Origin of the sequence: Mesorhizobium zhangyense, from assembly GCF_011045115.1 — a bacterium.
Classification (GTDB): domain Bacteria; phylum Pseudomonadota; class Alphaproteobacteria; order Rhizobiales; family Rhizobiaceae; genus Mesorhizobium_M; species Mesorhizobium_M zhangyense.
The window spans coordinates 560,364-727,010 of sequence record NZ_JAAKZG010000001.1; the positions used below are offsets into that span (position 1 = coordinate 560,364).

Genomic DNA, 166,647 nt, shown 5'->3' on the forward strand with positions numbered 1-166,647 from the left:
GTCACGCTTTGCGGCGTTGCCATTCCGCACGGCAAGCGGCTCTCCGGCCATTCCGACGCCGATGTCGGGCTTCATGCCCTGACCGACGCGCTGTTGGCGACCTGCGGCGCCGGCGATATAGGCACGCATTTCCCGCCTTCCGATCCGCAATGGAAGGGAGCCGCCTCCCACATTTTCGTGGAGCATGCAGCGAAGATCGTGCGCTCCAACGGCGGCCGGATCGCCAATGCCGACATCACCCTGATTTGCGAAGCGCCGCGCGTCGGCCCGCACCGCGAGGCGATGACAGAGGCCCTGTCGAAAATGCTCGGAATCACCAAAAATCGTATCTCCATAAAGGCGACCACCAATGAAAAGCTAGGGTTTGTCGGCCGCGAGGAAGGCATAGCGGCAATCGCGACCGCCAGCGTCGTTTATCCGGGGGAACTGCCCGAATGAGCGATCTTGAGCAACTGGCGATCGCCTTTCTCAAGGCATGCCGCGACCACGACATCATGGCCGCCACGGCGGAATCCTGCACCGGCGGTATGATCGCCGCAGCCCTGACCGACATAGCGGGATCGTCCTCTGTGGTCGATCGCGGCTTTGTCACCTACTCCAATGAAGCCAAGATGGAGATGCTCGGCGTTTCCGGCGCGACGCTCGACGCTTATGGCGCGGTTTCGCGCGAGACCGCATATGAGATGGCAGCGGGAGCGCTTAGCCGTTCCAGGGCAGGCATCGCCATGGCGGTTACGGGCGTCGCCGGACCGGACGGCGGTTCGCCGGAGAAGCCGGTCGGCCTCGTCTGGTTTGGTCTTGCGATAAAGGATTGGCCCATCATCACGGAAAGCCACGTCTTCGAGAACAACGGCCGCGATTTCATCCGCCGCGAAACGGTGCGGACCGCACTGGAAATGGGCCTTAGAGAACTGGGCTAGCCGCCTACAGCTGCAAAGCCATGCCTATCGAGGCGGGCGCCGTGGCCTCAAATCCGAACTTTTCATAGAGATGCCGCGCCGGGCCGTCAGCAATAAGGCTGACATAGGCAGTCTCGGGAGCCGTGGCGCGCAGGTGGCCGACCAGCGCCTCTATGATTTTCTTGCCGAGGCCCTTGCCCTGATGATCCGGATCAACGGCAATGTCGGTGATCTGATAGAAGCAGCCGCCATCTCCGATAATCCGCCCCATGCCAACCGTTTCGCCATTCCATATGAGGGTGACCGCATAAATCGTATTGGGCAAACCGAGAGCAGCGGCTTCAACCGTCTTTTCGCTCATTCCCGCGATGCTGCGGAGCCGTCTATAGGTTTTGATATCAGGCGTGCCGACAACCAACAGATAGTCGCCAGCTTCGGAATTGTTGTTATCCAACTGCTTTGACCGATTCTGGCTTGCCATAAATTACTTCCGCCCGCTTCTCGAACGCCTCGACGAACATGCGGAACGCACGGTCGAACATCGCACCCATCAGCGCTCCGAGAATGCGGCTCTTGAACTCGTAGTCTATGAAGAAATGAATGTCGGTGCCGGGGCCATTTTCGGGCGCGTCAAATCGCCAGATGTTGCTGAGGTAGCGGAACGGGCCGTCGAGATATTTGACGTCTATGGCATTCTCGTCCGGCTTCAGGTGAACCTGGCTGGTAAACGTCTCGCGGATCGCCTTGTAGCCGACTGTCATGTCGGCAACCAGCAGCGTGCGCCCATCGCGTTCCTTGCGTGAACGGACGCTCAGCGCTTCGCACAGCGGCAGGAATTGCGGATATTTTTCAACATCCGCAACCAGCGCAAACATCTGGTCGGGCGTGTGGCCGACGTGGCGGATGGTCTCGAATTTCGGCATTAAACAGCTTTGGCCGACTTCTTCAAATGGTCTTCACGCGCTGCCCGGAGCTTGGCGAAATCGTCGCCTGCATGGTGCGACGAGCGCGTCAGCGGGCTTGAGGCAACGAGGAGAAAACCCTTGGTCATGCCGACCGTCTCGTAGGATTTGAACTCGTCCGGCGTCACGAACTTCTTGACCGCGTGATGCTTCTTCGACGGCTGCAGATACTGGCCGATGGTCATGAAGTCGACATCGGCGCTACGCAGATCGTCCATGAGCTGAAGGACTTCGTTCCGCTCCTCGCCCAGCCCGACCATGATGCCGGACTTGGTGAAGATCGACGGATCGAGTTCCTTGACCCGCTGCAGCAAGCGGATCGAATGGAAATAGCGAGCGCCCGGGCGAACCGTCAGGTAGTTCGACGGCACCGTTTCGAGATTGTGATTGAAAACGTCCGGCTTGGCCGCGACCACGATCTCCAGCGCGCCTTCCTTGCGCAGGAAGTCCGGCGTCAGGATTTCAATGGTGGTCGCAGGCGTCGCCGCGCGGATGGCGAGGATAACGTCGGCGAAATGTTGCGCGCCGCCATCGTCGAGATCGTCGCGGTCGACCGAGGTGATGACGACATGGGTAAGGCCCATCTGCTTGACGGCCTTGGCCACGCTTTCCGGCTCGTTCGGATCGAGCGGCAGCGGACGTCCGGTTGCGACATTGCAGAAGGCGCAGGCGCGGGTGCAGATCTCGCCCATGATCATGAAAGTGGCGTGCTTCTTTTCCCAGCACTCACCGATATTGGGGCAGCCGGCCTCCTCGCACACCGTCACCAGCTTGTGCGAGCGGACGATCTCGCGCGTTTCTGCATAACCCTTGGAAACCGGCGCCTTGACGCGGATCCAGTCAGGCTTGCGCAGAACCTCCTGATCAGGCCGATGGGCCTTTTCGGGGTGCCGCACGCGCGGCGTGGTCGAAACGAGATCGAGGACGGTAACCATTTATCTTCCTAGCTCGCACGCTGCGTGCGGCCGAATATCCAGAGAATGACGATCGCGCCGACGATGGCGACGAGCAGATTGCCGAAAAAGCCGTAGTAATTGACGTTCAGCAGGCCGGCCAGCGTTCCACCGACGAAGGAGCCGGCAATGCCGACCAATATGTTGGTGAAAAAGCCGTGGTCGCGGTTCATCGTCTTTTCGGCAACATAGCCGGCAAGAAAGCCGATGATCAGCATGCCGAAGAAGCCGGTTCCCGGCATTCCCATAATTCCGTAGCCCTGTTCCATAACCGCCTCCTCGCAACCCTTGGTTCAACCCATATAAGTCAGAACAGCGCGCTGCAACAGACCCGCCAGAGACCGCCTGTTATGCGTTCAGCGCGCGGCCATAAGCGTCGAGCACGCTTTCCTTCATCATTTCCGACAGCGTCGGATGCGGGAAGATCGTATGCATCAGTTCTTCCTCTGTGGTTTCGAGGTTCATCGCAACGACGAAACCCTGGATCAGCTCGGTCACTTCCGCGCCGACCATATGCGCGCCGAGCAACTGTCCAGTCTTCTTGTCGAAGATGGTCTTCACCATGCCCTGGTCTTCGCCCAGCGCGATCGCCTTGCCGTTGGCGACGAAGGGGAAGCGGCCGACGCGGATGTCCTTGCCCTGCTCCTTGGCCTTGGCTTCGGTGAGACCGACCGAAGCAACCTGCGGGTTGCAATAGGTGCAGCCGGGGATCTTCAACTTGTCCATCGGGTGCACATTGGGCAGGCCGGCGATCTTTTCGACGCAGATCACCGCCTCGTGCTCGGCCTTATGCGCCAGCATTGGCGGGCCGGCGACGTCGCCGATGGCGTAGATGCCAGGCACATTGGTCTTGCCATAGCCATCAATGACTATGGTGCCGCGCTCAACCTTCACACCGAGCGCTTCCAGCCCGATGTTCTCGACATTGCCTTGCACGCCGACAGCCGAAATCAGCCGGTCGGCGGTGATCTTTTCGACCTTGCCGTCCTTCATCTCGACATGGGCGGTGACCGAGTTCGCACCCTTCTCAACCTTGGTCACTTTCGCCTCGAGGATGATCTTCATCCCCTGCTTCTCGAACTGCTTTTTCGCAAAAGTCGAGATTTCGGCATCCTCCACCGGCATCACCTGCGGCAGAAGCTCGACCACGGTCACCTCGACGCCCATGGTGCGGTAGAAGCTGGCGAATTCGATGCCGATCGCGCCCGAGCCCATCACCAGCAGCGACTTCGGCATTTCCGGCGGCACCATTGCCTCGAAATAGGTCCAGATCAGCTTACCGTCCGGCTCGATGCCGGGCAGCGCGCGTGGGCGGGCGCCGGTGGCGACGATGATGTGCTTGGCCGTATAGGTGCCCTCGCCCTTGGTATTCTTCGGCAAGGGCGCCTGCGGCTGCATCGGCTTCTTGGCGGTCTTGGAAACGACGATCTCGCCAGGCTTGGAAAGCTTCGCCTCGCCCCAGATCACGTCGACCTTGTTCTTCTTCATCAGGAAACCGACGCCGCCATTCATGCGCTCGGCAATGCCGCGCGAGCGGGCAACGACCGCCTTCAGGTCGGCCTCGATCTTGCCGTCGATCTTCAGGCCGTAATTTTTGGCGTGTTCTGCGAGATGCATGACCTCGGCCGAGCGCAGCAGCGCCTTGGTCGGGATGCAGCCCCAGTTAGAGCAGATGCCGGCTAAGTGTTCGCGCTCGACGATTGCTGTCTTCAAGCCAAGCTGGGCCGCGCGGATTGCCGCGATATAGCCGCCGGGGCCGGAGCCGATGATGATGACGTCATAGTTTTCGGCCATGTGTTTCCTGCCTTCTTCTATGCCACGTTTCGGGTGAGCAGCACCCATTCGTGTCTCTTGCTGTTTTCGGACAACGGCACCGCCTCGATGCGCTCGGCTTCGGCGAAGCCGTTCATGCGATATAGGTTCTGGGCCGTTTCATTGTGGCTTTCGGTGATCAGGCTGACCGGTCCACCGGCCATGTCGATTTCGCGTTCGAGCAAGGCGCGCCCGATACCCTTGCCGCGATGATGCTTGTAGACACCGAGGCTGTCGATGAACCGGTTGCCGACCACCTTGCGCTGCAACGCCAGCAGGGGCTCGATCACCGGATGCGGTGCGACGATTTCATGCACACTCTCGTCCAGATCGTAGGCGATAGATGTTCCGGCGACTTCACCGTCCCATTCGGCAAGGACGGCGCTGCGCCATGCGCCCGGCTCGTCTTCCCGCATCTTGGCGCGCCCGCGCTCCAGTGCCGTGTCTGTTGTTCCGTTGATGACAGCGCCATACCAGAGCCAGCTGGCAAAGCCGTGCGAAGCGACATCGACCAGAACCGCGAGTTCAGCGGCGTCGCGCCGTTCGGCGGGCCGAATGGCAAGACGCGCGCTCATTTAAGCTCCAGCATAACCCGCGCCACCGGCGCGATCGCCTCGCCGACCCTTCGCGTGTTTTCCGCGTCGAGATGCACGCCGTCGAGTGGCGTGGTTTCGGCAACGGAGCCGGCATCGAAAAAGCCGCAGCCAAGCTCGTCGGCGAGTGCCACATATTGCCCTGCAAGTTCGCGCGAAGCCTTGTCGCCACCGGCAAACATTTCGGCAAAGTCGGCATCTTCGGTGCGGCTGACTGATGGCGGCGAAACCAGCAGGATTTCCGGCGCTTCCGCTTCAAGCGGGTATGGATGGCCCTGCACGATCCTCACCAGCCGCGCCATGCCCTGCTTCGCCGCGATCGGATTGCCGTGGATCCAAGGCTTCATGTCATTGGAGCCGAGCATGATGATGATCAGGTCGAGCGGTGCATGGGTGCCGAGCAGGGTCGGCAGGATACGCGCGCCGTTGCGATCCTCGCCGGCCAGATGATCGTCGAACGCCGTCGTGCGGCCGTTCAGTCCTTCGGCGATGACCTTCACGCCGTCGCCGAGTGCCGCCTGCAGAACACTCGGCCAGCGATCCTCATAAGCATGACGCGAAGGACCCTCGGCATTGTAACCCCAGGTCAGTGAATCGCCGAAGCACAGGACGGTTTTCATGGACCTCAATTCTAATCTAGTGGCTCTGAGGGACGACCGCCCTGGCAATACGGGCATTTCCGTATATGGAGATCGCAGCCATTTGCACCGTAAACCTCATCACAATCGCCGCACTTTACTCGCCATATCCTTTGATTGCCGTGTGACGTTGATGGCAGACCAGTATCCTCGATCACTACTTGGTTTCGAGGGTTGCGGTCACCGGCTTTTGCCATCACACCAGCATTCCCATCGGGTTTTCGATGTGGCGCTTGAAGGCGGTCAGAAGTTCGGCCCCGAGCGCGCCATCGACGGCGCGGTGGTCGGTCGAGAGCGTCACCGACATGATGTTGGCGATCTTGATCTCGCCGTTCTTGACCACGGCCCGCTCCTCGCCTGCGCCGATCGCCAGGATGGTGGCGTGCGGCGGGTTGATGACGGCGGCAAAGTCCTTGATGCCGAACATGCCGAGATTGGAAACCGCCGTCGTGCCACCCTGGAACTCTTCCGGCTTCAGCTTGCGGTCGCGGGCGCGCTTGGCCAGGTCCTTCATCTCGTTGGAGATGACGGAGAGCGTCTTTTCGTCGGCCTTGCGCACGATCGGCGTGATCAGGCCGCCGGGGATCGACACTGCAACGCCGACATCGGCATGCTTGTGTTGGACCATGTTCTGCTCGGTCCACGACACATTCGCCGTCGGCACGTCGCGCAGGGCCAGCGCCATCGCCTTGATGATCAGGTCGTTGACCGACAGCTTGTAGGTCGGCACGTCGCCCTTCTCGGTCTTGCGCATGGGTGCGGCAGCGTTGAGCTGCGCGCGCAGCGCCAGCAGCGCGTCGAGTTCGCAATCGAGCGTCAGGTAGAAATGCGGGATCGTGGTCTTGGCCTCGACCAGACGCCGCGCGATGACTTTTCGCATGTTGTCATGCGGAACGAGTTCGTAGGTTCCCTCGGCGAACAGCTTGAGCACGGCATCGTCCGACATCGCCTTCGGCGCCGGTGCAGCCCCTGCGGGTGCAGGCGCCTTGGCTTCGGGTGTGGGTTTTGCACCGCCGCCAGCGATCGCTGCTTCCACATCCGCCTTGACCACGCGGCCATGCGGGCCGGTGCCGGCAATACCGGCGACATCGACACCGGCATCCTTGGCAATGCGGCGCGCAAGCGGCGAAGCGAAGGGTCGGTCTCCCGACGCCTCGCTCTTTGCAGCGGGCGCTGCTGCACCGTTGGTCGCGGGAACCGCCGCTTTTTGAGGTTCAGTCGCAGCGGCCTTGGGTGCCTCGGCCTTTGCCGCTTCCGGCTTTGCTTCTGCCTTCGGCGCCTCCGCCTTGGCCGGAGCGTCGCCGCCCTTGGCGGCAGCGCCAGCGTCCTCGCCTTCCGCCGCAAGCACGGCGATCAGCGCATTGACCTTCACGCCCTCGGTGCCAGCCGGAACGACCAGCTTGGCGACCGTGCCCTCATCGACGGCTTCGACTTCCATCGTTGCCTTGTCGGTCTCGATCTCGGCGATCACGTCGCCCGGCGAAACCTTATCGCCTTCCTTGACCAGCCACTTGGCGAGATTGCCCTCTTCCATCGTGGGCGAGAGGGCCGGCATGGTGATGTTGATCGGCATAGGCGTCCTCCCGCTTAGCGATACGTGACGGCTTTGACCGCCTCGACGACTTCGCCGACATTCGGCAGTGCCAGCTTCTCGAGATTGGCCGCATAAGGCATCGGCACATCCTTGCCGGCGATCGTGATCACCGGCGCGTCGAGGAAATCGAAGGCACGCTGCGAAACCTGGTTGGCGATGAAGTCGCCGACCGAGCTTTGCGGGTAGCCTTCTTCGACGACAACCAGACGGTTGGTCTTCTTGACCGAGGTGATGATCGTGTCGAGGTCGAGCGGGCGGATTGTCCTGAGATCGATGATCTCGGCATCGATACCCAAGCTGCGCAGTTCGGCTTCCGCCTTGACCGCATAGGTCATGCCGATGCCGAAGGAAACGATGGTCACATCCTTGCCGGTCTTGTGGATGCGCGCCTTGCCGATCGGGAGCACAAAATCATCGAGCTTCGGCACGTCGAAGGACTGGCCGTAGAGGATTTCGTTCTCGAGGAAGATGATCGGGTTCGGATCGCGGATCGCGGCCTTGAGCAGGCCCTTGGCGTCGGCTGCCGTATAAGGCATCACCACCTTCAGGCCCGGAATATGGCTGTACCAGGCGGCATAGTCCTGGCTGTGCTGGGCGGCGACGCGCGCTGCTGCACCGTTGGGCCCACGGAACACGATCGGCGCGCCCATCTGGCCGCCCGACATGTAAAGCGTCTTGGCGGCGGAGTTGATAATCTGGTCGATCGCCTGCATGGCGAAGTTGAAGGTCATGAACTCGACGATCGGCCTGAGGCCGGCCATTGCCGCACCGACGCCGACGCCGGCAAAGCCGTGCTCGGTGATCGGCGTATCGACGACGCGGCGCGCGCCGAATTCCTGCAGCAGACCTTGCGTGATCTTGTAGGCGCCTTGGTATTCGGCAACTTCCTCGCCCATGACGAAAACGTTCTCGTCGCGGCGCATTTCTTCCGCCATTGCATCGCGAAGCGCTTCGCGCACGGTGGTGGAAACCATCTCGGTGCCGGCCGGAATGTCCGGATCGGCAGCAACTTCAATCTTCGGCGCGGCGGCGACCGGCGCCGGCTTGGTCTCGGCGGGAGCCTCAGCAGGCATCGCTGCCTCCGCCTTCGCAGACACTTCCTCTTCACCGATGCCTTCGCCGAGCTTGTCGATGTCTTCGCCTTCGACCGCGAGGATAGCGATCGGCGTGTTCACTTTGACGCCTTCGGTGCCGGCAGGAACGAGGATCTTTCCGAGGATGCCTTCATCGACCGCTTCGACTTCCATCGTCGCCTTGTCGGTTTCGATCTCGGCAATGACATCGCCGGCGACGACCTTGTCCCCTTCGTTCTTGAGCCATTTCGAGAGATTGCCCTCTTCCATGGTCGGCGAGAGCGCGGGCATGAGAATTTCGATCGGCATGTCCAGCCCTCCCCTTAATGCGTGATGTCGGTGTAGAGCTCGGAAGCATCCGGCTCAGGATCGGTCTGCGCGAATTCGGCCGCATCGGCGACGATGTCGCGCACCTCCTTGTCGAGCGCTTTCAGGTCGTCCTCGCTTGCCCACTTCTTTTCGAGCACGCGCGCCTTCACCTGCTCGATCGGGTCATGCTCGGAGCGCATCTTCTGCACCTCCTCCTTCGACCGGTACTTTGCCGGATCGGACATGGAGTGGCCGCGATAGCGGTAGGTCTGCATCTCAAGGATGATCGGGCCCTTGCCGGAGCGGCACCATTCGGTCGCGAGATCAGCCGCAGCCTTGACCGCGCGCACATCCATGCCGTCGACCTGGATGCCGGGAATACGGAACGACGCGCCGCGCTGCGAGAAATCCGTCTCGGCCGAAGACCGGGAAACCGACGTGCCCATGGCGTAGCGGTTGTTTTCGATGATGTAGATCACCGGCAGCTTCCACAGCGAGGCCATGTTGAAGCTTTCATAGACCTGGCCCTGGTTGGCAGCGCCGTCGCCGAAATAGGTCAGCGAGACATTCTTGTTCTCGCGGTAACGGTTGGCGAAGGCCAGACCTGTCCCGAGCGACACCTGCGCACCGACGATGCCGTGCCCGCCGTAGAAATTCTTCTCCTTGGAGAACATGTGCATGGAGCCGCCCTTGCCCTTGGAGTAGCCCCCACGGCGACCGGTGAGCTCTGCCATCACACCGCGCGGCGACATATCCATGGCAAGCATGTGGGCGTGGTCGCGATAGGCGGTGATCATCTGATCGCCTTCGATCAACGCCATCTTGAGGCCGGTGACGACCGCCTCCTGACCGATATAGAGATGGCAGAAGCCGCCGATGAAGCCCATGCCGTAGAGCTGGCCGGCCTTCTCCTCGAAACGCCGCATCAGCAGCATGTCGCGGTAGGCGGCGAGTTCCTGCTCTTTATTGAAATCAACGGGCTTGGGCGCCACCGGCGCGGAATTCGACTTGCCGTCCGATTTCGATCGAACGGACGCCTTCTTGGCGGCAACAGCCATGCATCACTCCCTGGCAATGTCTCTTTTTGGACATTGAGAGGGATGTGCTTCCCCCTCGAATTGGAATGAGGCTAGCATGCAATTCAACGTTCGGCCATGCGGAAAAATGCATGGCTGGCATGCACGTAACCGACTAGAAACATTGAAGATATTGATGATTAACCGACTTACGGTTAATTCGTCTCGTCCGACGAGCGGATGATGGTTATCTCATCAGTATGGGACAGGTTCAACGCCTTGCGCGCCTGTTCGTCCAGCATATCCTTTTCGAGCGTGCCGTCATGCAGGAGCTGCACCCTGCGCTCAAGCTCGATGCGCTGCGATCTTACAGTATCCAGCTTGGCCTGCAACTCGACCGTCCGGTCCTGCAGCCGGTACTTGGAGTAGATGCCGAATTCGCCGTGATAGGCATGGAAGCCGAAATAGGACAGGAACAGCACCGCAAGGGCCGGCACGATGAGCCGGCCGGTTTTTCTTTCTTTGTGCTGACGTGTCCACATGGCGTAGATTCCTTCTGCCGCTATCTCGCGCCATCATGCTTAATGTCCGGTTACGAGGTCGAAAAAATCAGTTCCCCGGAACAGAAAAAGGCGAGGATCGCTCCCCGCCTTTCCGTGAAAACCAAGCAATGGAAACGAGCCAATCAGCCCTTCAGGATCGAGCGCCCTGCAAAGCGCGCCTGCGTGCCGAGCTCTTCCTCGATGCGGATGAGTTGGTTGTACTTCGCCGTACGGTCCGAGCGCGCCAGCGAGCCGGTCTTGATCTGCCCGCAATTGGTGGCGACGGCGAGATCGGCAATGGTCGAATCTTCCGTCTCGCCCGAGCGGTGCGACATGACTGCGGTGTAGGCAGCCTTATGCGCGGTCTCGACCGCATCAAGCGTCTCGGTCAGCGTGCCGATCTGGTTGACCTTGACCAGGATCGAGTTTGCGACACCCATGCGGATACCGTCACGCAGGCGGGCCGAGTTGGTGACGAACAGATCGTCGCCGACGAGTTGAACCTTCTTGCCGCAAAGATCGGTGAGGTACTTCCAGCCTTCCCAGTCGTCTTCGGCCATGCCGTCCTCGATCGAGATGATCGGATAGTCGCCGGCGAGCTTGGCCAGATATTTTGCCTGCGTCTTGGGATCTCGGCTCTTCTTCTCGCCTTCATAGACGTAAGCGCCGTCCTTGAAGAATTCTGTCGCGGCGCAGTCCAGTGCGAGGGCGACGTCCTCACCGGGCTTGAAGCCGGCCTTTTCGATCGACTCCATGATGAAGTCGAGTGCGGCCGGCGCGCTCTTCAGGTTCGGCGCGAAACCGCCCTCGTCGCCGACATTGGTGTTGTGGCCGGCATCCTTCAGGCGCTTCTTCAGCGTGTGGAAAATTTCCGAGCCCCAGCGCACGGCATCGCGGAAGGTCGGCGCGCCGACCGGCATGATCATGAATTCCTGGAAATCGATCGGGTTGTCGGCATGGGCGCCGCCATTGATGATGTTCATCATCGGCACCGGCAGGACGCGGGCGTTCGTACCGCCGACATAGCGGTAGAGCGGCAGGCTTGAAGATTCGGCAGCAGCCTTGGCGATGGCCAGCGACACGCCGAGGATGGCGTTGGCGCCGAGACGCGCCTTGTTCGGCGTGCCGTCGAGGTCGATCATGATCTGGTCGATGCCTGCCTGATGCTCGGCCTCCAGGCCGCCGACGGCCTCGAAGAGCTCGCCGTTCACGGCCTCCACGGCGCGCTCGACGCCCTTGCCGAGATAGCGCGCGCCACCGTCGCGCAGCTCGACTGCTTCATGCGCGCCCGTCGAGGCGCCCGAGGGAACCGCAGCGCGGCCCATCGAGCCGTCTTCCAGCACCACGTCCACTTCCACGGTCGGATTGCCGCGGCTGTCCAGAATTTCACGGCCGATGATGTCTACGATTGCGGTCATAGGGAGGGTTCCTCGGTGCTGGAGGGTTGGGTCGGGCCTCTCTTAGCGGAAGCCCGACAAAAGGCAATCAGAAGGCTGGCCTCAGGCCTTGGCGATCCGGTCGAACGCCATCAATCTTTCCAACAATGCCGGCAGGTCCTTGAGCGGTATCATGTTGGGGCCGTCCGACGAGGTTGAATTGTCCGGGTCCTGATGCGTCTCGATGAACACGCCCGCAACACCGACCGCGACCGCTGCACGGGCCAGCGTCTCGACAAAGCGGCGCTCGCCGCCCGATGTTGCGCCCTGCCCGCCCGGCTGCTGTACGGAGTGGGTTGCATCAAAGATCACCGGCGCGCCGATCTCGGCCATGATCGGCAGCGCGCGCATGTCGGAGACGAGCGTGTTGTAGCCGAAGGAAGCGCCGCGCTCGGTGACCAGCACATTGGCATTGCCCGAACCGGTGACCTTGGCCACCACGTTCTTCATGTCCCAGGGCGCGAGGAACTGCCCCTTCTTCACATTCACCACCTTGCCCGTATTGGCAGCGGCAATGAGAAGATCGGTCTGGCGTGACAGGAACGCAGGGATCTGCAGCACATCGACATGCGGCGCGACGATCCGGCATTGTTCTTCGGAGTGCACGTCGGTCAGCACCGGCAGGCCGAACTCCTTGCGCAAATCGTCGAACACCGGCAGCGCCGCGTCCAGCCCCGCCCCGCGCGTCGAGGACAGCGAAGTGCGATTGGCCTTGTCATAGCTCGTCTTGTAGACGAGGCCGATGCCGAGCTTCGTCGTCAGCTCCTTGAGTGCGCCAGCCATGTCGAAGGCATGCTGGCGCGATTCGAGCTGGCACGGCCCGGCAATCAAAGCGAGCGGTGCGTTGTTGCCGAAAACGGCATTGCCGACGGTGACGGTCGAATTCGGCGCGGTCATGAGAACTCCTCGAAAGCTAAAATGGCGCCCTGCCCGGCGGCTGGCGTTACGATCAGGCGGCTGCCGCGCCTGTGATAATCCACGGTGTCGGCGATGAACAGCGCTTCCGTCTTCGCCAGGTCTTTTACGCTGAAGACGATCGCGGCGAGCTGCAGGCTGGATGCGGGCGGGATATCGACACCGAAAGCGGCCTTGAGGCCGGCAGAGTCGGTGAGCGCGATGGTGGCGTTCGGCAATTCGAACTGAACGCTTTGACTGCTGGCGAGACCGGCTTCAGCTCCGGCTACGACGTTGAAAAAGCCACCATAAGCTGTCGGATCGGCGCTGACTGCCACGACGCCGACAATGCGCCTTGCACCATTGGCATGGGCCTGCAGCGCAGAGCGGTCGACCTTCGGCGCGTTGACCAGCTCACAGGTGAAGAAAAATGTATCCGGCATGTCTGCCTCGGCGGCGAAGGCAAGCCGGAACGAGGCGGTCTCGGCCTTGCCCGAAGCATCGACGAAAGGCCGCGAGAAATCGAGTCTCGGGCCCGCTGAAACGGCGGCGCGAACAAAAACCGCGTTGTCCGCATCGGCGTCTTCGGTGCCGAACACCAGCGCCGAAAATCCCTCTTCGCCGTTGCGTTCGCGAAACAGGCGGTCGCGTTCGACGAAGACATTTTGCGCCGTGATCGCTTCATCGACCTTACCGGCATCGCCGATCGCCAGCGGCTCCAGAAACGTGCCGTCCGAAAAATAGACGCAGGCGTTTTCGGTGCCGAAAGGATGGATGCCGACGGGTGCGACCGTAAAGCCAAGCGCAGCGAGCCGCTCACGCGCGACGCCGAGATCGGCTGTCGGCAGGACGAGATGGTCAAGCGGACGCGCTTTTGCGGAAATGCTCATCGCGCCGCCATGTGCCCGAAAACCGCCGGCGGTTCAAGCTTTGGGTTTGTTTTGCATTTCGCTCTTCCAGTTCCGGTCTTTGATGATTGGCGAAGGCAGCCCTGACGTCCGGAAACCGGAAACCCGAGCGAAGCGCAGGTTATCCGGGACCGATTGGTCTGAAACCGGAGCTCAGGTTATCCGGGACCTGTTCCGCATCATCGTCGGGCACGGACCGATCCTGAGGCTGTTGCAGTCTGCACCGCCGAAGCGCTTTTGCGTTTCGGCATGGATTCCCGACACTCTCCGCTCGTTCCTCGCTCACGAGGTCGAGAATGACGAATTGCATTTGGGCTTGTCGCTAATCCCAAGCGTTGGCGGTTTCGCGTTGACGGTTTGCGAAGGCGACCAATAACAAGCTCGTCATCCTCGGGTCGCAGCACGAGCGAAGCGAAGGGCGAGGGTCGCTCTTGCGACGGGGATCCATGCCGGAACATCGATGAAGCCGCTGCGGTGCAGAACTGCCGAACCTGAAGCTCGCGAATTGGGGGAAAGATTTCCACCCAATTTCCCGCCAATCCATTGTTTTCCCTCACCCCACACATTTTTTCACGCCCGATCTATCCACACCCCAAAACACCGCCTGCATAATCCCCCCATCGCTCCTACGGGACCGGGTCTGGAACCGGGATCAAGGGGGAGTGGCGGTGACCTCCCGCCCTGGTGTGGTAGCCAGGGACCCGAGGGCCCGACACAGGCCGGCGTCCTGCGGCCGCATGCCCTGGCTGGAAGCTGCAAGTGAAAACCTGTGGCGAAAAGATCAAGGGCAGATCGCGCAGGATGCGGAGAACCCGCGGCGTCTTGTCCATGGAATGTACATGGAGCGGGCGTTGTGACCGGCCGATTTCGGGACAGATACCGAGCGGGGCGCGGAAGCTGCGCCACGTACTACATATTAGGAAGGCACGGCCAAGCGCCCCGCTTCCCAAGTTCTTTGACAATGGTCAGACGGTGAAAACCGGGCGTGGCGATGATGAAGCGCGCCACAGTATTCTCCCCCCTTGAGGGGGAGATGGCTGCAAAGCAGCCAGAGGGGGTCGCTGCGGCAGCGCTCGGCACAAAAAGAACGTCGAGCACTGCCGCGGCGACCCCACCCGGCCCTACGGGCCACCCTCCCCTCAAGGGGGAGGGAGACGCCGACTCACCCAAATCCACAAGGCCAAATTCATGACCACCGAAGACAACAATCATCGTTCGCGTTGAATATCTTTCGCCCAAAAGCCGGCCAATGAATTGATTGCCGCTTCCCCTGCGGAAGGCCTAACCTGTCCAGTTAACGTCCGGGGGCGGGCGTTAACTGAGAGGGGAATTTCAACATGACCATAAAAGGCGCATCGCCCGATTTATACAATGAGGATCTTGCCCCGGCAAAGGTCCGAAACTGGGGACCGTTTTCGATCTTCAACGTCTGGACGTCGGACGTTCACAGCCTGTGGGGCTATTATCTCGCCGCCAGCCTGTTTCTGTTCTGCGGCGGCTTCGTCAACTTCATCATCGCCATCGGCATCGGCTCGCTGATCATCTACGTGCTGATGAACATGATCGGCTATGCCGGCATGAAGACCGGCGTGCCCTACCCGGTTCTGGCTCGTGCTTCCTTCGGCATATGGGGCGCCAACGTCCCTGCAATTGTGCGGGCTATCGTCGCCTGCTTCTGGTATGGCGCACAGACGGCAGCCGCTTCCGGCGCAATCGTGGCGCTGCTGATCCGCAACGAAAGCATGCTTTCCTTTCACCAGAACAGCCACATGCTCGGCCATTCAACGCTGGAGGTCATCTGCTTCGTCATCATCTGGGCGCTGCAACTGCTGATCATTCAACGCGGCATGGAGACGGTGCGCCGCTTCCAGGATTGGGCCGGACCGGCTGTGTGGGTCATGATGCTGATCCTCGCCATATATCTCTGCGTAAAGGCCGGCACTTTCGCCATCACCAGCGATATTCCGATGGATGTGCTTCTGGAAAAAACCAAGGACGCAGGCGTGCCCGGCGTTCCCGGTTCGTGGACATCACTGTTTGCAGTGGCGGCGATCTGGGTGACCTACTTCTCGGCACTCTATCTCAACTTCTGCGACTTCGCCCGCTATTCGCCGGACAAGGCTTCGTTGCGGAAGGGCAATATCTGGGGCCTGCCGATCAACCTGATCCTGTTCTCGCTGGTTGCCGGCGTCACCACCATCGCCGCCTATGACGTCTACGGCGAAGTGCTGCTGCATCCCGACCAGATTTCGGCCAAGTTCGACAGCTGGTTCCTCGCGATGCTCGCTGCGCTGACCTTTGCGGTAGCGACCCTCGGCATCAATGTGGTGGCAAACTTCGTCTCGCCGGCCTTCGACTTTTCCAACGTCTTCCCGCGTCAGATCGACTTCAAGAAGGGCGGCTATATCGCGGCGCTGATCGCACTGGTGCTCTACCCGTTCGCACCGTGGGAAGGCAACGCGGCGACCTTCGTCAACATCATCGGCGCGACGATGGGTCCGATCTTCGGCGTCATGATGGTCGACTATTACCTGATCCGTAAAAGCGAAGTCGACGTGGAGGCGCTTTACCGCGAGAATGGTGAATTCCGCTTCCAGAGCGGCTGGCACGTCAACGCCTTCATAGCGGCCGGCATCGGCGCGCTGTTCTCGTCGATCCTGCCGAACTTCACCAACTGGCTGCCGTCATGGTGGGGCGTCTATGGCTGGTTCTTCGGCGTGGCGATCGCCGGCGTGATCTATTACGTGCTGCGCTCGGCAGCAGTCAGCGCCGGCGCGAAGACGGCGAAGGCGTAAGTCGCCTTTCCTTCTCCCCTTGTGGGAGAAGGTGCCTGAACGAAGTGAAGGCGGATGAGGGGTGTTGGACGGAGCGCTAAGCTGGAACACCCCTCATCCGACCTCCCCTTCGCAAGCTCAGGGTCGGCCACCTTCTCCCACAAGGGGAGAAGGAAGAGCTGCAGTTAGACCAGCCGCGACTGCTCCACCGCCGCTTCGATGAAGCTCGCAAATAGCGGATGCGGCTCCAGCGGGCGGCTCTTCAGTTCAGGGTGATACTGGACGCCGATGAACCAGGGATGGTCGGGATATTCGACCGTCTCGGGCAGCACACCATCGGGCGACATGCCGGCGAAAACCAGGCCGCAATCCTCCAGCCGCTCCTTGTAGTCGACATTGACCTCATAGCGGTGGCGGTGGCGCTCCGAAATATCGGTGCTGCCGTAAATTTCGGCGATCTTCGACCCCTCGCCGAGTTTCGCCTCATAAGCGCCGAGCCGCATCGTGCCGCCTAGATCGCCCGTCTCGCGGCGCTTTTCCAGCATGTTGCCGCGCAGCCATTCGGTCATCAGGCCGACCACCGGTTCATCGGTAGGACCAAACTCCGTCGAGGAGGCATGTTCGACGCCGGCCAGCGAGCGCGCCGCCTCGATACAGGCCATCTGCATGCCGAAGCAGATGCCGAAATACGGGACCTTGCGCTCGCGAGCGAATTTCGCTGCAAGGATCTTGCCTTCGGAGCCACGCTCGCCGAAACCGCCCGGCACCAGAATGCCGTGGACCTTTTCGAGCCAGGGCGACGGGTCTTCCTTCTCGAAGATTTCCGATTCGATCCAGTCGAGTTTTACGCGAACATTGTTCGCGAGGCCGCCATGCGACAGCGCTTCGATCAGCGATTTGTAGGCGTCCTTGAGGCCGGTATATTTGCCGACGATGGCGATGGTGACCTCGCCTTCGGGATTGTGAATAAGGTTCGATACGTTTTCCCACGGGTCGAGGCGCGGCTTGGGCGCCGGGTCGATTCCGAAAGCGGCCAGCACTTCCGAATCGAGGCCTTCCTTGTGATAGGCCAGCGGCACATCGTAGATGTGGCCGACATCGAGCGCCTGGATGACGGCGGATTCGCGGACATTGCAGAACAGCGACAGTTTTCTGCGCTCTTCCTTGGGAATATCACGATCGGCACGCACCAGCAGGATGTCAGGCGCGATGCCGATGGAGCGCAGCTCCTTGACCGAATGCTGCGTCGGCTTGGTCTTCAGCTCGCCGGCGGTCGGGATGTAGGGCATCAACGTCAGATGGACGTAGACCGCATTGTTGCGCGGCAGGTCGTTGCCGAGCTGGCGGATGGCTTCCAGAAACGGCATCGCCTCAATGTCGCCGACGGTGCCGCCGATCTCGCACAGGACAAAATCATAGTCCTCATTGCCGCCGATAATGAAATTCTTGATCTCGTCGGTGACGTGCGGAATCACCTGCACGGTCGCGCCGAGATAGTCGCCGCGGCGTTCGCGTTCGATGATGTTCTTGTAAATGCGACCCGTCGTGATGTTGTCGCTCTGGTTGGCCGAGCGGCCGGTGAAGCGCTCGTAGTGGCCGAGATCGAGATCGGTCTCGGCGCCATCGTCGGTCACGAAGACTTCGCCGTGCTGGTAAGGCGACATCGTGCCGGGATCGACATTCAGGTAAGGGTCGAGTTTTCGGATGCGCACGCGATAGCCGCGTGCTTGCAAAAGGGCTCCAAGAGCCGCTGCTGCAATGCCTTTTCCGAGCGAGGAAACCACGCCGCCAGTGATGAATACATATCGCGCCATGGGAGTCATCGCTTAACGTTACAGGATTGATTCCGCCAGAAGAAAATACGCAACGCGTGCGTTTTCCCGGCTTGGTTTATATGGGTTCTTATCCGCCCAAACAAAAAGGGCCGGCTGGGCCGGCCCTTTTTGCCGTAAAATCAGAGTTTTACAGGACGACTACATCCGTACCCATCTTGACCCGGCGATAGAGGTCCATGACGTGGTCGTTGACCATGCGGAAGCAGCCGTTCGACGAATTGGTGCCGATGGTCTGCGGCTGGTTGGTGCCGTGGATGCGGATATGGGTGTCGCTCTTGCCCTGGTAGAGATAGATCGCACGTGCGCCGAGCGGGTTTTCGGGGCCGCCGGGCATACCGTCCTTGTACTGGCCGTATTTCTTCGGCTCGCGCTTCTGCATGTCGAGCGTCGGGATCCAGCGCGGCCATTCCTGCTTGTCGCCGACTTTCGCGGTGCCCTTGAACTCAAGCCCTTCGCGGCCGACCGCGATCGCATAGCGGCGGGCAGTGGAGGACGATTCCATGAGATAGAGATAGCGGGCACGGGTATCGATGACGATGGTGCCGCGCGGGTAGCCCGAGAACTCGACCGACTGCGGCTCGAAGTCCGACTTCACCTTGAATTTCTTGTTGGCCTGCTTCTGCTCCAGCACCGCGTCAAGCGCGCGGGTCTGCGGCAGCATGTTCGGCGAGGATGGGTCGCCGCCGAACAGAACGGAGAGGAAGCCGCCCTGCGGACGATCCTGTGCTTCGCTGCGCAATTCACCGTTGTTGCCGGTCATCGTGATCGCAGAGGGATCGGCGAGCGGCACTGCCGCAACGGTCTGCACTTTGCCTTTCGCGCCTGCAAGCTTCCGATCTTCCTTGGCCTTGACCTTGGCATCGGCGACCGCCTTCTGCTGCTTGGCCTTTTCCTTGGCGGTAAGCTTCTTTTTCTTGTCGTTCTTGTCGACTTTCTGATCTTTGGTATCCGCCTCGACGGCCTTGCTCTTGAGCGGGAAAAGGTAAGTCTTGGCCGGAGTGGTTTCGGCATAGGCCGGAGCGGACACGCCAATGGCGGCGCAGAGGCCCAGTAGAATAAGGCTGCGAATAAGCATGATTGCGATCCCGAAATAAATGCACGTCGGCACCGCATGGTTTATGCGATGCGAATGCCGACATTGCCGCTGCGGGATTTATAAGCAATTAACGCTGAAAATCACAAGGAGGGCTTGCTTCACGAAGCCGCGATTCTTAGCCGAAGAATCACCATTTGCGGCGAGTGTGTTCAAACAACAACAGGTTGCAGCCCGAAACGCGAAAAGCCCCTACTCCTAATGACTTAGCCCCGCCGGTAAGGGCGGGGCTAAGTCACGAAGTAGATCATAAGAAGATTACTGGTTCGGAACCTGAGGCGTTGCCGGCTGAGCCGGTGCCGTCGCCGGCGGCGTAGCCGCATCGCTGCCCGACGGAGGCGTGGTCACTGGGGCGGGCGTCGTGGCCGGCGGGGTGCTCGGAGCGCCGCCAAGCTGGTCGAGGACGCCACCACCGCTGCCGGTGCCGCCATTGTTGTTCGTGCCACCCTGCGTGGTCGGCACGCGGTCGAGAATGTCGATCGGGCGCTCGCCGTAACGGGCGATGATGGAAAGGATCAGCGACGTCGCGAAGAATGCCGCCGCCAGAATGGCCGTGGCGCGCGTCAGCGCGTTGGCGGCACCGCGTGCGGTCATGAAGCCCGAGCCGCCGCCAATGCCAAGGCCGCCGCCCTCGGAGCGCTGCAGAAGCACGACGCCGACAAGCGCGAGAACGACCATGAGATGGATGACGATGATTACGGTTTCCATGGATTTCCTGGCAAATTCTGGTTCGAGCGCCAAACGGCCCGTTATTTGGAGCGGCTCAATACAATGCTTTTGCAGCATTTCCAAGCCCGCGCCCGAATATGGGGCGCAAAGCGAGGTTTACAAACGCATTTTTCGGCAAAAGGTCACATCGCCTGGTAGGCTTCGGCTATGCCGAGGAAATCGGCAGCCTTCAGGCTGGCGCCGCCGACCAGTGCGCCATCGACATTGTCGATGGCGAGCAATTCGACCGCATTCGAAGGCTTCACCGACCCGCCGTAAAGTATGCGCATCTTGCCGGCGTCCGCGCCCAGCCGTTCAAGCAGGCGAGCGCGAATATGGGCATGGGCCTCGGCAACATCGGCCACCGTCGGCGTCAACCCGGTGCCGATGGCCCAGACAGGCTCGTAAGCGATCACAGCGTTGGCCGGCGTTGCGCTGGCAGGAACCGAACCCTCGATCTGCCGCGACAATATGTCGAGGGTAGCACCGCTTTCACGTTCCGCGCGCGTTTCGCCGATGCAGATGACGGCGACGAGCCCTGCCCGCCAGGCCGCTTCGGCCTTGGCGCGGACGGCCGCGTCGTCTTCGCCATGGTCGGTACGCCGTTCGGAATGGCCAACAATCACATGGCTAGCGCCTGCGTCCTTGAGCATTTCAGCCGAAACGTCGCCGGTATGGGCACCGCTTTCCTTGGCGTGACAATCCTCGCCGCCGATGCGCACCGGGGTACTGGCTGCGATTTCCGCGGCCCGAAAAACAAGCGTCGCAGGCACGCAGACCAGCGCTTCCGTGTCGGCATCGAGCCCATGCATGAAACCGTGGGTGATGGCGCGAAGTTCGTTCAGCGAGGCACTGGTTCCGTTCATCTTCCAGTTGCCTGCGACCAGCGGACGAATTCCTGGTGTCATTGCTCTTCCCATCTTTATTGTAACGGCGACCCGCGCCCTCCCTACCAAAATCAGGCCACAAAGCAATCGACAGTGAGGCTGAAGGACGCTATTGCCCTTCGTTCAGACACTAAACACGCCTAAATACGCCAAGACCGGAACCGATCATGCTCAATAGCTTGCGAAATGCCGCTGGAACCTGGGTTGCGAAGCTTCTGCTTCTTATGCTGGTTGTCAGCTTTGCCGTCTGGGGCATTTCCGGGGAAATGATGAGTGGCGGTGGCGGCAACAAGGTGCTGACCGCCGGCGGCACATCGGTCTCCGTCAACGAATACCGTCTTGCCTATGACCGGCAGATCAATGCGCTGTCGCAGCAGTTCGGCCAGCGCATCACCCGCGAACAGGCAACTGCATTCGGCATAGACAATCAGGTCCTGGCGCAGCTCGTTGCCGGTGCTGTGCTGGACGAACAGGCCCGCAAGATGGGCCTCGGCTTGTCGAAGGATCGGCTCGCGGCCCTTACCGCCGAGGATACGGCCTTCCAGGGACCGGACGGCCGCTTCAACCGCCAGCAATTCGACTATGTGCTGCGACAGGTCGGCATGCGTCCGGACGACTATTTCGCTTCGCGAGGCCAGGTGGCGATCCGCCAGCAGATCGTCGAGGCGGTGTCCGACGGCATGAAAGCACCGGATACGTTCCTGCGCGCTTACGCGCTCTACCAGGGCGAGGATCGCACCGTCGATTATCTGACGTTGCCCAAATCGCTGGTCGAGCCGATCGCCTCGCCGGCGCAGGATGTGCTGGCGAAATGGTTCGAGGAAAACAAGAAGACCTATGCGGCGCCCGAATACCGCAAGATTTCCTATGTGAAAATGGAACCGGCCGACATTGCCGACGAAGCGTCGGTGGGCGACGATCAAATTCGCGAGGACTATGAGAAGAACAAGGCGCGCTACACCACGCCGGAAACCCGGACCATCGAGCAACTGGTCTTCAAGACGCCCGAAGCGGCGAACGCAGCACTTGATTCGATCAAGGGCGGCGCAACCTTCGACAAGGTCGTGACAGCTGAGGGAAAGACGCAGGCCGACACGCTTCTCGGCACCGTCGCCAAGGACCGGATTGCCGACAAGGCCGTGGCGGATGCCGCCTTCGCGCTCGGCGCCAACGAGGTGAGCCCGGTCGTGCAGGGTGCATTCGGCCCCGTGCTTTTGCGCGTCACCGAAATCAAGCCTGCCGTGGAGAAGCCGCTCGCCGAACTGTCTGCCGTAATTCGCAAGAACCTGGCGCTGACGGAAGCCAGCCGCGTTCTGATCCAGACGCACGACGCTTATGAGGATGCCCGCGCTAATGGCGAATCGATGAAGGAAGCCGCCGACAAGCTGAAGCTCAAGGTCGTGACCATCGACGCTATCGACCGTGCTGCCCTGCGTCCGGATGGTTCGATCGTCAACACACTGCCCCAGTCGCGCGAACTGATTCAGGCCGTATTCCAGGCTGACGCCGGCATCGAGAACCCGCCCGTGACCATCGGCTCGAGCGGCTACGTCTTCTACGAGGCCGAAAGCGTCACCGCAGCCCGCGATCGCACGCTGGATGAGGTGCGCGAAAAGGCCGTTGCCGACTGGACGAAGCAGGAAACGGCGACACGGCTCGCCGCCAAGGGCGCGGAACTTCAAAAACGCATCAAGGACGGCACCTCACTGGACACGCTGGCAAGCGAACTGTCGCAGGAAAAGCAGACCAAGCGCGGATTGAAGCGCGAGGCGGACGACGCTGATTTCGGCAAGCCGGGCGTCGCTGCAGCCTTTGGCGTAGGCGAAAACGGCGTCGGCGTGTTCCCGGCTCCGGCCGGGGATGCACAGATCCTGTTCAGGGTTGCCGAGGTGTTCGAGCCTGCCGGCGCAGGCGCCGACACCGTGCCCGAGGATGCGCGCAAGCAGTTTGCAGCTGGCATGTCCGACGATCTTCTGGACCAGTTGGTGGCGCGGTTGCAGACGCAGTATACCGTCGAGATCAACCGAAACGCCGTCACCCAGGCACTCGCCTTCTGACGATGACCACGCTCAAACCGCATCTCGCCAAGGTCGCCACGGGAGCGGCCCTGACTTTCGAGGAGGCCAAGGAAGCCTTCGACATCATCATGTCGGGCGAAGCCACGCCCGGCCAGATCGGTGCTTTCCTGATGGCACTGCGCGTGCGCGGCGAGACCGTCGATGAAATCTCCGGCGCTGTTGCAACGATGCGCGCAAAGATGCTGCGGGTCGATGCGCCCGCTGGATCCGTCGACATCGTCGGCACCGGCGGGGACGGCTCGCACAGCGTCAATATCTCGACCGCCTCGGCCTTCGTCATCGCCGGTTGCGGCGTGCCAGTGGCCAAGCATGGCAATCGTGGCCTGTCCTCGCAGACGGGCGCGGCCGATGTGCTTATCGCGCTCGGCGTGAAGATCGACCTGACGCCCGAGGCGATCGGCGACTGCATTCGCGAAGCCGGCGTCGGCTTCATGTTCGCGCCGGCGCATCATCCCGCGATGCGCCATGTCGGACCGACGCGCGTCGAACTCGGCACCCGCACGATCTTCAATATCCTTGGCCCTCTCTCCAACCCGGCCGGCGTCACCCGCCAGATGGTCGGCGTGTTTTCACCCGAATGGGTGCAACCGGTTGCCGAGACGCTGAAGGCGCTTGGTGGCGAGCATGTCTGGGTGGTCCATGGCGACGGCTATGACGAGATAACCACGACCGGCGAAACGCATGTGTCCGAACTTGCCGGTGGCGCTTTGACGAGTTTCGTTTTGACGCCTGAGCAATTCGGTCTCAAGCGGCACAGCAAGGACGATCTGCGCGGCGGCGACGCGGCCTTCAACGCCAAGGCGCTGCGCGATATGCTGTCGGGTGCGCCCGGTGCTTACCGTGATACGGTGCTGATGAATGCCGGTGCAGGACTGGTGATTGCCGGAAAGGCCGCGACGCTTGCCGACGGCGTGAAAGCTGCCGCGGCGGCGATCGACAATGGCCGCGCGCTCGGCGTCCTCGACGCGCTGGTAAAAGTTTCGAACGGATAGAGCGATGGCCGATATTCTGACCCGGATCGAGGCCTACAAGCGCGACGAGATCGCCGCCGCCAAGGCCCGCACACCGCTGGCCGAACTCAGGGCCCGCGCCCGCGACGCCGATGCGCCGCGCGGTTTTCACGCCGCCTTGCAAGCAAAGCGCGATGCCGGCGACTTCGCGCTGATCGCCGAGATCAAGAAGGCGAGCCCTTCCAAGGGATTGATTCGTCCGGATTTCGATCCGCCGGCGCTGGCGCAGGCTTACGAAGAAGGAGGTGCAGCCTGCCTTTCGGTGCTGACCGACACGCCGTCGTTTCAGGGCGCACCTGAATTCCTGACCAAAGCGCGCGCTACCTGCAAACTGCCGGCCCTGCGCAAGGATTTCATGTTCGAACCCTATCAGGTCTATGAAGCGCGCGCCTGGGGCGCGGATGCCATTCTGATCATCATGGCGAGCCTGACCGACGACGATGCCAAGGCGCTGGAGGATGCAGCCTTCGAACTGGGCATGGACGTACTCATCGAGGTGCATGACGAGGCAGAGACGGAACGGGCACTGAAACTGTCCTCGCGGCTGATCGGCATCAACAACCGCAACCTGCGCACCTTCGAGACAAGTCTCGAAACCTCCGAGCGGCTTTCGTCGCTTGTGCCCGACGACCGCCTGCTGGTCGGCGAAAGTGGCATCTTCACCCATGAGGATTGCCGGCGGCTGGAGCACTTCGGCATCGGCACATTCCTGGTCGGCGAGAGCCTGATGCGGCAGCAGGACGTGGCGGCGGCAACGCGGACGCTGCTGACTGGTGCTCCCGCTCATGCGGCGAACGGCTAGGCCATGAGTGGCAAACCCGCCCTCACCCATCTCGGCATCGAAGGCCAAGCCCATATGGTCGACGTCGGCGAAAAGCCAGAAACCGAGCGCACGGCGATCGCCGAAGGTTTTGTCACCATGCTGCCCGAGACGCTGAAATTGATCCGCGAGGGCAATGCCAAGAAGGGCGACGTGCTCGGCACGGCGCGTATCGCTGGCATCATGGCGGCCAAGCGGGCGCATGAGCTCATCCCGCTCTGCCATCCGCTGCTGTTGACCAAGGTTTCGGTCGATATCGAGCCGGACGATTCCTTGCCCGGCCTGCGCGTGACCGCACTTGCCCGCGTCACCGGCAAGACCGGCGTCGAAATGGAAGCGTTGACTGCGGCTTCCGTCGCTTGCCTGACCATCTACGACATGGCCAAGGCCGTCGATCGTGGCATGGTCATTTCCGGCATCAGGCTGGTCGAAAAGACCGGCGGCAAATCCGGCGATTATCGGGCTGGTGCATAGATGGCGCTGCTGCCGGTCACCGATGCCCTGCAACGCCTGCTCGATGGCGCCGGTCCCGGCAACGGTGAGTCCGTGCCGTTGGCTGAGGCTGCAGGCCGTGTGCTGGCCGAACCTGTCCGAGCGCTGCGCACGCAGCCGCCGTTCGACGCATCCGCCATGGACGGATATGCGGTGCACAGTGCTGACGTCGCCAATGTCCCGGCAACGCTGAATGTCATCGGCGAAGCTCCGGCCGGGCGGCGCTTTGCCGGCAAAGTAGAGCCGCATCAGGCCGTGCGCATCTTTACCGGCGCGCCGATGCCGGACGGTGCCGACACCATCGTCATCCAGGAGAATACCAGAAAGCACGAAGGCGGAACCGTTGAGGTCACCGAAACGGTTGATGCCGGGCGGCACATTAGGCGCAAGGGTCTCGATTTTTCCACAGGCGACCTGCTGCTTGAAAAAGGCAGGGTTCTGGATGCCGGAGCGCTTTCACTGGCGGCGGCGGCCAATCACCCTCACCTTCCCGTCGTGAAAAAACCGCTGCTGGCGATCATCGCCACCGGCGACGAGCTTTTGCCGCCGGGCAGCGAACCAGGCCCCGACCAGATCATCGCCTCCAACAGCTATGGCGTGGCAGCGATCGCCGAATCGGTTGGCGCACGGGTGCTCGACCTCGGCATCGCGCCCGATCGCAAGGAGGCCATCTCGGCGCTGATCAAGCGCGCCGTGGAGGCCGGCGCTGACGTGATCGTGACGCTGGGCGGCGCATCGGTTGGCGACCACGATTTCATCCATGACGTGCTGACCGAGGAAGGCGTAACCCTCGATTTCTGGAAGATTGCAATGCGGCCCGGCAAGCCGCTGATGTTCGGCAGGCTTGGGCACACCCGCTGCATCGGCCTGCCCGGAAATCCGGTGGCGAGCCTCGTCTGCTCGCATCTGTTCCTGAAGCCGCTGCTGGCGCGGCTTGGCGGGCGACACCATGTGCCGGACATTCATGAGGCGTTCCTCGGCACGGCGATGCAGGCCAACGATCTGCGTCAGGACTATGTGCGCGCCGTTCTTCGAGACGACGACACCGGGCTTGTTGCGACGCCATTCGAGATCCAGGACTCCTCGATGCTGAGGACCTTCACCGAGGCCAATGCATTGATTATCCGCGAGCCTTTTGCGCCGGCGGCTGAGGCCGGCGCGCCGTGCACCGTCCTGAAAATTCGCTGACCTGAAGCTTCAGAGACTTTCGTTCCGCTCCTGTTCGGTTGAGAGTCTCCAAAGTCGGAGTGTTCGCGTATTGTTTCCACCACGTTAATATATTCATTAAAATTTAAACGGTTGCAGAACACAAATGGAACAGATAGTGTTTGTTCTGGTTTTGTTTTTGATTTGATTCTTCGGGGGTGGCCATGCTGACGCGCAAGCAACACGAGCTTCTAATGTTCATCCACGAGAGGATGAAAGAAGCCGGAATCCCCCCCTCCTTCGATGAAATGAAGGAAGCGTTGGATCTTGCGTCGAAATCCGGCATCCACAGGTTGATCACGGCTCTTGAAGAGCGCGGGTTCATTCGCCGACTACCGAATCGTGCTCGAGCGCTCGAAGTTCTGCGTTTGCCCGATTCCATGGCTCCTGGGCTGGCGCCGCAGCGCGCGAAATTCTCGCCGAGCGTCATCGAAGGAAGCCTCGGACGACGGCCGGAACCCGCGCGTGGCCCTGTGGCCGGTAATGACGATGTCGGGTCCGCTGTATCAATCCCGGTAATGGGCCGGATTGCCGCCGGTGTGCCGATCGAGGCCATCCAGCACAAGACGCATTCCATCTCCGTGCCACCGGAGATGATCATGGGCGGAGAGCACTACGCCCTTGAAGTCAAAGGCGATTCGATGATCGAGGCCGGCATTTTTGACGGCGACACGGTCATCATCCGAAATGCCAACACGGCAAATCCCGGCGAAATCGTCGTTGCGCTGGTGGATGAAGAGGAGGCCACGCTCAAGCGCTTCCGCCGCAAGGGCGCATCGATTGCGCTGGAGGCAGCCAACCCGGCCTATGAAACGCGGATTTTCGGACCCGACCGCGTGAAGGTCCAGGGCAAGCTGGTGGGATTGATCCGGCGCTACTGATGATGCGCGGCGCCGCCAGGTTACGGTTTGGCGCTTCGCGAATTTGAGTATCTAGACTTTTTGAACTGATTGTTCGCCGGCTTACTTTCTCTTCGCTGATATGGCGACAACCCGCGCGCCTCTCGAGAAAACGCTCGTTGTGTATGCCAGGGGCGATACGGTTGTGTCAGCGCAAAGCGGATTTCGGCGCCTCGCTCTGAACTGTCGCCATTCAGATAGATGGCGGCACTGCCGAGTTTGGCCAGTTCGCGTTTGGTGACGACAAGTGGCACCGGTTCCTCGCAGACATCCTCGGCTGTCGCGTCGTCGACCACGATAAGGCTCGCATAATCGCAGGCGCGTCGCGCGGAACGCCAATCGGCGGCGTGTGCGATAATCGCGCCGGATCGGTGCGTCGCCAGACAAAGACCATCGTGGCAGTCGAAACCAGCGGGGAGCAAGTTCGCCAGCTTTCCGGGGGATTGTTCGGACGAAATAGTCGTATCGCTTGATGCAAGACCGGCTGCTTCATTTTCCGCGGAATCATCGAAGGACGTGCCGTTCGACGAATTACGACGCCCTTCCCGGCTTGGCTTTTTCTTGCCGGCATCGTTAATCGTATCGACCGGCTTGATCAGATTTTCCGAGAGCAGCGCCCGCTTCCAGTTTTCGATGGTGAATTCGTTCGGCCGCGCGCGGTTGACTGCGAGATTTTCATCATCGACCGGTACAGCCACCAGTCTCGCATCTTCCGAGACGAGAATGTCGGGCGCCCGAACGTCTGCCAGAAGCAGCATTCCAGCGAGCGTGAAAGGCACCGCCAGCAGTCGCAGCCATGTGGATGCCATGGTCGCAATCACCAGCGCGACGGTGAGCAATACCAGGGATTGCCCCGAAACCAGCCCGACCGCATCGACGGGCGAGCGATCCGATATCCATTGCGAAATGACGATCATCGCCGTCAGCCCTTTGCCCATGACGTAGAAGAACGGACCATCCAGGCCGAGCGGCATCGCCAATGAGCCGGCGACAGCGAAAGGCATGACGAGGATCGATACTGCGGGCATGACGCCAAGATTGGCGAGAAGGCTAAGCGGTGAAACCCTTTGAAAGTGATAGGCGCCAAATGCGGTCGTCGCGAGACCAGCGATGATCGAGGTCATGGCGAGCGCGCCGACGGATCCGATCGTGCGCCTGGTCAAACCGGAAATCAGCGACACATTGCCCGGTGGAACAAAGGGTTTTGACCTTTGCGAACGCCTCTCCGCCCACAGGGCATAAGCGCCGACCAAGGCCGCGGTCGCAGCAAAGGACATCTGGAAGCTCGGGCCGATGACCTCGTGCGGCGAGATCACGATGACGACGATGGCCGAGATCGCCAGATTGCGCATGGTGAGAGCACCGCGGTCGAACAGCAGTGCCGTCAGCATGATCGCGAGCATGATGAAACTGCGTTGGGCAGCAACCTCGCCGCCGGAGATGAAGAGATAAGCCGCAATCGCCACAAGTGCCGCGGCGGCGGCGTATTTCTTGACCGGCCGGCGTGACGAAAGACCGGGAAACAACGCGAAGACCGCGCGCAATGAACCCATCATGGTTCCAGCGACAAGCGCCATATGCAGGCCTGAGATCGAGATGATGTGGTAGATCCCGGTGCGGCGCATCGATTCATTGATGTCTTCGGGAATGCCCGCGCGAATACCGACCACCAATGCGGCCGCGATCTCGCCCTCGGGGCCACCGATCTGGCTTCGGATGCGATCCGCAATGACGTTGCGGGCATTTTCGACCCAGATGGAGAAGCGAACACTGGCGGAAGGCTGAGCGGTCGTCTCTATCAGTTCGGGTCCGCGCAGAAAAAATCCGCTTGCGCCAATTCTGTCAAAATAGCTCTTGAAGGAAAAATCATAGCTGTCGGGCCGCACGGGGCCGGAAGGCGGCATCAGCTTGACCGAGCCCCTGATTTCCGATCCGACCATCAGTCCCGGCGGGATTTTCCGGGCCGAGACGCGAACGCGGTCCGGCGCGTAGCGCAGTGTCGGCCTTGCCGTTGCCATTACATCGATGGTCAATCGCACACGGCCATTGGCCATATGGTCGATCCCGGCGACACGCCCGGTCAGTTGCGTGGAGATTTCCGATCCAAGGATCTTGGTGCCAGCGCGCCATGTCTCGATCTTGGCAAGCCCCATGCCGACAACACAGATCAACGCCCCCATCGCTGCAAAACGCAGCGCCTGATAATGCGACGGCAGCAACAGCAGCAAAGCCGACAGCACAACGCTGCCGCCAAACATCGGCAGGAAATCCGGCTCGGCTCCGAGCCCGTAATAGATGATGGCGCCAAGCGCCAGAAACACCGGAACGAGAAGAAACGGCGTTCCGCGTTCGAGTTCCAGGACGATTGCCGTCGCGAAGGACCGCGTGGCTCGCGCACGCGACGGAACAGTCTGAAGCGTCTTGCGCCAGGCTGCCGGCAGCAGCGGCGGCGGAGATTTCCAAGGTACCGGCAGTAGCGTAGCCGGGTTGGCTGGCGGCGATCGCGAGGGAGGCGAAACCAGCGGCGCGTCCAGCGGATAGGCAAACTGCGCCCGCTCGCTCGTCTCGCCTGTGGATGTCTCTCGCGCCATCCAGGTTTCCCCAATTCGGGACCTGGCCGGCACGCGCGCACCTCGCGGCGATCCGGCTTGCCCCTGCCCCTTGCACCCCTGACCATCCATGCTACATGAACGCTACCGAATTGCCATGCGTGCCATCTTCGGCTCTCGCCGGCTCGTCCCTGCCTTCTGGAAGTCCAATGTCCGACACAGTCATTACCCGTTTCGCCCCCTCGCCCACCGGCTATCTGCATATCGGCGGCGCCCGCACGGCCCTGTTCAACTGGCTTTATGCACGCCACACCGGCGGCACGATGCTGCTGCGCATCGAGGATACCGATCGCGAGCGCTCGACCGATGCGGCGACCGCAGCCATCCTGGATGGCCTTTCCTGGCTCGGCCTGCACTGGGAAGGCGATCCAGTATCGCAGTTCGAGCGCGCGCCGCGTCACCGCGAAGTGGCCGAGGAACTGGTGCGCGCCGGCAAGGCCTATTACTGCTACGCCTCCCCCGAAGAGCTCACGGAAATGCGCGAAAAGGCCCGTGCCGAGGGCCGTCCGCCGCGTTACGACGGGCGCTGGCGCGACCGCGATCCTTCCGAGGCACCTGCCGGGGTGAAGGGCGCGATCCGCATCAAGGCGCCAACTGAGGGCGAGACGATCGTGCGCGACCGCGTGCAGGGCGATGTTCGCTTTCCCAACAAGGATCTCGACGATTTCATCATCCTGCGTTCGGATGGCAACCCGACCTACATGCACGCCGTCGTGGTCGACGATCACGATATGGGCGTCACCCATATCATCCGCGGCGACGACCACCTGACCAATGCGGCGCGCCAGACGGTCATCTACAATGCCATGGGCTGGGATGTGCCTGTCATGGCGCATATCCCGCTGATCCATGGCGCGGATGGCGCCAAGCTATCCAAGCGGCACGGCGCGCTCGGCGTCGAGGCCTATCGCGCCATGGGCTACCTGCCTGCGGCGCTGCGCAACTATCTCGTCCGTCTTGGCTGGAGCCATGGCGACGACGAGGTGATGTCGCTCGACGATATGATCCGCTGGTTCGACATCGACGACGTCAACAAGGGTGCGGCGCGCTTCGATTTCCAGAAGCTGGAGGCGCTGAACGGCCTTCATATGCGCAAGATGGATGACGCAGAACTGCTCGACATCTTCATTGCGACGCTGCCTTATCTCGAGAACGGCGCAACGATTTCCGAAGGGCTGAACGAAGACCGCAAGAAGCAGCTCCTGGCCGCCCTGCCCGGCCTGAAGGAGCGTGCAAAGACATTGATCGAACTCGCTGATGGCGCTGCGTTCCTGTTTGCCGCGCGCCCGCTTGCGATGGACGAGAAAGCTGCTGTTCTGCTCGGCGAAAAACCGCGCACCACCTTGCGTGGCGCGCTGGATGCTCTCAAAAATGTGAATGACTGGAACGCGGTGACAACCGAGGCCGCGATACGTGAATTTGCCGTCGCAAACGAGCTGAAACTTGGCGCTGCAGCGCAGCCGCTGCGTGCCGCCTTGACCGGCAAAAGCACCTCTCCCGGCGTATTTGACGTGCTTGCCGTGCTGGGCCGCGAAGAAAGCCTGGCACGCATTTCGGATCAAATCGATTAAGCCGTTCTGGCCTCATCGACGGGCATTGAAACCCGTCTGCTGCGGTGCAACATTAGCATCACTGCCGAACTTGGCACGCCTTGAGAAATGCGATAGCAAAAGCGCGCATTTCGATATGCCTCACATATTGCGTTGCAAGAAACCGCGTTTGACGCGGGAAAGAAACTGAAGGGAGTTTGCGATGACCGAATCGACAGCGAAACTGGAATTTGGCGGCAAAACCCACGAATTCAAGGTGCGAAGTGGCTCCGTCGGACCAGACGTGATCGACATCGGCGCGCTCTACAAGGATACCGGCGCCTTTACCTACGACCCCGGCTTCACCTCCACGGCGAGCTGTGAGTCGGAAATCACCTTCATCGATGGCGATGAGGGCATCCTGCTGCATCGCGGCTATCCTATCGACCAGTTGGCCGAACACGGCGACTTCCTCGAAGCCTGCTATCTGCTGCTTTATGGCGAACTGCCGACCAAGGCGCAGAAGGACGACTTCGATTACCGCGTCACGCGCCACACCATGGTGCATGAGCAGATGTCGCGCTTCTTCACCGGCTTCCGCCGTGACGCGCACCCGATGGCGGTGATGTGCGGTGTGGTCGGCGCGCTGTCGGCCTTCTATCACGACTCGACCGACATCTCGGACCCGCACCAGCGCATGGTGGCGTCGATCCGCCTTATCGCCAAGATGCCGACCATCGCGGCCATGGCCTACAAGTACCACATCGGCCAGCCCTTCATTTACCCGAAGAACGAGCTGAATTTCGCGGCGAACTTCCTGCATATGTGCTTTGCGGTGCCGTGCGAAGAATACAAGGTCAATCCCGTTCTGGCCCGCGCCATGGAACGCATCTTCATCCTGCATGCCGACCACGAGCAGAACGCCTCGACCTCGACCGTTCGTCTCGCCGGCTCGTCGGGCGCCAATCCCTTCGCCTGCATCGCTGCCGGCATTGCCTGCCTGTGGGGTCCGGCGCATGGCGGCGCCAATGAAGCAGCGCTCAACATGCTCAGCGAGATCGGCCATGTCGACCGTATCCCGGAATTCATCGCCCGCGCCAAGGACAAGAACGATCCGTTCCGCCTGATGGGTTTTGGTCACCGCGTCTACAAGAACTACGACCCGCGCGCCAAGATCATGCAGAAGACGACGCATGAGGTTCTGGGCGAACTCGGCATCAAGGACGATCCGATGCTGGATGTCGCCATGGAGCTCGAAAAGATCGCGCTGACCGACAGCTATTTCATCGAGAAGAAGCTCTATCCGAACATCGACTTCTACTCCGGCATCACGCTGAAGGCGCTCGGCTTCCCCACCACCATGTTCACGGTGCTGTTTGCCGTGGCGCGCACGGTTGGCTGGATCGCCCAGTGGAAGGAAATGATCGAGGATCCGCACCAGAAGATCGGCCGCCCGCGCCAGCTCTACACGGGCTCGCCGGAACGCGACTACGTGCCGATCGCCAAGCGCTGATCGTCCAGACATTCCGCATTAAAAAAGCGCCTTACGGGGCGCTTTTTATTTGGCTTTTTTTCTGGCGATCTCAGCGAGAACAACGTCTGCTGCAATCTCGCCGGACGGTCGCTCGGTTGCCATGCGTCTTGCCACCTCGGCAAAGCCGTCCTTCTGCCAGGTCCGGAATGCCGTGTCCGAAAACAGCGCCTCGATATGCCGGGCGAGATTTTGCGGCCGGACATACTGATCGTAGAATTCCGGCACGATGGGTCGATCGGCAATAAGATTGGGCAGAAGCGCCGACCAAACCGTGACCATGCTCAGTATCAAACGCGCGATAGCGTCGAGCTTGTAGCTCGAGACCATCGGCACGCCGGAAAGCGCAAGTTCCAGCGAAACCGTACCGGATGCGATCAGCGCCGCATCGGCTTCTGCAAATGCCCGCCATTTTCCGGCCGGATCGAGAATGATTTCGGGCTGCTGTTCCCAGCCAGAGACTGCAGTCTTCACCATATCCGCGGCATGCGGAACAGTTGGCAGCAGGAGCCGCAGACGATGCCCGCGCGCGCGCAATGCAGCTACGGTCTGGCCAAAAGGCTCGATGAGCCCCTTCACCTCGCCCCTGCGGGAGCCGGGCAGGAGAAGCAGCGTCTTTTCGCGATCGTCCGAAAGATCGCGCGGCTGCGCCTGTGCGCTGGCGGCGGCCTGAACGTTGGGGTCCTGCGTCAGCCGATGCCCGACATAGGTGCCAGGAGGACCGCTGAGCCGTTCAAGCTCGGCAGTTTCAAACGGCAGGATGCACAGCACATGATCGACATGCGGCCGCATCGCCTGCGCCCTGCCCGGCCGCCAGGCCCAAACGCTCGGACAGACGTAATGGACAATCGGGATGGTCGGATCGGCCGCACGGACCTTTTTGGTGACGCGCAAGGTGAAATCCGGGCTGTCGATGGTGATCAGGCAGTCCGGCTTTTCCGCAACGATCATCTGCGCGGTCTGGCCGATGCGCTTGTACAGACGCGGCAGGTCGCGAAGAATCGCCGTGACACCCATCAACGCGATATCACTGCCATCGAACAGCGGTGTCAGGCCCAAAGCCTGCAGGTGCCGGCCACCAATGCCGACCAGCTGGATTTCACGGCCGGTCGCCTTGCGCAAGGCGTGAATGATGTCCGCACCAAGGAGATCGCCCGACTCTTCACCGGCGACGATCGCTATCTTGAGCGGCGCTCCGGTCATTTGCCGACGCCCTTGGGCAGGCCGACGACGAACAGGCCAAGTGCATCGGCGCGCTCGATCATCTTTCCGTAGTCAAGCACCAGCGAGCCTCCTGCCTCCACGCCGATGCCGGCGAGACCGGCAGCATGCGCGCCTTCGACGGTCGCGGGGCCGATCGTCGGCAAGTCCGCGCGCATTTCCTGGTCCGGCTTGGCACATTTGACCAGAACACCGCGTTTCTTGCCGGCTATGCGGCCGTGGCCGCGCATGCCGGCAACGCGGGCAAGGAGCCCGTCTGTGCCCTCGATGCCTTCCAGCGCAATGACACGGCCGCCGATGGAAACAGCGCCCTGCCCGATATCCAGCGCGCCTATGGTGCGGGCCGCCGCAAGCGCTGCATCCAGATCGCGCCAGTCCGATTTCAAAGGAACCACGCCTGTCATCGGGCCTTCGATTGCGAGCAGGTCAGGCACGATCTCATGCGCACCGACAACCTTCATGCCATAGGCCTCCAGACCGCTGACCAGCGCTTTCAAAAGGCCGTTGTCGCCGCGCGCGAGCGCAGCAAGCGCCCTCGGCAAAATGGCAAGCAGCGCCAGACGCGGTTTGACCTTGCGCCACTCGGGCCGGCGCGCAATGCCGCCGGCCAGAACGACATGGGTAACGCCGTGGCGCTTCAGCGTCGGCACCAGCACTGCAAAATCTTCGAGCTGGAGATACTCGTGTTCGCAAGATGTCAGCGTCGAGGCCTGGTCCGCCTCACCCTCGATCAAGGCCACGAATGGCGCATGACCGGCAGCCGTAAGGCGCTCGGCAACATTGACCGGCAGTCTGCCGCTTCCCGCGACGATGCCGACCTTGTCACCGGCCGCAAGCTTTATCGGGATTTTCGGGTCAGTCCTCGTCGGCGTCGTCATCGACGGCACCCTTGAGCGGCGGCACGGCATAGTGACGCTTGCCGCGCGCGCTGAGAAAATCGACGATTTTCATCGCGGTCGGAGAATCAGCGAACTCGACGCGGGCAATCTCCAGATTTTCACTGAGTGGGCGCGCGCGATCGAAGATCGTCTTATAGGCACGCCGAAGGGTCATGATCTCTGCCTTGGACATGCCCGACCGCCTCAGCCCGACGACATTGAGGCCGCGCAGCTTGGCGCGATTGCCCATGGCAATCGCATAAGGAATGACATCGCCAACAAACATCGAGCCGCCGGCAAGAAACGCATTCTGGCCGATTCGCACGAATTGATGCACGGCACTCAACCCGCCGATACCGACATTGTCTCCGACCTCGCAATGGCCGCCGAGGGTAGCGCCGTTGGTGAGTGTGACGTTGTTGCCGACGGTGCAGTCGTGGGCGACGTGGGAATAGGCAAGGAAGGTGCCGTTGTCACCGACGATGGTTGCGCCGCGCGCATTGTCGGTGCCGACATGCATGGTCACGAATTCGCGGATGGTGCAGTTCTTGCCGATCGTCAGCGTGGTGCGGCCGCCCTTGTGGCTGGTGTTCTGCGGCGGTCCGCCAAGAACGGCCTGGGGCCATACCGTGCAACCGTCGCCTATGGTCGTTGCGCCGATGACCGTGACGTGGCCTACGAGCCTGACGTTTTCACCGATGACGACATCGCTTCCGATATAGCAGAGCGGGCCGATATTCGATCCCGCGCCAATGCGGGCGCCTTCTTCAATGACGGAGGACGGATGAATGAATGTTTCAGTCTGCATGTATTCTCGCTGGTCAGGCCACGGGCGGCGACATCATCGCGGAGATTTCCGCTTCCGCAGCCTTTGCGCCGTCAACCATCGCTTCGCAAGCGAAACGCCAGATATTGCCTCTTTTTTTCAGCTTTTTCACATGGATGTGAAGGCGGTCGCCCGGCACGACGGGGCGCCGGAACTTCGCATTGTCTATCGTCATAAAATAGACGAGCGAAGGCTTGTCCGTATTCTGGCTCTTGATGCAGATCGCACCGGCCGTTTGCGCCATTGCTTCAATGATCAGGACGCCGGGCATAACGGGTTGCTCGGGGAAATGCCCCTGAAAATGCGGCTCGTTGATGGTGACATTCTTGATTCCGATCGCCGAATTGTCCTCGTCGATCTCGATGATCCTGTCGACCAGCAGAAACGGATAACGATGAGGCAGAAGCTTCATCAATCCTAGAATATCCACGGCTTCGAGCGTGGTCGGGGCGTTGTCAGCCATTATGGTCTCACCCCTTCTTGGGTTTTGAAGACAATTTTCGAATCGCGGCAACGTCGCGCATGAATTCCATCATTGGCCTTGCCGGCAAGCCGGCCCAAACCTCGCCGGCCGGCACATCGTTCATGAAGCCGCTGGCGGCTGCGAGACGCGCGCCGCTGCCGATGGTGAGATGATCGGCCAGGCCAACGCGTCCGCCCATCATCACGTAGTCGCCAATGGTGACGGAACCGGAAATACCGCAATGCCCGGCAATGACGCAACCGCGTCCAATACGAACATTGTGCGCGATCTGGACAAGATTATCGATCTTGGTGCCTTCGCCGATGACGGTATCGGACATCGCGCCGCGGTCGACGGTCGTGTTGGCACCGATCTCGACATTGTCCTGGATGATGACGCGGCCGATTTGCGGAATACGCTCCGGGCCGCTCGCACCGCCGACGAAACCAAACCCTTCACGTCCGACGCTCGCGCCGCTGTGAATGACCACGCGATTGCCGACCAGAGCGCACTGCACGCTGACATTCGGCCCGATGAAACAATCCCGGCCGATCTGCACGGACCGCGCAATGACTGCGTTCGGCGCGATGATCGTGCCGCTACCGATGGCGACATCAGCGCCGATCACCGCACCGGGCTCGACAATCACGCCGGACTCCAGCCTGGCGCTGGGATCGATATGAGCGCGGGGTGAAATGCCGGTCTCGCCCGTCATGGGCGGCGGCGACGCCGCAGCGGGGAAAAGCAGCCGCCCGATCTGGGCAAAAGCGGCCTGCGGTCGTGGCGTAACGAGAACAGCGACGCCAGGAGGCGCCTGATCGGCGATATCGGGGGTGCAGAGAAGTATGGCGGCGTTGAGCGTTCTCAGCGGGCCGGCGTTCTTCCGTCCCTCGATGAAGACAAGCGCGTCCTTCCCGCCCTCGCTCGCTGGAGCGATGGTGGAGATGGACGTTTTGCCATAGCTGGAATCGACAAGCTCCGCGCCCGTCAGGCCGGCTATCTCAAGTGCCGTATAGCGGCGTGACGGCGCGAAGAAAACCGGATCGGACATGTGCACCTTCTCTTCCGGGCGCGATGGCCCGGAAGTGTCGGCCCGCTCGATCAGAAGCGGGACGAGATACCGAAGCTGAAGTTCTGGACGTCGTCGTTGTCTTGCTTGACGACTGGAACAGCGTAGTTGACGCGAAGCGGTCCGAACGGCGAAGCCCAGATAAGACCGGCGCCAACCGAAGCGCGCCACTCCATGTCCTTACCGGCCACAGTAACACCCGCAGCGTCGATTTTGCTGCCATAAAGCGTCGCAGCGTCAGCGAATACGGCACCGCGCAGACCGAAGCTTTCAGGAATGACCGGCACTGGGAACTGCGCTTCAAGAGAGGCGTTGAAATAGGTAGTGCCGCCGAGATGATCCCCTGTCCGCTCATCGTACGGGCCGAAACCGTCATATTCAAAGCCACGAATCATGCGCTCGCTGCCCTTGAAATGATCGAATATACGCAGGCCATCATCTCCGTAGCCCGCAATATGGCCACCGCCGACGCTAGCCAAGCCCACGATATCCATCTCTTCCGAAAGGGTCTGGTAATAGGAACCACGCCCCGTCAGCTTGACGAACTTGGCATCGCCACCAAGACCTGCAACCTCCGTCGTGAAGGTCGCATAGAGACCCGCGTGCGGGTTCTTCATATCGTCAATGGTGTTGTAGAGAATTGTTCCCGAAACCGAAGACTTGTTCCAAGGACTTTCCTCAATGCCTTCTTGAATGGCGTTGGAGATATCATCGCAATCATTCTTGGTCGGATCGTACTCGCCGTCCGTCAAGCAACGGTCACGATAGTTATATTTTTCCTGCGTGAAGTTGTACGCAAGCTGCGTCGACAGAGCTTCCGTGATCGGCAGACCGAAGCGAATTGTCGCGCCGTTCGCCTCGCTCTCATACTTGTCGTAGGTTCGCGTCTGCCGGAAGATATCGAAACCGGCAGCGATGCGACGACCGAGGAAGTAGGGCTCGGTGAACGAGACCATAAAGTCGCGCGACTTGCTGCCGCCACCGGCAGACACCTTGATGTACTGGCCGCGGCCAAGGAAGTTGCGCTCGGTGATGGAGCCTTCAACCGACGGGCCGGGCGTTTCGCCACCCGACGTATAGCCTGCGCCGATCGAGAACTCGCCGGTCGACTTTTCAACGACATCGACGACGAGGACCACCTGATCGGGCTCAGCGCCTGGCGCCGTCGAGATTTCGACGGTTTCGAAGTAGTTGAGCGCTTCCAGCCGCTTCTTCGCGCGCTGGATCAGAACCTGGTTGAAGGCATCGCCTTCGCTGACGTCGAATTCGCGACGAATGACATAGTCACGGGTGCGTGAATTGCCGCGGATTTCGATGCGCTCGACGTAGGTCTTCGCGCCCTGATCTACAGTGTAGACTACCGAGATCGTATGGTTTTCGAAGTTGCGGTCGCCGCGCGGCGTAACCTGAGCAAAGGCATAGCCCTTGCCCGCCACGTCTTCAGTCACGGCGATGATGGAATCTTCGACATTCTTGGCGCTGTAGACGGCGCCCTGCCTGGTCTTGAGCTGCGACTGGAGTTCGGCCGTATCGACCTCGGGGATAGAGCTTTCGACCGAAACGTCGCCGAAGGTGTATTTTTCGCCTTCCTCAACCGTGATGTTCACGGTGTAGGTGTTGGAGGCTTCATCCAGTTCGCCAGCGGCCGACACAACGCGGAAATCTGCATACCCGCGGTTGTAATAGAAGCGGCGCAGAGCTTCCTCGTCCGCCCTGAGACGCTGATCATCATAGACGTCGTCGCGCATCAGGAAGGACAGGATGGTCGACTTCTTGGTCGAGATAACATCGGCAAGGCGACGGCTGCTGAATGCGCTGTTGCCGATAAAGTTGATCGCCGCAATCTTGGTGCGGTCGCCTTCCTTGATATCGAAGACGACGTTGACGCGATTCTCGCCGAGATCCATGACCTGCGTGCCGACCACAACGTCGTTGCGGCCGATGCGGCGGTAGGATTCGCGAATCGCCTCGGCATCCGCCTCCATGGTCTGCGTCGAGAACGTGCCGCGCGGCTTCAACTGAACCGTACCAGAAAGCTGCGCGTCCTTGATCTTCTTGTTGCCCTGGAACAGGACCTGATTGACGACCTGCAGCTCGCTGACCTGCACCACCAGCGTGGAGCCGGCCTGATTGATGCGGACATCGGAGAAAAGGCCTGTCGCGAAGAGGCGCTTCACCGCCTCGTCGATATCGGCATTGGAAAATGCCTTGCCGGGACGGATCTGCACATAGTCGCGGATCGTCTGGGCTTCGACACGCTGATTGCCCCGCACGTCGATGCTGCTGATGACCGCCGCCGAAGCGACGGACACGGTGGCGAACTGCGCAACCACAGCCGCCGGCACTGCCAGCGACGCGGACAAAGCCACCGCAGACGCGGCGTTTAGAAAACTCGATGCTGCCTTCATAGGGCTATATAACCTTTTTCTCGAAGTCCCCACGGCGAGAAAACCGGACGTGCGGCTAATTTCCCATACCGTATTAACCGGATTTTCCCTACACGCAAGGCTTCTGGTTAATTTGCGTTTACTTAGCCATTCAGCGTGACATTCGCGTCACTCATATCGCCATTGATGGTAAACGCCGTCTCAATACCGCCCCTCATCGGGGCAAATTTCTTCATGATTTCAGCATCCAAAGAGATCGTTCCAGAATACGAACCCCATGAACCCCAGAACCAGCAGCATGCCGAGTCGGTAGAAGGCTTCCATCACCCGCTCCGACACCGGCCGTCGGATGACGGCCTCAACTCCATAGAAAAGCAGATGCCCGCCGTCCAGTGGCGGAATCGGCAAAAGATTGAGAAAACCGATTCCGACCGACAAAAGCGCCACGAGTTGCACCAGCCACTCGAAGCCGAGCTTCGCCGCCTTGCCGGCCATGTCGGCGATTTTCACCGGCCCGCCGAGCTGGCACTTGTCTTCACGCCCCACGACGAAGCGCTGAAAGAACTGACCGGTTCGCGCGATGATGTTGCCGGTCTCGTAGACCGCCTCCAGCAAGGCGCCTGGTGGGCTGTAGCTGATGACGCGCGGCTGCCCCACCTGCTCGTTGTTGACTACGCCGATAACGCCAACCTTGACGTTATTTCCCAGCGCGTCCTTCTGCTCCATGACTTCCGGCGTGGCATTGACGGTGACTTCCTTGCCATCGCGCAGCATCACGAACTCGATCGCGTCGCCGGTGCGCCCCGAAACCAGGCGCTGGACATCCGCAAAGGTTTCCACGCGCGTGCCGCCGACCCTGACGAAACGATCACCCGGCAGGATGCCCGCTCTTGCGGCCGGGCTGTCGGGACGCACCTCGGCGACCATCGGCTCGGCCACGAAGCGGCCGTAGACGGAAAACATCACGGTAAAGACGGCAATCGTCAGCAGAAAATTGAACGCCGGCCCTGCAAAAACGGTAAGGGCCCGCTTCCAGATCGGCTGGGTGTGAAAGGCTACCTTGCGCTCCTCGTCGGTGAGGTTGGCCGTCTCGGTAGAATCAGGCGCACTGGTGACATTCATGTCACCGACGAATTTGACGTAGCCGCCGAGCGGTATAGCCGACAGCTTCCAGCGCGTGCCGTGGCGATCGTTGAAGCCGAAGAGTTCCGGGCCGAAGCCGATAGAAAAGGCCTGCACGCCTATGCCGCACCAGCGCCCGACGAGGTAGTGGCCCATTTCGTGGACGAACACGACAACGGTCAGCACGAAGAGGAACGGTATGATGGTGCCGACGAGGAGACTGTTCACGCCGAACACCGCAGGAAGTATCTCGCTCAAACCATGCCCCCAACTGCCCTCAACAAGATTCGGCGAAGCCCGCGCCGTGAGTGTGTGATGTCAAACCGGGCGAATCCAAGGCATCATGCCGAGCGAAGATCGCAGCGCGGCTTTTTCGCCTCAGGCCGGAAACAGACTGCTGGCCGGATGATCCGCGCCACCGAGAAGTGCGCCGATGACGTACAGGGCAAAGGCAGCCACGACAAGCCCGTCGACCCGGTCCATCACGCCGCCATGACCGGGAATGAGGTTGCTCGAGTCCTTTACCCTATGGCGGCGCTTGACCCATGATTCGAAGAGGTCGCCGATCTGCGAGGCAACGGAAAGCAAAAACACCACGGGAACGAGCGTCAACAGGTTGCCGCCGGCAAAGAAAGCCACCGCAAGCCCCGCGATCATGCCGCAAACGGTTCCGCCGACGGCTCCGCTCCAGGTCTTTCCCGGAGAAATGGACGGCGCCAGCTTGGGTCCGCCGATAGCGCGGCCGACGAAGTATGCGAAGATATCGGTGGCCCAAACGGTTGCGAACAAAAACAGGATCGCCATCAGGCCGGATTTATCTGCATCGCGCAGGAAAGCGAGCGAAACACCCGATAGGGCTGCATAGGCAAGGCCGACCGTGGTCCAGGTACCCTGCCCCCGGATTAGCCCCGTCAGGGCAGAGGCGACGACAGCGCATGCCAGGACGGCAAACACTATCGCGGCCGGGAAACCGACCACGAGCACAATCAGTGCGGCAGCTAACAGGATCGCCGAAAGCGCCTGATACGCAGGATTGGCAGATGTGCGGGACATTGCGCACCACTCATAGAAGACTGCGGCGGCAATCGCTGCCGACAATATCCGAAACGGCAAGCCACCCAGCCACGCCAGGAGCAGCACTGCCGCAGCCATGACGATGCCGGAGATCACCCGTAACTGGAGATTGCTCATAGCGCCGCCGCTCAAGATGCGACGCCTCGCGCGTCCAGGCCGCCGAATCGGCGCTCACGCGCCGCATACTGGCGAAGCGCTTCAGCCAGGTGCTCCCGGGTGAAATCCGGCCAGTAGCAAGGCTCGAAAACAAATTCGCTGTAGGCAGCCTGCCAGAGCAGGAAATTGGAAAGGCGCATTTCGCCGCTCGTGCGGATGACGAGGTCTGGATCCGGAATGTCGTTTGTATCCAGAGCCTTGGCGACGGTTTCGGATGTGATTTCTGTGAGTCCGATCTTGCCAGCCAGTGCATCCGCCGCAATCTTGCGGGCCGCGCGGACGATTTCGTCGCGACCGCCGTAGTTGAAGGCGATGACCAGATTGATGGCGCGGTTGTTTGCCGTGAGCGATTCGGCCTCATCGAGCAGAGCTGCGATATCCGGCTGGAGATCGGCGCGCTCGCCAACGATGCGGACACGCACGCCATTCTGATGCAGTTCGGCAAGATCGCGTCGGATGAACAGCTTCAGAAGCCCCATCAGGTCGCTGACTTCCGATTTCGGGCGCGACCAGTTCTCGGAGGAAAAGGCGTAGACCGTCAGCCACGAGATGCCGAGATCGGCAGCATTGCGCACGGTGCGGCGCAACGCCTCGACCCCCGCCTTGTGCCCGGCAAGGCGTGGCAAGCCCCGCGCCTTGGCCCAGCGGCCATTTCCATCCATGATGATCGCGACGTGCGCGGGCGTTGTCATCGGTTCGCTTTCGGGCCGCCGGCTATGCCGTGCGTGCCTCAAACATGCATGATCTCGGCTTCTTTTCCTGACAGCAGGCTATCGACCATGCTGATCGTATCATCAGTCAGCTTCTGAACCTTGTCGGACTGGATGCGCGAGTCGTCTTCGCTGATATCCCCGTCCTTCTGGGCTTTCTTGAGATGATCCATGCCATCGCGGCGTACATGGCGCACAGCCACGCGGGCATTTTCGGCATAGTTATGCGCGATCTTGACCAGTTCCTTGCGGCGCTGCTCATTGAGTTCCGGCAGGGGAATGCGCAAGGTCGTGCCGTCCATGATCGGATTGAAACCAAGATTGGATTCACGAATGGCGCGGTCGACAGCGCCGACCATCGACTTGTCCCACACCGAAACCGAGATCATGCGCGGCTCCGGCACCGAAACAGTGGCGACCTGTGTGATAGGCATCGCAGTGCCGTAGGCCTGAACCTGGATCGGATCGAGAAGATTGCTCGACGCGCGGCCGGTCCTCAGCGAGGCCAGATCGTGCTTGAAGGCGTTGATCGCGCCGTCCATGCGCCGCTGGATGTCGTTGAAATCTGCCCCGTTGCTCATCTTTTCTTCTCCTTGACCTCTGGATTACAAGGTCAGTCCTTGCAGTTTATATGTCGTCGACGACCGTGCAGCGGCCACCGCCCTTGAGAATTTCGCCGAAACCGCCCTGCTCGTGTATCGAGTAGACGATTATCGGGATGTTGTTTTCGCGCGCAAGCGCAATTGCGGCCGTATCCATGATCGAAAGCCCGCGCTTGATGACTTCGTCATGGGTTATGCGATCGAAACGCGTCGCGGTAGAGTCTTTCTTGGGATCGGCCGAGTAGACACCGTCGACCTGGGTTCCCTTAAACAGCGCATCGGCGCCAATCTCGGCGGCGCGCAGGGCGGCTGCCGAATCAGTGGTGAAGAACGGGTTGCCGGTGCCGCCGGCGAAAATCACGACCTTGCCTTCGTTCATGTAGGCGGTCGCCTGGCGCTGCGAGAAGCTTTCGCAGAGCTCCGGCATGGCGATGGCCGAAAGCACCACCGCTTCGACGCCGAGCTTGACCAGGGAGGTGCGCAGCGCCAGCGAATTGATGACGGTCGCCAGCATGCCCATATGGTCGCCGGTGACGCGGTCGCCACCCTTCGAGGCAACAGCCACGCCGCGGAAGATATTGCCGCCGCCGATGACCACGGCCACCTCGACGCCAAGCGCCCTCGCCTCGGCAATGTCGGAGGCGATCCGGTCGACCACTGACACATCGATACCGAAATGCTGCTCGCCCATCAGCGCCTCGCCCGACGCTTTCAGCAAGACACGTCGATACAAGGGTTCTGCCGTCATATTTTCCTCATCATGTCTGGTGTGGTCGCGGCATTCCAAGCGAGACACGAGGTTCACGCTTCCTCCGGAAGGTGGCGATACACGAAGGGCACCGCGTTGTCACGCGATGCCCTGTTCATAACGCTATAGAAGAGTTTGAAGCGGCGTTACTTTTTCACCGCGGCAGCGACTTCGGCTGCGAAGTCGGTCTCTTCCTTCTCGATGCCTTCGCCGAGGGCGAAACGCAGGAAGCCGGTGACCTTGGCGGGAGCGCCGATTTCCTTCTCGGCAGCCTTCAGTGCGGCCTCGACCGTAACGTCGGGATTGAGCACGAAAGCCTGCTTCAGAAGAACGACTTCCTCGTAGAACTTGCGCATGCGGCCTTCGATCATCTTCTCGATGACATTATCCGGCTTGCCCGATTCGCGGGCCTGCTCGGTGAAGATCGCCTTTTCACGGGCAACCGCAGCCGGATCGACTTCCTCGGCGGTCAAAGCCAGCGGGTTGGTCGCAGCAACATGCATGGCAACCTGCTTGCCGAAGGCGCGCGCAGCGTCCGCATTGCCAGTCGTCTCGACGGCGACGAGCACGCCGAGCTTGCCGAGATTGTCGGCAACGGCATTGTGAACGTAGGTCGCGACAGCGCCCGACGAAACCGACAGCTTGGCCGAACGGCGGAACGAGAGGTTTTCACCGATCGTGCCGACGGCGTCTTTGATCGCGTCGACGACGGACTTGTCAGAGCCCGGATATTTGGCAGCAGCGACCGCTTCGGTCTCGCCGCCGACTTCGAGCGCGACCTTGGCCACGTTACGGACGATTGTCTGGAACCCTTCGGCGCGGGCGACGAAGTCGGTCTCCGAGTTCACCTCGACGACGACAGCGTTGGTCGCGTCGCCAGCAACGCCGATCAGGCCTTCAGCGGCGGTACGGCCAGCCTTCTTGTCGGCCTTGGCAATGCCCTTGGCGCGCAGCCAGTCAACGGCAGCTTCCATATCGCCATTGGTCTCGGCGAGAGCCGCCTTACAATCCATCATGCCCGCGCCGGTCATGTCGCGGAGCTGTTTAACCTGTGCAGCTGAAATGCTCATTTTTGCCTCTTTGTTCGAAATGCGCGGGCGCACCATCGAACAATCGATGATGCGCCTGACGCCAGCGCGACAATCCACGCCAAATTTCAGAAAAATGAAGGCCGGGGACCGGCCTTCGCGGTATTAAGCCTCGGGCGCGGAGCCTTCGGGGGCTGCAGCAGGCGTCTCGTCGAGAGCCGGCTCGACCGGAGCTTCGATCGCAGCGCCGACGTCGACACCGAGAGCGCCCTGCTGGCGAGCGATGCCGTCGATCGCAGCCTTGGCGATCAGGTCGCAATAAAGCTGGATGGCGCGTGCCGCGTCGTCATTGCCCGGGATCGGGAAATCGATCTTGTCCGGATCGCAGTTCGAATCGAGAACCGCAACAACCGGAATGCCGAGACGCTTGGCTTCCAGGATGGCGATCGCTTCCTTGTTGGTGTCGATCACGAACATCAGGTCAGGCGTCGAGCCCATGTCCTTGATGCCGCCGAGAGCCTTGTTCAGCTTCTCGCGTTCACGATCAAGGTTCAGGCGTTCCTTCTTGGTGAAGCCCTGAGCTTCGCCGGCCAGCATTTCGTCGAGCTTGCGCAGACGCTGGATCGAGTTCGAAATCGTCTTCCAGTTGGTCAGCATGCCGCCGAGCCAACGCGAGTTGACGTAGTACTGGGCCGAACGCTGCGCGGCATCGGCAACGATGTCCGAAGCCTGACGCTTGGTGCCGACGAACAGAACGCGGCCGCCCTTGGCGACGGTGTCGGACACCTGCTTGAGCGCCTGGTGGAGCAGCGGAACCGTCTGCGACAGATCGATAACGTGGATGTTGTTGCGAGCGCCGTAGATGTAGGGCGCCATCTTCGGGTTCCAGCGGTGGGTCTGGTGGCCGAAGTGAATGCCAGCTTCCAAAAGCTGGCGCATGCTGAAATCAGGCAGAGCCATTCTTAGTTTCCTTTCCGGTTAGCCTCCACGGACAAACTGACGATCTTCCGGCCTTGTCCGAAAAGTCTCATGACTTTTCGCGTTCGGGCCGTAAAACGCCACCGGAGGTTTCAGCCGGATTTCTCCCGGGCAGACACCAAAGTCCGTGTGTGGAATGAGCGCGCATATAGAGGTTGAATACTCGAAAAGCAAGCGCGCATGGTTTGCTGCGCGCTTCAGGCTACTTCGGCGATCGGGATAGCGCGAACCTGCGCCGGTATTTTCTTGCCCGCATGAACCTTCACGCGCCTGAAAACGGTGACGATTTCCTCACGGCTGCAGGCAACCGCTCCGAGCCTCAGAGCGCGGTCCCGTTCGAAGGCGGTGATGTCATAGTGAGGCGCGGTGGTTTTCGGCGGCCCCTGATAGGACGAGCGATGCAGGCCGAGCTGGGCTGCGAAGCGATGAAGCTCAGTCATGTCGTCCGCCATCAGGTGACACCAGCGGCGGCCCGCCCAATGCCAGATCGCATCGTCGACATAGACCGCCATCAGCCGAATACGCCTACTTGTCGCATTTCTGCGTGGGAGCCGGAAACAGCGACAGGTTGACCAGCTTGCCGGTCATCGAAAACTCGCCATAGTCCATCATCAGATCGCGGGTCAGGCCATTTTCGTGCAGCTTGAAGCTGATTCGATATTCCGGCACTTCCTCGCCGCCACCGGCTGCCTGATCATCAAAATAGGCGATCTCGACCGGCCAGTACTTGTCTTTGCCGAGCGTCTTGAGTGCTGGCAGTTCCGGGTCGCTCTTGTCCGCATCCGACTCTGTCTTCTTGCCGACGATGACGGTGGTCGTCATCACCTTGTCGGCATCCTCCGAACCGTCGAACAAATTGGTCTCGTAAAATGTCTCGCCGCTATTGGCCTTCTTGATCAGCTCTTCCAGGTGCTGGGTCGGAAACTGCGTGGCCGACAGTTCGAGATCGCTCTTTTCGGGTTTGTCGATGGCGACCTTGAGCCCGTCATCCTCGCGCGTGGCGGTGCCTTTCACTTCCTTGTCGAGATTCTGGTCGACGAACGACTTCGTGACGAAGCTGAAGGTCTTGCCTTCCGCGTCCTCGAAAGTCGTTGTCTGCTGATCGGTGACGCGGGAGTTGTCGCCTGAGTCGATCTGCGTGACGAAGCGGAACTTGACCGTATAGCCTTCACAGGGCGAACCGTTGAACTCGTAGACCATGCGGCCGGAAAGACTGGTTATGCCGGAGCGATCGGAGGCCTTGTCGAGGACGAGATCGTAAACCGCGCGATGCGGCGCCAGAGGTGTTGCGGCAAAGGCAGGCACGGCAAGCAGCGCCGACGGTGAAACAAGGGCAAGCAAGGCAAGGCGCAATGCGCGCATGAAGACGCTCCGATCGGCGCGGTCCGGATTGGCCGCTGGAAAGATGGTCACTTTAAAAAAAGTCGTGGCGGAAGCGAGGCAAAAATAGCAGTTTGCGCGCGACAACCGATTTCCACCATTAAGACATAGGGAAAGACGATGGGCGAAACAATCGAAAACCGGCTCAAGGATCTGGGCGTCTACCTGCCGCAGGCTGCAGCCCCTGCCGCAAACTACGTGCCCTTCATGCAGAGCGGCAAGTTCGTCTTCACTGCCGGCCAGTTGCCGCTGAAGGACGGCAAGCTCGTCGCTACCGGCCTGCTCGGCCGGGATCTCGATACGGCCGCCGGCAAGGAAGCGGCAAAGCTGTGCGCCATCAACATCCTGGCACAGGCCAAAGCGGCAGTCGGCGATCTCGACAAGATCAAGCGGCTGGTGAAGATCACCGTCTTCGTCGCTTCGTCTCCCGACTTCACCGAGCAGCATCTCGTCGCCAATGGCGCATCGGACTTCCTGGTCGCAGCGCTTGGCGATGCAGGCAAGCATGCGCGTTCCGCCGTCGGCGTGGCGGTACTGCCGCTGAATGCCGCCGTCGAGATCGAAGCCATCATCGAAGTCGCCTGATAGCGAGCAGAGCCATGACCGATATTTCCTGGCTGACGGCCCGGCCGATCGCCCATCGCGGTTACCATGACCAGAACAAGACAGTGTGGGAAAACACGCTGTCGGCCTTTGGCCGCGCCATCAACAAGGGCTTTGCCATCGAATGCGACGTGCATCTGTCGTCGGACGGTGTGCCGGTGATTTTTCACGATAACGGCCTGGAACGCCTGACCGGCACGGACGGCTTCATCTGGCAGCGAACGGCTGGCGAATTGGGAGTATTGCGGGTCGGCGGTACCGCCGATCACGTCCCCACCCTTAGGGAATTGCTCGACCTCGTCGATGGGCGCGTGCCGCTGGTCGTTGAACTGAAGGGCATTCCCGGACGTGATGACGGGCTGGTGAAGCGCGTGTGCGACATGCTGCATGGCTACAAAGGCAAAGCCGCAATCATGTCCTTCGACCACTGGCTGATCCGCCAGTTTCCGGCGCATGCGAAGAAAATCCCGACCGGCCTGACCGCCTATGGCACGAAGAACCACGAGGTCGAACCGCATTTCTCGATGCTCACCTACGGCATTTCCTTCACCTCCTACAGCGTGACGGAACTGCCCAACCGCTTTGTCGATTTCGTGCGGGAAAAGCTCGATATGCCGGTCATCACCTGGACCGTTCGGGACCAAGCGATGGTGGAGCACACCTTCGCGCATGCCGACCAGATGACCTTCGAAGGCTTCGACCCGGACGCCAATCTGACTTCGTGAGCCAAAATCCTCTTGCACTGCAAAAACGGCGACGTATCTAAAGCTTCATGGACAGCGAAAGCGACGGGCAGGGAAAGCAGGCGGATGGCCAATACGTCATCCGCACCGTCGACAGTATCAACGCTTTTTCCCGTGACGAATGGGACAGGTTTTCCGGCGCCTCGCGCTGCGTATCCGAAAGACCGTACAACCCGTTCGTTTCATTCGATTTCCTGAACATTCTCGAAGAATCAGGCTGTGTCTCGCGTCGCGCCGGCTGGCAGCCGCACCATCTGCGGCTCGAGGCGCCAGACGGCGCGGTTCTCGGCGCGGTCCCATGCTACGTGAAATCGCACAGCCAGGGCGAATATGTCTTCGATCATGGCTGGGCCGACGCGTACGAGCGCGCGGGCGGGCAATACTACCCCAAACTGCAGGCTTCGGTGCCGTTCACGCCGGCGACAGGACCGCGATTGCTTGCTGCGCAAGGAGTGAATGCCAATGCGGCAAGAGCCGCCCTCGCCTCTGGGCTGAAGCTGCTGACGGACCGACTTGGCGTTTCCTCTACTCATGTCACCTTCGCCGAGCAGGATGACATGACCGCGCTCGAAAGCGCCGGTTTTCTTGCCCGCACCGACCAGCAATTTCATTTTTTCAATGAAGGCTTCTCGAACTACGACGATTTTCTCGCCACCCTCGCCTCACGCAAGCGCAAGGCGATGAAGAAGGAACGCCGCGAGGCAGTTGCGAACGACATTTCGATCGACTGGCTGACCGGCAGCGATCTCACCGAGCGCGCCTGGGACGACTTTTTTGCCTTCTACATGGATACAGGCAGCCGAAAATGGGGCCGGCCCTATCTCAATCGGAAATTCTTCTCGCTGATCGGCGAGCGCATGCGCGACGACGTGCTGCTGGTGATGGCCAAGCGCAACGGCCGCTACATCGCTGGCGCCATTAACTTCATCGGCTCCGACACGCTATTCGGGCGCAACTGGGGTTGCATCGAGGACCATCCCTTTCTGCATTTCGAGGTCTGTTACCATCAGGCGATCGACTTCGCGATTGAGAAGGGCCTGAAGGTGGTTGAAGCCGGCGCGCAGGGCGAGCACAAGCTGGCGCGCGGCTATCGGCCGGTGACGACCCATTCGGCCCACTACATCTCCCACCCTGGCCTGAGGAACGCGGTTGCCGAATATCTGGAGCGCGAACGCCGCGAAGTCGAGCGCATGAGCGAATATCTCGAAGAGCATGGACCTTTCCGCAAGACCGACAACGATCCCGCGCCTTGAGGCAATTTTCCTGCACTCCGCATTGCCACCTTGATTGCAGGCCCTTCATCAAATGAATATGACCGCTCTAACCGGATCATGAGAGGCAGATGATGGCTTACGACGACAGCAACGTGTTCGCGAAAATCCTGCGTGGCGAACTGCCGTCGCATAAGCTTTACGAGGATGCGGATACATTCGCGCTGATGGACATCATGCCGCGCGGCGACGGCCATTGCCTGGTCATTCCCAAGAAAGCCTCGCGCAACATTTTTGATGTGGAGCCGGATAGCCTCGCGGCAGTCATGCGCACGGTGCAGAAATTGTCACGCGCTGTGATGAAGGCATTTTCGGCCGACGGCGTGACCGTCCAGCAGTTCAATGAAACGGCGGGCGGCCAGGTGGTGTTCCATCTCCACGTCCACATCCTGCCCCGCTTCGAAGGCGTGGCGCTGAAGCCGCATACGGGCTCAATGGAAAAGCCTGAGATTCTGGCTGCCAACGCCGAGAAGATACGCGCCGCCCTCGCTGACAGCTAAAGCAGGTAGAGCCCGGCCAGGAGAGCGACTTCGCCGGCGATGATGCCAACGAGCACACGCCTGCCGAGCAGCATGTAGGCGGCAAAGCCGATCGCGGCGGCACCGATGCGCAAGCCGACAGGCGTTCCCGCCAGCTCACCGCTTGGAAAGATGATCAGATTGCCGATGACCGCTGCCACAAGTGCCGTGGCGACGGTGCGCACCAGAACGAGAACATCCGAATCCTCTGAAATGCGCCCACCGAAATAGACGCCGAGGAAACGCCAGGCGTCGGTTGCCAGCCATCCGGCGACGAGGATGAACAGAAACGGCCACCACCAGGCATCTATCGACCCAAACGTCACCGGGCTGCCCTCTTCCGCGTCATATGGTGGAAGATATAGGCACCGCCGCCGCCGATGAGGCCGGCTAGAAGCAGGTCGAAGCCCGGCCAGATCAAGTGGAAGGCGGGTCCGAGTACCAAACCCAGAACCATCGCGACGTGCCCTGCCCGCTCGCGCGCCGAGCCCCATAGCGAGGTGAGAAAATACATCGGCGTAAGCAGGAAAAGGGCGGCCGCGACCGTCGGCGGCAGGCTGTCGGCCAGCAGGAAGACGACCGCTACCACGACCATGTTGACCAGGACCAGTGTTGGTCCCAGTCCGGCATAATAGCTGGTGCGCATCTCGCGCGGGATGCCGCCAAGCCGCTCCATCGCCAGCACCCAGGACGTTACGGCAACGAAATGAGACAGGAAATAAAGAAACCACTTCGGCGTGCGAGTGCCCTTTAATTCCGGCACCAGCGCCACGACCATCGGCATGAGGCGCACCGAAGACAGTGCCACGGCAAAGGCTGCCGCCGGCAGCGAAGCGCCCGATAGAATGCCGCCGATAAGAACGACGTTGGCCGGCAGCGCCCAGACGGTACCTGTCATGAAAACGGTCTGAACCAGCGTCAGTCCCGCTTCCTTTGCCAATCCGGCAAAGCCGATATGAGCGCTGGCGAGGAGCAGGCCGGGAACGGAGAATGCAGCGCGGACGCCGCGCAAATACCAGACCAAGCGCCCGGCAGTGTCGGCTTCGGCATCGAGGGAAATTGCGGTGGCTTCGTCGGACATCGCTTTGCCGCTTAGCACATGCGAAAAGCCGAGGCGACGTGAAATTCGTGGGCCAGAACATGCCAACCAACGCCGATCAAGATGGCAGGAGATTACAACAGACACGCCGGCGAAGCTTGAGCCGGCAGATGGCCTGCGCTACGCTGTAGGCGTCGAAAAAGGCGGATCGGTGTGGTTAGCCCGGTCGTTTCCTGCGGGAGACTCTGTCTGGCGCTTGCGCCAAGTCCCATGACGTAGCTCTGTCGCATGGTGTGTCAGCGCAAACGTTAGGGATATGAACAATGCAACAGCAAGTCTCCGTACTCACCCTTGGCATCGCCGATCTGGTGCGGTCACGGCGCTTCTATGTCGAAGGGTTCGGCTGGCAGCCGATTTTTCAGAACGAAGATATCGTCTTCTACCAGATGAACGGTTTCGTGCTCGGAACCTGGCTGGAAACCTCGCTTTCCGCGGATATGGGACGCAAGCTGGTCAAGCCTGGCGCCTTCGCCATGGGCCATAATGTTCCAACCAGAGATGCAGTCCAGCCGACAATGGATCGCCTGGTCAAAGCCGGCGGGCGCCTTCTGAAAGCCCCGACCGAGCCGCCGCATGGCGGCTTCACCGGCTACGTCACCGATCCGGACGATCATGCCTGGGAAATCGCGTGGAACCCGGCCTGGGCCATCAGCCCGTCCGGCATGGTCACCTTCGGTCTTTAGGTAAAACGAGATGCCGGTCGCGCTCAGGCGCGGCCGGCTTTTTCGCGAAATTCAAGGCTCTTTCCTGAAGAGAAAAACATTTGCATTGCCTGTTTTCTTTGCATAGCGTGAAGATGCCCGCTTTCAAAGCAGGGGGAGTTTTGAGACCGGGATATTCGCAGCATAGCGGACCGCCAAAGGCGGCATAATCAAAGGGAGAAAATTCAGGGAAGGCCGGGAGGTGTCGTCGCAACAACACCGAGGGGTACAATAACGGAACCGGCAGAACTGCAAACCAAGATAGAGGCGCTGGAGGCGTCTCTGAAGATGGCCACCGCCGTCAATGCGGAGATATTTTACTGGTGGTGCACCGCATTGATGATCGCCATCCATGCGGGTTTTCTCGCTTATGAAATGGGCGCATCCCGCGCCAAGAATGCACTCGCTTCGGGCGTCAAGAACCTCGTCGCCTTCGCATTCCTCGTACCGTTCTTCTATTTCGTCGGGTGGTTCATCTACAACGCTTTTCCGACCGGCTTCACCATATCGGAAGCAGGCGCAAACGCCCTGCCCTGGGTGCAGGCAATGGGGCCGAACCTCGGCGACAACGCTTCCGGCATCTTCTGGGCCGCGTTCACGCTCTTTGCGGCAACCACCGCATCTATCATGTCAGGTTCGGTCATCGAGCGTATCCGCATTTCCGGCTTTGCCATCCTCGCTATAGTGCTCGGCTCTATGGTGTGGGTTCTCGGCGCGTCGTGGGGATGGCATCCCAACGGCTGGCTGACCACGAGTTGGGGTCTTCACGACATCGGAGCCGCAGGCTGCGTCCACATGGTCGCCGGCTTCTTCACGCTCGGCGTGCTGATCAATCTCGGGCCGCGCATCGGCCGCTTCAATGCGGATGGCAGCGTCAACGAGATCAACGGACATAATATGCCGATGTCGCTGATCGGCCTGATGCTGATTGTCATGGGCTTCTTCGGCTTCCTCGGCGGCTGCATCATCTACACCGGCGACACCTGGATGACGATCTACAACACGCCGACCACGCTTTCGGCCTTCGCCTTCAACACGCTGATGGGCGTCGCCGGCGGCATGCTTGGCTGCTATCTCGTCACCCGCGATCCGTTCTGGATGATGTCGGGTGCACTGGTCGGCGTTATCTCGTCTGCGCCGGGCCTTGATGTCTACTATCCGCCGCTCGCCTTCATGATCAGCTTTGCCGGCGGCTGCGTCGTTCCGAAGCTTAACCAATTGCTGCTCACCAAATTCAAGATCGACGATGCAGTCGGCGCAGTCGCCGTTCACGGCTTCGGCGGTGTTTGGGGCCTGGTGGCTTGCGGCATTTTCGCTTCGGGATATCCGAACGTGGAAGGACCGGCGATCTCGTTCCTTGGTCAGGTCCAGAGCATGCTGGTGTTCGCCGTCCTCGGCTTCCTGCCGGGCTACGTGCTTTCCTATGTGCTCAAGATGTTCGGCCTGCTGCGCAGCAGCGAAGCCGCAGAACTAGCCGGTCTCGACCTCGCCGAGGTTCCGGTGAAAGCCTATCCTGAATCACGCATCCCCGCCTTCGGCGACGGCGCACTCAGCCCAGCCGAATAATGAACGCAATCAAAGATATAAGCGGAGAAGTTTCATCATGAACAGCGCACCGATCACCGCCTGGGAAGGCGCGGAGGCTTATTTCACCTTCGCCGACAAACCGGCCCTGCTGGCCATCTTCTGTCTCGCGGCCATTGCTGCCTGCGTCTACACCATCGTCAGCATGGTCAAGCACGAGAACGCCAGTTCCAGGAAACTGAACGGCAAATAAGACGGCTCTATCGTCCGCCAAAAAGAAACCCGCCGGCTTTTCGCCGGCGGGTTTTTCGTCTCTGGGTTCAGATGCCTTGGCCGGTCAGCCTTTGCGTGGAAGCTGCGGTACCAAGCTGCGCTTCGTACCGTCCTTGCCCTTCGGCGGGGACTTCGGCTTCGCCGTTGCCACAGGCTTCTTCGCAACCGCCTTCTTTGCGGCCGGCTTCTTTGCCGGAAGCTTCTTCGGTTCTTCCTTCTTCGGCTTGACCGGCAGTTCATCGGCAAGCGTTTCGAGCTTCAGGCCGGTCTCGCCGGTTTCCTTCTTCTCGACGGTCACACGGACGGTGCCGCCCTTCTTGAGCTTGCCGAACAGAACCTCATCGGCCAACGGCTTCTTGATGTGCTCCTGGATGACACGGCCGAGCGGCCGGGCACCCATGCGCTCGTCATAGCCCTTCTCGGCAAGCCAGGCGATCGCATCCGGCGACAGGTCGAAGGTCACGCCACGCTCCGAAAGCTGGGCTTCAAGCTGCATTACGAACTTCTCTACCACCTTGTGCACGACCGGAACCGGCAACGTACCGAACGGGATGATCGCGTCGAGACGGTTGCGGAATTCCGGCGTGAACAGCCGGTTGATCGCCTCGACATCGTCGCCTTCGCGCTTGGTCGAGCCGAAACCAATCGCCGCACGTTGCGCATCCGATGCGCCCGCATTGGTGGTCATGATCAGGATGACATTGCGGAAGTCGATCTGCTTGCCGTTGTGGTCGGTCAGCTTGCCGTGATCCATGACCTGCAACAGGATGTTGAACAGATCCGGATGCGCCTTTTCGACCTCATCGAGCAGCAGCACGCAATGCGGATGCTGGTCGACGCCGTCGGTCAGCAGACCGCCCTGGTCGAAGCCGACATAGCCGGGAGGCGCGCCGATCAGCCGCGAGACTGTGTGGCGCTCCATATATTCCGACATGTCGAAGCGGATCAGCTCGACGCCGAGCGACAGAGCCAACTGCCGCGCGACTTCGGTCTTGCCGACGCCGGTCGGGCCTGAGAACAGGTAGGAGCCGATCGGCTTTTCCGGTTCGCGCAGGCCGGCACGTGCCAGCTTGATCGCCGAAGACAGCGCAGTGATCGCCGTATCCTGGCCGTAGACGACACGCCGCAGCTCGGTCTCGAGACCGGCCAGAACCTGCTCGTCGTCGGCAGAAACGGTTTTCGGCGGAATGCGGGCCATCGTCGCGATGGTCGCTTCGATTTCCTTGATGCCGATCGTCTTCTTGCGCTTGCCTTCCGGCAGAAGCATCTGCGAGGCACCGGTCTCGTCGATCACGTCGATCGCCTTGTCCGGCAGCTTGCGGTCGTTGATGTAGCGTGCCGAGAGCTCCACCGCAGCCTTTATGGCTTCGTTGGTGAACTTTACCTTGTGGAAGTCCTCATAATAGGGCTTCAGGCCCTTCATGATCTCGATCGCGTCGTCGACCGTCGGCTCGTTCACGTCGATCTTCTGGAAGCGCCGCACCAGGGCACGGTCCTTCTCGAAGAACTGGCGGAATTCCTTGTAGGTGGTCGAGCCGATGCAGCGTATCGCGCCGGAAGACAGCGCCGGCTTGAGCAGGTTCGATGCATCCATCGCACCGCCCGAGGTGGCACCGGCGCCGATCACCGTATGGATCTCGTCGATGAACAGGACCGCGCCCGGATACTCTTCGAGCTCCTTGACGACCTGTTTCAGACGCTCCTCGAAATCGCCGCGATAGCGGGTGCCTGCAAGCAGGGTACCCATGTCGAGCGCAAAGATCGTGGCGTCGGCGAGCACCGAGGGAACGTCGCCCTCGACGATACGCTTGGCCAGCCCTTCGGCGATCGCCGTCTTGCCGACGCCGGGATCACCGACATAGAGCGGGTTGTTCTTCGAGCGGCGGCACAGCACCTGGATGGTGCGGTTGATCTCGGACTCACGGCCGATCAGCGGGTCGATCTTGCCGGCCCGCGCCTTCTTGTTGAGATCGACGCAGTAGGCGGTAAGCGCGTCCTGCTGCTTCTTCTTGCCGCCCTCCTCCTGGGCGTCGCCGCCGCCGGAGGAACCGCCGGACTGATCGTCCTCGGCACCGCGAGGCGTCCTGCTTTCGCTGGCGCCCGGCCGCTTGGCAATGCCATGCGAGATGTAGTTGACCGCGTCGTAGCGGGTCATCTGCTGTTCCTGCAGGAAGTAGGCAGCGTGGCTCTCGCGCTCGGCAAAGATAGCCACGAGCACGTTGGCGCCCGACACTTCATCACGGCCCGAAGACTGGACGTGGATAACCGCGCGCTGGATGACGCGCTGGAATCCTGCCGTCGGCTTGGAGTCCTCGTCGTAGCCGGTGACCAGATTGTCGAGTTCGGTATCGATATAGGTGAGCACCGTGTGCTTCAGATCGTCGAGATCGACGTTGCAGGCACGCATGACGGCGGCCGCTTCGGCGTCGTCGATCAGCGCCAGCAGCAGATGCTCAAGGGTTGCATATTCATGGTGGCGCTCATTGGCGAGTGTCAACGCCTGGTGCAGCGCCTTTTCCAGGCCTTGGGAGAAAGCCGGCATTCAGTACCTCATTTCTTCTCCATCACGCATTGCAGCGGATGTTGATTCTGACGGGCAAAATCCATGACCTGGGACACTTTGGTCTCGGCCACTTCAAATGTATAGACCCCGCATTCGCCGACGCCATGATTGTGAACATGCAGCATGATGCGGGTAGCGGCTTCGCGATCCTTCTGGAAAAACCGTTCCAAAATATGGATGACGAATTCCATCGGCGTGTAGTCGTCGTTGAGGATCAGAACCCGATAAAGGCTGGGCTTCTTTGTCTTGGTCTTCGTGCGCGTGATTACGGCTGTGCCGCGACCGGGGCCATTGCCCCCATCCTGGCCATTCTGCATATGCGCCACTCGCTTGGTAGTGGCATCCCCGCCGTTCGTCACTTGTACCATGCCTTTCGCGGGATCCTCACCCGAAACTCGAATGTAGGTAGTCGACACCAGATTTTAAGCCCTTCTTTCTTGGTGACAATATGCTTGCTCGTTTCAGGAGCGACGATTTCAGTCAATCGTGATCGGATAACGAACAAGAAGTACGAAAAAACCCGGCTGCGCAAGGCAACCGGGTTTATGGCAGAGCGGTAAGCTCCGCGAATGCATCAATCGCGAAAAATTACTTCGCCTTGGCAATGATCGATTCGAAGGGCTTGTAAGCCTCCTTTGCGAGGTCGGCATAGAGCTCCTGGAGCTTGGTAGCCTCGGCAACGAAACCTTCATAGGCCTGCTTGGCGTAGTCGGTCTGGATTTCGAGGGCCTTTTCCAACGAACCCGACGAGATCACTTTTTCAAACGCAGCAGAACCGCTCTCGAACGACTTCTTGGAGTACTCGCCCGCTTCAACGGCGATCGCCTGAGCGCTCTTTGAGACGGATGCAAAGCTCTTCAGGCTGTTGTCCATGAATTCCTTGCCGAATTTGCTCGTGTCTTCAAACGACTGCATCATCTGCGCATTCCCTTTCGTTGTCGGTTGGTCTGGCGCTTTTTTGTGCGATGCCGCTAATTTATTGTGCGATGCACAAAAAGTCAATCGGAGATGCCCCCAAGGCAGGCAATTCGCAGCAGCGGCGAAAGATAAATTTATCCTAAATCCAAAACAAAATGGTGAACGTTACGGTTACCATAAACGGATTGGTAACGCTGTGACCCTACTGTGACCGGAAAGTGAGGCAGGAGCCTTTGCCGCCTCGGGTGCAACAAAAATCCAAAGGGTGTAACAGTGCGTCAAGCGTTTGCAGGCATTGCTCTCCGAAAAGTATTCTCCGCAAAATCCGCAATCGCAGCCTTCCTCGCCATTACGATGTGCGTGGCGGCAGTTGGTTCGGCATCGGCGAATGCGAAATATGCTGCGATCGTCGTCGACGCCAATACCGGCAAGACGCTGTTCTCGGCGAATTCGGAATCGCGACGCTTTCCGGCATCGCTGACCAAGATGATGACGCTGTACCTGACCTTCGAAGCGCTCTCGCGCGGCAAGATCAACAAGGACACCCGCGTCCCCTTCTCCGCCCAGGCGTCCGCGCAGCCGCCGACGAAGATCGGCGTGAAAGCGGGCGGTTCGGTCACTGTCGAAACCGCGATCTACGCGCTCGTCACCAAGTCGGCCAATGACGCAGCCACAGCACTTGCCGAGCTTCTCGGCGGCTCGCAGGACAATTTCGCGCGCATCATGACCGCCAAGGCGCGCAGCCTAGGCATGAACAGCACCGTCTTCCGCAACGCCAACGGCCTGCCGAACTCGGCGCAGTTCACCACCGCCCGCGACATGGCCATGCTCGGCATCGCGCTGAAGGAGCACTACCCGCAGTATTACGGCTATTTCTCCACCCGCTCCTTCACGTATGGCCGGCAGCGCATGCCGAACCACAATCGTCTTCTCGGCCGCATCAAGGGCGTGGACGGCATCAAGACCGGCTATACCAATGCTTCCGGCTTCAATCTCGTCTCGTCGGTTTCCGACGGCAATCGCCGCATCGTCGCTGTTGTCATGGGCGGCGCCAGCGGTGCTGCCCGCGACAACCACATGGCCGACCTGATCAAGAAGTACCTGCCCCAGGCTTCCAACGGCGGCAAGGGCGGTCCTTTGATTGCCAGCGCCACCACCTCGCCGATCGGTGCGATCGCCAAGGTACTGCTGCCCAAGCATGACGCGCCGACCCCGGATACGCGCCCGGGGGCCGATATCGTGGTTGCTGCCGATGAAGCGCCTGCCGTCGTCAAGCGCAAGGTTGCACGCACGCCGGAAACGGTCGCTGCCCCTGTCATGCAGGCCTATGCCGATCCGGCGCCAAGGCCGCAGGCTGAGGTCGAAGAGGTTGCTGAACAGCGTACGGCTGCAGTCGATCAGGCAGTTGCCATCCAGCAGGAAGTCGATCCGGCCCATACCGCATCTATTGGCCCGTCAGGCTGGGCGATCCAGGTTGCTTCGTCGCCGAGCCGCGAAGAAGCCCAGGCATTCCTTTCCAAGGCCAGCCAGCAGGCTCCCAAGCTTCTTTCTGACGCTGCAGCCTTCACCGTGCAGTTCGAAAAAGGCGGCGTGACTTACCATCGCGCACGCTTCGGCGGCTTCGGCACCAAGACCGCCGCGTGGGACGCCTGCGCTGCACTGAAGAAGAAGAAAATCGCCTGCTACGCAATTCAGAACAACTGAAACACTCCGGGTTGTTTCGTGTCGAAGGAGACTAATGGTGATTGGTGAGCAAGACGTCCTTGGCTTCGTTGATCCGCGCCGCCAGGAAAGACGTGCCTCCGAGATCGGGGTGCAGGCGCTGCATCAGGCGGCGGTGCGCCTTGCGGATATCCGCCGCGGTGGCCCCCGTTTCAAGACCAAGGATCTTGTAGGCCTCCTCCTTAGTCATGGCGCCAGAACCTGGCGCAACACCATGCCCGTCGCTACCGTGCGCATCCGCGTCTTCGCGCCAGACGGGAAACCGGCCATCAAGATAAGTCTCTAGCAATTGACGGCTCTCCTGGTCACCGGAGAGGTCTGCGTAGAGCTCCTTGAGTTCTTTCAGTGACATGGCGCTGAGCATCTTCTGCTCGTGCCGGCCGGCAAGCACCATGCCTTCCAGCACACCGCTGTCGTGGTCAAGCTCCATCTCAAGTGCGGCTGTACGCACTGTCGAGCGCTTTCCCGGCGTCTTTTTCTTCGAAGCGCGAATACGGCCGGACGAATACCAGGCAAACGCTGCCGACAGCAGCATACCGCCAAAGCCCACACGACCGACAAGCAGAAAGACGACGCCCACAAGCCCGACGGCTATTGGCCCGGCGAGTGTCGCCGTTCTGGCAAGGCTGGCGGGTTCGGCGCGCAGAAAAATCGTGCCAACTACCAGCAGCAGCATCGCAAGGCTCAGAATTCCAAGCAGAAGCGTCATCCGGACCTGCCGCGCAGATGTTCGATCATAAGGCGGTCCTCCTCGCGCCCACGCGCTTCAAGGGCCTTCAAGCCACCCGTAGCGAAGACCGCGATCGCGGAAAGCAGTTTTGCCAGCATCGCCGGCGCATTGCGATCGAAGCGGAACCATGCACCTTTCGACAACCGCGCGATTTCCTTGAAGGCAGCTTCCGCGAGATCATCTCGCCCTTCCTGAAAGACGAACACAGGGACGCCGTGCAGGCCGAGATTGCCCGCCTTCACCGCAAGATCGTCCACATCCTCCTCCATCGCATCGCCGATATAGACGAGCGCGCCGATTTTGGAGCGCCCGACTTCGCTAAGTGCATGTGAAAGAACCTTGCCGATCTGGGTATGGCCGCCCTGACAGGAGATCCGCATCATCAAACGCTTCAGTGATGCCGTATCGGCCACGAATTGCGAGGAACGGCATTCGCCGAGCCCGCGAAAATATACGAGCTGGACATTGAGCGAGCCTGCATGCTGCACGGCGTCGAACATTTCAGCCTGCAGCGAGCAGGCGAGATCCCATGTCGGCTGCCGGCTCATCGTCGCATCCAACGCCAGAATGAGGCGGCCAGAACCCGATCCCTTCGCCTGGCCCAGCGCTCGTGCCTGCCGCACGAAAGCTTCGACGTCCCCTGCGCTCGAATGCTTTTCAGGCGGCGAGGCACGATTGGCGATGGATGCAGGCGGCTTCTTCTCACTCATGAGAGGAAGATGTGGCGGGATGGCGCTGCTTGCAAGCCGGGTTAGCGCATCATGGGTAAAAACGGCTTGATGCGCGGCTTCATCGCTCGAGAACAAAAACGGCGCTGGGGCGCATGTCGGTGTCCCGGCCTACCCCGAAATCAGGCACCCGACATTCGGCTAGTTGCCGCAGCCGAGAACGCGGCAGATATGCCCGCCCCGGATCGCCGATCAGGACATCGATGCCGGCATCGAGGCATCGATCGAGAAAGGCCATAACGCGCTCCGCGAGTTGGCTTTCGTAAAAGAGGTCGCCAACGGCCACGATATCCACCGAGGGCGGCGGGCCAAACGTGAGATCGCTTCCAATTGCCGTGATCGAGACACCATTTTCCTCTGCGTTGAGGCCGATTGCGACAACGCCGTTGCGGTCGATTTCAGCGGCGATCACCTCGCTTGCACCGGCTTTCATCGCCGCAATGCCAACCAGCCCGGAGCCTGCCCCAAGATCGAGCACCCGCCGGCCTGTCACCGTTTCCGATCGATCAAGGAAATACCGCGCCAACACCAATCCGCCCGCCCAGGGATAGGCCCAGTAAGGGGGTAAAGGGTCTGCATCCCCTTCAGCTTCGGTCAGGCGCCGCAACCCGCTGCCCGGATGCGCCGTGTAAAGCCTGATCTCCGGCACGAAAGGCACTGCGATGACATGCATGTGCGCGCGGATGAAGCTTGCTGGAGCGTGGTCAGCCGGTTTGGCGATTGCACCCGGCACTTCGGAATTATCGGCGGGTGAACTCAAAGCAGTCCGAGGTCGGCCAGTTCGCGGCGCAGTTTTGGCGGCATTTCCACCAGGCCGGAATTGCCGGAACCAAGATCGGCGGGAGCATCGGGCGCCTTCAGATAGCGCCAGCCCTGAAAAGCGCGGCGCGGCTGCCAGTCGGTGCGGATAACGGCAGGGTCAAGCACCAGGTGGCAGCGCGAAATGCCCTCTTCGTCGGTGAAAGGCCGGATATCGAGAAGCCGCTGCCGGCACTGGACGTTGCTCTTGATGACCCAATAGAGCGAACCGCCATCAATGAGCTCCGCGCCGCGCGTCGGCATCATGCGGGTCGTATGATACTGCTCGACCGGTTCGCCGTTGCGCCGGCGCTCGTCCAGCCGGAAGGCGATCCACTCTTCCAGATCCTCGACGCTGTCGCAGCCGACGCAGAGTTTTATGAGGTTCAGGGCCATGGCTAATGGTTTAGCGCCGGCATCGGCGTCGTCAATTCAAATCGCCGTTCTCCACAGCCCGGGTTAGAGACTGTTTCGAAACTCGCTTTGGCGAGTCATGTGGTGGTGGTTTCGAGAACCGTAGCGCAGCGGACATTCGGGTCCGTGAGCAACGGAAGCGCAGAAAACGCCATCAGACGGCCGCCAAAGTAGAGTTTCCAAACGGTCTCTCAGCACTCCACCACGTTGACGGCAAGGCCGCCCAGGCTGGTTTCCTTGTAGCGCTCGTTCATGTCCATGCCGGTCTGGCGCATGGTTTCGATGGCCGCGTCGAGCGGCACGAAATGCTTGCCGTCGCCCTTGATGGCCAGCGAGGCGGCCGTCACCGCCTTCACCGCTCCCAGCGCGTTGCGTTCGATGCACGGCACCTGCACGAGCCCACCGACGGGATCGCAGGTCATGCCGAGATGATGTTCAAGCGCGATCTCGGCGGCATTTTCCACCTGTTCCGGCGTGCCGCCCATGACGGCGCAAAGCCCGGCGGCGGCCATTGCCGAAGCCGAACCGACCTCGCCCTGGCACCCGACTTCCGCGCCTGAAATCGAGGCGTTGGTCTTGATGATGCCACCGACGGCGGCAGCCGTCAGCAGAAAATCGCGAATGCCAGCCTGATCGGCCTCGGGATGGAAATGCAGCCAGTAGCGCAGCACCGCAGGCAGCGTACCGGCAGCGCCATTGGTCGGCGCTGTAACGACGCGGCCGCCGGCAGCGTTCTCCTCGTTGACGGCCATGGCGTAGATCGACAGCCAATCATTGGCCAGAAGCGGGTTCGGGCGGTTCTGACGCCATTCTTCCTGCAATTTGTCATGAAGCTGGCGGGCACGGCGGCGCACCTTCAACCCGCCCGGCATGATGCCGTCCTGCGACAGGCCGCGCTCGATGCAGCTTTTCATGGCGCCCCAGATGGCATCCAGGCCGGAGTCGAGTTCGTCGCGCGACTGGCGCGTCTCCTCGTTGACGCGCTTCATCTCGGCAATCGACAACCCGCTCTTGCCCGCCATGGCCAGCATTTCGACGGCATTCTTGAACGGATACGGCACCTTCGGGCCGGTCGACGTGTCGCCGCGCGATTTCAGGCGCTGAAGCTCTTCCTCGGAAACCACGAAGCCGCCGCCGATCGAATAGTAGATGCGTTTCAGCAGCAGCCGGTCGTCGGCATCGTAGGCGTAAAAGGCCATGCCGTTGGCGTGGCCGAGCAGCGGCGTCTTCTTGTCCAGCACCAGATCGGTTGCCGGATCGAAGCGATAGGATGGATGGCCCGGGGGTGCTACGCGCTTCTCAGCCGTGATTTTCTCGATGATCGCATCGGAAAGGTCAGGGTCTACGGTCGTCGGTGTCTGGCCGACCAGCCCAAGGATGACGGCACGGTCGGTGCCATGGCCAACGCCGGTATAGGCAAGCGAACCGTGCAGGCTGGCGGCAACGCGATCGACCTTCGCGCCTGCCGGGCGCGGCCAGTCGTCGCTCAGCATTTCCGCCAGGAAGCGGGCTGCAGCCGTCATGGGGCCCATCGTGTGCGAACTGGACGGACCGATGCCGATCTTGAAGAGGTCGAATACCGACAGGAACACGAGCGGTTGGTCTCCACGGACTGCAAAGCGCGGGCTGCGCTTGTCTCATCTATATATGGATGTTTGGGCGCTTTTGTCAGGCGAAGCTTGGCGCTTCCCGACCTCTGTTGCTTCGCCAACGACACCCTCAAAACAAAAGAGACGCGGAAAACCGCGCCTCTTTGAGATTTTGATGCTGTCTGCCGGGGTCAGCTTGCGACCGCTGCCGCCGCTTCGGCCCCGCTGACCAGCCAGAAAAGTACGATGATGCCTGCAATGCCGATCACTGCCTTGGCCGTGAGGCCCCAGCAGGATTTCTGAACGCTGTCGTCCATGATGTCTTTTTCTATCCTGTAATTCTTGCGAGAACGGCTTGCTGCCGTTTCTTTTCCCACCCCGCAGTGGAATGGCTGGATACGCCGTTCCACCGGCCTTCGCAACTGCAAAAGAGGCAAAAGCAAGGCGGATTTCGCATATCTGCCATGCGCCGGCCATCCGCATTTTAATAAAATCAATGATTTATCCGGGTTTGCGCGTAAACGCTTTCGCAAGCTGTGCGGCGGGATTGTGTCGCAGCCCGTCCGCTTGATGAAGGGCTTTTCTCGGCATCACGTCGCCGTGATATGTTCGCGGCATGCTCGATTCTCTTCACCTGACGGCAGCCGATCTCGCCGCACTGGCCTTCTTCCTGGTTGCCTGGGTGGTGCATACGCTCGCCGCCGACGGCAAGCTGGTCAGTCGCGTTTCGCTGAGCCGAGCAATGAACGCCCAGCGTGAAGCCTGGATGCAGACGATGGCGCGGCGCGAATTGCGCATGATCGACACGAGCATCATGGTCGGGCTCCAGCAGGGAACCGCGTTTTTCGCCTCGAGCTCGCTGATTGCAGTCGGTGGCTGCTTCGCCTTGCTCGGCGCGTCAGATCATGTGCTGACGGTTCTGTCGGACTTGCCCTTTGCCAGTGCTCCGTCGCGGCCGATCTTCGAGATCAAGGTGCTCGGGCTGATCGTCATCCTGGCCTATTCGTTCTTCAAATTCGGCTGGTCTTACAGGCTGTTCAACTACTGCTCGATCCTGATCGGAGCGGTGCCCATGGTTAGGGATGGTCATGCCAACGAAATCGAGATGGAAACCGCGATCCGCCGCGCTGCGCGCATGAACATACTGGCCGGGAAGCACTTCAACGCTGGTCTGCGCGGCATCTTCTTCTCGATCGGCTATCTCGGCTGGTTCGTTGACCCGATCGTGTTCGCGCTGACGACGGTGATCCTGTTCGCCGTGCTTTTGCGCCGCCAGTTCTTTTCAGCGGCAAGAGAGGCCGTCATGGTCGAAGCGCAGGATTACGCCGGGCCGGGAAACGGTGAGTCGATCCGCCCCGAGAGCCAATAGGCGAAAAGCCCGATCCATTCGCGGATCGCCATCGTCGTATTCTGAAGGGAATCCTGCGGGTTGTCGCGGAACAAGCCGACGCCCTCCTCGCCCGACGTGCGATAATCCACCGGCCATGGCAGTACCGAGAAATCGGCCTTGCGAAACAGCGCCATGGAACGCGGCATGTGGAAGGCTGAGGTAACCAGAAGCCACGTCTCGCCCGGCGTGGGCGTCACCAGCCGCTTGGTGAAAACCGCATTTTCGTAGGTGTTGCGCGACTGGTTTTCGAGCACCATGCGTTCAGGCGCAACGCCGAGCGCCGACAGCAGCCGGGGCGCGGTATCGGCATCGCCCTCGCCTTCAAGAACCAATGTGCCGACGCCACCGGAGATCACGATCTTCGCATCCGGAAAACGTCGCGCAAGAACGGCTGCCTCGACAAAACGATCGCCGGCGCTGTTCATCTCGTAGCCGCCGCGCGCCAGATTGATCGCGCCTTCCAGCCCACCGCCCAGCACGACGATGCCGTCGACCTTTTCCGGCAGGCTTGGGCGCTGAAAGCGCTCTTCCAGCGGGTTCATCAGCATCGCGCCGAGCGATGTCCACGTCGCTAATCCGAGGATCAGGAACGCGCTGACGCAGCCGGTCGCGGCCAGCCGCCGCCAACCGAGAAACAGGCCGATCACGCCGGCCAGCAGCAGGAAGATCGCAAGGTTCAGCGGCTGGATGAAAAACCAGAAGACTTTGGAGACTACAAAGAACATCCCGTCACCTTTTCAAAAGGATGGCGGAACAATCTCTACCACCACTTCTCCGGTTCGAACCGTCCCGCCGCCTGCTCGATGACGTGGGCGGTCTGGAACAGCGTTTCCTCATCGAAGGGCCGGCCGATAAGCTGGAGACCGAGCGGCAGGCCATGCGCGTCGAGCCCGGCCGGAACCGCGATGCCCGGCAGGCCGGCCATGTTCACGGTGACGGTGAAGATGTCGTTGAGGTACATTTTCACCGGATCGCTGGCCATGTCCTGATCGGCGATGCCGAAGGCAGCCGACGGCGTCGCCGGCGTCAGGATGACATCGACGCCGGCGGCGAAGACGTCCTCAAAATCCTTCTTGATCAGCGTACGCACCTTCTGCGCCTGAAGATAATAGGCGTCGTAATAGCCGGCCGAGAGCACATAGGTGCCGATCATGATGCGGCGCTTGACCTCGCGGCCGAAGCCGGCGGCGCGCGTCTGCTCATACATGTCGGTGATGTCCTTGCCCGGCACGCGCAGGCCGTAGCGAACACCATCGTAGCGCGCCAAGTTGGACGAGGCTTCAGCGGGTGCCACAATGTAATAGGCCGGCAGCGCATATTTCGTGTGCGGCAGCGAGATGTCGACGATCTCGGCACCGGCATCCTTCAGCCAGGCAATGCCCTTCTGCCACAGCACCTCGATCTCTTCCGGCATGCCATCGACACGGTATTCCTTCGGAATGCCGACCTTCATGCCCTTGATCGGGCGGCCGATCGCAGCCTCATAGTCCGGCACCGGTAGATCGACCGAGGTCGTGTCTTTCGGATCGACCGAAGCCATGGATTTGAGCATGATTGCGGCATCGCGCACGTCGCGGGTGATCGGGCCGGCCTGATCGAGCGAGGAGGCAAAAGCTACGACGCCCCAGCGCGAGACACGGCCATAGGTCGGCTTGATGCCGACCGTGCCGGTGAACGCAGCCGGCTGGCGGATCGAGCCGCCGGTATCGGTCGCGGTCGCGCCGGCGCAGAGCCAGGATGATACCGCCGCAGCCGAACCACCCGACGAACCACCGGGAACGAGCTGCCTGTTCGAACCACCCGCGCGCCACGGATTGACGACCGCGCCGTAGTAGGAGGTCTCGTTGGACGAACCCATGGCGAACTCATCCATGTTGAGCTTGCCGAGCATCACCGCACCATCAGCCCAGAGATTGGCGGTCACGGTCGATTCGTAGCGCGGCTTGAAGCCGTCGAGCACATGGCTGCAAGCCTGCGTGTGCACGCCCTCGGTGCCGAACAGATCCTTGATGCCGAGCGGGATGCCCTCGAGTGCCCCACCCTCGCCGTTGGCAAGCTTGTAGTCCGATGCCTTGGCCATGTCGCGCGCCTTGTCATGCGTGACCGCGACATAGGCGTTGAAGGTCTGGTTGGCAGCGTCGATTGCGCCGAGATAGGCGTCGGTCAGTTCGACGGACGAGATGTCCTTCGAGCGAAGTTTCTCGCGGGCTTCGGAAATGGTCAGTTTGGTAAGGTCGCTCATCAGGCAAGGTTCTTTTCGTAAAAACGGGAAAAGCCGGAATCGGGATAGTCGAGAACCGCGCCGCAGACTTGGAACCCGCCACGCTCATAGACGCGCCAGGCCGGCTCGAAGCCCGGTGCTTCGCCCGTCTCCAGCACGAGCCGCGAAATTCCCTTTTCGCGCGCCAGCGATTCAATGCGCTGCAGAAGCTTTGTGCCGACACGTTGGCCGCGCACTTCCGGCAGCGTGAACATGCGCTTCACTTCACCGAGGCTTTCGCCATGATCCTTGAGGGAAGCCATGCCGACCTGTCGGCCGGCTTCGTTGCGCGCGACAAGTACCGTCACGGTCGGTTCGGCCATCTGCTCGACGGTCAACTGGAACTGAAACTCCCGCGGCGTAAGCGGGATCATGTGGGCGTTGAGATCCGCCACCATGGCGCGCACGTCGTCCTGCAACGGGGTCTCGATGGCAATCGTTACCGTCATCGTGGTGTTACTCCACGACCTTCGGGACGAGGAAAAAGTTCTCGTCAGTTGCCGGCGCGTTGGCGACGATATCGGCCGCCTTGTTGCCGTCGGTGACGATGTCTTCGCGCTTGCGCATTGCCATCGGCGTCACCGAGGTCATCGGCTCGACGCCGGAAACATCGACTTCGTTCAATTGCTCGACAAAGCCGAGGATGGCATTCAACTCGCCGGTCATGCGCTCGGCGTCTTCCTCGGTGACGGCGATGCGGGCAAGATGGGCGACGCGCTTGACGGTGGCTTTATCGACGGACATCAAAAACTCTCCGGAAATCCGGGCTGCTAATCATGTTCGGGCTATAGCGGCGCCAAGCGCGGTGCGCAACAAGCATGTCCGCGCGATTGCCTTCGGGCGGCTAAATGTCCCTGCTTTCGCCGACCTTCGGCACGATGACATCGACGCCCGAGCCTTCCATGCCATCGACGAATTTCTCCGCCGTCTGGTCCAGCATCGGGAATGTCGCGTAGTGGCAAGGTATGACCGTCTCGAACTTGAAGAAGCGCTGGCAGGCCAAGGCCGCGACCGCGCCGCCCATGGTGTAGCGGTCGCCGACGGGTACCAGTCCGATCTTCGGCTCGTGCAGTTCGTTGATCAGCGCCATGTCGGAGAAAATATCGGTATCGCCCATATGGTAGAGTGTGCGGTCGTCGGGGAAATGCAGAACAAGGCCGCCGGGATTGCCGAGATAGACGTTCGATCCGCCCTCGCCGCCGAAGGACGAGGAATGCAGCGCCTGGACGAAGGTCGTCGTGAAGCCGCCACAATCAACGGTGCCGCCGAGATTGCCCGGATTGATCTTGTCGCCGCTGGCACCCTTGCCGACGAGATACATGCAGATCTCGAAATTGGCGACGAGCTGCGCGCCTGTCTTCTTCAGGATTTCGACCGAATCGCCGACATGGTCATTGTGGCCATGCGTGAGGAGCAAATGGGTTATACCTTCGGCTGGCCCTTCCCATCCCTTGCCCCATGACGGATTCTGGCTGAGGAACGGATCGATCAGGATCTTTGCGCCGCCTGCTTCGACGCGGAATGCGGATTGGCCATACCAGGTGATTTTCATGAAGGTCGTCTCCTCGATTTTCTCTTGCCGGGAAGATAGAAGGCAGCGCATTCATGTCAAAAGGAAAGCGGCGAGCCATTGAACATTGTCGTGATCGAAGACCTGCCGACCCTATTGGCCAATGGCAGGACGCTTGCCGGGCTTGATCTCGGCGACAAGACGATCGGCGTTGCCGTATCCGATCGCGGCCTGTCGTTTGCCCACCCGCGCCCCGTCATCATCCGAAAGAAGTTTTCCGTGGATGCGGCGAGCCTCATCGACCTGCTGACGAAGGAAAACACCGGCGCGGTGGTGATCGGCCTGCCGATCAACATGGACGGCAGCGAAGGACCTCGCGCCCAGGCTTCGCGCGCTTTCGTGCGCAACATCGCGCGCATGACCGACCTGCCCTTCGCCTTCTGGGACGAGCGGCTGTCGACGGTCGCCGCCGAGCGCAGCCTGATCGAAATGGACATGTCGCGGGCAAAACGGAAGACGAAGATCGATTCCGCTGCCGCCGCCTTCATTCTGCAAGGCGTTCTGGATCGGCTTTACGCGCTCGGTGAAGAGGCCTCGCCAAGATAACGTTCGCGTTGCGTTTTCAGCCATGCGCCAATCTGGCGGCGACGACGAAACGCATAGATGGCTAGCACGATGAGCGTGTCGATGATGCAGGCCTTGGCGACCATGCCGGGGATGATGGTCGGATCGATGCCGAGCGTGTCGCCATAGAGCTGAAAGACAAGATCGTGCACCTGCCTGGTCAGCATGACATAGCCGAAATTGATGTTGTAGAATGACAGGCCGAACCAGCCCCAGAACAGCACCAGCGGCAAAGCCCAAAGCGCAAGAACATAACGCATCAGGCGTTCCCTCGCGGGTCGTGCCGGCCGGAAATGCGCGACAGCATGGCTCCGTGGGCTGCTCCCATCGCCATCGACCGCGCCACTTCTTGGGCATCGTCCTCTTCGGGTGAAGCCGTCAGCAATGCTGCCCAGCGCTCGGCCTGTATAGCGAGATAGGACGTGGTTATCGCCGCAAGAACCGCCGCGACTACTGGAAAGATGCCGGCATCCGCGCGCATAACCCCCAGAACCAGCATCAAGGACAGGACGCCTGCAGCGGCAGCGAAGGCCACGCGGGTCACTTCGTCCGGGTCACCCTGATCCGAAGGTTCGCAGAGGAACAGCGTCAGAAATGCCCAGAGGAACAGGGCTGCCACGAGTGCAAAAGTCACCGAGAGAAAGACGCTGGACGGCGAACCGACAGTGACTGCGTTTTCATCCGGCAAGGCTATTCCGAGGATATCGAGCGCATTCGAAGCACCACCGGCACTTCCGAAGACGCAGGCCATCGCCAGCAGCGCGAAGGCTGCTGCCCAATGGAAGGTCAAGAAGGAGCCGAGAAGATGGCGCATGGGAATCCTTTTGGTCTCCTTCCACAGTGGAGCCGGAGCATTTTCACCGCAACGGAAACCATTTGTTAAGGTTAACGGACGGAGGCGCGCTGTTGATAACGGCAAGACATAGGCTCTATAGAACCGTCCATCGTTCGCCGCCCCGCCCTCGCCTTCAACCTTGAAGCGTCCATGCTCCCGATCTTCGAAAGCATCCTGCCGATTTTCCTGCTCATCATCGGCGGTAATCTCCTGCGTCGCATGCCGCTGATCGATTCGTCGGCGTGGCTTGGCCTGGATCAGATCGGCTTCTGGTTCCTTTATCCTGCGCTGCTGTTCGTCACGATCTACAATGCCGATTTCAGCGGACTTCAGCTCGACGCGATGATGGCCGCGTTGCTGGTGGCATTGGTTGCGATGATCGCCATCACCCTTGCGCTGTGGCCTCTCCTGAAACCCAGCGGCCTTGTCCGCAAAAGCGAATTCTCCTCGATCTTCCAGACGTCGGTGCGCTGGAACAGCTTCATCGCACTGGCGATCGCCCAGAAGATATTCCCGCCTGCCGGAATGGCGGTGGTGGCCCTTGTCATGGCGGTCATCATCATACCGATAAACCTGACCACGGTTTTCACCGTCACGCGGTTTGCCGACCATTCCATAAACTGGGCGCGCATTGGCCGCGGCATCGTGACCAATCCGATGATTCTCGGTTCGCTCGCCGGTATCCTGTTCAGGCAATTGCCGTTCGAACTTTACGGGCCGCTCAACCAGGCGCTCGGCCTGATCGCAAATGCGGCGCTCGGAATGGGACTTCTCGCGGTGGGGGCTGCGTTGCGCGTCAGCGACCTGTGGCAACCGCGTCTCGGCCTTGTCCTGCCATTGGTGCTCAAACTGGTGGTCTTCCCGATATTGCTTGTCGGCGCGGGTCTTGCCTTCGGCGTCAGTGGGTTGCAACTCAGCTACCTGGCGCTTTGCGCGGCGGTGCCATCTGCCATGAACGGCTATCTGCTGGCGCGGCAACTTGGCGGCGATGCAGAACTCTACGCCGCCGTCACCACGCTGCAGACGATTGTCTCGTTCGTCACCATACCAGCCGTGCTGGCAGTTACGGCTCAGTTGGCAGGATAGAGCGTATCAACGATCATGCGCGCATCGTGGCGCGCGTCGAGCATGCCGTAGGTTCCGCGCCATTGGCCGGCCAGCCGCGTTTCGATGAAGGCGTCGGCAATGCGCCCTGCCCCCAACCGCTTCAGTTCGGCGGCGGCGGCCGACAGCGCGAGTTGTTCGGTCAGTATGCGCGCCGAACCTTCGTCTGAAGATGCGACCTGCATGGCGGCACGCAAAACGCCGATGGTGCCGGGCCCGCCGGCGCCCAGGTCACGCTCGATGCCGGCAAGCACTTCATCGAAAAGGCCCGGCGCGCGACCAAGCACACGCAGCACATCGAGCGCCATGACATTGCCCGAGCCTTCCCAGATCGCATTGACCGGAACCTCGCGGTAGTAGCGCGCCAGCGGCGCTTCCTCGACATAACCGTTGCCGCCGAGGCACTCCATCGCCTCGTAAAGCAATGCCGGTGCGATCTTGCAGACCCAGTATTTGACCACAGGCGTCATGGCCCTCGCGAATGCCGCCTCGCCACGATCGCTCGCGGCCTCGTCAAACGACCGCGCCAACCGAAACGACAGCGCCGTGGCGCCGGCAGCGTCCAGCGCCATGTCGGCCAGAACGCGCTGCATCAGCGGTTGTTCGATGAGACTGGAGCCGAACACCTGGCGGTGGCGGGCATGATGGACGGCTTCCGCCAGCCCCGCGCGCATGATGCCCGACGATGCGACGGCACAGTCGAGGCGGGTCAGCGTGACCATGTCCATGATGGTCTTCACCCCCTCGCCCGGCTCGCCGACCATCTCGCCGATGGAGTTGACGAACTCGACTTCCGAGGAAGCGTTGGAGCGGTTGCCCAGCTTGTCCTTCAGGCGCTGGAAACGAAACCCATTGCCGGTTCCATCGCCCAGGATACGCGGCACGAGGAAGCATGACAGGCCCTCGCGCACTTGCCCAAGCACCAGAAAAGCATCTGACATCGGTGCCGACATGAACCATTTATGGCCGGTGAGCCGATAAAAACCGCTGCCGACACGTTCGGCCTTGGTGGTGTTGGCGCGCACATCCGTACCGCCCTGCTTCTCGGTCATGCCCATGCCGAGCGTCAGCCCGGTCTTTTCGACCGGCGGCTTCTGCGCCTGATCGTATTTGCGCGTGGTGACGCGGGGCGCCCATTCGCGAAACAGTTTCGGGCTGGCCATCAACGCGGCCAGCGAGGCATTGGTCATCGTGATCGGGCAGAGATGCCCGGACTCCAGCTCGGACGTCAGATAGAATCGCGCGGCGCGAATCTGATGGCGCTTGCCGGTTTCGTTGGCGCCGTTTTCCCACACCGAGGAGTGCAAGCCGACGGCAACCGAACGGCGCAGCAGCGCGTGATAGGCGGGATGGAACTCGACCAGATCGATGCGCCGGCCCTGCCGGTCATGCGTCTTGAGCTTTGGCGTTTCAGTGTTGGCGAGGCGCGCAAGATCCTGCGCTTCGGAGCTCAAAACGAAACGGCCGAGACCATCCAGATCCTTGCGGACCGGCTCCGAAAAATGCTCGGCAAGCTGTACCAGCAACGGATCGCCCCGCCAGGCATTGCTTCCGGTCAATGGCGGGGGCTGGTTCGTTACCTCGTCGGTCACGCGCTTTCCTTAACTGGTTCTTCGGCGCGCCATGCGAATCCGAAGCGGGGTGGACGGTTTTATAACGCAAGGATTGGTAGCCGCGCGATTAAAATCCCGGGAGAAATCGCGCCAACCCACAACGACAGCTTGCGATGGCTTTTGCGCGCGCATATAGCACGGCCTTGAGATGACAGAAGCTTCGTCCCTGCCCCTTTATCCGCACCGCCACCTGCTCGGCATACGGGATCTATCTCCCGTCGACATAGAGCTTTTGCTCGATCGCGCCGACGCCGCAGTGGCGATTTCCCGACGACATGAAAAGAAGACATCGACGCTGCGCGGCCGCACGCAGATCAATCTCTTCTATGAAGCGTCGACGCGAACGCAGTCGTCCTTCGAACTGGCCGGCAAACGCCTCGGCGCCGATGTCATGAATATGTCGGTGGCAAGCTCTTCGGTGAAGAAGGGCGAAACGCTGATCGACACGGCAATGACGCTGAACGCGATGCGGCCCGATATCCTCATCATCCGCCATGCTTCGGCCGGTGCTGCCGCCCTTCTGGCGCAGAAGGTCGGCTGCTCCGTAGTCAACGCCGGCGACGGCGCGCATGAGCACCCGACACAGGCACTGCTCGATGCGCTGACGATCCGCCGCGCCAAGGGCAACCTCTCCCGGCTGACGGTGGCGATCTGCGGCGACATTCTTCATTCACGCGTGGCCCGCTCCAATATTCTCCTTCTGAATGCGCTTGGTGCCCGGGTGCGCGTCGTTGCCCCGTCCACGCTGCTGCCATCGGGCATCGCGCAGATGGGCGTCGAAGTCTGCGCGACCATGGCCGAGGGACTGAAGGACGCCGACGTGGTGATGATGCTGCGCCTGCAGCGCGAGCGCATGGAAGGCGCCTTCGTGCCGTCGGTGCGCGAATATTTCCGCTATTTCGGGCTCGACGCGGAAAAGCTGAAGGCGGCAAAACCCGACGCGCTGGTGATGCACCCCGGCCCGATGAATCGCGGCGTCGAAATCGCATCCGAAATCGCCGACGGCCCGCAAAGCGTGATCCAGGAACAGGTGGAGATGGGCGTCGCCGTGCGCATGGCCGTGATGGAAGCCTTGCTCGATCCTCGTCGCAACCGCGAGGGGGTATCGGCATGAGCGTCACCGTTTTCCAACGCGCCCGCATCGTCGACCCGTCGCGCGGACTGGACGAGGTCGGAACCGTCATCGTCAACGGCAAAAAGATTGTCGCGGCGGGCGCAGCAGCGCTGAACCAGGGTGCGCCGGAAGGCGCGGCGATCATCGATTGCGCCGGCAAGGCGATCATTCCCGGGTTGGTCGATGGGCGCGTCTTTATCGGCGAGCCCGGTGGCGAACATCGCGAGACGATCGCGTCGGCAAGCGTGGCCGCCGCGGCAGGCGGCGTGACTTCGGTCATCATGATGCCCGACACCGACCCGGTGATCGACAATGTCGCGCTGGTCGAGTTCGTGCTGCGGACGGCGCGAGACACGGCCTCGGTCAATGTCTTTCCGGCCGCTGCCATCACCAAGGGCCTTGAAGGCCGCGAGATGACCGAATTCGGCCTGCTGCGCGAAGCCGGCGCGGTCGCCTTCACCGATGGCCGGCACACAATTTCCAACGCGCTGACGATGCGCCGCGCGCTGACCTATGCCCGCGATTTCGGCGCAACGATCGTCCATGAGACGCAGGACAAGGACTTGGCCGGTTCGGGCGTGATGAACGAAGGGCTGTACGCAAGCTGGCTCGGCCTTTCCGGCATTCCGCGCGAGGCCGAGGCGATCCCGCTGGAGCGCGACCTGATGCTGGCTCGGCTCACGCGCGGCAACTACCACGCCGCCAAGATTTCCACGGCGATGTCGGCCAATGCAATTGCCCGCGCCAAGGCCGATGGCGCCAAGGTTACCGCCGGCGTCTCGATCAACCACCTGTCGCTCAACGAGAACGATGTCGGCGAGTACCGTACCTTCTTCCGCCTGTCGCCGCCGCTGCGCACTGAAGACGACCGGCTGGCGATGATCGAAGCGCTGAGAGACGGCACCATCGACATCGTCGTCTCCTCGCACGATCCGCAGGACGTCGACACCAAGCGCCTGCCTTTCGCCGACGCCGCCGACGGCGCGATCGGGCTGGAAACGCTGCTGGGTGCCGCACTTCGCCTCTATCACAATGAGTATCTGTCGCTGCTGCGCGTGATCGAGGTGCTTTCGACTGCGCCGGCAAAACTGTTCGGCCTGCCCGGCGGCACGCTGAAACCGGGAGCGGCGGCCGATCTGGTTCTGGTCGATCTCGAGGAGCCTTGGATCGTGCGCGAGGATGCCATCCGTTCTCGCTCGAAAAACACCTGCTTCGAAGGCGCGCGCCTGCAAGGCAGGGTCTTGCAAACAATGGTTTCGGGCCGCACAGTGTTTGCGGGTTAAAGCCGGAACACCAATACGCATGCGTTCCGGTTTGGAGGGGAAACAATGGCTGATCTGTCGGCGTGGCAGCTACCGCTGCCCTTTCTCATTGTGGCACTCGTCTTCGGCTATCTGCTCGGCTCGATTCCCTTCGGCCTTTTGATCACGCGCGCTGCCGGACTTGGCGACGTTCGCAAGATCGGTTCCGGCAATATCGGCGCGACCAATGTTCTGCGCACCGGCAACAAGAAGCTCGCGGCTCTCACCCTCGTTCTCGATGCGCTCAAGGGCACGGCCGCAGTTCTCATCGCCGGGCTTTATGCGCCGGAAGCGGCATTGGTCGCCGGCTTCGGCGCTTTTCTCGGCCACCTCTTTCCGGTCTGGCTCGGTTTCAAGGGCGGCAAGGGCGTGGCGACCTATCTCGGCGTCCTCATCGGCCTCGCCTGGAAAGGCGCTCTGGTCTTTGCTGTCGTCTGGCTGCTGATCGCCTTCGTCACGCGCTATTCGTCGCTGGCGGCCCTCATCGCGGCGGTCGCGGTGCCTATCGCTCTTTATTTCTTCGGTGCTCACGCCGTGGCGGCATTGTTCACGATCATGAGCCTGATCGTAGTGATAAAACATCGGGCGAATATCTCCCGGCTGCTGGTCGGAACCGAATCACGCATCGGAGCCAAGGGATGAATGTCGCAGCCGGTCCCCGCCTCAGCGACCGGCAACGGCTCAACTGGCTACGGCTCATCCGCACACCCAATGTCGGCCCGGCAACCTTTCGCGACCTGATCAATCGTTTCGGCTCGGCAGAGACGGCGATCGAAATGCTGCCGGAACTGATGATGTCAGGCGGCGCAAACCGTGTCGCGCGCATCCCTTCCATCGCGCAGGCCGAAGCGGAAATGGAGACGGCGCGAAAGCACGGTGCGCGTTTCGTCGGCATCGGCGAGGCCGACTATCCGCCTGTGCTGCGCCGCATGGACAACCCGCCGCCTCTGCTCGCGGTCAAGGGCACCGGTGCGGTGTTCGGCCTGACGCCGATCGCAATCGTCGGCGCGCGCAATGCCTCGCTGGCGGGAATAAAAATGGCGCGGATGCTGGCCGACGGGCTTGGCCGTGAAAATTACTCGATCATCTCCGGCCTTGCCCGCGGCATCGATACGGCGGCGCATCAAGGCGGCCTCGCCACAGGTACGGTCGGCGTTCTAGCCGGCGGGCTGGATCGTCCCTACCCGCCCGAAAATATCGGGCTTTGCGAGGAGATCGCGCAAAATGGCGGCGCAGTGGTTTCCGAAATGCCATTCGGCTGGGAGCCGCGCGCGCAGGATTTTCCACGCCGCAACCGCATCGTCGCCGGCATGGCGCTCGGACTGATCGTCGTGGAAGCGGCGAAGCGCTCCGGTTCATTGATCAGCGCGCGGTTGGCGGGAGAAATGGGCCGGCTGGTCTTTGCTGTGCCGGGCTCGCCGCTCGATCCTCGTGCAGCAGGCACCAACGGCCTTCTCAAGGATGGCACGACCCTCGTGACTGAGGTCAACGACATCACTTCGGCGATTGCGCCTCTGATTGGGGCACCCCTGCCCCTGCCACCCGCATTCGAGGAACCGCCGGACTTTTCAGCAACGCCGCCGCCGCTAGACGACGACCGCGCCCGCGTCATCGAAGCACTGGGGCCAGTGCCGGTCGGAGTGGATGAAATCATACGCCATAACGGGCTTCACCCGGCGCAGGTGTTCATGATCCTGCTGGAGCTCGACCTCGCGGGCCGGTTGGAGCGTCACTCAGGTGGCTCGGTGTCTCTTGTCCTGCTGGACCCGTGACGGACGTTCGCCGCGTATGATGTCGCTGGTTTCGACATAGGCCATCTCGATCAGGTAGGCGAGCATATCGCAGCGTTCCGACTCGGCCATGGTACGAAGCTGGCCGAGCATCGATTGCATGTAATCCAGCGTATCGGTGCGTCGTGTTGTAAAGACATGACCCATCGGCAATACTCCTGGTATCCCACGAAGCGTAGTTCGTGGAGCTTGAATGTTTGCGACTTACAAAACTCTTGGAACGATACAACCCCTGGTAACATCAAATATATTACAGCTATCTTAAATTGCAACCCATGCGATACATCTTGCAGGAGTTGTACAACTCGCAATAAGGCCGATTTTGCCACCCGCCCCTTGACCGGACGGCAAACGGCAGCCATGTGACGAGCCAATTGAAAATATCTGTCGTGCGCCGCAGCTTGATTTGGGCGCCACTCTGGAAATACGAGCCCTCATGGACGTTGTCGTCGTCGAATCGCCGGCTAAAGCGAAAACAATCAACAAATACCTCGGTCGGAACTACAAGGTTCTGGCATCCTATGGCCATGTCCGCGATCTTCCGGCCAAGGACGGATCGGTAAAGCCCGATGAAGATTTCGCCATGTCGTGGGCGGTCGATGGCCCTTCGGCCAAGCGGCTGACCGAGATCGCCAACGCGGTGAAAGCCGCCGACGGCCTGATTCTCGCAACCGATCCGGATCGCGAAGGTGAAGCGATCTCCTGGCATGTTCTGGAAGTGCTGAAGCAGAAGCGCGCGCTGAAGGATAAGCCGGTTAGCCGCGTGGTCTTCAACGCCATCACCAAGCAGTCGGTGCTGGAGGCGATGGCCAATCCACGCCAGATCGACGTGCCGCTGGTCGATGCCTATCTGGCGCGCCGTGCACTCGACTATCTCGTCGGTTTCACCCTTTCACCGGTTCTGTGGCGCAAGTTGCCCGGGGCTCGCTCGGCTGGCCGCGTGCAGTCGGTGGCGCTTCGCCTGGTCAGCGACCGCGAAGCCGAGATCGAGCGCTTCATCCGTGAGGAATACTGGCAGATCGCCGCCATGCTCGGCACGCCGCGCAACGACAAGTTCGAAGCGCGGCTGACTGCCTTCGACGGCAAGAAGCTGCAGAAGCTCGATATTTCGTCACAGGCGCAGGCCGAAGACATCAAGACGATGCTGGAAGGCGCGAGCTTCAAGGCGCTGACGGTCGAAGCCAAGCCGACCAAACGCAATCCCGGCCCACCCTTCACGACATCGACGCTCCAGCAGGCGGCATCGTCGCGCCTCGGCTTTTCGGCGGTGCGCACCATGCAGGTTGCGCAGCGTCTCTATGAAGGCATGGACATCGGCGGCGAGACGGCCGGCCTGATCACCTATATGCGAACGGACGGCGTGCAGATGGCACCCGAGGCGGTGACGCAGGCACGTGAGGCCATCGTCAAGGAATTCGGCGGCAAATACCTGCCCGAAAACCCGCGCAATTATACGGCCAAGGCCAAGAACGCACAGGAAGCGCACGAAGCGATCCGCCCGACCGATTTCATGCGCACGCCGAACTCGGTCCGGCAATATCTCGATGCCGACCAGTTCAGGCTCTACGACATGATCTGGAAGCGCGCGATCGCCAGCCAGATGCAGCCGGCAGAGATCGAACGCACGACGGCCGAGATCGAGGCGACCAACGGTACCCGCATCGCTGCCTTGCGCGCAGTCGGCTCGGTGATCCGCTTCGACGGCTTCATCGCCGCCTATACGGACCAGAAGGACGAGGATTCGGAAGACGAGGAAAACAAGCGTCTTCCGGAAATCCGCGCCGGTGAAGCGCTAGACCGCGACGCCATCCTCGCCACGCAGCATTCAACCGAACCGCCGCCGCGCTATTCGGAAGCCTCGCTGATCAAGAAGATGGAAGAGCTCGGCATCGGCCGCCCCTCCACCTACACGGCGATCCTGAAGACGCTCGAAGACCGCGAATATGTCACCATCGACAAGCGCAGGCTGATCCCGCAATCCAAGGGACGGCTGCTGTCGGCCTTCCTGGAAAGTTTCTTCGAAAAATATGTCGAGTACGATTTCACGGCGGCGCTCGAGGAAAAGCTCGACGAGATTTCCGACGGCAAGCTCGCCTGGAAGGACGTGCTGCGCGACTTCTGGAAGGATTTTTCAGCCTCCGTCGATGACATCAAGGAACTGCGCGTCACCGACGTGCTCGACGCGCTGAACGAGGAACTTGCGCCGCTGGTGTTCCCGGCGCGCGAAGATGGCTCCAATCCGCGCATCTGCCCGAAATGCGGCACCGGCAACCTGTCGCTGAAACTCGGCAAATACGGCGCCTTCGTCGGCTGCTCGAACTATCCCGAATGCGGTTTCACGCGCCAGCTTGGCGACGCCGTCAATGGCGATGGCGAATCTGCCGGCGGTGAAGACGGCAACAAGGTGCTGGGCACCGATCCTTACACGTCGGAAGAGATCACCCTGCGCAGCGGTCGCTTCGGCCCCTACATCCAGCGCGGCGAAGGCAAGGAAGCAAAACGCTCCAGCCTGCCTAAGGGCTGGACGCCGGCAAGCATCGACCATGAAAAGGCGCTGGCGCTGCTGGCCCTGCCGCGCGATGTCGGCAAGCATCCGGAAAGCGGCAAGATGATCTCGGCCGGGCTTGGGCGCTACGGTCCCTTCGTGCTTCACGACGGCACCTATGCCAATCTCGAAAGCATCGAGGACGTGTTCTCAATCGGCCTCAACCGCGCCGTTTCGGTGATCGCCGAAAAACAGTTGAAGGGCAAAGGCGGCCGCAATGGCGGTACACCTGCCGCGCTCAAGGAACTCGGCGAGCATCCCGACGGCGGCGCGATCACCGTGCGCGATGGCAAATACGGGCCTTACGTCAACTACGGCAAGGTCAACGCGACGCTGCCGAAGGGCAAAGACCCGATGACAGTGACGGTCGAGGACGCCTTGGCATTGATAGCCGAGAAGGAAGCCAAGGGCGGCGGCAAGAAGCCGGCCCGGGCAAAGGCCGCTGCCACCAAGAAGGCCCCCGCAAAAAAAGCACCAGCTAAGAAGCCGGCAGCGAAAACAAAGGACTAGCACGCTTTGGCAAGGAAAATCTCCGGACGCAAAGGCGCGATCGGCAAGGACGGATCAACCGGTCCGTCCGTATCCGGAGACAAATCGAAGGATTTTCGTCCGACGCGCGACGACATCCTGCGTTACATCGCCAACAATCCGGACAAGAGCGGCAAGCGCGAAATCGCCAAGGCGTTTTCGCTCAAGGGCGAAGACCGCATCTGGTTGAAGGACATACTGCGTGACCTTCAGGACGAGGGTGCGCTGGAGAAGGACCGCAAGCGGCTTGTACGGCCGGGCGCCCTGCCCCATGTCGCCGTCCTCGACATTTTCGCGCGCGATGCCGATGGCGGCCTGCTCGGACGCCCGACCGATCAGCCGGAAGACGCGCTGCCAACGGTGGTGTCTATCAAGATGTCACGTGGCAGCGGTCCGACCGCCGGCATCGGCGACCGCGTGCTGGCAAAGACTTTCCCCACCCATGCCGAAACCGGCCCGGCCTACACCGCTCGGGTGATGAAGATTTTCGAGAAGCGCAAGGACGCTGTTCTCGGCGTCTTCCGCGTGCTTCAGGACGGCAGTTTCCGCATCGAGCCAGTAGAGCGCCGGCAGCCGGAATTGACGGTCGAGAAGGAATACCAGAACGGCGCCCAGAATGGCGATCTGGTTGAAGTCGAGCCGCAGCGCGCCACGCGCTACGGGCTGCCGCGTGCCAAGGTTCTGAATGTCGTCGGTTCGCTGACCAGCGAAAAGGCGGTCTCGATGATCGCCATCCACGCGCACGACATTCCGCACATCTTCCCGTCTGAAGTGCTGGCAGAAGCCGAAGCCGTGAAGCCGGCAACGCTTTCAGGCCGCGAGGACTGGCGCGAAGTGCCGCTGATCACCATCGATCCGGCCGACGCCAAGGATCATGACGACGCGGTATTCGCCGAACCCGACACGGACGAAAGCAACCCCGGCGGTGTCATCGCCATCGTCGCCATCGCCGATGTTGCGGCCTATATCCGCTCCGGCACGGCACTCGACCGCGAAGCCTTGAAGCGCGGCAACTCGGTCTATTTTCCCGACCGCGTCGTGCCTATGCTGCCCGAGCGCATCTCCAACGATCTTTGCTCGCTGAAGGAGAAGGTCGACAGGCCTGCGCTTGCCGTGCGCATGGTGTTTTCCGCCGAAGGACGCAAGATCCGCCACTCCTTCCATCGCATCATGATGCGATCGGCGGCGCGCCTTGCCTACTCACAGGCACAGGCGGCAATCGACGGCGTGCCGGACGACACGACTGGTCCGATCCTTGAGCCAATCCTGAAGCCGCTTTGGGCCGCCTATGGCGTGTTGAAGCGCGGCCGCGATTCGCGCCAGCCCCTGGAACTGGACCTGCCCGAGCGCAAAATCCTGTTGAAGCCTGACGGCACGGTCGACCGGGTCATCGTGCCGGACCGGCTAGATGCGCACAAGCTGATCGAAGAATTCATGATCCAGGCCAATGTCGCGGCCGCCGAGACCCTGGAAGCGAAGAAGCAGAGCCTGGTCTACCGCACCCATGACGCGCCCTCGCTGGTGAAGCAGGAATCGCTGCGCGAATTCCTGGCCACGCTCGGCCTGTCGCTGGCGCGCGGTGCGCAGATGAAACCGGCGCAATTCAACCAGATACTCAATCAGGTGAGAGGCGCCGAGAACGAGGCGCTGGTCAACGAGGTGGTGCTTCGTTCCCAGAGTCAGGCCCTGTATTCGCCTGAAAACCTTGGCCATTTCGGCCTCAACCTGCGGCGCTACGCGCATTTCACCTCGCCGATTCGCCGCTACGCCGACCTCATCGTGCACCGTGCGCTGATCGGCTCGCTGGGGCTCGGCGCCGACGGTATTTCGCGCGGCGAAGAAGAACGGCTCGAGGATATTTCGGCACTGATCTCGGCAACCGAACGCCGCGCCATGGCGGCCGAGCGTGACACCGTTGACCGTCTGATCGCCGGTTATCTTTCCGGCCAGATCAACGAAACATTCGACGCCCGTATCTCCGGCGTCACCAAGGCGGGGCTATTTGTCCAATTGCCGCAGTTCGGCGCAGATGGTTTCATACCGGTGTCATCTTTGGACGGTGACTACTATATCTACGACGAGGCTGCCCGAGCGCTTTTTGGAGATCGTACCGGCAAAGGCTACCAACTGGCGGACAGGGTCGAGGTTCGTCTCATCGAGGTAGCACCCCTGGCGGGCGCCATGCGCTTTGAAATGCTGACCGACCCGAAACCTTTGCCGGGGTCCAAAAGGTCCTTCCACAAGGCCAAGGCGCAAAGACCGCGGGGCCGCGCATCACAACCATCGCGCGGACCGGCCCGCAACAGGAGACGTTGATGGAACAGCAGGTTTTCGGTGGGGCGCACCAGATAGATCGTCCGGCGCGTCCGCTGTGGACGGCGATCAAGCGCGGACTTCTGTGCCGCTGCCCGCATTGCGGGGAAGGCAAGCTGTTCGAATCATTCCTTAAGCCGGTGGACAGATGCGCACATTGCGGCGAGGAAATGTTCCATCACCGCGCCGACGACCTGCCCGCCTATCTCGTCGTCGTCATTGTCGGCCACATCATCGTCGGCGCCTTCATGGGCGTGGAGGCCACCAGCACGCTTTCAACCTGGCAGCATCTGGCCATCTGGGTTCCTTTGACGATCATCATGGCGCTTGCCTTGCTGCGGCCGGTCAAGGGCGCTGTCGTCGGACTGCAATGGGCGCTCTATATGCACGGGTTCGGTGAGGAAGAAGACTATATCGAATCTCACCCCGAGGCCTGAAATTCGACTTCTGGAGCAATGCTCAGTCCTTTGGAATAATTCCGTCTGGCCGCAGATTGTCCTAAAGGGGATTTCATGGACGGAATGACGAAAGCACAAGTGGACAAAGCCGAAGGTCGAGATTTCGCGCTCGGTGCAGGGCCGAAAAGGCCGCGCGATGCCGCGACCCTGATGCTGCTCGACCGAAAGGGCGACGACATACTAGTGCTTATGGGGCGGCGGCATTCCAGCCACGCCTTCATGCCGGGAAAATTCGTCTTTCCAGGCGGCCGCACAGACCCGTCCGACAGCCGTATACCGGTGACCGACAGCCTGTTTCCCGAGGAGGAAGCAAAGCTGATCGGTACGGTTGCCAGAGGCAGCGCAGCGCGCGCCCGTGCCATCGCGCTTTCAGCCATCCGCGAAACATATGAAGAAGCGGGGCTGCTGATCGGTCAAAAGGGGCCATTTGCCACCGGCAAGGCTGACTGGCAGGGTTTTGTCGAGCATGGCGTGCAGCCCTCGCTCAAGCCGCTGCGTTTCATCGCGCGCGCCATCACGCCGCCCGGACGGGTACGTCGTTTCGACACGCGCTTCCTCTCCGCCTGGCGAAGCGATGTCGCGGTGGAACTGCCCGACGGCGGACCGACCAATGAGCTGGAAGAACTCATGTGGCTGCCCCTGCCCGAGGCGCGGCAAGCCGATATTCCGGCCATCACCAAGACAATCCTTGAAGAACTCGAACAGCGACTGGCGCAGGATCCCTTGCTTCGCCCCGGCGGGCCCGTGCCCTTCTATCGCATGATCCGCAAACGCTTCGTCCGCGAAATTCTCTGACAAATTCTGGGCTCCCGCATAAAATGACCGCCAGTTCCCCATCGCCGGAAGACGACGTGCCAATGCGCTGGCTGTCGATTTCGGCAGCCGTTGCCTCGATCAGCGTTGTCGGCATAGCCATCGGTCTCGGCATGCCGCTTCTCAGCATCATACTGGAGACGCGCGGCCACTCGGCATCCATGATCGGGTTGAATACGGCAATTGCCGGCGTGGCTTCGATCGCGGCCGCTCCCATGGCGACACCGCTTGCGGTGCGTTTCGGCGTCGTCTGGACGATGCTCGCAATGATCTTTCTCGGCGCGCTGGCCTTCGTTGGCTTCTATTTCGCGCCGGCGTTCTGGATGTGGTTTCCGTTGCGCGTGGTCCTGCATCTCGCCCTCACCATTCTGTTCATCCTGTCCGAGTTCTGGATCAGTACCTCAGCTCCGCCGCATCGGCGCGGACTGGTTCTCGGCATCTACGCGACAGTGCTGTCGCTGGGTTTTGCCGCCGGCCCCTGGCTCTTCGCCCAGATGGGCAGTTCCGGGTTCCTGCCTTTCGGCACGGTGTTCGTGCTTGTCACCATCGCCGCAATCCCCGTGCTTGCGGCCTGGCGAGAAAGCCCGGCGATCGTCGTCGAAGGCGGTTCGGGTGGGTTCATCCGCTACATCTGGCTGGTACCGACGGCGACCGCTGCCGTGCTGGTCTTCGGCGCGGTGGAAACCGGTGGCTTCGCGCTGTTTCCGGTCTATGGCAACCGTATAGGCTACTCGGAAGGCGATGCGGCCCTGCTCCTGACCATGATCGGTCTCGGCAACGTCCTGATGCAGATACCGCTCGGCATGATTTCCGACCGCATCGGCGACCGCCGCTATCTGCTGCTGATCTGTGCGGCGGTGGGGCTGGCCGGCATGATCCTGTTGCCCCATGTGCAGATGAACTGGCATCTGGTGGCAGGTTTGCTGTTTCTCTGGGGTGGAGTGGTCGCGGCACTTTACACGATCGGCCTCGCACATCTCGGCTCACAGCTTTCCGGCCATGAACTGGCAAACGCGAACGCCGCTTTCGTGCTTTGCTACGGCCTCGGCATGGTGGCCGGGCCGCAAGTGATCGGCATCGGCATGGATATGTTCGGCACAAGGGGTTTCGGCTGGTCGCTCGGTCTTTTCTTCGCCGCTTACATCGTTCTAGCCGTCACTCGTCTCATGGCCGGCAGCCGTCGGGCTTGACTTTCCGTGCACGTTCTTTATGTGTCGCGCCAAGTTTCCCGCGTCCGGGCTTTGTTGCCGTGGTCAGGCGGCCCGAACTCCAGAAAATTAACGGACGAAAATCATGGCAAAAGCCGCAAACATCAAGATCAAGCTCCTGTCGACCGCCGATACCGGCTTTTTCTACGTGACGAGCAAGAACAGCCGCACGAAGACGGAAAAGCTGTCCTTCCGCAAATACGATCCGGTCGCCAAGAAGCACGTCGAATTCAAGGAAACGAAGATCAAGTAATCTTCGATTTTCCTGCCGGAAACACGCCGCCTTCGGGCGGCGTTTTCATTTTCGGGAAGTGAAAAGAAAAACGGGCCTCTCGGCCCGTTTTTTCATGCTTCATGTGAGAATTAGGGGGCCGGTCGGCGTTCTGACAGCGGTACGAGGAGGCCACTATGTGCCAGTGCCAACCGGCCGACCCCATGGACCCAGGAGATGCGGCGGACCTGAGCATCATGGGGCGTCGGCAGGACAATCCGGCATCTCCTCGCGCCGGCGTCCGTCTTTCGCTGGAACACTCGCGCAAGACCGATTGAAAATCAATACTTTCTTAACCAATGCCGCCGAATCACTTGGATTAAGGTAAACACCCCTTCTTCTGATTCGCCGCACAACCGCTTCGGGAGCTTATGCAGCTTTTGCGACTACCCGGTTGCGCCCGCCCGTCTTGGCCTCATAGAGCGCGACATCGGCCCGTTTCATCAGATCTTCGACCGTATCGGTGCCGCGCCTGAGCGAAGACACACCAACGCTGATGGTCACATTCAGCGTCTGGCCATCCTTGCCGACAGCGAATGGCGTCTGGGCGATTTCGGAGCGGATGCGCTCGGCGACCTTTTCGGCGATCACCCCATCGGTGTCGGGCATGACGACCACGAACTCCTCGCCGCCGTAGCGGCAGGCGAGATCGATGCCGCGCACATTCTTGCGCAGCCGGCGTGCGAATTCGCGCAGCACATCGTCGCCGCCGTCGTGACCGTAGGTGTCGTTGACCGACTTGAACCGGTCGAGATCGGTTATCATCACCGAGATCGGCCTGCGGCGCGCGACGGCGCGGTCGAACAGCGTCTGCAGATGGCTGTCGAGATAGCGGCGGTTGTGCAGGCCGGTCAGTCCGTCCGTCACCGCCATCTCTATGGTCTCGGTGACGCTGGCGCGCAGATGATCGGTGTAGCGCTTGCGCTTGACCTGCGTTCGCAGGCGGGCCGTCAGTTCCTGCTGGTCTATCGGGCGGATGAGATAGTCGTTCACGCCAAGTTCGAGCCCACGGATGATACGTTCCTCCTCGCCTTCGTCCGCCAGCAGAATGATCGGCGCAAAGCGCGTGCGGTCGATCGAACGCAGTTGGGAGCAAAGCCGCAGCGGATCGAAATCGGCAAAGCCGGTCGAGACGATGATGCACTCGTAGGGCAGTTCGGCGGCCTGGAAAAACCCGGTATGCGGATCGGTCACAACGTCGAGATCGGCCGCCTGGCGCAGCATTTTCTGGATGCGCTCAAAAGAGGACGGGCGCTCATCGACGAGAAGCACTTTCGGCGTGACGTCCTCGGATGGCTGCCGGCGGCTCAGGAGTTCTTCGATGCCGATGTTGCGCGTGGTCGAGGCACGAAGGCGCAACTCGTCGGTGAGCATCTTCAGGCGCACGAGGCTTTTTACCCGCGTCATCAACTGAAGATCATTCACCGGCTTGGTCAGGAAATCGTCGGCTCCCACCTCCAGCCCGCGAATACGGTCAGAAACCTGATCCAACGCGGTGACCATCACCACCGGAATATGCGAAGTCGCGGGATCGCTCTTCAGCCGCCGACAGACCTCGAACCCGTCCATATACGGCATCATCACGTCGAGCAGGACGACATCGACCTTGTCGTTCTGGCAGGTTTCAATGGCGTCCGCACCATTGGTCGCGGTCAGAACGTCGAAATATTCGGCGAGCAGCCGCACTTCGAGCAGCTTCACGTTGGCTGGAATGTCGTCAACGACGAGAATACGCGCAGTCATGATGCTTCCTGCCGATGCGAGGGCGACGGAGCAGGCATCATGCGTCACCCAGATATGATTTGATTGTTTCGATGAAGCGCGGAACAGAGATCGGCTTCGAAATGTAGGCTTCGCAGCCCCCCTGGCGAATGCGCTCCTCATCGCCCTTCATGGCAAACGCAGTGACGGCGATGACCGGTATGACGTGAAGTTCGTCGTCTTCCTTCAACCACTTGGTCACTTCGAGGCCGGAAACCTCCGGCAGTTGGATGTCCATCAGGATCAGATCAGGCTTATGCGCACGAGCAAGATCAAGCGCCTCCAGGCCGTTGCGCGTACGCACGGTCTCATAGCCGCTTGCTTCGATCAGGTCGCGGAAGAGCTTCATGTTGAGCTCATTGTCCTCGACGATCATAACCTTCTTAGCCATAGATTTCCCGTCCCGACTGCCGATCGCGCCAGCCTATACCGCTTGACGCGCCTTGCCGATGGCACCAAACCCGCGACAACATTAGCGCAAGATCATTGACGAAACGGAAATCGATCCGTCGCGGCAAATTCAAACGTCAATCCTTATACCATTTTTGATGCGACCGCCCGAAGACTTGCCCGAGCCGATCGTAGCGGCTACTTCCGACAAACGTTTTCGCATCGATGGCATGAAGGTGACGATGGCCGACAAATTTTCAACGAGCAAGGACGCCGAGGCGATCGCCATCGAGGCTCTCGTCTTCGTCGCATCGGACCCTGAACTCTTGCCGCGCTTTCTCGCCTTGACCGGCATCGAAGCCTCCGCGATTCGCGAGGCGGCGCGCGAACCGGGTTTCCTGGCGGGCGTGCTGCAATTCATCCTCGCCCACGAACCGACGCTGATGCAGTTTTCGGAAAGCTCGGGCATCCCACCGGCCAATATCGGAGCGGCACTGAGGCGTCTGCCGCTCGGCGACGACAACCACCAGTCGTCGATATGAGCGACGATCCCGAGACCGCACGCCAGATCGCCGAACTGGCAAAAGACGAGCGCCCGCTTCTGGTACTCGACGTCGATGAGGTGGTTCTGGAATTCGTTCAGCCATTCATCGGCTTTCTCAGGTCGCACGGTCTCGACCTGAAAACCGATTCGTTTCGCCTGCACGGCAATGTCTTCGACCGCGATAGGAATGAGGCTCTCGACGATGCACGCGTTTCGACGCTGATCGAAGATTTCTTCTTCGTCCAGGCAGACTGGCAAATCGCGCCGGCAGGTGCGGTCGAGACCGTGGCGTCGATCGCCGAGAAGGCGGAGATCGTCATGCTGACGGCGATGCCGCATCAGCACCGGGCGACCCGGCGCATGCTTCTGGATCGGCTCGGCTTCCCCTACCCGCTGGTGACCACCGAAACGGCGAAAGGCCCTGCGATCCGGCAGTTGCGCGGCGAACACCCTCGTCCGGTCGCCTTCGTCGATGACATTGCCCGCAATCTCGTTTCGGTTCGGGAGGCCGTGGCCGACGCTCATCTCTTTCACCTCATGGCGCACAAGGGCCTGCGTGCACTCATGCCGCCTTTGCCGGACGGCATCACCGTCGTAGACGACTGGCATGACGCCGCGCCAAAAATCGCTGCTGCACTGGGTATTTAGGCTCAGAACCTACACCACGAAACGCATCAGCGGCCGACCCTGCTTGCGCTCGATCATTGGCGAAAACCCTGCCTTTTCGAATACCCGAGTCGAGCCGACGAAAAGGCCGAGCGAGCGCGAATCCTTCGATTGGTTCATCGGGCAGGCCTCGACGAACCGCGCGCCGTTCTTGCGTGCGAATTCGACCCCCGCGCCGACAAGCCTGTGGGTCAGCCCCTTGCCACGCGCCTTGCTGCGGATGAAAAAGCAGGAGATCGCCCAGACGGTGGGATCGGCGGCTTCATCAGGCTCGAGCGGAGCGGAGCCCCTGCCCGCATTGTTCCATTCGGGCACGTCCGCCCTCGGTCCTATCTGCATCCAGCCCATCGCGATATCGTCCTCGATCGCCAGCAGGCCCGGCGGCGGACCCGATTCGATGCGCGCCTTGATGAATTCCTTGTTGTGCACCCGGTCGTTTTCCCGGCGCAGCGCGGGCGGCAACCGAAAATGCGTGCACCAGCAGCCATAGCAGGCACCTTGCTTGCCAAACAGATCCTCGAAAGCCGGCCATAAATCGGCTGTCAGCGGCTCGATTGTCAGTTTCATCATACATCCTTGCGACCGCAGCCTTGCGAGCTGCGGCCTGCTGCCATAAGATTGCGATGTTCCTCTTATGTTCGCAGTCATGAGCACCTCTGTCAACGATCCAAGCCACGGTTTTTGCCGAGATTGTCTCGCCGTGCAGCGCGGGCCGGCGATGCGTTGCACCAAATGCGGAAGCCCGCGCCTGATGCGGCATCCGGAGCTTTATGCGCTTCACATTGCCCATATCGATTGTGACGCCTTCTACGCTGCCGTGGAAAAGCGCGACAATCCGGAATTGAAGGACAAGCCGGTGATCATCGGCGGCGGCAAGCGCGGCGTCGTCTCGACCGCCTGCTACATCGCGCGCATCAATGGCGTGCGCTCGGCGATGCCGATGTTCAAGGCGCTGGAAGCCTGCCCCCAAGCTGTCGTCATCTCCCCGAACATGGAAAAATATGTCCGCGTTGGCCGCGAGGTTCGCTCCATGATGCAGGCGCTAACGCCGCTGGTCGAACCGATCTCCATAGACGAAGCTTTTCTCGATCTTGCCGGCACCGAGCGCCTTCATGGCCTCCCGCCGGCGTTGGTGCTGGCGCGGTTTGCGCAGAGCGTCGAAAAGGAAATCGGCATCACCGTTTCGGCCGGACTTTCCTATTGCAAGTTCCTCGCCAAGGTCGCCTCCGACTTCCGCAAGCCGCGCGGCTTTTCGATCATCGGCGAGGCGGAAGCCGTCACGTTTCTCGCCGAGCAGCCGGTAACGCTGATCTGGGGCGTGGGAAAAGCCTTTGCCGCGACGCTGGAAAGCGACGGCATCCGCACCATCGGCCAGATCCAGCGCATGGAGCGCGGCGACCTGATGCGGCGCTACGGCACGATGGGCGACCGGCTCTATCGCCTGTCGCGCGGACAGGACACGCGCCGCGTCGAGCCCGACCATGACGCGAAAAGCGTCTCGGCGGAAACCACCTTCGACACAGATCTCGCCTCCTCCGCCGATCTGGTGCCGATCTTGCGGGCATTGTCTGAAAAAGTGTCCACGCGGCTGAAAAAATCCGGCATTGCCGGGCGTACTGTGGTGCTGAAACTGAAGACGCAGGATTTCAAGATCCGCACGCGCAACCGCCAGCTCGGCGATCCGACGCAGCTCGCAGATCGCATTTTCCAGACCGGCATGCAGCTTCTGGCGAAGGAAACCGACGGCACGAAATACCGGTTGCTCGGCATCGGCGTCAGCGATCTTACCGGCGTCGAAAAGGCCGACCCGCCGGACCTGATCGACGTGCAGTCTCGCAAGCGCGCGCTCGCCGAGGGCGCAATGGACGCCCTGCGCGACAAGTTCGGGAAGACGGCGGTTGAGACCGGCTACACCTTCGGCAAGGGCCGCAATGCGCATCCGCGCGAGGATGTGGAAGACTGAATTACAGCGCACCATTAGCGTTGCGCGATAAAAATCCTCTCCTCCTGTCGGATATCACCTTCCTTGTTCGTCCTTCGGGTGCATTCCCAGGGACAACGGAGGATTTGTCATGAGCATCAACACCGACAGGAAAGAAATCCGCGCTGTCATGGACGCCATCCGTCGGGCGCATCATGATAAGAATGCAGCGCAAGTTATCGCCCAATACGATCCTGAAGCGCTGATTTTTGATCTTGCGCCACCGCTGGATCATCAACCCGACATCGATGGTCTTTCAGCGTGGTTCGATACCTGGCAGGGGCCGGTCGAGATCGCAGCACATGATTTTGAGATTACGATCGACGGCGACATCGCCTTTTGCCATGGCTTCTACCGCACGAGCGCCACGACCAAGGAAGGTGGCGAGCTGGCTGTCTTCTGGTCACGTGCGACGGTCTGCCTCAAGCGGGCCAACGGCGTCTGGAAGATCGCGCATGAGCACACGTCCGTGCCATTCTACATGGATGGGAGTTTTCGCGCAGCAATCGACCTCGAGCCGAAGTCCAAGGAGGACGCGGCATGACCACAAGCAAACCCGGTAAGATCGGCATCGAGAACGTGAACCATCCAGGCAAAGTCGAGTTTGTCGATGCTGCCATGTATGAAGCCATGAAGCACGCTTTGCTAAAGACACTGCCAGACACCACGCCGGGACTAACGGTAGCGGAGGTTCAGAAGCGCGTGGTCGATCATCTGCCGCAGGATCTATTTCCGGGTGGCGCCAAATCGGGTTGGTGGATGAAGGCTGTACAGCTCGATCTGGAGGCAAAGCGCATCATCACGCGCGAGAAGGTCACGCCGCTTCGGCTGCATAAGGCTTGATGCTGCCGGCGCAATTGAATCCAAGCTAACGGGATGCTATATCTGACTATCTAACTGGTCATGAGAAAGCCAATGAGCACTGTTAATCTCGCCGACGCGAAGGCACATCTCAGCGAACTGATCGGCCGCGTCGCTGAAGGCGACACGGTCCGCATCACCCGGCGCGGCAAGCCGATTGCCCAACTGAGCTCTGTCAAGAAAACGCTGCAACCAATTGATTTGGGTGCGCTGAAACGTATCACTGACCCAATGCCTGCGCAAAAGCAGTCTGCAGGCGATTTCATGCGCGAAATGCGCGATGGCGACCGGTATTGATGCTTTATGTCGACACTTCAGTGCTGGTCGCCGCACTGACCAAAGAAGCCAGAACCGATGAGATTCAAAGCTGGCTGAGCCAGCAGGATCCGAACGAGCTTGCTATCAGTGACTGGGTCATAACGGAATTCTCGTCAGCCCTGTCAATCAAGCTTCGCACCGATCAATTGTTGGCCGAGCATCGCGCAACAGCCCTAGCCGCTTTCGTCCAGCTGGTTTCCAATTCTTTCAACATGCTTCCGGTATCCGGAGCGCAGTTTCGCGCTGCGGCGCGCTTCGCGGATCAATACATGCTCGGATTGAGAGCCGGCGACGCATTGCATCTCGCCGTGGCGGCCGACAATGGTGCAACCGTGGTTACGCTCGACAAACGATTGGCCGAAGCTGGCCTCCCGCTCGGCGTGAAAACCAAGCTTCTTTAAGTCTTAAGCCAGAAACGCCGGCGCTAAACCAGTTCCACCTCGACCACACCGGGTACGGCACGCATGGCTGAGGCTATCTGCGGCGAGATGCGGTAGCGGTTGGGCAGTTCGACCTCGACTTCGCCCTGCGCGCCATCCTTTATCAGCACGAAGCTCACCTGCCCCTCGCCCTTGACGTTGAGCTGGTTGGCAAGCGTGCCGAGCGGCGATGCGTCGCGCAGATAGACGCGCAGCGCCTTCTGGACGCGGCTTGCCTCGTCTTCCAGCGAATGCACCGTCTGGATGCGCAGATTTATGCCTTCCGGGCGGTCTTCAGCCGCGACCGTGATGACGACGGAACGGCCTGCCTCCAGCAAGTCGCGATATTGCGCCAAACCTTCCGAAAACAGCACTGCTTCATACTGACCGGTGGTGTCGGAGAAAGCGACGACGCCCATCTTGTTGCCGGTGCGGGTCTTGCGCTCCTGCTTGGAGGTGACGGTGCCTGCCAGCCGACCGGCAGCCGCGCCGCGCTTTACGGCAGCGGAAAAATCGGCCCAGTTCTGCGCGCGCATCTTTTCCAGAACCGCTTTGTACTCGTCCAGCGGATGCGCTGAGAGATAGAAGCCGACGACCTGGAATTCGCGGTGCAGCTTGTCTGCCGGCAGCCAGATATCGGCCGCAGGCAGATGTAGCGTCTGCGCCTGGCCACCCATGGCACTGCCAAAGATGTCGGACTGGCCCGAAGCGGCATTTTCCTGCGCGCGCTGCGCCATACCCATCATGCGCTCGACGCCCGCCATAAGGGCCGCGCGGTCATGACCGAAGCAATCGAAGGCGCCGGCCATGATCAGGCTTTCGAAGACGCGCTTGCCCACGATCTTCGGATCGATGCGCTCGCAGAAATCGGCAAGGCTGGCGAACGGCTTTTCCTTGCGCTTGGCGACGATGTGCTCGACCGCAGCGTCGCCAACGCCCTTGAGGGCTGCCAGCGCGTAGAAAATGCGGTTTTCGGCGACCTCGAAGTCGCGGAACGAACTCATCACCGAGGGCGCGACGACATCGATACCAAGCCGCAGCGCATCCTGGCGGAAGTCGGCGAGTTTGTCGGTGTTGGACATATCCAGCGTCATCGACGCTGCCAGGAACTCGACCGGATAATGCGCCTTCAGATAGGCGGTCTGGTAGGAAACCACCGCGTAGGCGGCGGCGTGCGACTTGTTGAAGCCGTAGTCGGCGAATTTCGCCAGAAGGTCGAAGATGAAATCGGCCTGCGGCTTGCTCACGCCTTTTTCCACCGCGCCGGTGACGAAGCGCTCGCGCTGCTTGTCCATCTCGGCGCGGATCTTCTTGCCCATGGCGCGGCGCAGAAGGTCTGCTTCGCCGAGCGAGTAGCCGGCCAGTTCCTGGGCGATCTGCATCACCTGTTCCTGGTAGACGATGACGCCCTGCGTCTCCTTGACCAGATGATCGATCTTGGGATGGATCGAAGCGACCTCTTCCTCGCCATGCTTGCGCGCATTGTAGGTCGGGATGTTCTCCATCGGGCCCGGCCGGTAGAGCGCGACCAGCGCGATGATGTCCTCGATGCGGTCGGGTTTCATGCCGATCAGCGCCTTGCGCATGCCGGCACTTTCAACCTGGAACACGCCGACGACCTCGCCGCGCGACAGCATCGCGTAGGTCTTCTCGTCATCGAGCGGAATGCGCGCCAGATCGACCTCGATGCCGCGCCGGCGAATGAGCCGCACCGCGGTCTCCAGCACCGTCAGCGTCTTCAGGCCGAGGAAGTCGAACTTCACCAGCCCGGCTTCCTCGACCATCTTCATGTTGAACTGGGTGACCGGCATGTCGGAGCGCGGATCGCGGTACATCGGCACCAGTTCCGACAGCGGACGGTCGCCAATGACGATGCCGGCAGCGTGCGTCGAGGCGTGGCGATAAAGCCCTTCCAGCTTCTGCGCCATGTCGAGCAGTGTCTGGACGATCGGCTCTTTCTCGGTCTCCTCGGCAAAACGCGGCTCGTTGGCGATAGCGTCGGCAAGTTTCACCGGATTTGCCGGGTTCTGCGGCACCATCTTGCAGAGCCGGTCGACCTGTCCGTAGGGCATCTGCAGAACACGCCCGACGTCGCGCAGCACGGCGCGCGCCTGCAGCGTTCCAAAGGTGATGATCTGGCCGACCTGATCGCGGCCATAACGCTGCTGAACGTAGCGGATCACCTCTTCGCGCCGGTCCTGGCAGAAGTCGATGTCGAAGTCGGGCATCGAGACGCGATCGGGATTGAGGAAGCGCTCGAACAGCAGCGAGAAGCGCAGCGGATCGATGTCGGTGATGGTTAGTGCATAGGCGACGAGCGAGCCCGCGCCCGAGCCACGGCCCGGGCCGACCGGAATGCCTTGCGCCTTCGCCCATTTGATGAAGTCCGCGACGATCAGGAAGTAGCCGGGGAACTTCATGCGCTCAATAATGCCGAGCTCAAACTCTAGCCGCTCGCTGTATTGCTCGACGGTGAAACCTTCGGTCAGCCCGGCAGTCTCGAAGCGCTGCTGCAGGCCTTCGCGGGCCTGACGGCGCAATTCGTCGGCCTCGGCCTTGAGCGCTTCCGTGGGATCGGCTTCGTCGCCGCCGGTAAAGCGCGGCAGGATCGGATTGCGCTTCTTCGGGTAGTAGGAACAGCGCTGCGCGATCTCGATCGTGTTGTCGAGCGCTTCAGGAATGTCTGCAAAAAGTGCCGACATCTCCTTCTGACTCTTCAGATAATTGTCGGGAGACAAGCGGCGGCGATCATCGGAAGCAACGACCGAGCCTTCGGCGATGGCAATCAGCGCGTCATGGGCTTCATAGTCGTCACGGGTTTGGAAAAACGCCTCATTGGTGGCGACCAGCGGCAGGCGATTGCGATAGGCAAGATCGATGGTTGCGGCTTCGAGGTTCCGGTCATAGCCGCCGAGACGCTGCAGTTCGACATAGAGCCTATCGCCGAACAACGCCTTCAGGGCCAGCAGTCTTGTCTCGGCCAGTTCGGCATGGCCGGATTTCAGCGCAGCGCCGACCGGCCCCAGCGGCCCGCCGGTCAGGCAGATCAAACCCGGCGAGAACTCCTCCAGCCATTCCGTGGTGACCTGCACCGCCTCGCCCGGCGGCGTTTCGAGATAGGAGCGGCTGACGAGGCGAACGAGATTGGCATAGCCCTCCTCCGTCGCAGCAATCAGCACGATCGGATGCAGATCTGCCCCGTGGCGACGATTGCCGCTGCGCGACGAGTCGTTGACCTCACCGGTAAAGGACAGGCTCGTCTGGCAGCCTACCAGCGGCTGCACGCCTTCCTTGGTGGTCTTCTGCGCGAATTCGAGCGCACCGAACAGGTTGTTGGTGTCGGTGATGGCGATGGCCGGCGCGCTGTCCTTGACGGCGTGGCCGACAATCTTGCCAACCTGCAACGCGCCTTCCAGCAGCGAATAGGCGGAATGCACGCGCAGGTGGATGAAGTTTCGCAAAGGCACTGTAGCCTTTGCCAGCGCATTTTGCGCACTGCGCAGGATGGGGTCGCGCGGGGGCCGGTCGCTCGCCATATCTTACGCCTTTGCTACTCGGGAATCTGTTCGGTCAATGTATTGCTCGAGCCTAGCTGATTCCACCCCGACACCGAACCACGAACAGCTTATTCGCACCGGCAAAGACTGGTGGTCTCAGGCAGGCTCCAGCAATGCGCCGATCAGCTGACGCAATTCCGCGGGTCGCTTGGCGATCCGCGCAGCACCTGCCTCCTCCAGTTCCTTGCGATCACCGTATCCCCAAAGCACGCCGACGGTCTCGATGCCATTCAGCTTGGCGCCGACCACATCGTGCGAACGGTCGCCGATCATGACGGTTCGTGCAGGATCAATCGGCTCCACCGCAAGAATATGGGCGATTAGATCGCCCTTCACGGAATTTCGCCCGTCCAGCTCGGAGCCGTGCACGACGTTGAAATAGCGGCGGAGGTCGAAGTGATCGATGATCTCGCCGGCATAGGTCTTCAGCTTGGAGGTCGCGACCGACAGGAAATAGCCATCGGCGACAAGCTCGGCCAGCACTTCGGGAATGCCTTCTATCAGGACGTTCTCGAACTTGCCGACATCCGAATAACGCTCCCGATAGAGCCGCACGCCCTCGTCGATCAAATCCGGATCTTCGGTCTCGAGCAGGATGCCGAACGCGGATTTGATCGGCGGGCCAATGCACCAGCGCAGGTCATCCGCAGCAGGCGCGACGCGGCCGAGCTTTTCAACCGCGTATTGCAGCGACTTCGTGATGCCGACAAACGGGTCCGTCAGCGTGCCGTCGAGATCGAAGAGGACGGCCTGCCGCCGCGCGGACACATCCATTTCAAGCAAACTCCATGATCACGGCATCGACGGCGAGGCTGTCGCCGGCCTTGGCGTTGATTTTCTCGACCGTCAGGTCGCGCTCGGCGCGCAGCACGTTTTCCATCTTCATCGCCTCTACCACGGCCAGCGTCTCACCGGCCTTGACTTCCTGGCCCTCGGCCACGGCGATCGAGACCACCAGTCCGGGCATCGGGCATAGCAGCAGGTTGGAGGTGTCGGGCGCGATCTTGACCGGCATCAGGCGTTCGAGTTCCGCCGTGCGCGGCAGCATGGCGCGGGCCGTCACCGACATGCCTTTCCAGGCAATGCGGATGCCGTTGGGCACCGGCCTGATCTGCGCTGCGACACGGCGTCCGCCGACCGTTCCCTGCCAGACCGCCTCGCCCGGCCGCCAGTCGGAAATGACGGTCATCGGCTTGCCGCCGGCAACCAACAGGTCGACTTCGATGGGAATCGAAACCATCCCCTCGCCGATCGACACCGGAATATAGTCGTCACCAAGCCGCACAACCCAATCCGGCTTCAGCACGCCCGAATGCGGGGCCAGCCGCCCGGTCAGGCGATCGAGCCGGTCACGCCGTAACAGTTCGACCACCGTGGCAATCGCTGCAAGAACCGACTTTTCCGCCTCGTTCGGCGTGATCGGTGCAAAACCGTCGGGATATTCCTCGGCGATGAAACCCGTCGAAAGCCGCCCCTCGCGCCAGCGCGGATGCTGCATCAGGGCCGCCAGAAACGGAATGTTGTGTTCGATGCCGTCGACCACGAACATGTCCAGCGCCTCGGACATCGCATCGATCGCTTCCAGCCGCGTCGGCGCCCAGGTGCAGAGCTTTGCGATCATCGGATCGTAGAACATCGAGATTTCCGAACCTTCGGTCACGCCGGTATCGTTGCGGATGACGATGTCGCCGAACTTTCCTTCCTCGGGTGGCCGGTAGCTGGTCAACCGGCCGATGGAGGGCAGGAAATTACGATAGGGGTCTTCGGCATAGAGCCGGCTTTCGACGGCCCAGCCGTTCAGCTTCACGTCGGCCTGGCTGATCGCCAGCTTTTCGCCGGCGGCGACGCGGATCATCTGCTCGACCAGATCGATACCGGTGATGAGTTCGGTCACAGGGTGCTCGACCTGCAAACGTGTATTCATTTCAAGGAAGTAGAAGTTTTTCTGGCTGTCGACAATGAACTCGACAGTGCCGGCGCTCTGGTAATCCACCGCCTTGGCAAGCGCGACCGACTGCTCGCCCATCGCCTTCCGTGTCTTCTCGTCGAGGAATGGCGACGGGGCTTCTTCCGCGACTTTCTGGTTGCGGCGCTGGATCGAGCATTCGCGCTCGCCGAGATAGATGGCGTTGCCGTGACCGTCGGCCAGAACCTGGATTTCGATGTGGCGGGGGTCGACGACGAATTTTTCGATGAAGACGCGATCATCACCGAAAGAGCTCTTCGCTTCTGAGCGGGCGCGGTCGAAACCATCGCGCACCTCGGCCTCGGACCACGCAATGCGCATGCCCTTGCCGCCACCGCCGGCCGACGCCTTGATCATCACGGGATAACCGATTTCGCCGGCGATCTTTTCGGCATGATCGACATCCTCGATGACACCGAGATAGCCCGGCACGGTCGAAACCTTCGCCGCATTGGCGAATTTCTTCGATTCGATCTTATCGCCCATGGCCTTGATCGCCTTGGGCTTGGGGCCGATGAAGACGATGCCTTCGTTTTCCAGCGCCTCGCAGAAGGAAGCCCGCTCCGACAGGAAGCCATAGCCCGGATGCACGGCTTCCGCGCCGGTCTGCTTGCAGGCCTCGATGATCTTTTCGGCCACCAGATAGCTTTGCGCCGCCGCCGCCGGGCCGATGTGCACCGCCTCATCCGCCATCTCGACATGAACCGCATCGCGGTCGGCGTCCGAATAGACGGCAACCGTTGCGATACCCATCCTGCGGGCCGTCTTGATGACGCGGCAGGCAATTTCGCCGCGATTGGCGATCAGGATTTTCTTGAACATGAAGATGCGTCCCTCTGGTGGCTGGTCCGTTTTATGGACTATCCCGCAGCGTCTCAAGTGCCGGAATTACAAACCGACCTTGCGCGAGAAATTGCCACCCTCAGAAATGCTTGTCGCGCTCGAAAGGCCCAAAACGCACGCCGGATGTGACGAGATAGGCGGCCGTCCAGCCCATGATGAGAAGGCCCGTTATCCCCTCCATTGCGGAGAGCAACCGCCATTCCTTCAAGGGCGTCACGTCGTTGAAACCGATGGTGGCGAATGTCGATGCCGAGAAATAGAAGGCCGTCTCGAAATCCGGGAGCGCGCCGACCGCCAGCATGCCGACGGCCCAGATCGCCAATTCGACGCAGACCAGAACATACAGCCCCAGCGCCAGCGCGCCCATCGCAAGAGCCTTTTCGCCCTGCTTGCCGTAGATGAGAGGATGCGACAGCAGAAACGAGACGACATGGGTAAGAGCAATCAGCCCCGCCGCATGGACCAGGAAAGTGAGCACATCGAAGACCGTGGCGAGGAGAAGATTCTCGATCATGTGCGAACTAAAGGCGCACATGGTGGCCCGGCTATGGCAAAACGCGGACATTTCGCCTAGTCAGTCTGACAAGCACCGACCCAACCGTTAAGACAGATCTACGCAAAAGGAATTGCCTATGAAAACCCGCGCCGCAGTCGCCGTTGGAGCCGGAAAGCCGCTTGAAATCATGGAAGTCGACCTTGAAGGTCCGCGCGAGGGCGAGGTCCTGGTCGAGATCAAGGCGACCGGCATCTGCCACACCGACGAGTTCACTCTGTCGGGCGCCGACCCGGAAGGCATTTTTCCGGCGATTCTCGGCCATGAGGGCGCCGGTGTCGTCGTCGATGTCGGCAAGGGCGTTACGTCGCTGAAGAAGGGCGACCACGTCATCCCGCTCTACACGCCCGAATGCCGCCAGTGCCCGTCCTGCCTGTCGCGCAAGACCAATCTGTGCACCGCTATCCGCTCGACGCAGGGCCAGGGCCTCATGCCGGACGGTTCCAGCCGCTTCTCCCTCGGCAAGGACAAGATCTTTCACTATATGGGCTGCTCGACCTTCTCGAACTTCACGGTCCTGCCCGAGATTGCGCTGGCCAAGGTCAACCCGGACGCGCCTTTCGACAAGATCTGCTACATCGGCTGTGGCGTCACCACCGGCATCGGTGCGGTCATCAACACGGCCAAGGTCGAGATCGGGGCGACAGCGGTCGTGTTCGGCCTCGGCGGCATCGGCCTCAACGTGCTTCAGGGCCTGAGAATGGCCGGTGCCGACATGATCATCGGCGTCGACATCAACAATGACCGCAAGGCGTGGGGCGAAAAGTTCGGCATGACGCATTTCGTCAATCCGAAGGAGATCGATGGCGATATCGTGCCTTACCTCGTCAATATGACCAAGCGCGGCGCCGACCAGATCGGCGGGGCGGACTACACTTTCGACTGCACCGGCAATGTGAAAGTCATGCGCCAAGCCCTTGAATCGGCTCACCGCGGCTGGGGCGAAAGCATCGTCATCGGCGTTGCGGGCGCCGGCCAGGAAATCTCGACGCGGCCGTTCCAGCTGGTCACCGGCCGCACCTGGAAGGGCACAGCCTTCGGCGGCGCGCGCGGCCGCACGGACGTGCCGAAGATCGTCGACTGGTATATGGAAGGCAAAATCCAGATCGACCCGATGATCACCCACACCATGCCGCTCGAAGACATCAACAAAGGTTTTGACCTGATGCATCGCGGCGAGAGCATCAGAAGCGTGGTGATCTACTGAGCCAGGAAAACCACATGCCGGACCCGATCATCTATGTCGACGCCGATGCCTGCCCGGTAAAGGCGGAGGCCGAGAAGGTCGCGGACCGGCTCGGGCTGGTCGTGGTTTTCGTCTCGAATGGCGGCTTGCGCCCTTCCCGCGATCCGATGATCCGCCACGTCGTCGTTTCAAAGAGCGCCGACGCGGCGGACGACTGGATCGTCGAAAATGCAAAACCCAACGACATCGTCGTGACGGCCGACATTCCGTTGGCGGCGCGCACCGTAGCGCTGGGCGCGCATGTTCTGGGCATGACCGGAAAGCCCTTCACCCATGAGACGATCGGCATGGCGGTTGCCATGCGCGACCTGAAGCAACATCTGCGCGAGACGGGCGAGAGCAAGGGCTATAATGCCGGCTTCACGCCGCAGGATCGCTCGCGCTTTCTCGGCGCGCTCGACCAGACGGCACGGAAGGCAAAGGCATCTGCCGAAAGTGCCGCCAAGGACGTGGCCGGATGAACCTACTGAGCGTACGCCATTTTCCGTTCTATGCCGGCGTAGTCCTGGGGCTGGCGGCATTCGCGTTGGCGTTGCTGTTACAGCAGCCGCTTGCCTATGCAATCGGCGCGAATGTGTTTTTTGTCGTCTATATCAGCCTCGTTCTGAGGCAGATGCCAACGTTCGGTGCCGACTATCTCAGCCGGCGCGCGCAGGATGCCGACGAGCCTATCGGCATCATCTTTCTGGCCACAGCCGTGATCATTTGCGTGGCGGTGGGCTCGCTGTTCCTGCTGATGAACGCTAAGGACGCGCCGCATCCGATCGGGCTCGCATTCTCGATGCTGTCGCTGCCGCTGGGCTGGTTCACCATCCACACCATGGCCGCACTGCACTACGCGCATCTTTACTGGAAAGGCGACAACACCTCCGACAAGCGCAGCCGCAAGCCGGTGGGTGGACTGATTTTTCCAGGCACCGAGCGGCCGGTCGGCTGGGATTTTCTCTATTATTCAGTCGTCATCGGCATGACGGCGCAAACCGCCGACACCAACATCAACACCACCACCATGCGCATTGCGACGATGGTTCACTCGGTCCTGTCGTTCTTTTTCAACACGGTGATCGTGGCGGCAGCGGTCAATCTCGTGGTTTCGCTGGCGGGTTGATGGCCGCGGTTGTGACGAATGGCGAAGAATGATATCATTGTGATATCAAATCTGGAGAACACGATTGGGCAATATGCTCATAAGGAATATCCCCGATGACGTTCTGTTGCGCTTGAAGGAGCAAGCCAGGAGCGCGGGAAAGTCGACTGAGCAGCTTGCCCGCGAGGCACTGGCGGACAAGGCCAGACCAAGCCGGGAAGAGATCATCCGCAGGATGGATGCGATCCGCACAAGTTCCAAGCACGTTTCCGGCCAGCAGATCATCGATGAAATCCGCCGGGATCGTGACAACAACCTTGGCAGGCACCCCGGGCTAGACGATGATAATTGATGCCAGTGTCGCCAGTCACTGGTTCGTAGACACCGAGTTCAGCAAGGCTGCCGATCCGTTCCGGGCCTTGCCTGGCTTGGTCGCTCCGACCTTTCTCCTGGTCGAGACTGCTCATGTTCTCTACAAGCGCGCCCGGGCCGGTGAGATCGCACCTGAAAAATGCGGCGAAAGTATCGAACTGCTCCGGGATTCCATGTCGGAATTAATCTCCGACGCCGAACTTCTTCCGCATGCGCTAGCCCTAGCTTTGAAAATACAGCACCCGGTCTACGACTGCCTCTATCTCGCGCTCGCCACTCAGCGTCAGCAACCCATCGTCACCGCCGACAGACGCCTTGCAGCACTTGCCGGTACCCACAGCATCCCGACCGAATTGATCGAGCCCATTTCATGAAAACCATCTCTACCGCGAAATCCCATGACGGCGTCCAAGGCGTCTATTCCCATGCCTCTGAAGCTTGCGCTGGCGACATGACCTTCGCGGTGTTCGTGCCGCCGCAGGCCAAGCACGGCCCCTGCCCGGTCGTCTGGTATCTGTCGGGGCTGACCTGCACGCATCAGAACGTCATGGACAAGGGCGAATACCGCCGGCTAGCCGCCGAACTCGGCCTGATCATCGTCTGCCCGGACACCAGTCCGCGCGGCGAGAATGTGCCCGACGAAAAGGACAACTGGCAGTTCGGCTGCGGTGCCGGCTTCTATCTCGACGCCACGCAGGAGCCATTCGCGAAGAACTACCGGATGTATTCCTACATTGCCGAGGAACTGCCCGCGCTGATCGCCAGGGAATTCCCAGCGGACATGAAGCGGCAGGCGATCTTCGGCCATTCCATGGGCGGCCATGGCGCGCTGACCATTGCCTTGAAACATCCCGACCGCTTCAAAAGCTGCTCTGCCTTCGCCCCGATTGTTCACCCGATGGTTGCCGGCTGGTCGAAACCTGCTCTCGAAAAATATCTCGGCGCCGATGAAACGTCATGGCGCGCTTATGATGCTGTCGCCTTGATCGAGGGCGGAAAGAGTTTTCCGGAATTCCTTGTCGACCAGGGCAAGGCAGACACGTTCCTCGACGACGGTCTGCGCCCATGGCTTCTGGATGACGCCTGCAAGGCAGCCGGCATTCCGCTGACCCTGCGCATGCAGGAGGGTTACGACCACTCCTATTTCTTCATCTCGACCTTCATGAATGACCATCTTCGCTGGCACGCCGAAAGACTTGCGAAGTAACGTTCCTGTCGCGCTAATGTCATTCGCGCGCTGAAACCTGTGAATGTCTCTTCCCGTTTCTTGGCAGTAGTATCTGCCAATTGCAGCGCGGCAATCATCGCGCTGTGGGGAGGATCAGGACATGGACAATGCGGCAGCCGGCGAGATGCAATCCGGCATCAAGCCTGCGAAGGACGACAGGCTCGTCTATCGGCAATCCGCCTGGACGCGGCTGACGCATTGGGTATGGGCGCTCGCGCTTTTCTTCCTGCTGCTGACCGGGTTGCAAATATTCAACGCGCATCCGTCGCTTTATATCGGCAAGCAGTCTGGCTTCAGCTTCGACAATTCGGTGCTGAGTTTCAGCGCCGAAAACACGCCCGACGGACCGAAAGGTTACACCGATATCTTCGGCCACCGCTTCGATACCACCGGTGTTCTGGGCCTCTCCGGCGGACCCGACGACCTGCACGCCCGCGCCTTTCCAGCATGGGCGACGATTCCGTCCCATCAGGATCTGGCGACAGGCCGCGTCATCCATTTCTTCTTTGCCTGGCTGCTTTCCGGCACCCTGCTCATCTGGCTGATCGCAAGCCTAATCAATGGCCACCTGCGCCGCGATCTTGCCCCGCGTGTCGCTGATTTGAAGCGCCTGCCCGGCGACATCGCGGACCATGCCAAGCTGAAATTTCATCACAGCCGCAACTACAACACGTTGCAGAAGCTCGCCTATGGCGGCGTGCTGTTCGTGCTTCTGCCGCTGATGATCCTGACCGGTCTTGCCATGTCGCCGAGCATGAACGCTGCTGTCCCGTTTCTGGCAGACCTATTCGGCGGCAGGCAGACGGCGCGAACCATCCATTTTACGATCATGCTGCTGCTGGTAGCGTTCTTCATCATTCACATGCTGATGATCCTTGCCGCCGGCCCACTCAACGAGCTGCGTTCGATGATAACCGGGTGGTACCGCACGGACCCGCCCACGTCCGGCAACGAGCCCTCGGCACGGAGCGCACGGTCATGAAACGGTTTCAGATAAGCCGCCGCGGCTTTCTTACCTCCGCGGCACTTGGAGCCTCCGGTCTCGCCCTCTCCGGCTGTGACGCCTTCGATTCGCTGTCTTCGACGGACAGCCGAGTTCGGGGCGTTCTGGAAGGTGCAAACGACCTCACCTACAGGGTTCAGCGTCTGCTGGCCGGTCGCGACTCGCTTGCGCAGGAATTCACCGAAGCCGATATCCGGCAGCCGCAGCGCCCCAACGGCGTGACAGCCCCGGATGACGCCGACTACCGCGCGTTCCAGAGCAATGACTTCACTGAATGGCGGCTTGAAGTTTCCGGTCTGGTCGAAAAGCCGTTGTCGCTATCGCGCGAACAGCTGATCGCTATGCCGGCGCGTACCCAGATCACCCGCCACGATTGCGTCGAAGGCTGGAGCTGCATCGCCAAATGGACCGGCACGCCGCTGTCGCTGGTGCTGGACGAAGCCAAGGTAAAGCCGCAGGCCCGCTATGCCGTTTTCCACTGCATGGACACGATCGAGAACGGGCTTTCGGGCAGGATAAAATACTACGGATCGATCGACCTGATCGATGCCCGCCATCCCCAGACGATTCTTGCCTACGGCCTCAACGGCAAGCCGTTGCCGGTCGAGAATGGCGCTCCTCTCAGGGTGCGTGTCGAGCGTCAGCTTGGCTACAAGATGCCGAAATATATTCGGAAGATAGAACTGGTCGATAGCTTCACCCAGATGGGCGACGGCAAGGGCGGCTATTGGGAAGATCGAGGCTACGATTGGTACGGTGGTATCTGAAATACGACGTGATCCCCCGACCAACAGTCGAACTTTCAGTCTAAGAATTACCCTTAAATACAAGACTTTACACGATATTGATGCAAAGCGCCTTGCTATGCGGTCACCCGTCCGCCATGTTTAGGGCACCTGTTTCCGTGTCGGAAACAGGACAATCCGCACATCACAGGAGGTGCATCGGGTGTCCGACACCACGAATATTTACGAACAAACGCCGGATCTCGATACGATCGGCGGCCGACTGTCCCGAGCCCGTGAGGCCAGCGGCATGAGCGTCAAGCAACTGGCATGGCGGCTCGGCGTCAAAATGTCGACGATAACCGCCTGGGAAAGCGACCGCTCGCAGCCCGGCGCGCACCGCCTGAACATGGTATCGGGCATTCTCAATGTCAGCCTGTCATGGGTCCTGCATGGCGTCGGCACCGGTCCCATCGAGCCGGAAGACGACAGCGACATGATCGAAACTGTTGGTGCCCAGCTGGATCGCCTCAAGCTTCTGCATGCCGAAACCGGCAGCCTGATCGTCCGCCTTCAGAACGACATGGATCGTCTCGCCGCCGCGAGTTGACGGACTTTTTCGTCCGCGTTTTGTCGCCGCCCCGAAAATCAGCTTCATGGCCGCACGGCATTCCTGCCGGCGATAACAAAGCTGTGCGTATGTCGCATGGGGCGTGACAATGCGTCGGTCATGAGCTAGCTATGCTGCGTCGAGGATCCGGTGTTTTCCGGATTCTACCTGTTTGCGGGAGAGAGCAGCGCATGCTGCCGCCGAAGGGGAAATCGCCCGAAATCTCTCAGGCAAAAGAACCGTAGATGGGAAAGACACTCTGGAAAGTCGGGACTAAACCTCCCGCGCCGAAGGTGTAAGCGTCGCCGACAGAGTTCCGGTTGCGCGAGTCTCTCAGGCTTCAGACAGAGGGGCACGGAATGGCCGCCGTAGCGGCCGCTTGCGTGCGACTCTGGAGATGTCATGACGGGCACCGACGCCAAGAAACTACCCCTCGAAGACCTGCATAGTGCAGCCGGAGCGCGATTTGGCGCGTTTGCCGGTTGGTCAATGCCGCTGACCTATCCGGCCGGCGTCATGGCCGAGCATCTTCACACCCGCGATCATGCGGGGCTGTTCGACATCTCGCATATGCAGCTGTTCGAAGTTGCCGGCCCGGGCGCTGCCGCGCTACTTGCCAAGGCATGTCCGCTCGATGCTGCCGCTCTTGCCGAGCGGCAATCGAAATACACCTTCTTTCTCAACGAACAGGCCGGCATCATCGACGATCTGATCGTCACGCGGCTTGAAGCCGAGCGCTTCATGGTCGTCGCCAATGCCGGCAACGCGACCGTCGACGAGGCGCATTTGCGCGCGCTGGCCAAGGATTTCGACTGCACCGTTACGGCGCTTGATCGCGTCTTCCTCGCCATTCAGGGCCCCGAGGCCGAAGCAGCTCTGAAACAGGCCAGTATCGAAACCGGCGACCTCTTGTTCATGCACGGTTTCGAGCCGAAAAAAGACTGGTTCATGAGCCGGTCGGGCTATACCGGCGAGGACGGTTTCGAGATCGGCCTGCCGGAGACCGATGCGCGCAAGCTGCTCGAAACCTTGCTTGCCGACGAGCGCGTCAAATGGATCGGCCTCGCCGCCCGCGACAGCCTACGGCTTGAAGCGGGTCTTTGCCTTCACGGCCAAGACATCACACCCGACATAGACCCGGCGAGTGCTGCCCTGATGTGGGCGATCTCCAAGGATTTGCGCACCAACGGACAGTTCATCGGCTCTGACGCGCTGCGCGCCATCCTCGCAAAAGGCCCCACCGAAAAGCGCGTCGGCCTGAAACCACAGGGCCGCCAGCCGGTTCGCGCCGGCGCATCGCTTTTCGACGAAGCCGGAAATCCCGCCGGTCGCGTCACCTCGGGCGGCTTCGGCCCATCCGCCGGCTCGCCGGTCGCCATGGGTTATGTCTCCGCGCCGCTCGCAAGCAGCGGATCGAAAATCTTCGCCGATGTCCGGGGCACGAAAATTCCTGTCGACATTTCTTCTCTTCCCTTCACGCCGCATCGCTACCGCAAAGGATAATCTTCTCATGGCAACGACCTATTTTACCGACGATCACGAGTGGCTCCGTGTCGAGGGCGGGATCGCCACCGTCGGCATCACCGACTATGCGCAGGAGCAGCTTGGCGATCTGGTTTTCGTCGAACTGCCCGAAGCCGGGCGCAAGCTTGCCAAGGGCGACGTTGCCGTAGTCGTCGAATCCGTCAAGGCGGCATCCGACGTCTACGCTCCCATCGACGGCGAGATCGTAGAGTCCAACGGTGCGTTGGCTTCCGATCCTGCATTAGTGAATTCGGCCGCAACCGGCGATGGCTGGCTGTGGAAGATGAAGCTTTCCGACGAAAGCCAGCTTGCGGGCCTGCTCGACGAAGCCGGCTACAAAGCGCTCATAGGTTAAGGCACAGGTGATACGATGACTGCCGCTCCCTACCCTTTCGCTACCCGCCATATCGGCCCGAGCACCACGGACGCTCGCGCCATGCTCGCCGTGCTTGGCGTACCTTCCATCGAGACGCTGATTTCGCAGGCCGTGCCGAAATCGATCCGGCTTGAGCGCCCGCTCGATCTGCCGGCGCCCGCCAGCGAGGCCGAGGCGCTTGTCGAGCTTGCCGAGAGAATGTCGAAAAACGTCGTACTGAAGAGCTTCATCGGCGCCGGCTATCATGGCTGCCGCGTGCCGCCGGTGATCCAGCGCAACCTCTTCGAAAACCCCGCCTGGTATACGGCCTACACGCCCTACCAGTCCGAAATCAGCCAGGGCCGGCTTGAGCTTCTGTTCCATTTCCAGACGCTGGTGACAGAATTGACCGGCCTGCCGGTCGCCTCCGCCTCGCTGCTGGATGAGTCGACAGCGGTGGCGGAAGCCGTTGGCATCGCCTATCGCCATCACCGCGAGAAGCGTCATCGCGTGGCTTTCGCTGGCGCACCTCACCCGCAGACGCTCGATGTCGTCACGACCCGCGCCGAACCGCTCGGTATCGAGGTGGACGGCGAGACGATCGATGAGGATACCGCCGCCCTCGTCGTTTCCTGGCCCGATACGTTCGGCGTCTATGGCAACCACGCCGATGCGATCGCCAGGGCGAAGGCTGCCGGCGCAATCGTCATCTTCATCGCCGATCCTTTGGCGCTGAGCATTTCAGAAACGCCGGCCAGTCTCGGCGCAGACATTGCCGTCGGGCCGATGCAGCGCTTCGGCGTACCGATGGGCTTTGGCGGGCCGCACGCTGCTTATTGCGCCGTCTCCGACAAGCTCACGCGCCTCATGCCAGGCCGCCTCGTCGGCCAGTCGGTCGACGCCAACGGTCGCCCCGGCTACCGGCTCGCCTTGCAAACGCGCGAGCAGCATATCCGCCGCGACAAGGCGACCTCCAACATCTGCACGGCGCAGGCGCTACTCGCCAACATGGCCGCCTCCTTCGCCATCTGGCACGGGCCACTGGGGCTTCAGTCGATTGCCAACCAGATCAATGCTTTTGCCGAGCGGCTTGCGCTCGGACTGAAGGCCGTAGGCATTGAAATCGACGGTGATCGCCGCTTCGATACCGTCACCATCACCGCCAAAGGCAAGGCTAAGGAAATCGCCGCAACTGCCGAGAAGGATGGCCGTCTGCTGCGCGTGATCGACAATGACCGCGTCGGCGTGAGTTTCGATCAGGCATCTACCGAAGAAGACCTTGAAGCCATTGCCGCGCTGTTCGGTGCAAAGCCATCACCGGCAGGCAAGGCCAAGGCACCGGCCAATCCCCGCGGCAAGGGCTTTCTCACCCAACCGGTTTTCCACGAAAACCGCTCCGAGACCGACATGATGCGCTTCCTGCGCCGGCTGGCCGACAAGGATCTGGCGCTCGACCGCGCAATGATCCCGCTCGGCTCGTGCACGATGAAGCTCAACGCAGCTGCCGAGATGATGCCGGTGAGCTGGCCGTCGGTTGCCAATCTGCATCCCTTCGCGCCGGCCGGGCATTCGCTCGGCTATCGCGAGATGATCGACGATCTGGAGAAGTGGCTGAGCGAAATCACCGGCTTCGACGCCGTGTCGCTGCAGCCGAACGCCGGCAGCCAGGGTGAATATGCCGGCCTGCTGGCGATCCGCCACTACCACCAGTCGCGCGGCGATCATCACCGCAACATCTGCCTCATCCCCTCGTCTGCGCATGGCACCAACCCGGCCAGCGCCTCCATGGCCGGCATGGGCGTCGTCGTCGTGCGCTGCACCGAAGACGGCAATGTCGACATGGACGACCTCAAAGCCAAGGCGGCTGAGCACGCAGGCAACCTTGCAGCCCTTATGATCACCTATCCCTCGACACATGGCGTGTTCGAGGAAGGCATCCGCGATATCTGCGCGCTCATCCACGAGCATGGCGGGCAGGTCTATCTCGACGGCGCCAATCTCAATGCGCTGGTCGGCCTGGCACAGCCGGGCGAAATCGGCGCCGATGTCTGCCACATGAACCTGCACAAGACCTTCTGCATTCCGCATGGCGGCGGCGGCCCCGGCGTCGGTCCGATCGGCGTCAAGGCGCATCTGAAGCCTTACCTGCCGGGCCACGTCACGGAAGGCTCCGAACATGCGGTTTCGGCGGCACCCTTCGGCAGTGCGTCGATCCTGCCGATCACCTGGATGTATATCCGCATGATGGGCGCGTCGGGCCTGAAGCAGGCAACCGAAACGGCGATCCTCAGCGCGAACTACATCGCAGCCCGGCTGAAGGCGCATTACCCGGTGCTCTATCAGGGACGCAATGGACGTGTCGCGCATGAGTGCATCCTTGACACGCGCGTGCTGAAGGAAAGCGCCGGCATCGGCGTCGAGGACGTCGCCAAGCGCCTGATCGACTATGGCTTCCACGCGCCGACCATGTCTTGGCCGGTCGCCGGCACGCTGATGGTCGAGCCGACGGAGTCCGAACCCAAGCGCGAAGTCGATCGTTTCTGCGATGCGATGATCGCCATCGCTGGGGAAGCGGAACGCGTGGCCAAGGGCGAATGGCCGCGCGAGGACAATCCTCTGGTCAACGCCCCGCACACGGCTGCCGAAACGCTCGTCGGCGACTGGACGCATCCCTATTCGCGGTTAGAGGCGGCCTTCCCGGCCGGTGACGCGGAAACGGCTGCGAAATACTGGCCGCCGGTCTCACGCATCGACAATGTCGGCGGCGACCGCAATCTGGTCTGCTCCTGCCCGCCGATGGCGGAATATCTTGGAGCGGCAGAGTAGCGCCTCAGCCGGCTCAATTTATCGATGACAACAAGCAGGGCTGGCGTTTGCCGGCCCTGCTTTCGATTCGTTAACTATCCCCTTGAGGTTTTGGTTATCAAAAGCCTATAGAAGCAGGCATATTTCCCTGAACGGAACGGGAACCTCTGTCGCGCCGGCTGAAAAGCGTGGCAGTATGGCGGCTAAGACGAATCACTGGAAATCCGCGCCTTATGGACGACAGCAACGACCTCTTCGGAAATCTCGACAAGCAGACGCCGCTTGCCTCGTCGCGCCCGGCCGATCCGCTGGTGCAGGCAGCCGCCAAGCGCGCACCTCAGCCGGCCAAGGATGGTAGCGAGGGATACAGCGCGGCCGACATCGAGGTTCTGGAAGGGCTGGAGCCCGTGCGCCGGCGTCCGGGCATGTATATCGGCGGCACCGACGAAAAGGCGCTGCACCATCTCTTTGCCGAAGTCATCGACAACTCGATGGACGAAGCAGTTGCCGGCCATGCGACCTTCATCGATGTCGAGCTTTCGGCTGACGGCTTTCTCACCGTCACCGACAATGGCCGTGGCATTCCGATCGATCCGCATCCGAAATTCAAGCGGCCGGCGCTCGAAGTCATCATGACCACGCTGCATTCCGGCGGCAAGTTCGACTCCAAGGTCTACGAGACTTCAGGCGGTCTGCACGGTGTCGGCGTTTCGGTGGTGAATGCGCTGTCCGACCATCTCGAGGTCGAGGTCGCGCGCGGCCGCCAGCTCTATCGCCAGCGCTTTTCGCGCGGCAAGCCGATCGGCGATCTGGAAGCCCTTGGCGAAGTGCACAACCGGCGCGGCACGAAAATCCGGTTCCATCCGGATGCCGATATTTTCGGCAAGGGCGCGGCCTTCGAGCCGGCTCGGCTCTACCGCATGGCCCGCTCAAAGGCCTATCTTTTCGGTGGCGTCGAAATCCGCTGGACCTGCGATCCGCTGCTCATCAAGGACAAGGACCCTACCCCCGCCAAGTCCGTCCTGCATTTTCCCGGTGGCCTGAAGGACTATCTCAAGGCCTCGCTCGGCGACGATTTCCAGGTGACGCGTGAAATCTTTGCCGGAAAAAGCGATCGCCAGGGTGGCCACGGCTCCATGGAATGGGCCGTCACCTGGTATGGCGGCGACGGTTTCCTGAATTCCTACTGCAACACCATCCCGACAGGCGAAGGCGGCACCCACGAGACTGGATTCCGCAATGTGCTGACGCGCGGTCTTCGTGCCTATGCCGAACTAACGGGCAACAAGCGCGCAGCAATCGTCACCAGCGAAGACGTGATGATATCGGCAGCCGGCATGCTCTCGGTGTTCATCCGCGAGCCGGAATTCGTCGGCCAGACCAAGGACAGGCTGGCGACGATCGAGGCGCAGCGACTCGTCGAAACCGCCGTTCGCGATCCCTTCGACCACTGGCTGGCCGACAATCCGCAGGAAGCCTCGAAACTTCTGGAATGGGTGATTGCGCGGGCCGACGAGCGTGTCCGCCGCCGCCAGGAAAAGGAAGTGTCGCGCAAGAGCGCGGTGCGCAAGCTTCGCCTACCCGGCAAATTGGCCGATTGCACGCAGAACGCTGCAGCGGGTGCCGAGCTGTTCATCGTCGAGGGCGACTCGGCCGGAGGCTCGGCCAAGCAGGCGCGCGACCGCGCCATGCAGGCCATTCTGCCGCTGCGCGGAAAAATCCTGAACGTCGCCAGCGCCGGCCATGACAAGCTGACGGCCAACCAGCAGATTTCCGACCTAATCCAGGCGCTCGGTTGCGGCACGCGCTCCAAATACCGCGACGAAGATTTGCGTTACGACCGCGTCATCATCATGACCGACGCCGACGTCGACGGCGCTCATATCGCCTCGCTGCTCATCACCTTCTTCTATCAGGAAATGCCGCAGCTCATTAATGGCGGCCATCTCTATCTGGCCGTGCCGCCGCTCTACCGCATCAGCCAGGGCGGCAAGGTCGCCTATGCGCGCGACGATGCCCACAAGGACGAGCTTCTGAAAACGGAGTTCACCGGGCGCGGCAAGATCGAACTCGGCCGATTCAAGGGCCTCGGTGAGATGATGGCAAGCCAGCTCAAGGAAACGACGATGGATCCGAAGAAGCGCACGCTTCTGCGCGTTGATATCGTGGAGGACGAGGCGGCGACGAAATTGTCCGTCGATGCGCTGATGGGCACCAAGCCGGAAGCGCGCTTCCGTTTCATCCAGGAACGCGCCGAATACGCGCAGGAACTGGATATCTGACCGGCGAGTGTCGGGAACCGTCATGACCCGACCTCGCCTCAAGGACTATCTGCCCAATCCCGAGAATTTCACCCGCCCCGCGCGAGCGGACTGGGTTTTCGCCATCCGTACCACCGTGACCGGTCTGGTTGCGCTCTCGATTGCCTTTGCGCTGCAGCTGGAACAGCCACAATGGGCGATGATGACGGTGTTCATCGTTTCCCAGCCGGTCGCCGGCATGGTGCTGGCCAAGGGATTTTATCGCCTGCTCGGTACGCTGGCTGGAGCGCTTGCCGCCGTCGCCATCACGACGCTAACCGGATCGAGCCCCTGGCTTTTCGTGACGGTCCTGGCGCTGTGGATCGGGCTCTGCACATTTACGTCTTCGCTCCTGCGCAATCCCGAGGCATATGGCGCAGTCCTTGCCGGCTACACCGCCGTCATCATCGGCATGCCGTCGTTCGGGCATGGACACCTTGTCGTCGATCTTGCGATCGCCCGCAGCATGGAAATCATCCTCGGCATTGTCTGCGCCGGTCTTGCCAGCCGCCTGTTTCTGCCGCAACTGGCACGTGACGCAATCGTAGCGCGGCTGAAGCGCAGCATCCTGGACCTCTCCGCCTACGCCAACGGCGCTTTTGCCAGCGGCGACAAGACGAAGCTCGACGCTCTGCATCGCAAGCTGATTGCCGACATACAGGCGCTCGCCGAAATGCGCGCCTATGCGCGGCTGGAGGCACCAAGCCTTGCCGCCCACGGCCATCCGGTGCGCCGAACGATCGGCCATCTTCTGTCCGCCCTGTCGGCCACGCGCATGCTGCATGGCCATGCGGCACCGCTGAATGCCGCCCTGATGCCGGTCCGCAATGAGCTTAAAACCTTGCTCGGCGATTTGACGGCTTCGGGCTCGACCGCGCTTGCCGATACGCGCCCGTGGATTGCGCGCCTCGACACCATCGCGGCGCAGGCACGGCATATGCCGGAAGCTTCCTCCGGCGAAGGAAGCGACAAGGTTGGTGCTGCCGCTCGATTGACGATTGCCGGCGAATTCGCCGATTCGCTGAAGGAGACGCTGCGCGGGCTGGACGCGCTGCGCAGTCCCGCATCGGGCCGCACGCGGGATCGGCGGCAGCCTGCCCTTGTCGTGCACCGCGACCGCTGGGCTGCACTCAGAAACGCCATCCGCGCCGGTGCGGCGACGATGCTGGTCATCGCCTTCTGGATGACGACGCGCTGGTCGGATGCCGCCGGTGTCGCCATTCTGGTTGCCGTCGTTTCGAGCCTCTTCGCAACGCGTCCAGCTCCGGTTGAAAGCGCACTGGAGTTCTTCAAGGGAACGCTTCTGGCCGCGCCCTTTGCTTTTCTGGTCGGGCAGGTTGCGCTACCTGCCTTGCCGGGTTTCGGCTGGTTCGTGCTATTCGCCGCACCGATCCTGATCGCGGCGGCACTCGGCATGGCGAACCGGCGGCATATCGGCATTTCGACCGCTTTCGCCATCAATTTCCTCGCCTTCCTCAACCCGCACCAGACCATGGTCTATGCGCCGCAGGCGTTCTTCAACAGCACCGCGTCGATTCTCGTCGGCATATTGCTCGCCATGGGCGTATTCGCCGTCGTGTTACCGGCAAGACCTCAGGACACCGCCGCACGGCTGGTCAAGGCGATGCGCGACGATCTTGCGCGGCTCTGTCTGCACGAGCGCCTGCCGAGGCGCTCGGCCTTCGAGAGCCTCGCCTATGATCGGATCAACCAGATTCTGCCATTGGTTCAACGGCTTGGTCAGGCCGGCGAAACCGTTCTCGAAGGCAGTCTTGCCGCCATGACGGTCGGGCTGGAAATTCTGCGCCTGCGCAAACTGCAGCTGGCAGACGGGATTTCGAACGAGGTGTCGGAGCTGATAACCAAGTTCCTGCGGCAGTTCGCACGCGATGTGTTTCTGCCATTGCCCGGAAGACAGTCTTTCGCATCATGGATCGAAAGTGCCCGCCAAGCCGCGGCCGAAATGGCAGCCGGCAACAGCAACGCCGAAACCTTGCAGGCCACTGCATCGCTGCGCGTCATTGCCGCCGCGATCGAGGATTATCCGCAGTTTTTCCGCAAGGTAGCCGAATAAGGATCGATCGTTCAGGCGGCCGCGATAGCCAGGGCATGCCCGCGGGCATTGTCTCGCAAGGCTTCGATGTGGATAGCCTTCAGCAGGCCGGCGAGATCGCCCGGCGCGGCCGGCCCGCCCAATTCCTTCAGCATCAACCAGCTCACTTCCTGAACGCCGGCCACGCGCTTGCCATTGGCAACTTCGCGCCAGATCTTCAGCGCCCGCAGGATGACCTTATGCGTCGATGCCGCCAGGCCCGCCTTGCGAAACAGCGCGGACAGCGCGACATCGTGGCCGCCGGCCAGCAGCGCCCTTATCCGGGTTTCCGCCTGCTCCGTCAGCGCGACGATCGCGGCACCGAAGAAGTCGACCTTGCCATGGGCAATGGTGCGGATGAGGAAACTCGCGGTGAGATCGCCGCGCAGGCGCAGATGCTCGATCAGGGCGGCGAATTCGTGGGCTTGCGTGTTCTCGATCAGCGTCAGGGATGCCTTGACGCAGGCGTCGCGCATGACGCGCTCGGCCCGAGCCGAGCCCATGAGTGCGGCAACAAGCGGCGAGCGCTTCAACGCCTCCCCCACCTTGACCAGCAGCACGTGGCGGCATTCGGAAGGCAGGCGCGGATCGGCGATCAGCGCCTCGCGAACCAGCGCAAGATCGCCGTGGCGTTCAGCCATGCGGCGGAAGCTGAGCGAGGCGATATCCGCACCGCTGTTGGCGAGCAGCATTGCGCAGGCGTCAGGCTCGCCGACTTCGGCGATAGCGGCCGATAAGGCCATCGAGACAAAAGGACGGTCGGCGATGAGTTTCTGTGTCGCCTTCTGACCCGAGGCGACGCGGTCGATGAGGTCGCTGTCGGTCAGCAAGGGCGAGCGGGCGAGAACCAGGCCCGCGACTTCAGGTTGGTCGTTAGCCAGCGCGCTGATGACCTGCAAAGGCGCATGATGGCTCATTGACAGGGCCTCGGCCATCGCCAGCCGAACCTTGGCCGACGGATCGTCGAGCAGAAGCGTCAGTGCCGCCTCCGCGGCGCATCGGTCCTCGAACGGCAGTTCCTTTTGCACATAAGCCCGCGCCAATGCGCTGACCGCAGCTGCCCGCTCGGCGACCCGCGCCGTATCGATCCATTTCAGGAAATGCCCGACAATCATTCACGCCACTCGATTTTCCCACCGGAAGATTCTTCCAGCCCCGAAAATGACGTTAAGGAGAAATGGTTTACGAACGGTTCACCATATCCGTTAACCTGCTTGCCGGGCATGCAGGCAGCGACTATCAAACGGGTGCAAAATGGAGGGACGATCATGGCCGGACTATATCTCAATGAATTCGTAGTCGGTCAGGTCATCCGCCACGCGCTGACCAAATCCGTCACCGAGAGCGACAACATGCTCTTCTCCGTGATGACGCTGAACCCGCAGCCGCTGCATATCGACTTCGACTTCGCCGCCAAGAGCGAATGGGGCAAGCCACTGGTGAACTCCCTGTTCACACTCGGCCTGATGATCGGCATTTCCGTTCACGACACGACGCTCGGCACCACCGCCGGCAATCTCGGCATGACGGAAACCGTGTTTCCGCATCCGGTTTTTCATGGCGATACAATCCGGGTAGAGACGGAGATTCTCTCCGTGCGCGAATCGAAATCGAAGCCGGATCGCGGCATCGTCGAGTTCCAGCACCGCGCCTTCAACCAGAACGGCGCGCTGGTGGCCAAATGCACCCGCCAGGCGATGATGCTGAAGAAGGCTGCCGCCTGATGCGCTCGCTGCTGTTCGTTCCCGGCGATTCGGAAAAGAAGCTCGAGAAGGGATTTTCGTCTGAAGCCGACGTCGTCATTGTCGATCTCGAGGATTCCGTCTCGGCGCAGAACAAGATTGCGGCACGCAAGATAGCGGCTGACTTCATTCGCGATCGGCAAGGCCAGGATGGTCCGGCTGTCTATGTCCGCGTGAACGATCTTTCGACCGGGCTGACCGACGACGACCTCGCAGCCCTCGTCCCAGTAAAACCCGCAGGCATCATGCTGCCGAAGTCCAACAACGGCGCCGATGTCCAGCTACTGGCCGTCAAGCTGCGTGTCTTTGAGGCGGAAAACAACCTGCCAGATGGCGGCATCGCCATTCTGCCCATCATCACCGAGACGGCAGCCGGCGTTCTGGCGGCGGCGAGCTATGCCGGCGCAAACGCACGCCTTGCCGGCCTGACCTGGGGCGCGGAGGATCTTTCCGCCGCTGTCGGCGCCCGCGCCACGCGCGACGAGCATGGCCGCTACACCGATGTCTTTCGCCTCGCCCGCGCCATGACGATCCTTGCGGCTTCCTCAGCTGATGTCGCGGCAATCGACACCGTGTTTCCGAATTTCCGCGACATGGACGCCTTCCGTACCGAATGCATCGAGGCCGAGCGCGACGGTTTTACCGGCAAGATGGCGATCCACCCGGCGCAGGTGCCGGTTATCAACGAAGCCTTCACCCCCTCGCCCGAGGCGGTGGCGCATTCGCGAGTTGTGGTCGAGGCATTCCAGGCCGCGGGCAATCCCGGCGTCGTCGCCATCGATGGACAGATGTACGACATGCCCCATCTGCGCCGCGCCGAGCGGTTGCTGGCGCGTGCGCAAGCGGCCAAGATTGTGGTCTAATCTTTCTCCCAGCGCGGGCGGCGCATGACGAAAGTTTCGGTGATGGCCGAATAATCCATATAGCCAAGCCGGCTAACATTTCCCGCCTTGACCATGTCGAACAGGCCGTCGGTCAGGAACGCATCGTCGATGAAAACGCTGACCACCTCGCCAGCGACCACCACCGCGCCCGAATCGCTGCCATCGAGCATTTTGGGACGAAAAATCTCCGTCACCTTGCATTCGAGCGCGGCAGGAACGCCGGCAACACGCGGTGGTTTTACCATTCGCGACGGCGCCATCTCCAGCCCGGCATAGTCGAACTCGCTGGTGCCGCGCGGCGCATTCACGCTGGTCCGGTTCATCTTCTCGGCAAGATCGCGCCCGACCAGATTGGCAACGAATTCGCCGGTTTCCACGGCAAACGTGGCACTGTCCTTCTCCCCGTCGGATGAAAACCAGACGAGAGCCGAGGAGAAGGCATTGAAGAAGGAATAGGGCGCGAGATTGAGCGAGCCGTCGCGTCCGATCGACGAGATCCAGCCGATCGGACGCGGTGCAACGATCGCCTTGAACGGATCATGCGGCAGGCCGTGACCCTTGGACGGTTCGTAGAACAAGGCCTTCAGCCCTCCCAGGGACCGGAATAGTCGCCGTAGAGCGCGGTCACGTCGGGTCGTGGCCGTTCCGGCACAGTGCCGTCGAACGATCCGATGTGAATGAAGCCAACGACGCGCTCATGCGGAGCAAGGCCCAGAATGCGCCGCCCTTCCTCGGTGTCCGAATACCAGTTGGTGATCCAGTTGGTCTTGTAGCCGAGCGCATTGGCGGCAATGACGAGGTTCATGGCGGCCGCGCCGCCGGACAGGAACATCTCCCATTGCGGGATCTTCATGTTTTCCTTCGGACTCGATACGACACCGATGACCAGCGGCGCACGCGAGAATCGCGCCAGCTCCTGGTTGCGGCGGCCTTCCGTCAGCGGTCCTTCGCGCTTCTCAGCCAAAGCCGCCAGCTCTTCACCGATGCGATGGCGCGCCTCGCCGCGATAGACGATGAATCGCCACGGCTCCAGCCGGCCATGGTCGGGAACGCGCGACGCTATGCGGATCATCGTCTCGATCTCGGTGTCACCGGGCGCCGGTTCGCGCAATTCGGGTATGGGGGCCGAACCCCTGCTCAACATGAAATCGATGATCGGTGAGGCCACGGCGTCATTCTCCTGATGTTGCTGGCTGAAGCGACCGGAGTGCAGACGGCGGCTTGGGCTGAATATGCCTTGAAATTGCCACCGCATTGGGCTTCAAAGCAAGCCATGCTCGCCGGATTCCTCCGACCTTTCGCATTCATCTTTGGTGCCTCAGTGTTCACACTGGCATCCGGGCTTGCCATGGCGCAGCAGACGGACCCGCTGAAGGGCGTTACGCTTCCCGACCTGTCGAGCTACGCCTCCCCGCATAGCGGCCGATCACTGGCGCAAGGCGAAGGCGGCCAACTCACACTCGCCGCCAAACTGACCGAGGCAAGCGACGACATCGGCCGCGGGCTGATCTGGCGCGTGTTCCGGCCGGAACCCGGCCCGGATGGCAAGCTGCCGCTGGTCGCGTCGGCTCAGGGCGGCACCAGCATGTTCCAGCTGGAGCCCGGCAGCTATCTCGTTCATGCGTCGTTCGGCCGCGCCGGGGCGACCAAGCGCATCACCGTCGGGCGCGAAGCCAAGCATGAAAGCCTCGTGCTCGATGCAGGCGGCCTGAAGCTGGATGCCGTCCTTGCCGGCGGCGTGCGCATCCCGCCGGAGAAGCTGCGATTCTCCATCTACGAAGCTGAACCGGGGGCTGACGGCGACCGCGCGCTTATCATCCCCGATGTCAGCCCCAATTCCATCGTTCGGCTCAACGCCGGCGTCTATCACGTCGTTTCCACCTACGGCTCGGTCAACGCCGTGATTCGTTCCGACATCCGCGTTGAGGCCGGCAAGCTGACAGATGCGACCGTCGAGCACCGCGCCGCCGAGCTGACATTGAAACTGGTGCGGGACGAAGGCGGTGAAGCAATCGCCGACACGTCATGGTCTGTGCTGACAGGATCAGGCGATCCCGTGCGCGAAAGCGTCGGCGCGTTCGCCTCGATGGTGCTTGCCGAAGGCGAATACACCATCGTCGCCAAGAATCGCGACCGCATCTACCAGCGCGATTTCACCGTCGTCGGCGGGCACAATCAGGACGTCGAGGTTCTGGCCAATGACGCCAATGCGGCCGACCCGAATGACGGGGCGGACTGAACCACCGGTTCCCGCCAAACAGTCAAATCTTCGGAATCATGAAAAAGGCGGGGCAATACATGCCCCGCCTTTTTTCCTATCGTTCAAAAAGCCTTAGCTCTCCAACAGCGCCCGCTTGCGATCCGGCGTTATCGCCTCGTCGCTGAGCGCTGCCACCGCCTCGTCCAGCGTCATCGATGTCTGGTCGCGAGAGCCGAGACGGCGGACATTTACCGTCGCCTCTTCCGCCTCTCGCCTGCCGCAGACGAGAATGACCGGAACCTTGGCCAGCGAATGTTCGCGGACCTTGTAGTTGATCTTCTCATTGCGCAGGTCGGCTTCGGCCGACAGGCCGGCAGCCTTCAGTTTCTTGACCACCGACTGCGCATATTCGTCGGCGTCCGAAGTGATTGTCGCGACGACCACCTGCAGCGGCGCGAACCAGAGCGGGAAATGGCCCGAATAGTTCTCGATCAGGATACCGAGGAAGCGTTCCATCGAGCCGCAGATGGCGCGGTGGATCATCACTGGCTGCTTCTTCTCCGAGTCCGAGCCGATGTAGAAGGCGCCAAAACGCTCCGGCAGGTTGAAATCGACCTGCGTGGTGCCGCATTGCCACTCGCGGCCGATGGCGTCCTTCAGCACATATTCGAACTTCGGACCGTAGAATGCGCCCTCGCCCGGATTGATCGACGTCTTGATGCGATTGCCCGAGCGCGCCCTGATCGTCTCCAGCACATTGCCCATGATTTCCTCGGCATGATCCCATGCCTCATCGGAACCGACGCGCTTGTCAGGGCGCGTCGACAGCTTCACGCTGATCTCGTCGAAGCCGAAATCGGCATAGGTCGTCAGGATCAGATCATTGATGCGCAGGCACTCGTCGGCAAGCTGCTCTTCGGTGCAGAAGATATGCGCATCGTCCTGCGTGAAGCCGCGCACGCGCATTAGACCATGCAGCGCGCCGGAAGGCTCGTAGCGGTGCACATTGCCGAATTCGGCAAGCTTTACCGGAAGATCGCGATAGGACTTCAGGCCGTGCTTGAATATCTGGACGTGGCCCGGGCAGTTCATCGGCTTCAACGCGAAAACGCGATCGTCGTCGGTGTCATCGCCGGCAACCGTGACCTTGAACATGGCATCGCGATACCAGCCCCAGTGACCCGACGTTTCCCACAGCGACTTGTCGAGTACCTGCGGCGCGTTGACTTCCTGGTAGCCCTGCGTGTCGAGCCGGCGGCGCATATAGCTGACGAGGTTCTGGAACATCTTCCAGCCCTTGGCGTGCCAGAAGACGACGCCCGGCCCCTCTTCCTGGAAATGGAAGAGGTCCATTTCGCGGCCAAGGCGGCGATGATCGCGCTTCTCGGCCTCTTCCAGCATGTGGAGATACTGGTCGAGCTGCGCCTGGTCGACCCAGGCCGTGCCGTAAATGCGCGTCAGCATCGGATTGTTCGAATCGCCACGCCAGTAGGCGCCGGCAACCTTCATCAGCTTGAAGGCCGAGCCGATCTGCCCGGTCGAAGCCATATGCGGGCCACGGCAGAGGTCGAACCAGTCGCCCTGCGCATAGATCTTCAGATCGTCGCCCTCGGGAATGGCGTCGATCAGCTCGAGCTTGTAGGCCTCGCCCTTGTCGGAAAACACCTGCTTGGCCTTTTCGCGCGTCCACACCTGCTTGGTGAACGGCTTGTTGCGGCCGATGATCTCGCGCATCTTCTTTTCAATGACGGGGAAATCCTCGGGCGTGAAGGGCTCGTTGCGGGCGAAATCGTAATAGAAACCGTTTTCGATCACAGGGCCGATGGTGACCTGCGTTCCCGGCCAGATTTCCTGCACGGCTTCGGCCAGCACATGCGCCGTATCGTGGCGGATCAATTCGAGCGCGCGCGGATCGTCGCGCAGCACGATCTCGACCTTGCCCGACTTGCCGAGCGGATCGGAAAGATCACGCAGCGTGCCGTCCACGGCATAGGCCACGGCCTTCTTGGCGAGCGACTTCGAGATCGATTCGGCGAGTGCCGCACCGGTCATCGACGCGTCGTATTCGCGTACGGAGCCATCGGGAAATGTGAGGGAAACGTTCGACATCATATTCTCCTATCCAGTCCCGCAAACGAGCGCGGGTGGTTAAATTGCCGGATGCGTCCGGCAGCGACGGCCTTTTAGGGGGAGATTGCCGCGCCGTAAAGGCGAGAGCGTTCAGCTTTGCGTGTCTTGCGGCATTTTTCCGATGCGCCAGTAACGCCACGGCGTGAACCAGCGATACCGCGCGGTCAACCGTTCGGGTACCCGGTCGATGCCGTGCGTGCCCCATGGGCCGCAGCGCATCACCCGAAAAAACCCCATCCAGCCGCCGGCCCACAAGCCGTGACGGGCGATGGCCTCGTGGGCGTATTCGGAGCAAGTCGGCAAATGCCGGCAGGAATTGCCGACGAAACCCGAAAGCGTGAGTTGATAGAACCGGACCAGGGACGTGCCGAAAACCCGGCCCGGCGTCTTGCGCCAGGGGCCGGGCCAGTTTCTGCCGCGCGCGACCGGCCGGGCCGCGTGCGTATGCTGGTGATCGTGGCTCATCCGCCTATTTCAACGCTCCGTCAGCGTCGTAGATGTCGTTTCCAGCGCTGTTTTGCAACTACATGCGCGTCGCATGCAATTCAGATGAGACTGTCGTTGCGCGCAGGCCGCGCGGGCCGCTCCGGGTAGCGCAGTTCGACCGGGTGCTCCTCGCGGCTCGGTCGATCGTGCCGGGAACGCAGCGGCATGGTCTGAAAAGTCAGGATGCGGATGACGTCGCCGAAGATGTTTGTAAGGTTCATGGCCGTAGCCTCCTTGTTACACAAGGATTAGACCGCGCCTGTACTTCGTCCTCAAACGAGTATAATTTCGCGCTTGGATAACTTGGGGTTATGCAAGATGAAACGCGGGCGGCTTCCGCTGACAGCCTTACGGAGCTTCGAAGTGGCCGGCCGTTTGCTGAGCTTCAGCAAGGCGGCGGATGAGCTTTTCGTATCGCAGGCCGCGATCAGCCGGCAGATTCGCGAACTCCAGCACTTCACCGGCTACGCGCTGTTCGAGCGTCATCACCGCCGCGTCTCGCTGACCGAGAATGGCATGCGCCTGCTGGAACAACTGACGACGAGCTTCGACGACATCGACCGGCGCCTGACCGAACTGCGCGAAGCGCTACCGCATGAGACGGTGGCCGTCAGCGTCGAGCCGTCCTTCGCGGGCACATGGCTGGTCCCTCGACTCAATATTTTCAGCCGGTTACGCCCTGATATTGATGTCTCGCTGAGCGTCGACCCGCGCCTGATCGAATTCCGCAGCCACGAAGCGCAAATCGCCATCCGTTTCAGCGCGACCGAAACATCCTGGCCCCGCACCGAATCCACGCGCCTGCTCGACATTTCGGTAGCGCCGGTGCTGTCTCCCGAACTTCTTGCGTCGGGCCCGCCTTTACTGACACCCGGCGACCTCCGTCATCACAGCCTGCTGCACGATGAGAACCGCAACGGCTGGTCACGCTGGTTCGAAGAAGCGGGCATTCACGACATGGCACCGCAGCGCGGCCCGATTTTCACCGATTCTGCGCTCGCGACCCAGGCCGCCGTGCTGGGACACGGCATCGCGCTCGGCGATATCGCGCTGATCAGCCGGGACCTGCAGGCGAAGAGACTGGTGATGCCCTTCCCGATCGAGGTGCCCTATGGCGCCTACTGGCTCGTCGCGCCCGACTTCAAGGAGTTGAGCGAGGCAACTCAGGCTTTCGCGAATTGGATTCAGGAGGAACTAAAAGCCGAGCAGGCGACGAAGTTTATTTAAGCCGCGTCGGCGTGTTTCTTCTCGATCTGGCCGATGGCGTCGACAACCGCATCGAAGGTCAGCATGGTCGAGGCGTGGCGGGCCTTGTAGTCGCGCACCGGCTCGAGATATTTGAGTTCGTCGAAACGCCCCTCAGGCGGCGCGCCGTTTTCCTTCAGCATCTTGCGCATGGTCTCGCGCACTTGGCGCAGTTCCTCGGCAGTGGCGCCGACGACATGGCGCGCCATGATCGAAGACGATGCCTGGCCGAGCGCGCAGGCCTTCACGTCGTGGGCGAAGTCGGTGACGACGCCGTTTTTCATCTTGAGGTCGATGGTGACGGTCGAGCCGCAGAGCTTGGAATGGGCGGTCGCGGTGGCGTCTGGATGATCGAGCCGGCCGATGCGGGCGATATTTCCGGCAAAGCCGAGAATTTTCGCATTGTAGACATCGTCAATCATGGTTTTCCAATCCGTCGCCGTTCCGCAGACAGCCTTTGCCGTTTGTACATCTTCCAATCGCCCGGCAAGCCCTTATATAATGCTGGTGTTCCGCTAACGGCAAGGCGACCAACAATGCTGAACCGACGGAACTCAAGTCACGCCGCTTTCGGGCCGGAATTTCCGAACTCCCGCAAAAAGGCTGTGGTCCGTTCAACTCGTCCCTCCTGTGAGAGGGGCTACGGGAGACATCCTTCATGGACGCCGTGATCAAGAAATTGATGCCGAAATCAGAATATCTCGACAAGCCGGAGACCAACAGGCCGTCTCAGGCCGAGGTCGAGGCCGCCGTGCTCACGCTTCTGCGCTGGACCGGCGACAATCCCGACCGCGAGGGTTTGCGCGACACGCCCAAGCGCGTCGCCAAGGCTTTCCGCGAGATGTTCAACGGCTATGATATGTGCCCGGCGGAAGAGCTTGGCCGCACTTTCGAGGAAGTGGCCGGCTACGACGATCTCGTCCTGATTAAGGACATCCAGTTCCATTCGCATTGCGAGCACCACATGGTGCCGATCATCGGCAAGGCCCATGTCGGCTATCTGCCGGATGGCAAGGTCGTCGGCCTATCCAAGATCGCACGCGTCGTCGATATCTTCGCGCATCGCCTGCAAACGCAGGAAGCGATGACAGCGCAGATTGCCGGCGTCATCCAGGAGGTGCTAAACCCGCGCGGCGTTGCCGTCATGATCGAAGCCGAGCATATGTGCATGGCCATGCGCGGCATTCGCAAGCAGGGTTCCACCACCCTCACCTCAACCTTCACCGGCGCTTTCAAGGACAGTCCCGAAGAGCAGGTCCGGTTTGTGACAATGGTGCGGAACGGCGCTTCCTCCTGATCAAGATCAGGTGATTGCCGGGTCCGCGAACAAGGAGCCGGCAATGGCCCCCATCGCATTTGACGTTTCATCGGACAAGAAAACGCTCGAGGAAGGCAAATCCTTCGCGCCGCGCTTCGACGCCAACGGTCTCGTAACGGCCGTTGTGACGGATGCCCGCGACGGCATGCTGCTCATGGTCGCGCATATGAATGCCGAAGCCCTGTCGCTGACGCTGGAGACCGGTATCGCGCATTACTGGTCGCGGTCACGCAATGCGCTCTGGAAGAAGGGCGAGACCTCCGGAAACATGCAGCACGTCGCCGAGATCCGTACCGATTGTGATCAGGATGCTGTCTGGCTTCGCGTAAATGTGTTGGGCCACGATGCAACCTGTCACACCGGCCGGCGTTCGTGTTTTTACAGGACGGTGGCTGCAAAAGACGGAGTTGCCATCCTAAGTGATGATGGCAGCAGGCCGCTTTTCGACGTTAAAAAGACATATCCAGACGCCAAGTGAACCACTTAAACTTGAACCGTCACATAGATTCACCTTTTCGATACGGCCCATGCCTATCATCGGGGTGGGACATGGGAGATTTCGATGCTCGAGTGGGCGTCACTACGCAATAGAGCCGACGTGCGGGAAGCCAACGGCCCCGCTTCGTCCGGCGGCATACAGGAACCGCAGCCCCAGAAAAAATCCGGCATCTCGCTGGCACTCGGTGGTGGAGCCGCGCGTGGCTGGGCGCATATCGGTGTGCTGCGGGCACTTGATGAAGCCGGCATAGAAATCGACATGATCGCCGGCACCTCGATCGGCGCGCTGGTCGGGGGCTGTTATCTCGCCGGCAAGCTCGACGAACTGGAAGATTTCGCCCGCAGCCTGACAAGGCGCCGCTTCTTCGGCCTGCTCGATCTTCATCTCGGCGGCAGTGGCCTTTTCGGTGGCATGAAGCTGACCGCGCGGATGCAGGAGCACATGTCCGGCCTGCGCTTCGAGGATCTGCCAAAACCTTTCGTCTGCGTCGCCGCGGAAATCAGCACCGGCCATGAAATCTGGCTGTCGAACGGCTCGCTCATCACGGCCATGCGTGCTTCCTACGCGCTGCCGGCCGTTTTCGAACCGGTCGTCGCCAACAAGCGCATCCTCGTCGATGGCGCGCTGGTCAATCCGGTTCCGGTTTCCGTCTGCCGCGCCTACGAGCAGCCGCTCGTCGTTGCGGTCAATCTGCACTACGATCTTTATGGCCGCGCCGCCGTGATCAAGCATAACGCCGGCGAACTGGTGATCGAAAAGGACGCGCCCGCCGCAGGCCGCAAGGACACGCAAGCGCGCGCAAAGGAAACCCGCCTCGGCATCACCGGTGTCATGGTCGAGGCCTTCAACATCATCCAGGACCGCATCTCACGCGCGCGTTTGGCGGGCGACCCGCCGGATATGTCGATCCAACCTAAACTCGGCCATATCGGCCTGTCGGAATTCCACCGCGCCGACGAAGCGATCCGCCTCGGCTACGAGGCAACGAAGGCGCATATCACCGAGCTTGAGCGGCTGCAGGCGGTTCTTGTCTAATCAGGCCGGTGCTGCATCTATGATGCGGAATTGCGCGGTCCTGTTGCCGTTCCAGTAGTTCGAAGACAAAGACCCAGCGACATGCACCGTCGCGCCGCGGCTCTTGAACAAGAAATCTCCCAAAGCCGTATCGAGGGCGCGAAAGGCGATCGCCTGGATGCGCCCGCCGCCATCCGAGCGAAGATCGACCCTGATGTGGGAAGAACCGACCAGCCGGGCATCGACGATCTTGTGGCGCGGCAGCACGAAGACCGGCGCGACATGGCCGGCACCGAACGGGCCGGCCTTTTCCAGCGTGTCGAGCAGCGTGGTCGTGGCGCCGTCCGCGGCCAGTGCCGCATCGATTGGCAGGCTTTCCTCGCCTTGCAGGCGAAACACATCGGCTGCCGCGCGTTCCTCGAAAAAGGCACGCAGCGCGCCGAGCTTTTCGCGCTCGACGGTGATGCCAGCCGCCATGGCGTGACCGCCGCCCTTGACGATCAGCCCGCGATCGGCTGCCTCGCGCACAAGTTTTCCGAGATCGAAACCCGAGACAGAGCGTCCTGAGCCAGTGCCCAATCCATTGGGGTTGAAGGCAATGGCGAAGGCGGGGCGACGCGCATGGTCTTTCAATCGCGAGGCGAGCAGCCCGACGATGCCGGGATGCCATTTCGGGCCAGCCGTCACGATCACAGCGGGACCGGTGCCGCCGGCGAGTTCGGCGTCGGCCTCGGCGCGGGCCTCGGAAAGCATCTCCTGCTCCATTGCCTGCCGTTCCTGGTTCAGCCGGTCCAGCGTTTCGGCGATCGTTCCCGCCTCGACCGGATCGTCCGTCGCCAGAAGCCGGCTGCCGAGTGCCGCGTCTCCGATGCGCCCGCCGGCATTGATACGCGGGCCGATGAGGAAGGCCAGATGAAAGGTGCTGATCGGTTCGCCAATGCGTGACACGCGCGCAAGCGCTGAGATGCCGACGTTCTTCTGCTGCCGGATAGCGAGCAGCCCCTTGACCACGAAAGCACGATTGACACCGGTCAGCGGCACCACATCGCAGACAGTCGCCAGCGCCACCAGGTCGAGCATCGACAGCAGATCAGGCGGAGGAGTGTCGAGATTCCTGCTGCGCAAAACCTTTGCCGTCTGAACAAGCGCAAGAAACACCACGCCGGCTGCGCAGAGATGTCCCTGCCCGGAAAGATCGTCGTCGCGGTTCGGATTGACGATGGCGCGCGCCACCGGCAACGGCCCGCCGACCTGATGGTGGTCGAGGACCACGACATCGGCACCGACCTCGCGCGCAGCATCGATTGAGGCTGCACTGTTGGTGCCGCAATCCACCGTGACGATCAGCCGTGCGCCACGCGACACGAGTTCGCGCATCGCCTCAGGATTCGGGCCATAACCCTCGTAAATCCTGTCGGGAATATAGATTTCGGCCTCGATGCCGTAATGGGCAAGAAACCGCTTCAGAAGCGCCGACGTCGCGGCTCCGTCGACATCATAGTCGCCGAAGATCGCGACCTTCTCGCGCCGCACGACGGCGTCGGCGATGCGTTCGGCCGCTGCTTCCATGTCGGTCAGCGAAGCTGGATCAGGCAGAAGATCGCGGATCGTCGGGTCGAGAAAACGCTCGGTATCCTCGGCAAGAACCCCGCGACCGGCGAGCACGCGCGCCACAATGTCGGGCACGCCGTGGCCCTGCGCGATGGCAAGGGCTGTCATCTCCTGGCGTTCGCTCAGCCGATGTTCCCAGGCAAGCCCGGTCGCGGAGCGCTTTACGCCCAGAAAATACCGCTTTTCGGCTGTCATGCGCCGCCCAGTTCTTCACCCATGGCCGCACGATAGGCGTTCATGGGTGAATGCCCAAGGGCAGCACGGCAATGTCGGGCCACAGTCCTCAGAATTTATCGAGGTCCTGATGGCGTGCCTTGATCTCACGCACGGTCTTCGACGAGGAACGCAGCACGATCGTGTCGGTGGTGATCGAGTTGCGGCCGAATTTCACGCCGGCAAGCATATTGCCGTCGGTGACGCCGGTGGCAGCGAAAAGCACGTCGCCGCGTGCCATTTCTTCGATGCGATAGACCTTATCGGGGTCCGAAATGCCCATCTTGGCAGCGCGCGCCACCTTTTCCGGCGTGTCGAGCATCAGACGGCCCTGCATCTGGCCGCCGGTGCAGCGCAATGCCGCCGCAGCCAGTACGCCTTCCGGCGCACCGCCGGTGCCGAGATAGATGTCGATGCCGGTCTCGTCCGGGTCTGTGGTGTGGATGACGCCGGCAACGTCGCCGTCGCCGATCAGGCGGATGGCCGCACCGGTGTTGCGCACGGCTTCGATCAGCTTGGCATGGCGCGGGCGGTCGAGAATGCAGGCGGTGACTTCCGAAACCGGGACGCCCTTGGCCTTGGCCACGCTCCTGATGTTTTCCTCGGGAGTCGCATCAATGTCGATGACGCCATCGGGATAGCCGGGTCCGACGGCGATCTTGTCCATATAGACGTCTGGCGCGAACAGCAGGCTGCCCTTCTCGGCGATGGCGATGACTGCCAGCGCATTGGGCAGGTTCTTGGCGCAGATGGTCGTGCCTTCCAGCGGGTCGAGCGCGATATCGACCTCCGGGCCGTCGCCGGAGCCGACTTCCTCGCCGATATAGAGCATGGGGGCTTCGTCGCGCTCTCCCTCGCCGATGACGACGGTGCCCTTGATGGCAAGCCGGTTCAACTCCGCACGCATGGCATCGACCGCGACCTGGTCGGCGGCCATCTCGTCGCCCCTGCCCCGAAGCCGTGCTGCCGCCACTGCGGCGCGCTCCGTTACGCGAACGAGTTCCATGGTGAGGATCCGGTCGAGACCGGCGACAACGCTTTTCGCCATAGTTTGAGTATTCCCGTGTTCTTGATCTTGAAACGCCCGGGACCGGGCAGCCGGCCCCTTGTGTCAAAGTGAAATGACAAGGGCAAGACCTGTTGGCACCGTTCTTGCCGAACGGGGAAACATCAATCGATTAAGGTTGGCTCGCGCAACGTAGAGCCTGTCTGATAACTCGCTCTGAGTCGAATGGCGTGGTTTTCGGGGTCGCCACAGGCGACGAGCGGAGCGTACTTAAAGTACGTGAGCCCGCGTCCGAATTGACGCGCGGCGCTCTGGAAAAGCGCAGAAAACTGCGTCAGTCGGCCGGCAGAGTAGAGTTAGCGGGCGGGCTCTCAGCCGGCCCGCTCTATGCGGATCACCTGCGGCTTGTCGGTCAGATGACCATCCTTGGTGATGCCGTCGACAGCCTTGCGCACGGCGGCCTCCGTCGTCTCGTGGGTGACGAGGATGACCGTCTTGGTTGCGTCTTCTTCGGTGCCGACCGCGTGCTGGACGATCGATTCCAGCGAAATGTCGTTGTCGGCCATGCGCTTGGCGACGGCGGCGAACACGCCGACGCGGTCATGCACGGTGAGGCGAATGAAATAGCCGCCCTCATGCGCACGCATCTTGGCGCGCTTGTAGGGTTTCAATTCCTTGGCCGGGCGGCCGAAGACAGGGCCATGCTGGAAGCCGGGACGGCTCTTGGCGATATCGGCGATATCGCCGATCACGGCCGATGCCGTGGCGTTGCCGCCCGCACCCGGGCCGGACAGCAGAAGCTCGCCCAATATGTCAGTCTCGACGGCAACGGCATTGGTCACGCCATGAACCTGCGCGATCACCGAAGCAGTCGGCACCATGGTCGGGTGGACGCGCTGCTCGATACCGCTTTCCGTCTGCTGGGCAACGCCGAGCAGCTTGATGCGATAGCCGAGTTCGCCCGCCGCGCGGATATCGGCCTGCGAAATGTTGCTGATGCCTTCCATGTAGATGTCGTCGGCGGAAATCTTACAGCCGAAGGCAAGGCTGGTCAGAATCGACAGCTTGTGCGCGGTGTCGTTGCCCTCGATGTCGAAGGTCGGGTCGGCTTCGGCATAGCCGAGGCGCTGTGCATCCTTCAGGCAGTCTTCGAAGGACAGGCCTTCGGCCTCCATGCGCGTCAGGATGTAGTTGCAGGTGCCGTTGAGGATGCCGAAGACGCGCGTCACGCTGTTGCCGGCCATCGCCTCGCGCATCGTCTTGATGATCGGGATGCCGCCGGCGACCGCCGCCTCGTAGTTGAGCAGAACGCCCTTCTTCTCGGCGATCTCGGCCAATGAGACGCCATGCTTGGCAAGCAGCGCCTTGTTGGCTGTCACGACGTGCTTTCCAGCTTCAAGCGCTACCTTGACACAAGCGCGCGCCGGCCCCTCGTCACCGCCGATCAGTTCGACGAAGACGTCGATATCGGCGCTCTTGGCCAAGTCTACCGGATCGTCGAACCATTTGGCGGCCGCGACATCGACACCGCGGTTGCGCGCACGATCACGCGCGGAAACTGCGGTCACCACCAGCTGGCGGCCGCATTGGCGAGTGAGTTCGGAAGCCTTCTCCGACAGAACACGCACGACCGAGGCACCGACTGTGCCGAGCCCGGCTATTCCAATACGCAAAGCTTCGGCCATGATAGCGGCGCCCCTCTTCTCGGTCATTCAGGATGGTTGGCAGCGACGGCTCAGCGATGCGCCGTCAGCGGCACCACATTGTTGGGCTGCTTGGCGGTGGTCGCCAGAAAGCGCTTGATGTTACGGGCGGCCTGACGAATGCGATGCTCGTTTTCGACCAGTGCAAGACGCACATAATCGTCGCCATGCTCGCCGAAGCCGACGCCGGGCGCTACCGCCACGTCGGCATGCTCGATGAGCAGCTTGGAGAACTCGAGCGAACCGAGTTGCTTGAACTGCTCCGGGATCGGCGCCCAGGCAAACATCGTCGCAGCCGGCGCCGGAATTTCCCAGCCGGCGCGGCCAAAGGCATCAACCATGACGTCGCGGCGCTTGTGATAGACCTCGCGCACCTCGGCGATGTCGGCACCGTCGCCATTGAGCGCGGAGGTTGCCGCGACCTGGATCGGCGTGAAGGCGCCATAGTCGAGATAGGATTTGACGCGCGTCAGTGCCGAGATCAGCCGCTCATTGCCGACGGCAAAGCCCATGCGCCAGCCGGGCATCGAGAATGTCTTCGACATCGACGTGAACTCGACGGTGACGTCCATCGCACCCGGTACCTGCAGCACCGAAGGCGGCGGATTGCCGTCGAAGTAGATTTCGGAATAGGCCAGATCCGACAGGATGATGATGTCGTTCTTCTTCGCGAAGGCCACCACGTCCTTGTAGAAGTCGAGGGTAGCGACATGGGCCGTCGGGTTCGACGGGTAGTTGAGGATCAACGCCAGCGGCTTCGGGATCGAATGGCGCACGCCGCGCTCAAGCGCCGGGATGAAGCTGTCGTCCGGCTTGGCCTGCAGCGAGCGGATGACGCCGCCCGACATGATGAAGCCGAAGGCATGGATCGGATAGGTCGGATCCGGGCAGAGCACGACATCGCCAGGTGCTGTAATCGCCTGCGCCATGTTGGCGAAGCCTTCCTTGGAGCCCAGCGTGGCAACGACCTGGGTGTCCGGATTCAGCTTCACGCCGAAACGGCGGGCATAATAGTTGGCCTGGGCGCGGCGCAGGCCAGGAATGCCGCGCGAGGAAGAATAGCGGTGGGTGCGCGGATCGCGCACCACTTCGCACAGCTTGTCGACGATGGCCGTCGGCGTGGGCAGGTCGGGATTGCCCATGCCGAGATCGATGATGTCGGCGCCGCGCGACCGGGCGCTGGCCTTCAGCCGGTTGACCTGCTCGAAGACATAAGGCGGAAGCCGGCGAATCTTGTGAAACTCTTCCATGACAAATCCAAGCAAATGGCCATCAAATCGTGACGCGCGTATATACCCAATCACAGGGCGGGTCGAGGTATCAGTTACCTTCGATCTCGGCCAGTGTTTCGGCTGCGTGCGTGGCGGCTATCTTCTTCAGCCGAGGCTGGTCGTTGGGCACGCTGCCGGTGCCGGCGGCCGCCTGCGAGCCTTGCGCCGACTTCAGCTCGGAAAACTTCGCCGTCTTCTGGTCCGGCGTGAACTGCTGGTTCGCGGCCTTGGGCGGAATGTTCAGGTTTGGAAACGTGCCGGTATTGTTGGCCTGACCGGAGGAAAGGCCCGAAGGCTTTGCCGTCGAGACCGGGACGCCGTCGTTCACGCTGGTGCAGGCCGAAAGCTGCGATGCCGCCAGCGCGATGCCGGCGCCCGCAAGCGCCACCCGCAACCCGGAAAAAAAGCCGCCGCGATCAAGCTCTGTCATATTATTTCCTCTGCGACCCTATTACACGATGAAGGGCCGTTGTTGGACCTCTTTCGACGTCCCATGATAACATGTCAAGAATACGCATAGGGAGGATGTGCCCGAACCATGTCGAAGACAGCCGATTCTGGCAAGACAGACGCCAATCCGACACCCTCCGTCGAGCAATATCTCGTCAAGGACCCGGAACGCTTCGCGCTGAATCTCGCCCGGATGGTCGAGCAGGCGGGCAAGGCTGCCTCGGCATGGGCCGAGCCGCGCGAAAAAGGCGAGGTTCGCGACAGCGTGGCCGAGCCGATGGCCGACATGGTCAAGACCTTCTCCAAGCTCACCGAATACTGGCTTTCCGACCCGTCACGCGCGCTTGAAGCGCAGACGCGGCTGTTTTCGGGTTACATGAACGTCTGGTCAAACGCGATCCAGCGCGCTGGCGCTGGCGCCGGTGAACGCGCAGAGGAAGGCATCAAGCCGGAAAAGGGCGACAAGCGCTTCCAGGACCCGGAATGGGCCAAGAACGCGTTCTTCGACTTCCTCAAGCAGACCTATCTCGTCACATCGCGCTGGGCGAACGATCTTGTCGAGCACGCCGACGGGCTGGACGAGCACACCCGCCACAAGGCCAGCTTCTACGTAAAGCAGGTTTCCAACGCGATCTCGCCGTCGAACTTCATCCTCACCAATCCGGAGCTTTTCCGCGAGACGGTGATGAGCAATGGCGAAAATCTCGTCCGCGGCATGAAGATGCTGGCCGAGGACATCGTCGCCGGCAAGGGCGACCTGAAGCTCCGGCAGGCCGACTATTCGCAGTTCGAGATCGGCCGCAACATGGCGATGACGCCGGGCAAGGTTGTCGGGCGCAGCGATGTCGCCGAGATCATCCAATATGAACCGGCAACCGAAAAGGTGCTGAAACGGCCGCTGCTGATCTGCCCGCCATGGATCAACAAATTCTACATACTCGACCTCAACCCGCAGAAATCCTTCATCCGCTGGGCCGTCGAGCAGGGCCATACTGTCTTCGTCATCTCCTGGATCAACCCGGACGAACGCCACGGCCTTAAGGGCTGGGAAGCCTATATTCGCGAAGGCCTGCAATATGGGCTCGATACGATTGAAGCCGCCACCGGCGAAAAAGAGGTCAATGCGATCGGCTACTGCGTCGGCGGAACCCTGCTGGCAGCGGCACTCGCTTTGCTCGCCCAGGAGGGTGACAACCGAATCCAGTCGGTCACCTTCTTCACCACCCAGGTCGATTTCACTTTTGCCGGCGATCTCAAGGTGTTTGTCGACGAAGACCAGATCGCCGCGCTCGAGCGCTCGATGAACGGCAAGGGCTATCTCGACGGCACGAAGATGGCGACGGCCTTCAACATGCTGCGCTCCGGCGACCTGATCTGGCCCTATGTCGTCAACAATTACATGCGCGGCAAGGATCCCCTGCCCTTCGACCTGCTCTACTGGAACGCCGATTCGACCCGCATGGCGGCAGCCAATCATTCGTTCTATTTGCGCAACTGCTATCTGGAAAACAACCTGTCGCAGGGCCGCACGGAACTCGCCGGCCGCACCATCTCGCTGGGCGACATAACGATTCCCGTCTACAATCTCGCGTCGCGCGAAGATCATATCGCACCCGCACTTTCTGTCTTTCTCGGCTGTCAATATTTCGGCGGGCCGGTTGACTATGTGATGGCCGGATCGGGCCATATCGCCGGCGTCGTCAACCCGCCTGCCGCCAACAAATACCAATACTGGACGGGCGGAAAGCCGGCCGGAAAATTCGACCAGTGGATCGAGAAAGCCATGGAAAACCAGGGTTCCTGGTGGCCGCATTGGCAAAACTGGGTCACCGAGAAAAACCCTGCACAGGTGCCGGCAAGAATACCCGGCGAACACACTAAGACTCTCGGCGACGCGCCGGGCAGCTATGTGAAGGTGCGTGTGTAACACACTGTAATGTGCGGTGAGTTGACCTCTTGGTCAAAGCGAGCGAAATGGTGGCCCGGCAAACTTGCTCCTGCCATTTTCGAATTTGATTCCGCATCGGCGGACAATTCGCCAGATCGCAAGGTTCAGGCATGCCGTCGGAGGCAGAATCGTTTCGGTTTTGATTTTTTGAGTGCCGCCGCCTGAAAAGGCGCGGCTGAGAAGGCAGAAGGGGACGGGCTTGACTGTAGCAAGGTCGCGCTTTGCGAAAGGGGGGAGCCGTGCCGTTGTGGCAGCGCTGTTCTCCGTTCTGCTGGCGTCCTGCACATCGACCACCGACCCTACCCTCGAACTCGGCTCTCCCGGTTTCAACGCACCAGGAACCGCACCTGCTCAGGCAGCCGAGGCCGCCACGGGTGGTTCGAGCCTTCAGACCAGTTCCGTTACCACCTCCCAGCAGACAGATGCCGGCAGCCCGGCCGTGACGACAGTCATGGAAGAAGGCGACACGGCATTGCCTGCCGAAGTCGCCTATCTGCCCGCCGCAAAGCCCGCCACCGAAAATCCTGCGCTGCAGTCGCAAGCTGCGGTGAACGCCGAGGCATCGACGCAGACCGCCGCTGCGGCCACTGCTGATTCTGCGCCGGCATCAGCGCCTGCCGAATCGGCTGCACAGCCAAAGGCGGTCCAGGCTCCCGCGCCGACGGGCCGCAACGGCGAAGGTCCCGTAGCGGCGAAACCGGTGCAAGTGGCAAGTGCCGCCACCGAAATGAACAATCCGGTCTATGTGACAGCCGGCGAAGCACCTCAGGCCGAACAGGCCGCGCCCAAGAAAAAAGGCTTCCTTGCTTCGTTCTTCGGTGCATCATCCGCTTCCGCGACATCCAAGCCAGTAATTGCGCAGCCGAAACCGGCTGCTCCTGCAATCAAGGAAGCAGCTGCTGCGGCCGTCCCGGCGCCGGTAGCAGAAGAAAAAGCCAAGCCGATCATTCAGCTGGCTTCCGCTGACTCTGCCGCAAAGCCGCTTGCCCTCGCCTCGCTCAGCGGAGGAAATTCTGCCTCCGACAGCGGCGAAAACGCCCTACCCGGCGTGCGCCAGACCGCCCTTTTCGAAATCAAGCGCAAATCGGGCCTCGACGACGACAGCGATGTCGATCTGCACGAGGAAGACGACGAACCGATCCAGGTAGCGTCTGCCGCTGGTTTGGCGCGCCTTGCCCCCAACGGCCTTCTCAAGCAGACTGAGAACGTCGATGTTGCCTGCCTGAAGCCTTCGCTGGTCCGTGTCCTGAAGGTGGTCGAACAGCACTACGGCAAGAAGATGATCGTCACCTCGGGCTACCGCAGCCCGAGCCGCAACCGCCAGGCACGCGGCGCCAAGAATTCGCTGCATATGTATTGCGCGGCCGCCGACATTCAGATCCCCGGCGTCGGCAAATGGGAACTGGCAAATTACGTCCGCTCCATGCCCGGCCGCGGTGGCGTCGGCACCTATTGCCACACGGAATCGGTGCATATCGACGTCGGCCCGGAGCGCGACTGGAACTGGCGTTGCCGCCGCCGCAGGTGAGATAAAAAAAGTTTGTAAAACGGGCTTTTGACGGGTTGCCCATAGCAAACAAGCTGACTATAACCCGCTTCGTCTTCCGCGCCCATCGTCTAGCGGTTAGGACACCGCCCTTTCACGGCGGTAACAGGGGTTCGATTCCCCTTGGGCGTACCACCTCTTTTCCTTGAACAATTTAAGAATCTGTTCACCGGCTAGCCCGGCATGGGAAAAAGACGTTTGCCTTGCAAATCCCTGCAGACCGGTTCCATGCATCGAAACCATTTTCGCGCATGTGACGTTGGGTAACCTTGCGGCAAACATAAATTAGTTCGCAGTTGCAAAACGTTCCCGTTTGCGCGAGACTTCAACTTCTCAGATGTACGTGGGTCTCATTGAAGCCGCAAATGGCATGAGGCAGTTCATCCGGCCTGGGTTCTTGGCACGCGAGATGTTTCGCGCTTTGCAGGGGCTCACCATGTGGATTGCACTCACCGATTTTGACGGCAAGCAGATCTTTTTCAACACCACTCATCTGGTTTCCATGAAAGAGCATGGCCCGGGCACGATCATCACCCATGTCGTCGGCCAGACGGTGGTCAGCGAAAGCCCCGAAACCATTCGCAAGGTTCTCGGTCTCACGCAGACAACGGCAATGACGAATCCGCTGCACCGCTATGGTGTGGAAGGACGAGCCTGACGACGCGCGAATCAGGCTGCAATCATCGCTTCATCCAACTGCTCGCGCCGAGTTACACCGTCTCGGCGCGCAGCCAGGATATGAGGCTCTCTGTATCGTCGGCCTGCACCGCTGAAGCCACCCTGCGGCCCACAGCGGCGCCGAATTTGTAGCCGTGACCTGAGCATGCCGAAACCACCAGGCATTTCCCGAGCGCGCGCGCCAGGAAGCGTTCATCGGCGGTGAAGGTGTAGGCGCAGGTCACCACTTCCTTGACCGCATATTCTTCAATGCGGGCCATCGGCGGCGAGAACAGATTGCGTATAGCCTCCCCTTCGCCCTTCACTGGCTGCCTGTTCCAGTTGGCGTCGCTGGTCTTCACCTTGTGCAGGCCCGAGCCGAATTTCAGCCCGGCGCCACCCGAGGGTGGAATGATGTAGCCGTCGGTCTTGCCGCCGACATCCAGAATCACCGGCGCTGCCTCCCAGGCGGCCTTCAGGTCAGCCGGAGGATCGAGATAAACGACCGCGGTGCGATAGGTCGTGAGTTCGAAGCCGAGTTCCGGGAACAGCTTCAAAACCCAGGCGCCTGCGGTGACGATGACGCGTTCGCCTTGCATCGTCTCGCCTGATTCGAGTGTGGCCGTTCCTGTCTCCTGATCGATTTCGACGACCTTGCTGTTCTCATAAACATTCGCGCCATTCGCCTTCAACCAGCGGACGAGACCAGCGGCGATCTTGCGGCAATGAAGCGCTCCGCCTTCCGGGGAAAAGAAGGCGTAGTTGAAGCTCCCCGCTTCAAGGAAAGGCCAGCGGGTAACGGCATCCGCCGGCTCGACCGTTTCGAATGGATAGCCACCGGCCTCCAGCCCTTCGCGATATTCGTCGGCCTCGTCCCCTGGTTCGCGCGAGACGCAGATGAAGCCGCGCGGATCGTAATGTGTTTCGCCGATATCCGCCCAGAGTTCGTCCCAGGCCTCATAGGCTTCGGTTATCAGCCGCCCGTAACCGGTCGATGCACCATAAGCACGGCGGATGATGCGGTGATGATCGCCGGAGGCAGCAAGCGGGTTGGGAATCGATCCCTGCTCGACAAGGCTGACCTGGTGTCCTGCCTTGGTGAGCGCCCAAGCGGTGGAAAGACCGGCGATGCCCGCGCCAACGACGATGATGTTCATACGGAAAATCCCAGCAAAGCTCGGCCAGGAGGGTTGGCCAAGTGCGACTACCATACGGCAGGACGCAAGGCTGGCAAGTTGCCAATCCGCCACTTCGACTGCTCAATGATGGCATAGCCGGTGAGGCATGCGTGCCAAGCCGCAGCCCTGCGAATCGTTTCGCCAGGGCTGCGCATTGGTGTTCAAAGCAGGGCAATCACCCGGGTCGGACCTCCGGTCGCACCCTTGACTTTGGGTATCCCCAGGAAGAGCTGAGCCCCGCTTTCGGGGATTGCATCGAGATTGGCAACCGCCTCCACGCCCCATCGACCGCTTCCCAGCCACTCGTAATGGACAGGGAACGCTCCCCCGGAATTCAGACCGGTGTCGAGCGAAAGCGTGTCTACGCCAATTCCCTTCACGTTCCTTTCCGCGATCAGCATCTGCACAGTCTCGATGTGGAATCCCGGCGTATGGTTCTTGCCTTCGGCATCCCGCCCGGCAAATTTCGCGTCGCCAACCAGTTTATGCCAGCCCGAATTCATTATCACGCAGCATCCGTCCGGCAGCCGGCCGTTCCTGGCTTCCCATGCCTTGATGTCGTCGGGCGTCAGTGCGGTGTCTGCATTCTCGGCAGCACGGGCGGAAATGTTGATGACCGCAGCCGGGACGATCAGATCGGAAATCGGAATCATGTCCGCGCTCATCCCATCGGCCGAGAAATGGATGGGCGCATCCATATGCGTGCCGGAATGCTCCACAAGCGTCCAGCGGTTCAGGTTCACCTTGTCCTTGGCGAAATTCACGATGTTCTCGACCGTGAACCATTTTTCACCGCTGAATGTCGGGAATCCTTCGAACAGCGCATGCGAAAGATCCACAGTCTCGCTGAAACTGGTCGGCGCGGCCAGCGCGGCCTTCCCGACCGGCAGAGCAGCCGCGGCAGCGGCACCAAGCCCCAGTGTAAAGCCCGCCTTCAGCAGGCCGCGGCGGGTCGCATTCTCACATATCGAATGAAAACACCCTGGAGGGCACATATCCGGTCTCCTTCCCTTAATTTGGTCGCCGCAACCTCCCGTTACGGCAACGTCAGGATGTACGAACCAGTTCGTTTAATCAATCAAAGAAACTGTTGCTGGTGACAGATACGTGGTTTCGCTTATATCGGCTTATGCATTCGATTAGCCCACCGCCCTTCCTGACCCTTGCCCCCGACCATCGCCGCCTGCGGCTCGACCCGCACGAGCAGCGTTTCGTCCAGAATCCTTATGAGGCCTACGCCTGGCTGCACGGCACGTCGAACGTGTTCTTCTGGGAAGAGTTCGGCTTCTGGTGCTTTGGCGGTTACGACGATGTCAACCGGCTGCTGCGCGACCGCCGCTTCGGCCGCCAGAATCCGGCTGGCATTCCCGATAGCCGCGGGACCGATCGGGACCGCACCCATCTCAGGGCTTTCGACGCGATCGAGGCCAATTCCATGCTGGAGCTCGAGCCGCCGGTTCACACCCGCCTGCGGACGCTGGTCAACCGCGCCTTTGTCTCGCGGCAGGTCGAGCGGCTGCGCCCGCGCGTCGAGGCGCTCGCCAACGAGCTGGTCGACCGTTTCGAACCGGCGGGCGAAGCCGATCTTCTGCCGGCGTTCGCAGCGCCCCTGCCCATCACCATCATCGCCGAAATGCTCGGCGTGCCGGTGGAAATGGGGCCGCAGCTGCTCGACTGGTCGCACGACATGGTGGCAATGTACATGCATGGCCGCACCCACGAGACCGAGGAAAGGGCCAACGCATCGTCGGGCGCTTTTTCCGATTTCTTGCGCAGCTACGTAGCGGAGCGCCGCAAGAATCCGGGCGACGACCTGCTCAGCCTGCTGATCTCGGCGCAGGAGGACGGCCAGAAACTGAGCGAGGACGAGCTGGTTTCCTCGGCGATCCTGCTGCTCAACGCCGGCCATGAGGCGACTGTCCATCAGACAGGCAATGCCGTGCGCACCATCCTTGCGCAGGGCGGCGACCCCCGCCGCTTTTTTGGCACACCGGAAGCGACCGCAGCGACGGTGGAAGAATGCCTGCGCTTCGACGCGCCTCTGCATATGTTCACGCGCTATGCCTATGGTGAGATCGAGCTCGCCGACGGCGTGACGGTCAAGCCCGGCGAGCAGATCGGGCTGCTGCTCGGCATGGCCAATCATGATCCGGCATCATTTGCCGAACCAGAGAAATTCATGCCGGGCCGCAGCGACCAGAAAAACGTCTCCTTCGGCGCCGGCATCCATTTCTGCATCGGTGCACCGCTGGCGCGGCTGGAGTTGCAGAGCTCGTTGAAGGTGCTGTTCGATCGGTTGCCCGGCCTGGCGCCCGCTGAAGAGCCACGCTTCCGCGACACTTATCATTTTCATGGATTGGAAAGGCTGCCGGGCAAATGGTCAGGACATGCTGGTCGATAGTCCATACATAATCCTGCTCATTCTCTATCTGCCGCTGATGCTGGCTATTTTTTGCGCCGCATCGGCGCAATGGCCGATAACCTTTGTCGCCCTCGCGCTGAATGGACTCCTGATCTGCCTTGTGCTGTCAGGCTCCTTTTCGGCTTCAGACGACCGATTTGGGCTGGGCCAATTCATCGTAAATGCCCTTATCCTCGCCCTTGTAGCGATTGTCCTAGCAGGATTGGCAATCCTGCTAGTGCGTCCACCGAGAACCCCCGCTCCCGAAAGAGATGGAATAATCGCGGTTCTCTCCGTTGTGCCGGCATTGCTCTTGCTGTTGTTCGGGCTTGGTATTTTCAGCCGATGGCGCGGTGACATCGTCTTTGCCTTGCTGGTGGCAGGCGCGCTGTTCTTTGCACAGCAGGCGATACAGCGCCGGCGCAAGGCACAGGGCCCTTTATCGGACGATCTCTATGGCCTCGCCTGTTTTGTCCTGACCGGGACTGTCGGCGCATCCATCGTCTTCGCCTGCTTCACCGCAATAGCCGTACACTGGCAGGCAGCAAAGACTGCCGCTTCCCAACCCTACTGCATCCAGTCCGGATCGCGGGCAGCCGCCAGCATGCTCGACCTGTCATTGATCACCTTCCGTGAGCCCCATTATAGCCGCTGGCCAAGGTTCCTGAGAAATCACGGGCTGCTGGTCATAGGCACAGGCACCGGACAACGTGTCATGCACTGGTCCTACCGCAAGCTTACATTTCAACCACCGCTTATGGCCAACGAAGGCTCGAACCTTTCCAGCAGACCAACGATCGTCTGCGTACCAAGTTGACGCTTGTGGAGGCTGGCTGAAACGAAAACGCCGGATACCTTTGTTGGGATATCTGGCGCAATCATATCGGCATTCCTTGAACCGCCTGAAAATCAAAGCCGGATCACATAATCCTTGCGTGTCGTTTCAAGCACTTCCCAGCTTCCCCTAAAGCCGGGGCGCAGGACAAAACGGTCACCCGCCTTGACCGTACGCGCCTCACCACCGTCCTCGGTGATCACGGAAACGCCGGAGAGGATGTGACAGAACTCCCACTCGTCATATTCGATGCGCCACTTGCCGGGCGTCGATTCCCAGATGCCGGCATAGAGGCCGCCTTCGGCCTCCTCGGCATTCCAGGTGCGGAATATGGGATCGCCCGAGATGACGCGCCCTTCCGCGGGCGCGCCTTCCTCCGGCTCGATGCCGGTCGTGTCGATCGTCAGGAATTTTTCGGACAAGCCCTTACTCCGTTACGCCTTCGCCAGGCCTTGCTCGAGATCGGCGATGATATCGGCGACATCCTCGATGCCGACCGACAACCGCACCACGTCAGGTCCCGCACCGGCGGCGATCTTCTGCTCGTCGGAAAGCTGGCGATGCGTCGTCGAGGCCGGGTGGATGACCAGCGATTTGGTGTCGCCGATATTGGCGAGATGCGAGAACAACTCCAGCCCCTCGACCAATTTCACGCCCGCGGCGTAGCCACCCTTGAGCCCGAAGGTGAAGACGGAACCGGCGCCCAGCGGCGAGTATTTCTGCTGCAGCTTGTGGTTCTTGTCGTTCGGCAGGCCGGGATAGGACACCCAGGCGATCTTGTCGTGCTTCGACAGCCATTCGGCGACCTTGAGCGCATTGTCGGAATGGCGCTGCATGCGTAGTGGCAATGTTTCCAGCCCGGTCAGGATCAGGAATGCATTGAACGGCGAAATCGACGGGCCGAAATCGCGCAGGCCTAATACGCGCGCGGCAATGGCGAAGGCGAAATTCCCGAATGTCTCGTGCAGCACCACGCCGCCATATTCCGGGCGCGGCTCCGACAGCATCGGATAGTTGCCGGATTTCGACCAGTCGAAGGTGCCGCCATCAACAATCGCGCCGCCCATGGAATTGCCGTGGCCGCCGATGAATTTCGTCAGCGAGTGCACAACAATGTCGGCGCCATGCTCGATCGGCCGAAGCAGATAGGGGCTGGCCATGGTGTTGTCGACGATCAGCGGCAGGCCGTGCTTGCGGGCAATGTTGCCGATCGCCTCGATATCGACGAATTCGCCGCCCGGATTGGCCAGGCTCTCTATGAAGATGCCGCGCGTCTTGTCGTCGATCTGGCTCTCAAAAGTCGAGACGTTGTCAGTGTCGGCCCAGCGCACTTCCCAGCCGAAATTCTTGAAGGCGTGACCGAACTGGTTGATCGAACCGCCATAAAGCTTTCTGGCGGCGATGAAATTCTCGCCCGGGCGCAGGATGGTGTGGAACACCAGCAATTGCGCGGCGTGGCCGGAAGCGGTGGCAAGGGCTGCCGTTCCGCCTTCGAGGGCCGCCACGCGCTCCTCCAGTACGGCCTGCGTCGGGTTCATGATGCGGGTGTAAATGTTGCCGAACGCCTTCAGGCCAAACAGCGAGGCGGCATGATCGACATCATCGAAGACATAGGCCGTCGTCTGGTAGATCGGCGTGGCGCGCGCGCCCGTTGCCGGGTCGGGCTTGGCGCCGGCATGAACTGCGAGCGTGTTGAAACCGGGAATCCGCTGGGACATTTTTTCCTCCGAAAAGCTCTTCTGAAAATTCGTTGCTATTCTTGGCGGAGCGCTGCCGCGAATGCAAAGAACAAAATGCTTCTGCCTTATGCACTTTGAGCTTACGCCGCGTGAAAATGCCGGCGCGACGGAATGATTTTGCGAAAACTACTTCTGCCGAACGCCAAAGCTCTGGAAACCGGAGCGCATGATCGGCTTTTTCGACGACAGAACGCCCGAATTGACACCGTTCCAGCCGATCTCGCCGGCAAGGCGGGCATATTCGATTTTGGGGCAGCGGTTCATGACCACCTTGAGGCCGGCTGCCTCGGCGCGCGCGGCTGCCTCATCGTTTCGGACGGTCAACTGCATCCAGATCACCTTCGGCAATGGATCGAGCGCCAGCGCCTCGTCAACGATTGCCGGCACGGCATTGGAAGCCCGGAAGATATCGACCATGTCTATCCCGTGCGGAATGTCGGCGAGCTTCGCATAAGTCATCTGGCCAAGGATCTCCTTGCCCGCCTGCCCCGGATTGACCGGGAACACGGTGAACCCCTTGGCGATGAGATATTTCATGACGAAATAACTCGGCCGCACATCGTTCGCCGATGCACCGACGACGGCGATCGTCTTCACCGAATTCAGAATGCCGGAGATGTAGGAATTGTCGTAGGAATCGTGGTTCATGATGCCTGTGGCTACTTAAAATCAAACGTCTTTTTCAAAATGCCGAACAAATGCGAGGCAGCCTCTTCATCAAGTTGGATTGTCTGACTCACCTTGCCTGGGATGTCCCGGGTAGCCCGTCCAAATGTTGAAATCTGCAACAGTTTGCGCCCATCGTAATCTTGAACATAATATTTAGCTTCGATCGCATCATGCAGCTGCATTCTCTGCATTTCGGCTTTCTCAAAGGAAGTTATTCTGGCCATCATTCACCCGTCCATTTCGGATCGCGCTTTGCGATGAAGGCGCCGATGCCTTCCTCGGCGTCGCGGGCCAGCATGTTTTCGACCATCACGCGCGATGCGTATTCGTAGGCATCGGTAAGACCCATTTCGGCTTGCGCATAAAAAGCTTCCTTGCCGATCTTCAGCGTCAAAGGCGATTTTGAAGCAATGGTTTGTGCGTATTTGTTCACGATCTGATTCAGGTATTCGCGCGGCACGACGCGGTTGACCAGGCCAAACTCGCGCGCTGTCGTCGCGTCGATCGTCTCGCCGGTCAGCAGCATTTCCATCGCCTGCTTGCGCGAGACGTTGCGCGACAGCGCCACCATCGGGGTCGAGCAGAACAGGCCGATATTGACGCCCGGCGTGCAGAACGTCGCCTCGTTCGAGGCAATGGCGAGGTCGCAGCTTGCGACAAGCTGGCAGCCGGCAGCGGTGGCCAGCCCGTCCACCTCGGCAATCACCGGCTTAGGGTGGCGCACGATCGTCTGCATCAGCTGGGCGCAGGCAGCCATGCTGCGCTCGAAGAAGGCCCTGCCCCGGTCGGCGTCGGCGCGATGCAGCGTCATTTCCTTGAGGTCGTGACCGGCGCAGAACAGCTTGCCGCTTGCTGCCAGGATGATCACGCGCACCGCCTTGTCGTCGCGGGCACGGTCGAATTCGGCCTGAAGTGCCGCCATCGTCGCGATCGACAGCGCATTGGCCGGCGGATTGGCCAGCGTCAGGCGCAGCACGCCTTCCTTCAGCACCGAACTTACCGGCCCTTCCGGCGCGGGTTTTATGGCGACGATCTCAGCCAATATTCATCTCCTTCGTCTCGCCCAAAGAACTAACACGCTGCCGGTTGAAGAACAGGGGGCAAACGTGTTTTCTGGCGACGCTTTCGGGCAGATATAAGCAGCCGGAAGCATCGACGGTAGAACCAGACCCCGCGACAGGAGCAGATCAGATGCCGGCCCAAGCCAAACTCGAACCGAAGATGACGGCCGGCGAAATCAACGATCTGCTGAAGTCCATCTACCCACAACTGAACGGCGATCTGACGGCCTTTGAGGCGGTCGACGTATTTCCCGGAGGTTGCACGGTGAGGCTGAATGCCGACGAGCGTCACCTGCGCCCCGGCGGCACCGTGTCCGGCCCTTCGCTGTTCACGCTGGCCGATATCGGTGGCTATGTCTGCGTGCTTTCCCATGCCGGACCTGACGCGCTGTCGGTGACTACCAATCTCAACATCAACTTTATGCGCAAGGCCGAAGCCGGCCCGATCGACGGCCATTGCCGCATCCTGAAGCTCGGAAAAAGCCTGATGGTCTACGACATAGATATCGTCGCCGGACCGGACGGGCACACGGTCGCGCATGCCACCGGCACCTATTCGATACCGCCGAAGCGTTGAAATCTATGTGGTAAAATAATACCTTATATCTAGTGAATTGTTTTTATTGAATTTTCTCGGAAGGCAGCCGTTTCTCGTGACTTGACCTTGGGTATGCTCGCAGCCTATAAGCCGTCATCGAAACAGCGGCCACATTGGCCGTCGTTTTGTTTTTGAAGCGGCGCGCAGGCGGCGTTTCAATCCAAGCAACAAGAAACGCCTTCTCCGGAAGGTCCGAACCGAAAGCATATGACCATGACAACCTTTTCGCAGAAGCCTGCGGACGTGGTGAAGAAGTGGGTGCTGATCGACGCCGAGGGTCTCGTCGTTGGTCGTCTCGCATCCATTGTCGCCAACATCCTCCGCGGCAAGAACAAGCCCACCTTCACCCCCCATGTCGACGATGGCGACAATGTCATCATCATCAACGCCGACAAGGTCGCATTCACCGGCAAGAAGTTCACCGACAAGGTGTACTACTGGCACACCGGCCACCCGGGCGGCATCAAGGAGCGCACCGCGCGCCAGCTGCTCGAAGGCCGTTTCCCGGAACGCGTCCTTGAAAAGGCCGTCGAACGCATGATCCCGCGCGGTCCGCTTGGTCGCCGCCAGATGAAGAATCTGCGCGTCTATGCCGGCGCCGAACATCCGCATGTCGCCCAGCAGCCTGTCACGCTCGACGTCGGCGCGCTGAACGCCAAGAACAAGAAGGCTTCGTAATCATGGCTGAGCTCAACTCGCTCGCAGAACTCGGCACCGCTGCCGTTACCGCACAGCCGGCTGCCCCGGTCTATGTCCAGAAGCTGGACAAGCAGGGCCGCGCCTACGCCACCGGCAAGCGCAAGGACGCGATCGCTCGCGTCTGGGTCAAGCCGGGTTCCGGCAAGATCGTCGTCAACGGCAAGGAATTCGCGGCTTATTTCGCCCGTCCGGTGCTGCAGATGATCCTCAACCAGCCGATCGTCGCGGCAGCTCGCGTCGGCCAGTTCGACATCATCGCGACCGTCGTCGGCGGTGGTCTCTCCGGCCAGGCCGGTGCCGTTCGTCACGGCATCTCCAAGGCGCTGACCTACTATGAGCCGGGCCTTCGCGGCGTGCTCAAGAAGGGCGGCTTCCTGACCCGCGACAGCCGTACCGTCGAGCGCAAGAAGTACGGCAAGGCCAAAGCCCGTCGTTCGTTCCAGTTCTCGAAGCGCTGATCCGCTTTCGAATTTCAGGTGCTGCTTGCAGCACCGAGAAAAAAGGCCCCGTTCTGCGGGGCCTTTTTTGTTGATCGAACGGCTTGGATGGCACCATAAATAGGTGTCAGAACAGGGGGACGCCGTGATCAAGTCGACCAATCAAGCCGATGAATTACTGAAGGAATTCGGACGAGCGGTATTTGATCGTTTTGATCATGTGCTGGCGAGCCTCCGCCCTATGCTGGGCGAGCGAGATTTTCCTTCAGATCAAGCATTTCGTTCTCTGCTGGCCTTGGCTGCCGAAAATGATCGGCCCATGCTGATTGCTCAATATGGTCTTGAGCATTTCATGCACGAACTCATGGCGACATTAGAAGATAGTGAAATCTTCCACCTTGTCGCCAAGACACCAGATGGGCACTTTATCGACCTAAAGCAGTTTTCAGAGTCAGGGCTTCATGCCGAGCAAATCTACTGGCAGGAAGAATTCAGCACACATGAAAGCATCTCTCAAAAGATCGTATGAACTGTCGGCGCACTGGCAATCACGGACCTGTCGACAATCTCCCTCTCGACTGTCTCCGGCCCAAAACACGCAGCGAACGAAGCATCCATGATCGCCAATTTGACCGCCTGGGCGGTCATGTAATCCTGCAGAAAGCCCTGCGACACCCACATTACCGAATGGTTCTTCTGGCCATGCCATCCGAGGCTGCCCGCAGTCTCGGCTTCGCGGAGCTTTCGCGCCAGATGGGCCCGCGACAGGGTCAACCACATGCCCAGATTCGTGACCGAGGTTATGTCCGTCGAAATACGCTCGGCCTTGATGTCGGCTTTTCGCATCCCGGTTATCAGCCTTTCTATGACGATGCCGCCCTCGTTGAGCCATAAGAACAAAGAAAAGGTGTGCTTGGGCTCTCTCACGGCGCGGGACTTAAGCAGCCCGTCGGAAATAAGCGGCAGAAGCCGACGCGCTCCGTCAGGGGCAGCCTGAAATGTCGCGAGCCGGTTTTTGCCGTCGAGACTGTCGAGCGTGGTGAGGCCAATCGCCAGCCAGACGCCTATCGCGTCGACACTCAAAGCCGTCGGATGAAACGTCAGCGTCCGCTTGTCTTCGATATCGGAGCCATAGCTGGCAAAGCCGTAGTTCAGCATCTCCTTGACGAATGCGCTGGCGGTATTCTTGCTGGCCACCGAATGATAATCGATCACCTCGAAGAAGCGGGCAGTGCTTGTGCCCTTCGGGCTGCCGCTGGGGTTACTTCGAAAGTAAAGGGAAACTGCAACCATCGCCATCAGCCAGCGCTGATGGGTCGCAAAGACTGCCGCCAGCCGCGGATGTTCTTCGGAGACTTGTAAAAAGGCCCGCGACTGCCTTTGAATCGCAGGAAACAGCGCGGGATGGCTGACAATTTCATCTGCATTCATAGAAGGAAATCCTCAAACCCGCCGTCTACCAGAGCGTGTTCTCTTAGAACTGTCCAGTTGCTTTTCGAAGATGACGGAATATCGAGAATGTTTGGCTAATATTCGACGTCTTCCAAGAGCAACGCCAATGCGATGACTTTCGAGCCGGCTCGTACGACTGTCGTGCTCGACGTCAATTCGTCAGATCATAGGGCGTGCGATAGCCATTGGCTGTCAGCCAATCGATCGCCGCTTCTGGCTCGTCCGTCTGGATGATCGTCGCGCCCTGCTCCGCCCAGAAACCATAGGTTTCCTCCGGCAGGCTCGCGAATGTCGCGAGCTCATCGCCGCGACCGCCGGCCAGCAGGCCGCTTTCCCGGTTCACGATCGGATAGGTGTTGACCCAGAGATGCCAGTCGCCTCGAGCCGCAACCGCTCGGGCACGCGAACCGAACAGCGGCCCGCCATCGGCTATCATGCCTTGGCCTTGGCTGCGCCAGACCACCATTTCGACCGCATCCGCCGAAAAAGCCTTCGTGGCTGTCTCGATGAAGCGAGCGTCCCTGACGGCATCGTCGGCAATGATCGGCATGAAATGAACGCCCTCGCCCACCCTCGCCATGACTGCCTTCATCTCGGCGATCTTGTCGGCGTTCCAGAGGTTCTGCTTGATCACCACCTGCCGCTCGATACCGAGATCGCGAGCGACTGAGACCATTTCCGGCAGAGCGTCAACACCGAGCTTATTGTCGATATTGACCATGATCCGGCCCTTGGCTGCGGCAAGCATGTCGCGCAGCGTCGGGACCCCTTCATCGGTCACTTCGCCGGTGCCTTCAACGATCAGCCGGCAGCCCTTCAAGTCGGAGAGTGTATGCTTGACCAGTTCGCCCTTGCAGGTGGTGGTGCGGTCGAGCCAGCTGTCATGCAGCACGACGAGTTCACCGTCCTGCGTCTTCTGGACATCGAACTCGACCATCTCGACGCCGAGGTCGATCGAGTGGCGGATCGAGGCAATTGAGTTTTCGGGGCGGGTGATTTTCCCGCCGGCCTTCCAGCCGGCGCGATGCGCGACGATCATGACATGGTCGCGCCACTGGTTGGCATGCTCGAAGCGATCGATGATCTGGTCGATCCGCGCGTTCTGGGCCGACACGGACGTCGAGCCTTGCATCAGGAAAGCGGCCACAGCCGCACCCAGCCACATCATCCGCATGAGAATCGTTTCCTCGCCGGTTTGATGTGGCGAGGACATAAAGACAGCGCGTGACAGCGCGGTGAACGCCGCCGGCTACATTTTCGCAACCCGCCGGACCGGCAGCCCACGCCGGAGAACGAAAAAAAAGTCGACAAACGGGAAAGATGAGCCGATGAAGGCGCTCTGCGAAACGAATCCCGTCGCTGGAAAATGAGAAAGCGCGACCAGGAGAGCGCAGAAACCCCGCCAGGAACGAGCATTTCGAACCATTCGGCGGCGGTCGCCAAAGGCCGCATTCGCGGCACGATCAATGAAGGAGCACCCATCGAGGAATGCCGTCTGCGTCAAGATGGTCCGCCTCCTGTCCCGGTGATATAGAGCCGGGGCGAATTCATTTCCCCACCGAAGCCGTGCAATTTCCGCGCCGCTTCATCAGCCCGTCACAAGACAAGTTTTAGGAAATCGTGATGCCTGCAAAATCCATTGACCATGCTTTCACGGCCAACAAGAACACCGGTCGCTCGGGCGATCCGACCTATGCCGGTGCACTGTCTTTCATGCGCCGCCGCTACACCAAGAACGTAAAGGGCGCCGATGCCGTCGTCTGGGGCATTCCGTTCGATGCCGCCGTTACCAACCGTTCCGGCGCACGCTTTGGCCCGCAGGCGATCCGCCGCGCTTCGGCGATCTTCGACTGTGATCCCCAATATCCGTTTCATCTCGACCTGTTCGAGAATCTTGGCGTCGTCGACTATGGCGACTGCCTGCTCGACACCGGCAACCACCAGAAAACGCCGGGCGCGATCGAGCGCGAAGCGGCGAAGATCCTGAAATCCGGCGCGTTCCTGCTGTCGCTGGGCGGCGATCACTTCGTCACCTGGCCTCTGCTGAAGGCGCATGCGGCCATTCACGGCCCGCTGGCCATGGTGCAGTTCGACGCCCATCAGGACACCTGGGACGATGACGGCAAGCGCATCGACCACGGCTCGTTCGTGGCCCGCGCCGTACGCGAGGGCATCATCGACCCGGACCGCTCGATCCAGATCGGTATCCGCACCCACGCGCCCGACGATTTCGGCATCAAGATCATCTACGGCTATGAAGTCGAAGACATGCGCGCCTCCGACATCGCCTATGCGATTGCCGAGCGCACCGGCGGCAAGAAGACCTATGTCACCTTCGACATCGATTGCCTCGACCCGGCCTATGCGCCCGGCACAGGCACGCCGGTGGCCGGCGGACCTTCGACCGCCAAGATATTTTCGGTGCTGCGCCAGATGACGCAGATCGACATTGTCGGTGCGGATGTCGTAGAGGTTGCACCGGCCTACGACCATGCCGATATTACCGCGATTGCCGGCGCTACGGTGGCAATGCAGTATCTCGGCCTGCTGGCCGAGCGAAAGGCTCGCGAAAACGCCTTGAAGGCGAGCTAACCAAATTGAGGAGATGAATCCGGTTTCGGCTTCATCTCCTTGGAATTGCAAAGTTTAATGGACTACAGGACATGAAACCGAAAATCTTTATCGACGGTGAACACGGCACGACGGGGCTTCAGATCCGCACGCGCCTTGCCGAACGATCCGATCTCGATGTCCTATCGATCCCGGAAGCCGAGCGGCGCAACAAGGATATGCGCGCCGATTTCCTGAAGTCGGCCGACCTTGCCATTCTCTGCCTGCCGGATGACGCCTCGCGCGAAGCGGTCGCGATCCTGGAAGGCAAGAACTCGACGCGCATCATCGACACGTCGACCGCGCATCGTGTGCATCCCGACTGGGCCTACGGCTTTGCCGAAATGGACGGTGCGCAGCGCGCGCTGATTGCCAAGGCGCGGCTCGTCGCCAATCCCGGCTGCTATCCCACCGGCGCGATCTCGCTGATCCGCCCGCTGGTGGCTGCCGGCATCCTGCCGGCGGATTATCCCGTCAGCGTGAATGCCGTCTCGGGCTACACCGGCGGCGGCAAGCAGATGATCGCGCAGATGGAAGATCCGGCAAACCCGGAGCACATCGCCTCGCCGCATTTCCTCTACGGCCTGACCCTGGCACACAAGCACGTTCCCGAGATGAAGCAGCACGGCCTGCTCGACCGCAAGCCGATCTTTGCGCCCTCCGTCGGCCGCTTCGCACAGGGCATGATCGTTCAGGTGCCGCTGCATCTGGCCGACCTCAACGGTGCGGTGACGCTCGGTGGGATCCATGCGGCGCTTGCAGCGCATTATGCCGGTCAGGACGTCGTTGAGGTCGTGCCGCTTGCCGAAAGCGCCAAGCTCGCCCGCCTCGATCCGACAGAGCTCAACGACACCGACCTGATGAAGCTTTATGTCTTTGGCACCGACGGCCAGGGTCAGGTCAATCTGGTGGCGCTGCTCGACAATCTCGGCAAGGGAGCCTCGGGTGCTGCCGTCCAGAACATGGATTTGATGCTCGGGCTGAAGCACTGAATGGATCGGCCCGTCTTTCCAGGTCGCTGGAAAGTCAGCGACCCGATCCTCATTGCCGAAACATTTTCGAGCCGCATCTGGAAAGTGCGCCAGGAAAACGGCGATCCGGCAATCGTCAAGGCGCTCAAGCCGTTCGATGACGTCGCCGACGAACTGCGCGGCGCGCATTATCTGTCGTGGCGAGACGGTGCCGGAGCGGTTCGGCTGCTTGGCTTCGAGGGGCATGACATGCTGCTTGAATATGCCGGCGACCGGCTGCTCACCGACGAGTTGAACGAGCATGGCGACAGGCACGCGACCGATATTGCGGTCGAGGTGATGGCTGAACTGTTTTCGGCATCCGACACCCCTCCTCCGGCTGAACTGCAGCCGCTCAGGGAGCGCTTCGCCAGCCTGTTCACGAAGGCCAAGGCCGATCGCGACGCTGGAAAGGACAGCCCTTATCCTGAAGCGGCGGAGATCGCCGAGCGCCTGCTGTCGAACCCACATGAGTTGCGTGTGCTGCATGGCGACCTGCATCACGACAATATCCTGCACGGAAAGCGCGGCTGGCTGGTGATCGACCCGAAGGGTATTCTCGGCGATCCGGGCTTCGATGCGGCGAACTTCTTCTACAACCCGCTCCATCGCCACGATCTCTCGCTGGACCCGGAGCGCATCGCCTATATGGCCGAGGTTTTCGCCCGCGTGCTTGGACAGAATCCGCGCGCGATCCTCGACCACGCCATCGCATGGGGCTGCCTGTCCTCGTCCTGGCACGCCGAGGACGAGAACGAAGCCGAAGAGACGAGCGAGCTTGCCGTCGTAGCGGCGGTTCGGGCGGTGCGGGCTAGCTTCTGACGGCGATTTCGGTCGGCAAGGGATAAGCACCCTTGGTGCCGCGCCAATGCGCGGTCGCAAAAATCAGCACGATCATGGCAAAGCCCTGATGCAGCAGCGCCCAGTGGATATGGGCCTGCGCCAGCAGAGTGCCGACGCCGATCGCCGCCTGCCCCAGGATGAGCGCCACCAGCACCCAGGCACGGCGGGCATGCGTCGTGCCCGGAAGCGCCCGCATCGTCGCAAAGGCATGCCAGATGGCCACGACCAGCACCGAATAGGCGAACATGCGGTGCACGAACTGCACGGTCTTGGGGTTCTCGAACAGGTTGCGCCAGGCAGGATCTATGATGAACAGGTCGCCCGGAATGACCGCGCCATCCATCAACGGCCATGTGTTGTAGGTCAGGCCGGCATGCAGGCCGGCTACAAGGCCGCCGAGGTAGATCTGGATCAGCACCAGCAGCACCATGATGCCGGCGAAGCGCTGGACGCCGCGATTTGCCGGCGCTTCCGAATAGGTCGCAACCCCGCGCGCAATATAGGCGGTCGCCATGATGATGATGCAGGCCAGCGTCAGATGTGTCGCCAGCCGGTACTGGCTGACCGATACCCGCTCGGAAAGCCCGGAGGCGACCATCCACCAGCCGATCGCGCCCTGCAGGCCGCCCAGCGCCAGAAGCCCGACGAGACGCGGCTTCAGCCCGCGCTCGAGACGGCCCGACAGCCAGAAGAAGGCTAGAGGAATGGCGACAAGGAAGCCGACGCCGCGGGCGAGCAGGCGGTGCGCCCATTCCCACCAGAATATCCCCTTGAACTCGTCCAGGCTCATGCCCTTGTTGATCTGCTCATATTGCGGGATCTGCTGGTATTTTTCGAATTCTTCCTGCCATTCGGCCTGGTTGAGCGGCGGGATGACGCCGTGGATCGGCTTCCATTCGGTGATCGACAGGCCGGAGCCGGTCATGCGCGTGGCGCCGCCGACCATAACCAGCGCAAACAGCACGACGAGCACGACATAGAGCCAACCACGCACGAAGGCGCGGTTGCGCTGTTCCTTGTCATGCGAGGCAAGCGGTGCAGCGTTGGCGATTGCGGCCATGGCTCTCAATTCCAAACCGTTAGAAACGCGGCGATTGGTGGACCATCGGGACAGCTCTTACAAGGCTATCATGCACGCGACACGCCGTCGCGCCAGCTCTCGGCTTGCGCAGCGACCTGAGAAGTTTTAGGACGGCGGCGAAGGAAGAACCATGCCCATTCGCCTGAAAAAACTGATCGGAACCGTGCTGCTGATCGTGCTGGTCATCGTCTATGCGCTGGTCGCAACGACGGTCGCGGTGGCGCAGCTGTCGGAATCCGGCCCGCTGGTGCATCTGGCCTTCTTCCTGTTCACCGGCATTCTCTGGGTGGTGCCGGCGATGGGCATCATCAAATGGCTCATTATCGAGCCGAGGCCGAAGCCCTGATCACCAAGATCTAAACTGTAACCAGCATCTTGCCGGCATTCGCCAAAGGCGTCGTGATGCCTGAAAGCATCGTGCGGATGTAGGAAACACGCTGGTAGCGGCCGTTGATCGAGATGCGCGGCAGCGCATGCAGATGTCCGGCGTGATCGGCCCGCAGCACGCCATGACGCGTCGTGACTGCGGAGGCATAGCCGGCAGCCCTGGCAAGAGCGACTTCCCGTTCACCGACAGCGCTCGGATAGCCATAGGGATACGCCATGTGGCGCGGTTTCTCGCCAAGCTCGGATTCGAGGATGCGCCCGGCATCGATGATCTCGCGCCGGGCCGTCTTCTCGTTCAGCCGCTTCAGGCTGTAATGATGCACCGTATGCGCGCCGATCGTCACCAGCGGGTGGGCGGCCGCCGCCCTTACCTCGTCCCAGTTCATCAGCGTCTTGCGACTTGGCGCGGCCGGATCGACCCCGCATGAACGCGCCAATTCGTGCAAGGCAGTGCGCTGGTCCTCCTCGCGCACGTCAATGGTCAGATACTCCTGCAGCCGCGCATTGGCTTCCGCCCGCTTGGCCGGCGTCGAGCAATCGATCATCACGCGGCCCTCGGCCGTGTTCAAAAACAGCATGTCACGGGCGTTGACGATGTCGTCGATCGCCTCCCACCACAAATCCACAGTGCCGTCGATCAAGGCCGGCGCGATGTAGATGGTGATCGGCACGCCGTGCCTTTCGAGCACGGGCAGCGCTTCGGTGAGATTGTCGCGGTAGCCGTCATCTGCGGTGAGCGTGGCGAACTGGCCGCCCTTGCCGCCACGCCGCACGCGCTCCAGCGCCTCGTCCATCGTCACGAATTCGGTGCCGCCTGCCTTCATGTCGGTTATCAGCGCGTCGAGAAAGGACGGCGCGATGTTGAGGTGGCGATTGGCGCCGTCGGGTCTTTCGAGATTGGCGGTGACCCGATGCAGCATCAGGACCGCGCCGATGCCACCGACCAGCGGACGGGCGAGCGGCGCCAGGCCGGAATATCCGACCGCGTTCAGCACCAGCCTGCGCAACGTATCGCCCCCGTCGATCATTAATTCACCTTTTGGCGCTACAATCCGTTGAAACAGCGCCTTCCTACGGCAAGACAGGCGACCAGCATTAGCCGCGAAGGATTGAGGTATGGTTGACGCCACAGCGTCATTTGGAATCGAACCGTCCACGCAAGAGTATCCTTCAGCTCGGCTGGAGGCTTACTCCACGCATACGGAGATTTCGACGGCCACGCCGGAAGCACTTTCCTCCTATGCGCGGCTCTGTGCAAACGGCGTCTTCGCGCCTGCCCAGAGCGCGCTCTGGGTCGAGACCTGGGTCAGGCAGATACGCCTCGACAGCCTGATCGCCACGATCACCAGCAATGGACAGGCGGTTTTCGCGCTGGCGCTGGAAGTCGTCAAGGTCGGGCCGTTTCGCGTCGCCCGCTTCATGGGAGGCACGCATGCCAACGGCAATTTCGCGCCTGCCCTGCCGAAATGGCTCCAGTCGGCCAGCGAGGCGGACATCATCGGCCTGATGCAGGCTATCGGCAAAGCGCGTCCGGATATCGACGCCCTCATGCTCCAGCGCGTCGCCACCGATCTCGACGGCACTGCCAATCCCCTGCTCGCCCTTCCTAATGCCCCTACCCCGAACATCGCGCTCAGCGTCGATCTCGACGGCGGGTTCGACGCCGTTCTGGAGCGCACGAGCGCCAAGCGAAAGCGCAAGAAACATCGGGCGCAGACGCGGAAATTCGAGGCAGCCGGCGGCTACCGGCGTCTCATAGCGCAAACCGGCGATGAAACGCAGCGCCTGTTCGACGCATTCCTGGCGATGAAGGTCGAGCGCTTCCGCAAGATGGGTATCGCCAATGTTTTCGAAGAGCCTGAACTACAGGCATTTTTCCATGCCCTGTTTGCAGGGAGCGTAAATGCCGACCAGCCAATCTTCACGCTGGAAGCGCTCGAAGTCGGCGGCGTGTTGCGCGCGGTCACCGGCACCAGTCAGTGCGGCAAACGCCTCATCTGCGAGTTCGGCGCGATCTCCGACGACGAGCTGGCTGCAAGCAGCCCCGGCGAGTTCCTGTTCTATGACAATATAAACGTCGCCTGCGCCGACGGTTTCGATATCTACGATTTCAGCGTCGGCGACGAGCCGTACAAGCGGCTCTGGTGCGATATCGAAACGCGCCATGTCGACATCGTGCTGCCACTCACGGCCAAGGGGCGGATGTTCGCAGCCGGCACGCGAGCGACCGCGCGCCTCAAGGCGTTTGTAAAGAACAGCCCGTTTATCTGGAAGATCGCGAAGGCACTGCGCAAACGGGCTGCGGGTGGATCGGCGACGCCGGCGGAAGATTGATCCTAGGGAAACGAAGGGAACGCGGCGCTTACGCCACGTTCCTTCCAGGCACCGGCGACGTCGGCAGTTCATAGCCGGCGGGCGTAACCAGGATAAAACCGTGGTAACCGCCCTCGCGGAGGTTGTCGGCTGCCGACAGCACGTCCTCGTCCGGTTCCAGCATGCTGATGAAGATTTCCGTGCCCTCGCCGACAAGCCGGCGGATGCCGTCGGCATCGATCGGGCCGCATTCGACCACGACGATATCATAGGCGGTGGTCAGCGATTCCAGGATGATCGGCAGGCGGTCGGCGGCGCGCATGGCGCGAACCGGATCGGCGGTGCCGACCGGAATGACGTGGCAATCGGAATAATGGTCGGCGTGGATGACGTCGGTGAACTGCGCCTGCGCCGACAGGAGATTGGTTATGCCGGGATAGTGGCCACTGTCGAGCATCGGACGTGAAGCGGCACCCGAGGCGGTAAGATCGAGAAGCAGCACCCGCAATCCGGCATCCGAGACCTCGCGGGCAACCATGACCGACGTCGCCGCCGCCTCGTCACCCTCGGGCGACACGAAAATCGCTCGCATGGCGCCGCCGGCAATCAGCTTTTCGGCAGCACGCTCGATGCCGATCTCACCCAGCATGCGCTCAGGCCTGGACAGTTCGCCGTGATCGTCCTCGGCCTCCGGCTCCGCTTTGGAAGAAATGATTGGCGCGGCTTGATCATATTCCTTCACGGCAGGCTCCTCACTCACGTCGGCTTGAACGACGGGCATCGCCACCTGCTCGACCGGATCGAAATGCGCGCCGGGCGCCGGGCGCATTGCACGGCCGGAGAACAATTCCTGCAAAAGCGTCACCACAGCCATGATCAGCAGCGAGGCGACAAAGGCGGCGCCTACGATCGGCACGATCTTCGGGAAGTATGGCTCCGCCGGAACGACTGCGCGGGAGAAGATGCGGGCATCGGCCGGCAGATAGTTGCGGTCCTTGCGCGATGCGGCCTCGCGATAGCGGGTCATGTAGGATTCGAGCAGTTGCCGCTGCGAAGTCGCCTCCCGCTCCAAAGCGCGCAGTTCGACCTCCTGCTCGCCGGAGCGCGCGGAAGCGGCCTTCAAAGTGTTGAGATCGGCGACGATCTGGCTCTCGCGCATCTGCGCGGTCTGCGCCTCCGTCACGATGCTTTTCAGCACGTTCTGGGCTTCGATGCGGATTTGACGGTCGAGGTCTGCAAGCTGCGAATTAAGCGCGCGAACACGCGGGTGATTCCCCAGCAATGTCGTCGACAGGTCGGCGATATCGGCCTTGAGCTGCACCTGTCGTTCGCGCAGTCGCTGAATAAGCGGCGACGACAGGACGCCCGGCAACGCATCGACCGAACCGCCGCCTTGCAGCACCTTGCGCATGCTTTCGGCGTTGGCCTCGGATGCCGCACGGCTGGCGCGCACCCGCGACAATTCGGAAGACAATTCAGAAAGCTGCTGCGTCGACAGGACCGCGTTGTTCTGCCCGATCAGCAGATCCGACTTGCCGCGATAATCGGCAACACGCGACTCGGCTTCCTTGACGCGCTTGCTGAGGTCGGCGATCTCGGGCGCCAGCCAGTCGGTGGCGTCGGAATTCGACAGGAGCTTGGCATCCCGGCTCACCGACAGATAGGCGTCGGCAACCGCGTTCGGCACTTCGGCTGCGAGCCGCGGATCTTCGGACGAGAACTCGATGACGATAACGCGTGACTTTTCAACGCGGTAAACCTTCAGCTTCTCGCGGAATGCCTTCAGCACGCGCTCATCGGCAGGAATTTCGTGCGGATCGCTTTTAAGTCCGGCAATCACCAGCAAACGCGTCGCAAGCGACATATTGGCGGCAGGATCGAACTCGGGCAGCTTCGAGAGGCCGAGCTTCTGCGATACCTGCTTCAGGATATCAGTCGACGAGATCACCTCGACCTGGCTGGTCACCCCCTCCTCGTCGAGGATCGGACGGTCAGCCTCCGCATTGCCGGTTTCCGGCCGGGTAAACACGGATTCGCGGGTTTCGATCAGGATGCGGGTTTCGGCTTTGTAATGCGGCGTCGCCATCCAGGCGAGGACGAAGGCAATTCCGGTAACGACGAGCGCGACCAGCAGGATGCGCAGCCAGTTCCTCGCAAGCGAGGCGAAGAGCGTTCCAAGGTCGACATCGATATCGTTGGCAGTTGATTGAGCGCCTGACATGCATCCTGCTCCAGTATCGGATGCTTCTTATGGTAAACATCTATGGTAACCCATCGGTTAAGATGCTGGAAAGAATCTGTTTTCCTTGATTGACAGAGCGTTAATAAGCCGACCCTAATGCAACTATACGTAGTTGGATCAGCCCAAAAGAGCCACGGGCTTTACCGGGCGTTAACCCTAACAAGACGATAACGGCAACATCGAAGTCGCTGAACTTGAGTCCAGCGCGCAGCCAAAGGTGTCCGTCCGGTCATGAAAAGCTTTCGTCCCGCCTTTCACGCACTGCTCGTCGCGGCATTGCTTGCCGGCTGCTCCAGCTACCGCCCTGCACCGGCAGCCTTTCATGAAGCGCTTGACCAACCCTACCGGCTCGGAGCCGGCGACCGCATTCGCGTGACGGTGTTCGAACAGGAAGGCCTCACCAATACCTACAGCGTTGATCAGTCTGGCTACATCGCCTTCCCTCTCGTCGGCGCGGTGCCGGCGCGCGGCAACACCGCCCAGCAGATCGAGGCAACGCTTGCCGCCAAGCTTCGGCAAGGTTTTCTGCGCGATCCTGACGTCTCCGTCGAAATCGATCGCTACCGTCCGATCTTCGTCATGGGCGAAGTGGGCGCTGCCGGCCAGTATTCCTACGTTCCGGGACTGACGGTACAAAAGGCGATTGCCATTGCAGGCGGCTTCTCGGCACGCGCCAACCAGGCGAATGTCGATATCACCCGTGACATCAACGGCAAGGTGATGACCGGCAGGGTCGTCACATCCGATCCTCTGCTGCCCGGCGACACAATCTACGTTCGCGAACGTCTTTTTTAATCCCTCGTCCGTAAGATTGGTTTCAACTTACGGAAGAGATCATGAACCAGCATGCAAATGGCAGCGAGAGGAGCGTGGGCGAAAGGCTTCGCATCGTTCACTGTTTCCGTTCGCCGGTCGGCGGCATCTTCCGCCACGTCCGCGATCTTGCTGAAGCTCAGGTCGCAGCCGGCCACCAGGTCGGCATCGTATGCGACTCCACCACCGGCGGCGACTACGAGGAACGCCTCTTTTCCGACATGAAGGACATGCTGGCGCTCGGCATATGGCGCACGCCGATGCAGCGCCATATCGGCCCCGGCGACATGGCTGCGGCCTTGCGCACATACAGGATTATCAAGGAATTGCAGCCGGACGTCCTGCACGGACATGGCGCCAAGGGTGGCGTCTATGCCCGCATGTTCGGCTCGCTGTTGCGGGTTTCAAGGTCTCGCGTTGCCCGCCTCTATTCGCCGCATGGCGGCAGCCTGCACTACGACGAAACGACGACGACGGGGAAAATGTTCTTCGGGCTCGAGCGCCTGATGGAGCGTTTCACCGATCACCTGCTGTTCGTCTCGGATTATGAGCAGCGGACCTTCCGCCGCAAGATCGGCACGCCGCGCCCGCCGCACGGGCTTGTCTACAATGGTCTTCGCGCCGCCGAATTCGAACCCGTCCCACCTGCCGCAGACGCCGCCGACTTCCTCTATATCGGCATGATGCGTGACCTGAAGGGTCCTGACCTCTTCATCGATGCGCTCGCCGCCACCGAGGCAAAACTCGGACGCAAGGTCACCGCCGTGATGGTCGGTGACGGCGAGGATCTGCCCCGTTACCATGCGCAGGTGAAACGTCTCGAACTGGCCGACCGGGTGCGCTTCCTGCCGCCCATGCCGGCGCGAAAAGCCTTTTCACTCGCGCGGCTTATCGTCGTTCCCTCGCGCGCCGAGGCAATGCCTTACATCGTGCTCGAGGCGCTTGGTGCAGGCATGCCGATGATCGCGACTGCCGTTGGCGGAATCCCCGAAATCTTCGGCATCGGCTCGCCGGCGCTTGTGCACCCGCTGGCCAGCCAGTTGACCGCGAAGATGAGCGAGGCGCTTCTCGATCCCGACGCCTACCGCGCCTTCATGCCGACGCCGGCCGAGTTGAAAGCCAGGTTCGGCGCCGACGTCATGGCCGCGCAGATCGAAAAAACCTACTTCTCGGCACTGGGCCGCAAGACTTCCGAACCGAAAGACGGTTTGAAGCGACCGATAGTCTCAAGGGTTTCTTAGCCCCTGACTGTTAGATATGATCCGTAATCTGCGGGTCTTGACCATGAACGAGATTGAACCTCCACACCGCTTTTCGATCAATGCGGTCCGGAAAGTTGACGCTGGCTCCCCAGGCCAGCCCGTCAAGCTCAACAAGGTCGCGCTCCAGGTCGCCTCGCAATATCGCCGCGATACGATGTCGCCGATCATGGTCAGCGGCGTCATGCGCCTCGTCGAATTCATGCTTCTGTTCCTGCCCGGCTTCGCGCTCTTTGCGTTCCATGTCGGGCTGACCACGCATCTCTTCTGGCACTATCCGGTCATCATCGGCGCGGCGTCGCTGCTGATGGTGATCCTGCTCGAATTCAACGATCTGTACCAGATCTCCGCGCTGATGCGGCCGCTCTCCAGTTTCGGGCGCATTGTGCTGATGTGGTCGGCCACCTTCGCGCTGCTGGCGCTTGCCGGCTTCTTTCTCAAGATTTCGGAAGGGTTTTCGCGCCTCCTGTTCGGCTCCTGGTTCCTCATCGGACTGGCGCTAATCTTCGGCCTGCGGCTGTTCCTGTCGCGCGTGATCAGACAATGGGCGCGCAACGGCCGGATGGAACGCCGCGCCGTTATCGTCGGCGGCGGCAAATCCGCAGAAGCCCTCATTCGCTCGGTCGAGCAGCAACCCTACAACGATATCCGCATCTGCGGCATTTTCGATGATCGCGACGACAAGCGCTCGCCGCCGATCGTCGCCGGTTATCCCAAGCTCGGCAATGTCAGCGAACTGATCGAATTCGCCCGCATCGCCCGCATCGACATGCTGATCGTCTCATTGCCGATCACCGCCGAGGCGCGCGTGTTGCAGCTTTTGAAGAAGCTCTGGGTGCTCCCGGTGGATATCCGGCTGTCGGCGCATTCCAACCAGCTTCAGTTCCGGCCGCGGTCCTATTCCTTCATCGGCTCGGTGCCGATGCTCGACATATTCGACAAGCCCATCAACGATTGGGATTCAGTGGCGAAGCGCGCCTTCGACATCATCTTCAGCCTGTTCGGCATCATCGTCTTCTCGCCGGTGATGCTGGCAACGGCAATCGCCATCAAGCTCGACAGCAAGGGGCCGGTGCTGTTCAAGCAGAAGCGCCACGGCTTCAACAACGAGATCGTCGAAGTCTACAAATTTCGCTCGATGTACACGGACATGTCGGATCCTTCCGCGAAGAAGAGCGTCACCAAGAACGATCCGCGCGTTACACGCGTCGGGCGCATCATCCGCAAGACCTCGATCGACGAGCTGCCACAATTCTTCAATTCGCTGTTCGGCAGCCTGTCGCTGATCGGCCCTCGCCCGCATGCCATCGCCGCCCAATCGCACAACCTTCTCTACAACGAAGTCGTGGACGGTTATTTCGCCCGCCATCGCGTGAAGCCCGGCGTAACCGGCTGGGCGCAGATAAACGGCTGGCGCGGCGAGATGGATACCGACGAGAAGATCAGGATGCGCACCGAATATGACCTGTTCTACATAGAGAACTGGTCGCTCTGGCTGGACCTGAAAATCCTCTGCCTGACGCCTGTGCGGCTGCTCAACACGGAAAACGCCTATTGAGCGCGATCACCCATGAACTGCCGCGGGCTGCGGTCAACGCCAAGCTGATCGCGCTGATCTCCTCGGGCGCAGTCGGCCTTGGCGTGCTTCTGTCAGGCTTCGTCATCAACGAACCGGCGCCGTACGAGCTCTATATGGCCGGACTGATCGCCATTTGGGCGCTATTCGGCCTCCGCCTGTCACGCTCCGTCGTGCCGCTGCTGGTGCTGCTGATCACCTTCAATATCGGCGGCATGATCTCGATGAGCCAGATGTCGGACCTGATGAACACGCCGCTCTATCTGGCCGTGTCGCTGTTCCTGGCGTTCACCGCCGTGTTCTTCGCCGCCGTCACGGAGATGCAGCCCGGTCTCTACCGGGTCATCTTCCTGGCCTATGTCACGGCAGCCGTGGTCACCTCGCTTCTCGGCATTCTCGGCTATTTCCACGCCTTCCCCGGCGCCGACATGTTCACCAAATATGAGCGCGCCGCCGGCGCCTTCGAAGACCCCAATGTCTTCGGGCCCTTCCTCGCCTTGCCCGGCATCTACCTGCTTCACCGTCTGCTGACTGGCAGTCCTGCGAAAATGTTCATCTACGCGGTGCCACTGCTGATCATCGTCGGCGGTATCTTCTTCTCGTTCTCGCGCGGCGCCTGGGGCCTTTTCGGAGCGTCCGCAATCCTGCTCACCGGCGCGCTGTTCCTGCAAAGCTCGAGCGGCCGCTTTCGCCTGCGAATCGTCGTCATGAGCGTTGCGGCATTTCTGTTCCTGGCGCTGGCCTTGCTGATCGCGCTGCAGATACCAAGTGTTGCCGAACTGTTCACCGCACGCGCCCAACTCGCCCAGGATTATGACAGCGCCCGCCTCGGCCGCTTTGCCCGCTACGGCATCGGTTTCATGCTGGCGCTGGAAAAGCCCTTCGGCATCGGCCCGCTGGTCTTCGGCCAGATCTATGGTGAGGACACCCACGACATCTGGCTGAAAGCGCTGATGGATTATGGCTGGCTCGGCTTCGTCTCCTGGCTGACCATGATCTGCTGGACGCTCACCAGCGGCTTCCGCATCCTGTTCCGCGACCGGCCATGGCAACCCTACGTCCTATGCGCCTATGTCGTGCTCATCGGCCATATCGCGCTCGGCACCTTCATCGACACCGACCACTGGCGGCACTTTTATCTCCTGCTCGGGCTGATCTGGGGTGGAATAGGACTGGAATATCGCCATCAGCACGCCATTCGCGCAGATGCACAACGAACTCGATCACGGCCACGAATTTCGGTTGACCGACAAAGGCATATGCAGATAGACAGCAACCGGTCCGGAGTGTAGCGCAGCCCGGTAGCGCACTTGACTGGGGGTCAAGGGGTCGTCGGTTCGAATCCGGCCACTCCGACCAATTAAATCAAATAGTTAGCCTAATCCCCCAGATTGGCTACAAAAATTATAGCCTCCCTGTAGCCAGCATAAAGTACCCGCGCGCCGCGGTTGCCGGCCATGTCATTAGCCTGCATAATCCGGTCTCAATCTGGTGCGGGGGCAAAAATTGCCAATTGACGGTCTTTACTCACTGGCTGCCGTCGGCATTGCAGGTATGTCAGCAATCGTTCTCAAGCTCGACCAGGGCCGAATCGAGGGCAACGACTCTGCGGGTGCGCGGTATATCGGGACTTACGAGGCTGATGGCACCGGATACAGGCTAACACTTGAGATCACCTCGCCACCCAACTCGTTCGGTGTTTTTGGAAGTTCGGCGAGTGAGACCTTTCGCACAAATAGCGATAGCATTATCGTACCGGCGTCGCTGTTTCTGGAAAGAGTGCCCTACACGCTCCCTAGCTATGGAATCACGGTCATAGCGACGCGAATTCCTGACACATATGCGAATCTAGCAGGCAAGGACGGCATTCGAACGTTGATTGGCATGCTCGAGCGCGCCGAGGCTGCTTGGAAAAATGCGGCTCGGCCGATGTGACTGTTCTCGTAGAGGCGGGTGTTCTGTTAGCCCGTAAAGCTGGACGGCGTGACCTTATGCGCTATCTTTGGTCTGACAACCGATGGGAGACGCACAGATGCCGACCTACGCGATTGTAATTGTTGGTGCAGGAGTGCTCGCCTTCATCGCAGGTTGCATCTTGATCTGGATGGAGCGCCGAAAGTTGAAGGACTTCTCCGGCCGGGAAGCAGTTCCCAGCGGACCGGATGTCGGCGGTTTCGACGGCGGTGGTCTTTAGGATCACACCGACAACTAGAAGCGCATTCTTGGCAGGCGGAGCGGACGCGGCAGAACTGCCTGAGAACCCTGTCCGGCAAGCCGAACCGTCGCCGCCGCGCCCGCGCGGGCCATTAGGGCATGTAACATCACAATGACAATGACGAATTGTTTACGTTGGAAACGCCTCTCCAGATCTTGACCATCTGGTCAAGATCCAGAACTATCCCCACGCGGCAGCCTGGGGGCAGCCGCAAGGCTGACGCGCCAAGACCTTGGGGGTTGAGGCGTGTCAGCCATCACTTAATTGACGGCCGACACCGAATCTCGGCAATTTCTCCATGCGGTGAACATCAGGCGCCGCGCTGGCCGGTGTGGAAAGCAATGGACTTCCGTCTCACCGGCCACACGTCTTTCATATTTAACCGTTCTGAACGGACGTGCCTTCAGGATTAGGTTGTTCGTGCTGCGATATAATCTCGCAGGAATTTCTCTGCATTATCAGGAAACCGGTGAAAGCCGATTTGTTTGATCATTTCATGCCACGTCTCAACATCCGGCGCGTCTTCATAAAGTTCCTCGGCGGCCTTGATGACGCCGGGCGGTACAATTTGAGCCGTATCTGCAAGGTGCCTTAATAGCTTTGCTGCATCGAGATTCCGATCATCATTCGGAAATGCTTCCGCCTTGCTCTCACGCCATTCCGCCTGTTCGGTAAACAGTTCGGCCAAATCACTATTATCCATTACATTTCTCCTCTCGCCGGCACGCAGCCGAACGTTTCAACAATGCCTGTCGATGGACAAGCTTCTATGTTCACCCAATGGGTGCATTTTGAGCTGAAAGGCCGCTAGTAGGTTTTCGAAGCGGCGAGGCCCACTGAAGGGCTGAGCTGTCCCTTTCGGGATGCGCTGCCAATAGAGGTGAATTAATATTGCAAAGTCAAGTACCCTTCGCGCTTACCACTTCACCCTACTCCGCCAGCCTCCAATTCACCTCCGCATACGATGCCGCTGCAACGATGCGGCAATGCGCGACCTTGAGCATCTCTGAAAGCTTGGTGGCCGCAGCGATGGAGGTCGCCAGTTGGTCCGCTAGATCTAACAGTCCGTCCGCGCCATCGATGGTCTCGAACGTTTTGGCTAACTCGTCGCGGCTACGATGAAGAAGTCCATATGCGCGGGCTGCTAGGCGGAATTGGTCGCTACCGGCGACTTGGACGGAAGGAGCGTACTGCTCTGGGGTGGGATGCGCCCCGAAATCGAAACTTGCACAAAACTCGGCGGTGAGTGGGAGGTGGGTGGTCATTTGTGTGCCTTTCTTAACCCGTATGGTTATGAAAATAACCCTAGTGGTTAATTTAGCGCTGTCAACCATAAAATAACCCTACCGGTTATTTTGTTTGCCCTAGAAGGTCTTTTACAATACCCTACGGCAATGATCACATCTGCACAGATACGCGCCGCCAGAGCACTCATAAACTGGAAACAGACTGACCTGTCAAAAGCTGCAGGTGTGTCGGAAATGAGTGTTAAGAACATTGAGCGAGGCACTACAGATCCTCGCGTAAGCACGCTGGAAGCCATCCGCACCGCCCTCGAGGCGGCCGGCGTCAGCTTTTTGGCAGACGGCGAAACGACACCAGGCGGTCCAGGAGTGCGCCTTCGCTAGAGCACGAGAGGGCATATGCCCGAATGCATGTTTCGACATGACAAAAATGCCAATTTGCATAGTGTTTTCAGGGGGTTGCTGTAGATCAACATCTGTGGAATCTATGCCGCGACTGCTAACATCGCGAGTTGTCATGGATACAGAATCGTCCCGCCTCGAACCTCGTCTCATGAAGCGCCCAGAAGCAGCCGCCTATCTAGGAGTAAGCATTGCGACGTTCTCCGGCTGGGTTGCGGCTGGGCATCTGCCGAAGCCTGTATTCGGCTCAACGCGATGGGACCGGCGTGCCATCGACGCTACTCTTGATAAGCTGGCCGGCTTGGGGCTGCCTACGGCATCGGTCGACGAGGATCCATATGAGAAGTGGCTGAACGGATCGGAAACTGCTCTGCAAAAGTGGGTGAGAGAAAATCCTGTTCCACCTCCGCCGAAGTTCCAATTGAATCTCCGACAGAAGACTGCGTTAAAAAAGTTGGGCAGACGAGATCCCCAAGCCCAGACCATCGACGCCATGGATGGAGTTGGTGAAGCCACGATGAACGAACTAGTGGCTTATAAGCTCGTGAAATTGACGGGTTACGACAAGAAAATGAGACCGTTATTCCTGCTCACCAAATTGGGCGGCGAACAATATGATCTCTATGAGGCCACGATGGCTTGGAACCTGTAAGGGTTCGCTTAGATGCCCCTCACGCTCTTCAAGCGCGGCGGATATTGGTACCTTCGGGGTTCCGTTCGGGGAATCCAATACTATGCGTCCACCAAGACCGCGGACCGCGATGCTGCTGACGACATAAGGATACTTACTGAAGGGCGTCTGTTCCAGGAAAGCGTGTTCGGCAAGAAAGCTGTCAAAACT

At 61.0% G+C, this 166,647-nt stretch carries 170 protein-coding genes, 2 tRNA genes and 1 riboswitch (1 of these 173 cut by a window edge); of the genes, 84 read left to right on the plus strand and 88 right to left on the minus strand.

Annotated elements, in window-relative coordinates; all coding sequences use genetic code 11:
- On the plus strand, positions 1-438 hold the end of the coding sequence (locus G6N74_RS02765) for a bifunctional 2-C-methyl-D-erythritol 4-phosphate cytidylyltransferase/2-C-methyl-D-erythritol 2,4-cyclodiphosphate synthase (protein WP_165114006.1). 786 nt of this gene lie to the left of the window's left edge; 438 of the gene's 1,224 nt are visible here — the last part of the coding sequence; its start codon lies beyond the left edge, outside the window; its stop codon occupies positions 436-438.
- Entirely contained in the window at positions 435-920 is a 486-nt protein-coding gene (locus G6N74_RS02770; protein ID WP_165114008.1) for a CinA family protein, read from the plus strand. The genes G6N74_RS02765 and G6N74_RS02770 overlap by 4 nt, the downstream gene beginning before the upstream one ends.
- Positions 921-924: 4 nt before the next feature.
- Here the strand turns inward: G6N74_RS02770 and G6N74_RS02775 are convergent, their stop codons facing one another.
- From G6N74_RS02775 to G6N74_RS02840, 14 genes are all read right to left on the minus strand, one after another.
- On the minus strand, positions 925-1,380 hold the full coding sequence (locus tag G6N74_RS02775; protein WP_165114010.1) for a GNAT family N-acetyltransferase: 456 nt from the start codon (positions 1,378-1,380) through the stop codon (positions 925-927).
- Positions 1,346-1,822, minus strand: coding sequence for a type II toxin-antitoxin system RatA family toxin (locus G6N74_RS02780; protein WP_165114012.1), 477 nt, complete (start codon positions 1,820-1,822; stop codon positions 1,346-1,348). The genes G6N74_RS02775 and G6N74_RS02780 overlap by 35 nt, the downstream gene beginning before the upstream one ends.
- The gene (gene lipA, locus G6N74_RS02785) at positions 1,822-2,796 is read right to left on the minus strand and encodes a lipoyl synthase (RefSeq protein WP_165114014.1); all 975 of its coding nucleotides are present in this window, start codon (positions 2,794-2,796) and stop codon (positions 1,822-1,824) included. Before lipA ends, G6N74_RS02780 begins: the two co-directional genes overlap by 1 nt.
- Positions 2,797-2,804: 8 nt before the next feature.
- Positions 2,805-3,083, minus strand: coding sequence for a GlsB/YeaQ/YmgE family stress response membrane protein (locus tag G6N74_RS02790; RefSeq protein ID WP_165114017.1), 279 nt, complete (start codon positions 3,081-3,083; stop codon positions 2,805-2,807).
- A 79-nt stretch (positions 3,084-3,162) separates the two neighbouring features.
- Entirely contained in the window at positions 3,163-4,608 is a 1,446-nt protein-coding gene (lpdA, locus tag G6N74_RS02795; protein WP_165114020.1) for a dihydrolipoyl dehydrogenase, read from the minus strand.
- Positions 4,609-4,625: 17 nt separating this feature from the next.
- A complete protein-coding gene (locus tag G6N74_RS02800; protein WP_165114023.1) occupies positions 4,626-5,201 on the minus strand; it encodes a GNAT family N-acetyltransferase in 576 nt (191 codons plus the stop codon).
- The gene (locus G6N74_RS02805) at positions 5,198-5,839 is read right to left on the minus strand and encodes an SGNH/GDSL hydrolase family protein (protein ID WP_165114026.1); all 642 of its coding nucleotides are present in this window, start codon (positions 5,837-5,839) and stop codon (positions 5,198-5,200) included. Before G6N74_RS02805 ends, G6N74_RS02800 begins: the two co-directional genes overlap by 4 nt.
- A 214-nt stretch (positions 5,840-6,053) precedes the next feature.
- Complete coding sequence (locus tag G6N74_RS02810) at positions 6,054-7,430, minus strand: pyruvate dehydrogenase complex dihydrolipoamide acetyltransferase (protein ID WP_165114029.1); 1,377 nt, start codon at positions 7,428-7,430, stop codon at positions 6,054-6,056.
- Between the two features lie 14 nt (positions 7,431-7,444).
- Complete coding sequence (locus G6N74_RS02815; protein WP_165114031.1) at positions 7,445-8,833, minus strand: pyruvate dehydrogenase complex E1 component subunit beta; 1,389 nt, start codon at positions 8,831-8,833, stop codon at positions 7,445-7,447.
- A 14-nt stretch (positions 8,834-8,847) separates the two neighbouring features.
- Positions 8,848-9,891: a pyruvate dehydrogenase (acetyl-transferring) E1 component subunit alpha gene (gene pdhA / locus G6N74_RS02820; RefSeq protein ID WP_165114033.1), complete on the minus strand. Its 1,044-nt coding sequence runs from the start codon at positions 9,889-9,891 to the stop codon at positions 8,848-8,850.
- A gap of 173 nt (positions 9,892-10,064) precedes the next feature.
- On the minus strand, positions 10,065-10,391 hold the full coding sequence (locus G6N74_RS02825; protein ID WP_165114036.1) for an FtsB family cell division protein: 327 nt from the start codon (positions 10,389-10,391) through the stop codon (positions 10,065-10,067).
- A gap of 143 nt (positions 10,392-10,534) precedes the next feature.
- The gene (eno, locus tag G6N74_RS02830) at positions 10,535-11,809 is read right to left on the minus strand and encodes a phosphopyruvate hydratase (protein WP_165114039.1); all 1,275 of its coding nucleotides are present in this window, start codon (positions 11,807-11,809) and stop codon (positions 10,535-10,537) included.
- An 81-nt stretch (positions 11,810-11,890) separates the two neighbouring features.
- Positions 11,891-12,724 (minus strand): 3-deoxy-8-phosphooctulonate synthase, encoded by an 834-nt coding sequence (gene kdsA / locus G6N74_RS02835; RefSeq protein ID WP_165114041.1) that lies wholly within the window; start codon positions 12,722-12,724, stop codon positions 11,891-11,893.
- Positions 12,721-13,611 carry a VOC family protein gene (locus G6N74_RS02840; protein WP_165114043.1) on the minus strand — a complete coding sequence of 297 codons (891 nt, stop codon included), beginning with the start codon at positions 13,609-13,611 and terminating at the stop codon, positions 12,721-12,723. The genes kdsA and G6N74_RS02840 overlap by 4 nt, the downstream gene beginning before the upstream one ends.
- A 1,355-nt stretch (positions 13,612-14,966) precedes the next feature.
- Between G6N74_RS02840 and G6N74_RS02845 the strand changes: the two genes are divergently transcribed.
- Positions 14,967-16,424 (plus strand): NCS1 family nucleobase:cation symporter-1, encoded by a 1,458-nt coding sequence (locus tag G6N74_RS02845; protein ID WP_165114045.1) that lies wholly within the window; start codon positions 14,967-14,969, stop codon positions 16,422-16,424.
- Positions 16,425-16,588: 164 nt separating this feature from the next.
- Here G6N74_RS02845 and pyrG read toward each other — a convergent pair whose 3' ends face one another.
- The 4 genes from pyrG to tpiA form a co-directional block, all read right to left on the minus strand.
- On the minus strand, positions 16,589-18,226 hold the full coding sequence (gene pyrG / locus G6N74_RS02850) for a CTP synthase (RefSeq protein ID WP_281353932.1): 1,638 nt from the start codon (positions 18,224-18,226) through the stop codon (positions 16,589-16,591).
- Between the two features lie 139 nt (positions 18,227-18,365).
- Positions 18,366-19,313: a L,D-transpeptidase gene (locus G6N74_RS02855; RefSeq protein WP_165114049.1), complete on the minus strand. Its 948-nt coding sequence runs from the start codon at positions 19,311-19,313 to the stop codon at positions 18,366-18,368.
- Between the two features lie 276 nt (positions 19,314-19,589).
- Positions 19,590-20,039: a preprotein translocase subunit SecG gene (gene secG / locus G6N74_RS02860; protein WP_165114051.1), complete on the minus strand. Its 450-nt coding sequence runs from the start codon at positions 20,037-20,039 to the stop codon at positions 19,590-19,592.
- A gap of 143 nt (positions 20,040-20,182) precedes the next feature.
- Positions 20,183-20,947, minus strand: a complete 765-nt coding sequence (gene tpiA, locus G6N74_RS02865) for a triose-phosphate isomerase (protein ID WP_165114053.1) — start codon at positions 20,945-20,947, stop codon at positions 20,183-20,185.
- A gap of 146 nt (positions 20,948-21,093) precedes the next feature.
- Between tpiA and G6N74_RS02870 the strand changes: the two genes are divergently transcribed.
- From G6N74_RS02870 to lexA, 6 genes are all read left to right on the plus strand, one after another.
- On the plus strand, positions 21,094-22,983 hold the full coding sequence (locus tag G6N74_RS02870; RefSeq protein ID WP_165114055.1) for a peptidylprolyl isomerase: 1,890 nt from the start codon (positions 21,094-21,096) through the stop codon (positions 22,981-22,983).
- A 2-nt stretch (positions 22,984-22,985) separates the two neighbouring features.
- Entirely contained in the window at positions 22,986-23,996 is a 1,011-nt protein-coding gene (gene trpD / locus G6N74_RS02875; protein ID WP_165114058.1) for an anthranilate phosphoribosyltransferase, read from the plus strand.
- Between the two features lie 4 nt (positions 23,997-24,000).
- Positions 24,001-24,816, plus strand: coding sequence for an indole-3-glycerol phosphate synthase TrpC (gene trpC, locus G6N74_RS02880; protein WP_165114060.1), 816 nt, complete (start codon positions 24,001-24,003; stop codon positions 24,814-24,816).
- Positions 24,817-24,819: 3 nt separating this feature from the next.
- The gene (gene moaC, locus G6N74_RS02885) at positions 24,820-25,308 is read left to right on the plus strand and encodes a cyclic pyranopterin monophosphate synthase MoaC (RefSeq protein ID WP_165114063.1); all 489 of its coding nucleotides are present in this window, start codon (positions 24,820-24,822) and stop codon (positions 25,306-25,308) included.
- Positions 25,309-26,514 (plus strand): molybdopterin molybdotransferase MoeA, encoded by a 1,206-nt coding sequence (locus G6N74_RS02890; protein WP_165114065.1) that lies wholly within the window; start codon positions 25,309-25,311, stop codon positions 26,512-26,514.
- Positions 26,515-26,696: 182 nt separating this feature from the next.
- Entirely contained in the window at positions 26,697-27,413 is a 717-nt protein-coding gene (lexA, locus tag G6N74_RS02895) for a transcriptional repressor LexA (RefSeq protein WP_165114068.1), read from the plus strand.
- Between the two features lie 20 nt (positions 27,414-27,433).
- Here lexA and G6N74_RS02900 read toward each other — a convergent pair whose 3' ends face one another.
- On the minus strand, positions 27,434-30,022 hold the full coding sequence (locus G6N74_RS02900) for a ComEC/Rec2 family competence protein (RefSeq protein WP_246245612.1): 2,589 nt from the start codon (positions 30,020-30,022) through the stop codon (positions 27,434-27,436).
- Positions 30,023-30,189: 167 nt separating this feature from the next.
- On the opposite strand from G6N74_RS02900, the gene gltX reads away from it, so the two are divergent.
- Positions 30,190-31,611: a glutamate--tRNA ligase gene (gltX, locus tag G6N74_RS02905; RefSeq protein ID WP_165114070.1), complete on the plus strand. Its 1,422-nt coding sequence runs from the start codon at positions 30,190-30,192 to the stop codon at positions 31,609-31,611.
- A 181-nt stretch (positions 31,612-31,792) separates the two neighbouring features.
- Positions 31,793-33,082, plus strand: coding sequence for a citrate synthase (gltA, locus tag G6N74_RS02910; RefSeq protein WP_165114073.1), 1,290 nt, complete (start codon positions 31,793-31,795; stop codon positions 33,080-33,082).
- A gap of 45 nt (positions 33,083-33,127) precedes the next feature.
- Here gltA and lpxB read toward each other — a convergent pair whose 3' ends face one another.
- From lpxB to G6N74_RS02985, 15 genes are all read right to left on the minus strand, one after another.
- Positions 33,128-34,303, minus strand: coding sequence for a lipid-A-disaccharide synthase (gene lpxB, locus G6N74_RS02915; protein ID WP_165114076.1), 1,176 nt, complete (start codon positions 34,301-34,303; stop codon positions 33,128-33,130).
- Positions 34,300-35,199 (minus strand): LpxI family protein, encoded by a 900-nt coding sequence (locus tag G6N74_RS02920; protein ID WP_165114080.1) that lies wholly within the window; start codon positions 35,197-35,199, stop codon positions 34,300-34,302. Before G6N74_RS02920 ends, lpxB begins: the two co-directional genes overlap by 4 nt.
- The gene (gene lpxA / locus G6N74_RS02925) at positions 35,177-36,007 is read right to left on the minus strand and encodes an acyl-ACP--UDP-N-acetylglucosamine O-acyltransferase (RefSeq protein WP_165114083.1); all 831 of its coding nucleotides are present in this window, start codon (positions 36,005-36,007) and stop codon (positions 35,177-35,179) included. Before lpxA ends, G6N74_RS02920 begins: the two co-directional genes overlap by 23 nt.
- 13 nt (positions 36,008-36,020) lie before the next feature.
- Complete coding sequence (fabZ, locus tag G6N74_RS02930) at positions 36,021-36,488, minus strand: 3-hydroxyacyl-ACP dehydratase FabZ (RefSeq protein WP_091916815.1); 468 nt, start codon at positions 36,486-36,488, stop codon at positions 36,021-36,023.
- A 7-nt stretch (positions 36,489-36,495) separates the two neighbouring features.
- On the minus strand, positions 36,496-37,539 hold the full coding sequence (lpxD, locus tag G6N74_RS02935; protein WP_165114086.1) for a UDP-3-O-(3-hydroxymyristoyl)glucosamine N-acyltransferase: 1,044 nt from the start codon (positions 37,537-37,539) through the stop codon (positions 36,496-36,498).
- A gap of 50 nt (positions 37,540-37,589) precedes the next feature.
- The gene (gene bamA / locus G6N74_RS02940) at positions 37,590-39,965 is read right to left on the minus strand and encodes an outer membrane protein assembly factor BamA (protein ID WP_165114089.1); all 2,376 of its coding nucleotides are present in this window, start codon (positions 39,963-39,965) and stop codon (positions 37,590-37,592) included.
- Between the two features lie 219 nt (positions 39,966-40,184).
- Positions 40,185-41,324, minus strand: a complete 1,140-nt coding sequence (gene rseP, locus G6N74_RS02945) for an RIP metalloprotease RseP (RefSeq protein ID WP_165114091.1) — start codon at positions 41,322-41,324, stop codon at positions 40,185-40,187.
- Between the two features lie 120 nt (positions 41,325-41,444).
- Positions 41,445-42,257, minus strand: coding sequence for a phosphatidate cytidylyltransferase (locus G6N74_RS02950; RefSeq protein WP_165114094.1), 813 nt, complete (start codon positions 42,255-42,257; stop codon positions 41,445-41,447).
- 11 nt (positions 42,258-42,268) lie between these two features.
- Complete coding sequence (locus G6N74_RS02955; RefSeq protein ID WP_165114097.1) at positions 42,269-42,988, minus strand: isoprenyl transferase; 720 nt, start codon at positions 42,986-42,988, stop codon at positions 42,269-42,271.
- A gap of 38 nt (positions 42,989-43,026) precedes the next feature.
- Complete coding sequence (gene frr, locus G6N74_RS02960; RefSeq protein ID WP_165114099.1) at positions 43,027-43,587, minus strand: ribosome recycling factor; 561 nt, start codon at positions 43,585-43,587, stop codon at positions 43,027-43,029.
- 46 nt (positions 43,588-43,633) lie between these two features.
- Positions 43,634-44,356 carry a UMP kinase gene (gene pyrH, locus G6N74_RS02965; protein WP_165114102.1) on the minus strand — a complete coding sequence of 241 codons (723 nt, stop codon included), beginning with the start codon at positions 44,354-44,356 and terminating at the stop codon, positions 43,634-43,636.
- Positions 44,357-44,502: 146 nt separating this feature from the next.
- Positions 44,503-45,426, minus strand: a complete 924-nt coding sequence (gene tsf / locus G6N74_RS02970; protein WP_165114105.1) for a translation elongation factor Ts — start codon at positions 45,424-45,426, stop codon at positions 44,503-44,505.
- A 123-nt stretch (positions 45,427-45,549) separates the two neighbouring features.
- Positions 45,550-46,344, minus strand: a complete 795-nt coding sequence (rpsB, locus tag G6N74_RS02975) for a 30S ribosomal protein S2 (RefSeq protein ID WP_091916797.1) — start codon at positions 46,342-46,344, stop codon at positions 45,550-45,552.
- Between the two features lie 215 nt (positions 46,345-46,559).
- Complete coding sequence (locus G6N74_RS02980; RefSeq protein WP_165114108.1) at positions 46,560-46,874, minus strand: DUF4031 domain-containing protein; 315 nt, start codon at positions 46,872-46,874, stop codon at positions 46,560-46,562.
- Positions 46,875-46,887: 13 nt separating this feature from the next.
- Complete coding sequence (locus tag G6N74_RS02985) at positions 46,888-47,724, minus strand: cell envelope integrity EipB family protein (protein WP_165114111.1); 837 nt, start codon at positions 47,722-47,724, stop codon at positions 46,888-46,890.
- Between the two features lie 138 nt (positions 47,725-47,862).
- Between G6N74_RS02985 and G6N74_RS02990 the strand changes: the two genes are divergently transcribed.
- The 4 genes from G6N74_RS02990 to G6N74_RS03005 all read left to right on the plus strand — a co-directional run bounded on the left by G6N74_RS02990 (position 47,863) and on the right by G6N74_RS03005 (position 50,859).
- The gene (locus G6N74_RS02990) at positions 47,863-48,327 is read left to right on the plus strand and encodes a RidA family protein (protein ID WP_165114114.1); all 465 of its coding nucleotides are present in this window, start codon (positions 47,863-47,865) and stop codon (positions 48,325-48,327) included.
- A complete protein-coding gene (locus G6N74_RS02995) occupies positions 48,327-49,070 on the plus strand; it encodes a glycerophosphodiester phosphodiesterase (RefSeq protein WP_312857827.1) in 744 nt (247 codons plus the stop codon). The genes G6N74_RS02990 and G6N74_RS02995 overlap by 1 nt, the downstream gene beginning before the upstream one ends.
- 47 nt (positions 49,071-49,117) lie before the next feature.
- On the plus strand, positions 49,118-50,341 hold the full coding sequence (locus tag G6N74_RS03000; protein WP_165114120.1) for a GNAT family N-acetyltransferase: 1,224 nt from the start codon (positions 49,118-49,120) through the stop codon (positions 50,339-50,341).
- An 89-nt stretch (positions 50,342-50,430) separates the two neighbouring features.
- The gene (locus G6N74_RS03005) at positions 50,431-50,859 is read left to right on the plus strand and encodes an HIT family protein (protein ID WP_165114122.1); all 429 of its coding nucleotides are present in this window, start codon (positions 50,431-50,433) and stop codon (positions 50,857-50,859) included.
- Here the strand turns inward: G6N74_RS03005 and G6N74_RS03010 are convergent.
- Together G6N74_RS03010 and G6N74_RS03015 are read right to left on the minus strand one after the other, a co-directional pair.
- A complete protein-coding gene (locus G6N74_RS03010) occupies positions 50,856-51,203 on the minus strand; it encodes an AzlD domain-containing protein (RefSeq protein ID WP_165114125.1) in 348 nt (115 codons plus the stop codon). The genes G6N74_RS03005 and G6N74_RS03010 overlap by 4 nt on opposite strands.
- Entirely contained in the window at positions 51,200-51,958 is a 759-nt protein-coding gene (locus G6N74_RS03015) for an AzlC family ABC transporter permease (protein ID WP_165114128.1), read from the minus strand. The genes G6N74_RS03010 and G6N74_RS03015 overlap by 4 nt, the downstream gene beginning before the upstream one ends.
- Before the next feature lie 281 nt (positions 51,959-52,239).
- Here G6N74_RS03015 and G6N74_RS03020 point away from each other — a divergent pair, with 281 nt between their 5' ends.
- From G6N74_RS03020 to G6N74_RS03030, 3 genes are all read left to right on the plus strand, one after another.
- Positions 52,240-52,659 (plus strand): VOC family protein, encoded by a 420-nt coding sequence (locus G6N74_RS03020; protein WP_165114130.1) that lies wholly within the window; start codon positions 52,240-52,242, stop codon positions 52,657-52,659.
- 306 nt (positions 52,660-52,965) lie between these two features.
- Positions 52,966-54,243 carry an ammonium transporter gene (locus G6N74_RS03025; RefSeq protein ID WP_165114133.1) on the plus strand — a complete coding sequence of 426 codons (1,278 nt, stop codon included), beginning with the start codon at positions 52,966-52,968 and terminating at the stop codon, positions 54,241-54,243.
- A 37-nt stretch (positions 54,244-54,280) separates the two neighbouring features.
- On the plus strand, positions 54,281-54,454 hold the full coding sequence (locus tag G6N74_RS03030; RefSeq protein WP_165114135.1) for a hypothetical protein: 174 nt from the start codon (positions 54,281-54,283) through the stop codon (positions 54,452-54,454).
- An 84-nt stretch (positions 54,455-54,538) separates the two neighbouring features.
- On the opposite strand, the gene clpA is transcribed toward G6N74_RS03030, so the two are convergent.
- The 3 genes from clpA to G6N74_RS03045 all read right to left on the minus strand — a co-directional run bounded on the left by clpA (position 54,539) and on the right by G6N74_RS03045 (position 57,955).
- A complete protein-coding gene (gene clpA, locus G6N74_RS03035; RefSeq protein ID WP_165114137.1) occupies positions 54,539-57,016 on the minus strand; it encodes an ATP-dependent Clp protease ATP-binding subunit ClpA in 2,478 nt (825 codons plus the stop codon).
- An 8-nt stretch (positions 57,017-57,024) separates the two neighbouring features.
- Positions 57,025-57,354: an ATP-dependent Clp protease adapter ClpS gene (gene clpS, locus G6N74_RS03040; RefSeq protein WP_091916871.1), complete on the minus strand. Its 330-nt coding sequence runs from the start codon at positions 57,352-57,354 to the stop codon at positions 57,025-57,027.
- A gap of 271 nt (positions 57,355-57,625) precedes the next feature.
- On the minus strand, positions 57,626-57,955 hold the full coding sequence (locus G6N74_RS03045; protein ID WP_165114140.1) for a phasin family protein: 330 nt from the start codon (positions 57,953-57,955) through the stop codon (positions 57,626-57,628).
- A 273-nt stretch (positions 57,956-58,228) separates the two neighbouring features.
- Between G6N74_RS03045 and G6N74_RS03050 the strand changes: the two genes are divergently transcribed.
- A complete protein-coding gene (locus G6N74_RS03050) occupies positions 58,229-59,659 on the plus strand; it encodes a D-alanyl-D-alanine carboxypeptidase (protein WP_165114142.1) in 1,431 nt (476 codons plus the stop codon).
- 31 nt (positions 59,660-59,690) lie between these two features.
- Here the strand turns inward: G6N74_RS03050 and G6N74_RS03055 are convergent, their stop codons facing one another.
- From G6N74_RS03055 to G6N74_RS31140, 6 genes are all read right to left on the minus strand, one after another.
- Positions 59,691-60,386 (minus strand): DnaJ domain-containing protein, encoded by a 696-nt coding sequence (locus tag G6N74_RS03055; protein WP_165114144.1) that lies wholly within the window; start codon positions 60,384-60,386, stop codon positions 59,691-59,693.
- Entirely contained in the window at positions 60,383-61,117 is a 735-nt protein-coding gene (locus tag G6N74_RS03060; RefSeq protein WP_165114147.1) for a vWA domain-containing protein, read from the minus strand. Before G6N74_RS03060 ends, G6N74_RS03055 begins: the two co-directional genes overlap by 4 nt.
- A gap of 79 nt (positions 61,118-61,196) precedes the next feature.
- Positions 61,197-61,808: a class I SAM-dependent methyltransferase gene (locus G6N74_RS03065; RefSeq protein ID WP_165114438.1), complete on the minus strand. Its 612-nt coding sequence runs from the start codon at positions 61,806-61,808 to the stop codon at positions 61,197-61,199.
- An 83-nt stretch (positions 61,809-61,891) separates the two neighbouring features.
- The gene (locus G6N74_RS03070) at positions 61,892-62,329 is read right to left on the minus strand and encodes a DUF1489 family protein (RefSeq protein ID WP_165114149.1); all 438 of its coding nucleotides are present in this window, start codon (positions 62,327-62,329) and stop codon (positions 61,892-61,894) included.
- A 209-nt stretch (positions 62,330-62,538) separates the two neighbouring features.
- On the minus strand, positions 62,539-63,939 hold the full coding sequence (locus G6N74_RS03075; RefSeq protein WP_165114151.1) for an L-serine ammonia-lyase: 1,401 nt from the start codon (positions 63,937-63,939) through the stop codon (positions 62,539-62,541).
- A gap of 188 nt (positions 63,940-64,127) precedes the next feature.
- Complete coding sequence (locus tag G6N74_RS31140) at positions 64,128-64,253, minus strand: hypothetical protein (protein WP_281353934.1); 126 nt, start codon at positions 64,251-64,253, stop codon at positions 64,128-64,130.
- A 299-nt stretch (positions 64,254-64,552) separates the two neighbouring features.
- Between G6N74_RS31140 and G6N74_RS03080 the strand changes: the two genes are divergently transcribed.
- The gene (locus G6N74_RS03080; RefSeq protein ID WP_165114153.1) at positions 64,553-65,305 is read left to right on the plus strand and encodes a DUF599 domain-containing protein; all 753 of its coding nucleotides are present in this window, start codon (positions 64,553-64,555) and stop codon (positions 65,303-65,305) included.
- On the opposite strand, the gene G6N74_RS03085 is transcribed toward G6N74_RS03080, so the two are convergent.
- From G6N74_RS03085 to G6N74_RS03105, 5 genes are all read right to left on the minus strand, one after another.
- Positions 65,257-66,051, minus strand: a complete 795-nt coding sequence (locus tag G6N74_RS03085) for a YdcF family protein (protein WP_165114155.1) — start codon at positions 66,049-66,051, stop codon at positions 65,257-65,259. The two genes, G6N74_RS03080 and G6N74_RS03085, sit on opposite strands and share 49 nt — an antisense overlap.
- Positions 66,052-66,086: 35 nt before the next feature.
- Positions 66,087-67,568 (minus strand): Asp-tRNA(Asn)/Glu-tRNA(Gln) amidotransferase subunit GatA, encoded by a 1,482-nt coding sequence (gene gatA / locus G6N74_RS03090; protein WP_165114157.1) that lies wholly within the window; start codon positions 67,566-67,568, stop codon positions 66,087-66,089.
- The gene (locus G6N74_RS03095) at positions 67,568-68,035 is read right to left on the minus strand and encodes a GNAT family N-acetyltransferase (RefSeq protein WP_165114159.1); all 468 of its coding nucleotides are present in this window, start codon (positions 68,033-68,035) and stop codon (positions 67,568-67,570) included. The genes gatA and G6N74_RS03095 overlap by 1 nt, the downstream gene beginning before the upstream one ends.
- 7 nt (positions 68,036-68,042) lie before the next feature.
- Positions 68,043-68,330: an Asp-tRNA(Asn)/Glu-tRNA(Gln) amidotransferase subunit GatC gene (gene gatC, locus G6N74_RS03100; RefSeq protein WP_119818150.1), complete on the minus strand. Its 288-nt coding sequence runs from the start codon at positions 68,328-68,330 to the stop codon at positions 68,043-68,045.
- A 100-nt stretch (positions 68,331-68,430) separates the two neighbouring features.
- A complete protein-coding gene (locus tag G6N74_RS03105; protein ID WP_091916773.1) occupies positions 68,431-69,138 on the minus strand; it encodes a metal-dependent hydrolase in 708 nt (235 codons plus the stop codon).
- A gap of 78 nt (positions 69,139-69,216) precedes the next feature.
- On the opposite strand from G6N74_RS03105, the gene ruvX reads away from it, so the two are divergent.
- The gene (gene ruvX / locus G6N74_RS03110) at positions 69,217-69,702 is read left to right on the plus strand and encodes a Holliday junction resolvase RuvX (protein WP_165114162.1); all 486 of its coding nucleotides are present in this window, start codon (positions 69,217-69,219) and stop codon (positions 69,700-69,702) included.
- Here ruvX and G6N74_RS03115 read toward each other — a convergent pair.
- Together G6N74_RS03115 and G6N74_RS03120 are read right to left on the minus strand one after the other, a co-directional pair.
- A complete protein-coding gene (locus tag G6N74_RS03115; RefSeq protein WP_165114164.1) occupies positions 69,669-69,980 on the minus strand; it encodes a DUF6105 family protein in 312 nt (103 codons plus the stop codon). The genes ruvX and G6N74_RS03115 overlap by 34 nt on opposite strands.
- On the minus strand, positions 69,980-70,534 hold the full coding sequence (locus G6N74_RS03120) for a hypothetical protein (RefSeq protein ID WP_165114166.1): 555 nt from the start codon (positions 70,532-70,534) through the stop codon (positions 69,980-69,982). The genes G6N74_RS03115 and G6N74_RS03120 overlap by 1 nt, the downstream gene beginning before the upstream one ends.
- A 171-nt stretch (positions 70,535-70,705) precedes the next feature.
- On the opposite strand from G6N74_RS03120, the gene G6N74_RS03125 reads away from it, so the two are divergent.
- Positions 70,706-71,641, plus strand: a complete 936-nt coding sequence (locus G6N74_RS03125; protein WP_165114168.1) for an AEC family transporter — start codon at positions 70,706-70,708, stop codon at positions 71,639-71,641.
- On the opposite strand, the gene G6N74_RS03130 is transcribed toward G6N74_RS03125, so the two are convergent.
- Complete coding sequence (locus G6N74_RS03130; RefSeq protein ID WP_165114170.1) at positions 71,626-73,251, minus strand: DNA alkylation response protein; 1,626 nt, start codon at positions 73,249-73,251, stop codon at positions 71,626-71,628. The genes G6N74_RS03125 and G6N74_RS03130 overlap by 16 nt on opposite strands.
- A 169-nt stretch (positions 73,252-73,420) precedes the next feature.
- Here G6N74_RS03130 and G6N74_RS03135 point away from each other — a divergent pair, with 169 nt between their 5' ends.
- Genes G6N74_RS03135 through dprA form a run of 4 tightly spaced genes read left to right on the plus strand, consistent with a single transcriptional unit; the run spans position 73,421 to position 77,459 of the window.
- Positions 73,421-74,386, plus strand: coding sequence for an aspartate carbamoyltransferase catalytic subunit (locus G6N74_RS03135; protein WP_165114172.1), 966 nt, complete (start codon positions 73,421-73,423; stop codon positions 74,384-74,386).
- A complete protein-coding gene (locus G6N74_RS03140) occupies positions 74,383-75,669 on the plus strand; it encodes a dihydroorotase (protein ID WP_165114174.1) in 1,287 nt (428 codons plus the stop codon). The genes G6N74_RS03135 and G6N74_RS03140 overlap by 4 nt, the downstream gene beginning before the upstream one ends.
- A 45-nt stretch (positions 75,670-75,714) precedes the next feature.
- On the plus strand, positions 75,715-76,329 hold the full coding sequence (gene plsY / locus G6N74_RS03145) for a glycerol-3-phosphate 1-O-acyltransferase PlsY (RefSeq protein ID WP_165114176.1): 615 nt from the start codon (positions 75,715-75,717) through the stop codon (positions 76,327-76,329).
- On the plus strand, positions 76,326-77,459 hold the full coding sequence (gene dprA, locus G6N74_RS03150) for a DNA-processing protein DprA (RefSeq protein WP_165114178.1): 1,134 nt from the start codon (positions 76,326-76,328) through the stop codon (positions 77,457-77,459). Before plsY ends, dprA begins: the two co-directional genes overlap by 4 nt.
- Here dprA and G6N74_RS03155 read toward each other — a convergent pair.
- A complete protein-coding gene (locus G6N74_RS03155) occupies positions 77,421-77,624 on the minus strand; it encodes a hypothetical protein (RefSeq protein ID WP_091916756.1) in 204 nt (67 codons plus the stop codon). The two genes, dprA and G6N74_RS03155, sit on opposite strands and share 39 nt — an antisense overlap.
- Before the next feature lie 289 nt (positions 77,625-77,913).
- Here G6N74_RS03155 and topA point away from each other — a divergent pair, with 289 nt between their 5' ends.
- The 6 genes from topA to rpmG all read left to right on the plus strand — a co-directional run bounded on the left by topA (position 77,914) and on the right by rpmG (position 85,595).
- Complete coding sequence (gene topA, locus G6N74_RS03160) at positions 77,914-80,532, plus strand: type I DNA topoisomerase (RefSeq protein ID WP_165114180.1); 2,619 nt, start codon at positions 77,914-77,916, stop codon at positions 80,530-80,532.
- A 6-nt stretch (positions 80,533-80,538) separates the two neighbouring features.
- On the plus strand, positions 80,539-82,866 hold the full coding sequence (gene rnr, locus G6N74_RS03165; protein WP_205826492.1) for a ribonuclease R: 2,328 nt from the start codon (positions 80,539-80,541) through the stop codon (positions 82,864-82,866).
- Positions 82,866-83,300: a DUF983 domain-containing protein gene (locus G6N74_RS03170; protein WP_165114183.1), complete on the plus strand. Its 435-nt coding sequence runs from the start codon at positions 82,866-82,868 to the stop codon at positions 83,298-83,300. The genes rnr and G6N74_RS03170 overlap by 1 nt, the downstream gene beginning before the upstream one ends.
- Before the next feature lie 75 nt (positions 83,301-83,375).
- Positions 83,376-84,116: an NUDIX hydrolase gene (locus G6N74_RS03175; protein ID WP_165114185.1), complete on the plus strand. Its 741-nt coding sequence runs from the start codon at positions 83,376-83,378 to the stop codon at positions 84,114-84,116.
- Positions 84,117-84,178: 62 nt separating this feature from the next.
- Positions 84,179-85,324: an MFS transporter gene (locus tag G6N74_RS03180; RefSeq protein ID WP_165114444.1), complete on the plus strand. Its 1,146-nt coding sequence runs from the start codon at positions 84,179-84,181 to the stop codon at positions 85,322-85,324.
- Between the two features lie 103 nt (positions 85,325-85,427).
- The gene (rpmG, locus tag G6N74_RS03185; RefSeq protein WP_019173400.1) at positions 85,428-85,595 is read left to right on the plus strand and encodes a 50S ribosomal protein L33; all 168 of its coding nucleotides are present in this window, start codon (positions 85,428-85,430) and stop codon (positions 85,593-85,595) included.
- A gap of 387 nt (positions 85,596-85,982) precedes the next feature.
- On the opposite strand, the gene G6N74_RS03190 is transcribed toward rpmG, so the two are convergent.
- Together G6N74_RS03190 and G6N74_RS03195 are read right to left on the minus strand one after the other, a co-directional pair.
- Positions 85,983-87,356: a PleD family two-component system response regulator gene (locus G6N74_RS03190; protein ID WP_165114187.1), complete on the minus strand. Its 1,374-nt coding sequence runs from the start codon at positions 87,354-87,356 to the stop codon at positions 85,983-85,985.
- A gap of 37 nt (positions 87,357-87,393) precedes the next feature.
- Entirely contained in the window at positions 87,394-87,750 is a 357-nt protein-coding gene (locus tag G6N74_RS03195) for a response regulator (RefSeq protein ID WP_281353940.1), read from the minus strand.
- A gap of 256 nt (positions 87,751-88,006) precedes the next feature.
- On the opposite strand from G6N74_RS03195, the gene G6N74_RS03200 reads away from it, so the two are divergent.
- Together G6N74_RS03200 and G6N74_RS03205 are read left to right on the plus strand one after the other, a co-directional pair.
- The gene (locus G6N74_RS03200) at positions 88,007-88,306 is read left to right on the plus strand and encodes a DUF3572 domain-containing protein (protein WP_165114189.1); all 300 of its coding nucleotides are present in this window, start codon (positions 88,007-88,009) and stop codon (positions 88,304-88,306) included.
- On the plus strand, positions 88,303-88,956 hold the full coding sequence (locus G6N74_RS03205; protein WP_165114190.1) for a hypothetical protein: 654 nt from the start codon (positions 88,303-88,305) through the stop codon (positions 88,954-88,956). Before G6N74_RS03200 ends, G6N74_RS03205 begins: the two co-directional genes overlap by 4 nt.
- Before the next feature lie 9 nt (positions 88,957-88,965).
- On the opposite strand, the gene G6N74_RS03210 is transcribed toward G6N74_RS03205, so the two are convergent.
- The gene (locus tag G6N74_RS03210; RefSeq protein ID WP_165114191.1) at positions 88,966-89,541 is read right to left on the minus strand and encodes a GNAT family N-acetyltransferase; all 576 of its coding nucleotides are present in this window, start codon (positions 89,539-89,541) and stop codon (positions 88,966-88,968) included.
- Positions 89,542-89,608: 67 nt separating this feature from the next.
- On the opposite strand from G6N74_RS03210, the gene G6N74_RS03215 reads away from it, so the two are divergent.
- From G6N74_RS03215 to G6N74_RS03235, 5 genes are all read left to right on the plus strand, one after another.
- Positions 89,609-90,937 (plus strand): DNA polymerase IV, encoded by a 1,329-nt coding sequence (locus G6N74_RS03215; RefSeq protein WP_165114192.1) that lies wholly within the window; start codon positions 89,609-89,611, stop codon positions 90,935-90,937.
- Between the two features lie 109 nt (positions 90,938-91,046).
- A complete protein-coding gene (locus tag G6N74_RS03220; protein ID WP_165114193.1) occupies positions 91,047-91,499 on the plus strand; it encodes a YybH family protein in 453 nt (150 codons plus the stop codon).
- Positions 91,496-91,798 carry a DUF6958 family protein gene (locus tag G6N74_RS03225; protein ID WP_165114194.1) on the plus strand — a complete coding sequence of 101 codons (303 nt, stop codon included), beginning with the start codon at positions 91,496-91,498 and terminating at the stop codon, positions 91,796-91,798. Before G6N74_RS03220 ends, G6N74_RS03225 begins: the two co-directional genes overlap by 4 nt.
- A gap of 72 nt (positions 91,799-91,870) precedes the next feature.
- Positions 91,871-92,113, plus strand: coding sequence for a type II toxin-antitoxin system Phd/YefM family antitoxin (locus G6N74_RS03230; RefSeq protein ID WP_165114196.1), 243 nt, complete (start codon positions 91,871-91,873; stop codon positions 92,111-92,113).
- Complete coding sequence (locus G6N74_RS03235) at positions 92,113-92,535, plus strand: type II toxin-antitoxin system VapC family toxin (protein WP_165114198.1); 423 nt, start codon at positions 92,113-92,115, stop codon at positions 92,533-92,535. The genes G6N74_RS03230 and G6N74_RS03235 overlap by 1 nt, the downstream gene beginning before the upstream one ends.
- Before the next feature lie 23 nt (positions 92,536-92,558).
- Here the strand turns inward: G6N74_RS03235 and dnaE are convergent, their stop codons facing one another.
- The 4 genes from dnaE to G6N74_RS03255 form a co-directional block, all read right to left on the minus strand.
- The gene (gene dnaE, locus G6N74_RS03240) at positions 92,559-96,089 is read right to left on the minus strand and encodes a DNA polymerase III subunit alpha (RefSeq protein WP_165114200.1); all 3,531 of its coding nucleotides are present in this window, start codon (positions 96,087-96,089) and stop codon (positions 92,559-92,561) included.
- Between the two features lie 117 nt (positions 96,090-96,206).
- Positions 96,207-96,884, minus strand: coding sequence for an HAD hydrolase-like protein (locus G6N74_RS03245; RefSeq protein WP_165114203.1), 678 nt, complete (start codon positions 96,882-96,884; stop codon positions 96,207-96,209).
- Between the two features lies 1 nt (position 96,885).
- On the minus strand, positions 96,886-98,898 hold the full coding sequence (locus G6N74_RS03250; RefSeq protein WP_165114205.1) for an acetyl-CoA carboxylase biotin carboxylase subunit: 2,013 nt from the start codon (positions 98,896-98,898) through the stop codon (positions 96,886-96,888).
- Positions 98,899-98,998: 100 nt separating this feature from the next.
- Positions 98,999-99,433, minus strand: coding sequence for a potassium channel family protein (locus G6N74_RS03255; protein WP_165114208.1), 435 nt, complete (start codon positions 99,431-99,433; stop codon positions 98,999-99,001).
- 118 nt (positions 99,434-99,551) lie between these two features.
- On the opposite strand from G6N74_RS03255, the gene G6N74_RS03260 reads away from it, so the two are divergent.
- From G6N74_RS03260 to fghA, 6 genes are all read left to right on the plus strand, one after another.
- Positions 99,552-100,679 carry an S-(hydroxymethyl)glutathione dehydrogenase/class III alcohol dehydrogenase gene (locus tag G6N74_RS03260; RefSeq protein ID WP_165114211.1) on the plus strand — a complete coding sequence of 376 codons (1,128 nt, stop codon included), beginning with the start codon at positions 99,552-99,554 and terminating at the stop codon, positions 100,677-100,679.
- A 14-nt stretch (positions 100,680-100,693) separates the two neighbouring features.
- The gene (locus tag G6N74_RS03265; protein ID WP_165114214.1) at positions 100,694-101,179 is read left to right on the plus strand and encodes a YaiI/YqxD family protein; all 486 of its coding nucleotides are present in this window, start codon (positions 100,694-100,696) and stop codon (positions 101,177-101,179) included.
- Positions 101,176-101,826: a DUF1345 domain-containing protein gene (locus tag G6N74_RS03270; RefSeq protein ID WP_165114217.1), complete on the plus strand. Its 651-nt coding sequence runs from the start codon at positions 101,176-101,178 to the stop codon at positions 101,824-101,826. The genes G6N74_RS03265 and G6N74_RS03270 overlap by 4 nt, the downstream gene beginning before the upstream one ends.
- Positions 101,827-101,899: 73 nt before the next feature.
- The gene (locus G6N74_RS03275; RefSeq protein ID WP_376767679.1) at positions 101,900-102,157 is read left to right on the plus strand and encodes a FitA-like ribbon-helix-helix domain-containing protein; all 258 of its coding nucleotides are present in this window, start codon (positions 101,900-101,902) and stop codon (positions 102,155-102,157) included.
- The gene (locus G6N74_RS03280) at positions 102,147-102,551 is read left to right on the plus strand and encodes a type II toxin-antitoxin system VapC family toxin (RefSeq protein WP_165114222.1); all 405 of its coding nucleotides are present in this window, start codon (positions 102,147-102,149) and stop codon (positions 102,549-102,551) included. The genes G6N74_RS03275 and G6N74_RS03280 overlap by 11 nt, the downstream gene beginning before the upstream one ends.
- Positions 102,548-103,384: an S-formylglutathione hydrolase gene (fghA, locus tag G6N74_RS03285; RefSeq protein WP_165114225.1), complete on the plus strand. Its 837-nt coding sequence runs from the start codon at positions 102,548-102,550 to the stop codon at positions 103,382-103,384. The genes G6N74_RS03280 and fghA overlap by 4 nt, the downstream gene beginning before the upstream one ends.
- 94 nt (positions 103,385-103,478) lie before the next feature.
- Here the strand turns inward: fghA and G6N74_RS31465 are convergent, their stop codons facing one another.
- A complete protein-coding gene (locus tag G6N74_RS31465; RefSeq protein ID WP_376767675.1) occupies positions 103,479-103,904 on the minus strand; it encodes a hypothetical protein in 426 nt (141 codons plus the stop codon).
- A gap of 102 nt (positions 103,905-104,006) precedes the next feature.
- Here G6N74_RS31465 and G6N74_RS31470 point away from each other — a divergent pair, with 102 nt between their 5' ends.
- From G6N74_RS31470 to G6N74_RS03325, 8 genes are all read left to right on the plus strand, one after another.
- On the plus strand, positions 104,007-104,387 hold the full coding sequence (locus G6N74_RS31470) for a cytochrome b/b6 domain-containing protein (protein ID WP_376767676.1): 381 nt from the start codon (positions 104,007-104,009) through the stop codon (positions 104,385-104,387).
- On the plus strand, positions 104,384-105,175 hold the full coding sequence (locus G6N74_RS03295) for a molybdopterin-binding protein (protein ID WP_165114229.1): 792 nt from the start codon (positions 104,384-104,386) through the stop codon (positions 105,173-105,175). Before G6N74_RS31470 ends, G6N74_RS03295 begins: the two co-directional genes overlap by 4 nt.
- 181 nt (positions 105,176-105,356) lie before the next feature.
- The gene (locus G6N74_RS03300; protein ID WP_165114232.1) at positions 105,357-105,743 is read left to right on the plus strand and encodes a helix-turn-helix domain-containing protein; all 387 of its coding nucleotides are present in this window, start codon (positions 105,357-105,359) and stop codon (positions 105,741-105,743) included.
- Positions 105,744-105,908: 165 nt separating this feature from the next.
- Positions 105,909-105,995: riboswitch (glycine riboswitch) on the plus strand.
- A gap of 150 nt (positions 105,996-106,145) precedes the next feature.
- Entirely contained in the window at positions 106,146-107,246 is a 1,101-nt protein-coding gene (gene gcvT, locus G6N74_RS03305; protein ID WP_165114234.1) for a glycine cleavage system aminomethyltransferase GcvT, read from the plus strand.
- 7 nt (positions 107,247-107,253) lie between these two features.
- Positions 107,254-107,622, plus strand: a complete 369-nt coding sequence (gene gcvH / locus G6N74_RS03310) for a glycine cleavage system protein GcvH (RefSeq protein ID WP_165114236.1) — start codon at positions 107,254-107,256, stop codon at positions 107,620-107,622.
- A 15-nt stretch (positions 107,623-107,637) separates the two neighbouring features.
- Positions 107,638-110,448, plus strand: coding sequence for an aminomethyl-transferring glycine dehydrogenase (gene gcvP / locus G6N74_RS03315; RefSeq protein ID WP_165114239.1), 2,811 nt, complete (start codon positions 107,638-107,640; stop codon positions 110,446-110,448).
- A gap of 212 nt (positions 110,449-110,660) precedes the next feature.
- A complete protein-coding gene (gene parE, locus G6N74_RS03320; protein ID WP_165114241.1) occupies positions 110,661-112,709 on the plus strand; it encodes a DNA topoisomerase IV subunit B in 2,049 nt (682 codons plus the stop codon).
- 22 nt (positions 112,710-112,731) lie between these two features.
- On the plus strand, positions 112,732-114,801 hold the full coding sequence (locus G6N74_RS03325; protein WP_165114243.1) for an FUSC family protein: 2,070 nt from the start codon (positions 112,732-112,734) through the stop codon (positions 114,799-114,801).
- Positions 114,802-114,812: 11 nt separating this feature from the next.
- Here G6N74_RS03325 and G6N74_RS03330 read toward each other — a convergent pair whose 3' ends face one another.
- Complete coding sequence (locus tag G6N74_RS03330; RefSeq protein ID WP_165114245.1) at positions 114,813-115,934, minus strand: DUF2336 domain-containing protein; 1,122 nt, start codon at positions 115,932-115,934, stop codon at positions 114,813-114,815.
- 153 nt (positions 115,935-116,087) lie between these two features.
- Here G6N74_RS03330 and G6N74_RS03335 point away from each other — a divergent pair, with 153 nt between their 5' ends.
- A complete protein-coding gene (locus G6N74_RS03335) occupies positions 116,088-116,543 on the plus strand; it encodes a MaoC family dehydratase (protein WP_165114247.1) in 456 nt (151 codons plus the stop codon).
- The gene (locus G6N74_RS03340; protein WP_165114249.1) at positions 116,543-117,424 is read left to right on the plus strand and encodes an HpcH/HpaI aldolase/citrate lyase family protein; all 882 of its coding nucleotides are present in this window, start codon (positions 116,543-116,545) and stop codon (positions 117,422-117,424) included. Before G6N74_RS03335 ends, G6N74_RS03340 begins: the two co-directional genes overlap by 1 nt.
- Here the strand turns inward: G6N74_RS03340 and G6N74_RS03345 are convergent.
- Both G6N74_RS03345 and G6N74_RS03350 read right to left on the minus strand, forming a co-directional pair.
- The gene (locus tag G6N74_RS03345; RefSeq protein WP_165114251.1) at positions 117,421-118,023 is read right to left on the minus strand and encodes a flavin reductase family protein; all 603 of its coding nucleotides are present in this window, start codon (positions 118,021-118,023) and stop codon (positions 117,421-117,423) included. The two genes, G6N74_RS03340 and G6N74_RS03345, sit on opposite strands and share 4 nt — an antisense overlap.
- Positions 118,024-118,028: 5 nt before the next feature.
- Positions 118,029-118,613, minus strand: coding sequence for a nitroreductase family protein (locus G6N74_RS03350; RefSeq protein WP_165114253.1), 585 nt, complete (start codon positions 118,611-118,613; stop codon positions 118,029-118,031).
- A 180-nt stretch (positions 118,614-118,793) separates the two neighbouring features.
- On the opposite strand from G6N74_RS03350, the gene G6N74_RS03355 reads away from it, so the two are divergent.
- Complete coding sequence (locus G6N74_RS03355; RefSeq protein WP_246245633.1) at positions 118,794-119,684, plus strand: RgsD C-terminal domain-containing protein; 891 nt, start codon at positions 118,794-118,796, stop codon at positions 119,682-119,684.
- A 93-nt stretch (positions 119,685-119,777) separates the two neighbouring features.
- Here G6N74_RS03355 and thrS read toward each other — a convergent pair whose 3' ends face one another.
- The 3 genes from thrS to G6N74_RS03370 all read right to left on the minus strand — a co-directional run bounded on the left by thrS (position 119,778) and on the right by G6N74_RS03370 (position 122,482).
- Positions 119,778-121,757 carry a threonine--tRNA ligase gene (gene thrS / locus G6N74_RS03360; RefSeq protein ID WP_165114257.1) on the minus strand — a complete coding sequence of 660 codons (1,980 nt, stop codon included), beginning with the start codon at positions 121,755-121,757 and terminating at the stop codon, positions 119,778-119,780.
- A gap of 108 nt (positions 121,758-121,865) precedes the next feature.
- A complete protein-coding gene (gene yidD / locus G6N74_RS03365; RefSeq protein ID WP_165114260.1) occupies positions 121,866-122,240 on the minus strand; it encodes a membrane protein insertion efficiency factor YidD in 375 nt (124 codons plus the stop codon).
- Positions 122,241-122,320: 80 nt separating this feature from the next.
- Positions 122,321-122,482 carry a hypothetical protein gene (locus G6N74_RS03370; RefSeq protein ID WP_165114262.1) on the minus strand — a complete coding sequence of 54 codons (162 nt, stop codon included), beginning with the start codon at positions 122,480-122,482 and terminating at the stop codon, positions 122,321-122,323.
- A gap of 97 nt (positions 122,483-122,579) precedes the next feature.
- Here G6N74_RS03370 and G6N74_RS03375 point away from each other — a divergent pair, with 97 nt between their 5' ends.
- Positions 122,580-123,488, plus strand: a complete 909-nt coding sequence (locus G6N74_RS03375) for a LysR substrate-binding domain-containing protein (protein ID WP_165114265.1) — start codon at positions 122,580-122,582, stop codon at positions 123,486-123,488.
- On the opposite strand, the gene G6N74_RS03380 is transcribed toward G6N74_RS03375, so the two are convergent.
- A complete protein-coding gene (locus G6N74_RS03380) occupies positions 123,485-123,928 on the minus strand; it encodes an iron-sulfur cluster assembly scaffold protein (protein WP_165114267.1) in 444 nt (147 codons plus the stop codon). The genes G6N74_RS03375 and G6N74_RS03380 overlap by 4 nt on opposite strands.
- Positions 123,929-124,164: 236 nt before the next feature.
- On the opposite strand from G6N74_RS03380, the gene folE reads away from it, so the two are divergent.
- The 3 genes from folE to G6N74_RS03395 all read left to right on the plus strand — a co-directional run bounded on the left by folE (position 124,165) and on the right by G6N74_RS03395 (position 126,358).
- Positions 124,165-124,803 (plus strand): GTP cyclohydrolase I FolE, encoded by a 639-nt coding sequence (folE, locus tag G6N74_RS03385; protein ID WP_165114270.1) that lies wholly within the window; start codon positions 124,165-124,167, stop codon positions 124,801-124,803.
- Positions 124,804-124,846: 43 nt separating this feature from the next.
- Positions 124,847-125,302: a phosphoribosyl-AMP cyclohydrolase gene (gene hisI, locus G6N74_RS03390; protein ID WP_165114273.1), complete on the plus strand. Its 456-nt coding sequence runs from the start codon at positions 124,847-124,849 to the stop codon at positions 125,300-125,302.
- 84 nt (positions 125,303-125,386) lie between these two features.
- Positions 125,387-126,358, plus strand: a complete 972-nt coding sequence (locus tag G6N74_RS03395) for a patatin family protein (RefSeq protein ID WP_165114275.1) — start codon at positions 125,387-125,389, stop codon at positions 126,356-126,358.
- Here the strand turns inward: G6N74_RS03395 and recJ are convergent, their stop codons facing one another.
- From recJ to G6N74_RS03420, 5 genes are all read right to left on the minus strand, one after another.
- Entirely contained in the window at positions 126,359-128,143 is a 1,785-nt protein-coding gene (gene recJ / locus G6N74_RS03400; protein WP_165114278.1) for a single-stranded-DNA-specific exonuclease RecJ, read from the minus strand.
- 88 nt (positions 128,144-128,231) lie between these two features.
- Positions 128,232-129,209 carry a class II fructose-bisphosphatase gene (glpX, locus tag G6N74_RS03405; protein ID WP_165114281.1) on the minus strand — a complete coding sequence of 326 codons (978 nt, stop codon included), beginning with the start codon at positions 129,207-129,209 and terminating at the stop codon, positions 128,232-128,234.
- Positions 129,210-129,538: 329 nt separating this feature from the next.
- Positions 129,539-130,852, minus strand: coding sequence for a homoserine dehydrogenase (locus tag G6N74_RS03410; protein ID WP_165114284.1), 1,314 nt, complete (start codon positions 130,850-130,852; stop codon positions 129,539-129,541).
- Positions 130,853-130,902: 50 nt separating this feature from the next.
- Complete coding sequence (locus G6N74_RS03415; protein WP_165114287.1) at positions 130,903-132,120, minus strand: LL-diaminopimelate aminotransferase; 1,218 nt, start codon at positions 132,118-132,120, stop codon at positions 130,903-130,905.
- 70 nt (positions 132,121-132,190) lie between these two features.
- Complete coding sequence (locus G6N74_RS03420; protein WP_165114290.1) at positions 132,191-132,571, minus strand: hypothetical protein; 381 nt, start codon at positions 132,569-132,571, stop codon at positions 132,191-132,193.
- A 108-nt stretch (positions 132,572-132,679) separates the two neighbouring features.
- Here G6N74_RS03420 and phaC point away from each other — a divergent pair, with 108 nt between their 5' ends.
- From phaC to G6N74_RS03440, 4 genes are all read left to right on the plus strand, one after another.
- Positions 132,680-134,518: a class I poly(R)-hydroxyalkanoic acid synthase gene (phaC, locus tag G6N74_RS03425; RefSeq protein ID WP_165114292.1), complete on the plus strand. Its 1,839-nt coding sequence runs from the start codon at positions 132,680-132,682 to the stop codon at positions 134,516-134,518.
- 268 nt (positions 134,519-134,786) lie between these two features.
- Positions 134,787-136,067, plus strand: a complete 1,281-nt coding sequence (locus G6N74_RS03430) for a YcbK family protein (protein WP_165114295.1) — start codon at positions 134,787-134,789, stop codon at positions 136,065-136,067.
- Positions 136,068-136,145: 78 nt separating this feature from the next.
- Positions 136,146-136,220, plus strand: a tRNA-Glu gene (locus G6N74_RS03435).
- 301 nt (positions 136,221-136,521) lie between these two features.
- Positions 136,522-136,743, plus strand: coding sequence for a hypothetical protein (locus tag G6N74_RS03440; protein WP_165114298.1), 222 nt, complete (start codon positions 136,522-136,524; stop codon positions 136,741-136,743).
- Positions 136,744-136,795: 52 nt separating this feature from the next.
- Here the strand turns inward: G6N74_RS03440 and G6N74_RS03445 are convergent, their stop codons facing one another.
- Positions 136,796-137,899 carry an NAD(P)/FAD-dependent oxidoreductase gene (locus tag G6N74_RS03445; RefSeq protein WP_165114301.1) on the minus strand — a complete coding sequence of 368 codons (1,104 nt, stop codon included), beginning with the start codon at positions 137,897-137,899 and terminating at the stop codon, positions 136,796-136,798.
- A gap of 182 nt (positions 137,900-138,081) precedes the next feature.
- Positions 138,082-138,915 carry a cyclase family protein gene (locus tag G6N74_RS03450; protein WP_165114303.1) on the minus strand — a complete coding sequence of 278 codons (834 nt, stop codon included), beginning with the start codon at positions 138,913-138,915 and terminating at the stop codon, positions 138,082-138,084.
- Positions 138,916-139,049: 134 nt separating this feature from the next.
- Here G6N74_RS03450 and G6N74_RS03455 point away from each other — a divergent pair, with 134 nt between their 5' ends.
- Entirely contained in the window at positions 139,050-140,321 is a 1,272-nt protein-coding gene (locus G6N74_RS03455) for a cytochrome P450 (RefSeq protein ID WP_165114306.1), read from the plus strand.
- Complete coding sequence (locus G6N74_RS03460) at positions 140,272-141,138, plus strand: hypothetical protein (RefSeq protein WP_165114309.1); 867 nt, start codon at positions 140,272-140,274, stop codon at positions 141,136-141,138. Before G6N74_RS03455 ends, G6N74_RS03460 begins: the two co-directional genes overlap by 50 nt.
- A 92-nt stretch (positions 141,139-141,230) precedes the next feature.
- On the opposite strand, the gene G6N74_RS03465 is transcribed toward G6N74_RS03460, so the two are convergent.
- The 5 genes from G6N74_RS03465 to G6N74_RS03485 all read right to left on the minus strand — a co-directional run bounded on the left by G6N74_RS03465 (position 141,231) and on the right by G6N74_RS03485 (position 144,606).
- On the minus strand, positions 141,231-141,578 hold the full coding sequence (locus G6N74_RS03465; protein ID WP_165114312.1) for a cupin domain-containing protein: 348 nt from the start codon (positions 141,576-141,578) through the stop codon (positions 141,231-141,233).
- A 12-nt stretch (positions 141,579-141,590) separates the two neighbouring features.
- Complete coding sequence (locus G6N74_RS03470) at positions 141,591-142,874, minus strand: O-acetylhomoserine aminocarboxypropyltransferase (RefSeq protein ID WP_165114316.1); 1,284 nt, start codon at positions 142,872-142,874, stop codon at positions 141,591-141,593.
- 147 nt (positions 142,875-143,021) lie between these two features.
- A complete protein-coding gene (locus G6N74_RS03475; protein WP_165114319.1) occupies positions 143,022-143,543 on the minus strand; it encodes a CoA-binding protein in 522 nt (173 codons plus the stop codon).
- An 11-nt stretch (positions 143,544-143,554) separates the two neighbouring features.
- Positions 143,555-143,791, minus strand: coding sequence for a methionyl-tRNA formyltransferase (locus G6N74_RS03480; RefSeq protein WP_246245613.1), 237 nt, complete (start codon positions 143,789-143,791; stop codon positions 143,555-143,557).
- Complete coding sequence (locus G6N74_RS03485; RefSeq protein WP_165114322.1) at positions 143,788-144,606, minus strand: enoyl-CoA hydratase; 819 nt, start codon at positions 144,604-144,606, stop codon at positions 143,788-143,790. The genes G6N74_RS03480 and G6N74_RS03485 overlap by 4 nt, the downstream gene beginning before the upstream one ends.
- Before the next feature lie 149 nt (positions 144,607-144,755).
- On the opposite strand from G6N74_RS03485, the gene G6N74_RS03490 reads away from it, so the two are divergent.
- The 4 genes from G6N74_RS03490 to G6N74_RS03505 all read left to right on the plus strand — a co-directional run bounded on the left by G6N74_RS03490 (position 144,756) and on the right by G6N74_RS03505 (position 146,888).
- A complete protein-coding gene (locus G6N74_RS03490) occupies positions 144,756-145,202 on the plus strand; it encodes a PaaI family thioesterase (RefSeq protein WP_165114325.1) in 447 nt (148 codons plus the stop codon).
- A 234-nt stretch (positions 145,203-145,436) separates the two neighbouring features.
- Positions 145,437-145,901, plus strand: a complete 465-nt coding sequence (gene rplM, locus G6N74_RS03495; RefSeq protein WP_091916849.1) for a 50S ribosomal protein L13 — start codon at positions 145,437-145,439, stop codon at positions 145,899-145,901.
- A 2-nt stretch (positions 145,902-145,903) separates the two neighbouring features.
- Entirely contained in the window at positions 145,904-146,380 is a 477-nt protein-coding gene (gene rpsI / locus G6N74_RS03500; protein WP_091916670.1) for a 30S ribosomal protein S9, read from the plus strand.
- Positions 146,381-146,504: 124 nt separating this feature from the next.
- Positions 146,505-146,888: a hypothetical protein gene (locus G6N74_RS03505; RefSeq protein WP_165114327.1), complete on the plus strand. Its 384-nt coding sequence runs from the start codon at positions 146,505-146,507 to the stop codon at positions 146,886-146,888.
- Here the strand turns inward: G6N74_RS03505 and G6N74_RS03510 are convergent.
- The gene (locus G6N74_RS03510) at positions 146,873-147,790 is read right to left on the minus strand and encodes a hypothetical protein (RefSeq protein ID WP_165114329.1); all 918 of its coding nucleotides are present in this window, start codon (positions 147,788-147,790) and stop codon (positions 146,873-146,875) included. The two genes, G6N74_RS03505 and G6N74_RS03510, sit on opposite strands and share 16 nt — an antisense overlap.
- Before the next feature lie 172 nt (positions 147,791-147,962).
- Positions 147,963-148,985: a glycerophosphodiester phosphodiesterase family protein gene (locus G6N74_RS03515; protein ID WP_165114331.1), complete on the minus strand. Its 1,023-nt coding sequence runs from the start codon at positions 148,983-148,985 to the stop codon at positions 147,963-147,965.
- Positions 148,986-149,434: 449 nt separating this feature from the next.
- Here G6N74_RS03515 and speB point away from each other — a divergent pair, with 449 nt between their 5' ends.
- The 3 genes from speB to G6N74_RS03535 all read left to right on the plus strand — a co-directional run bounded on the left by speB (position 149,435) and on the right by G6N74_RS03535 (position 152,253).
- Entirely contained in the window at positions 149,435-150,403 is a 969-nt protein-coding gene (gene speB / locus G6N74_RS03525; RefSeq protein WP_165114333.1) for an agmatinase, read from the plus strand.
- A 71-nt stretch (positions 150,404-150,474) separates the two neighbouring features.
- Complete coding sequence (argC, locus tag G6N74_RS03530; protein ID WP_165114335.1) at positions 150,475-151,413, plus strand: N-acetyl-gamma-glutamyl-phosphate reductase; 939 nt, start codon at positions 150,475-150,477, stop codon at positions 151,411-151,413.
- Positions 151,414-152,253 carry an aminoglycoside phosphotransferase family protein gene (locus G6N74_RS03535; RefSeq protein WP_165114337.1) on the plus strand — a complete coding sequence of 280 codons (840 nt, stop codon included), beginning with the start codon at positions 151,414-151,416 and terminating at the stop codon, positions 152,251-152,253. It begins immediately after the preceding gene.
- Here the strand turns inward: G6N74_RS03535 and G6N74_RS03540 are convergent.
- Positions 152,243-153,334, minus strand: coding sequence for a COX15/CtaA family protein (locus G6N74_RS03540; RefSeq protein ID WP_165114340.1), 1,092 nt, complete (start codon positions 153,332-153,334; stop codon positions 152,243-152,245). The genes G6N74_RS03535 and G6N74_RS03540 overlap by 11 nt on opposite strands.
- Before the next feature lie 151 nt (positions 153,335-153,485).
- Between G6N74_RS03540 and G6N74_RS03545 the strand changes: the two genes are divergently transcribed.
- Positions 153,486-153,701 (plus strand): DUF2842 domain-containing protein, encoded by a 216-nt coding sequence (locus G6N74_RS03545; RefSeq protein WP_165114343.1) that lies wholly within the window; start codon positions 153,486-153,488, stop codon positions 153,699-153,701.
- Positions 153,702-153,711: 10 nt separating this feature from the next.
- On the opposite strand, the gene G6N74_RS03550 is transcribed toward G6N74_RS03545, so the two are convergent.
- Positions 153,712-154,770 carry a polysaccharide deacetylase family protein gene (locus tag G6N74_RS03550; RefSeq protein ID WP_165114345.1) on the minus strand — a complete coding sequence of 353 codons (1,059 nt, stop codon included), beginning with the start codon at positions 154,768-154,770 and terminating at the stop codon, positions 153,712-153,714.
- An 88-nt stretch (positions 154,771-154,858) separates the two neighbouring features.
- Here G6N74_RS03550 and G6N74_RS03555 point away from each other — a divergent pair, with 88 nt between their 5' ends.
- Entirely contained in the window at positions 154,859-156,076 is a 1,218-nt protein-coding gene (locus G6N74_RS03555) for a GNAT family N-acetyltransferase (protein WP_165114347.1), read from the plus strand.
- Between the two features lie 28 nt (positions 156,077-156,104).
- Here the strand turns inward: G6N74_RS03555 and G6N74_RS03560 are convergent, their stop codons facing one another.
- Positions 156,105-158,276: a GumC family protein gene (locus tag G6N74_RS03560; protein ID WP_165114350.1), complete on the minus strand. Its 2,172-nt coding sequence runs from the start codon at positions 158,274-158,276 to the stop codon at positions 156,105-156,107.
- Positions 158,277-158,528: 252 nt separating this feature from the next.
- On the opposite strand from G6N74_RS03560, the gene G6N74_RS03565 reads away from it, so the two are divergent.
- The 7 genes from G6N74_RS03565 (at position 158,529) to G6N74_RS03595 (ending at position 164,139) form a co-directional block, all read left to right on the plus strand.
- Entirely contained in the window at positions 158,529-159,092 is a 564-nt protein-coding gene (locus G6N74_RS03565; protein ID WP_165114352.1) for a polysaccharide biosynthesis/export family protein, read from the plus strand.
- Between the two features lie 74 nt (positions 159,093-159,166).
- Positions 159,167-160,351 (plus strand): glycosyltransferase family 4 protein, encoded by a 1,185-nt coding sequence (locus G6N74_RS03570; protein WP_165114450.1) that lies wholly within the window; start codon positions 159,167-159,169, stop codon positions 160,349-160,351.
- A gap of 43 nt (positions 160,352-160,394) precedes the next feature.
- Positions 160,395-161,927 carry an undecaprenyl-phosphate glucose phosphotransferase gene (locus tag G6N74_RS03575; protein ID WP_165114354.1) on the plus strand — a complete coding sequence of 511 codons (1,533 nt, stop codon included), beginning with the start codon at positions 160,395-160,397 and terminating at the stop codon, positions 161,925-161,927.
- Complete coding sequence (locus G6N74_RS03580) at positions 161,924-163,237, plus strand: O-antigen ligase family protein (RefSeq protein ID WP_246245614.1); 1,314 nt, start codon at positions 161,924-161,926, stop codon at positions 163,235-163,237. The genes G6N74_RS03575 and G6N74_RS03580 overlap by 4 nt, the downstream gene beginning before the upstream one ends.
- Positions 163,228-163,304: transfer RNA gene (locus G6N74_RS03585), tRNA-Pro, on the plus strand. Before G6N74_RS03580 ends, G6N74_RS03585 begins: the two co-directional genes overlap by 10 nt.
- Before the next feature lie 147 nt (positions 163,305-163,451).
- Positions 163,452-163,880: a hypothetical protein gene (locus G6N74_RS03590; protein WP_165114357.1), complete on the plus strand. Its 429-nt coding sequence runs from the start codon at positions 163,452-163,454 to the stop codon at positions 163,878-163,880.
- Positions 163,881-163,977: 97 nt separating this feature from the next.
- Entirely contained in the window at positions 163,978-164,139 is a 162-nt protein-coding gene (locus tag G6N74_RS03595; RefSeq protein ID WP_165114361.1) for a hypothetical protein, read from the plus strand.
- Positions 164,140-164,569: 430 nt separating this feature from the next.
- On the opposite strand, the gene G6N74_RS03600 is transcribed toward G6N74_RS03595, so the two are convergent.
- Both G6N74_RS03600 and G6N74_RS03605 read right to left on the minus strand, forming a co-directional pair.
- A complete protein-coding gene (locus G6N74_RS03600) occupies positions 164,570-164,863 on the minus strand; it encodes a hypothetical protein (protein ID WP_165114363.1) in 294 nt (97 codons plus the stop codon).
- A 226-nt stretch (positions 164,864-165,089) separates the two neighbouring features.
- On the minus strand, positions 165,090-165,425 hold the full coding sequence (locus G6N74_RS03605) for a hypothetical protein (protein WP_165114366.1): 336 nt from the start codon (positions 165,423-165,425) through the stop codon (positions 165,090-165,092).
- A gap of 129 nt (positions 165,426-165,554) precedes the next feature.
- On the opposite strand from G6N74_RS03605, the gene G6N74_RS03610 reads away from it, so the two are divergent.
- A complete protein-coding gene (locus tag G6N74_RS03610) occupies positions 165,555-165,788 on the plus strand; it encodes a helix-turn-helix domain-containing protein (RefSeq protein ID WP_165114368.1) in 234 nt (77 codons plus the stop codon).
- Positions 165,789-165,921: 133 nt separating this feature from the next.
- Complete coding sequence (locus tag G6N74_RS30475; protein WP_205826495.1) at positions 165,922-166,458, plus strand: helix-turn-helix transcriptional regulator; 537 nt, start codon at positions 165,922-165,924, stop codon at positions 166,456-166,458.
- Positions 166,459-166,647 lie beyond the last annotated feature (189 nt).

Coding starts and splice junctions, on each gene's coding strand:
- G6N74_RS02770 (WP_165114008.1), top strand. CDS start 435: ATGAGCGATCTTGAGCAACTGGCGATCGCCTTTCTCAAGGCATGCCGC.
- G6N74_RS02775 (WP_165114010.1), bottom strand. CDS start 1,380: ATGGCAAGCCAGAATCGGTCAAAGCAGTTGGATAACAACAATTCCGAA.
- G6N74_RS02780 (WP_165114012.1), bottom strand. CDS start 1,822: ATGCCGAAATTCGAGACCATCCGCCACGTCGGCCACACGCCCGACCAG.
- lipA (WP_165114014.1), bottom strand. CDS start 2,796: ATGGTTACCGTCCTCGATCTCGTTTCGACCACGCCGCGCGTGCGGCAC.
- G6N74_RS02790 (WP_165114017.1), bottom strand. CDS start 3,083: ATGGAACAGGGCTACGGAATTATGGGAATGCCGGGAACCGGCTTCTTC.
- lpdA (WP_165114020.1), bottom strand. CDS start 4,608: ATGGCCGAAAACTATGACGTCATCATCATCGGCTCCGGCCCCGGCGGC.
- G6N74_RS02800 (WP_165114023.1), bottom strand. CDS start 5,201: ATGAGCGCGCGTCTTGCCATTCGGCCCGCCGAACGGCGCGACGCCGCT.
- G6N74_RS02805 (WP_165114026.1), bottom strand. CDS start 5,839: ATGAAAACCGTCCTGTGCTTCGGCGATTCACTGACCTGGGGTTACAAT.
- G6N74_RS02810 (WP_165114029.1), bottom strand. CDS start 7,430: ATGCCGATCAACATCACCATGCCGGCCCTCTCGCCCACGATGGAAGAG.
- G6N74_RS02815 (WP_165114031.1), bottom strand. CDS start 8,833: ATGCCGATCGAAATTCTCATGCCCGCGCTCTCGCCGACCATGGAAGAG.
- pdhA (WP_165114033.1), bottom strand. CDS start 9,891: ATGGCTGTTGCCGCCAAGAAGGCGTCCGTTCGATCGAAATCGGACGGC.
- G6N74_RS02825 (WP_165114036.1), bottom strand. CDS start 10,391: ATGTGGACACGTCAGCACAAAGAAAGAAAAACCGGCCGGCTCATCGTG.
- eno (WP_165114039.1), bottom strand. CDS start 11,809: ATGACCGCAATCGTAGACATCATCGGCCGTGAAATTCTGGACAGCCGC.
- kdsA (WP_165114041.1), bottom strand. CDS start 12,724: ATGACCGCGCCGAATTCGACCGTCACCGTCGGCAATGCCGTTTTCGGC.
- G6N74_RS02840 (WP_165114043.1), bottom strand. CDS start 13,611: ATGAGCATTTCCGCAAAAGCGCGTCCGCTTGACCATCTCGTCCTGCCG.
- G6N74_RS02845 (WP_165114045.1), top strand. CDS start 14,967: ATGACCATAAAAGGCGCATCGCCCGATTTATACAATGAGGATCTTGCC.
- pyrG (WP_281353932.1), bottom strand. CDS start 18,226: ATGACTCCCATGGCGCGATATGTATTCATCACTGGCGGCGTGGTTTCC.
- G6N74_RS02855 (WP_165114049.1), bottom strand. CDS start 19,313: ATGCTTATTCGCAGCCTTATTCTACTGGGCCTCTGCGCCGCCATTGGC.
- secG (WP_165114051.1), bottom strand. CDS start 20,039: ATGGAAACCGTAATCATCGTCATCCATCTCATGGTCGTTCTCGCGCTT.
- tpiA (WP_165114053.1), bottom strand. CDS start 20,947: ATGACACCAGGAATTCGTCCGCTGGTCGCAGGCAACTGGAAGATGAAC.
- G6N74_RS02870 (WP_165114055.1), top strand. CDS start 21,094: ATGCTCAATAGCTTGCGAAATGCCGCTGGAACCTGGGTTGCGAAGCTT.
- trpD (WP_165114058.1), top strand. CDS start 22,986: ATGACCACGCTCAAACCGCATCTCGCCAAGGTCGCCACGGGAGCGGCC.
- trpC (WP_165114060.1), top strand. CDS start 24,001: ATGGCCGATATTCTGACCCGGATCGAGGCCTACAAGCGCGACGAGATC.
- moaC (WP_165114063.1), top strand. CDS start 24,820: ATGAGTGGCAAACCCGCCCTCACCCATCTCGGCATCGAAGGCCAAGCC.
- G6N74_RS02890 (WP_165114065.1), top strand. CDS start 25,309: ATGGCGCTGCTGCCGGTCACCGATGCCCTGCAACGCCTGCTCGATGGC.
- lexA (WP_165114068.1), top strand. CDS start 26,697: ATGCTGACGCGCAAGCAACACGAGCTTCTAATGTTCATCCACGAGAGG.
- G6N74_RS02900 (WP_246245612.1), bottom strand. CDS start 30,022: ATGGCGCGAGAGACATCCACAGGCGAGACGAGCGAGCGGGCGCAGTTT.
- gltX (WP_165114070.1), top strand. CDS start 30,190: ATGTCCGACACAGTCATTACCCGTTTCGCCCCCTCGCCCACCGGCTAT.
- gltA (WP_165114073.1), top strand. CDS start 31,793: ATGACCGAATCGACAGCGAAACTGGAATTTGGCGGCAAAACCCACGAA.
- lpxB (WP_165114076.1), bottom strand. CDS start 34,303: ATGACCGGAGCGCCGCTCAAGATAGCGATCGTCGCCGGTGAAGAGTCG.
- G6N74_RS02920 (WP_165114080.1), bottom strand. CDS start 35,199: ATGACGACGCCGACGAGGACTGACCCGAAAATCCCGATAAAGCTTGCG.
- lpxA (WP_165114083.1), bottom strand. CDS start 36,007: ATGCAGACTGAAACATTCATTCATCCGTCCTCCGTCATTGAAGAAGGC.
- fabZ (WP_091916815.1), bottom strand. CDS start 36,488: ATGGCTGACAACGCCCCGACCACGCTCGAAGCCGTGGATATTCTAGGA.
- lpxD (WP_165114086.1), bottom strand. CDS start 37,539: ATGTCCGATCCGGTTTTCTTCGCGCCGTCACGCCGCTATACGGCACTT.
- bamA (WP_165114089.1), bottom strand. CDS start 39,965: ATGAAGGCAGCATCGAGTTTTCTAAACGCCGCGTCTGCGGTGGCTTTG.
- G6N74_RS02950 (WP_165114094.1), bottom strand. CDS start 42,257: ATGAGCAATCTCCAGTTACGGGTGATCTCCGGCATCGTCATGGCTGCG.
- G6N74_RS02955 (WP_165114097.1), bottom strand. CDS start 42,988: ATGACAACGCCCGCGCACGTCGCGATCATCATGGATGGAAATGGCCGC.
- frr (WP_165114099.1), bottom strand. CDS start 43,587: ATGAGCAACGGGGCAGATTTCAACGACATCCAGCGGCGCATGGACGGC.
- pyrH (WP_165114102.1), bottom strand. CDS start 44,356: ATGACGGCAGAACCCTTGTATCGACGTGTCTTGCTGAAAGCGTCGGGC.
- tsf (WP_165114105.1), bottom strand. CDS start 45,426: ATGAGCATTTCAGCTGCACAGGTTAAACAGCTCCGCGACATGACCGGC.
- rpsB (WP_091916797.1), bottom strand. CDS start 46,344: ATGGCTCTGCCTGATTTCAGCATGCGCCAGCTTTTGGAAGCTGGCATT.
- G6N74_RS02980 (WP_165114108.1), bottom strand. CDS start 46,874: ATGGCGGTCTATGTCGACGATGCGATCTGGCATTGGGCGGGCCGCCGC.
- G6N74_RS02985 (WP_165114111.1), bottom strand. CDS start 47,724: ATGCGCGCATTGCGCCTTGCCTTGCTTGCCCTTGTTTCACCGTCGGCG.
- G6N74_RS02990 (WP_165114114.1), top strand. CDS start 47,863: ATGGGCGAAACAATCGAAAACCGGCTCAAGGATCTGGGCGTCTACCTG.
- G6N74_RS03000 (WP_165114120.1), top strand. CDS start 49,118: ATGGACAGCGAAAGCGACGGGCAGGGAAAGCAGGCGGATGGCCAATAC.
- G6N74_RS03005 (WP_165114122.1), top strand. CDS start 50,431: ATGATGGCTTACGACGACAGCAACGTGTTCGCGAAAATCCTGCGTGGC.
- G6N74_RS03015 (WP_165114128.1), bottom strand. CDS start 51,958: ATGTCCGACGAAGCCACCGCAATTTCCCTCGATGCCGAAGCCGACACT.
- G6N74_RS03020 (WP_165114130.1), top strand. CDS start 52,240: ATGCAACAGCAAGTCTCCGTACTCACCCTTGGCATCGCCGATCTGGTG.
- G6N74_RS03025 (WP_165114133.1), top strand. CDS start 52,966: ATGGCCACCGCCGTCAATGCGGAGATATTTTACTGGTGGTGCACCGCA.
- G6N74_RS03030 (WP_165114135.1), top strand. CDS start 54,281: ATGAACAGCGCACCGATCACCGCCTGGGAAGGCGCGGAGGCTTATTTC.
- clpA (WP_165114137.1), bottom strand. CDS start 57,016: ATGCCGGCTTTCTCCCAAGGCCTGGAAAAGGCGCTGCACCAGGCGTTG.
- clpS (WP_091916871.1), bottom strand. CDS start 57,354: ATGCAGAATGGCCAGGATGGGGGCAATGGCCCCGGTCGCGGCACAGCC.
- G6N74_RS03045 (WP_165114140.1), bottom strand. CDS start 57,955: ATGATGCAGTCGTTTGAAGACACGAGCAAATTCGGCAAGGAATTCATG.
- G6N74_RS03055 (WP_165114144.1), bottom strand. CDS start 60,386: ATGACGCTTCTGCTTGGAATTCTGAGCCTTGCGATGCTGCTGCTGGTA.
- G6N74_RS03060 (WP_165114147.1), bottom strand. CDS start 61,117: ATGAGTGAGAAGAAGCCGCCTGCATCCATCGCCAATCGTGCCTCGCCG.
- G6N74_RS03065 (WP_165114438.1), bottom strand. CDS start 61,808: ATGCATGTCATCGCAGTGCCTTTCGTGCCGGAGATCAGGCTTTACACG.
- G6N74_RS03070 (WP_165114149.1), bottom strand. CDS start 62,329: ATGGCCCTGAACCTCATAAAACTCTGCGTCGGCTGCGACAGCGTCGAG.
- G6N74_RS31140 (WP_281353934.1), bottom strand. CDS start 64,253: ATGGACGACAGCGTTCAGAAATCCTGCTGGGGCCTCACGGCCAAGGCA.
- G6N74_RS03080 (WP_165114153.1), top strand. CDS start 64,553: ATGCTCGATTCTCTTCACCTGACGGCAGCCGATCTCGCCGCACTGGCC.
- G6N74_RS03085 (WP_165114155.1), bottom strand. CDS start 66,051: ATGTTCTTTGTAGTCTCCAAAGTCTTCTGGTTTTTCATCCAGCCGCTG.
- gatA (WP_165114157.1), bottom strand. CDS start 67,568: ATGAGCGACCTTACCAAACTGACCATTTCCGAAGCCCGCGAGAAACTT.
- G6N74_RS03095 (WP_165114159.1), bottom strand. CDS start 68,035: ATGACGGTAACGATTGCCATCGAGACCCCGTTGCAGGACGACGTGCGC.
- gatC (WP_119818150.1), bottom strand. CDS start 68,330: ATGTCCGTCGATAAAGCCACCGTCAAGCGCGTCGCCCATCTTGCCCGC.
- G6N74_RS03105 (WP_091916773.1), bottom strand. CDS start 69,138: ATGAAAATCACCTGGTATGGCCAATCCGCATTCCGCGTCGAAGCAGGC.
- G6N74_RS03115 (WP_165114164.1), bottom strand. CDS start 69,980: ATGCGTTATGTTCTTGCGCTTTGGGCTTTGCCGCTGGTGCTGTTCTGG.
- G6N74_RS03120 (WP_165114166.1), bottom strand. CDS start 70,534: ATGCGCCATCTTCTCGGCTCCTTCTTGACCTTCCATTGGGCAGCAGCC.
- G6N74_RS03125 (WP_165114168.1), top strand. CDS start 70,706: ATGCTCCCGATCTTCGAAAGCATCCTGCCGATTTTCCTGCTCATCATC.
- G6N74_RS03135 (WP_165114172.1), top strand. CDS start 73,421: ATGACAGAAGCTTCGTCCCTGCCCCTTTATCCGCACCGCCACCTGCTC.
- G6N74_RS03140 (WP_165114174.1), top strand. CDS start 74,383: ATGAGCGTCACCGTTTTCCAACGCGCCCGCATCGTCGACCCGTCGCGC.
- plsY (WP_165114176.1), top strand. CDS start 75,715: ATGGCTGATCTGTCGGCGTGGCAGCTACCGCTGCCCTTTCTCATTGTG.
- dprA (WP_165114178.1), top strand. CDS start 76,326: ATGAATGTCGCAGCCGGTCCCCGCCTCAGCGACCGGCAACGGCTCAAC.
- G6N74_RS03155 (WP_091916756.1), bottom strand. CDS start 77,624: ATGGGTCATGTCTTTACAACACGACGCACCGATACGCTGGATTACATG.
- topA (WP_165114180.1), top strand. CDS start 77,914: ATGGACGTTGTCGTCGTCGAATCGCCGGCTAAAGCGAAAACAATCAAC.
- G6N74_RS03170 (WP_165114183.1), top strand. CDS start 82,866: ATGGAACAGCAGGTTTTCGGTGGGGCGCACCAGATAGATCGTCCGGCG.
- G6N74_RS03175 (WP_165114185.1), top strand. CDS start 83,376: ATGGACGGAATGACGAAAGCACAAGTGGACAAAGCCGAAGGTCGAGAT.
- G6N74_RS03180 (WP_165114444.1), top strand. CDS start 84,179: ATGCGCTGGCTGTCGATTTCGGCAGCCGTTGCCTCGATCAGCGTTGTC.
- rpmG (WP_019173400.1), top strand. CDS start 85,428: ATGGCAAAAGCCGCAAACATCAAGATCAAGCTCCTGTCGACCGCCGAT.
- G6N74_RS03190 (WP_165114187.1), bottom strand. CDS start 87,356: ATGACTGCGCGTATTCTCGTCGTTGACGACATTCCAGCCAACGTGAAG.
- G6N74_RS03195 (WP_281353940.1), bottom strand. CDS start 87,750: ATGATCGTCGAGGACAATGAGCTCAACATGAAGCTCTTCCGCGACCTG.
- G6N74_RS03200 (WP_165114189.1), top strand. CDS start 88,007: ATGGCCGACAAATTTTCAACGAGCAAGGACGCCGAGGCGATCGCCATC.
- G6N74_RS03205 (WP_165114190.1), top strand. CDS start 88,303: ATGAGCGACGATCCCGAGACCGCACGCCAGATCGCCGAACTGGCAAAA.
- G6N74_RS03210 (WP_165114191.1), bottom strand. CDS start 89,541: ATGAAACTGACAATCGAGCCGCTGACAGCCGATTTATGGCCGGCTTTC.
- G6N74_RS03215 (WP_165114192.1), top strand. CDS start 89,609: ATGTTCGCAGTCATGAGCACCTCTGTCAACGATCCAAGCCACGGTTTT.
- G6N74_RS03220 (WP_165114193.1), top strand. CDS start 91,047: ATGAGCATCAACACCGACAGGAAAGAAATCCGCGCTGTCATGGACGCC.
- G6N74_RS03225 (WP_165114194.1), top strand. CDS start 91,496: ATGACCACAAGCAAACCCGGTAAGATCGGCATCGAGAACGTGAACCAT.
- G6N74_RS03230 (WP_165114196.1), top strand. CDS start 91,871: ATGAGCACTGTTAATCTCGCCGACGCGAAGGCACATCTCAGCGAACTG.
- G6N74_RS03235 (WP_165114198.1), top strand. CDS start 92,113: ATGCTTTATGTCGACACTTCAGTGCTGGTCGCCGCACTGACCAAAGAA.
- dnaE (WP_165114200.1), bottom strand. CDS start 96,089: ATGGCGAGCGACCGGCCCCCGCGCGACCCCATCCTGCGCAGTGCGCAA.
- G6N74_RS03245 (WP_165114203.1), bottom strand. CDS start 96,884: ATGGATGTGTCCGCGCGGCGGCAGGCCGTCCTCTTCGATCTCGACGGC.
- G6N74_RS03250 (WP_165114205.1), bottom strand. CDS start 98,898: ATGTTCAAGAAAATCCTGATCGCCAATCGCGGCGAAATTGCCTGCCGC.
- G6N74_RS03255 (WP_165114208.1), bottom strand. CDS start 99,433: ATGATCGAGAATCTTCTCCTCGCCACGGTCTTCGATGTGCTCACTTTC.
- G6N74_RS03260 (WP_165114211.1), top strand. CDS start 99,552: ATGAAAACCCGCGCCGCAGTCGCCGTTGGAGCCGGAAAGCCGCTTGAA.
- G6N74_RS03265 (WP_165114214.1), top strand. CDS start 100,694: ATGCCGGACCCGATCATCTATGTCGACGCCGATGCCTGCCCGGTAAAG.
- G6N74_RS03270 (WP_165114217.1), top strand. CDS start 101,176: ATGAACCTACTGAGCGTACGCCATTTTCCGTTCTATGCCGGCGTAGTC.
- G6N74_RS03275 (WP_376767679.1), top strand. CDS start 101,900: ATGCTCATAAGGAATATCCCCGATGACGTTCTGTTGCGCTTGAAGGAG.
- G6N74_RS03280 (WP_165114222.1), top strand. CDS start 102,147: ATGATAATTGATGCCAGTGTCGCCAGTCACTGGTTCGTAGACACCGAG.
- fghA (WP_165114225.1), top strand. CDS start 102,548: ATGAAAACCATCTCTACCGCGAAATCCCATGACGGCGTCCAAGGCGTC.
- G6N74_RS31465 (WP_376767675.1), bottom strand. CDS start 103,904: ATGGATGACGCGGCCTGTCGCCAGATCCTGATGGGACGGAATCGTCGC.
- G6N74_RS03295 (WP_165114229.1), top strand. CDS start 104,384: ATGAAACGGTTTCAGATAAGCCGCCGCGGCTTTCTTACCTCCGCGGCA.
- gcvT (WP_165114234.1), top strand. CDS start 106,146: ATGACGGGCACCGACGCCAAGAAACTACCCCTCGAAGACCTGCATAGT.
- gcvH (WP_165114236.1), top strand. CDS start 107,254: ATGGCAACGACCTATTTTACCGACGATCACGAGTGGCTCCGTGTCGAG.
- gcvP (WP_165114239.1), top strand. CDS start 107,638: ATGACTGCCGCTCCCTACCCTTTCGCTACCCGCCATATCGGCCCGAGC.
- parE (WP_165114241.1), top strand. CDS start 110,661: ATGGACGACAGCAACGACCTCTTCGGAAATCTCGACAAGCAGACGCCG.
- G6N74_RS03325 (WP_165114243.1), top strand. CDS start 112,732: ATGACCCGACCTCGCCTCAAGGACTATCTGCCCAATCCCGAGAATTTC.
- G6N74_RS03330 (WP_165114245.1), bottom strand. CDS start 115,934: ATGATTGTCGGGCATTTCCTGAAATGGATCGATACGGCGCGGGTCGCC.
- G6N74_RS03335 (WP_165114247.1), top strand. CDS start 116,088: ATGGCCGGACTATATCTCAATGAATTCGTAGTCGGTCAGGTCATCCGC.
- G6N74_RS03340 (WP_165114249.1), top strand. CDS start 116,543: ATGCGCTCGCTGCTGTTCGTTCCCGGCGATTCGGAAAAGAAGCTCGAG.
- G6N74_RS03355 (WP_246245633.1), top strand. CDS start 118,794: ATGGCGCAGCAGACGGACCCGCTGAAGGGCGTTACGCTTCCCGACCTG.
- thrS (WP_165114257.1), bottom strand. CDS start 121,757: ATGATGTCGAACGTTTCCCTCACATTTCCCGATGGCTCCGTACGCGAA.
- yidD (WP_165114260.1), bottom strand. CDS start 122,240: ATGAGCCACGATCACCAGCATACGCACGCGGCCCGGCCGGTCGCGCGC.
- G6N74_RS03370 (WP_165114262.1), bottom strand. CDS start 122,482: ATGAACCTTACAAACATCTTCGGCGACGTCATCCGCATCCTGACTTTT.
- G6N74_RS03375 (WP_165114265.1), top strand. CDS start 122,580: ATGAAACGCGGGCGGCTTCCGCTGACAGCCTTACGGAGCTTCGAAGTG.
- G6N74_RS03380 (WP_165114267.1), bottom strand. CDS start 123,928: ATGATTGACGATGTCTACAATGCGAAAATTCTCGGCTTTGCCGGAAAT.
- folE (WP_165114270.1), top strand. CDS start 124,165: ATGGACGCCGTGATCAAGAAATTGATGCCGAAATCAGAATATCTCGAC.
- hisI (WP_165114273.1), top strand. CDS start 124,847: ATGGCCCCCATCGCATTTGACGTTTCATCGGACAAGAAAACGCTCGAG.
- G6N74_RS03395 (WP_165114275.1), top strand. CDS start 125,387: ATGCTCGAGTGGGCGTCACTACGCAATAGAGCCGACGTGCGGGAAGCC.
- recJ (WP_165114278.1), bottom strand. CDS start 128,143: ATGACAGCCGAAAAGCGGTATTTTCTGGGCGTAAAGCGCTCCGCGACC.
- glpX (WP_165114281.1), bottom strand. CDS start 129,209: ATGGCGAAAAGCGTTGTCGCCGGTCTCGACCGGATCCTCACCATGGAA.
- G6N74_RS03410 (WP_165114284.1), bottom strand. CDS start 130,852: ATGGCCGAAGCTTTGCGTATTGGAATAGCCGGGCTCGGCACAGTCGGT.
- G6N74_RS03415 (WP_165114287.1), bottom strand. CDS start 132,120: ATGGAAGAGTTTCACAAGATTCGCCGGCTTCCGCCTTATGTCTTCGAG.
- G6N74_RS03420 (WP_165114290.1), bottom strand. CDS start 132,571: ATGACAGAGCTTGATCGCGGCGGCTTTTTTTCCGGGTTGCGGGTGGCG.
- phaC (WP_165114292.1), top strand. CDS start 132,680: ATGTCGAAGACAGCCGATTCTGGCAAGACAGACGCCAATCCGACACCC.
- G6N74_RS03440 (WP_165114298.1), top strand. CDS start 136,522: ATGTGGATTGCACTCACCGATTTTGACGGCAAGCAGATCTTTTTCAAC.
- G6N74_RS03445 (WP_165114301.1), bottom strand. CDS start 137,899: ATGAACATCATCGTCGTTGGCGCGGGCATCGCCGGTCTTTCCACCGCT.
- G6N74_RS03450 (WP_165114303.1), bottom strand. CDS start 138,915: ATGTGCCCTCCAGGGTGTTTTCATTCGATATGTGAGAATGCGACCCGC.
- G6N74_RS03455 (WP_165114306.1), top strand. CDS start 139,050: ATGCATTCGATTAGCCCACCGCCCTTCCTGACCCTTGCCCCCGACCAT.
- G6N74_RS03460 (WP_165114309.1), top strand. CDS start 140,272: ATGGATTGGAAAGGCTGCCGGGCAAATGGTCAGGACATGCTGGTCGAT.
- G6N74_RS03470 (WP_165114316.1), bottom strand. CDS start 142,874: ATGTCCCAGCGGATTCCCGGTTTCAACACGCTCGCAGTTCATGCCGGC.
- G6N74_RS03475 (WP_165114319.1), bottom strand. CDS start 143,543: ATGAACCACGATTCCTACGACAATTCCTACATCTCCGGCATTCTGAAT.
- G6N74_RS03480 (WP_246245613.1), bottom strand. CDS start 143,791: ATGATGGCCAGAATAACTTCCTTTGAGAAAGCCGAAATGCAGAGAATG.
- G6N74_RS03490 (WP_165114325.1), top strand. CDS start 144,756: ATGCCGGCCCAAGCCAAACTCGAACCGAAGATGACGGCCGGCGAAATC.
- rplM (WP_091916849.1), top strand. CDS start 145,437: ATGACAACCTTTTCGCAGAAGCCTGCGGACGTGGTGAAGAAGTGGGTG.
- rpsI (WP_091916670.1), top strand. CDS start 145,904: ATGGCTGAGCTCAACTCGCTCGCAGAACTCGGCACCGCTGCCGTTACC.
- G6N74_RS03510 (WP_165114329.1), bottom strand. CDS start 147,790: ATGAATGCAGATGAAATTGTCAGCCATCCCGCGCTGTTTCCTGCGATT.
- G6N74_RS03515 (WP_165114331.1), bottom strand. CDS start 148,985: ATGCGGATGATGTGGCTGGGTGCGGCTGTGGCCGCTTTCCTGATGCAA.
- speB (WP_165114333.1), top strand. CDS start 149,435: ATGCCTGCAAAATCCATTGACCATGCTTTCACGGCCAACAAGAACACC.
- argC (WP_165114335.1), top strand. CDS start 150,475: ATGAAACCGAAAATCTTTATCGACGGTGAACACGGCACGACGGGGCTT.
- G6N74_RS03535 (WP_165114337.1), top strand. CDS start 151,414: ATGGATCGGCCCGTCTTTCCAGGTCGCTGGAAAGTCAGCGACCCGATC.
- G6N74_RS03540 (WP_165114340.1), bottom strand. CDS start 153,334: ATGGCCGCAATCGCCAACGCTGCACCGCTTGCCTCGCATGACAAGGAA.
- G6N74_RS03545 (WP_165114343.1), top strand. CDS start 153,486: ATGCCCATTCGCCTGAAAAAACTGATCGGAACCGTGCTGCTGATCGTG.
- G6N74_RS03550 (WP_165114345.1), bottom strand. CDS start 154,770: ATGATCGACGGGGGCGATACGTTGCGCAGGCTGGTGCTGAACGCGGTC.
- G6N74_RS03555 (WP_165114347.1), top strand. CDS start 154,859: ATGGTTGACGCCACAGCGTCATTTGGAATCGAACCGTCCACGCAAGAG.
- G6N74_RS03560 (WP_165114350.1), bottom strand. CDS start 158,276: ATGTCAGGCGCTCAATCAACTGCCAACGATATCGATGTCGACCTTGGA.
- G6N74_RS03565 (WP_165114352.1), top strand. CDS start 158,529: ATGAAAAGCTTTCGTCCCGCCTTTCACGCACTGCTCGTCGCGGCATTG.
- G6N74_RS03575 (WP_165114354.1), top strand. CDS start 160,395: ATGAACGAGATTGAACCTCCACACCGCTTTTCGATCAATGCGGTCCGG.
- G6N74_RS03595 (WP_165114361.1), top strand. CDS start 163,978: ATGCCGACCTACGCGATTGTAATTGTTGGTGCAGGAGTGCTCGCCTTC.
- G6N74_RS03600 (WP_165114363.1), bottom strand. CDS start 164,863: ATGGATAATAGTGATTTGGCCGAACTGTTTACCGAACAGGCGGAATGG.
- G6N74_RS03605 (WP_165114366.1), bottom strand. CDS start 165,425: ATGACCACCCACCTCCCACTCACCGCCGAGTTTTGTGCAAGTTTCGAT.
- G6N74_RS03610 (WP_165114368.1), top strand. CDS start 165,555: ATGATCACATCTGCACAGATACGCGCCGCCAGAGCACTCATAAACTGG.
- G6N74_RS30475 (WP_205826495.1), top strand. CDS start 165,922: ATGGATACAGAATCGTCCCGCCTCGAACCTCGTCTCATGAAGCGCCCA.